Below are 230,686 nucleotides of genomic sequence, written 5' to 3'. Positions count from 1 at the left end.
GATTTCGTTGCGGTCAACGCGCTGGAATGCGAAGCCGGCTTTTTCCTTTTCGTCCCAATCCCTACGGGCGGCGTTGAGGCTCGCCTCGCTATCATAGATATCAAGCGTGCCGGTTTTTGAGATGAAGGACGAGAGCTCGGGCATGGCAGCGATGTGGGCCATTTCGATGGCGGCCAGCCGGTTGATTTCCATGAGTGATTTCAGCCCATGACGGAAACTGCGTTCGGCGCTGGCGCGCCAGAAACGCCAAAGCCACGGGGCGATCTTCGGTGCATAGGCCGGCGGCACGCTGAGAGGTCCGAGCGGATCAAAAAGCCAGCGCGGGGCTTTTTTCATGATACCGGGCGCGGGAATGGGGATGATTTCCGGAAAGGCCAATATACCGGCATTACCGGAACTCGCACCGCGGGAGATATCGCCACGCTCAAGAAGCACGACATCACGCCCGGCATTCTGCAGATAAAGCGCTGCCATGGAACCGATAATGCCGGTGCCGACCACCAGCACGTCGCATTTCAGGGTTTTGGGCATCGGCGCTCCTGCAATACAAATCTCTCAAGCCCGCCATAACAATGAATGCAGAGGGTATGAAAGGTCGCATCACGCTGCGGCGATAGAAATATCAGCACTGTGGCAAATAAGCGGTTCCGCGGTGGGGGAGGCCGCCATGCACATCAGTGCGTTTTGCCCATCGGCTAGGTCGCGGCTTAGATAGTTATGAGCCATTATTAATCGCTATTTAACAGTGTCTGGCTAGTTTCGCGTGCAGTCAGGCCCATCCATGTTCATCCCTTCTCATTCGGAGGGGCAGTGGGTCTGCGCAGCGGTTAATTTGGGGGTTTTAAAGGCATGTCTCACTTTTCCAAACTCGGTCTGGATGCATCTGCGGTACTTGACGCCCTGAACCGTTCGCAGGCCATCATCGAATTCGATCTGACCGGGAAAATTCTGAAGGCGAACGATAATTTCTGCAAAGCGGTGGGTTATCAGCAGTCCGAAATCATCGGACGGCACCACAGCATGTTTGTCGCTCCCGAAGACGCTGCCAATGCGGAATACAACGCGTTCTGGGCGAAACTCTCGCGCGGCGAATATGATCAGGGTCAATATCGGCGCCGGGCAAAAAACGGCGACGAAATCTGGATCGAAGCTTCCTATAATCCCGTCTTTCGTTTCGGTAAACCTTACAAGATCGTCAAGGTTGCAACCGATATCACCGTGATCAAGCGCAAGAGCATGGAAGATGACGGCAAGCTGGCTGCTCTCTCCCGCGCGCAGGCCATGATCGAATTTACACCAGATGGGAAGATCCTCAGCGCCAACGAGAATTTCCTCGCGGCGCTTGGTTACACGGCGCAGGAAATTGTAGGCAAGCATCATTCGATGTTCTGTGAGCCAGCTTATGCCCAGTCCCAGGAATATCGTGATTTCTGGCAGGAGCTGAGGAGCGGCCGTTTCTCTGCCGGGCAGTTCATGCGGCTCGGCAAGGACGGCAAACGCGTTTTCATCCAGGCGTCCTATAATCCGATACTGGATGAGCAGGGCCGTGTCTTGAAGGTGGCGAAGTTTGCCTTCGACGTGACGGACCGCATGCATGCGGTGGAGGAGCTTGGCGCGGCGCTTGAGCGGCTCTCCCAATGCAACATCCGCGTCACGCTGGACAAACCCTTCGTGGGTGAATTTGAGAGCCTGCGGCGCGATTTCAACAAGTCCATCGCGGAATTCCAGAAGACGCTGGAAAATGTTCTCGGCCAGACGGGCGATCTGACCCGCAGCAGCCAGGAAGTCAGCGAGGCTTCCGTCAATCTGGCCGAACGTTCGCGCGAACAGGCCGTAGCGCTGGAAGAAACCTCTGCGGCACTGGAGGAAATCACGGCGACGGTTCGTTCATCCACGGAAAACATGAAAGAGACCCGCAAGCTGGTTCACAGTGCACGCACATCCACCGCGGCCTCGACCGAGGTCGTTGAGCGTACGGTCAATGCCATGCAGCGCATCGAGACAGCATCGCGGGAAATCAGTCAGATCATTGGTGTTATCGATGAGATCGCCTTCCAGACCAACCTGCTGGCGCTGAATGCGGGCGTGGAAGCCGCCCGCGCGGGTGAAGCCGGCAAGGGCTTTGCCGTGGTGGCGCAGGAGGTGCGCGAGCTTGCGCAGCGTTCCGCTGGTGCCGCCAAGGAAATCAAGGCGCTGATCAACAATTCCGGCAGCGAGGTCCTTGAAGGGGTAAGGCTCGTGGGTGAAACGGGCGAAGCGCTGAAGCAGATCGACGCGCTGGTCAGGCATATTGACGGCAACGTTGACATGATCGCCAAGGCAGCGGACGAGCAGGCTGTCGGCATCAGTGAGATCAACAAGGCGGTCAACCGGCTGGACCGGATGACGCAGGAAAATGCCGCCATGAGCGCACGCACCACCGTAATCAGCACCACGCTCGCGCAGGGTGCGGATGCATTAGCCCAGCTTGTCAGCCTGTTCAAACTGAACCGCCGCACGGTTCAGCGTGAGGATGGTGCCTCAATACGGTCTGATTTTTCGACTGCTGCTCGGCACGATCAGGAGGTCGGGCGCGCAGCAGCATGAAGGGAGCCGGCTTTCGCCGGCCCCCGCTTATTGCTGATCATCAATTGATACGGATGCCCTTGATAGGGCATCTGCGCGCGGTTAACCCCGCAAGGCCGGGCGCGTGATGCCGAGGTGGTCGCGCAATGTGGAGCCCTCATATTCCCGGCGGAACAGGCCGCGTTCCTGCAAGAGCGGTACCACCTCGCGATTAAACTCCTCCAGCCCGCCGGGGAAGAAGGGCGGCATGACGTTGAAGCCATCGGCTGCGCCGTTCTCGAACCATTGCTGCATCCTGTCGGCAACGTCACTCGCCGTTCCCATGACGATATGGTGGCCACGGCCGGCCGCGACGCGCAGCGCCAGTTCTCGGATCGTGAGCTTTTCGCGCCGTGCCAGCTCGGTCAGCAACTCGGCGCGGCTGCGCAACTGGTCGGAGATGGGAAGTTCGGGCAACGGGCCGTCGAGATCATAGTCGGCCAGGCTGTGGCCGATGCGTTCTTCGAGCAGCGGCATCGCGCTCTTGATGTCCGTCCAGCGGTTCAGTTCCTTCAGCTTTTCACTCGCCTCCTCGAAACTCCTGCCGATGATCGGCATGAAGCCGGGCATCACGGCAACGCTGGCGGGATCGCGGCCGAATTTTTCGACGCGCGCCTTCAGGCTCGTGTAGAAAGCTTGCGCTTCGGAAATTGCCTGTTGGGCGGTGAAGACGATATCGGCGGTGCGTGCGGCGAGATCCTGACCCGGTCCGGAGGAACCGGCCTGGATGAGAACCGGATGGCCCTGCGGCGAGCGCGGAATGTTGAGCGGTCCCTTGACGGTGAAATATTTGCCTTCGTGGTTGAGAACATGGACTTTCTCGGGATCGACGTAGCGGCCCGCCTGCTTGTCCTTGATGAAGGCGTCGTCATCCCAGCTGTCCCAAAGGCCGCGAACGACGTTCACATATTCTTCCGCCACCGCATAACGCTCGTCATGCTCGGGGTGGTCCTTGGAGAAATTCGCTGCCGTCCGTGCGTAAGAGGTGGTGACAATGTTCCAGGCCGCTCGACCATGGCTTAAATGGTCTATGGAGGCGAAGGCGCGAGCGGTGTGATAGGGCTCGCCATAGGTGGTGGAGGCGGTTGCGGCCAGCCCGATCTTCTCGGTCACCATTGCCAGCGCGGCAAGCAGGGTCAACGGCTCGAAACGTGCGATCATCGAAGGATGGGCGTCGACGCCGCTGGTCAGCCCGTCGGCGAGGAATACCATGTCGAACTTTGCCGCTTCGGCCATTTTCGTCACGCGGGTGAGCAGATCGAGGTTTTCGCTGCCGGCCTCCGCATCGGGGTGACGCCAGCCGGAAACGTGGTGTCCGGCACCCTGCAGGAAAAGGCCGAGATGCATCTGTCTTTTGCGGGTCGTGGTGGTCATGGGAATCATGCCTTCATGTCAGTCGAGTTATATTGGCGATACCAGAAGCATTTCGAGCTTCCTGAGGTCGGCTGCGGTTTTCATGGACCGCACCAAGGCCGGGATGCCGGCGAATTTTTCACTGCCGCCGGTCGCGTCGGCAAATTTTTCGGCCGGGTCATCAATGCCGGGAAGCCCGTCGACGCGGCGCGATAGCACCGTACCATCCTTCTTCGTGACATCTATCACCACGAAACGGGTGGTTGGGTCTGGCGACAGGCGGCGAGCGGTCTCGTCATGCCGGCGCGAGACTTTCGCGGAAAGGCCGAGCAGGTCGGCGCGTGCCGGGCGTTCGTCGAAATGGCTGATCCCCAGTGACCCATCCGTCAGCGCCGCAGCGAAGACATATTCGGGGCTGAAGCGCGCGTCTATGCCGGTTGCGGGCGTGGCAGGGCCGACAAGCGCGGCATCGCCGCCGGGCGGGAAGGTGATGGTGACCGCCTCGATTTCTTCCGGCTGCAGCTCATGGGTGCTGCGCAGCGCCAGCGCGCCCACGGCGACGGGGTGTGCCGCGGTACAACACGGGAAGGCCTTGAGGGTTAGGCCCGGCGAGACGATCTGCCAGGGTGCGCCCCAGCCGGAGAGAACACGCTTCGGCTGCTCGGCGCCGAAGGCGAAGGCCGAATAAAAGCCGATGGAATTTTCCAGAAAATCCGGCGCGCCCTGAAAGCCGGATCGTGCCAGCCGTGCTGCGGTGAGGCCGGCACGCGTGGCAAGCCCCGCATGGAGCGGCTTGGCGTCATAACCGAATTGCAGGCGAAGCCCGGCCGATTGCGTGGCGGCGAGGCCGAGCGCCACGGCCGTTGTCTGCGGATCGAATTTCAGGAGATGAGCGATCGCGGCCGCGGCACCCATGGGGCCAAGTGTGGCGGTGGCGTGGAAACCATTTTCGTAATGTCTGGTGCCGAGCGACAGGCCAGTGCGGGCCATGGTTTCCAGCCCGACGATATAGGCGGCGATGAATGCATCCGCCGTCGAGCCTTCCTCGACCGCAACAGCCAGTAGGGCTGGAACAATGGCGACGGTGGGGTGGCCGCGCACACTGCCATGGACGTCGTCGTAATCAAGCACGTGACCGGCATGGCCGTTGATAAGGGCGGCAGTGAAGGCATCCGTACGCAGATCGTGGCCGACGATGCCGGCTGCGCCTTGCGTGCCTGACGTGAAGGTGTCGATCAGGATTTTCGTGCTCCTGTCGGCAGCGCCGCCCAGCACGCAGGCAAAGAAATCGATCAGTGCCGTGCGGGCAATGGTGACCGCCTCTTCATCGTGTAGCGGATCGGAAGCGGCAATGGCTCCGGCAAGAAGAAGTGTGAGTTTTTCCTCCGCGACCATGGCATCAGATCCCTTCGCCGTCATTCACGCGCGCGCCCTGTCCGCCGAGACCCTTGACGAAGGCGTTGATGCGCGGATTGGTCGACTTGTAGAATATGTGCTCCGGCGTGCCCTGATCGACGATCAGGCCGTTTTCGGTGAAGACGATTTTGTCGCTGATTTCTTCGGCAAAGCGCATTTCGTGGGTAACGAGAATGCTCGTCATGCCGTCGTTGACGAGGTCGCGGATGACGGCGAGCACTTCCCCAACCGTTTCGGGATCGAGTGCCGAGGTGACTTCATCGAACAGCACCAGCTCCGGCCGCATGGCGAGCGCGCGGGCGATCGCCACGCGCTGCTGCTGGCCGCCGGAAAGCTGGCCGGGATAGGCATCGACCTTCTGGGACAGGCGGACCTTTTCCAGCAATTCGCGGGCATGGCGCTCCGCTTCCGTTTTTGGCGTACCAAGTATTTTGATCGGCGCGATGGTGATGTTTTCCATCACCGTCAGATGCGGGAAGAGGTTGAACTGCTGGAACACGATGCCGATCCGCTTGCGCAGCGCGATGCGCTCGGCCTCGGTTTTAAGCTGGTCTACTCGCGTGCCGCCAACGGTGATCTTGCCCGATTGCGGAATGAGCAGGCCGTTGATGCAGCGCAGGATGGTGGACTTGCCGGAGCCGGAAGGACCGATGATGGAGACGGCGTCCCCCTTGTTGACGGTGAGATCAATGCCTTTCAGAACCTGGTTGTCACCAAAAGCAAGATGGATTGCTTCGAGTTCAACAAGCGGCTGGGCGTTTTGGGCGATGGATGCGGACATGGCTTGTTCCAATCAGCGGGAAGCGAAGCGCCGCTCGAGGCGCTGCGTGAAACGGGAGACGGGATAGCAGAACAGGAAGAACGCCATCAGAACGGTGAGATAGACCACCACGGTGAAATCGTTGCGCTGCACGGCGGTGCTGGCGTCGGTCGCGGCGTGAAGAAGCTCATGCACGCCGACCAGCGAGGCGAGCGCCGTGCCCATGGTGATCGATGCGTAGAGGTTCATCCACGGCGGCAGGGAGCGTTTTATGCATTGCGGCAGGATGATCCAGCGCAGGGTCTGGTTGCGCGAAAAGCCCAGCCCCTGAGCGGCTTCCCATTGCGCTGTCGGAATGGACTGGATGGCGCCGCGGGTGATTTCGGCGATATGGGCGCTGGCGGGAATGGCAAGGCCCACAACCGCCTTGATCCAGTCCGGAAAAGGAATGTAGTTGCCAAAGGCCACGATCTCGAAGGGGAAGATGTAAGTCGCGGCAAAGATCAGCACCAGATGCGGGGCATTGCGGAAAATCTGCACATAGGTCAGTGCCGGTGCGCGAACCAGACGGTAGGGCGCAAGCTCCATGATGCCGAGAAGAACGCCGATAAATGTGCCGATGGCGATCGCCAGAATGCTTATCAGCACATTCATGGCGAAACCCTTGGCGAGATAGGGCAGCCATTCCAGCAGCACCTGGCCGAGCGACGGATCGAGGACCAGCCACAGGATGACGGCAACCAGGACGCCCAGCAGCAGAATGGTGCCGAAAGGCGGCTTCTTCACCGCCCGTGTTGGAGAAACCACCGCACTCATTGACCGAACCCCGGAACCGCAAGACGCCGTTCAAGCCAGAGACCGGCCCTTGCGACGATGAAATTGATGACGCTGAAGAAAACGAGGATAACGATCATCAGCTCGACCACATTGTCGCGCTGCGTCCAGATCAGGATGGAGGCATAGGTGATCTCACCCACGGCGATTGCAGAGCCGACCGTGGTGAGCTTCACCAGATTGACGAGATTGTTGATGATGGAGGGCAGCGCTGTGCGGATCGCCAGCGGAAACTCCACATAACGCAGAATCTCGAAGGAACTGAAACCGATTGCACGCGCTGCCTCGATTGTGGTGCCGGGCACCGCCTCGATGCCGCCACGCAGCGCTTCGGCATGGAAGGCGGCAATGTGCAGTCCCGTGACCGCAACGACCCAGAAAAACGGTGTCAGCGGATTGTTCTGCGCGCCACCCAGCGCATTGGAAATCAGCATGTTGAGCACGAGGAAACCGCACATCAGCTGTACCAGCGTCGGCGTGTTGCGCGTCAGTTCCACATAGGCGCGCACAGGACCGGCAAGCCAGGTCCTCCCGGATGTGAGCATTGCCGCGAAAATGAAGCCGAAGACGAGGCTGAGCGGCAAGGTGACGGCAACGAGGATCAGCGTCATCTTCATGCCGTCGAGCCAGATCTGAACCTCATAGCCGCTGTTCAGAAAATCATAGTTGAGGCCAAGATGCGCGGCCAGTTCTATGAAGCGCGCTGTAAATGAATCCTGCATTGGAAATCCATGCTGTTATTGCGGGTGCCGCCACGCGGGCGGCGCCAGAATGGCCTGCCATTCAGGCTCAGCGTGCCGTTGACGTGAACGGACACATCACAATTGCCACCCTTCAGCGCCAGCAGCGATTCCGGCTGGCTCGGCAGCGCCTTTACCTGCGCGCCATATTGCTCGATCAGCGGCTGAGTGTAGTTGGAACCTTGAGACACGCAGGCGATCTTGCCTTTCAGGTCGGACCAGTCCTTGATGCCAGAGTCTTTTCGACCGATGGCGGCGCCGCCCTGACGGTCATAGGGGGTGGGCACGTAGTCGAGCGTTTTCGCACGTTCTTCGGTGTACTGCATGTTGGCGATAAGAATATCGACCTTCCCCTGCTGCAGGAACTGCACGCGGTTTGGCGGGGTCACGGTCTCAGTCACCAGTTCAACGCCGAGACCTGCGGCGAGCGCCTTGGCGACGTCGATGTTGAGGCCCTTCTGCTCCTGCGTTTTTGGATCGATAAAACCAAAAGGCGCGCCGGAAAGAATGACGCCGACGGTGAGCTTGCCGCGACCCTTGATGCGGTCAAGCGTTGCATCCGCGTGAGCGGTGGTTGCCAGCGAGGCGATGACAACGGTTCCGGCGATGAGTTTCGCGGCAAACTTGGGGAGGGAGAAGGCCATGGGTATTTCCTTTTGCTTGTGGCTGGAACCTACATGACGGACTTGCAGAGAGCGAGAATTGGCATTGCGCAAAAAATACTATGAATAGAAACGAGTTCCAATAATGTTGTCAGGCAGAAAAAATATCCTAATAATTTAAAATAGTAGAATCTTGTTCTTTAGGTTTTAGTGGTGTGCGGCTTGTTTCAACCAAGAGGCGAGAAGCAAGCCGCACTGCCTTTCAATTATCGTCCGGCATTATAGGCCGCGATTGCTGCCATGTTGACGATATCGCTGTCCTTGGCCCCCATCGAGGTTATCTGCACCGACTTGTCGAGGCCGACGAGGAGAGGGCCGATGACGGTCGCACCGCCCAATTCCTGCAGCATCTTGGTGGAGATGGAGGCGGAATGGATGGCGGGCATGACCAGCACATTGGCGGGGCCGGAAAGGCGCGCGAAGGGATACTGGCTCTGCATGCGGTGATGGTTCAGCGCCACATCCGCCGACATTTCGCCATCGACCTCGAAATTGACGTTGCGCTTGTCGAGAATTTTCACCGCCTCGCGCACCTTGTCGGAGCGTTCGCCGACCGGCTGGCCGAAGGTGGAATAAGCGAGCATGGCAACGCGCGGCTCGTAACCGAAACGGCGGGCGAGGCCGGCTGCCTCCTCGGCGATATCGGCAAGGTCCTCGGCATTCGGCATGTCGTGCACGGCCGTGTCGGCCACGAAGACGGTGCGGTTGCGCGAGACAACGAGGGATACGCCAATGACGCGATGGCCGGGCTTGGTGTTGATGCAACGGCGGATATCTTCCAGCGCCGTCGAATAATTGCGCGTCACGCCCGTTACCACCGCGTCCGCATCGCCCATCGCCACCATGCAGGCGGCGAAGTGGTTGCGGTCGTTGTGGATCAGGCGCTGCACGTCGCGCAGCAGGAAGCCGCCGCGCTGCAGCCGCGCATAGAGGTAATCGATATAGGCATCGACCCGGCTGGAGAGGCGGGCATTGGTAATTTCGATATTGGCGCGGTCGAGATCGATACCGGCACGCTCCGCATTGGCCTTGATGATATCGTCACGGCCGAGCAGGATGGCGGTACCAAGCCCTTGAGCGGTAAACGAAATCGCCGCGCGCATGACCTGTTCTTCTTCCGCTTCGGCAAAGACCACGCGCTTGGGCGAACGACGCACACGCTCGTAAAGGCGTTGCGTGGTCGAGGCCATCGGATCACGACGGGCCGAAAGCTCACGGGCATAGGCGTCGAGATCGGGAATTTCGCGCTGGGCGACGCCGGTTTCTATAGCGGCTTTTGCCACGGCGACAGGAATGGCGGAGATCAGGCGCGGATCGAACGGGACCGGAATGATATATTGCGGTCCGAAACGCGGGCGGTTGCCCTGATAGGCGGCGGCCACATCGTCAGGCACGTCTTCGCGGGCGAGATCCGCCAGCGCCTGCGCGGCGGCGATCTTCATGGCATCGTTGATCTGGCGGGCACGCACATCGAGCGCGCCGCGGAAGATATAGGGGAAGCCGAGGACGTTGTTGACCTGGTTCGGATAGTCGGAACGTCCCGTCGCCATGATGGCGTCATCGCGGATGCGGGACACTTCTTCCGGGGTGATTTCCGGGTCGGGATTGGCCATTGCAAAGATAATCGGCTTCGGCGCCATGGAGCGGATCATTTCTTCGCTGAACGCGCCCTTCTGTGAGAGGCCGAACACCACGTCAGCACCCTTCATGGCTTCCGCCAGCGTGCGATTGTCGGTTTTCACCGCATGCGCGGATTTCCATTGGTTCATGCCCTCGGTGCGGCCCTGATAGATGACGCCCTTGGTATCACAGAGCGTGATGTTTTCCGGGTTGAAACCCATGGCCTTGATGAGGTCCATGCATGCGATTGCGGCCGCACCCGCGCCGTTGCAGACGAGCTTGGTGGTCTTGAAGTCACGTCCGGTCAGTTCGATGGCGTTGATGAGGCCGGCGGCGGCAATAATGGCGGTGCCGTGCTGGTCGTCATGGAATACGGGGATATCCATCAATTCGCGCAGGCGGCTTTCGATGATGAAACATTCGGGTGCCTTGATGTCTTCCAGATTGATGCCGCCGAAAGAGGGGCCGAGGTAACGCACGCAATTGATGAACTCATCGGCGTCTTCGGTATCGACCTCGAGATCGATGGAATCGACATCGGCGAAACGCTTGAAGAGGACCGATTTGCCTTCCATGACCGGCTTCGAGGCCAGCGCGCCGAGATTGCCCAGCCCGAGGATCGCGGTGCCGTTGGAGATGACGGCCACCATGTTGCCGCGTGTCGTATAATCGTAAGCGGTCGCCGGATTTTCGGCGATGGCTTTCACCGGCACGGCCACGCCGGGCGAATAGGCGAGCGACAGATCCCGCTGTGTTGCCATCGGCTTCGTCGGGGTGATTTCCAGCTTGCCCGGCCTGCCTTCCGCGTGGAAATCCAGGGCTTCCTGATCCGTAACCGATGTTCTTGTGCTGGCGGGCTTGGTCGTGTCGGACATGGGCTGTGTGTGCTTTCGTGTCTATAACAATGTAAAATATCCGCCGTTGTTATTGTATTTTTCGCGCGCCTGCCAAGCCTTGAATGTTGTTCAGTGCAGCAAATTTAAGCGGGATGAAATTTGCGGCCGATTCAATCGATTAATTCCGCGTCCTGCTTGTCAAAGGCTCAGTCTGTAGGCTCGGCGGGCCATATTTACGAAGGCTTCGACATGCAGGGCAAGCGCGCCGCGCCTGACGAGCAGTACGCAGTCGGACCATGCCTCCGCGCTATCGAGTGACACGGCGGCAGTGCCCCTTGCGGAAAGCACCGTGCTTTCCGGCAGGATGGAAATGCCTGCACCGGCCTCCACGAGCGCGAGAATCGTATTGACGTTGGCGATGCGCATGCCGACTTGCGGCGTGCAGCCGGCATCTTCGAAAAGCGAAAGCGCGCTGCTGCTGAGGCCGAGGCCAATCTCGTCAACCGGCAGCAGCAGTTTTTCGTGCAGGATATCGCTGACGGAAACCTGCGGGCGATTGGCGAGTACATGACGTTCCGGCAAAGCGACGCAAAGCCTCGAGCGGTCGAACGGAATGGTTCGCAAGGTCTGCGGCAGCGTGGGAAGAGGCGCGCGGATGAAGGCAACGTCGGTCTCGCGGGTCGTCACCTGCTCGATCAGCTGTTCCATTGTCATGCCGGGCAACAGTTCAAGCGTCACGTCTGGGTACTCTTCACCATAGCGGGTAATGAGCGCGGGTAGTTTACGCTCGGCCATGACACTCGTGCCGTAACCGATGCGCAGCGTGCCGAGCTGGCCGCGGCGGATCTGCTGCGCCCTTTCCAGCGCACTTTTGGTTCGTGCAAGGATTTCTTCCGCCTCGATGAGCATGGACTGACCGGCCGGGGTAAGTTCCACACCGCGATTGATGCGGTGAAAGAGCTTGAAGCCCAGATTTTCCTCCAGCTGTCGAATGCGCTGGGTGACGGCGGGCTGGGCAATGCCGAGCTGCAGGGCTGCGGCACGAAAGTTCCTCGCCCTTGCCGCTTCCACGAATATCGTGAGTTGACGAATATCCATCGGGAGATTTCTTTGTTTTGTCAGGTGTAATGTGATATAAGCATAGCTTATCGAAATTGCCCAGCTTGCGCATTGTCATCTTGTCGCAGGCGACGTTATACCGCAGCCAGTGTTTTGATCGTCTTTGCCGCTTTGCAGGCCTTGATGGGAGAAACCGGGGAGGATTTGTTCAAGCATCTTGCCCGCCGTCCATGGGGCCGGCGGTTACCTGCAGTGAATGGGTCAAGCATGACAGTCACGACGGAAGTCTTCCCCACCATTGTTCCCCGTTCAGCCGCGCCGCCTTCGGCGCATCTTCGCCTGGCCATTGCGGCCGCAGGCTGTCCCGGCTTCGCCGGACGCTGAACAATCACCGGGCTTCAGCCTTTTGGGGCAGCTCTTCTAACCGGACATTCTTTCATGGGTAATCCAGCAACTTCTTTATCGCTCCCAGCCAGATTGTGGCTGTTGGTGCTCGGCGCTGTCATCGTTGCCGCAGGCCTGTTCTTCGCCATTGGCGGCGGCCAGCTTGTGGCCCTCGGCGGCAGCCTCTATTTTGTCACGGCAGGCATCGCGCTCATCGTCTCGGGCCTGCTCATCCTGCTGCGCAAGCCTGCCGGTGCGGTTCTCTTCGGCCTTGTCTTCGTCCTCACCGGCATCTGGGCGGTGTGGGAAGCCGGATTGCACTTCTGGCCGCTCATTTCACGCCTTCTGGCGATGGGCGTCGGTGCCATTGTCGTTGCGCTCTCCTATCCTCTCTTGCGTCGCGCGGCCGGCAAGGCTCCGGCATACGGCGCCTCTTTCGCCATTGCCGCCATTCTCGCCATCGCCACCGGCGCGGGTTTTGCCGGCATGTTCGTGCCGCACCCCACCGTCGCCTTCAATGGTGAACCCGCAGCCCTGACGCCCGTAACACCGGAAACGGAGCAGAAGAACTGGGAACATTACGGCAATACATCCGGCGGCAGCCGCTTTGTCGCTCTCGATGAAATCACGCGCGACAACGTCAAGAACCTCGAAGTCGCCTGGACCTACCACACCGGCGATACCCCGATCAGCCCCGGCGCGAATGGTGCGGAAGATCAGGAAACGCCGCTGCAAGTTGGCGACACCGTGTTCCTGTGCACGCCGCATAACAATGTCATCGCTCTTGATGCAGATACCGGCGCAGAAAAGTGGAAGACGGAAATCAACGCGAAATCTTCCGTCTGGATGCGTTGCCGCGGTCTTGCCTATTTCGACGCCAAGGCGCCGCTGAAGCAGCCGACCGCACCGGGCTCCACGCCGGTTACCCCGGCGGTGGTGGCCGAGGGCGCGCTTTGCCAGCGTCGCATTCTGATGAACACCATCAATGCGGAACTGATAGCGCTCGATGCCGACACCGGCGCGTTTTGCCCTGATTTCGGCACCAATGGCCGCGTCGACCTGAAGATCGGTCTCGGCGATGCGCCGGACCCGCAATATGTGTTGACCTCCGCACCTACGCTTGCCGGCACGACTGTCGTTGTCGGCGGCCGTATCGCCGACAACGTTCAGGTCGATATGCCCGGCGGTGTGATGCGCGGTTTCGATGTGGTGACGGGCGCGCTTCGCTGGGCCTTCGACCCTGGCAACCCTGATATTACCGGACTTCCGCCCGAGGGACAGACCTACACGCGTTCCACACCCAACGTCTGGGCGTCCATGTCCTATGATCCGGAGCTGAACACCGTCTTCATGCCGGTCGGCAGCCCTTCGGTGGACTTGTACGGCGCAACTCGCACACCGCTCGACCATAAATATGGTGCTTCGATGCTGGCGCTCGATGCCACCACCGGTCGCGAAAAATGGGTCTACCAAACGGTTCATAACGACCTCTGGGACTTCGACGTGCCGATGCAGCCAAGCTTCGTCGATTTCCCGAAAGCGGATGGAACCACTGTTCCGGCACTGGTTTTCGGCACCAAGGCGGCGCAGATCTATGTTCTCGACCGGGCGACAGGCCAGCCGCTGACCAAGGTTGAAGAAGTTCCGGTCAAGCCCGCCAATATTCCGAACGAGCGCTACGCGCCGACACAGCCACGCTCGGTCGGGATGCCGCAGATCGGTGCGCAGACCCTGACGGAAGCGGACATGTGGGGCGCGACCCCGTTTGACCAGCTTCTTTGCCGCATTGCCTTCAAGGGCATGCGTTATGAGGGCCTTTATACGGCGCCGGGCACGGACCTCTCCCTGTCGTTCCCGGGCTCGCTCGGCGGCATGAACTGGGGCGGTCTTTCGACGGACCCAACCACGAACACGATCTTCGTCAACGACATGCGCCTCGGTCTCTGGATCCAGATGCAGGAAGCGGCACCGACCAAGGCTGTCGCGAGTGGCGGCGAAAGCGTCAACACCGGCATGGGCGTCGTTCCCATGAAGGGCACGCCCTATGCGGTGAACAAGAACCGTTTCCTGTCCGCTCTCGGTATACCCTGCCAGGCCCCGCCCTATGGCACGATGACCGCTATCGACATGAAGACCCAGAAGATCAAGTGGCAGGTGCCCGTGGGCACTGTCGAGGATACCGGTCCGCTCGGCATCAAGATGGGCCTTCCGATCCCGATCGGCATGCCCACGCTCGGCGGCACGTTGGCCACGCAGGGCGGTCTCGTCTTCATCGCCGGCACGCAGGATTATTATCTGCGCGCTTTCGATACGGCGACCGGCAAGGAAGTCTGGAAGGCCCGCCTTCCGGTCGGCAGCCAGGGCGGCCCGATGAGCTACAAGTCTCCGAAGACCGGCAAGCAATATATCGTCATCTCCGCTGGCGGTGCACGCCAGTCTCCTGACCGTGGCGACTATGTCATCGCCTATGCATTGCCGGGCTGACGCTTGCGTCACGCCTCACTTGAAGCCGGCCCCGGGAGCAATCCCGGGGTTTTTATTTGCTCTGCATCGATCCGCGCGAAGAAATCGAGCGGAACCTCACCTGCCGCGTGGCGTTAGGAAAGCGTGCCGGGGCAGACACCCAGCTGTTCACCAAGCTTTCACAAGGGGGACTTATGAGCTTGCGCTTGTCCGCCCATGAACCGATGATGGCGGTATTGGGAAATATGTATATTGTCCGGCGCGCCGGGAAATTTTTTGACGTTGGAAAGGTTTTATTGTGAAGGAACAATCTCGAAAGATCACGCCGGTTCTTCTGGCCGGTGGTGCTGGCTCCAGGCTATGGCCGGTCTCGCGCGATCAGTTGCCCAAGCAGTTTCAGCCGCTGGTCGGCAATCTTTCGACCTATCAGCAGACCCTGCAGCGGGTGGGTGACGAAACGCTTTATTCCGAGCCACTTGTCATCACCAACGAGGATTTCCGTTTTTTTGCCCGCCGTCAGGCGGAGGAGATCGATCTGCCGGCCACCGTGGTGCTTGAGCCCGCCCGCCGTGACAGCGCCGCCGCCATGGCCGCCGCCGCCGTGCTGGCCGAGCGTCGCGAGCCCGGATGCCTGGTTCTGGCGCTTGCTGCCGACCATGTGGTGCTCGATGCCGACAAGTTTTCCGATGCCGTGAAACTCGGCGCCAAAGCCGCCGATCAGGGCAACATCGTCGTCTTCGGTTTGGTGCCGACGGAGCCGCGCACCTCCTATGGTTACATCAAGCCGGGCGAGGCGATTGATGGTGAAAAGGATCTGAGTAAGGTCGAGGCCTTCGTGGAGAAGCCTGACATGAAGACGGCGATCTCCTATCTCGAAAAAGGCTATCTCTGGAATTCCGGAAACTTCCTGTTCCGCTCCGACGTGATGATTGCCGAACTGGAGGCCTTTGCGCCGGAAATTCTGGCCGCGGTAACGCAGTCAGTCGAGCAATATGAAAGCGACCTCGGTTTCGTGCGTCTGCATCAGGAAAGCTTCGAAGCCTCGCCCAAGAATTCCATCGACTATGCCGTGATTGAGAAGACCAGGCGCATGGCTGTCGTGCACGGCCATTTTCGCTGGTCGGATATCGGCAGCTGGGACGCGATCTGGGAGATCGCCGACAAACACAGCAATGACAATGCGCTGGAAGGTAACGGCGTCTTCATCGATTCCGAAGGCTGCCTCATCCATTCGACGCAATTGCTGACGACGGTGGTGGGCGCGAAGGACATAGTGGTGGTGTCCACCAAGGATGCGGTTCTGGTGGTGCCGAAGAACCGGGTGCAGGACGTGAAGGGTCTGGTGGAGACGCTGAAGGACGGCGAACATGCGCCACAGACGCAGACCCACAAGCGCGTTTACCGGCCCTGGGGCTACATCGAACACATGTATGTGGACGAGCGTTATCGGGTTGGTCATATCACCGTCGATCCTGGCCACCGCATCTCGTTCCAGAAACACTATCACCGCTCGGAACACTGGATCATCGTCAAGGGAACGGCCACCGTGACGATTGGTGACGAGACCCGGCTGCTGACGGAAAACCAGTCGGTCTATATCCCGATCGGCCAGCCGCACCGTCTTGCCAATGAGGGGCAGATCCCGCTCGAACTGGTCGAAATCCAGACCGGAGCCTATATCGGCGAGGACGATGTCATCCGCATCGAGGACGATTACAAGAGGCAATAGTTACCTACGCCAAGAGAATAAGCGAAGCGGACGTCTGCCCGCTTCGCCTTTTGGTTCAGGCAGCCACTGCATTTATACAATGGGCAAAGCCATGAGAGAGAATTGCCGCCTCCAGTCCCCGGCGCCAAAATAGCCATCCGAAGATGAGTCCGGGAATAAAATTCCCGGTCAGCACTGCAAGGACGAGTGCCGGTCCGGGCTGCGCGGCAATGGTAAACAGAAACGGCAGATGACCAGCGGCGAACAAAGCGGCAGCGATCACAATGGCGGCGCACATTATGAACGCTCGAACCTGCCCGCCTCCTGTAGAGCGCCAGAGAACCCACGCGAAAAACGACATCATGCCCCATCGGGTCAATAGCTCTTCGGTGACGCCGCCATAGAGAAGCCGGGTGGCCAGGGGAATGTCAAATCTGGTGATATTTGCCATGGTTGCTGCATCTGTGACCAAGGGCAGGATCGCCGACGAATAGACGATCATCACAATGGCAACGGCAACACCCGCAGCAAGTGCAGGAGGCACTTGTTTTCGCAGTACCGCACGCGGATCGCCGCCCGTCAGCCAGCTATCGATCAAAGGCGCATGGAGCCCGATTTTTGCGGCGAGGGCTTGGCCGGTGGCGACCGAGGCGACGGTCAGGACTGCTGGTTGGAGGAGTATCAACAGGCGCATCGCCATTGAAACCTGCTGCCCCGGTATGAGCTGCTCAAACGCGGCGAGTAAGAGCGATGCGACACCGATCAATCCGATGATCAGGAGAATATGCCAGCGTTTCATTGTCTCTTGCACCTGTTTCTTGCTGCGCAGGGTTCTTAAACCAGTGGCATTGCGTGTGGATTACGGCGCGCAAGCCCCTCTACGGTCCGCCTGTCAGGCGAATTTTGCCATCCTTCGAGACGCCGCTGAATGCAGTAACGAGATTCGTGTTTTAGGCGGTTGCCTAATCAAAAATCTTCGCATACGTTCCAACTGCAACGTTTCAGTGAGGGAGGAGACTCATGCGAATGCGTGTTATTTCTGCGGCTTTTCTGGCCAGCGTGATGATTCCGGCGGGCTTTGCCGGGGCCACTGATCTTGAGGTGACCCATTGGTGGACATCGGGCGGCGAAGCCGCGGCGGTGGCCGAACTGGCCAAGGCTTTCGACGCGACCGGCAATAAATGGGTGGACGGCGCGATTGCCGGTTCGGGTGGCACGGCCCGGCCGATCATGATCAGCCGCATCACCGGCGGCGATCCGATGGGCGCTACCCAGTTCAACCACGGTCGGCAGGCGGAAGAACTGGTGCAGGCCGGCCTGATGCGGGACCTGTCCGACGTTGCCGAAAAGGGTAAGTGGAAAGAGGTCATCAAGCCGGCGAGTCTGCTCGACAGCTGCACCATCGACGGCAAGATCTATTGCGCGCCGGTCAATATCCATTCGTGGCAATGGCTGTGGCTTTCCAATGCGGCGTTCAAGAAAGCGGGCGTCGAAGTTCCGAAGAACTGGACGGAATTTGTTGCGGCAGCGCCGGCGCTGAAAAAGGCCGGTATCCAGCCGCTCGCGCTTGGCGGCCAGGCATGGCAGGCGAACGGCCTGTTCGACACGCTGACGCTTTCGATCGGCGGAAAGGAACTTTATCAGAAGGTCTATGGCGACAAGGATGCCGAAGCGGCGGCAGGTCCTGAAATGGCAAAGATTTTCGCGGCTGCCGTCGAGGCGCGCGACATGGCCAAGGGCACCAATGTTCAGGACTGGAACCAGGCCACCAACATGGTCATCACCGGCAAGGCCGGCGGCCAGATCATGGGCGACTGGGCCCAGGGTGAATTCCAGCTCGCCAACCAGAAAGCTGGCACTGATTATTCCTGCCTTCCTGGCCTTGGCCTGAGTGAATACCTGACCACGGGTGGCGACGCCTTTTATTTCCCCGTTTTGAAGGACGAGGCGAAAACCAAGGCGCAGGATGTTCTTGCCGCGACCATCGTTGATCCGAAAACGCAGGTCGCCTTCAACCTGAAGAAAGGCTCGCTGCCGATCCGCGGCGACGTCGACCTGAATGCAGCCAATGACTGCATGAAAAAGGGCCTGGCAATTCTGGCCAAGGGCAATGCGCTGACCAGCACCGACCAGCTGATTTCCGCCGATACGCAGAAACAGAAGGAAGATCTGATGGCGGAATTCTTCGCGGGCTCGATGTCGGCGGAAGACGGGCAGAAGCGTTTCGCGGACATTATCGGTTCGGCTGACTGATCGTAATCTCTTCGGATCGGGAGCGGTTCGCCGCTCCCCTTCCAACGTCCGGGCTATGCCAGGATAACAGGCAATGGCCGGAGTTTCTCGCGGCGAGCCCCGTGCTCGGCCGTTGACTGTAACGTTACAGGAGGAGGTAACATGGCAGGTCAAGCGCGCTCACGGCGGCCCAACCAGCTTTTCCGCAATCTCAATTCGAAGATTGCCTCCATTCCGATGATACTGACCGCCGTGGTGATCTTTCTTGGCGGCACGGTCTGGACGGTGGTTTATTCCTTCACCAATTCCAAGCTTCTGCCGCGGGCGAACTTCATCGGTTTCGATCAATATGAGCGGCTGTGGGCCGCGCCGCGCTGGATCGTCTCAATCCAGAATCTGGCGATTTACGGCATCCTGTCGCTAATTTTCAGCCTTGTCATCGGCTTCGTGCTGGCGGCGTTGATGGATCAGAAAATACGTTTTGAAAACGCGTTCCGCACCATCTTCCTGTATCCTTTCGCTTTGTCCTTCATCGTTACCGGCCTCGTCTGGCAGTGGCTGCTGAACCCGGAATTTGGCATCCAGTCCGTTGTCCGTTCGCTTGGCTGGGAAAACTTCACGTTCGACCCGCTCTACAATTCCGAGATCGTTATCTATGGCATTCTGATCGCGGCGCTCTGGCAGGGCACGGGGCTCGTCATGTGCCTGATGCTGGCCGGTCTTCGTGGCATTGATGAAGACATCTGGAAGGCGACGCGCGTTGACGGCATTCCGATGTGGAAAACCTACACCCTCATCATCATACCGATGATGCGTCCCGTCTTCATCACCACGCTCGTCATCATCGCCAGCGGCATCGTCAAGGTCTACGACCTCGTGGTGGCGCAGACAAGCGGCGGGCCGGGCATCGCGTCCGAGGTCCCGGCAAAATATGTCTATGACTACATGTTCCAGGCGCAGAATCTGGGGCAGGGCTTTGCCGCCTCTACGATGATGCTCCTGACGGTTGCGATCATCATCATTCCATGGGCCTACCTTGAATTCGGAGGCAAGAAACGTGGCTAATCTCAGCACATTGAACACGGTTGTTGCCGCCAACGATGCGGTTTCCAATGAGCTCTCCGGCCCGCGCGGCAAGAAGCCAAGGAAAACCTTTTCCCGCCGCAACATCATTCTCTACGGCACATTGTTCGTGGCTGCTGCCTATTACCTGCTGCCGCTATACGTGATGGTCGTTACCTCGCTGAAGGGCATGCCGGAAATCCGGCTAGGCAACATTTTCGCACCGCCGGTGGAGATTACCTTCGAGCCTTGGGTCAAGGCTTGGGCGAATGCCTGTACAGGGCTGAATTGCGACGGGCTTTCGCGGGGCTTCTGGAACTCCGTACGCATCCTCGTGCCGTCGGTCGTCATTTCCATCATCGTCGCCTCCGTCAGCGGCTATGCCATGGCGAACTGGAAGTTCAAGGGATCGGAGTTGTTCTTCTCCATCCTCATCATCGGCGCCTTCATTCCCTATCAGGTGATGATTTATCCGATCGTTATCGTGCTCCGCGAACTGGGCATTTACGGCACACTGAGCGGCCTCGTCATCGTTCACACCATCTTCGGCATGCCGATCCTGACGCTGCTTTTCCGCAACTATTTCGCCTCGCTGCCGGAGGAACTTTTCAAGGCGGCGCGGATCGATGGCGCTAATTTCTGGCAGATTTATTTCCGCATCATGCTGCCCATGTCACTGCCGATCTTCGTGGTGGCGATGATCCTGCAGGTGACCGGCATCTGGAACGACTTCCTGTTCGGCGTGGTGTTCACGCGGCCGGAATATTACCCGATGACGGTGCAGCTCAATAACATCGTCAACTCCGTGCAGGGCGTGAAGGAATACAACGTCAACATGGCCGCAACCCTTTTGACCGGGGCCGTGCCGCTGATCGTCTATTTCCTCTCCGGCAGGCTTTTCGTCCGCGGCATTGCTGCAGGCGCAGTAAAAGGTTGAGCTATATGAACAAAAGCGTTTCCATCCGCGATCTTTCGCTGTCCTTCGGCGCCGTTACCGTGCTGAAAGACCTCAATCTCGATATTTACGACGGCGAATTTCTCGTGCTGCTCGGCTCTTCCGGCTGCGGCAAGTCGACCCTTCTCAACTGCATCGCCGGCCTTCTGGAGCCGACCGACGGACAGATATTCATCAAGGACCGTAACGTTACTTGGGAAGAACCGAAGGATCGTGGCATCGGCATGGTGTTTCAGTCCTATGCGCTCTATCCGCAAATGACGGTGGAAAAGAACCTTTCCTTCGGCCTTCAGGTCGCCAAAGTGCCGAAAGAGGAGATTGACCGCCGCGTCAAAAGGGCAGCCGGCATCTTGCAGATCGAGCCGCTGCTGAAACGCAAGCCGGCCGAACTTTCCGGCGGTCAACGCCAGCGCGTGGCGATCGGCCGGGCACTGGTGCGGGATGTGGATGTCTTTCTGTTCGATGAACCGCTCTCCAACCTCGATGCCAAGCTGCGCTCGGAGCTTCGCGTCGAAATCAAGCGGCTGCACCAGTCGCTGAAGAACACCATGATCTATGTGACGCACGACCAGATCGAGGCGCTGACGCTGGCTGATCGCATCGCCATCATGAAAAGCGGCGTCATCCAGCAGCTGGCTGACCCTGTCACCATCTACAACAAGCCAAGGAACCTGTTCGTCGCAGGCTTCATCGGCTCGCCCTCGATGAATTTCCTGCGCGGCGAGCTGATCGAAAAAGACGGCAAGGTGGTCTTCACCACCAATGGCGTGACTTTCGCACTTGACGGTTATCATGCGGAAACGCCGCTTGTCGCCGGTCGCGCGGTGGTTCTGGGCGTTCGCCCCGAACATGTGCGCGTTGATGCCGATATCGTCGGCGGGGAGGTGCACGAGGCGATCGTCGATATCGAAGAGCCGATGGGCGCCGACAATCTGATCTGGCTTAAACATGCCGGGCATACCATGTCCGTGCGCGTTGGCGGCCACAGACGGTTTTCACCCGGCACCAAGGTGCGCCTTGGCCTCGACATGACCATGGCCTCGCTGTTCGACGCGCAAAGCGAGGAACGGCTCTAAAGGGCGCTGACCACTCCCACACATTCCCAAGAACCACATCTCTATGGAGGAGACAATGACAGAACTCGGTTTTCAGCTTTACAGCGCCCGTAATTTTCAACCCTTTTCCGATATTCTGAAGAAGCTCTCAGCGGCAGGTTACAAACACGTGGAAGGTTACGGCGCCATGTATGCTTCGCTGGATGAAGCCGGGCTGAAAGGTCTGCGTGCCGAACTGGACGCCAACGGCCTGACCATGCCCACCGGTCATTTCGGTCTCGATCTTCTTGAAGGCGATCCCAAAAAGGCGCTGAATATTGCCAGCGCTCTGGGTGTGGAAGCGATCTATTGCCCTTACCTGATGCCCGACCAGCGCCCTAACGATGCCGCCGGCTGGTTCGCCTTTGGCAAGCGCCTGCAGGAAGCCGGAAAGCCCTTCGTGGATGCTGGGCTGGTCTTCGGTTGGCATAACCACGACTTCGAGTTCAAGGCGCTTGCCGATGGCTCAACGCCGCAGGAGCAGATATTTGCCGGTGGCCCCGACCTGAAATGGGAGGCGGATATCGCCTGGATTATCAGGGGCAATGCCGATCCGCTCGCCTGGATCGAAAGCTACGGCAAGCGCATCACCGCCGTGCACGTGAAGGACATCGCGCCCGCAGGGGAGAATAAGGATGAAGACGGTTGGGCCGATGTCGGCCACGGCACGGTGGACTGGAAAGGCCTCGTCGCGGCGCTGAAGACAAAGTCCGCCACGAAACATTTCGTGGTCGAACACGACAACCCGAAGGACATCGATCGACTGATTACCCGTTCTATCGCGTCGTTCAAAACCTATTAAGTCTCAGATTTCGGAGTTTCATCATGGCCAGAGATCTTGGCGTCGGCATCATCGGATGCGGCAATATCTCGTCTGCTTATTTTTCGCTGGCACCGCTTTTCAAGGGCATAAAGGTGCTGGCCTGCGCTGACCTCAACCGCAATGCAGCGGAACTGAGAGCGGAAGAATTCGGTGTTGTCGCGCAGTCCATCGAGGAATTGCTCGCCAACCCGGAAATCGACGTGGTGGTGAACCTTACAATCCCCGCCGCGCATTTTCCGGTATCGAAAGCCATTCTCGAGGCCGGTAAGCACGTCTATTCGGAAAAGCCGCTGGTGCTATCGCTGGAAGAGGGCGAGGAACTGCGGCGCATCGCCCGCGAGAAGAACCTCTCCGTCGGCTGCGCACCGGACACCTTCCTCGGCGGCGCGCATCAGCTTGCCCGGCAATATATCGATGACGGCAAGGTCGGCCGCATTACGTCGGGCACATGCCATGTGATGAGCCCCGGCATGGAAATGTGGCATCCCAATCCTGGCTTCTTTTTCCTCAAGGGCGGCGGGCCGATCCTCGATCTCGGTCCGTATTACATCGCCAATCTTATCAACCTCATTGGCCCGGTGAAACGTGTCGGCGCGCTCACTTCGATGGCAAATCCGACCCGTACGGTGACCAGCCAGCCGCTGAACGGCGAGATCATCCCTGTCGAGACCCCGACAAATATCCATGCCCTGCTGGAATTCGTGAATGGTGCGACGATCACGCTTTCGGCGAGCTGGGATGTCTGGTCGCATCGTCATGCCAATATGGAACTCTATGGCACGAAAGGCTCGATCTACGTGCCGGATCCGAATTTCTTCGGCGGTGTTGTCGAAGCCAGCGGTCGCGACAAGAATATCCAGCCGCTGGAAGACTGGGCGCACCCCTTCGGCATCGCCAATCAGGAAAGCCCGAACGGTCCGCGTGCAAATTACCGCACGGCCGGTCTTGCCGATATGGCGATTGCCATTCTGGAGGGGCGCGACGCGCGCTGCTCGCTGGATCGTTCCCTGCACGGTATCGACGTGATGACGTCGATCCTGAAGTCCGGCGAAGAGGGCCGTTTCATCGAGATGACGACGACCTGCACGCAGCCGGCCGCGCTCGGCATTGAGGAGGCGCAGGCGTTGCTGCGCTGAGGACGGAAGATCATTCCTTGAAAAGCGGTGAAGGTAACTTTGCCGCTTTTCGTGATTTCAGCTAGGGACTTCACAAATTCCCCGCTTTGCTTTAAAGCCGCCCCTGTAATCCGGTCGCAGCCCACCCGGTCAAAACAAGGGATCCCAATTTATGAAAACCATCGTCATCTGCTCCGGCGGATTGGACTCCGTTTCGCTTGCGCATAAAATCGCCGCGGAACATGAACTTTTAGCTCTCGTCTCCTTCGATTATGGCCAGCGTCACAGGAAGGAACTGGATTTTGCCGCCGATTGCGCCAGACGGCTCGGCGTGCCGCATCATGTCATCGACATCAGAACCATCGGCGCGCATCTCACCGGTTCCGCACTGACCGACGATGTGGAGGTGCCTGATGGCCACTACGCCGAAGAGACCATGCGCTCCACCGTGGTGCCGAACCGCAATGCCATCATGCTCACCATCGCTTTCGGCCTGGCTGCCGCGCAACAGGCGGAAGCAGTGGCGATTGCCGTTCATGGCGGCGATCACTTCATCTACCCGGATTGCCGGCCGGGCTTCATTGACAGCTTCAACGCCATGCAGGCGCATGCGCTTGAAGGCTATGCTGATGTGAAACTTTTTGCGCCCTACGTCACCGTTTCCAAGGCGGCCATCGTGACCGATGGCGCGAAATATGGAACGCCCTTCGGTGAAACATGGTCCTGTTACAAGGGCGGCTTGCGTCACTGCGGCCGCTGCGGAACCTGCGTGGAGCGGCGCGAAGCCTTCCATCTTGCCGGCGTCACCGATCCGACAGACTATGAGGACCCGGATTTCTGGGTGGCCGCGACCCATGCCTTTGCGGCGCAGGAGGTGCGTTGATGTTCCGCATCACCAAGGAATTTCACTTTTCCGCCTCTCACCAGTTGAAAAGCCTGCCGTCGGATCACCAGTGCAATCGGCTGCACGGGCATAATTACATCGTCGAAGTCGAACTGTCAGGCGAAGAGCTGAACGAGCACGGTTTTGTGCGCGACTATCACGAGCTCGCACCGTTGAAGCGCTATATCGACGATCATTTCGATCATCGTCACCTGAATGATGTCCTCGGCCATGACCGGGTCACGGCGGAATGCCTGGCGAAGCATTTCTATGACTGGTGCAAGGATCGTCTGCCTGAAACCAGTGCCATCCGCGTCAGCGAAACCGCCAAGACCTGGGCAGAATACCGGCCATGACGGCGGCCCGACAAAAGAGTGCAGCGAAGGACACCACGATCCGCATCAGTGAAATCTTCGGCCCGACCATTCAGGGCGAAGGTCTGCTGATCGGTCTGCCGACGGTTTTCGTTCGCACTGGCGGCTGCGACTATCGCTGTTCCTGGTGCGATACGCTGCACGCGGTCGATAGCGATTATCGCGACACGTGGAAACCGATGCCGGTCGATGCAATCTGGCAGGAGGTGCGGCGGCTTTCCGGTGGCGTACCGCTGACGGTCTCGCTGTCTGGCGGCAATCCGGCCATCCAGCCGCTTGGGTCGCTGATCGCAAAAGGGCACGTTGAAGGCTATCGTTTCGCGCTGGAAACGCAGGGCAGTATCGCCAAAAACTGGTTTGCCGATCTCGACCATCTGGTTCTGAGCCCCAAGCCGCCATCGAGCGGCATGGGAACGGACTGGCAGGCTTTCGAAGACTGTCTTGCCGCTGCCGGCGAAGGGCCGCAGGTGGCCCTGAAGATCGTGGTCTTTGACGATGCGGATTACGCCTATGCCAAAGCGGCATCCGCGCGTTTCCCGTATTTGCCGGTTTACCTCCAGCCCGGCAACCACACCCCGCCGCCGCCGGATGATGACGATGCGCGTGTCGATATCGATGGTGTAATGGAGCGGATGTTGTGGCTGGTGGATAAGGTTAGCGACGATCGCTGGTTTTCCGCCCGCGTGCTGCCGCAGCTGCATGTGTTGTTATGGGGGAACAAGCGCGGGGTGTGAAGTTGCGCGGGAGTGAAATTCCACGCTTTAGTTTGCATCCTCAAGAAGCGCACAATGTATTGAGCGAGTGTAAGCCGCTTGTTTCTTCTCCCCCAGTGGGAGACGTCCGCGGCAGCGGGATGAGGGGTCAAGCTCTCCGAAATCCGGCAACGTTGCCCCCTCATCGACCCTTCGGGCCACCTTCTCCCCTCGGCGAGAAGAAACCTGCGGCAAAGTGATGCCGCAGCTTGTTCTCTCACATCAAGCCGAAACGGCCAACTCGCGTCTCTCCCGATCCGCAATGATCGACAGATCGAGTACCTTCTGCAGATTGGCGGCGTGGCGGAAGTCGGGATCGGCGACGCCGCCTTCCATCACGGCCTTGGCGAATTTTTCGTAGTTCGTCGGCACGGGATCGACATCGATCGTCTTCCAGATGGCCTTTTCCACATCCTCGCCGATGCAGGCACGCAGGCTGGAATAGTCGGGCGTGTGAATGACTTCGAGTGCGCCCTTGTCGCCGTGGATGCGCAAACGAAGTTCGTTGAGGTGGCCCGTCGCCCAGCGGCTGGCATGGATGACGCCCATGGCGCCGTTTTCCAGTTCGGCCGTCATGGTGAAGCTGTCATTTGCATCCAGATCGTAAGCGCCGATCTTGTTGCCCTCATATTTGTCGAAGGTCTTCAGCCGAGTGAAGATTCGTTGCACATCGCTGCCTGCGCCATAAGAGGCGAAGTCAAGTATGTGGATGCCGACATCACCCAGCACGCCGTTCGAGCCATGCTTGGTGGAAAGCCGCCACAACCACTTGCTCTCCGTCATCCAGTCGCCCCAGGCCTTGGAAACGAGCCAGCTCTGGAGATAGGAGGCTTCCAGATGGCGAACCTTGCCGATCTTGCCGGCCAGCACCATCTCGCGCGCCGCCTGCAAGGGGGCGACGTTGCGATAGGTGAGATTGACCATGGCAACGAGGCCGGCCTTTTCGGCCGCGTCGGCCATTTCGGCGGCATTCGCGTAGTTTTCCGCCAGCGGTTTTTCGCAGAAAACGTGCTTGCCCGCCGCAAGCAGCTTCAGGCTCGTGGGGTGATGGATGGCATCGGGCGTGACATTCGCCGCCGCATCGAATTCACCCCAGGCAATGGCGTCATCCAGCGAAGTGAAAGAGAGCGGGATGTTATGGCGCAGCGCAAAGGCCCGTGCCACCACGTCGTCCACATCCACCGCCGCAACCAGTTCGACGCCGGGGATCTGAGAGAAATATGTGGCATGGTTGTTGGCCATGCCACCGGTTCCGAGAATGAGAAGTCTCATGCCAGTATCTCCAAGCCCTTACCTGTAACCTGCTTCGCCTGCCTTATGCAGCTTGGGACCACGTTCCTCGATAGGCTCGAGCGCCTTATCGACGGGAACATTCGGCGCGTCGTGAATAGTCTTCAGGGCGCCGACCGGATTATAGGCCCATTTTACAGAATTGCTGATGACCTTCTGCACATTGGCGTCGTGATAGGTCGGATAAGTTTCATGGCCGGGGCGGAAATAGAAGATATTGCCGGCACCACGACGCCAGGTGAGACCCGAACGGAAAACCTCACCGCCCTGAAACCAGGAAATGAAGACGGTCTCGAGCGGCTCCGGTACGGAAAACTGCTCGCCATACATCTCCTCGTTTTCTAGCTCGAAATGCTCGGGCAGGCCGGCGGCGATCGGGTGGCGGGGATTGATGGTCCACAGGCGTTCGCGTTCGCCCGCCTCGCGCCACTTCAGTGCGCAAGGCGTACCCATCAGGCGCTTGAACGGCTTGGAGAAGTGGCCGGAATGCAGGACGATGAGGCCCATGCCTTCCCAGACGCGCTTGGCGACGCGCTCCACAATGTCATCCTGAACTGCGCCGTGGTCCTTGTGGCCCCACCAGACGAGAACGTCGGTCTTGTCGAGACGCTCCTGTGAAAGGCCGTGCTCCGGCTCCTGCAGCGTGGCGGTGGTGGCGTTGATCTCGGGATTTTGGTTCAGCGCGTCGGCGATGGTGTTGTGCATGCCGTTTGGATAGATCGAACGCACCGTCTCATTGATGTGTTCGTGAATATTTTCGCCCCATACAACGGTGTTGATGGTCATTCTCATGCTCCTTGGTGAAAGCCGGCTACTTGGGTTGTCCCGGCGGAAGTTAGGTTCAGGCGGCGCCGCGAGCGGGGTTGCGGGCAATGGCCCGGCCCTCGGCGTCAAAACGGTGGATCTGCGCCGTATCCGGCACGATGGTGATACGCTCGCCCGCCTTGCGGCCGGTCACGCCCTCTTCACGTACGACAACGGGCTCGCCGGCGCCGATCTCGACATAGATGTAGCTGTCCGATCCGAGCATTTCCGAATGCACGATTTCTCCACTCCAACCGCTGCCGTCGCTGGCGATGGTGATGTGTTCCGGCCGGACACCGATCGTTTTTGCGCCTTCTGATTCCGCATACTTGCCTGCCAGGAAGTTCATCTTCGGCGAGCCGATGAAGCCGGCGACGAAGGTGTTGACAGGACTTTCGTAAAGCTCGAGCGGCGTACCGATCTGCTCGACCCGACCGTCGCGCAGGACGCAGATGCGGTCGGCGAGTGTCATCGCCTCCACCTGATCGTGGGTGACGTAGATCATCGTCGTGTCATGCATCGAGCGATGCAGCTTGGCGATCTCGAGACGCGTGGCCACGCGCAGCGCCGCATCGAGGTTGGAGAGCGGCTCGTCAAACAGGAAGACCTTCGGATCGCGCACGATGGCGCGGCCAATGGCGACACGCTGGCGCTGGCCGCCAGAAAGCTGTTTCGGCAGGCGCTCCAGATAGGGCGTGAGCTGCAGCATCTCCGCTGCCGCTTCGACGCGCTTCTTGCGCTGTTCTTTGTCTGCGCCCGACAACTTCATGCCGAAAGCCATGTTTTCGAACACGGTCATGTGCGGATAAAGTGCATAGGATTGGAAGACCATGGCGACGCCGCGTTTGGCGGGCGGCAGGCGGTTTACTGTCTCGCCGTCGAAGGAGAGCGTGCCGCCGGTGATTTCCTCCAGCCCGCATATGAGGCGTAGCAGCGTGGACTTGCCACAGCCTGAAGGGCCGACAAAAACCATGAATTCGCCGGAGCGGATATCCATGTCGATGCCCTTGATGACATCGAAGGCGCCAAAGGATTTGCGAAGATCGCGCAATTGAATGGTGGTCATGATGTTTCTCCTAGCCTTTGACGCCGCCGGCCGTGAGGCCGGAGATGATGCGTCGCTGGAAGATCAGAACGAGGACGACGAGGGGCGCGGTAACGATGACGGACGCGGCCATGATCGTTCCCCAGGGAATTTCGAACTGTGAGCCGCCCGACAGCAGCGCGATGGCGACCGGCACCGTGCGCTGCTCGTTCGATGAGGTGAAAGTGAGCGCGAAGAGGAACTCGTTCCATGCCGCGATGAAGGCGAGGAGCCCCGTCGTGACGAGCGCCGGCCACATCAAAGGCATGAACACCTGTGTGATGATGACCCAGGGCGATGCGCCGTCAACGATGGCTGCTTCCTCGATTTCGATCGGCAGGTCGCGCATGAAGGTCGTCAGCACCCAGACCGTGAAAGGCAGGGTGAAGATCATGTAGGAAAAGATCAGCGCCAAGGGCGTGTTGAAGATGCCCGCCCAGCGGATGAGTTCAAACAGGCCGGCGAGAACGGCGATCTGCGGGAACATCGAAACCGACAGAATGGTGAGCAGCAGCAACGCGCGGCCCCGGAAGCGGACGCGAGCCAGCGCATAGGATGCGGTGACCGCCAGAAACAGCGACAAGATGACGACGGACGATGCGACCAGCAACGAATTGCCGAGATTGCGCAGGAACGTGCCGTTGCCAATGACGAAACTGTAATTGGTGAGCGAAAATTCGCGCGGCCAGTAATTAACCTGGAACAATGCCGAGCCCGATTTCAGACTGGTCAGGATCGCATAATAAAACGGAAATACCGAAATCACCATGATGACGGCGACCAGCGCATAAAAGGCGGTGGTCTTCAGGATGCTGGGCAAGGTCATCGCTGGGCTCCATCGGTGTTGACACGCCCGAGCCACATATAGATGACCGTAATCGAGGCGATGATGAGGAACAGCATGGTGGAGGCGGCGGCGCCATAGGCGAACTTGTCGAAATCGAACAGATTCTCGCGCGCCAGCACCGACATGGTGCGGGTCTGGGCATTATTCGGCGTCAGGATGTAGATGAGGTCGAAAACGCGCATCGCATCCAGCATACGGAAGATGACGGCGACCATCAGGGCAGGGCGGATCATCGGCAGGGTGACGCGGAAGAACACCTTGACGGGGTGGATGCCATCCACCTTGGCCGCTTCATACATGTCCTTCGGCACCATTTGCAGACCGGCGAGAATGAGCAGCGCCATGAAGGGCGTGGTCTTCCAGATGTCGACGATAAGCACGGCGATCATCGCGGTCTCGGGGTTGGCGGTCCAGGCGATCTTGTTGGAAATCAGGCCTAGATTAAGGAACAGGTCATTCAAGATGCCGAACTGGTCGTTCAGCATCCACGCCCACATTTGCGCGGACACGATGGTGGGAATGGCCCATGGCACAAGAATGGCAGCGCGCACGAGGCCGCGTCCCTTGAACTCGGCATTCAGTACCAGAGCGACGATGAGGCCGAGCACGGTTTCGAGGCTGACCGAAACGATGGTGAATTTCAGCGTATTGAGAACCGCCCCCCACCATGCGGGATCGGCAAGAAGGCCTCGATAGATCGTGCGGCCGCTGCTGAGCGTGATCCAGGTGAGATAATTCTTGAGGCCGACGAATTGTGCACCCTCCAGATTGGTGAGCGAGGCGTCGGTGAGGCTGAACCACACGGTGCGCACGAGCGGCCAGCCCGCCACCAGCGCCAGCACGAGAAATGTGGGGGCAAGGAACAGCCAGGCGGATTTCAAGCGTTCCGACTGTAGATCGGAACCTGTGCCGGATGCCGTGACCGGTCTTTGAAGGGCGATGTCGTTCATGGGGATATCTCGCGGTTGGGGCGCGGGAGACGATCAGGCGAGACCGTTCCCGCGCGGGCCGGATTACCAGCCGTTGCCTTTGAGATCGGTCAGTTCAACCTCGAGAAGCTCAAGATTTTCAGCGGCCGTGCCGTTGCCGGAGAGCGTGTTGTGGACCGCACCCCAGAACTTGGCCGAAACCTCGTTATATTTCACCTTGGCCGAGGCGGAAGGACGCGGGACGGCGGTCTGGAAGATCGGCTTCCATGTCGGCATGAAGGGCTGCGCGGCCGCAACATCCTTGTCGTCGTAAAGCGAAGCGATCGTCGGCATGTTGGAAAGCTGAACGGCGCGCATCTTCTGGGTTTCCTTGGATGCGATAAACTTCACGAGCTCGATGGCAGCTTCCTGGTTGGCTGAATATTTGGATACGGCGAGATTCCAGCCGCCGAGCGTTGAGGCCGGTGCCTCGCCCTCGGCGCCAGCCGGGAGCGGTGTTACGCCGAACTTGCCCTTGATGGCGCTGTCGTCGCCATTGCCGAGCGCGTAGGCGTAGGGCCAATTGCGCATGAAGACGGAGTTGCCGGTTTGCCAGACGCCGCGCGCTTCCTCTTCCTTGTACGCAAGCACGCCCTGCGGCGCGATGGTGCCGACCCATCCCTTGGCAGTTTCGATGGCGGCAGCAGCCTTTTCATTGTTGACGGAGATATCGCCATTGCTTTCGACGATATGGCCGCCGCCGGCGGAAGCAATCCATTCTAGGGCATTGCAGGTGAGGCCTTCATAGGCGCTGCCCTGGAAAACAAAACCCCAGAGGTCCTTCTGGCCCGCTTCACGCTCCTTGTCCTGGATTTCCTTCGCGGTTTCGCTCAGCTCCTTCCAGGTTTTCGGCGGTTGCTTGCCGTATTTTTCGAGCAGGTCCTTGCGATAGAACAACGCGGGCGCGTCTGTGAACATCGGCATGGCGACGAGTTTGCCGTCCACGGTTTGCGATGCGACGATGGAGGGGAAATGATCTCCGATGACATCCTTGGTCGCCGCGGTCAGGTCCACGAACTGGTCGGCCAGCTGCGGCGCCCAGATAACGTCCGTCTGGTAGACATCGACATCCTTGTTACCCGCGGCAAGCCACAGCCGGTACTGGCTGAACTGCTCGCTGGAGGATGATGGCATGGTGACGAGATTGACCTTGTGGCCGGTTTGTTTTTCGAAAGCCGCAATGCGTTCTTTGAAGAATGCGACGTTCTTGCCGGTGGAATTGGCGGCGATGGAAATCTCGGCCGCCTGCGCGGAAACGGCGGCGGAAAGTACGCTGCCGCACAGGAACAAAGTCTTCATGGAAATATTCATTGTCAAACTCCTCCGTTGACGCTCCCGATTGTCCTCAAAATTGAAAGCGCTTTTGACTAAAAGGAAGCTCGCAAAAGCCGGGCAATCTGTCAATACTCTTTCTAAACGAGCGAAAATCGGGCGTTTTTGCCTGCAAATTTTCACCATTTGCCTTTCAAGATGATGGACTGTAAGGTTTCAGGTGGGAAGAAATTGAAATCGTTTTCAATTTTGGTCGACTTGAAAAATCCGCAGCGGCGACGCATGCAGGGGCGAATTGGCAAAAAAACATGAAGCTCAAGGAATTTGCAGAAAAGGTCGGCCTGTCGCCCACCACCGTTAGCAGAGCGCTGGGCGGCTATCCCGAAGTGCGTGAGGAAACGCGTCAGCGGGTCATGGAGGCTGCGCTCAAATACGGGTACTTGCCGAATGCCAACGCGGTGCGGCTGGCAACCGGCAGGGCCGGCGCCATCGGTGTCGTTATGGGCCGGTCGGGCGGCGGACATTTCTTTTCGGAATTCATGGGCGGCATGGCCACCCGGCTGGAACGGGAAGAGACCGACATTCTCGTCAGCGTGACAGTCGACAACAATCTCGATGAGGAGCTGGCTATTTTCAGCCGGCTGGCTGCGAGCGGTCGTGTGGATGGCATTATCGTGCACTCACCGCGTCCGGAGGATGAGCGTATCGCGCTGCTCAACCGGCTCGGCGTCCCCTTCATCGTGCACGGGCGCTCAAAGACACCCTTCGAACATGCCTGGCTTGATATCGACAACCATGATGTGACCTATCGTCCGACGATCCATTTTCTCGAGCGCGGCCACCGGCGTATAGCCCTCATCAATGGGCCGGTCGGACGAACCTTCGTACGGGATCGTGAACAGGGTTTCCGCGAGGCGCTGGCTACCCATGGCATTACGCCCGATCCGCGCTTCATGATGAATGAGCACTTCAGCGAAGAGACCGCGTTCCGCTTCGCCCGTTCGCTGCTGGAGCAGACACCGCGCCCGACAGCCTTTGTTGCGGGTGCGATGATGACTGCACAGGGCGTCTACCGTGCTGCGACCCAGATGGGGCTGACAATCGGCAAGGATGTTTCCGTCATCGCCCATGACGATGTGTTTCCTTACCTCACGCCTGAAAGCATGATGCCGCCGCTTTCCACCACCCGCTCGCCCATGCGCATGGCCGGAATAAGGGTGACGGACCTTCTTCTGCAAATCATCGGCGGTCGCCCCGTCCGTGAGGTTCAGGAACTGTGGCCTGTGGAGCTGATTTTGCGAGAATCGGTCGGCCCTGTCTGAGCTTTGGGCCATAGCTCACTGATTCCACTCCATTTTGTGAACGCCGATTGAGAACGTTCGCCTTTCGTCATCTATACGACCGCATCATCTCATGTATAATCGGAAGGGTGTCGGGTTCATGGAACAGAGACCCGGACCGGCGCGTTGAGGGACGTGTCGATGGAGGACGATGGATGTTTGAATTTTTAAAACCGCAACAGCAGCCTGTAATCGATGACGTCGAGGCGACCGGCACCTATGCCGATGCGTTGCTCAACGTAACGAGCCCGGAATTGTCACGTTCCACGGCCCGCGAACACGGGCATGAAGCCCATTCACGCGATTATTGTGAAAATCGCGACATTTCCCGTAGCGCTCTCGGTTTTGCCTGAGCGATCACGAAATCTTCCTCGAAAAAAACGGAACGGACGGACTGCGCCTGCGTTTCCTTCCCACGACCCGCAGGGCGGCGCAACCTGATCCAGAGGACCTTCCCGGCTTTATGACCGGTGGGCGAACTGGGTGTTGCGCCGTCTGAGTGGCAGCATTGCAACGCAGTGTCGCCATAGATAAAGAGCAGCGACTTCCGTGAGGTCCGCCGCGCTGACATCAGGAGACCGCAATGACGACAATTCCGGTCGAGCCCTATCCGGAGCCGCCGATGCCGGTTCCACCCCAGCCCGACATCCCCCCGATCAAAGAGCCGGAGCCCGACCGATTGCCGGACGAGGTACCCACACCCAATCCCGACGAAAACGACGAGCCCCCGAAGGTGTTTTAGGCCGGATCGGGTGACTCGAATTTTTTGCTCACAAAAGGTGAGTGCGCGAGTCCGAAACGCCAGGGATAATCGATCGCTCGGCTGATGCCGATCCGCCTGCCGATGCTGACGGCGGTTGCCGTTTTCGGCAGCTGCAGGAAAAAAGGTGGCGCCTCGAGCGCGGCGCCGTCCATCTCTCCCGTGATGGCCATTGCCTGGCAAAGCCTTCCCGGGCCGGAGCATAGGAGTCTGAGTTTGTCAGTTCCCCGTCGCAGTTTCATCATGTCGATACCGGTTCGCGGTTCGATCGCGCGAAGAAGCACGGCTGAACCCGGGGAACAGACGAAGTTGGCGCACCAGTGAATGCCGTACGACCGGTAGACGTAGAGACGTCCGGCCGGCCCAAACATTGCCCGGTTGCGCGGTGTTTTCCCATTGAAACTGTGCGACGCCGGATCATCTCGATGATAAGCTTCGGTCTCGACGATGACGCCGCCGGTATTGCCGACGCGAAATTCCGCTCCGATGAGCGCGCGGGCCACATCCACTGCGTCGCGAAGGAAAAAACTCTTGTCCATTTCCGGACCAAAGACCTGATTCATCGGAACCCCTTCCACGCTATGTCGTTCTGAAGTGAGCTTTTACTCATTTCCCGCATCGGCCTTGTCGATGAATTCCAGCCGGAGGGCATGTCATGCAACTTTCGACGACTTATGTAAAACGCAATGACGGATCTATCTCCGTCGAGTTTGCCGGCAGCGACGGCGATCACGTTTCGGTTCGCCTTGCCGATGGCCTGGAAGGGATCGATGACGCGGAAGCTATTAAACGGGCGAGCGCCGTGATGGTCCAACTCACCGCATTTGGAACGCGCCAGGGCACCGACGCACCCTCGCAATTTTCCCGCCTTGGAACGGCTCAGAATGATGGAACGCGCGAGCAGGGTGAGCGCGTGCAGGCGAGCGCCCGGACCGCGAGGGACCGTGACGTTCTGGAGGAGGAGCTGGAAGAGGGGCTGGAGGACAGCTTTCCGGCCAGTGATCCCGTCTCGGCGACCGTTACCTCCATCGCCTCGCGAAAAGGGGGGCTGTGACATTGACTGTTCGTAAAGTTGCTCTCGTGACCGGGGCCGGTTCAGGTATCGGACGCGCCGCCGCCCTTCATCTCTCCACGCAGGGTTTTTCGCTCGGGCTGCTCGGGCGCACGCAATCCGAACTGGAGGACGTTGCCGACGACATTACCGCTCGTTCCGGCGCCTCGAAGATTCTCATCGCCGACGTGTCGGATGAGGAGGCCATGCGGAGCGCCGTTGCAGCGCTGGTGGAGGATTTTGGCCGCCTTGACGTCGTGGTGGCCAATGCTGGCGTCAACGGTGTCTGGGCGCCTATCGATGAACTCAAACCCTCGGAGTGGGACGACACGATACGCATCAATCTCCGCGGCACCTATCTCACGGTTCATGCCAGCGTGCCACATCTGAAGGCGGCAGGCGGCGGTTCCATCGTCATTGTCTCCTCGATCAACGGCACGCGCACCTTCACTTCGCCCGGCGCGACCGCCTATTCGGTCACAAAGGCAGGGCAGCTTGCCATGGCCCAGCAACTGGCGCTGGAGCTTGGGCGGCACCGCATCCGTGTCAACGCAGTGTGCCCGGGTGCGATCAAAACGGCAATCGACGAGAATACGAAGATACGCGCACGGGAAAAAACCGAGGTGCCGGTTCGCTTCCCCGCGGGAGATATTCCGGTGACGGGCGGTGTGGCGGGAACGAGCGAGGATGTCGCCGAGCTGATCGGTTTTCTCGCCTCCGATGCGTCCCGCCACGTGACCGGCACACCGGTCTGGATCGACGGCGGCCAGGGGCTTCTCCGCTAGATGCTTCTCCGGCGTCATGCCCGGAGACCATCACGGGCTTGTGTCCCTATGATTAACGAAAGGGTAACGTCTGTTCACGAGACTTTGTCCATGGATGAGGTTGCCGTGTTGTGGCCACCTTCGATAGTTAAGCGTCTGCCGGAAAGGCGGGCAAATCAGGCGGGCAGAAATATCCATGGGTGTGCAGGCTGTGCTGAACTTCGCGGTGGCGGGGTTGCGGCAAAAGTTCAAGACGGGGGCAAAACTGGCTGCGGTCATCGCGATCGGCGGTAGCCTTGCCGCGTGCACCTCAATGGGTCTCGACAGCGTGAAAAAAGACCCGCCGAAGCTGTCGTCCAAGATGATGGCGCAGATGTCAGCCAAAAGCATGCGTCCGGAAAGTCCGGTTCTCGTTCGCATCTTCAAGCAGGAGAGCGAGCTCGAGGTCTGGAAGATCGACAAGACCGGCAATTATGCGTTGCTGAAGACATATCCCATGTGTCGCTGGTCCGGAAAACTCGGGCCGAAGATGAAAACGGGGGACCGTCAGGCGCCGGAGGGTTTTTATCATGTGTCGGCCGGCATGTTGAACCCGAATTCGCAATATTACGTCTCATTCAATCTCGGTTACCCCAACCGGCTGGAATCCGCGCTCGGCTATACCGGCGAGGCGCTGATGGTGCACGGCGCCTGTTCGTCTTCCGGCTGCTACGCGATGACAGACGCGCAGGTGGGTGAGATCTACGCCATTGTCGCGCGTGCGCTGCAGGGTGGGCAGGACCGCTTCCAGGTCCAGGCCTATCCCTTCCGCATGACCGCAAGGAACATGGTGGCGCACCGGAACGATCCCAACATGCCCTTCTGGAAGACGCTGAAGGAAGGTTACGATTATTTCGAGGTGACGCGCCGCCAGCCGAAGGTCTCCGTCTGCGGTCGCCGTTATGTCTTCAATAGTGAATTTGCCGAAGGCGAGCCTGCCGATCCGCTGGCAGCCTGCCCGCCGGCCGTCAACCAGAATGACCCGCTGGTGGCATCGAGGCTGGCCGAGGAGCAACAAAAACTTGCCGCGGCGATGAGCGAGGGAACTTCCGCCCCCCTCAGCGCGTATGTAGACGGCGGCATGCATCCGAGCTTCCGGGCCATACTGAAATCGAGCGGCGCCAAGGCAATGGCATCGCAGGTTTCCGGCACGAAGTACCCTATAAGCCGCCCCGAGGCGGCGCTGGCAGATCCCTTTGCCAGTGTGAGATGACGTAAATGAGGTTTTTCAATTGAACGAGACGATGACGACCCGGCGGGGTTTCCTGCTTGGAGCAGGCGGTTTGGCACTTGCCGGACTTGCGGGTTGCAACACCACGGCACGTGAAACCGCGAGGCCGGCCGCTCCCGCGGAAGATCCGATGTATGCACTGATGTACGGCCCGAAACCGGACGAGCAGTTCCCGCTGCCGGAAATTCCCTATAAGCGCATTCCGCGCCAGTTCCTGCGGCAGATGGTGGCGAACCCGACCGGCGAGCGCCCCGGCGTGATCGTGGTCGATACTGCCAACCATTTCCTTTATCTGACCTATGAAAACGGGCAGGCAATGCGTTACGGCGTGGGGCTTGGCCGCGCAGGCTTCGAGTGGTCGGGCCGCGGCGTCATCCAGTACAAGCGGCAATGGCCGCGCTGGACACCGCCAGACGAAATGATCGCCCGTCAGCCGGAGCTGGAGCCTTATAGCAGCCGCAATGGCGGCATGGAGCCGGGTCTCAAGAATCCGCTTGGTGCGCGTGCACTTTATATCTTCAAGGATGGTAAGGACACGATCTATCGTCTGCACGGCTCGCCCGAATGGTGGACAATTGGCAAATCCGTGTCTTCGGGCTGCGTTCGCCTGCTGAACCAGGACATAGTCGATCTCTACAATCGCGTGCCCGATGGGACGCCGATTGTGGTGACAGCGCTCGGTCCCGCACAGCAGGGTGTGCCGATTGGTCAGGAAGGCGTGCCTGTCGCGCAATATGGCAACGGCGCGGTCGGTGACGGTTTGTCACAGCCGATGCAGACCTACTGACCCAAGAGATGTGGGCCGCCGGCAACGGCGGCCAACCGCGTCGGGCGGTCCGCTGTCGGTATCATTCATGGCGTTGCACCTCGCAGGTAAACGACGCAGCACGTTACCGGTGCCCCGCCGGAACAGCGGGACTTAGCCAGGAAATGTGTTCTGGCACAGCCCTCTAGCCGACTGCGCGGCTCATGGGCAACATTTCATCTAAATGGACCGGACCGGCCATAACCAGAGGCATGCTCGCCTCAAGGCAGGCGGAGATGAATGCTTCCCGTGCCACTTCCGCGGCTTCGAGCCTGGACAGCGCGGCGCGGCATTTTTGCACGGCCCGCTTATAGCGTTCACCACGGCGAAGCGGCCATTCGTTTTCCAGAAAATCCAGGGCGTCGTAAACGCTGAGAAATGATCTCTCAAGGCCGCATTGCATGCGCACCCGAACAGGTGCTCTAAACAAAACTTCCGGGCTGTTCATCTTTACCTCCAATCTTAAACAACCAGATCAAGAAGCCTGAAAAATATTGGGGCGGCGGCGCCCCGGATCAAGATCGGAAACACGAATTTTCGCTGCGCCGATAAGCGTCGGCACCTAGCGTTGTTCTTTATCCTCCCTGTGCGGACAGCGCTTCATCATTCTGTCGATGGCCGCCTTATCACCTGCAAACCGTTCAAACAGTTCTGCCGCCTGCACCAAGCTCAACGCATATACTTCCTGAATCTGTTCGATAGTGTAGTTTCGGGTGTTCGCATCGTTCATTTTTCAGCCGTCCTTCTTGCGATGAACGCGCGGAGGATTATGAAGTTCTGCTGCCGGGATCCGGCCTGAAGAATTTCGCCGGCGCGCCGCCTGATCAACTCGCACGTCTGGGTGCGAGCCTAGCCGTGTCGCGCCAGCTTCTCCATCACACAAAGATCACCAGCAGCCATTTATCGTTAGTTTTTGTCGAGGCCCTGGGCCATTTCCAGATGATGCTGGAGCGCCGGTAGTGTTTTTGCCGCCCACGCCTTCAGCTCCGGATTATCGCCGCCTTCGGCGTAGCGCTTGAAAAGATCAACGGCGTCTTCATGCGCATCGACCTGGTCATCGATATATTCTTCGTTGAACTCGTTGCCGTCGAGTTTTGCGAGGTCGTCTACCTCTTCCTTGTGATCATCTGTCAGAGCGGTGACCGGTGTCCCGTTCACCTTGCCGCCGGATAACAGGGTTTTCAGTTCCGAACTGGTTTTCTCATGCTCGGTGATCATTTGCTGCGCAAAGGCTTTGGTTTCCTCGTTTCCTTTGGTGAGGGCGAGTTTGCTTGATTCAATTTCGAAGATATCGCTTGCCGAGGCCTGCAAGATGAAATCCTCGGTTTTTGGCGCGACGCCGAGTGCGGAATTGACGCCAGTGGATTCCGTCGCGGATTGCGCCAAAGCAGTTCCGGCGACGAGCGCGAACGCGAGGGAAAGAATGGTCTTCATTGTTGAGCCTCCTGATGGTTGAGGCACCACCAACCGTGATGGGCAAGAAATGTTCCTCGGGGCGAAAGAAAAGCCCGCTTGAACGGCTTTGCCGGTTGCAGGAGTTGACGCATCGCCTCGGGATGATGTCCATGCGAGGCGGGCACTCTGTACGGGCCAGAATTCACGGGTCGACTTCGATCCGAATGATGCTATGGTTCATACATTGCCACCAACCGAATTCGTAGGCGGTGGTAACTGAGGGTTACTATGTGCTCCCGCCTGCTTTTTGCGGAGATGCACATATGTTGTATCCGTCAAATTTCGAATAGTGTCTGCTACGACGAATTCTGGTTCGGTGGGCCGCCCGTTTCACATTAGATGAGACGTTGCAGGCCAAACTCGTGGAAAAGACGATACGCAAAACTCTTCAGGATTCTCTGCTGAAGGATGATGGCGCAGCCATCGACCTCGAGTTGCTCGCGACGATGCGCCGGTTGGCGTTATGCGAGTTTGGTGTGAAAGGAGATCAGCAAAATCAGGCGCCGCCGGTTGACGTGGCCGAAGGACGCGGCGCATCCCCGCAATAGCGGTATTTCCGCAGTGATATCTCTCCGATTGCGCCGTAAGGCTGTGCGGAGAACGGTGGCCGGATATCGGCAGTTGATCGCAATTTTCTTTCTTTTCCGTTGGCAGGAATGTTTTTTCCTTTCCGAGATGCAATAGAGCGGTTATTTCCGCGTCAGAAAACGCGCATTTTGCTAGATGTGCGCAGCTATTGACATGACCCGGACCCTTTGATGACGACTGACGTTCCCTGCGCATTGGCGGTTGACGATATCCACAAGAGCTTTGGTTCTCACGAGGTTCTGAAAGGTATTTCGCTCAAGGCGCACAAAGGGGACGTCATTTCCGTCATTGGCTCCTCAGGCTCCGGCAAGAGCACCTTCCTCAGATGCGTCAATTTTCTCGAAGTTCCGGATCGTGGCCGCGTGATCGTGAATGGCGAGGAAGTGGTCGTGAAGTACGGTCGGGACGGCAAGGCCATGCCGCAGAGCTGGCGCCAGGTGGAGCGTTTGCGCACCGGTCTTGGCATGGTCTTTCAGAATTTCAATCTATGGGCCCACCGCACTGTACTTGAGAACATCATAGAAGCCCCGGTGCATGTGATGGGCGTGAAACGTGCGGAAGCCATCGAGAAGGCTGAAGCGCTGCTGCAAAAGGTCGGGCTTTACGCGAAGAAGGATACTTATCCGGCGTTCTTGTCCGGCGGTCAGCAGCAGAGGGCAGCCATAGCCCGCGCGCTCTGCGTGGAGCCGGCGGTGATGTTGTTCGACGAACCCACCTCGGCGCTGGACCCGGAGCTGGTCGGCGAGGTGTTGAAGGTGATCCGTGATCTCGCCGAGGAAGGCCGCACCATGCTTCTGGTGACACATGAGATGCGTTTTGCGCGCGATGTGTCGAGCCATGTCATGTTTCTGCATCAAGGCCGCGTGGAAGAAGAAGGACCGCCGGAACGGGTCTTCGGCAATCCTCTGAGTGCAAGGTGCCGGGAATTCACCGGCGCGCTCGCGAGCTGATTTTTTCGTAACAGGAGATTTAAATGAAATTCTTCGCCTCAATGCTGGCCGGTGCGGCTTTCGCACTGTCCGCTCTCTCCGCCAGCGCAGACGTCCGCTTCGGCGTCATGAACGAAAGCTATCCGCCTTTCTTCGCGCAGGACGCCAGCGGCAAGTGGCAGGGCTGGGAAATCGACCTGATGGATGCCGTCTGCGCCGAGATGAAGGAGAAATGCTCCATCGTCGCGCTATCCTGGGACGGTCTCATTCCCGCGCTTGAGAGCAAGAAATTCGATGTGATCTGGTCTTCCATGTCCAACACGCAGGAGCGCCAGAAGGTGATTGGCTTCACCGACAAATATTACAATACCCCGAGCAAGCTGATCGGGGCCAAGGACGGAAAGCCGGGGGCAACGGCTGAAGACGTGAAAGGCAAGACCATCGGTATCCAGGTCGCCACCATTCAGTCTGCCTATTATGCAAAATATTTCAAGGATGTAGCCGACGAAAAAACCTACCAGACGCTGGATGAGGCGTTTCAGGATCTGGCTGCGGGTCGTATCGATTACGTCTTTGGTGACTCACTTGTTCTCGACACTTTTCTGAAAAGCGATGCCGGCAAGGATTGCTGCGCGGATGCCGGCAATGTTGCTGACGACCCGGAAATCCTCGGACTTGGCGTTTCGGGTGGCGTGCGCAAGGACGACACCGAACTGAAGCAGAAGCTGAACGCCGCCATCGCCGCCGTCCGCGCCAGCGGTAAATATGATGAGATCACCAGGAAGTACTTCAGCTTCGATATCTACGGCGCGAAGTAATCCGGGTCGGGTTCGGCAGATGGCAAGCCTGGATACAATGTTGCAGCTTCTGTCGCCCTATCCTCCGGGATGGGGTGGTACCCTGTTGACGGGTGCTGCAGCGACGCTTGCCATCTCGGCCGGGGCCTATCTCATCGGCATCGTCATCGGCATGTTGGGCGCCTTGGGCAAGCTTTCGGGCAACCGCGTGCTCGAAACCGTCCTCAATCTCTACACCACGCTCATCCGCTCCGTGCCGGAACTGATCCTGATTGTCGGGCTTTATTATGCCGGAACCGACGGGCTCAATCGCCTGCTGCAACTGGCCGGATTGCCGGTGCTCGAGGTCAACGGCTTCATAGCAGCAGTGGCGGTTCTGGGCTTCGTGCAGGGCGCCTACATGACGGAAGTGCTGCGCGGGGCGATAATGGCGATCCCCAACGGCCAGATCGAAGCGGCAAGGGCTTTCGGCATGTCTCCCCTCCTGCGGTTTCGCCGTGTCGTTTTGCCGGCGCTTTTGCCCAATGCCCTGCCGGGGCTTTCCAACCTGTGGCTCGCCGTCACCAAGGACAGTGCGCTTGTCGCCGTTGTGGGGTATCAGGAACTGGCGCTCGCGACCCGGCTCGCCGGTGCAAGTACCAAGCAGTATTTCCTGTTCTTCATGGCTGCGGCCCTGATGTATCTGGCGATCACCCTCGTCTCCAATGTCATCTTCAGGCAGATCGAACGGCACGTGCGCCGTGGTCAGCCCAGTCTGGCGTGAGGGAGATTGGCGATGGATTTTTCCTGGGTCGGGAAATACTGGCCGCTTCTTCTCTCCGGCGCATGGCAGACGATCGCCCTGCTCGTGATCTCCGTCTGCTGCGGTTTCGTTCTCGCCATCGGACTTGCCTTCGCGCAGGTCAGCGGCGGCCGAATGACCCGGCTTCTCGCGCGTGGTTATTGCACCTTTTTTCGGGGCACGCCGCTGCTGATACAGCTCTGGCTGCTCTATTACGGCGTGGGGTCGCTCTTGCCCATGGTGCCGGGGCTGCGGCAAAGCTTTCTGTGGCCGGTGCTGCGCGAAGGTTTCTTTTTTGCGGCGGTCAGCTTCACGCTGAACTACGCAGCCTATGAAGCCGAAGTTCTTCGTGGTGCGTTGCTGGGCGTTCCAAAAGGCGAACTCGAGGCGGGTAGGGCCTTCGGCATGAGCCGCTTCACGCTGGCGCGTCGCATCTGGCTGCCGCGTGCGATCCGCGCGGCGCTCCCGACGATCGCGGGTGAAGTGGTGATGCAGCTGAAAGCCACGCCGCTTGCGTTCACGGTGACAGTCATGGATCTTTATGCCGTCGCGTACAAGGTGCGGCAGGACACGCTGCTGGTCTACGAGCCGCTTTTCGTCGTGACGATTTTTTATCTCATCCTCACCGCCATCATTGCCCGCTGCTTCGGTTTAATCGAGGCGCAGGTGCCGGTGCGCCGATAGTCTATCAAGGAGTTCTCATGAGCGATATTCGTATTCTGGACGGTGGCATGAGCCGTGAATTGCAGCGGCTGGGCGCTGAGCTGAAGCAGCCCGAGTGGTCGGCGCTCGCGCTCATCAACGCCCCGGACATCGTCCGCCAGGTGCATGCGGAATTCATCGAGGCCGGCGCGGATGTGGTGACCACCAATTCCTATGCGCTGGTCCCTTTTCATATCGGCGAATACCGATTCGACAAAGAAGGTGCTTCACTGATCGCCCTTTCCGGTCGCCTGGCGCGTGAAGCGGCGGAGGCTTCGAAACGTAACGTGACCGTGGCCGGCTCGCTTCCTCCGATCTTTGGTTCCTACGAGCCAGAAAATTTCGATCCCTCTCGCGTTCAGGACTATCTGAAGGTGCTGGTCGAAAATCTTCAGCCACATGTGGATGTCTGGCTTGGAGAGACCCTGAGCCTTATCGCTGAGGGTGAGGCGGTGCGGCAGGCGGTGGCCGAGACGGGCAAGCCTTTTTGGATTTCCTTCACGCTGAACGACGAACCTGCTCAAGTGAACGGTGCGGAGCCGAAGCTGCGTTCCGGCGAGACCGTGCGCTCCGCCGCCGAATGGGCCGCCGGATCAGGTGCCGCAGCGCTGCTCTTCAACTGCAGCAAGCCGGAAGTGATGAGGGCTGCCGTGGAAACCGCATCCGCCGTCTTCAAGGAAAAGGGTGTTGCTCTGGATATTGGCGTCTATGCCAATGCCTTCGAAGGCGAACAGGGCGACTCCGCCGCCAATGAGGGGCTGCACGGCACGAGAGCGGATCTGACGGATGATGTCTATTCCCGCTTCGCCTGCTCCTGGGCAGATGCAGGCGCCACCCTGATCGGCGGCTGTTGCGGTATTGGCGCTGCGCATATCCATACGGTTGCCGATACGCTTCGCCGGCGTGGCACTAGCAGAACGATCTGAAAAGAGAGCCCCTTGTCGAAAAGGCGCGTCCATCGCCAGCCGCCTGGCCAAGCTCAAGCGCCGGTCCCGGCCGCATGGTCATCTGACAGGGCACATATGAGCGTCCCACGGGCGAGGGCGGCCTGCGCTCGATTCAGGAACTTTCCATGTTACTGGTAGAAAAGTGAAAAAGGCTGCAATTTAGATTGCAGCCTTCTTGATAGATGCAGTTATTCTGCTCTTTTCAGCGCGTCGCCGAGAATGGAAACGATGTCGTCGAAATGGGATTTTTCGGCGATCAGCGGCGGCGAAAGAGCAATGATGTCGCCGGTGACGCGAATGAGCAGGCCACGTTCGAAGCAATCCACAAAGACATCATAGGCACGGGCGCCGATCGCGCCGTCGCGCGGCTGGAGTTCTATGCCGGCGATGAAACCGATGGTGCGGATGTCGATGACGTTGGGCGAGCCCTTGAGCGAATGAATGGCATCGTGCCAGGCGTCTTGCAATTCGGAGGCGCGGGTGAAGAGGCCCTCGTCGCGATAGATGTCCAGCGTTGCGATGCCTGCGGCGCAGGCGACAGGATGGCCGGAATAGGTATAGCCATGGAACAGTTCTATCTGGCTTTCGGGGCCATGCATCAAGGCATCATGAACCTCGCGGCTGGTGAATACCGCGCCCATGGGGATAGCTCCATTTGTGAGCCCCTTCGCCGTGGTGACGATATCGGGCGTCACGCCGAAGTAATTGCTGGCGAAGGATGAGCCCATGCGTCCGAAACCGGTGATGACCTCATCGAAGATCAGCAGAATGCCGTGCTTGTCGCAGATGGTGCGCAGGCGTTCCAGATAGCCTTTCGGTGGCACGAGGACACCGGTGGAGCCCGCCACGGGTTCCACGATGCAGGCGGCGATGGTTTCCGCACCGTGCAGGGCGACCAACCGTTCCAGATCGTCCGCGAGCTCGGCGCCGTGCTCTGGCTGGCCCTTAACGAAGCTGTTCTTCGTAAGATCGTGGGTGTGACGCAGATGGTCGGCGGGGATTTGCGGGAAGACGCGGCGGTTGTTGACGAGGCCGCCCACGGAAATGCCGCCGAAACCGACACCGTGATACCCACGTTCGCGGCCGATGAGGCGGCTGCGCGTTCCCTGGCCAATGGCGCGCTGATAGGCGATCGCGATTTTCAGCGCCGTATCGACCGATTCCGATCCCGAACCAGTGTAGAAGACGCGGTCCAGTTTGCCGCCTTCCGGGCCGGGGGCGATTTCCGCCAGCCGTTCGGCAAATTCGAATGCGACCGGGTGACCCATCTGGAATGAAGGTGCGTAATCCATAGTGGAAAGCTGGTGCTTCACTGCGGAGGCAATCTGCTGGCGTCCGTGGCCGGCATTAACGCACCAGAGGCCAGCCGTTCCGTCGAGAACCTGACGGCCATCATTGCTGGTGTAATACATGCCTTCGGCGCTCGCCAGCAGACGGGGATTGGCTTTGAACTGCCGGTTGGCGGTAAAAGGCATCCAGTAGCTGTCAAGCGATGTGGAATTAGATCGGCTCGGGTTGTCCATCACGGTTCTCCTGTTCATGGCCGACGATTGAAAGCTATTTTCTTCACCGAACAAGCCCTTTTCTCCATGTGGCGAAGTGATTGAAAATACTGTAAGCGTGAAGACGGGTTTTCGATATTTCGAACAACGGCAACGGGGGCGACGGGATGTCGGTGGATATAGGGGGACGTTTGCGCCATCTGCGGCTGCGCCACAATATTTCCCAACGGGAACTGGCAAGGCGTGCTGGTGTCACTAATTCTACGATTTCCCTGATCGAATCGAACACCTCGAACCCCTCCGTGGGCGCGCTGAAACGCATTCTGGATGGCATACCGATAGGGTTGGCCGAATTTTTCGCCTTTGAGCCCGAGACGAGCCGTAAGGCTTTTTACCGGGCGGACGAGCTGGTTGAAATTGGCAAGGGCCCGATCTCGTTTCGCCAGGTGGGCGAGAATGTCTTCGGCCGTAGCCTGCAGATACTGAAAGAGTGCTACCAGCCCGGCGCCGATACCGGCAAGGTGCCCTTGGTCCATGATGGCGAAGAAGGCGGCATTATCCTTTCAGGGCGACTGGAGGTGACGGTGGACGAGGAGAGGCGAGTGCTCGGCCCGGGTGATGCCTATTATTTCGAAAGCCGAAGGCCACATCGCTTCCGCTGCGTCGGACCGGTGGCCTGTGAGGTCATCAGCGCCTGCACACCGCCGACCTTCTGATTCCCCAAATTAGGGCCTGGAACCACCTCCAGGACAGGCTCGAAGGACTGCGTTCAAAAAAAGAGGCCGTCAGCTATGCGGTTTTTGCGTGGCTGCCATGACAATAATGCAGTTTCTCGCCACTCTTTTGCCGCCTTTGCCGCCTTTTAGCGATTTTTCTATCGCTTTTTCTTGGCGAGGTGCAGGTAGGGGGCAAAAAATCCCAGCCAATATGTCAAATTTTATATGCATTGCCACAATCTTGCTGCGCCGCAAAAAAATTTAATAGTCTGTTATATGCCGCGCTGTTCTTAACGTTCCTGTCTCATCTCGCCAAGTTATAAGAAACACATAAGAAAAGGCGATCGCGTGCACAAAAACCAATACATGCGACGGCGTCACCCATGCTCTCAAGACATGGCGTCCAGCACATTTGTTGCTTTTTTATGCAACTGTTAATATTGCCCGGACGTTGATCGGCCGCTCACGCAAGAAATCGCATAGACGGTTATGGGCAAAGTGCCTTACAAAAAATCCATTAGCATCAAATTCCGAACACAGACTTGTTATCTCCTTTAGACGGAAAGACGCGCCTCCGGGCACCGACCAATCGCAAAACATAAATGGAGTTCTCTCTATGAAGTCCGCGACCCAATCGGCTGAACAGACACTCAGCAGCTCCGAAGATTTCGATGTCAGTTTCCCTATCGGGGGCATCGCAAAACGCAGCTTCGATATGACATCGGCTGCTCTTGCGCTGCTCATCTTCAGCCCGATATTCCTGCTGATCGCCGTTCTGGTGAAGATGTCCGACCCCGGTCCGATCTTTTATGGTCACCGTCGTGTGGGACATAATGGCCGCTATTTCCATTGCCTGAAATTCAGGACGATGGCGATGAACGGCGATGAGATCCTGCGGCAATATCTTGCCGCCAATCCGGAGGCCGCCGAGGAATGGCGGGCTACCCGCAAGCTCAAGAACGATCCGCGTGTTACGGCCGTTGGCGCCGTGCTGCGCAAGCTCTCCCTTGATGAATTGCCGCAGCTCATTAACATCCTTCGTGGTGAAATGAGTGTGGTTGGTCCGCGTCCCGTCGTGGACGAGGAGCTGAGCTACTATGAAAGCGCTGCCGCCTATTATCTCAGCACCCGCCCGGGTCTGACCGGCCTGTGGCAGATCAGCGGCCGTAACGACGTGTCTTACAAGACCCGCGTTGCCTTCGACACACAATATGTCCAGAACTGGTCGATGCGGCAGGATGTATTCATCATCGTCAAGACCATTCCCGCCGTGTGCTTGTCACGCGGAAGCTACTGAAAACCGATATTGAGTTCGGCTATATCGATCTTCGCTTCGACACGCACCCTGACCGGGATCCCAAGTCCGGTCTTCGGGTGCGTCATTGGTGCTAATCATACCGGCCGCTTCTTGCGGCGCCGCCTTGCCGGTCGCGCGACGGCCTGATCGCCTGTATGGCGATCCGCTAACAGGGAGTTTCCCGATGAACGGCTTTTCCGCCGCCCACCGCCCGTTTGTGGCCCTCGTTCTTGCTGCTACCGTCGCTTTTTCCGCGCCGCTTTCCGCAATGGCTGCGGATGGCGCTCAATATAAGCTCGGTACCGCGGACAAGCTGCGTATCCGCGTTGCCGAATGGCAACCGGCCGACGGCAGCATCCGCAACTGGGATGTCATCAACGGCGACTATTCCGTCGGGCCCTCCGGTACGCTGTCCTTGCCCTTCATCGGTCAGCTCGACGTCGCAGGCAAGACGCCTTCCGAGGTGAGCGACCAGATCGGTGCTCAGCTTCAGAGCAAGTTCGCCCTCCGCAACCTGCCTTCGGCCTCCGTGGAGATCGCCCAGTTCCGGCCGATCTTTCTGAGTGGCGATGTGCAGACACCGGGTGAATATCCCTATGCCCCCAACATTACGGTGCTGAAGGCTGTCAGTCTTGCAGGCGGCTTGCGGAGGTCCGACGCCGGACAGCGTTTTGCCCGCGACTTCATCAATGCACGTGGTGACGCCGCGGTCTATGATAACCAGCGGGCAAGGCTGCTTGCCCGCCAGGCGCGGTTGATCGCCGAGGTAAAGGGCGATCAGACGATTACCAAGACGCCGGAGATGGAAAAGATCGCCGAGATCGACACGCTTCTCGCCAGCGAAAGCGCGCTGATGAAATCGCGGACCGAGCGTTATACACTTCAGCTCAAAGCGCTGACGGACTTGCACGCGCTTTTGCAGAGCGAAGTCGAATCCCTGAAGAAAAAGTCCGAAACGCAGAACCGGCAGCTTCAACTCGCCAATGAAGACCGCGACCGCGTCAACAGGCTGAACGAGCAAGGCCTTGCCTTGTCGCAGCGGCGCATTTCGGCAGAAGAACGTGCGGCCGAGGTGGAATCCACCCTCCTCGATATCGACACGCAGTCGCTGCGCGCAAAACAGGATATCAACAAGGCAACCCAGGACGAGATCAACCTGCGCAACGACTGGGTGGCGCAGCGCTCCAAGGAGTTGCAGGATACGGAAGCGGAACTCGACAAGCTCAATCTGCAGCTGACCACCAGTCGCGAACTGATGTCGGAGGCACTGGCGCAATCGGCCGAGGCGATCCGCTTCGATCCATCGGGTAAGTCCGCGACGATAAGCTATGTCGTGGTGCGTGAAGAAAACGGCAAGCCGAAGGAGTTGAAAGTCGATGAAAATGCCTTGCTTCAGCCCGGCGACGTCATCAAGGTCTCTTCCGAAATCCTGATGCAGTGAGGTTTCAATGCGGATCGCCAAGTCGGCGCTGATCGATCCCGAACGCAATGAGATTTATGGAATGACGGCCGTTGCGCTGTCATTCTTCGTCTTCGCCTATTCGTCGCGTTTCGGGCAAGTCTCGGTTCTGGCCTATTATGGCATGTGGTTGCCGTTAGTGGCGGTCGACTACCGGCGCGTGCTCGGCAATTATCCACGTTACCTGTGGATTTTCGCCTTCAGCATTCTTACCGTCCTGTCCAGCTTCTGGTCGGAGGCGGTGTCTGTAACCATGCGCGCCTCCATTCAATACCTTACCCATATCGTCTGCGCGCTGGTTGCCATGCGCGTGATTTCAATCCGCACCCTGACGCGGGGCGCTCTGATTGGCATAGGCGTCGTCCTGCTCTATTCGCTTCTGTTCGGCATCTATCTTTTTGACGCGCTTGATGGGACCTACAGTTTCGTCGGTGCCTTCTCATCCAAAAACCAGCTCGGTTTCTATGCGTCGCTGGGCGTCATTTTTGCTGCCTCGTCTGTGCTGGTACTGAAGCAAAGGGGCATCTGGCTGCCGATTGCAGGCGTGACGGGACTCTTGTCGGCCTATAGTCTCATCGCATCCCAATCTGCCACCTCCGCCATCACCACCGCGGCCGTTGTCGCCCTCATCATCGGTTTTATCCCGATCGGGATGCTTTCGCCCGCAAACCGTAAAATGATGTTTTTTGCTCTCGGCGGTCTCGGAGCACTGCTTGCGGTGGCTTCGCTGCAATTCGGTCTGTTAGATGCCATTCTCGGTGTCTTCGGCAAGGATTCGACGCTGACCGGCCGAACCTATCTCTGGCAGCAGGGCATAGAGGCTGCAAAGCAGGCTCCGATCCTGGGGGTCGGCTATCAGGGATTCTGGGTCGCAGGGTTTGCCGATGCCGAACGGTTGTGGAACGACTTCTTCATCACCGGCCGCAGCGGCTTCCATTTCCACAATACCTATATCGAGACAGTGGTGGAAAACGGCTTTGTCGGCATGATCCTGTTGGGCATGGTGCTTTACGGCACGCTGCTGGGGCATCTGAGATCGGTGCTGATGCTTCGAAGCGACCCGCAGGGCGTTATCCTTTTTGCGATTTGCGCGCTGTTCGTGGTGCGATCCTTCGTGGAGATTGACATCATCTTCCCCTATCAGATCGGTTCGTTCCTGCTTTATTTCGCGGCCGGAAAACTTTGCCTTCCGGTAAAGGCGGCGCGGAACGGTGAGACTCACCCCGCGATCGGCATGAGGCTGCAGACCAGACCCTAGAGATAATCCGCCGAGACATGTGGACTGGCGTGAATGAAGCTCCACATGTCCTTACTGACCTCGACAATGTCGGCGATTGATTTTTCGAGCTGGCCGATTTCCTTTTCGTCCATGCGCTCGACCTTGCCGTAGCGGACCTGGCTGTCATCTTCCACCAGACGCATCAGCTGGGTGCTGGCGATATCGCCCTTTTCGTCAAAAGAATAGATGCAGTGATTGTATTTGTTGCGCGTCTTCGCTTCCCTCTTCAGCCGCGCCATGATGGAGAGGACAGTCTTCCGGTCCTTCGCGTCGGTGGAGGGAAGCTTTGCCAGGCGTTCGATGAGATCCATGCGCGCCCGCGTGGTGTTGAGGGTGAGGAACACAACGATGGCAGCCTCCTTGTCCACTTTCAAAAGGTGGACGATCAGATAGATCATCAGGCTCTCGGTGTTGGTCCACACATAGTTCAGCCTGCCGACCAGCAGCAATACATCCGACATCGCCGCCATGACGCTTCTCCCGCCCCGACAAAACATCCTTCGACATCATATGCCGACTGCCGCGGAAAAGACAGGGTAGGTTACTGATATTTCTTCATCTTTCCTTGAAAGCACGGGACATGCTGTCAGCGATCGGCTTGGTCAGATATTCGAAGAAAGTACGCTCCGAAGTCTGGATCAATACGTCGGCCGGCATGCCCGGCACCGGGTGGAAATTATGGACCTTGGCGATTTCCTCATCGGGCACCTGCACGCGCACGATATAAACATCCTTGACCTGCAGACCGGCGTTCTCCTCGATGCTGTCGGCGGAAACATAAAAAACCTTGCCGTTCAGGACCGGCGTGGTGCGGCGGTTGAGCGCTGAAAGACGGATCGCTGCCGTCTGGCCCTCGTGTAGCTGGTCAATCGAGGTTCTGAGCACCTGCGCCTCGAGGATCAGCGGAACATGGGCTGGCAGGATTTCCATGATCGGCTTGCCTGTCGTGATGACGCCGCCGGGCGTGTGATAATAAGCGCGCACGACAGTTCCGTTGACGGGGGAGCGGATGACGGTGCGCTCCAGCACTTCGGCGGCCCCACGGACCTGTTCGCGCACGCTGTCAAGATCGGACTCCGCCGTCTCCAGCGCGTCAAGCGCCGCCTGCTTGTTGGCGTTGACTGCAATGATCGCTTCCTGCTTGAATTTGGCGATTTCCGCTTCGCTCTGGTTCATTTCGCCGCTCAGACGGGCAATGTCTCCCATCGCATCGGCAATGGCGCGCTCCAGCGCCAGCATGTCGGTCTTGCGGATGACACCATCCTTGGCCAGCCTATCCTTGGAATCGCGTTCCTGTGTGAGAAGCGCGAGTTGCCGGTCAAAGGACTGCTTCTGCCCGTCATAACCCGCATAACGAAACTCCAGCGACCTGATGTTCTTCTCGATCAGGTTCAACTGCTCTTCGAGCTTGATGAGTTTGCTATGGAACACGATGTTCTGGCTCTGGATGATGGCGTTGATATCCGGATCGCCGGCTTCCTTCATGACGATGTCTGGCACCTTGAAGCTCTTTGCGCCCTGCGCTTCGGCGCGCAGGCGCGTGACGATGGTCTCAAGCCGAAGCCGCCGCAGCTGCAACATGCGTTCGTTGGCGAGCGCCGTCGTCTTGTCGAGTGTGAGCAGCACGTCGCCTACCTTGACCGTGTCGCCTTCGCTGACCATCATCTCCTTGATGATGCCACCTTCCAGATGCTGCACGACCTTGTTATTGCCGGTGGCGACGAAGCTGCCCTGGGCGATGATGGCGGAGGAGAGCGGCGCGGTGCCAGCCCAGTAGCCGAACCCGCCGAAGGAGGCGAGCAGCACGGCAAGACCGATCGAGCTGTGCAGGCGGATTGAGCGCGGTACCTCGCTGTACCATTCCAGCTGACCCTGTGGTTTGACTTCGGCAATGGCGTTCTTTTTCCTGAACATGACGATCCTCAACCCTCGATCTGCGGGGACTGGCTGGCCTGGCGGCCATTGCCGGAGAGCGCTTTCAGCACGTCCATCCTTTCGCCGAACATGGCGACCGACCCGTCCTTCAGCACCATGATCTTGTCGACGCATTGCAGAAGCGCCGGCCGCTGGGTGATTGTGACAGTGGTGATGCCCTGTCTTTTGGCGTGCAGCAGAGCCTTGGCCAGGGCCTGCTCACCCTGGGTGTCGAGATTTGAGTTCGGTTCGTCCAGTACCACGAATTTGGGGTCGCCGAAGAAGGCCCGAGCAAGTGCGATACGCTGTTTCTGCCCGCCGGAAAGTGGTGCGCCATCGGCGGCGACCACGGTTTCATAACCCTGCGGGAAACCGGCAATCAACTCGTGAACGTCGGCCAGAACTGCGGCCTCATAGATTTGCCTGTCCTCTATATCGTCGCGCATGCGGCAGATATTGGCTTTGATGGTGCCCGGGAACAATTGCACGTCCTGCGGCAGATAACCGATGCTTTCCCCGAACTGCCGCTGGTCCCAGTTGCGCAGGTCCATGAGATCGAGACGGACATTGCCCGATGTAGGCAGGATGGAGCCGACCAGCATTTTGCCAAGTGTCGTCTTGCCGGAGCCGGAATTGCCGATGATGGCAAGCGATTCACCCTTTTTCAGCGAAAAAGAGATACCGTTCAGGATCACTTTCTTCTGCGGCGGCGGTACGAAGAGAATGCGCTCAACATCCAGGCGTCCTTCCGGATTGGGAAGGCGCAGGCGCGGGAAATTGAGCGGTGAGCTGATGAGGAGCTGCTTGATGCGGCCATAGGAGGCGGCCGATTTGTTGAACTGGTGCCAGCCCTCGATCGCTCCTTCAATGGGCGCGAGCGCACGGCCCGAGACGATGGAGGCCGCAATCACCATCCCGCCTGTCAGCTCGCCGGAGAGCGAAAGATGCGCGCCCCAGCCGAGAAGCGCAACCTGTGTGATCATACGCGCGGCCTTGGACACGCCAGAGAACATGATGTTTCGATCCTGTGCGGCCACATGCGATTTCAGCGAGCCCGCCGTTTCGCGGCCCCACATTTTTACCGCTTCGGGGATCATGGCGAGCGCGTTGATGATCTGCGAATTGCGCGACATGGAATCGAGATGGAAATTGGCGCGGCTCAGATAACCCGAGGCTTCGGAGAATTGCCGTGCGGTGAAGCGCTGGTTCAGCCAGGCGATGGTGAACAGCACGGCGCAGCAGACCATGATGATAATACCGAGATGCGGATGGACCAGATAAACCACCACGATGAAGAGCGGCATCAGCGGCGCATCGAGAAAAGCGATAAGGGTTCCCGAGGTGAGGAATGAGCGCAATTGCTGTAAATCCTGCAATATCTGGTAATCCTTGCCGCTGCCATGCAGGGAGGCTCGTGCGGCGGCAGACAGGATGGGAGCGCCGAGCTGGACCTCGAGCTCCACAGCGGTACGCATCAGGATGAAGCGGCGGATGGCATCCATGAAAGCCTGCAGCAGTACCGCTCCGAGAACCGCGACCGTCAGCATCACGAGCGTATCCATCGAGCGGCTCGTCAGCACGCGGTCCGAAATCTGAAACAGATAAAGGGGTATGGCGAGAAGCAGGACGTTGATGGCGACGGTGAACAGCATCACCACAATCATGTTGCGGCGTACCGCGGCGATACCCTTGGCAAGGCTTGCAGCGAAATTGATGGGTTCGCTGCGTTTATGAAAGCCGCTCTGGCTGCTGCCACCGCCGCCGCCACCGCCGCCATTGCCCGTTGGCTCCTTGCCATCGCCGCCACCGCCCGTCGCCGGGCGGCGTTCGGTTTCACGGATCGGACCGTCATTGTTGTCGATAGTCTTGACGAAGGGGAGGTCGGGCGCGCTCTTCAGTTCTGCATTGTCGATCTTGGCTTTGGGGGCAGGTCGCGACGCGGGGTGTGGCTCCTGCTGTGGTGCGGGGTTTCCCGCTGGCATATCCCGCAATGTGCCGGATTGCGGAGTCGTAGGCGAGGGCGGTGGGGCCACCTCCGGAGAGGGCGGGGTTGCCCTAGCGATCTGTTCCGCACCCGACAACTGGCGAAGGTTCTCTACGGCTTCATTGATGGCTGAGATACAGGCGTCTGTCAGCTTGCTGTCTTCCGCGTCCTGATCCAGCGGTAAATCCAGCGAGCGTCCATCCGCAATCGTTCTTCTTGAAATATGATCCATTTTTATCGGTCCCCTCGGTGATCTTGCGGCTTTTGCGGTTACGCAGGCGGAACTACCGCCGGCAAAACCTACGCGGTGACCGCTTGCATGACGTCGGATGAGTGAGCATTGGACCACGACAGGTCGTGCCCGGCATTGATGACGCCGTCGGATTCGTTTTCGATGGTGGCGGGATCGTCGTGGAGAAAAGCGATGACCTCGTTGGCAAGTTGGCCCGGTTGCGCCGGCTGCGACGTATCGTTTTCGATGATGCCGCCCTGTATCAGAATGGCGTCGGAATAAACGCCGCCGGCAACATAGGTGGTGGAACCGAAGCTGTCGTAATCAATGATCTGCGCGAGATTGATGACGGCATTGCTGCCGGTATCGATATGGACGTCGGCATTCTCGTTGTTTTCGAGCACCTTGGCCGCGGCCTGGGTAACGTCGTCGGAATCGCCGAGCACACTCACCTGCTTGATGATGCTGACATCGTAGAGATTGCCGGTGATGTAGAGCACGTTCAGTCCCTGATAGCCGGCAAAATTGCTGTCATGCGCAAGTGCATCCGGCATGTTCGGATCGCGCTCATTGATCGCGGACACCGTCTGCGCCATGTAGTCGGGCATCGTTTCGAAACGGTCGTTGGAGCCGACGTTATAGATGGAGGCATCATTCCAAAGGAGATTGTTGCCGGATTGAATAGTGGCGCCCCCCGGTGCATCGGGATTGGCTCGGGCCCAGTCATTGTCGTAAAGCACGGCGATCTGGCTGATGAGGTTCATGTCCAGCACATTGCCGCCAACGATGATGAGGTCATACTGCATTCCGATGCCGAGGAAATTCGCAATATTGAGTGCGGCATTTCCCCCTGTCAAAAGACTGACGCTCGCACCGGAGGTCGTGATCGTCATCGTGTCGTTGTCGCTGACGAACTGGTATTGTTCGATCCAATGCACGAAGGAAACGTCACCCTCTAATACGCTGACGCGCCACGCGGTGGGGAAAATCGGCATTTCGCCGGTTTCAGGGCTCTCCGCAGCCGTATTTTCCGCGCCGGGGAAAATGCTGCGTTCGAAATTGGCGATGTTATAGGCGGCCGTGTCGGCCTGATCCTCGGAACGGGTGAAAACGGAAGCGATTTCGTCCCTGTCGCTATAGATATAGGCCTGGGTGATCGCATCGATCTGGTGGTAGTCACCCATTACGGCGGTGACGGAGGTCATGACGGCGGTGTTGACCAATGTGGCGACGTTGGCGACGACATTGGCGCCTGCGGCCACATCGAGACTGTTGCCGGCGGGACTTTCTTCATGCAGCGCAACGTCACTTCGTTCCGGTTCTTCCGGAGGCTTGGCAATGCCGCGATCCGGCATGTAGTCGTCCAGCGCCGGCTTCTCAGCGGCGGCAACGCCATTGATATAAAGACCATTGATGTCGTTGCCGGCCAGGACGAAATCCTGATCTGCGCCGGTCCCGAGTGAGGTAACGCCGTTGTCTCGGGCGTGCTCGATATAATCATGCGCGGTCTTGGCGAGAGCCTGCAGCGCATCATAGCTGTCGGTGCGCTGGAAACCGGAAAAAGGGGTGAAGACGGACGCTTCGTTGTAGAATTCGACTGTACGTTCAGTGACGAAGCTGGTGTCGCGGGCCACGTTGGGGCCGTCCGTCATATTCAGATAATCATCGTCCTGAAGAATATTCACCTGCGCGATATGGGCGACAACCGAGCCTGGGCCGGTATGAATTACCAGCTCACGTTCGTCCTCGAAGGAAAGGCGACCTGGAAAGCGGAAATTCGCAGCGGAAATATCGACCGGTATCGAATTCGCAAACTGCTGCATGTCATGTTCGACCGTGCGTGCGAAATGCGGCGGCAGATAATCGAAGTCGTAATAGCCGGCATGGTACTTGACGCCAGGATCGTAGTCCTGAAGTGCAACGTCATAGTTCTTGTCGAGCAGCCTTGCTGCTTCCTCTTCCGGCAGTTGCTCAGGCCCGGAACGTGCGGGGCCTTCACTATAGTTGTTTCGCAGACGTGCTTCTTCGGCCATCGTGTCGAACAGGCCGATGAAATGCGCGATCATGTCTGAAATCTTGTCAATATGCATTGGAGGTCCCTCCCCGATCATTGCGGCACGTCACAGATGGCGGGCGGCACACGTCTTGGAAGCGGTGCTTCTCTGTCGCCAGGCCTGTCCATGAACCGCAAACTGCACCGGCGGACGCCGGTGCAGCTCTTTTCGTCAAGAGATGGTTGTCAGGAGTGATCCTCACCGACGTCCGAGACACTGGAGTTGCCCCCTGTGACCGTGACGTCAACGGCATTGGAGAGCATGTTGGCGCCCTGCACCAGCTCCAGATGGAAGCCGGAATTTGCAAGGATTGCCGATGCATCGGCCGTGCTGGTGCCCGCTGCGTCGTCGCCGGCCTTGAGATCCCATCCCTTGCCGTCGATGCCTTCTGCGCCATAGGCGTCGCCTGCATTGGCGCTCAGGTGGTTTTCGGCGCCACCGTTCTGCATCTTGATGTCGTACGCCTCATCCTGATCCGCCAGGTGGTTGGCCTGCACGAGGCTGAAGCCCGTGTCGTTGCCGTCACCGTTGAGCGAGTCGTTGAGGATGCTGTCGACATCCAGGGTAAAGGAGAAGTCGTCACCCAGATTGAAGGTGAGGTCTCCGCCGGCGATGCCGAGATTGCCGACATCCTTGACGCCCGTGATGTTGCCGAAGTCGTCATCCGACTTGTAGAAACTGTCCGAGGAGTTGAAGCTGTCGGTGGTTGTCGAGACCTTGGTGGAGGTGTCGTTGTCGGAATAGGAGAACGTCTTGTTGTCCGTATCCGTAATCGTCTTCACGTTGGTGTCGTTGTCGCTGTACGACTTGCTTTCATAGCTCCAGTCGTAATCGGTCTTGATTTCGGTGCTGGTTTCGGTGCTCGTCTTGGTCGTCGTGTCGTTATCGCTGTACGACTTGCTGTCATAGCTCCAGTCATAGTCGTTATCGCGATTGTCACCATTGCCGACTGCAACATCGATCTTGGCATCAACATCCACATTGGTGCTGTTGTCGCTATTGTCGTTGTTGCGGTTTTCACCGTTCGCGGTGCCGACGTTGCTGTCTTCCACCTTGGCGTCATTGGTAGTCGTGTTGGCAAAACCATCGGAAAGCGCGCCGATCTTGGTGATATCGTCGTCGCTGCCAGCGGATTTATGATCATAACCCATTTCGATTTCCTCCGAAAAAGCTCGGAGCAGCTTTCGAAATCCCTCTCATCTCAAATGGGATTTTTTCGCGCTTGCTCCGGATAGCATGAAGATTGATGTTTTGCAGATGGACTCGGTTACGCATCATCTGCGGTTCGGTATTGGCCCGTGGACGGGCTCTTTTTGTTCAGCCCTTGTGCGCTACTCGGTAAAAAAGGGCGCACAAATCCGTTCCTCGCTCCAGCAGGGGAGCGCGGTGGCTTCGTCTTTTCGCTTGCATGTTTTCTTGAAAAGGGTCCGGCGCTCTCAAACACACGTCAAGGCCGGGAGTGTCTTTCCATCAGCCGCCGTTCAGCGACGGTTAGACTGTGCCGCAGAAAAATTGCGCTTCCTAGATATCAATTTGGGCTAAACCTATCGGCGTTCCACCCGGATATATACGTCGCAAGCGGTTGTCCTGCGCATCGTTCGCCGGTTCATTCTCGAAAAAAACGCCGCTTCGGCAGGGCAGAGCGGCTGTTTCGTGAAACATGGTTTATTTCGGTGGAGAGAGGTCCCCATCCCGAAAAGGCACAGGCTTTGGCATGTGCAGCAGGCGAGCTATGTTGAGCGATATCAACTGGAAGTTACATTTCGTCGGAACGCAAAACCAGCACGAAAGCTTTTCCGATATATTTGTTTTTACGCAGGTTCCGGGATCACTGATTCTGATCCGGCTTAACCTATTTTGTATGTCAATTGTAAAAAATAACCCGTTTGGGCCATTTATTTACGCAGCTTTTCGTATTAGCGTTTACGAATTAACGGGTGATTAATAATAGTTGACATGACATGAAGCGGAGAATCGCCTCCAAGTTTTAAGGGGTGGGTCGCCGGGCGGATGACAGACTGCGCAACCAAAAGAAAGTAATGCGTAAGCGCTTGAGGGAGGCGTCAATGTTCATGGGAACGTCAGATTATGCGGCAAAACAAAAAAACGCCGTTACACATATAAATGGAACTTTGTTGATCGTAGCGGATCCGGACCTGTTTTCCGAGTGCCTCATGGAGGCGTTGGGCAAAAAGTTCCCTACATTCTCCGTGGTAAGCGTGACATCGTCGGCAACGATTGATGATGATTACGGCGCCGACGTCCGGCTCGTATTGCCCTATCGCCTGGCGGGTGAGCGGCTTAATAGTGTATTGTCGGCGATCCGTGAAAAACATCCTGAAGCGCCGATTGCGCTCGTCGTGGAGACGATCGACAAAATTGAAGAGCCACTGAAGCGGCTGGTGGGAATGCGCATCATCGATGGTGTGCTGCCGCTTAATCTCCGGCTCGACGTCTTCATGGCGGCGGTCGACCTGCTCATGAAGGGCGGGGAGCATTTCCCGGCGGCCCTTCTAGGCAAGCTTACGCCCTATCCCACCGCAGTCGGTGGTAAAAGCGTGCGGAACAGCCCTGTCATCGCCAACCGTGCCGATGCCCTCGCCGAGAGCAGGAGCGACATGGCGACGCTGACGACGCGTGAGGTGCAAATCCTCGACCTGTTATGCAAGGGTACGCAGAACAAAATCATTGCCGACCGGCTTCATCTGTCCGAGAACACGGTGAAGGTCCACGTTCGCAACATCTACAAGAAGATGAACGTTCGCAACCGCACGGAGGCGGCGTCGCGTTTCTTCAGCAAGGATGAAGGCGCGACGTTCTCCGGCTGGAAGAACTGAGCGTCGGGCTGCCAGAGGCAGCCCGGACGTTATGCAGGAGGCTCAGGGCCTTAGGAAGCAGCGGGACTTTTGCCCAAATCCGCTCGGCGAGCAGATATAGGGAGAAGAGCCCGAATAGGAAGGTCGCGAAACTGCCGGTGTGTCCGAAGCATCTGCAACAAGCGTAACGGCTGCGTTGCCGGTTTTTTGATAGCCATAGGCCGCCTTCGCCGGCGTGACGCGGCTCTTGATCGTAGTCGGGCTGGCCGATGCGGTTGTGAGAACGGCGTCTTCGACGACGGAGCATGAAGCGGTCGCGAAAGTGAAAGTCATAAGTGCGCCGGCAACGAGCGCAAGACGACATTGACGGACTGTTTTGCCGCCACGGAAATAAGGCATTTCATTCATCATGTGTGTCCCCTGAAATCGACTGTCTGTCGCATCTCGCCGGGCGGTTTTGTTCCCGGTGGACCGAGCCTTACAAAACCAGGATAGCCCCGACTGGTTGAGCGAAGCTTGCGCTAATGCTCAATAAGAAAGGCATAATGGAGGCGTAGTTAAAAAGTATTAAATCAAAGGGCTATTTTGAGTAATTTTGGGTAATCAATTGTAATATTTCGATAAATTGAAGTTGACCTGTTTTTGCCTGCGCTTATCATGAAAGTGGAAATTTATCGGATGTGAATATTAAAACCTCAGGAAGAAGAAAAAATAGAGGGATGATATTCAGATAGCGTCAAATGGAGAGTTTAATTCACTTAGTTGAATCGGCTGTGCTGATTCACCGTGGGGAGGTGTGTGTTATGCGTAATTTCGTTCCCAACGAACATGATAACGGCGTTACCATTTACTCAGATTGGAAACCCGGGCAACGGGTACTCGTTAATGGTGGCGCCGGTTTCCTGGGCTCCCATCTCTGCGAGCGGTTGCTGAGCAGCGGTCACGAGGTGATCTGTCTCGATGATCTTTCGACCGGCCGTACCGCGAATGTGGAGCATTTGCGGAACAATAAGCGGTTTCTGATGGTCGAGCACGATGTGCGCAAACCCTATGACATCGATGTTTCGCTGATCTTCAACTTTGCCTCTCCGGCTTCGCCGCCTGATTATCAGCGCGATCCCGTCGGTACCCTTCTCACCAATGTACTCGGCGCAGTCAATGTGCTGGAAGTTGCGCGCAGATGCGGTGCTACCGTGGTGCAGTCCTCGACCTCGGAAGTCTATGGCGATCCCCACGTCAATCCGCAACCGGAAACCTATTTCGGCAATGTAAATACAATCGGGCCGCGCGCCTGCTACGATGAAGGGAAACGCAGCGCGGAAACGCTGTTTTTCGATTATCACCGCACTTTCGGTGTCGATATCAAGGTCGGACGCATTTTCAACACTTACGGGCCGCGTATGCGCCCTGACGACGGCCGTGTGGTTTCGAACTTCATCGTTCAGGCGCTGAAGGGGGACGACATCACCATTTACGGTGATGGCAGCCAGACCCGTTCTTTCTGCTATGTCGATGACCTGATCGATGGCTTCCTGCGCTTCTCGGCCAAACCGAAAGACTGCACCGGGCCGATCAATCTCGGTAATCCCACAGAAATTCCCGTGCGGCAGCTGGCCGACATTGTTATCCGGATGACAGGTTCTCGCTCGCGCATCGTCCATCTGCCTGCCGCGATCGATGATCCGCAGCAGCGTCGTCCGGATATTTCGCGGGCAAACGAGCTGCTGAAATGGCAGCCGCGTGTACCGCTCGAAATCGGCCTTGAAAGAACGATCGTCTATTTCGATGCGTTGCTGGCGGGCCGGAAAGTGGCGGAGGCCGTATGAGATGCCCCGCACAATCCTCGTCACGGGCGGGGCCGGATTCATAGGCAGCCACATCTGCAAGGCGCTGGCGCAATCCGGCTTCAAGCCCATAGCTTATGACAATCTATCGACCGGTCACGCGGATTCGGTCCGCTGGGGTCCCTTTATCGAAGGCGACATTCTGGATCGTGGTCTCCTGAAAGCCACGCTCCAGGAATTCTCGCCAGCCTTCGTTATTCATTGTGCCGCCAACGCTTATGTCGGCGAGTCCGTCGAGGATCCACGCAAATACTACCGCAACAATGTCGGCGGCAGTCTTTCGCTGCTGGACGCCTGTCTTGACCAGAATATCGGCGGACTGGTGTTTTCGTCCAGTTGCGCCACCTATGGCGTGCCGCCGCAACTGCCCATCAGTGAGGAGACGGCGCAGACGCCGGTCAATCCTTACGGCCGCACCAAGCTGATCTTCGAGATGGCGCTAGACGATTATGCCGCGGCCTATGGTCTGCGTTTCGTTGCACTGCGTTATTTCAATGCCGCCGGTGCGGACCCGGATGGCGAGCTTTGCGAACGTCATGAACCGGAGACGCATCTGATTCCCCGTGCGCTGATGGCCGCTGCCGCAAGGCTGCCGCAACTCGATGTGTTCGGTGCCGATTACGATACCAGTGACGGTACCTGCATTCGCGATTATATCCATGTCAGTGACCTGGCCGATGCCCATGTCGCCGCCGTCAACTATCTTGCCGATGGCGGCGAGACGTTGCGTGTCAATCTCGGCTCTGGTCACGGCACATCGGTCGGTGACATCATTCGGGCAATCCATCGCGTGACGGGGCAGGAAGTCCCTGTTCATTTTGGCGCACGGCGCGCAGGAGACCCTCCGGCGCTCTTTGCCGATATAGAACGCGCAAGGCAGACGCTCGGCTTTGCGCCCAGGCGCTCCGATATAGACACTATCATCCGCACGGCCGGTCCCGGTTTTGGACTGGAGGTGCTGTCATGACGATGCGCTCCACGCCCTCCGTCGCATCCCCCCGCGCCGCTGCAGGCGTGTTGCGGATGCTGCCGATCTTTACAGGCTGGAACCGCCTTGCCTACCTGCTTGGCATCGGTGGCTGGCTGGTGACGCTCGCCTATTTCTGGATCTGGTGGCTCGATCGAGATCGCGTCATCGACTGGCCCTACTACTCCGTGGTCACGTTGGCGCTGGCGTGGATCACGCTTCTGCCATCCTATTTCATCTTCATATTTCTCAACGCGAGGGTTGTTGACCGGCGCTCGCCTCTGCCGGGGGGCAGGGTGGCGATGGTGGTCACCAAAGCGCCGTCGGAACCTTTCGCGGTGGTGGAAAAGACGTTGCTGGCCATGCTGGAGCAGAAGGGTCTGGAGTTCGACGTCTGGCTTGCCGATGAAGCCCCGGATGCGGAAACGTTGAAATGGTGTGGCGCGCACGGCGTTTTCGTTTCCACCCGACAGGGCATTGCCGAGTATCACCGCAAGACCTGGCCGCGGCGCACGCGCTGCAAAGAGGGCAATCTCGCCTATTTTTACGACCGTTACGGTTACGAGCGTTATGATTTTGTCGCCCAGTTCGATGCGGATCACGTGCCGGAACCCGACTATCTGAGCGAGGTAATCCGTCCCTTTGCCGATCCGAGGATTGGATATGTGTCCGCCCCAAGCATTTGCGACGCCAATGCCAATGAAAGCTGGGCCGCACGCGGAAGGCTTTATGCCGAGGCAAGCCTGCATGGTGCGCTCCAGCTGGGATACAATAATGGCTGGGCGCCGCTTTGCATCGGCTCGCATTACGCCGTGCGCACGAAGGCTCTTCGGGAGGTGGGCGGCCTCGGGCCGGAGCTTGCCGAAGATCATTCCACCACGCTTGTGATGAATGCCGGCGGCTGGCGCGGCGTCCACGCCGTCAATGCTATCGCCCATGGCGACGGGCCGGTGACCTTTGCCGATCTCATCGTTCAGGAGTTCCAGTGGTCGCGCAGCCTTATGACCATTCTGCTGCAGTATTCACGGCATTACGTGCCGAAGCTGCCCGCGCGACTGAAGTTCCAGTTCCTGTTTTCGCAACTCTGGTATCCGCTGTTCTCCGGCTTCATGGCTCTGATGTTCGTGCTTCCGGCCGTGGCGCTGGTGAGAGGCCATGTGCTGGTCAACGCATCCTATCCGGCGTTTCTGGCGCATTTCCTTCCGGTTTCGCTGATCATGATCGTGTTTGCTTTCTTCTGGCGGGCCACGGGCGCGTTCCGTCCGCATGATGCGAAGCTTTTCAGCTGGGAGGCCATGGTGTTCCTGTTCCTGCGCTGGCCATGGTCGCTTATGGGTGTGCTGGCCGCCGTACGTGACACGATCCGTGGCGATTTCGTCGATTTCCGCATCACACCCAAGGGCACGCAGGCAAAACCGCCGCTGCCGCTGCGGGTAGTCGCACCATACATGGTCCTCGCGGCGCTCAGCCTTCTTGCCATGGTTCTGGCGCCGCGCCAAAACGGCGCGGAGGGGTTCTTTATCTTCGCTGCCATCAATGTGGCGATCTATGCGGGCCTGTCGGTGTTTCTGCTCATCCGCCATGCAGTGGAAAACGGTTTGCCGAAGCTGCCGGCCCTGCGCGGTGGAGCGAGTGCTGCCGCCTGTTCCTTGCTGCTGGTGGCGGGAAGTGCTGCGGAACTCAGCTCCCATGCGATTGGTGGGCTGGAAGCTCTCTCGCATGGACAACCCTATATCAGTTTTACCGAAACACGGTTCACGGTCGCAGGCGCGGGCGCGGAAGGTGCAAGGTCGGTGCGTCTGAAACTGCGCATTGCACTGCCTGGACTGCGCGGGCCGCAGGAAATGCAGGCAGAACCAATCGTTGCGCCGCCGCCAGCGGTGGCAACCGGAGAGATCATGCTGGCCGACAATAGGGTCGGACAATGAAGGAGGAGGCTGTGATGAAAACAACAATAAGCACATGCGGATTCTCCGCTTTCGTACTCTGTCTTGCGGTGGTCGCGCCAAGCGTCGTCCATGCTGCAGGCGGCACGAAGACGCCGAAGCCGCTCAGAACCAGCGAGGTCGTGGAGATGTATTTCGACAAGACCTGGAAATGGGATACGGGCGGCGGGCGCTTCATCGCCGACGGCCGTAAATTCATCGCTGCAACGGAAGAAAAGGGCAAGAAGTCCATCGGTGAAGGCCGCTGGACTGTCGATGCCAATGGCACATTGTGCATGCGCGCCACCTGGAAAGCCGAGGCGGGAAGCGGCAAGGCCGATACCTGCTTCGACCATGGCCGCATCGGCAACGTGCTCTACCAGCGCAAACAGGGCGGGCAATGGTACGTGTTCCGGCACAATCCGCCCCGCCCTGGCGATGAATTCCTCAAGCTCGTCCGCAAGGACGATGTCACGCCGCAGATCGCCGCCTACGACAAGGCGATGACGGCAACAAGGTAAGGAGTAAGGTGTCATGCAGATAACAAGACGAACACTTCTGTTCGCGAGTGGTGCCGCCGCAGCCTTTACCGCCGGAATGTATCCGGTGCTCAAGCTCGACGCGCAAGGGGTCGCCCCCATGACCTCGACGGGCATGAAGACGCTTGCCGACAAAAGACCGACATTGCATGCGGACGGAATACGTTTCGGCGCATATGATCCGCACGGCGATTTCACCGGCCAGTCCGGGGTGGCGACGGAACACCTGTTCTTGCCCTGGGAAGACGTGGATCTCGATAGTCTCGCACTTGCGGATGCCTACGCCCTGGAGCGCAAGCGCAATGTGATGATCACGGTCGAACCCTGGTCGTGGGACGTCAACTGGCGCCTCTCTTCAGACGAGTTGCGCCGCAAGGTTCTGAGTGGCGATTACGATAAGAACATGCAGGCGATCGCCGCACGCATGTCGGCCATGAAGAGCCCGCTGATCCTGCGCTGGGGGCAGGAAATGGAAGACACGACCGGCCGCTTCTCGTGGTCGGGCTGGAACCCGCGTGATTACATCACCGCCTATAAGCGCGTGGTGGATATGACGCGCAAGGCTGTTCCCGGTGTGAAAGTGATGTGGTCGCCGAAAGGTCTGGATGGTTTGCGGGCCTATTATCCCGGTGACAATTACGCCGATCTGGTCGGTCTGTCGGTGTTCGGTCTCGAAGATTACGACAAGATCGAATATGGCGCGCCGAAGACCTTCACGGATCTGCTGCGCAAGGGCTACGGACTCGTCGAGACCTTCGACAAGCCGGTCTGGGTCGCCGAACTGGGTTATGAAGGCAGCGATTCCTACGTTCGTCCGTGGATGAACGACGTGACGCTGAAACAGGCGGATTTTCCAAAGCTGGAAGAAGTCGTCTACTTCAATGACAAGGATGTTCATCCCTGGCCGCACAATCTCGGCAGACCTGACTGGCGCGTCGTGCGCCCGGCCAAGGTTTGACCGGAATCAAAACCGGCGAGCGGCGATGCCGCTCGCCGGTTACGCGACGTTCCTTACCCAGCTGCCAGCACGGCCTCCGCCTCATAGATGGCGCAGACGATGTGATAAAACGTGCTTGCCGGCGCCGGTTCGTCGAGCATGGGCCGGTCCGCCGGCCATTTGTCGAACCACAGGCCCTTGACCGGCGTGTCAAGGAAAGGCTGCAGCGCGCCGATGGCGCTCAGACCAGAGGCAAGGTAACGCTGCCGCTCTTCACCATCAGTCACACTGGCAAGCCGCACCGCCGCCTTCAGCCATTCCGTCTGCGGCCATAGTCGCGCAAGCCCGTCACGCATCGAAAAATCGTCGTAAAGGCTCATCACCGCCACCTTGCGGCGCGGGCAGATACCGTGCTGTTCCCCGATCTCGAACAGGCGTTTTGCCTTCCTGATCGCTTCTTCGTTTCCACGCAGGCTGCCCCAGCGCACCAGAAGCCAGGCCCATTCGAACTGGTGGCCCGGCTCCATGATCCGGCCCTTCTCCCCCTCGTAAGGCGTCCAGTCATGGTCGAAGAATTCGCGCAGGCCGCCATTGCCGCCATCGATGAAGCGGGAAAGTGCGAGGCCGGCAATCTCGTCCGCCAACGCCGACCACGGGCCGTCACGATCCTGTTCTTCCCAAGCCAGCATCGCTTCGAAAAGATGCATATGCGGATTGGAGCAAAGCGGTGTGCGCGGCGGGTTCGCCTCCTCGAAGCCAGCGATGGGGTGTCTGTAGTCGCGCTCGAGAATGGCAAGGATTTCGAGCGCGCGGCTGCGCATCTCATCTTTGCGATCGGGAAGGACCGCAGCTGTCTGCGCTGCGGCGAAAAGCGCAAAAGCCTGGTTGTAGAGATCGAAGGAGGGGTCGATCAGTTTTCCAGTCTGGTCGGCCAGGTTGCCGTAAAGGCCGTTTTTAAGGCGATAGACCTTCTCGAACCAGGAAAGCCCGTGCAACACTGCGTCTTTCCAGGGTCCATGCCAGCCATGCTGGCCGGCGGCGGCATAACAATAAGCCTGGCGCGGCTGGACGCGGGCGCGGCGGTCATCGGAAAAAACCGGTTTCGCATCCTGACCGAGCCGCTCGTAAAAGCCGCCATCCGGCCGGGCTGACCCCGCCTCCCACCACAATGGCAGGGCGTCCTCATCCAGCCATTTGCGTAATGTTCCGATCTCCTCGGCAAGTGTCTGCGCGATACTCGGAAATTGCACGGTCATGCGGTAACTCTCTGTTTTTACAGTTGAATAAATTGAGATCAATAAAAATACGTAACTATGGAGGCAAATAGACCATGTGGCATATTGCGCTGCAACCGCAAAAATTATCGATCTGACGCAAAGCCAACCCGCAGCGGCGTGATTGGTTCCACCTTTTTTCCCCTCGCCAACGGCAGCGAAAAAGCGATTCGCAGGCCATAAACTATCAGAAATTACAACGGAAATTTGCGATTGCTTATTCGCAGTCCTCACGTATTTCGTAACAATGGTCTGGTCATTGGTGATTCGGTTTCCTTTTAATCTGGGCGGCGTCGGGGAAAAAAAGGGGCGAAGGGCAGTGAAATTTTCTGCCTATACTTCATTGCTGTTTTCCATTGCGGTTCTTTCTGGCTGCAATACTCCCGCGGGCGTTCGGTCGTTCGGCGGGACGCAGCTTCTGTCGCCCTCCGAAGCGCTGATTTTTCCGCCGCCTGGCGGTCCAGAAATCGTTACCGTCGTCAGCCGTACTTATTCCAACGCCGTGGCGCAGCAGGTCATATTGCGTTCGGAGGCTGCTACGCCGGGACAGAATTATCTCAAGGCGGAGTTCTTCGGTCCGCAGCAGGCGGGCGATACAGATCTCGATTCCCTGGCGTTCACCGGTTTCAGGGCTTCCTCCCTCGCACGGGAAATCCGTGCGGAATTTCCCGGTGAAACCATCGCCATGTCGGCAAATTACCTGCAGAACAGTTACGGCGCGTTTTCCTATGCCGCTGGCAAGGGACGTGGTGAGGATACCTGCCTTTATGGTTGGCAGGATATACGTTCCCCCGAAAGCATGCGGCAGGATTTCCGCAATCTGGGGCGCATCAAGGTGCGGCTACGCCTCTGTCAATCCGGCGCAAGCGTCGAGCGGCTTCTGGCGGTGATGTATAATTATACCATCACCGGGACTTATGCCTCGCCAAGCTGGAACCCCTACGGCACGCCGCAGGCGGTGGACAAAAATCTCGGCCGTCCCGGCAATCCGGTCTACCCGATGAAGTCGGAAGAGGTGCCGATGCGACCCGGCGGCGAGGTCACCGCCAGCGTGCCGGTCCGGCCGGTTCGTCGTGCGGCGGCCACTGCCCCGGTCCAGCCGGAACAACAGCCGCTGCCGCCCGTTGCAGCAGTTAACATTCCTTCGCCGGTATCGGCGGGTGCGTCGGGTCAGCCTGCGGTGACGGCCCCGCGCGCCGCCGGCGGTCGGGCAGTCACAGGCGAACAGCAATCATCGCGGGTACCGCAGGTGTCCATTCCCTCGCCATCGTGCATTTCGGGTTCGGGGGCGGGCCAGGGATGCAGATGATGGCGGGGACGAGAGCGGAGATGCCGGGCCGAAATTCCGGATGGGGACAAGAACGGAAAGTTTCTGGATGAACAAGGCCATCACAATCATTGTCTGGTTGCTTGTGTCGCTTTGCGTTCTGGCCATCATCACGATGCCGGTCAGCTTGCAGACCCACCTGGTCGCAACAGCAATCTCGCTTATTCTCCTCGCAACGATCAAGGGCTTCAACGGGCAGGGGGTCTGGCGGCTGGTGGCCCTCGGTTTCGGTACGGCCATCGTGCTTCGTTACGTCTACTGGCGCACGACAAGCACGTTGCCGCCGGTCAATCAGCTTGAGAACTTCATTCCCGGTTTTCTGCTCTATCTGGCGGAAATGTATAGCGTGGTGATGCTGGCGCTCAGCCTTGTCATCGTGTCCATGCCGCTGCCGTCGCGCAAGACCAGGCCCGGCTCGCCCACATACCGTCCGACAGTGGATGTCTTCGTGCCCAGTTACAACGAGGATGCGGAGCTTCTGGCCAATACGCTGGCGGCGGCCAAAAACATGGATTATCCGGCGGACCGCTTCACGGTCTGGCTGCTGGACGATGGCGGCTCGGTTCAGAAGCGCAATGCCGCCAATATTGTCGAAGCGCAGGCCGCGCAGCGCCGCCATGAAGAGCTCAAGAAGCTCTGCGAAGACCTCGACGTGCGTTATCTGACGCGCGAGCGCAATGTCCACGCCAAGGCCGGAAATCTCAATAACGGCCTTGCCCATTCGACCGGCGAACTCGTCACGGTCTTCGACGCCGACCACGCGCCCGCGCGCGACTTCCTGCTGGAAACCGTTGGTTATTTCGAAGAAGACCCGCGGCTGTTCCTGGTGCAGACGCCGCATTTCTTCGTCAATCCCGATCCGATCGAGCGCAATCTGCGAACCTTCGAGACGATGCCGAGCGAAAATGAGATGTTTTACGGCATCATCCAGCGCGGTCTCGACAAGTGGAACGGCGCCTTCTTCTGCGGTTCCGCCGCCGTGCTGCGGCGCGAGGCCCTGCAGGATACCGAAGGTTTCAGCGGTGTCAGCATCACGGAAGATTGTGAAACGGCCCTCGCACTGCATTCCCGCGGCTGGAACAGCATCTATGTGGACAAGCCCCTGATTGCCGGGTTGCAGCCGGCCACTTTCGCAAGCTTCATCGGTCAGCGCAGCCGCTGGGCACAGGGCATGATGCAGATCCTGATTTTCCGTCAGCCCCTGTTCAAGCGTGGCCTCACATTCACACAGCGCCTCTGCTACATGTCCTCGACGCTGTTCTGGCTATTTCCGTTTCCGCGCACGATCTTCCTATTTGCGCCGCTGTTCTATCTTTTCTTCGACCTGCAGATATTTGTGGCCTCGGGCGGCGAGTTTCTAGCCTATACGGCGGCCTACATGCTCGTGAACCTCATGATGCAGAACTATCTCTACGGCAGTTTCCGCTGGCCGTGGATATCGGAACTCTACGAATATGTGCAGACGGTTCACCTCCTGCCCGCCGTCGTTTCGGTGATCTTCAATCCGGGCAAGCCAACCTTCAAGGTCACGGCGAAGGATGAATCCATCGCTGAGGCGCGACTCTCGGAAATCAGCCGGCCGTTCTTCGTGATTTTCGGATTGCTGGTGGTGGCGATGATCTTTGCCGTCTGGCGTATCTACAGCGAGCCCTACAAGGCGGATGTCACGCTCGTGGTCGGCGGCTGGAACCTGCTGAACCTCATCTTCGCCGGTTGCGCGCTGGGGGTGGTTTCTGAACGCGGCGACAAGTCCGCCTCGCGGCGCATCACCGTGAAGCGGCGCTGCGAGGTCAAGCTTGAGGGCAGCGACACCTGGGTGCCGGCCTCCATCGACAATGTTTCCGTCCACGGTCTGCTCATCAATCTATTCGATAACGCAACCACGGTCCAAAAAGGCGAGACTGCGATCGTCAGAGTCAAACCCCACAGCGAGGGCGTGCCGGAAACGATGCCTCTCAATATTGTGCGGACGGTGCGAGGCGAGGGGTTCATTTCGATCGGCTGCACCTTCTCCCCGCAGCGGGCCGTCGATCACCGCCTTATCGCCGACCTGATTTTTGCCAATTCTGAGCAATGGAGCGAGTTTCAGCGTGTGCGACGCAGGAACCCCGGTCTCATTCGCGGTACGGCGACCTTCCTGGCAATATCGCTCTTCCAGACGCAGCGTGGTCTCTTTTATCTGGCGCGCGCGCTGCGGCCGGGTTCCAAGGCCGTCAAACCTGCTGGAGCCGTAAAATGACCGGCCGCGGACCTATCAGGCAGTCGCTGACAGTGATGATCTGGGGTGCAGTCGCGACGAGCGCCATTGCGCAGTCATCCCCCTTCGACATGTCGCCGGAAAGGCCGGCTCAGACCGCGCCAAAGCCCGCGGAGCCGCCCGCCATTTCTCCGGTGGAACCGCGTCGTGAGCCGGAGGTCCGGACGCCAGCGCAGCCACCTGTTCCGCCACCCCTCACGTCTCAGCCTGCGTCTTCCCCCGACGTGACGGCCCAACCGCCGCCGGTTCCCCCGGTGACCGTGCCCGCGCGCCGGGAAAGCATCTCACCCGGTTCCATGCGCGCCTCGTCTTCTTCAGCCGATGGCCGCCGCCGCTATATCCTTCCCTATGAAAAGCTCAGCCTTTCGGGCGAGATGGACCGGCGGCAATGGAGTATCTATCTGACGCCAGAGCAGGTGAATGCAGCCGTATCGCTGAATGTCGGTTATCAGAACGCGATCGTTGTTGCCCCGGAAAGCTCGAACTTTCAGGTCAGCGTGAACAATGTCGGGCTTGGGGCAGCGCGTATCGAGGCGCCGGACAGCCAGGGGAATATTTCCCTCAAAATTCCGCCCGGTGTCCTTCAGGTCGGCGCGAATGTCGTGTCGCTCGGGGTGCAGCAGCGCCACAGAACAGATTGCACGATCCAGTCCACTTATGATCTATGGACCGATGTCGATCCTGCAAATACCTTCATAGGCTTTAACGCCGATGTTGCAGGCAGTTTCGCCAACATCGACGACATCCAGGCGACCGGACCTGATGGCAAGGCGACGACGTCGATCGAAATCGTGGCACCGGCGCTCGGCAATCCGGCATTTGCGGATTCTCTCCTGCGTCTTTCGCAGGCGCTGGCGCTCAGAACCCAGATGCCGAACCAGACGGTCCGTTTTGTGACGGCCCCTCCCGTCGAAAGGAAAGCGGGAACGCTTTCGGTCCTCGTCGGCACGGCTCGGGAAATCGCCGGCATGGCCGGAACTTTGCCACCTGAAGCATCAGCGGGCGCTTTCGCAGGCTTCGGCAGCGCCGTCGCGGGCGGAGCGTCGCCGCTTCTCGTCACCGGTCCGACCCCCCAGGCGGTGCAAGCGGCGATAGAGACACTGTTTTCCTCGATCTCGCGAACACCGGGCGCTCAGCGAGCCACTTTTTCGACGCGCAGCTGGCACGCACCCGATGTGCCACTGATCATGTCGGACCGTCGGATCGCGCTTTCGGAACTCGGTATTGAAAGCAGCGAGTTCAGCGGCCGGCGTTTCCGCAATGAATTTTACATCGGCATGCCCGCCGATTTTTATGCGTCGGCCTATGGCGAAGCGTCGCTTCTCCTGGACGCAGCCTACTCTTCGCAGGTGTTGCCCGGCAGCCATGTCGACATCTATGTCAATGACCAGATCGCCTCCACCGTGCCGATCTCCAATAATGGCGGGGGTATTTTCAGACATCTGCCGATCAACGTGACAATGCGGCACTTCAAGCCCGGTCCGAACAAGGTGACTATCGAAGCGGTGTTGATGACGGCGCAGGATCAGGCCTGCGCACCGGGTGCGCCAGCGAGCGCAACGCCCCGTTTTGCATTGTTCGACACATCGGAAATTCATATTCCGGACTATGCGCAGATTGGTCGCAAACCCGATCTCGCTGCTATGGCTGGCGCCGGGCAGCCCTACCGCACTGGAACTACTCCCGTCGCCCTGTCTCTTGATCGTTTTGACACGGACACGATGTCGGCGGCGGCCACGCTCATCAGCCGGCTGGCGAGCGTGGCGGGGCATCCGATCGACATTGAGACCGTCGCGTCGCCATTGGTAATCGGCGACCGGGACGCGTTGTTCGTTGGTACGATCTCACAATTTCCGCAGGCTTTGATCAGCCAGTTCAACCTCGTTCCCTCCAGCCAGATCTCCTGGAAAGTGGGAGCCGGTGTTCAGCAGCCTGCGCAAAACAGTGAAAACCTCTTTAATGACTGGCGTGAACGGGTCGACGGCGGCATCTGGGAAGGACAGGTTTCGTCCTTTGAGGAATGGATGAAGCGCAACTTCGACCTGAGTTCGGATACATTGCGCTTCCTGCCTGCAGCCGAGCAGCCCTATGCGCCGCCTGCCAATGTCTCTTTCATGCTGGCCCAGGGACTGAGCCCTTCAGGTGAAGGGGTTTGGACGCTTGCAACCGCGCCAAGTTCGGGAGAGCTTTTGGAGGGCATGGCGGCGATGACGCGTGAAAACCGGTGGGGTGGCGTCACGGGGCGTGTCGCCGCTTACGACGCAGGTGCTGAAAAAATCGAGACCGTCGAAGTGGAACGGCCATATCTTTATAGCACGCGGCCATTTTCCTTCTCGAACTTCAGGCTGATTGCGGCAAACTGGCTGTCTTCTAACGTTCTCTCCTATTCATTGGCCTTCATTGGTTTCGTGTCGCTCCTCGGTCTCGCAACGTTTGCCATGCTGCGCATGATGGGGCGACATCGATGAAGAGCGGAATTTCGAAACTGGCCGGTGTTGTCGTCCTTTCCATCATGACGTTGCTGACAGCCGTTTCAGCGGGCCGCACCGCGTCGATCCCGCCGGAGGCATGGTCGGCCTATAAGAGTGCGTTTCTCGATCCCGGTGGCCGCATTATCGATACTGGCAACGGCAATATCAGCCACAGCGAGGGTCAGGGTTATGGCATGTGGCTTGCGGTATTGTCCGACAGCCTCGCCGACTTCGAGCTGATCTGGAGTTTCACACGCACCGAACTGCTGGTGCGGGATGACGGACTGTCCGCCTGGAAATGGGATCCGCGCACACGTCCGCATGTGACCGATATCAACAACGCTACGGATGGCGATATCCTGATCGCCTATGCGCTGGCGCTGGCTGCCGGGCAATGGAATCGGCAGGATTACGCCGAGGCATCCACGGCCATGGCATCCGCCATCCTCAAAAAAACCGTGGTTCAGCGCGCAGGGCGTACGTTGCTCCTGCCGGCTGCAACCGGTTTTGGCGAGGGGGACCGGGATGACGGTCCGGTGGTCAATCCGTCGTATCTGATATTCGAGGCCTTCCCGGTTCTCAATCTCGTCGCGCCGTCGCCGCTCTGGAAAGCGGTAGCCGATGACGGGGTGACGCAGATTGGTGCCTTTGCCTTTGGCGAGAGGAAACTACCGGCCGACTGGGTATCGGTGCGGACGCGAGCCCAGCCGGCATCGGGTTTCCCGCTGGAGTTCGGTTACAATGCGGTGCGCATTCCGCTTTATCTCTCTCGGGCGAATATGGGCTCGCCCGAGCTGCTCAACCGGCTGAAGAACGGCATGACGCTGGAAAGCGGTGCGGCTGGCACTTTCGATCTGAAGAGCGGAGCGGTCAAGGATGTGCTGTCGGATCCAGGCTATCGCATCATTCCGGCACTTGCGGCCTGTGTCGCAGGCGGGGCCGCCGTTCCGGAAGAACTGAAGAGCTTTCAGCCAACACTTTATTATCCTTCCACATTGCATCTTCTGGCATTGTCGTTTCTGGCAAGGAATAACGGGGAATGCCGATGAACAAGCCTCTATCGACTTCGGCCCTCATCCTGCTTCTAGTCGCGCTTGCCGCCTTCCACTGGCGTGACAGCATTCTCGGTCGCGTGTCGGACGTCCACACCTCCGCGGTGGGGGACAATCGCGCCGCGCAGCGGATATCTCCTGCGGCAAATCCGGCTCAAATCAACGCTTTTGTCAAGAATCGCGAGATGGCGCAGTTAGCGCAGTCCTCGACCCCGCCGGTAACGGTGCCGGCAACGGAGCCGCGACCGTTGCCACAGACCGGCGCCCAGACAATGCAAACACAGACGGCGCAGGCGCCTGCCGCGCGCGTGGCGGAGCCGGCGTCGGGTGATATGCCGGAAGTCGATCTCAGCGCATTGCGCTATTTCGCCGCGAGAGGCGATACGCAACGCCTTCAGGCCGAAATCGCGCGACTTCGCACGCTTTATCCAAACTGGACGCCACCGGCTGATCCGCTTGCTGTCCCGGAAAATGGCGATGCAAAGCTCGATGCCATGTGGCAGCTTTATACCGATGGCCGTTATGCCGAGGTCAGGAAGGCGATTGCCGACCGCCAGCAGACAGAGCCTGGCTGGCAGCCGCCGGACAACCTGACCGGCATGCTGTCTCTGGCCGAGGCGCGTCAGCGCCTCGTCAACGCATCTGACCTCAAGCAATATGCGACGGTGGTGGATACGGCCGCCAATAATTCCGGTCTGCTGACCTGCAGCGAGGTCGACGTTCTGTGGCGGGTTGCCGATGCCTTTGCCAATACGGACAGGATGGCACGGGCGCGCGACGCCTATCTCTACATTCTCAACAATTGCACTGTCGCAAGTGATAGGCTCGCCACCGTGCAAAAGGCATCCGCGCTGCTGCCGGCGGAAATGATGGGTGAGCTTCTGGCCAAGGAAAAGCCCGGCGCCGATGGACAGCTGGAATTCGAGCCGGTCAAGAACGATCTCGCGCGCCAGTTCGTGGCGAAGGCAGGAGAGAAAGAGGGGATCACCGTCCCTTCTGCCTATCTGATGCGGCTTGAACGGCTTGCCGAAACGGAAAAGCTCGCAAGCGACGCGCTGCTGCTCGGCTGGTATAATATTCGCCAGAAAAATATGGCGGAGGCCGAAAAGTGGTTCCGCAAGGCGCGCGAGGAAGAGGACAGCGCATCGGCCTCGCAAGGGCTGGCGCTGGCGCTGATCGACCGCAACGAGCCGCGTGAAGCCGAGGACGTCATGTACAAATGGCGCGCGACATCCGACGAGGCGCTCGCAACCTATCTTGCCGCAACCGCCAATCTTCTCGCGCTGGAGCCGCCCGTGGTGCTGCCGCCGGATGTATTGCAGCGCATTGCAGCGGAAACCGTTGCGCGCAAGGACGCGGCGACGGCACAACAGTTCGGCTGGTATTCGCTTGCGTTCCGTCAGAGCCAGCTCGCCTTGCAATGGTTCAGCACTGCGCTTGGCTGGAATGCGGATGATGAGCCGTCTGCCTATGGCGTGGCACTGAGCTATCACGACCTGCGCAACCTCGCTGGCCTGCGGGGCATTCAGCAGCAATGGGCGGGTCGCTCGCAGCGTATTGCCGATGTGGGTACTGCACGCATGGTGGATCAGTCCGGCCAGCCGGCCGTGGCGGTAACCGCGCCGCCTCTCGCCACCGCCCCGCAGCAGACAGCGCCCGTGCCTCAGACGGCGCAGGGAGGGACGGTGACCTATGTTCAACCCGTCGTCCAGGCGCCTGAACCGTCACGCAAGCAGGCGAGACTGTCTTCGCCAGCGCAGAGAGCAAACAACACGGCTTCGCGTCCACGCACTTGTGCCGCCTATCCTGATCCGCAGCGATTGCCGCCGCAGCAGGCACTCGATCTCGGCTGGTGCCTGATGGAGACGAATAGACCGGCCGAGGCGCTGAAAGCTTTTGAAGCCGCCATTGCCGGCGGCCAGTCGAGTGTCAAAAGCGATGCGGCCTATGGTCAGAGCCTCGCCTATCTGCGCATGGGGCTGACGGATCATGCTGCGGTCTCGGCGACGAAATCGCGCATGGATCGTCCGCGAGCCACGGAGCTGCAGGTTTCGATCCTCGCCGATCGCGCGGTTTCCGCCTTCCAGTCGAAACGTTATGCCGAAACGCTTCTGCTCCTCGACCAGCGGGCTCGGCTGGCTGACGAGCGTGCTGATCTAATGGTGCTGCGCGGTTACTCCTATCTCGCCATGCGCCGTTATGGGGAAGCCGCCCAGATATTCGAAAGCCTCGCCTCCATCGGTAATCGCGATGGCATCAGGGGGCTCGCGGCAGTGCGCGCCGCCCGGCCGAGCAACGGTCCGCAAGGCGGTTGACAGCGGCCGGCGTGCAGCCGGCCACGGCTTATTTCCCGCCAGTGAGATTACGAATGAGGCGCATGAAGATGCGCGCACCGATACCGATCAGTGCGTCCGGAAAGTCGTAATCGGGGTTGTGCAGATTGGGATAGTCCCGGCCCGCGCCGAGAAAGAACATCGCCGACGACGAGACGCCACGGAAACGGCCGAAATCCTCGGAAGCGCGCATGGGCAGACCTTGGGAACCGTGGGAGATTTTCTCGTCGTCCAGCGCCTGCCGGATATGATCGACGGCGTCCGGGGCGTTTTCGCAATGCAGGAAAATATCGTCATAGGTGATATCGAGCGCCAGCCTCTCTTCGTCTGCCACCCTTTTTGCGAGCGTCTCCGCGGCGTTGCACAGGTTTTCCATCCGGTCGTCGGTCAGCGTTCTGAGTGTCGCCCAGATTTCCGCGTCAGCCGGGGAAATGCCGAAGGCCGCTTCCCCCATGATCGCGTGGGTGATCGTCACCATCGAAAAATCCGGTGCCGGCGGAAAACCGGAACCGAGATCGCTCAGGGACGGCATCAGCCTGGCAATCGCCCGCATGGGGGAAATGCCGTGTTCCGGTGAGGAGGCATGTGCCGTCTTGCCCGCTAATGTGATTTTGATGCCGCGCGATGCGCAATTGACCGGCCCTTCCACCACGCTGACATGGCCGAAGGGCAGGCCGGGGAGGTTGTGAAGTGAAAATGAATAGTCCGGTTTTATCTCCGTAAAGCGGGGATCGGCAATAACGGCGGCTGCGCCCGCACCGGTTTCCTCCGCCGGCTGAAAAAGAAGAATGACCCGTCCTGTCTCCGGCCGCTGGCGGGCAAGGCCAAGCGCCAGTGCCGTCAGAATGGTGGAGTGGCCGTCGTGACCGCACAGATGGCCTTTTCCATCGACGCTCGAACGATATTCAACTTCACCCTTTTCGTGGATAGGCAGCGCGTCGATTTCCGAGCGGATCAGAACCGAGGGGCCGCTTCTGCCGCTGTCATAGACAGCCGCCACGCCATGGCCGCCGAGGCCGGCAAGAAGCCGGTCAGGTGGTGCCTGCTCAAGAAAGGCATGGACGCGGCGGGCGGTTTCTTTCTCCTCTCCGGAAATTTCCGGATGGCGATGCAAATCGTGGCGAAGCTCAATGAGATCGAGCATGTCCTTATTTGTCAGAAACATCAAAATTCCCTGCAGGTCGGTCGGCGTTTTGCTGCCGCAACTTACAGATCATTGTCTTCAATGCAAAACCTTTGGCGGGTGCCAGCGCTTGCCCGCCGTTTTCGGTTTGACGGTGAGCGGGATGACATCGGCAGGGAGTGGGATCTTTGTTTTCGTCAGTTCCAGCCGCGCAAGCGCGGCCCGCGCCTTCTCCGCATATTCGAGATGTTGGGCCTCGTCCGAATGATAATGCTGCAATCTTTCAAGGATTTCGGCACCTTCCATCTTTCTTTCGGCGGCGATGAGAGCAACGGCGCATTTGTAGAGCGCTTCGCGGTGGAACGGCGCGCGATTGGTGACCTGGCGGAAGGCCTCGGATGCCTCGTGATAATGCTGTTGCGCCAGCCGTGCCTCACCGATGCGGAGCCAAAGCAGAACCGGGTCCTGGCCGCTGGCGAGAAGCGCCAGGAAGGCGATTTCCGCCTCCCGGAACTCGCCCCGATCAAGAGACAGGTTGGCCAGCCCGAATTGGGCGCCGGAATGACCGGGCGCTGCGGCAAGCACCTGGCTGAAGGCGATGCTTGCGGCAGCCTTCCTGCCCGCCTTGTAAAATTTGAGTCCCTGTTCGTAGACAAATCGGATGCTGCGCGGGTGAAGCGTGCCGCCGAGATTATCACCCGAGCGGGTGCGAAACAGCGTGCAGCTCAGCTTCTGCTCCTCCGGCCCGAAGAAATATTTATAGGGCTCGTTGCCACGCAGGAAGTCGTAGGTCTTGAAACCCTGCTCGATTGCCCTTCGGATGCAATGCCCATGCAGCACGAGGCCGGGGGAAGGCGTTTTCCAGTTCTCGTCGCGGCCGGTGATGTAGAACATTACAGATTTTTTCCGGCGATCGATGATGTTGGCGAGTGCGCCAAGCGGCTGGTCGCCGAACCACAGCACAGGTACCTCTAGATCACCGCGAATAAAGACATCCATCAGCATCTGGCGGGTCGCGCCGATCAGGAGCTCGGTGCGTTCCTTGCCCTTATGCGGCGCCCAGCGGATGCGCCAGAAATCGAAGAGAATGTCCATGTCCCGCTTGATGGTATCTTTCGTTGCGAAGCTGATGCGATATTCGTCCCCGCCCTCGACCTTTCTCATGAAACGCCTGAGCTTTTGGCGGGTCTGGCTGCTCATGTGGCTTTCAAGATACCCGTCAAACGTGTCCGGCAGGGTCACGACCGGGCAGATGCAATTGTTGATGTTGTAGGGGTTGGTCGGCATATTGTCTCGGAACATGACGAGCGGGCCCTGAAGCGCCCTGATCATGGCATCGCGCCGTTCCGGCGGGCCTGAAAGATAATCGAGTTTCAGCTCGGTCCAGTTCTGTTGTCTTATATAGGCGCAGAAACCGGCGACGGCGTGATCTTCATAGTCCGGCAGGGTGATGAAACCAGTATAATCCGCGGCAGCATTGCCGGCCATGACGATGCTGTCGTGAAAGCGGCCGGTTTTCTTGTCCGGTTCGGTGACGATGCGCAACGGAAAAAACGCCACATAGGGCGAGCCTTCCGAACGTTCCCTCAGAGCCAGAACGAACCAGCGCCCGCGGCGCGGCATGTAATCGCGCAGCCAGCCCCAGGAGAGAAAATGCCGGGCATGGGGATCGGCCATGAACACCGATTCCCAGTTTTCCCGAACCGCCTCGAAGCCGGCGTCGGTGTCAATGATGTCGATGCGCATGTGTCCCCCTCCCAATACAGATCACACATTCGGGAGGTTTCATTTTATGGGCAAATGATCCGCTTCAAATATTCCCTTCGGGTGAAACCCCCGCATCAAATGGGATTAGCCCGCGAGCGGCCTTGCTTCGGCCACCGCGACAAAAAAGCCCTTGTCACCCGGCCGAAGCGCTCTAACATGCGTGTTGAATGCGAGGCCGGCTCAACGATCCGCATGGCACAGGAGTTCTCTATGGCTGTTCCTTACATGCTTCTGACCGGTGCCAGCCGGGGAATTGGGCATGCCACCGTCAAGCTGTTTCAGGAAAAGGGCTGGAGGATCCTGACCGTTTCGCGGCAGCCCTTTTCCGAGGAATGCCGTTGGCCCTCCGCACGCGAGAGCCATATCCAGGCCGATCTGGAAGACCTGTCGCGGGTAGAAGATCTGGCAGAAGAGGTGCGTTCACGCCTGCCGGAAGGAAAGCTTGCGGCGCTTGTCAACAATGCCGGAATTTCGCCGAAGGGCGAAGGCGGAAGCCGCCTTGGTGTGATGGATACGACGGCGGATATCTGGACGCGGGTGCTCAATGTCAATCTCGTCTCAACAGCGCTGCTCGCCCGCGCGCTCCTGCCGGAGCTGGAGGCGGCGAAAGGCTCGATCGTCAATGTCACCTCCATCGTCGGTTCGCGGGTTCACCCCTTCGCCGGTGTTGCTTATGCCACGTCGAAGGCGGCACTCGCCGCACTGACGCGCGAACTGGCGCATGAATTTGGTCCGCGGGGCGTTCGAGCCAACGCGATTGCGCCGGGGGAAATCAATACTGCCATTCTGTCTCCGGGTACGGCCGAGCTGGTGGATGCCCAGGTTCCGCTCGGGCGGCTCGGCACCACGGCGGAGGTGGCGCAGACAATCCTTTTTCTCTGCTCGGAACAGTCCAGCTACATCAACGGCGCGGAAATCCACATCAATGGCGGACAGCACGTCTGACGCCTCAGCCAATCAACCGAAACGGAGCCATTATCGATGACCATCCTGCCAAATTCCGTCGAGGCACGCGATATCGCCTATCAGATGCATCCCAATGTAAATCTGCGCAAATTCGAAAAGACCGGTGGTCTGGTGATTGAAAGCGGCGAGGGCATCTATGTCACCGACAGCAGTGGCAAGCGATATATCGAGGCGATGGCGGGACTGTGGTCGGTGGCGCTCGGTTTTGGTGAGCAGCGGCTGGTGGAAGCCGCGACAAAGCAGATGCAGAAGCTGCCCTATTACCACACCTTCTCCTACAAGACGCATAGCCCGTCCGTCGATCTCGCCGAACTGCTGATCGAGCTTTCGCCGGTGCCGATGTCGAAAGTTCATTTCACCTCCTCCGGCTCGGAAGCCAACGATCTGGTCGCCAAGATGGTTTGGTATCGTTCGAATGCGCTGGGCAAGAAGGACAAGAAGAAGATCATCGGCCGCATCAAGGGTTATCATGGCGTGACCATTGCGTCGGCCTCGATCACCGGCTTGCCGCGCAACCATGAGAGTTTCGATCTGCCGCTGGACCGCATGCTGCATACGGCCTGCCCCTCCTATGTGCATTTCGGGAAGGAGGGCGAAAGTGAGGCGGATTTCACCGCGCGTATCCTCGAGGAGTTGGAGGATCTGATCCTTCGCGAAGGTCCCGAAACCATCGCCGCCTTCTGGGGCGAGCCGGTAATGGGCGCCGGTGGCGTTCTTTTGCCGCCGGAGGGCTATTGGGAAGGCGTACAGGCGATCCTGAAGAAATATGACATCCTGCTTGTGGTCGACGAGGTCATCTGCGGTTTTGGCCGCACGGGCAAGATGTTCGCCTGCGAGACCTACGGTATCAAGCCGGACGTGCTTGTGGTCTCAAAGCAGATTTCGTCGTCCTACATGCCGCTTTCGGCGATCATCATGAATGACAATTTCTACCAGCCTATCGCCGATGAGTCCGACCGGATCGGATCGTTCGGCCATGGCTACACCGCCTCCGGCCACCCGGTCGCAACGGCTGTGGGGCTGGAAAACCTGAAGATCATTCAGGAACGCGATCTGGTCGGCAATGTCGCGCGGCTCGAAGGCCGGTTCCTCGATCATCTGAAGGCACTTACGGATCACCCGCTCATTCATTCCTCGCGCGGTATCGGCCTCATCGGCGCGCTGGAGGTGAAGCCATGGGAAGGCATGAAGCCGGGCGACACGACGTTTGCCCTCGCCGCCGCCATTGAGGAGGAGGGTGTCATAACCCGGCCAATCGGTGAATCCATCTGTTTCTGTCCGCCGCTGATTATTACCGCGGAGCAACTGGATGAGCTGTTTGCTGGTGTGAAGCGCGGTCTCGACAAGGTTGCGGCCGCCCGAGGCTGAAAATTTTGGCAATTGTGCCGGCCGGTTGATCCGGCCGACCTATCCCCGGTAGGCCACGAGTACCGCACCGCAGGCGATCAGCACGACGCCGAGCCAGTTGGGCAACGAAAGCCTTTCGCCCAAAAACAGCACTGCAAAGACGGCGACAAAGACGACACTGAGCTTGTCGATGGGTGCGACACGGGCGGCGTCGCCAATTTTCAGCGCCCGGAAATAGCATATCCAGGATGCGCCGGTTGCCAGACCGGAGAGCACGAGAAAGGCCCAGGTTTTCCCCGAGATGGTGGAAGGCTGCTGCCAGTTGCCGGTGATATAAACCATCAGGCCTGCGGCAGCGAGAATAACGATGGTTCGGATGAAAGTGGCGAAATCGGAATTGACGTTTTCGATGCCGATCTTGGCGAAAATGGCAGTCAGAGCCGCGAATGCCGCCGATAACAGGGCCCAGAATTGCCACGCCAGGAAAATGTTTCTCATATGGGCCACTCCATTCATCGCAACGGTTCTTGTTTGATCTGGCCTACAGCATCGCCCGTCCGATAAAAACTGTTTTCCGACACCTGCTTGAACGACAAAGGCCGACACATCGAGATGACGCGCCGGCCTTCATGCGAGGCCTGTCCGGACGAGGCCGGGCAGGCAGGACCTTGGGAGGTCGTATTACTCTGCCGGCTGCACCGAGGCCGGAAGCTGATCCACATCGGCGATGCCGGTGAATTCTTCCTTGCCGCTGAGCACGCGGGCAAGCTGGTCCTGGTCCAGTTCGCCTTCCCAGCGGGCGACGACGATGGTGGCGACCGCATTGCCGACGAAGTTGGTGAGCGCGCGGCATTCCGACATGAAGCGGTCGATGCCGAGGATCAGCGCCATGCCGGCGACCGGAACCGAAGGCACGACGGAGAGCGTGGCCGCGAGCGTGATGAAGCCTGCACCGGTAATGCCGGCGGCACCCTTGGAGGAGAGCATGGCGACGAGCAGCAGCAGAATCTGTTCGCCGAAGGAGAGGTGAATGCCGGTCGCCTGCGCGATGAAGAGGGCTGCCAGCGTCATGTAGATGTTGGTGCCGTCAAGATTGAAGGAGTAACCGGTGGGAATGACGAGACCGACGACGGAGCGCTTGCAGCCGGCCTTTTCCATCTTGCTCATCAGGCCCGGCAGGGCGGCCTCGGAAGACGAGGTACCGAGAACCAGCAGCAGTTCTTCCTTGATGTAGCGGATCAGCGCGACGATGGAGAAGCCGTTATAGCGGCAGACGGCGCCGAGGACCACGAACACGAACAGGAAGGACGTGACGTAGAAGGTGCCGATCAGCATCGCAAGATTGGTGACGGACGAGATGCCGTATTTGCCGATGGTGAAGGCCATGGCGCCGAAAGCACCGATCGGGGCAGCCTTCATCAGGATCGCGACCAGCTTGAAAATCGGATACATCAGGGCGTGCATGAAATCGGTGACCGGCTTGCCCTTTTCGCCGACGACGCCGAGCGCGATACCGAAGAGCACCGAGAAGAACAGCACCTGCAGGATATCGCCGCTGGCGAATGCGCCGACGATGGTCGTCGGGATGATGTTCATCAGGAAGCCGGTAATGGTCTGCTCATGGGCCTTGTCGGCGTAGGTCGCGACGGCCTTGGCATCGAGCGTTGCCGGATCGATGTTCATGCCCGCGCCGGGCTGCACGGTGTTGGCGACGATGAGGCCTACGATAAGCGCAAGGGTGGAGAATACGAGGAAGTAGATCATGGCCTTGCCGGCCACGCGGCCAACCTTCTTCATGTCGTTCATGCCGGCAATGCCGGTTGCGACAGTGAGGAAGATGACGGGCGCGATGATCATCTTGACGAGGCGGATGAAGCCATCGCCGAGCGGCTTCAGTTCTTCACCGAAGGCCGGATAGAAATGGCCGAGTGCGATACCGGCTATGATGGCCACCAGAACCTGAAAATACAGATGCTTGTAGAATGGCAATTTGGCGTGGCCCGCGGCCACGGCTGTCGTATCGATCATGTTTTTTCCTCCTCGGCCTCACCCTGCCTTGATTGGCCTCCCGGGATCGCCGTGTCGTTGACGGCTTCGCGCCGATTGAGGAGACATGTGCAATACGCATGCCAGACTTGATTATTTGCCGTAACCAACTGATTCAAAAAGTTCTTTTTTGGAGGGATAAAAGGCGCGACAGTTAACTGTGCGGAATTTCGGACAAAAACTCTTGCGGTCTGTGTGTAAATCCGCACAATTGGCCCATGAACCAGATAGAGAATTCACTCCATTCCCAGGCGAAGCGACGGGCGCAATGGCTGGCGCTCGCGGGGCTTTGGCTGCTTATCGGTTTTGGCATGCTGCTTGTCGCCGATGAATTTGCCCGCCATCAGGCCCTGCGTGCGGCGGGTTCCGAGGCCTCGACCGATGCGGAACTGAAGATCGCCCTTTTGAATGTTGCACTGGAGCGGCCGCGGGCCATTCCGCTGGTTCTTTCCGGCGATCCCGATCTTGCCGTCGCTCTCGATGGCGGCGGCGCTTCGGCTCTAGATCGGCTCAATCGAAAGCTTGAAGGGCTTATCGAAGGAACCCAGTCCTCTGTCATTTACGTGACCGGGCCGACCGGCCTGACCATCGCGTCGAGCAACTGGCGGCAGGCGGACAGCTTTGTCGGTTCCAACTATGCCTTCCGTGAGTATTTTCAGGCGGCGATGAAGACTGGCATGTCCGAACATTATGCGCTCGGCAATGTCAGTCGCCGGCCAGGTCTCTATATCTCCCGCCGGATCGATGCGGCTGATGGCCGGCCGCTTGGCGTCGTGATTGCCAAGGTCGAGTTCAACCGGCTGGAAGCGGACTGGAATATCGGAGGCAAGCCGGTCTATGTCGTCGACAGAAACGGTGTCGTGCTGATGACGAGCGTGCCGGAGTGGCGCTTCAAGACAGTCGCGGCCATCGACGAGGCGCGACGAAACACCATTTCCGAAAGCCTGCAATTCGGCAATGAGGCGCTGGCGACGCTGCCTTTCCGAACGGCTCGATCACTGGGCGACGGTGTTCCGCTCATCCACGTTGATGAGCCGGGGCGCGAACGCGGCGATTATCTTCGGCTGGAAATGCCGGTGCCGACGACATCCTGGACCCTGCATTATCTTCAGCCCGTCGCACCCGCTCTGAATGCCGCCATCCGCGAGGGCAGGGCGGTGGCGCTGGCGACGCTCATGCCGCTGATTGCGCTTTCGGCGCTGTGGCTGTGGCGCAGGCACAAGGCTCTGAAAGAAAAGGAAGAAGAACAAAGGGCCCGCGCCGAGCTTGAACTTAAGGTACAGGAGAGAACCCGAGATCTGACGAAGACGCGCGATCATCTTCAGGCGGAAATCGCCCTGCACGAAAAGACCACCGGGGAGTTGCGCAATGTCCAGCATGAGCTGGTGCAGGCCAACCGCCTTTCCATTCTTGGGCAGGTGGCGGCTGGCGTGGCCCATGAGATAAACCAGCCTGTGGCGACAATCCGCGCCTTTGCCGATAATGCGCGCATTCTGCTGAAGCGTGAACGTCTGGCTGAAGCCAGTGAAAATCTTGAGGACATTGCCGCCCTTACCGAGCGTATCGGCACGATTACCAGCGATCTGAAGATACTCGCGCGCAAGGGCCGAACCGGCGCTGAACCTGTCAGTGTTCGAACCGTCATCGAAGGCGCGGTGATGCTGCTGCGCAGCCGTTTTTCCGGTCAGATGGACGCGCTCGATATTGTCTTGCCCGATCAGGATCTGAAAGTGCTCGGCAGCCGCATCCGGCTGGAGCAAATCCTCATCAATCTTCTGCAAAACGCGCTGGAAGCGACTGAAGCGATTGATACGGCCCGGGTGGAGGTGCGTGTTCGCGAAGAAGGCGACGCGGTTGTAATCTCGGTTGGCGACAATGGCGGGGGCATTCCGGAAGCCATCCGTGCCCAGCTTTTTTCACCCTTCAATACCTCCAAGGAGGGCGGTCTCGGCCTTGGCCTTGTCATCTCAAACGATATCGCTTCGGACTATGGCGGGCGCATTGAGGTGAAGAGTGGCGAGGCAGGCACGTGTTTTTCCGTATATCTGAAGCGAGCATGACATGACGGCGGATGGTACTATATTTCTGGTCGATGACGACTCGCAGCTGCGCAAGGCGATGGTGCAGACGCTGGAGCTAGACGGGCTGCCGGTCACTTCCTTTTCCCGAGCCGAGCAGGCGCTTGCAGCTTTGAGTGAAGATTTCGACGGCGTCGTTATCACTGATGTGCGCATGCCCGGCATGACCGGGCTGGAATTTTTCGACCATGTCCGCAAGATCGATGCGGATCTGCCTGTCATCCTCATTACCGGCCATGGTGATGTACCCATGGCCGTCGATGCGCTCCACAACGGCGCCTATGACTTCATAGCCAAGCCGTTTCCCGCCGAACGGATGGTGGAGAGCGCCCGCAGAGCCCTCGAAAAACGCCGCCTCGTGCTGGAAAATCGCGCGCTTCGCCGGGCAGCCGGGCAGGCGGAGGACGACCTGCCGCTGATCGGGCAAACACCCGCCATGGAGCGCTTGCGCACGACGCTCAGGCATATTGCCGATACGGATGTCGATGTGCTGGTGGCCGGCGAAACGGGCAGCGGCAAGGAAGTGGTGGCAACGGCCCTTCATCGTTGGAGCAAGAAGCGCGCCAAGGGCAATTTCGTTGCGCTGAATTGTGGTGCGCTACCTGAAACGGTGATCGAGAGCGAGCTTTTCGGCCATGAGCCGGGAGCATTTACCGGGGCACAGAAAAAACGTGTCGGCCGCATCGAACATTCAAGTGGTGGCACGTTGTTCCTGGACGAGATCGAAAGCATGCCGCTTGCCGTGCAGGTGAAAATGCTGCGTGTGCTGGAAATGCGCGAGGTCTCGCCGCTTGGTTCAAACGAGGAGCGACCTGTCGATATCCGCGTGGTTGCGGCGGCCAAGGTTGACCTTGGCGATCCGGCCGAACGTGGCGCGTTTCGTGAGGACCTTTATTACCGGCTGAATGTCGTCACATTGTCGATACCGCCGCTTCGCGAACGCAGGGCGGATATTCCACTCTTGTTTTCCCACTTCGTCACCAAGGCAGCCAACCGCTTCAACATGCCGGTGCCGCAGATCGGCGCCGGGGTTTCCCGTCGTCTCAACGATCATGATTGGCCCGGCAATGTCCGGGAACTCGGCCATTTTGCCGAGAGGGTAGTTCTGGGGCTTGAGACGGAATTGGCGGCCACATCTGTTCTGCAGTCGGAAATCCCGGCTTCCGGCACCTTGCCGGAGCGTATGGACGAGATCGAGGCGCGCATCATCCGCGAGACACTGGAGCAATCCAATGGCGACGTCGCGGAAACCATCGCCACGCTCGGTATCGCCCGCAAGACCTTTTACGACAAACTGCAACGCCACGGTATCAACCGGGCGGACTATGTGAAGAACGGCGCGGCCTGAAACTGTGCAGAGGACGACTTATGGCGACGGCGCGACGTTGTCCTGCTCCGACCCCCATTGAAAAGCCGCAGACTTTTCCGTCTGCGGCCTGGCAATAATCGCAGCAATTGCGGCAAGGGCCGTCGTTTCAGCCTGCTACGCAGAAATGACGCTGACCGTCATAATCCGTGTAGGTGCCGGTGCGGGAATTGAAGCTGCGGTAACGCTGCGAGCAATAATCGTACCAGGCGTTGGTCCACGGCTCGATGGTGCGATAGGTCTGGGGCTGACTATAGACGGGACGGCTGTCGTAAACCGGCTGCGCGCGATAGACCGGCGCCGGGCGATAAACCGGCTGCGGTGCTGGCCGGTAGTAACGATAGTCCGGCTCTTCATAGACATAGCTCGGCTCATAGGCCTGATAACGGCGCGGTGCCGGATCGATATAGACCCGTTCCTCCTCCACCGGTGCCGGGCGGGAAAGGGCGGAACCAACGGCAACACCGGCGGCAAGGCCAAGCACACCTCCCAGAAGCGCCGCGTCGCGGCGGTCGTGGCGGTCCCAGTCGCCGGCGGATGCGCTGTTGAAGGGAGCGATGGTTGCGGCGGCGACGGCGATAGCCATAGCGGTTTTGGCTGCAAAGGACGACATGGTGTTTTTCCATCCAGGTGGCAGGGTGCTGCCAGTTGCAAATTCGATGGTTAAGGAAATACAGCCCGCCTGCTGAACGGTCGCTGAATGAATTGTGGCAGACCGGCTGTCGCCCACAATTCCCGTTTGCCTGCGTCCCACGCTTCGCGCTAAAACTCGGGAGCAAACAGGACGCGCCCATGAGCCTTGCCCATATAACCGTATCTCCCGATTCATCGCATGAGGATCGTGCCCAGGCCATTCGAGACACTTTGCGCGACGCCATTGTCGATCGCCGGCTGGCGCCGGGAACGAAATTGTCGGAAGCGGAAGTGGGAAAGTTGTTCGATGTCAGCCGCACGGTGGTGCGCGCGGCGCTGCAGATGCTTGCCTATGAGGGCCTCGTGAAGGCCGAGCGCAATCGGGGCGCTTTCGTTTCCAATCCGACGCCCGACGAGGCGCGGCAGGTATTTGCGTCCCGCCGGCTGATCGAGCCCGGCGTCGTTGACGCGGCAATCGAAAAAATCACGCCTGCGGCGGTAAAGAAGCTGCGGGAGCATCTGTTGGAGGAGAGCAGGCATCAGCAGGAACGCGGGCCGAGCGCACGGCGGGCCGAAATCAAGGCCTCGGGTGATTTTCACCTGATGCTGGCGTCAATTGCCGGCAATGCCATCCTAGAAAAATTCATGGATGAACTGGTTGCGCGCTCATCGCTGGTCATCGCGCTCTATGGGCGCTCCGGCGTATCGAGCTGCGGTCATAACGAACATGCCGATCTTCTGGATGCGCTGGAGGCGAAGGATGCGGCAAGGGCCCGGGCGCTGATGCTGCAACATCTTAATCATATAGAGGCCGATCTCGACCTCCGTACCAAGGAAGGTCTAGCCCTCAGGGACGCTCTGGCGCTTTAGGATATCGGTGTATCGGCCCTCACACGCCGTGCGAGGGCGATATCAGCGGAAACCGGAGCGTGCCGGTCATGCCGCGTAGCGGCTGATTGCCAGATCGTGGGTGTCGATCTCGGGCGTCGCACCGCTGATCATGTCCGCAAGGACGCGGGCGGAGCCACAGGACATGGTCCAGCCGAGCGTGCCGTGGCCGGTGTTAAGGTAAAGGTTGCTGTAGCGGGTAGCGCCGATAACAGGCGTACCATCCGGCGTCATCGGGCGCAGGCCACACCAGAATTTCGCCTGCGACTGATCGCCCGCGCCACCGAACAGGTCTTCCACCGAATGGGCGAGTGTTGCCTGCCGCGCTGCGGGCAAGTCCTTGCTGAAGCCGGCGATTTCCGCCATTCCGCCAGCACGGATGCGCGAACCGAGCCGGGTGATCGCGACCTTGAACGTTTCATCCATCACCGTGGAGACGGGCGCCCGTTCCTCTTTCACAATCGGCACCGTGATGGAATAACCCTTGACCGGGTAGACCGGCAGGGTCAGACCGAGCTGACGCAGGAACTGTGGAGAGTAGCTGCCAAGCGCGGCGACAAAAATATCCGCTTCCACAAGCCCGCGGGTGGTCTCCACCGCCTTGACGCGTCCTGCCTCAACGATGGGGCGCATGATCCCCGTGTCGTACAAGAAGGTAACGCCCGCTTCTTCCGCCATGCGGGCAAGCTCGGTGGTGAACATGTAGCAGTCACCGGTCTCGTCGCCAGGCAGCCGCAGCCCGCCGACGATCTTTTCCTTCGATGGCGAGAGGCCGGGTTCCACGGCGGCGCAGCCGTCTCGGTCGAGAATTTCGAAAGGCACGCCGCCCGCCGTCAGCACGTCCACGTCCTTGCCGATCGCGTCAAACTGCTTTTGTGTGCGGAATACCTCCAGCGTGCCCTGCATGCGCTGGTCATACTGGATGCCTGTCTCTTCCCGCAGTGCCATTAGGCAGTCGCGGCTATATTCCGCGACGCGCACCATGCGGCTCTTGTTGATGGCATAACGCGCCGAGGTACAGTTGCGCAGCATCTGGCTCATCCAGCGCCAGGCGGCCGGATCGACCGTCGGGCGAATGATCAGCGGTGCATGTTTCATGAACAGCCATTTCATGGCCTTGACCGGAATGCCCGGCGCGGCCCAGGGCGAAGAATAGCCGGGGGAAACCTCACCCGCATTGGCAAAGCTGGTCTCGAGCGCTGCAGCCGGCTGCCGGTCGATCACCGTCACCTTGTGCCCGGCTTTGGCCAGATACCAGGCGGATGTCACGCCGACGACGCCGGCTCCGAGGATAGTGACGTTCATGATCGTCTCACTTGTGATTGACTGATGTTGAAGCAAAGGTCGGGGTTTCGTCCGGCTGAATATAGGTACGGCGATAACGACGGCCGAGGCCGGTCAGGATTTCGTAGGCGATCGTGCCCGCATCGTCCGCGATGTCTTCAAGCGTTTGCTCGGGGCCGATCATCTGCACGAAACTGCCTTGGGTCAATGTTCCCTCGGGCAGGGCGGATATGTCCAGAATGATGCTGTCCATCGAAACGCGCCCCGCGATCGGCAGGCGCACGCCATCATGCCATGCCGCGCCGCGATTGCTGAGCGAGCGCGGCAGGCCGTCTGCATAACCGGCGGCGATCGTCGCAAGACGCGTAGAGCCGGACGCTTCGAAGGAACCGCCGTAACCAACCAGCGAACCGGCGGAAACGGTGCGGGTCTGGATCACGGCGAGATCGAGGCGAACGACCGGCTTCATCGGGTTCGGGCGGTCGACAGAGGGTGCGCCGCCGTAAAGCGCGATGCCGGGGCGCAGCAGGTGGTTGTGGTACTCACGACCCAGAAAAATACCTCCGGAGTTGGAAAAACAGACCGGGACATCAGGAAACGCAATCGTGGCCTGCCGCATCGCCGACAGCTGCGCCGCATTGCATGCATGGCCCGGTTCGTCGGCGCAGGCGAGGTGGCTCATGACGAAGGCGATGTCGATACCATCGAACAGTTGCGGCTGGGAGGTGAGGGTTTCCAGCTCTTCGGGGGAAAGGCCGAGGCGGCACATGCCGGTATCGATCTGCACGGCGGCTGCAAGTTTCCTGCCGAGCGTCTTGGCATGGACCGCCCATTGGGCGATCTGCTCCAGCGAATTGAGAACCGGTGTGATCGCCATGGCGGCGCAGGAGGTCTCATTGCCGGGTTGAAGGCCGTTGAGGACGAAGATCCGCGCCTGGGCGGGAAGACGCAGCCGAAGCGCCAGCGCCTCGTCAATATGAGCGACGAAGAAATGACGACACCCCGCATCGAACAGGGTTTGCGAGACCATATCCGCACCGAGGCCATATGCATCGGCCTTGACGACCGCCGCCGTCTGGGATGCGGGCGCCATCGCCGCAAGTGCCAGATAATTGTCGCGCAATGCGCCGAGATCGATGGTCAGATGGCCGCTTGCACCACCCGCTGCCTGCTGGCGGCTGATCTGCATGTCCATAGTCGCTCACCCTCATTTTTATCTTATGAGAGTATTGCAACGATTATCGAATTTCTTGGCGATTATTCGAAGGAAATGCGATAGAATTGGCAATCGCGCAATTTTCTTTTGCTGATTGGAATTTTCTATGTCGTCACTCGATGCGACCGACCGCCATATCATCCGGCTGCTTCGGCTCAACGCCCGCATCAGCAACGCAAAGCTTGCTGCAGAGGTCGGGCTTTCGCCATCCGCGTGCTTGCGTCGCGTCGATATTCTCGAACGGGAAGGGATCATCCGCGGTTACACGGCGCTTACCAGCGGCCTCGCCGGCGGTGAGGTGATTTCGGTCATCGTGCAGATCACGCTCGACCGGCAGACGGAGGATTTTCTCAACCGTTTCGAAAATGCGGTGCGGCGATATCCGGAAATCCGCGAATGTTATCTCATGACCGGCGGTTCGGATTATTTCCTGCGTTGCGAGGCAGAAAGTGCGGGGGATTTCGAGCGCATCCACAAGGAGATACTCTCGAAGCTGCCGGGGGTCTCGCGTATTCATTCGAGCTTCGCGATCCGGAATGTGCTGGCGACGCCGAAGGCGAGGTAGCATCGAGTGTGGGGCTTCACCCCCACCACCGATAAAAATGATGCACCGGCCCGCGCCCATGTCCAACGGCAAGGCTCCGCCCAGCATCAAGCGCCCCATTCAAATAATCTTTCGCCAGCTCCACGGCCTCCAGCAACTCGCTTCCCCTCGCAAGATGCGCCGTGATCGCCGCCGCCAGCGTGCAGCCGGTGCCGTGATCGTTCTTCGTCTCTACGCGTGCAGCGGAAAGCGCCTGCATGGTGCCATCTGCAAACAGATAATCCGTGCTCTCAGGCCCCGCACCATGTCCGCCCTTGATGAGCACCGCTTTCGCGCCCGCTTTCAGGATCGCCTCGGCCTGATGATTGATGTCCGTTTTCGTCTCCGCTATCGGCGTGCCGGTTAAAAGCGCCGCTTCCGGCAGGTTCGGCGTAACGATGGTCGCGATTGGCAGAAGCTCGCGCCGCAATGTCTCGATGGCGTCCTCTTGCAGCAAACGGTCGCCTGACGTCGCTACCATGACTGGATCCAGCACCACGGGCTGCGATTGCCGCCGGAGCCGTTCCGCTATGGCTGCAATGGTTTCGATACGGAAAACCATGCCGATCTTCACCGCATTGACGGTGAGATCGGAAAACACCGCATCCATCTGCGCGATGATGGTGGCCACCGAAATATCCTCGACCGCAGTTACGCCTCTGGTGTTCTGTGCGGTGATGGCGGTGATGACGCTGGCGCCATAGGCGCCAAGCGCGGAGAATGTCTTGAGGTCGGCCTGTATGCCCGCACCGCCGCCGCTGTCGGATCCGGCAATGGTCAACGCAATTGATGTCATGGCTGTCTCGCTTTCAGAGTGGCATCGATTGCGGAACGGAACTCCTTGGTCGCGCCGGCAATATCTGCCGCGCGGAAGATGGCGGAGATCACCGCGACTCCATCCGCACCGGCGGCAATGACAGAGGGGACGCGGGAGAGATCGATGCCGGCGATGGCGCCCACCGGCATGTCCGGCCGCCATTCCCTCAGCAGGCCGCGGAGTGTCGAAAATCCATCGATACCCACAGGCTTGTCCGGGTTGACCTTTGAAACTGTGTCGAACACGCCGCCGATGCAGGCGTAATCGGCGGGCATGGAGGCTGCCCGCTCGGCGTCGGCGCGGTTCTTGACCGTGAGGCCGATGATCGCCTTATCGCCAAGAATGCGCCGAGCGGTTTTGGCGTCCATATCGTCGGCGCCAAGATGCACTCCATCTGCGCCCGAGGCGAGCGCAACATCCACCCGGTCATTGATGACGAGCGGCACGCCGGTGCCGGCGATGGCCTCGTGGATGGCGCGGGCGTTTTCGATCATCTCCCGTGTCGAGCCGTGCTTGTCGCGATATTGCAGGATGGTCGCGCCATTAAGTGCAGCCGCCAGAGCAAGCTCAAAGAGAGGCGCGACATCGCCGAGGCTCCCATCCACAAGCGCGTTGAGGCGGTAATCAACCTTGTTCATTCTCGATCCTCGCATGATTGATGATATCCTCGCCGGTAATCGCCGAAAGCGCGTCCAGGAATGCCGGTTCGAACGTGCCGGGACCTCTGGCACAGGACGCGGCCAGTTCGGCGGAGACGCCGGTGACGGCAAGGGCGGACGCCGCCGCTGCCAAAGCATCCCGTTCCACGGCCATGAAAGCAGCGATGACGCCCCCCGAGAGGCAGCCCGTACCCGTTACCTTAGCCATCCAGGGATGGCCGTTTACGATCCTGACGCGTCGCGTCGCGTCGCTCAGGTGATCGACCGGCCCGGTTTCGATCCTGATTGCATCTGGCACCTCGCCGATCAGTCTCATTTCTGCACGGTTGCCACGCACGATCGCGGGAGAGAGAGTGATGAGCTCACGCGCGAAGGCCAGCCGGGATGGAGAATAGTCACAATGCACGGGGTCGACGATCCAGGGCTTGCCTGAGGCGTTGGCGATCTTCACTGCCAGCAGGATAACCTTGCGCCGTTCCGCATCCAGCGTGCCGAGATTGATGGTCAGCGCATCCGCCTTGGTAACGAAGCTTTCGATTTCCTCCAGCGACGTGGTCATGGAGGGAATGCCGCCGACAACGGTAATCCCGTCGGCGGTGAATTTTTGCACCACGGTATTCATAAGGCAATGTACGCGCGGACGCGCTTGCCTGACTTTTTCAAGGATTTCGGCGGCCTGCGTGGTCGTGGGGAAAGGGATTGTCATGGCTGCTGTAGCTCCACGGCGATTTCGTCCGCCGCCGGCGCCTGCTTGATGAGCTGCATTTCCTGCATGAAGGCGCCAAAACGCGCATAGCGGGCGCGGTCGAGTGCGGCAGGGCGCTTGGCAAAACGCGGCACTGTGTCGAAGAAAGCCTGCTTATTCAGTGCGTCATCGAGATTGGGATAGGCCTTGATGAAAAGCTGCCAGGATTCCTGCGGGTGATTGGTGATGAAAATAGCGGCCTGTTCCACGGCGGAGAGGAAACGCGGCAGGCGGCTGTCTGTTGCGAGATCGCGATGGGTGACGAAGATCAGCTCGTCATAGGCCGGAACACCATGTTCCTCGGGAAAGAAGGATCGGCCTTCGTGGCCCTCGAGCTTCATCTGCGTCAGTTCGAAATTGCGGAAACCGCCGAGCGTGGCGTCCACCTTGCCGGCGATGAGCGATGGCGACAGGGAGAAATTGACGTTGATGAGTTCCACATCGTCTTTCGTCAGACCGTCCTTTTCCAGCATGCGCTTCAACATGGCATCCTCGAAGCCGGATACGGAAAAACCGACTTTCCTGCCCTTCAGGTCCTTCAGGCTTTTGATCGGTCCGTCAGCCAGCACGGTGACGGTGTTTAGCGGCGTTTCGACCAGTGTGCCGAAACGGACGAGCGGCAGGCCGGCATCGTGGTCGAGATAGAGGTTGGGCTGGTAGTGCACGCCGATATCGGCCTGTTTTGCCGAAACGAGGCGCGGAACGGCGGAAGGATCTGCCGGAGGAACAAGTTCAACTTCGAGCCCCGCATCCGCAAAAAGGCCCCGCTCTTTCGCGATGACCATCGGCGCATGGTCGGGGTTCACGAACCATTCCAGCAATACCGTAAGCCTGTCGGCCGCCTGTGACTGAACGGGGGCAAATATGCTTGTCGCCGCGACGACGAAAGAAAGAAGAGTTCGCTTCATGATGCTGAAAGTCTCCGTAAATTCCCGAAAGGAATGGTGTGTTCTGTTTCCCTGGCCCAGGGCGCCAGATGGGCGGTGGCGCGATCCACCGCCAGTCGCAGCAGCACCGCCATGATGGCGAGTATCGCCATGGCGGCGAACATCGTGTCGGTCTGCATGCGGGCGTTTGACTGGATCATCACGAATCCAAGCCCTGCCGATGCGCCAACCCATTCGCCAATGACAGCGCCCAGCGGTGCGAGGGGTGCGGCCACCCGCAGCCCGGAGATAAGCGAAGGCAGTGCCAGTGGCACGCGCAACCGGGTGAGAACCTGCCAGTGGCTTGCCTGCGTCAGCGAGGCGGCATCGAGAATGGCGCGATCCGTCCTGTTGAGGCCATCGGTGAAGGAGGAGGCGACGGGAAAGAAGATGATGATCGCTGTCATCACCGCTTTCGAGGCCATGCCGAAGCCGAACCAGAGGACGAGGATGGGCGCCAGCACGAAGACCGGAAAGGCCTGCAAAACCAGAACCATCGGCCAGACGAGGCGACCGAGACGGGGGATTGCCGCGATGGAGAAAGCCACGAGAATACCGACCAGGACGCCGGCCGTCAGTCCAACGGCCATTTCGAGAAATGTAACCATGGCCTGCCCCAACAGGAAACCGGGGTGGCGCAGGAAGGCCGCGGCGACATCGGCCGGCGCCGGCAGGATATAACGGGGTGGGGAGAACAGCCATGTGCCTGCCTGCCAGAGAACAAGCAGGAGACCGACACCGTTCAACGCATGGGCGGCACGCATGAGCCGAACCTCAGACGCAGACGCACCGGGTGCGACGGACAAAAACTTTCAGCATCATCATTCGGTCTCCACACGTGACAATCGCGGAGATCAGGACAAAGCGGAGAAGAGAAAGGGCAGCGCCTCAAAGGCGCGACAGTTTCCGTTCCTACGCCGGCATGATCCGGATCAGGTTCAAGGGTCCGGCTCAACGCCATCTCAGCACCGTCTGGTGCTCCCCTCGGAATGGGTCGGAAACTGTCGTTTTTTTAGCTGGCTGTCAACGGCTCAGATGGTGCGGAGCTGTTCAAACAGGGTGACGTTGCCACTATCGGCGCGGTAGAAAACCGCGGGCCGGCCGAGTGGTGCTTCCACGGTAACCTCGTTTCCACCGCGATGATGCACGCCGCTCCACAGATGTACCCACTGGCCATCGCCCGGAAGATAGAGAGTGCGTTGCGCTTCTCCCGCTTTCCAGACAGGGGCCACCAGCATGTCGGGGCCATAGAGATAGCTGTCCTGAATGGCGTAAGTCTGCCGGTCATTCTCGTAATGCAGGAAAAGCGGGCGTTGCACCGGAAGCCCCGTCCTGGCCGCTTCGGCGGAGAGCGATTTCAGATAGGGGGCAAGCGCGACATAGACTGTCGTCATGCGGGCGAAATGGGCGAGAACCGCTTCATCCTGATCGATCTGCAGATTGTCACGCGGGCGGTTGCCCTCATGGGTGCGCATGACAGGCGTGAAGGCGGCCATCTCCGTCCAGCGCATGATGAGTTCCGCGGTGCGGACATTGCCGAACAGGCTGGTGTAACCGCCGATGTCGGAATGGTGATAGGCATTGCCCATGAGGCCGGATGAAAGCGCGCCGCAAATGACGGTGACAAGCCCATCATGACGGGAGAAGTCGACCGACTGGTCACCGCCCCAGATGAGGGGGCAATGGGCCTGCACTCCGGTGAAGCCTGCGCGCATGAAGAACAGCGTTTCGCCGGTCTTGTCGCGGCTTTCGACGGCTTTTGCATTGACCTCGGCCCACAGGGTGGGCCATGCATTGTGCATCAGCTTAGCGTCGACACCGTTGAAGAGCGTTATATCGATCGGAAGATATTCGCCGAAATCAGCCATCCACCCGGAAAGGCCGAAATCCAGCATGTTCTTGCCGATGATTTCTTCGGCAAACCAGTCGGCGGCAGCCGGATTGGTGAAATCGACCACGCCGCAATCGAACTCGCCGAAATCCACCAGCGCCGTTTTCCCTTCCGCATCCGTTGCGAAATAACCGGCCTGTTCGGCCACCGGGAAAAGCGGGCCGTCAACGCAGAGATAGGGGTTCACGTACCCCAGAAAACGGATACCCTGATCGGCAAGCTCGGCGATCTTCTGGCGCAGATGCGGATAACGGGTTTCGTTCGCCTGCCAGTCCCAGAACAGGCGTGCGCCGAAGGATGTCTGGCGAAGCCCCACCCAGTCCTCACACCACAGGCCCGACACCTGCGTTCCTGCTGCGCGGATTTTCTCCAGCCGCGCAAACGAATTGACGCCATCCTTTAATCCAATGATCGCGCCATTATATATCCATTCCGGCATTTGCGGCTGCCGTCCAAACCGTAGGGACAGCGCGGAGACGATATCGGTGAAACTGTCGCCGGCCAAAAATTCGATCTTCTCCGGGATGGCCCAGATTTCGATCTCGTGGAAATCGCCATTGCGGAAATCGAAGACCGAATAGGCGCTCGTTTCCACATGCAGCGCGTATCTACGCGACGAGAGATAGGTCGGCTGCGGATAGTTGGTGTTGTAATAATCACCGCCTGCCTTGCCGTTGACGTCAGACTTGAAGGTGATTTCGGTGGTCTTGTCGCGGCCAACGCCGGGCTCGGAGGTCCAGAGCGGAAAGCGCCGGCCGCGCATGTCGAAATAGGACATCTGCTCGCCGCCGCCCCAGACATGCTCGTCCGTTTCCGCAAAGACGCGCAGCCAGAGACGGTTGATGGTCTTGTCCAGCGCTGTCAGCAGGATGGCATTGCTTTCGAGTGTCAGGCGAAGGCGAGGGGTCTGTCCCGGTGCGGAGGAAAGCGTGACGCTGTCGCCGCTCACCTCGGCGTGGCGCAGGGCGGTTCGTTCGATGACGTAGTCTTCGATATCGAAATTGCCGCGATACATATCCATCCGCTCTTTGCCGAAACCGGCGAATAGGGCCGGCTCGTCGGGCGAATGGGAAAGGATGGTGCGGTTACCGATCGCAAGCGTAAATCCATCGTGGGTCTTTTCGAAATGCATGACTTAACCTTTTAGCCCTTGAGACCACCGGCGGTGAGGCCAGAGACAACCCGTTCCTGGAAGATGACGATGAGGATCGCGACCGGCACGATACCGACCACCAACGCTGCCGAAATGACCGGCCAGGGGAAAGCGAACTCCCCCTGATAAAGCTGGATGCCAACGGGCAGTGTGCGTAGCGCAGGGTTGGAATTGAAGGAAAGCGCCAGCAGGAACTCGTCCCAGGCATTCACGAAGGCAAGGATGCCTGCGGTGAAAACACCAGGCGCGCAAAGCGGCACGACGACCTTGAACAGCGCGCCGATGCGGGTGCAGCCATCGATCATGGCAGCGTTTTCGAGATCGCGCGGAATACTTTCGAAGAAGGAGACCAGCATCAAGGTGCAGACCGGCAGCGACAGCACCGTGTAGGGCAGGATCAGCGCCGTCCAGCTGTTGAGCAGATTGAGCGCCCGCATGATTTCGAACAGCGGCACAAGCAGCGTCACCAGCGGAAAGGTGGAAACGGCGATGATGAGCGACAGGATAAGCGCCCGGTATTTAAGGTTCAGCCGCGCCAGCGCGTAAGCCGCGAGCACCGAAATCAGGATGGTCAGTGCCGTTGAAAGCAGCGCCACCATGAAGCTGTTGAACAGGAAGAGGTGCAGCGGCTGATCCGAAAAGGCCTGCACGTAGTTCGCAAGTGTCGGCGCGTGCGGAAACCAGGTGATCGGCTTGACAGTCAGCTCCGCCTCGGTTTTCAGCGAGGTGAAGAGGATCCAGATAGCCGGGAAAAGGCCGTTTATCAGAAGAATGGAGGCCGCGATGAAGCGCAGCGGCTTGCCCGAGAAGAAAGAGGACAGACCGGAAGAGGTGGCAACGTTGCTCATGGGATCAGTCCTTCGTCCTGATGATACGGAGGTAAACGGCGGTGACGCACATGGAAAGCGCAAACATCATGACCGCTAAGGCCGAACCGTAACCGAGATCGAGGAAGGAGACGGTGTTCTGGTGGATATACATGGCAAGCGTCGTGGTGGATGTGCCGGGGCCGCCGCCGGTCATCATGTATGGAATATCAAAGGTCTGTAGCGCCGTGATCGTGCGGAAGATGAGGGCGACGATAATCGATGGCTTCAGAAGCGGCAGGGTGATTTCGAAGAACTGCCTGATCCTGCCAGCGCCATCCACATCCGCTGCCTCGTAAAGCGAGCGCGGGATGGTCTGCAACCCGGCGAGGATCATGAGCGCCATGAAGGAGGAGGTCTTCCAGATGATCGTCAGGCAGATGGCGGCAAAGGCCCAGTTCGGCGAGTTGAACCAGATGATGCCTTCAAAGCCCAGCCGGTTCAGCACGTCGTTGACCACACCATATTCATAATGAAAGAACCACGCGAAGATGAGACCTGCAAAGGAGAGCGGCAGCGCCCAGGGGATGAGAAGGGAAAGCCGCATTGGCCACTGCATGGAGAAAGGCAGGTTGGCGAGCAATGCGAGGCCAAGGCCCATGAACAGTGCGCCGGGCACGGTGATCAGCGTTATCAGCACCGTATTCCAGGTCGTTTCCCAGAAAATCGGATCGTCGAACATTGCCGTGTAATTTTCAAAGCCGATGAATTCCGCCGGCAGGCCCGAGGTCAGCGACAGGCTGAAGAAGCTCGTATAGACGAGCCGCGCCACCGGATAAACGATGATGAGCGAAAGCAGGATCGCCGCCGGTGCGAGTAGCAGCACGGCCAGCGACCGGTCGCCGAGATCGAGCCACCGCGTCCAGCGCGGCTGCGGTTTCTCGTCCACCCGAACCATGGTTCTTTCCGGCATTGTCACGTCTGCCACTCCCGCAACTGGATTCACGTCATCGTCTCCCGGTCGGACCGGTTTATGTCCGGCCCGTTTCGCGCCCTTGAGGCGCCTTTCATCCTGTCAGTCGAAACGGCCGGAAGGGGGGCGGTGCACACGCCGCCTTCCGGCCCGAAGCTTATCGCAGAACGCGCCGCAGACGACTTTCCATCTGCTTTGCGCCATCCTCCGGCGTCATGACGCCGGCGAGCACACCGTTGACCGTGGTGCGAATGGTCTCGCTGACCTCGTTGTAGCGCGGCGTCACCGGACGGGCCTTTGCTGTTTCGACGACCGGCAGGGCATCCGCGAACCACGGGATTGCCTTGGTCACGTCGGCATCCTTGTAGAGAGCGGCGTAGGTGGGCAGGAGCGCTGCATTGATGGCCATGAACTTCGAGACATCCTGACTGGAGAGATATTCGACAAGCTTCTTGGCTTCATCCTGCTGCTTGGAATAGGCGGACACGCCGAATTCCCAGCCGCCGAGGCAGGTCGTCTGCTCACCACCTTTGACGGCGGGAAGGCGGGCGACGCCGACCTTGTCGTTCACCTGCGATTCCTTGCCCTGGAAATGGGTCCAGGCATAGGACCAGTTGACGGCAAAGAGGACCTTGCCGGCCTGGAATTCCTTGCGGGTGTCGTCGGTCGCCACCTCCGAAATGTTCTTCTTGGAAATGCCTTCGTCGACAAAACTCTTCCAGAGCTTCAGCGAATCCACCGCCGCCTTATTGTCGAAGTTCAGCTTGCCGTTTTCAACCAGCGACTTGCCTTCGCTCCAGTAGGGCAGGAGGAAGGTGCAGACCGCGCCTTCGATCGCCTTGCCCTGGAAGGACAGGCCCTGAAGCTCCGGGTTCTTTTCGCCTTCCATGACCTTCTTGGACGCTTCCTTCAGCTCGTCCCAGGTGGTCGGCGGCTTGATGCCGTATTTATCCAGCAGGTCCTTGCGGTAATAGAGGAACATGGAGTCGGCGAAGGCTGGCAACGCCACGATCTTGCCATCCACCGTATTGGCTTCGGCATAGGTCGGCAGATAGGCGGACATGTCCTTGCCGGCAAAATCGCTGGTCCAGCCGGCTGTTGCAAATTGCGCGGGACGGATGACGTCGAGCATCAATACGTCGAGGCTCGAATCCTTGGCCGACATCACGGTGTTGAGATATTGCGCCTGCATTTCCGAGGTGTTGCCGCCGGTCTCGATGACCACCTTCACGCCCGGCGTCTTCGCCTCATATTGATCGAGCGCCTTGCGCCAGACATCCGGTTGATGCTGGCTGGAAACGAAGATCTTCAATTCGGCATCGGCAAAGGCCTGACCTGAAAAAGCGAGCACGGTTGCGCAGAGCGCAGCGCCCATGAAGGCTTTGCCCCTGGTAGATTTAAGTGTCATATGTTCCTCCCGTTATTAACCCTTGGCCGTGGCATTTTGCACGGCAATCAGTGGATCGAGCGCTCCGTTGTTGCGTCGAAAAGATGGACCTTGGACGGATCGACTCCGATCCGCAGTTCCTCGTTCGGCGTTGGCCGAAGCTGCGGCGGCATTCGTGCGGTCAGCGCCGCGTCGCCGAGGCTGAAATGGACGAGCGTGTCCGAGCCCAGCGGTTCCACAACCTGCACCTTCACGGCAAGCTGGCTGCCGAAGCCTTCGGCGGGGCCGAAATGTTCCGGGCGGATGCCAACGATGACGTCGCGTCCTTCCAGCCCCGTTTCGCGTGATGGCCGGATAGCCGCCATCGGCAGGGAATTGCCGTCGGAAAATGTCAGCCGGTCACCATTGACCCTGGCGCGGGCAAAATTCATCGCGGGCGCACCGACGAAACCGCCGACGAACACGCTTTCCGGGCGGTTATAAACCTCATCTGGCGTGCCGACCTGTTCGATATCGCCGCCGCGCAGGATGACGATGCGGTCCGCCAGCGTCATCGCCTCCACCTGGTCATGGGTGACATAGATGATGGTGGTGCCGAGCTGCTGGTGCAGGCGCTTGATTTCCGTGCGTACCTGTCCGCGGAGTTTAGCGTCGAGGTTGGAAAGCGGCTCATCGAACAGAAATACCTGCGGGCGGCGCACGATGGCGCGCCCCATGGCAACACGCTGGCGCTGGCCGCCGGAAAGCTGTCCAGGCCGCCGATCGAGAAGATGCTCGATGCCTAGCATCTTTGCCGCCTCATCGATGCTGGCATTGGCCTGCGAGGCGCTGACGCCACGCACCTTCAGGCTGAAGCCCATGTTTTCGCGCACCGTCTTGTGCGGATAGAGCGCATAGTCCTGAAACACCATGGCGATGTCGCGCTCGCGCGGCGGCAGCCGGTTGACGACACGGTCGCCGATCTTCACCTCGCCGCCAGTAATGCTCTCCAGCCCTGCGACCATGCGCAACGTCGTTGATTTGCCGCAGCCGGAAGGGCCGACAAATACGACGAATTCGCCATCGTTGATTTCAAGGTCGATGCCCTTGACGATGCGAAGCGCACCGTAACTCTTGTCCAGCTTGCGCAGGCTGACTGAAGCCATATTTTCCTCCTCACGACCGGCACGCCCGAAATTTCAATGGACGCAATAGCCGGGATCAACCTTCAAGTTCCCCGTACTGCATCTTCGAAAATCGAGCCCGATTGTCTGGCAGTAACGTGGGGTGGCGAAACGCCTGTCTCCCTGAGGTCGTGATATTACCTTTCACAAAAAGGAAATCAATAGTGTATCAATTTTATTTCTGACAGAAATCAAAAACTACTAAGTCATTGATTAAAAGAAATATATCCGCAAAATCGCCCGCTGGCGGGTAGTGGTTGGCTTGCCTGCCGTCAAATTCCGTCACTCCTGTAGATCACGCGAATTTTGCGCAGACTCAACGTATGCGAGAAACGTAGCGCGCCACGGTGTGGTCAAACCAGGTCCAGGAAACTTCTGCCACTGCACCATCCTGCGCCTGGCTGAGACGCAGGACGCGGGGCACGGATGCGCCTGCTTTCTGGCCGAACGCTTCGGGCGTCCATTCGGGCACTTCGCCGAGATCGACGCGATCCTCCGCCTTCGATATCCAGAGGTTGAGGCGAGTGCGGTAATAGAGGTAGAGAGATTCCGACATATTTTCGATGGTGATCGTGTCAACATAGGAACCATCAAGCCAGATTTCCTCGATGGCGGCCGGTTTGCCGGCAATGCGCCGCAGACGACGAATCCTGTGTCCTTCGGAGGAGGTGCCAAAAGCGGGCAGATCGACGGGCTTCGCTAGCCGGGTCACATCCAGAACCTCCGCTGTCGGCAGGCCGCCGCCCTCGATCAGTTCAAGCCGGAAGAAAGCGTAGACGCTTTGCGGATCGCTGACCGCGCGGATGTAGTTGCCGGAACCCTGTACGCGCTCCAGAAGGCCGCGCTCCTGCAATTCGGCGAGCGCCTTGCGTAGCGTACCGACGGCGATGCCGAGATCGGCAGCCATATCGCGCTCCGGCGCAAGCTTCTCGCCGTCGATCAGCCGCCCTGCTGACACCTCGCGCACCAGCATTTCGGCGATCTGCAGATACATGGGCAAACTGCCACCAGTGTGTCTCATATGCCGTTTCCTCCACCCGAAACAAAAATTGATACATCATTGATTTACATATTTCTTGATGTTATGCAAGAACAACGAGAGCGGCCCTGAGGAGGAATTGCATGACCGTCGTACCCGTTACATCCGCTGATCTCGATGCTGCCGAGGTCTCCTGGTTTTCCGCTTTGTGTTCCGATGATTACGCCTATCTCGGCGTGCCGGATGGAAGCCTGCGTTCCAGCTTCGAACATTGCTCGGATATCGTCAAAAAAGCTGAGGAACTTGGCTTCCGCAACATTCTCTGCCCGTCGTCCTATCAGGTGGGGCAGGATACGCTGAGCTTTGTCGCCGGCTGTGCGCCGATCAGCGACCGTATCAATTTCCTTGCCGCTATCCGCTGTGGCGAAATGCAGCCGATCATGCTGGCGCGTACGGTTGCCACGCTCGACCACATGCTGAAAGGCCGCCTGACCCTCAATGTCATCAGCTCGGACTTCCCGGGCGAAGTCGCCGACAGCGCCTTTCGTTACAAGCGCAGCCACGAGGTCGTCGAGATTTTGCGGCAGGCCTGGACCCGCGACACCATCGACCACGACGGCGAAATCTACCAGTTCAAGGGCGTATCGACCGAGCCGGCGAGACCCTACCAGCAGAATGGAGGCCCGCTTCTTTATTTCGGCGGTTATTCTCCGGATGCCCTTGAGCTCTGTGGCGCACAATGCGACGTCTATCTGATGTGGCCGGAGACGAAGGACCAGCTGGCGGACCGCATGCGCGCCGCCAACGAGCGCGCTTCCGCCCATGGCCGCACGCTGGATTATGGTCTGCGCGTCCATATGGTGGTGCGCGATACTGAAAAGGAAGCCCGCGAATATGCCGAACATCTGGTCTCCAAGCTCGATGATGAATATGGCCAGCTGATCCGCAACCGCGCCCACGATAGCGGTTCACTTGGCGTGTCGCATCAGGCACGGGCCCGTGAACTCGCTGACAAGTTCGGTTATGTCGAACCCAATCTGTGGACCGGCATCGGCCGGGCGCGCTCCGGCTGCGGTGCAGCACTTGTCGGCTCGACGGATCAGGTTCTTTCGGCGCTGGAGGATTACCAGAAGATGGGTATCCGCGCCTTCATCCTGTCCGGTTATCCGCATCTCGACGAGGCGGAACATTTCGGCACCAAGGTGTTGCCGCAGATGAAAACCTGCTCCCTGCCGCATGCCTATGGCCGGGTGCCTTCTGAAACGCCAGCGACGCCGCTCGGCAATGGGGAACGCCACTGATGGAACGTATCGCTCTTTCTGACACACTCGAACTCAGCCGCATCGTTTACGGCATGTGGCGCATTGGTGACGATGTAGACACCTCGCCGGCGCATGTACAGGCGAAGATCGAGGCCTGCCTCGCACAGGGCATCACAACGATGGATCAGGCCGATATCTATGGCGGATACACGGCAGAAGCCATTCTTGGCGCCGGATTGAAAGCCGCGCCAGGACTGCGCGACAAAATCGAAATCGTCACCAAATGCGGCATCGTCGCCCCGGCCGGCCGTCATGCTGCCGCCCGCGTCAAGCATTACGACACGACCGCGGTCCACATCAACGCGTCGGTGGAAGCGTCGCTGCGCGACATGGGAACGGATCACGTCGATCTGCTGCTCATTCACCGCCCCGACCCGCTGATCGACGCGGAAGAAACCGGCAAGGCACTTGATGCCTTGGTGGCGTCGGGCAAGGTCAAGGCGGTTGGTGTCTCCAATTTCCGCCCGTGGGATTTTTCGCTGCTGCAATCGGCCATGAGCAACCGGCTGGTGACGAACCAGATCGAAATGAGCCTGCTTGCCACCGATTCCTTCACGAATGGCGATCTCGCCTACCTGCAGGAAAAGCGCATTTCGCCCATGGCCTGGTCGCCGCTCGGTGGCGGTTCGCTGTTCTCAGGCGCGCATGGCGGTACCATGGCTGCCCTGCAGCGCGTCGGCAAGGAACAGGGCGTCGACGCGACGGCCGTCGCGATCGCCTGGCTGCTGCGCCATCCGGCAAAGATCGTTCCGGTGCTTGGCACCAACAATCTCGAACGCATCAAAACCGCTGCCGATGCGCTTCGCGTGACGATGGACCGCCAGACATGGTTTGAACTCTACACCCTTGCGATTGGAAAAGAGGTGGCGTGATGACAGTTGCAGAGGCAATCAAGATGCCCAATGAACATGTATTCGTTCCCGGCGGCGAAAACAGCCGCAGCTTTCGCAATGCGCTCGGCGCTTTCACGACAGGTGTTACGGTGGTAACAGCCACGACCCCGGAAGGCCCGATCGGCATGACGGTCAACAGCTTCGCATCCGTCTCGCTCGATCCGCCGTTGGTGCTGTGGTCACCTGCGAAAAGCTCGTCGCGTTATCAGGCCTTCAGCGGCGCGACCCATTTCGCCATTCATGTGCTGAGCGCCGATCAGGACGTGCTGAGCGCCCGCTTCACCCGCAACGGCCGTGCTTTCGATGATCTTGAATGGGAATTGAACGATGAAGGTGTACCGGTCATCCCCGGAACGCTGGCCCGTTTTGAGTGCAGGCAGGCGGCGGCGCATGATGCGGGCGATCACACTATCATCGTCGGCGAGGTGTTGCGCGCTGCCCATCGTGATGGTGATCCGCTGTGCTTTTCGGGTGGAGCCTTCGGACGGTTCGCCCGGCAGTAATCCTGCGATGTCATAAGCGCTTAATGCAAGATATCAGCTGCAGCCGCCCGCTTTTCACGGCACTCATCCAGCGTTCAAAGTAAACCCCTGTCCTAGTGACGTTATAGCTGGCGCTGACTTTCTAAAATGGCTTAATGCACTTGGTTCGGTGAAGAAATGATTCGCCGAATCATGGATATAGTGCGGCGCTCATTAGGGAAGTTTGAATGTCCGGTTGTTTCTGCCTCTTTTTGGATGGGGAAACCTCTCCGGAAAGTATTGCATGCAGGAAAGCTGCCGGGCGCCTTTCGGTGTTCGGCACAGGCTGGTTTTTGTCGATTCTTCTTTCCGTTAGCCTTGGTCAGAGTGCTTGTGCGGAAACCTTGAACTGGACCGGCGCTGGGGGCGGCAGTTGGTCTGCCTCGACGAACTGGGCGCCGTCAGCCCACGTGCCCGATGCCGGCGATGACGTGTTGATCAACAGCGATGGCCCGGTTGTCGTGGCCAGCACATCTGCCACGGCCAATTCCGTCACGGTCGGGCAGGTTTCGTCCGGTACTTTGGTTATCAATGGGAGCCTGTTATCAAATTCGCTCAGCCTTGGCGTCGCCGCGGGAATCGGTGGTACCGTCACGTTCTCGGGCGCGACCCTGCAAAACCAGGGTCTCTTATCGGTCGGCGGTAACGGCATCGGTACCCTCTCCCTGTTACATGGCAGCGCGGTCTCGACCGGGACCGTCTACATCGGCGAAGGGGCAACAGGGAACGGTTTCCTGACACTCGACAATTCGTCCAGTCTCGTTACGGCAGGCACGATCTTTGTGGGATACGGCGGCGGGTCCGCGCCCTCCGGCGGCGGAAACGGCGAGCTTAAAATTCTTGCCGGAAGCACGGTAGACAGCCAAAGGGCCATTCTGGGCGAGGGGGCTGGAACCGAAGGTGCCACGCTTATATCGGGCGCCGGCAGCCGCTGGACGGTTGGAGCCGACACCGTCATCGGCAATGCCGGTGTCAGCACACTCACGGTGACGGGCGGCGGAAAACTCCTCAGCGGAACGACAACCGTCATTGCCAATCTTTATTCCGCATCGGGAAGCGAAGTCACTCTTACCCGGCTCGGCTCTTCACTGGAAACCGGTCAATTGATCGTTGGAAATGAGGGCAGTGCTCGCCTGACTGTCGAGGCGGCGGCATCAGCGACCAGCGACAGCGCCATCATCGGACGCCATTCCACCTCCGTTGCGACGGTGACCGGCGACGGGTCCACCTGGGTCGCGGGCGATCTTCAGATCGGTGGCGATGTCGCCGACCCCGGCGGGGCTTCCGGTAACGGAACCTTGAATGTGACCGCCGGTGGCAAGGTTAATAGCACCGCCGCCCGGCTCGGCACTGTTGCCGGCGCGACCGGGGCAGCCATTATCGATGGCGAGGGATCGGCCTGGACTGTCGGCAGTGGCGGCCTTGCGATCGGCGATGCCGGCACCGGATCGTTGGCCGTAACGGGTGGCGGCATCGTCGGCAGTCAAGCCGTCGTACTCGGCAACAGTGCCGCCAGTACCGGCTTCGCCCGGATTTCCGGCGTTGGCAGCACGTTGCGCAGCGAGGGTGACATCATCGTCGGTCGCGGTGGCAATGCCATGATGTCGGTTGAAGCAGGGGGGGCTGTCGAGAGTAGAAACGGTGTCGTCGCTGCGCTCGGCGGTTCGTCGTCATCGGTCACTGTTACCGGCGGTGGCTCCAGCTGGACGATGACCGGTACCTTGATCGCCGGTTATCAGGACACGGCTTCTGCCGAGGTTACAGCCAGCGCCGGCGGAAATATCCGGGCAGGGGAGGTGGTCCTGGGAGATCTTTCGGGCTCATCGGGAACGATGACCATCATGGGTGCCAGCTCGAATGTAACGGCTTACGTCGATAGCGGGCTTGGGGCTTCCGGCCGCATGACGGTCGGACAATCCGGTTCCGGCGGTTTGACTGTGACGAATGGTGCGTCGCTCAATGCCTATCTGTTTTCCGTGGGTTCTTCGGCGGGGTCTGATGGGGCCGTCCTCGTCAACGGCATCGGCTCGCGCGTCTCCGTTGGCGACACCTTGGTCATCGGCGCTGCGGGGAACGGCAGCGTTGAAGTAACCGGCGGCGCAGCGCTCGCGGCGCCTACCATCCTCATTGCGTCGTCTGCTGGTTCGGCTGGCGTCCTGAATGTCGGCGCAGCTTCCGGACAAACGGCCCGTTCGGCCGGCACCATTGACGCTCAGGCGATCAGCTTTGGAGCCGGCGCTGGCCGGATCGTTTTCAATCACTCGCAGACGGCGTACCTCGTAAAAGCCGATATTTCGGGAGCGGGCAGCGTTGTTGCTGAAAATGGCGTGACGACGCTTGCTGGAAACAACAGCTATTCCGGCGGCACCACGATATCTGGCGGTACCTTGAAGGGAATCGCTGGAAGTTTTGGCTCCGGCGAGATCGCCAATGACGCGGCGCTGGTCGTGGATGGCGCCGGCAGGCTTTCGAATGCGATTCACGGCACGGGCAGTTTCGAAAAGACTGGCGCAGGCAACCTCGAACTCTCGGCCGTCAGCACTTATCTGGGTCCGACGACAGTCTCAGGCGGAAAGCTGAGCGTCAATGGCTCGTTGGCGAGCGCGGTTTCAGTGGTCGACGGCGCGGCGCTCGGCGGTACGGGTACCGTTGCCGGCCTTTCCATCGGTCCGGGCGGGACGCTGGCTCCGGGTAATCCGCTTGGAACGTTGACATCGACAGGCGACGCTACATTCGCTGCGGGCGGCAAATATGCGGTTGATATAGATACCGCCGGGAATTCCGACAGGCTTGCTGTGAACGGTACCGTAACAATCGCCAATGATGTAACCCTCGTCGTCACGCCGCTGACGAACCGATCTGCTTTCAGTCTGAATACGCGCTACCAGATACTCACTGCGACGGGTGGCATAACCGGCGCTTTTTCCCGCATCGATGAGAGCTTTGCCTATCTGACCGCTACCATCGCAAAGAGCGACGACACTGGCACCGCTTATCTGTCGTTCAGCCCGGCATCGTCGGCCCCCGGATTTCTTGCCGCGCAAGCGACCACGGCCAATGCGCGAGCCGCGGCCAACGCCGTTGAGGCCCTCGGAGAAAATGCAGCCCTGTATCGGTCCGCCATTTTCCTTCAGGGCGGTGAAACGCAACTGGCATTTTCGCAGCTTGCCGGAGAAATCCACCCGTCTGTTGCCATGACCTTGATCAATCGCAGCAGCCAAACCCGGGACGTCATTCTAGAACGGCTGCGCCGCGCTTTCGACAGCATCGATGCGCGGCCAATCATGCCCGTCGCTTTTGTGAAGGACGACGGGGGCCTCTTGTTCGAGGAAGAAGGATCGCCGAGCTTCTGGACTAGCGGTTTGGGATCGCGTGGACGTGTTGATGGCGATGGCAATGGCTCATCGGTTGATAGCAAGGGCGGCGGCATTCTGTTCGGACTTGATGGTGAGCTCGGGAAAAGTTGGCGCGCTGGTGTGGCGGGCGGTTACAGTCACGAGAGGATCGAGCAGAAGACATTTGCTGCTTCAGCAGAGGTCGACAGTTATTTTGTGGCTGCTTATGCGGGCACGATGATCGGGCCTGCGTCTCTGCGGTTTGGGGCGATCCATGCTTTTCAGGATATGGATACGCGCCGCTCGGTCTCTTTCTCGACACTGAGCGAAAACCTCTCCGCCAGCTATGGCGGCTCGACGTCGCAGGTCTTTGCCGAAGCAGCCTGGCGTTTCGATTTTGATCTGACCCATGTCGAGCCCTATGCCAACATCGCCTACGTAAACAGCCGCACCGGAGATTTTGGCGAAAAAGGCGGGATCGCCGCAGTATCCTCAGCATCGGCACGCTACGATCAGCTTTACACGACGCTCGGCGCGCGCATCACGAGGGATGTCGCGCTGGAAGGCATGCTTGGCCGCGCAATGTTCGATCTCGCCTGGCGTCACAATTATGGCGACACTGACATGAACAGCAGCCTTTTCTACGAAGGCGGCGAGGCGTTTTCGGTCGTGAGCACGAGAGGTTCGCGAGACGCAGCAACACTTAATCTGGGGCTAAGCTACGATCTCACGCCATCGGCTACGTTGACATTCCGTTATGGTGCAGTTTTCGGCGCTGGGCTGCTAGATCAGTCCGCTGCCGCCGAACTTGGGGTTCGCTTTTGATGCAGTGTAAAAAGACGCGTTGCGCAAGTGCCATGGCTGCCACTCTGCTGTTCGTCGCAAGTTCTCTCGACAGCGCAGCTGCGCAGGAGACGTCGCAAGGCGCGGTATCCTTCCACGAGGCCCACGGAAGCTGGCAGCTTGCCTGCGCTGGACCCGAAAATAACGATGAGCCAGATAGAGCGTCTGGCGCGACGCAGGAAATCAAGCGGACATGCGCGATAGCTCAGGTCCAATTGGAGGAAAAGACCCGCAAACTCGCCGTTTCCGTGGAGTTCCGGCTCGCCGGTGAAAAAGCACCGGGGAAACTTGCGGGCACGATGGTTCTGCCCTTCGGTCTAGCCGTGACCAAGCTCTTTTCCGTCAAATCGGGAAATATGCGCTTGCAGGAGGTGCAGGTCAGCACTTGCTTACCGGTTGGCTGCGTTGTTTCCTTCTCGCCCTTTGTCGAGCTGGTCTCGGCGCTGAAGGCGGAACAGACACTGACGATAGAGGCACCCGATCTGCAGGGTCGCATTGTCTCGTTCCAGCTGCAGGGCAAAGGGTTTCCGGAGGCGTTGAAACGCCTTGAGGAAGTGCGTTAGGCCGCTACGGAATCCGGCTCAGGTTTCGCGCCCTGTTCCTGCTTTTGCGCATGGAGTTCGACATTTTTCTTGCGGGAAAATAGCCCTGACAGAAACCGGCCGAAGCGGTCCATTTCCACGAAGATGACAGGCGTGATGAACAATGTCAGCAATTGCGAGACGATGAGACCGCCGACCACCGCGATGCCGAGCGGTTGGCGCAGTTCTGAACTGGCGCCCGAGCCGAGCGCGATGGGAAGAGCGCCAAGCAATGCGCAGAATGTCGTCATCATGATCGGGCGGAACCGGCGCACGCAGGCTTCGTGAATGGCGGTTGTGGGTGGTTCCGCTTTTTCGCGCATCAGTTCCACCGCCACGTCGATCATCATGATCGCGTTTTTCTTGACGATGCCGATAAGCATCAATAGCCCGATCAGGGCGATGATGGAGAAATCCATGCCCATAACCTTCAGCGCCACAAGGGCGCCGAAGGCCGCTGCCGGCAGGCCGGAAAGAATGGTCAGCGGGTGGATGAAGCTCTCATAGAGAACGCCGAGAACGACATAGATGGTGAGCACCGCCGCCAGAATGAGGATTCCGGTGTTCCCCTGGCTCTGCTGGAAGATTGCCGCCGTGCCGCCATAGCTGGTGAAGACATCCTGCGGCAGGCCTATCGTGGTCTTGAGCTGGTCGATCCGACTTGTGGCGTCGGAGAGTGCCACACCATCCGGAAGGTTGAAGGAGATGGTGGTGGAGACGAGCTGGCCCGTCTGATTGATGGTAACAGGCGCTTGCGTCCGGGTGAGAGCAGCGAAGTTGGAAAGCGGCACCAGTACGCCCGTTTTGGCCGAAAGAATATTGATGTCGCTCAGGAAATCGTCATTCCACGGCTTCGAGCTGTCGAACTCGACAATGACATCGTAGCTGTCGCCGGTCGACTGGATCTGTGCGGCGGTGTAACCGCCGAAGGACATTTCCAGTGTCTTGCGCAGCTGATCATTGGTAATCCCGAAGGCAGCGGCTTTTTCCGAATCGACCGAAATCGTGGCGGCGATGGCGCCGTTTTGGGCATCCGAGGTGACTGACGTGAAGGTATGGTCGCGGCGCATCGCCTCCATCAGCTTGTTCGACCATTCATTGGTGATATCAGCGTTCAAGCCCTGCACCACGAGCTGATATTGGCTGGCGGAGCTGCGCCCGCCGAAACGCAGGCTCTGCTGCGGGTTGATATAGGTGCGGATGCCCGCGACTTTCGAGCTGGCCTGGCCCAGTTCCGTCAGAACCTGGCTCAGAGGTGCACGCTCCTCCTTGGGCTTGAGTTCGACAAACATCGAGCCGTTGTTCAGCGGATTGCGCGAATTGCCGCCAACGATGGATGTAACGTGTACCACGGCCGGATTCTTGCGGATCTGATCGGCAACCTGCGCCTGGAGATCGCGCATCGCCGTGTAGGAAATATCCTCTCGCGCCTGCGTGGAAACCGAAAGACGGCCGATGTCTTCCTGGGGGAAGAAGCTGGAGGGCAGCACTTCGAATAGATAAAGAGATGCCGCGACCGAGGCGAGAAATGACGCCAAAACAATCCGGCGATGGGAAAGGCACCAGCTCACGGCGTTTCCATAGGCGCGAAGCGTCCGCTCGAAGCCGGCATCGAACCAGCGGATGATCGCCGGTCGCCGGGAGGAGTGGCCGGAAAGGCGCGAGGCGAGCATTGGCGTGACCGTCAGCGATACCAGAGCCGAGGCCATGATGGCGAGCGTGACGACCATGCCGAATTCATTAAAGAGCCTGCCGATCACCCCGCCCATCAACAGAATGGGGATGAAGACGGCGACAAGCGAAATCGACATGGAGAGGATGGTGCTGCTGACTTCCGCTGCACCCTGCAGCGCGGCTTCCCGCATCGGCAGCCCCTCTTCGTGCAGGCGCAATATGTTTTCCAGCATGACGATGGCATCGTCCACCACAAGACCTACTGACAGGGTGAGCCCAAGCAGGGAGATATTGTCGATGCTGTAACCCAGCACATACATCGCGCCGAACGCCGTGATCAGCGACAACGGCACGGCAAGACCCGGAATGACGGTTGCCGTCAGATGCCCGGTGAAGAGGTAGATCACTGCCACCACCAGCCCGATGGTCAGGAACAGGGTAAACTGAACGTCGGAAATCGCGTCCTTGATCGCGGTCGAGGCGTCGTTCATCACGTTGATGTTGACGGAAGGCGGCAATTGCTGGTGAAGCGCCGGCAGCTTGGCTTTGATGGCGTCCACGACATCGACGGTGTTGGCATCCGGTTGCCGCTGAACGGCGAGAACGATGGCCTGTTCGCCGTCGAACCAGCTGCCCGCATTGGTGTTGTCAATGCTGTCGGTGACGTTGGCGATATCACCGAGGTGAATGGGTGCGCCGTTGTTCGTCGATACGACCAGCGAACGGAAGGCGGCTGCGTTCGTGCGCTGGGTATCGGCTTCGATCGTCAAGCGCTGATTATCGTTCTGCAGTGCGCCGACGGCAACCTGATTGTTCGCCTGGGCAATGGCGGTGGTGACCGTATCGACGCCGAGGCCTCTTGCCTGAAGCTGCGCCGGATCCAGCCCAATGCGCACGGCATAGGTCTGCGCACCGTAGATACTTACCTGCGCCACGCCGGAAATGGTGGAAAGGAGCGGGGAGATAATGTTCTCGGCGATTTCATCGACCTTACTGGTGGGCATTTCCTTGCTGTTGACCGCAAGCAAGAGTACAGGGGCGTCGGCCGGGTTCGTTTTGCGATAGCTGGGGGTCGTCGTCATATTGCTCGGCAACTGCCGTTGCGCGCGGGAAATTGCGGCCTGCACGTCGGCAGCGGCCGCGTCGATATCGCGGTTGAGATCGAACTGAAGCACGATCGAGCTGTTGCCAAGCGTATTGGTGGCGCTGATCTCGCTAACGCCGGGAATTGTCTCGAACTGCTTGACCAGTGGCGTGGTGACCGAGGTGGCCATGGTTTGCGGGGAGGCGCCGGAGAGTGATGACGACACGTTGATCGTCGGAAAATCCACCTTCGGCAAGGCCGCGACCGGGAGCAAACGGAAACCGGCAAGGCCTGCCAGAACGAGGCCGATGGCGAGAAGCGTGGTGGCGACGGGCCTGTTGATGCAAAAATTCGGGATCATTGGCGGTCAGCCTTTTCCTGCGGAATATTGGCGGCCAGATTGCCTGCCGCCCCGCCCTTGTCGGAAAATTGCTCGATCACGAGCTGGCCGTCGGCGAGTTCCGACTGGCCCTCGACGATGATATGCTCTCCGCCATTAAGGCCGCGCGCAATGGCGGTGAGGTCGCCGTTCGAACGCGCGACCTCAACTGGCGTCATATGAGCATGATGATCGCCGTCGACCGTGTAGACAAAATTGCCTCTCGGTCCGGGCCGCACAGCGACCGTCGGTACGACGACCATTTCGTCTTCGGAAACAAAATGCGCGGTGACGTTGACGGACTGACCGGGCCACAAAAGGCCGCGGTCGTTCTTGAACTCCGCCTTTGCCAGCACTGTGCCGGAGGTCTGGTCCACAGTGTTGTCGTAAAAACGCAGTACGCCGCGCATCGCCTCGCCGCCGGTCGCCGCAGGGTCGACATCAACTGCCGTGTCTTTCGCTACGCCTTCGCGCAATTGCGGCAGATAGCGTTGAGAGAGCCGAAAACTGACCGAGATGGGGTCGTATTTCGTGATCGTCACGATATTCACGCCGGCACTAAGGTAAGCCCCCGGGCTGACGCTGATATCACCCAGTCTCCCATCGAAGGGAGCACGGATTTCCATATGTTCCAACGCCACCTGATCGGACGCAAGCGTTGCGCGGTCGGCATCGATCTTGGCGCTGGCGCTGTCCCGCGCCGCTCTGGCCTGATCCAGCACCTGCTGTGACTCGGCGCTTTGCTTGACGAGGTTGGCGGCACGCTGAAAAGCGGCTTCAGTCTGTTCAAGTGTCGCCTGGTCGGCGGCGATATTCGCCTTGTCCTTGTCGACCGCCGCACGGGCGATTCGATCGTCCATCTTGAGGATCAGATCCCCCGCCTTGATGTGCTGGCCGTCCTTTGCCTCGATTTCGGTGACGAGGCCGGCCTGGAGCGGTGCGATATTGGTGATGTCGGCTGCTACCGCCCACCCTGTTGCCGCCGCGTCCATTGGCAGCGTCGCCTTACTGACCGAAATGGTGCTGACGGTCGGTGGTCCGCCATTGCGCCGCCCGCCCCCCTGCCGTTGCCCCTGTTGTGCGCCTGGCTGGCCATTGCGGGAGGATTGCGGTTTTGCACTTGCAGTCGTTTCTGCGGTTGCGGTCTCCGCCTGCGGTGGAGTGCTGGCAAATTGTTTCAGATAGGGAATTTGATCAAGCGGCAGGCGGTCCTTGAAATACCACGCGCCGGCGGCTGCGATGGCAAGAACGCTGAGGGCGGTCCAGAAACGTTTCATCTGACGGTTCCGCGTAATGAAGGCGATACATGTTTCCCGACATGTGCGGCAAGCCTTGGGAGCAGCTTTCCTCCACAAGACACCCAATACGCTGCGAAATCACCTTAAACTTTTGTAATGGCAGTAACCGTGTGCGAGGGCCGTTTGCCCTGCCGTACAGGGGCTGAAGCGGATCGCGCTCGCATGCAACCCCGCCATTGCGCGTGTTCTTCGCGCCGGTTTGCACAGGAAAAGGCCGCCTCGTTTCCGGGGCGGCCTTTTGCGCGATGCGATACGCCGGAGGTCAGAAAGCCCGGATGGCGTTGCGGGTCGCCAGCACATCTTCAGCAACATTGCCTGTGGTGGCGGGCACGGAGCCGACGAGATCCAGGAACTTGTAGAGTTCGGTAGCCTGCGAGTTCGTGACATAGATAATGTCGCGATCCTGCATCGGGAATTTCGTGCTGGCAAAGAAGGTCGAGGGATCGCGCAGATTGGCACGGAAAATGACCGGAACGTCCTGGCCAGCGAATTTCGACGTGTTGATGCCGAGCTTCACGAGGAGATCGCGCTTGACGATGCGGTAGACATAGACTTGGGCGGGATCTGCACGGGAGTCGAGCAATCCGCCCGCCTTGCCAAGGGCGTCCGAGAGCTTGAGATCGGCGTCCTCGAACTCGAAACGGCCGTTGAGGCCGGAAGCGCCGAAGGCTAGATAAGTACGGCGCTCCCGCTCCACCATGATGGTGTCGCCCGGCACCACATAGATGTTTTCCGAAGGCGTGCTGACAAGGTGATTATAGTTGACGCGGGCCGTCTTCCCGCGCCGAATGAGCGTGACATAGGACTCTATGTTGGGAGCACTCAGGCCTTTCGCGTAAGAGATGACGTCAAGAACGCGATCACCCGCTTCCGACAGCTGCACCTTTGTCGGCTCTTTGACGTCGCCCAGAACCGAGGCCTGTGCGGAGCGGCTGGAAATCTTGGTGATCAGAACCTGCGGCTCGATGGCGCGATTTGCCAGGCGCTCCTCGATTTCACTCTGCACATCCTCGACATTGCGGCCGGTTGCGCGGATCTTGCCTGCATAGGGAACGCTGATATTGCCTTCCCGGTCGACCGTCTGGTTGGGCAGGCTGATGAAGTTACCCGGGCGGCTGCCTGCATCGTTTGGAATGAACAGGCCGCCGGCCTGGCTTTCGAAAATGGCAACCTGGACTACGTCGCCGACACCCATCGGCAATGCCGGGACGCCGCCCTTGCCACCACCGAAGCTGCCGAGCAAGGTGGTCGTGGTGGTATCACCGACATAGTTAAGGACGGAGCTGTTGATGTCGATAAGCGCATAATCCACGCCTGCGGTTTTTTTCTTGTCCTTTGATCCGAATTTTACGGAGGCGTTGGATTCGATTGTGGCTGCGTCGGGGCCAGATGCCGCTGTGACAGTGCAGCCTGCCAGAGCCGCAGAGGCGAGCAGAATCGAAACATTCAATAAACGCATTTGGTCCTCAAAATGAATATCGTGCGAAAAGCATAAACGGACACGTATAGGTTTTTAAAAAATGATCACTTCGTAAATAACCCGGTAAAGAAAGTCTCAGCCGGTTTGCATTTGTTCAGAAAGGATAGGATTGAAAAACGTGTTGAACTGCGAAAGTAATATGCAATTTTGGAGCGTAATTCAATTTTATTAAGGTATCTCGGGCTAAATCTTGTGTATTGCTTATGTTATGCAAGACGCACTGTTTTATTTTCGCTGCAATTCAACATTCGTCCGCCCACTATCATCTCTGTGATTGCTGCATTGTGCTAGTGCAGTTTTGTCACGCTTATGCAGTTTTTTCCTTTGTCGACACCATGTAATCAGTTTTGATAGTCGAGTTTCACTTTGCAGGCGATCACGCCCGTTCAGCGAGCGCGAAATTGACGGTGTCGGCAAATTCCCTCAGGAAGCGTTCGCGGGAGAAACGGGCGGCATTGTCGATGCAGACGGTCTTGTCGAAGCGGTCGGAATTGTCGACGAACTCCTGCACCGCGCGGCAGATCGCTTCAGGCGTCTGTTCGCGGAAATAAAGGCCCGTGGGCTGGTTGGAGCCGCCGAGCGGTATGACGGTTTCCAGCACGCCGCCCTTGCCATAAGCGATCACTGGTGTGCCCAGAGCCTGGGATTCGACGGGCACGATGCCGAAGTCGTCTTCCGCCGCAAAGATGAATGCCTTGGCTTCCGCCATGTATCTGTGAAGCTCCTCATTGCCGACAAACCCCAGGATTTCGATATTGGGAGTCGCGATATCGCGAATGCGCTTCATGTCCGGGCCGTCTCCGATGACAACGAGGCGCCGGTCGGGCATTTTGGCGAAGGCTTCGACGATCAGATGCACTTTTTTGTAGGGCACCAGCCGTGATGCCGTGACGAAATAATCGCCCTTGCGATCAGAGGGAGAGAGGTGGGAGGTATCCACTGGGGGATAGATCACCGTGGAATCCCGCCCATAACACTTGCGCACCCGGTTGCGGATGAATTTGGAGTTGACGGTCATCAGGTCGACACCGTTGGCGGTGCGGATGTCCCACATGCGGATATAATGTAGGATGGCGCGGGCGATCCACGAGGCGAAGCCGTGCGTCAGCCGCGTTTCCTTGAGGTACTGATGCTGAAGATCCCACGCATAACGGATGGGGCTGTGGATATAGGAAACGTGAAACTGGCCCGGCCCGGTGATGACGCCTTTGGCTACTGCATAGCTTGAGGAAATGACGAGATCATAACCGCTCAGATCGAATTGCTCGATGGCGAGCGGCATCAACGGCAGGTAAGAGCGATATTTCTTCCGGGCGAAGGGCAGGTTCTGGATGAAGGAGGTATTGACCGGGCGGCCGCCGAGAAAGCCGCGATCACGCTCGCTCATGAAATCGACGAGGCAGAAAAGATCTGCCTGAGGATAGATTTCGAGAAGGTTGTGAAGGACCTTTTCAGCCCCACCCCTATCGGTGAGCCAGTCATGGACGATCGCCGTCTTCATAGTTTCCTCAATAATATCAACGTAATAAAAATTTGTAATCCGACCTGGAAATAAGCCGGCAGTATCGAATATCAATCTTGTCTTCACCCGCAAAAGCGCGGCTGCGAAGACGAAACAATGCGAAAATAATATGGACGCAGGGTTATGTCTGTCGGAATCCTGTCCTGCTCCGTCTCTTGAATAGCATCTTGTTCGCAGATGCGAAATATCCCGCTTCCAAATTTCCTGACATCTGCGCCGACCCGGCGTCTGGCTGTGGCTGCCGTAAGCGCGCCGGGCGGGCGGTGCGTACCAAAATGCTTCCCCGTCGGTCTGGTAATCATTCCTCCTCGCTTCAAGGTTATTGACAAGGCGTCGCAGCAAGATATTCTGTTATAAAGATGCATATAACATAATAATGGAACACAGAAGAGCTGGGAGCTTGACCATGAGACGTAAAATTGCATTTCTCGCCACCGCCGCGTTGTTGCTTGCACCGGGTGTGATGATGGCCCAGGAAAAGGGCGGCGTGATCAATGTCGCCACCATCGGCGAGCCGCCGACATTGGACCCCATGGCGTCTACCGCCGATCTCGTCGGCATCGTCACACAGCATATTTTCGAAACGCTCTATACTTTCGACAAGGGCTGGAAGGTGACGCCGCTGCTGGCGGAAAGCCTGCCCGAGATCAGCGCAGATGGCAAAACCTACACGATCAAGCTCAGGCAGGGCATCAAGTTCCACGACGGCAGCGACATGACGTCTGAAGATGTCGTCGCCTCGCTCGGACGCTGGATGAAGATCGCCTCGCGCGGCAAGCAGGCCGCCGGCTTTATCGAGAATATCTCCGCACCCGACGCCGGTACGGTGGCGATCACCCTCAAGCAGCCCTATGCCCCGCTCACCTCGCTGCTCGCGTTCAACAATTCCGCGGCGATCATCCTGCCGGCCGAAAAGCAGGCGGAGCCGATGGCCGAATTCATCGGCACCGGTCCCTATATGCTGAAGGAACGCAAGGCCGACCAGTATATCCAGCTCGTGCGCTTCGATGGCTACAAGTCCCGCGGCGGCGAAAGCGACGGTTACGGCGGTGCGCGCCATCAATATCTCGATGAAATCCGCTTCGTTCCGGTGCCTGATCCGAACACCCGCGTCGAAGCCGCCGTTTCGGGCCAATACGACTATGTCGATTCCATTCCTGTGGAATCCTTCGAGAAGGTGAAGTCGTCCTCCGCCTCGCAGCCGTTGATGCTGAAGCCCTTCGGCTATCCGGTCTTCGTCTTCAACACCAAGGAGGGACTGTCCTCAAAGCTTGAGGTTCGCAAGGCGGTGACGGAAGCGCTAAACATGGAAGACATGCTCGCGGCGGCTTTCGGCAGCACGGATTTCTACGCGCTCGACGGCGCTTATTATCCCGACAACTTCTCTTGGCATTCAGAAGTAGGTGTCGAGGGCAACTATAATGTCGGCAATCCGGAAGCCGCCGCCGAAAAGCTGAAGGCGGCCGGTTACAATGGTGAGCCGCTGCGCATCCTTACCAGCCGCCAGTATGAGTTCCATTACAAGATGGCGCAGGTTGCTGCAGAATATCTGAAACTGGCCGGTTTCAAGGTGGATATGCAGGTGGTGGACTGGGCGACGCTGACACAGCGCCGCGCTGACCCGAAGCTCTGGGATATTTATATCAGCCACAGCCCGTTCCTGCCGGAACCGGCGCTGATGGGCGCGCTTTCCACGAGCTCGCCGGGCTGGTGGGATACGCCGGCACGCAAGGCTGCAGTTGATGCCTTCACTGCCGAAGTCGATCCGGATAAACGCATCGCTCTCTGGGCCGATGTGCAGAAGACGATCTATGCCGAGCTGCCGCTTCTCAAGATCGGTGACTTCAATGCCGTGGCGGCGAAGTCCAACAAGCTGGAAGGCGTCGATCCCGCTCCGTGGCCGTATTTCTGGAATGCCTCGGTCACAAAATAAAGCCAGGACGGCAATCGGGTGCCGGCTGCCGGCACCCTTCAGCAGCTTCGCTTCAACTATCGCGCATAAGTGGTCCGCCACTTTTGCGATCGGGAGCCCTTATTCGTGATACGGTATATCTTCCAGAGACTTGCGGGAATGATCGTGGTGATGTTCCTCGTCGTTACCATCGTTTTCGTCATCCTGCGCGTCACGCCCGGAGACCCGGCCGCCGTGATGCTGGGGCCGGATGCCTCGGCACAGGACATTGCGGAACTGCGCACCCGCCTCGGCCTCGATCAGTCGCTTGGGGTGCAATATGTCTACTATATCGGCCAATTGCTGAAGGGCGATCTCGGCCAGTCGATCTTTCTCAATATGCCTGTCGGATCAGCCCTGCTGGATCGGGCCGAACCGACCTTTTTCCTGACAATCTTTTCACTGCTGATCGCCAGCGTCATCGCTCTCCCGATCGGCATCTATGCCGCTTACCGGCGCGGCTCGTTCGTGGACCAGGCCGCAACGACGGTCGCGATGCTGGCGGCGAGCATTCCGAGCTTCTGGCTCGGCCTCATCCTCATGCAGGTCTTCGCCGTCAGGCTCGATATGTTCCCGGTATCGGGTTATGGCGGGCCGGGGTCGAGTTTCGTCGAGCGCATGTATCATCTGACGTTGCCGGCTATCGCGCTTGGCCTCGTGTCCTCCGCCCTCATTCTGCGCTTCACCCGCGCCTCTATGCTGGATGTCCTCGGTGACGACTATGTCCGCACTGCACGCGCCAAGGGCGTCAAGGAGCGTCGGGTGGTGATGAAACATGCGCTGAAGAATGCGCTTATACCCATTCTCACCGTGCTTGGCCTCACCGCCGCCGTGCTGATTTCGGGTGCGGTGGTAACGGAGACCGTCTTTGGTTTGCCGGGGGTCGGAAATCTCGTCGTCTCGGCGGTGCTCCGGCGTGATTATCCGGTCATTCAGGGCGCGCTTCTCGTTATCGCCGGGCTCTACGTGCTCATCAATTTTGCAATCGACATGCTCTACCTGCTGGTCGATCCAAGGGTTCGCTACTGATGGCCGATATCGTTTCCACCGTTCCCCCGGCACGCAACCCGACCGTCCTGTTCATTCGGCGTCTCCTGAAGCGCAAGACAGTCGCCGCCGGCCTGCTCGTGCTCCTTGTCTTCGTGCTGCTTGCGGTTTTCGCGCCGATGATAGCGCCGTACTCGCCCTCAAAACTGTCGATCGTGAACCGCCTGAAGCCGCCGAGCGAACTCTATTGGTTCGGCACCGATGAGTTTGGTCGCGACGTCTTTTCCCGTACCATATACGCCGGAAGACTGTCGCTTCTGGTCGGGGCCGCCGTGGTGGCGCTTTCGGCGCTGATCGGCATCACGCTCGGCCTGCTTGCCGGTTTCTTCCAGAAACTGGATACGCCGATCGCGCGGCTGATCGATGCGATGATGGCGTTTCCTGATATTCTGCTGGCGATTGCGCTGGTGGCGGCTCTCGGCCCGTCGCTGACGACTGTCATCATCGCGCTCGCCGTCGTTTATTCGCCGCGCCTTGCCCGCATCGTGCGCGCCTCGACGCTGGTAATTCGTGAGTTGCCCTATGTGGAGGCGGCAAAGGCGCTCGGCATTTCCACTTTCCACATCATGACGCGGCATGTCCTGCGCAATCTGGTCTCGCCGATCCTCGTGCAATGCACCTTTCTTTTTGCCAGCGCCATGCTGGCGGAGGCCGGCCTGTCGTTTCTGGGACTTGGTGTCAGCCCCGAAATTCCAACGTGGGGGACCATGATTTCCGCCGGCCGCCAATATATCGGACAGGCCGACTGGATGACCTATTTTCCCGGCTTTGCCATCATTCTTTCCGTGCTGTCGCTGCAAATGGTTGGCGATGGACTGCGGGACATGCTCGACCCAAGACTGCGAAGGGATTTGTAATATGACATCAGGTGAACAGGCAAAAACGCCTCTTCAAGCTCCCATTCTTCTCACCAATGTCAAACCTGTCGGTTTCGGAAAAGGTGCGTCTGAGGCTTCAACCGATATTCTGATCGGCGGCGACGGCAAGATTGCCGCGGTAGGCTCTGCCCTGCAGGTGCCTGCGGATGCGCAGCGTATCGACGCCAAGGGTGCCTTCATTTCGCCCGGCTGGGTCGATCTGCACGTGCATATCTGGCACGGCGGCACCGACATCTCCATCCGCCCCTCCGAATGCGGGGCCGAGCGCGGCGTAACCACACTGGTGGATGCCGGTTCGGCGGGCGAGGCGAATTTCCACGGTTTCAGGGAATATATCATCGAACCCTCAAGGGAGCGCATCAAGGCCTTCCTCAACCTCGGCTCCATCGGCCTCGTTGCCTGCAACCGGGTGCCTGAACTGCGCGACATCAAGGATATCGATCTCGACCGTATCCTCGAATGTTACGCGGAAAACAGCGAGCATATAGTCGGCCTGAAGGTGCGGGCGAGCCATGTCATCACCGGCTCCTGGGGTGTGACGCCGGTCAAGCTCGGCAAGAAGATCGCCAAGATCCTGAAAGTGCCGATGATGGTGCATGTGGGCGAACCGCCCGCACTTTATGACGAGGTGCTGGAAATTCTTGGCCCCGGCGATGTCGTGACCCATTGCTTCAACGGCAAGTCGGGCTCCAGCATCATGGAAGACGAGGACCTGTTCAACCTTGCCGAACGCTGCGCCGGTGAAGGCATCCGACTGGATATCGGCCATGGCGGCGCATCCTTTTCCTTCAAGGTTGCGGAAGCCGCGATTGAACGCGGGTTGCTTCCGTTCTCCATCTCTACGGATTTGCATGGCCATTCGATGAATTTCCCGGTCTGGGATCTGGCAACCACCATGTCGAAGCTGCTCTCCGTCAACATGCCCTTCGAAAACGTGGTTGAAGCCGTGACCCGTAACCCCGCCTCCATCATCCGCCTCGATATGGAAAACCGTCTCGAGGTCGGTCAGCGCGCAGATTTCACTGTTTTTGATCTTGTCGATGCCGATCTGGAAGCGACCGATTCCAACGGCGACGTGTCGCGCCTGAAGCGCCTGTTCGAGCCGCGTTACGCGGTTATCGGCGCGGAAGCCATCGCGGCCAGCCGTTACATTCCAAGGGCGCGCAAGCTGGTGCGCCACAGCCATGGTTATTCCTGGCGCTGACCCCGACTGATAGGGCGGAGGTCCTTCCTCCGCCGTTCGCAGCCATTACGGGAAACCGCTCCCGGCATTATGAGGAATTCGCGTGAAACAGTCTTCGCTCGACGCAGAAGGGCACGTCTCGCCCTATGACCGGCTCGCCGCGCTCGGCATCTCCCTGCCGCCGCCGCCGCCGCCGATTGCCAATTTCGTCACGCATGTGGTGGAAGGCAACATGCTTTATCTTTCGGGCCAGGGGCCGCGGGAAGAAAATGGCCACCTCTATGCCGGCAAGGTGGGCGCGGAAATCGGGCTGGAAGAGGCCTATAACCATGCGCGTCTCACCGGCATCAACCTGCTTGCCGTCATGCACGAGGCGCTGGGCGACCTGTCGCGGGTGAAGAAGGTGGTGAAGCTGCTGGGCATGGTCAATGCCGTCAGCGATTTCCGCGATCACCCGAGCGTCATCAACGGCTGTTCCGATCTCTTCATCGATGTGTTCGGCGATGCGGGACAACATGCCCGCTCCGCCGTGGGCTTCGGCTCACTGCCGGGCAATATAACCGTCGAAATCGAAGCCATCGTCGCGCTCAAGGGGTGAGGCCGTTCAATGGTTGCGCCAGCCCATCAGCTTTTCGATCCGTTCCGCCGAGACCCTGACCTGCTCGGTGTAGTGGTTCTCGTCCGCCAGCACCTTCTGCTCGGGCAGCACGATGGAAATCGTCGCAACGCATTCGCCCCTGTTGTCGCAAATCGGCGAAGCGATGCATGCCACGGCGTAATCGGACTCGGCGACCTGGATAGACAGCCTGTCACGGAACGCCGCCGCCGCAGACTGGGACAGCGTTTCCGGGTTGATTTCGGCGCGTCCGGTCGGCGAGGAACGGGCGCAGCGACGGAAAAGTTCGAGACGTTCGGCTTCCGGCAGATGCCCGACGAGCAGACGTCCGGACGCCGTCCAGTTCAAGGGAACGCGGGTGCCGACACGGGACGCGACCTGAAAATGGCTCGGTCCGTCCGCCATGGCCAATACCAACATATGGTCGCCATCGCGGCCGCAAAGCTGCACCGTCTCGCCCGCATGGCGGCAGAGATCGTGCATTTCGTGGGTGGCGACACCCATGAAATCGAGCGAGCGGGCATAGGCAAGACCGTAGTGGTAAAGCCGCGCGCCGAGCCAGATGTTGCCGTCGGCATTGCGCGCCAGCATGTTCTTTTCGATGAGATCGTCGATGATCACATAGACGGTGGACAGCGGGGCCTTGATCGCCTTGGCAATGGCGTAAGCGCCGGCGGGGGATCCGGTTTCGTAGAGGTAATCAATAACCTGAAGGGCGCGGTCGATGCCGCTGACGCGAGAGCGCTTGGCCGCCTTCGCGTCCGGGTTTTCCGCCGTATCGGGAAGGGCGGATAAAGGCGTTTCGTCCAGCTTATGGGCGTCCAATTTTGGCTCCTCATCGATTTTGAGAAGCTATTACATTATTATGGCATATATGTCGATGCCCATCGCATCGCAAAGACAGGAGAAAGACATGACCGAGGATATTAGAAGCAGGATCGGCCTTCGCCCGGTCATCAACGTCTCGGGCACCATGACCTCGCTCGGCGCTTCCATCGTCGTTCCGGAAGCGGTTGAAGCTATGGCGGCCATCCTGCCGCAATTTGTCGAGATCAACGATCTGCAGCGCAAGGCAAGCGCGATCATTGCAAGGCTGACGGGCGGCGAGGCCGGTTTCGTGACGGCGTCCTGCTCCTCCGGCATCAGCCTTGCGGTGGCGGGCGCCATTACCGGCAATAATCTGCTGGCCATCGAAAAGCTGCCCGATGTTGCGCCTCAGAAGAACGAAGTGCTGGTGCAGATGGGGCATGTGGTGAGTTATGGCGCGCCGGTGGATCAGGCCATCCGGCTCGGCGGCGGCAAGGTGGTGCTGATCGGGCAGGCAACATCGACCCACCGTTTCCATATGGAAAACGCCATCACCGAAAAGACGGCTGCCGCTGTCTATGTCGTCTCGCATCATGTGGTGGATTACGGTCTGCTGCGTCTTTCCGAATTCGTCGAGATCGCCCACGCCAAGGGTGTCCCTGTCATTGTCGATGCCGCTTCCGAATACGACCTGAAGCTGTTTTTGGCCACGGGTGCGGATGTCGTGCTCTATTCCGGCCACAAGTTCCTCGGCGGACCCACCTCGGGCATCGTCGCGGGTAAGAAGGAACTGGTGCGTCATGCTTTCCTTCAGAATATGGGCATCGGCCGCGGCATGAAAGTCGGCAAGGAAAGTATCTATGGTGTCATGGCGGCGCTTGAGGCCTGGGAAAAGCGCGACCATGCCGGCATCCGCGAACGGGAAACCGGTTATCTCAACCTGTGGAAAAGGACGCTGGATGGACGGCCGGGCGTGACGGCGTTGATCGAGCCCGACCCGACCAACAACCCGCTCGACCGGCTGCGCGTTATCATCAATGCCGAAGATGCGCATATCACGGCATGGGACCTGACGACGGCGCTGGCCAAGGGTAACCCGCCGATCATCACCCGCGATCACGAGGTGGAACATCGCTATTTCTATCTCGACCCTTGCAATCTGCATCCCGGCCAGGAGACTATCGTTGCGTCCCGTCTGGCGGAGGAACTGGACAAGGCACGCGCCTCCAACGAGGTAATTGCGACACCGTTCGAAGACCGCAGCCGCCACCGTTTCGACGGCATGCTGCACTGGCCGGACTAATAACGACTGCATATCGAACGAGCGGGTGCCGCGAGTTTCTTCTCCCCGCCGGGGAGAAGGTCGCGGCAGCGGGATGAGGGGCAGGGGTGCGATCTATCGTGAACGTCGCCCCCTCATCCGACCCTTCGGGCCACCTTCTCTCCGACGGGGAGAAGAAACAGGCCGTGACGCCGTGCCTGAATTCAAACGAGAAGAAAAGAAGGGAACGATCATGACCATGCCGCAGGCAGTACCGCTTGGTGCAAAAGATGCCGTGCTTTCCGTCCGCAACCTCACCACGTCCTTTCACGTGGATGGCGGTTGGAAACCGGTGGTGCGTGATATTTCCTTTGATGTCGGGCCAGGCGAGACGGTGGCGATCGTCGGTGAAAGCGGTTCGGGCAAAAGCGTGACATCGCTCTCCATCATGCGGCTCCTGGATCGGGAAAGCAGCAGGGTCGAGGGCAAAATTCTGCTCGGCGGTCGCAACCTACTGTCACTTTCCGAAGACGCCATGCGGCAGGTCCGGGGCAATGAAGTCGCCATGATATTTCAGGAGCCGATGACCAGTCTCAATCCGCTCTTCACCATCGGCGACCAGATTTCAGAAGCACTGTTGTGTCATCAGCCCATGTCGAAAGCGGAAGCGCGGGCGGAGACGATCCGCCTGCTCGAAAAAGTCCGCATACCCTCCGCCGCCTCGCGTTTCGATGAATATCCACATCGGTTTTCCGGCGGCATGCGCCAGCGCGTGATGATCGCGATGGCGCTTGCCTCCAAACCGAAGCTGCTGATCGCGGATGAGCCGACGACGGCGCTTGACGTCACCATTCAGGGCCAGATTCTCGATCTCATCAAGACACTTCAGGAAGAGGAAGGTACCTCCGTCCTGTTCATCACCCATGACATGGGCGTGGTGGCTGAGATCGCCGATCGCACGGTCGTCATGTATCGCGGCGAGCAGGTGGAAGTCGGCGCGACCGCGGATATTTTCCATCGCGGTAAACATCCCTACACGCGTGCACTGTTGTCCGCGGTTCCGGTTCTCGGTTCCATGACGGGCGAGGAAAGGCCGCTGCGGTTTCCCATTGTCAACACCACCACGGGAGAAACGCAGGAACCGGCGCGTCCGGCCGATACCGTCAATGCCGCAGCCCAGCCGGTGCTCAAAGTTGAGGGGCTGACCAAGCGCTTCGATATCCACTCCGGTCTCTTGGGACGGCTCAGCGGCCGCGTGCATGCGGTGGAAAACGTGTCCTTCGATCTGAGGGCCGGGGAGACGTTGTCACTGGTGGGCGAAAGCGGCTGCGGCAAGTCGACCACCGGTCGCGCCATCATGCGGCTCATTGAGCCGGATGCAGGCTCCGTGGTGGTGAACGGCGAGGATATTCTCGCCCTCGACAAGTCAGGCATGCGAGAGATGCGCAAGACGGTGCAGATGATCTTTCAGGATCCCTTTGCCTCACTCAATCCGCGCATGACGGTGGGCGCGGCGATCGCCGAACCTTTTCTGGAACACCGTATGGGCAGCGCCCGCGAGGCGAAGGATGTGGTGGCCGACATGCTGGAAAAGGTCGGGCTCTCGCCCGATATGGCAGCGCGTTACCCGCACGAGTTTTCCGGCGGTCAGCGACAGCGCATCTGCATCGCCCGCGCGCTGGCACTCCAGCCCAAGGTGATCGTCGCTGATGAGAGCGTTTCGGCGCTGGATGTCTCGATCAAGGCACAGGTCATCAACCTGATGCTGGACTTGCAGCAGAGCCTCGATCTCGCCTTTCTTTTCATCAGCCATGACATGGCGGTGGTGGAGCGCGTCAGCCACCGGGTGGCGGTGATGTATCTCGGCGAGATCGTCGAAATCGGCCCGCGTGCGGCTGTCTTCGACAATCCGCAACATGACTATACCCGCAAGCTGATGGCGGCCGTGCCGGTGCCGGACCCGGACCGCAGAAACACGCGTCGCGGTGCCGCCAATGACGAGTTGAAAAGTCCGATCCGCTCAGTCGATTATTCCGTGAAGCCGCGGGAATATCGCGAAGTCTCACCCGGCCATCTTGTCGCCAGCTAAGCGATCAAAGCCCCGGAACGTCAGATGTCACAAACGGCACGCGATAACCGCGCTGGAAGGTTTCGCGCTGTCCAAGCTGGCGATACCAGCGGTTTACTGCGGGAAAGTCAGCGAGATCGATTTTATGACGGGCGAAACGCGAAACCCATGGCCAGATGGCGATATCGGCTATTGAAAAATCGCCGGCGACGAACCCGCGCTCTGCCAAGCGGTCATTCAGCGTCCGGTAGAGGCGTTCGGTATCCGAGGCGAAACGTGTCTCGGCGAAGGGTGCCTTTCCTGTATTGTACGTCAGGAAATAATGGGCGTAACCGAGTGTCGGGCCGAAGTTGGCGGCCTGCCACATCAGCCACTCGGTGACTGTCAGCCGTGCCGCGGCAGAGACGGGCATGAGCCGTCCGGCTTTCTCCGCGAGATAGATCAGGATTGCGTTGGACTCTGTTAAAACGGTGCCATTGTCTTGATCGACGATTGCAGGGATTTTGGAGCCAGGGTTGATGCGAATGTACTCGGCCGAGAACTGTTCGCCTTTTTCGATATCTATGGCATGGCTGACATAGGGCAGGCCAAGTTCTTCCAGCGCAATCGAGATTTTGAGGCCGTTCGGCGTGATCCAGGTGTAAAGGTCGATCATGTTAGTCGAACATTGCCTCATCCAGCGGCAAAGCGCGCCTGCCTTTCTTGCCGGTCACATCGGAAAGATCAGCATAGAGGCCGCGTAATGTCAGAACCAACTGGACAATACGCGGATCGGTAACACGATAGATCACCGCCTTGCCCTCCCGCGTGCCTTCGATGACCCCCGCATCGCGCAGTTCGGCCAGCTGCTGTGAAAGCGTCGGCTGCTGGATGCCGAGTTCATATTCAAGCGCGGAAACGGAGGCTTCCGTTTCCATGAGGTAACAGACGATGGCCAGACGGTTGGCATTGGCCACAAGCTTCAGGAGCTCGCTTGCTTCAACCACGCTGCGGCAGATGAGATTGGAAACCGGTTTGGTCACGACTGAAGAGGCCCATTTTTCAAACTATAAAAAAGTAAATTGTGCGGCGATAAATTTCAATGGTTTGATAAGCCTCATCCAAGATCAATCAGGCATTTTTTAAAATCTACAGGATTAGTAGATTTCTCTTTCGCTTTCCGCCCGGGGATCGCCAAAACGTTTCTCGAAAACACTCTATAAAAAAGTAGATTGATTGTGAAATGAGGTGTCGACATGAAAATCGGGGTCCATCCCAACAATCTGCATTTGCGGCTCGCCCGGCTCTGGCCCGGTTCTTTTAAGGCATTCGAGCCTGAATTCGTGCCCTATAGAGAAGGGCGCGATACCGCGGCGCTTCTGGAAAAGGGTGAAATACATTTCGGCGGCACTGGGTCGACACCGCCCATCGAGGCGGATGCGCGAGGGCTCTCGGCGGTCTATATTGCCGCCTCCGCACCGAGGCCGGCCAATGGCGCGATCCTCGTGCGGCGCGACAGCCCGATCCGTTCCGCCGCCGATCTCTCGGGAAAACGCATATCCCTGATCGACGGATCGTTTCATACCTATCTTCTGGCGCGCAGCCTGGAAGGAGCGGGGCTTGGCCTCTCGGATGTCAGCCGGATAGAAAGCGGCGACAGTGACAGCCTGGGGGACCTCGTGGAAGGTCGCGTCGATGCCTGGGTGACGATGTCGCCGCGGCTGGAAAAGGCTCTGACCCATGAAGAAATCAGTCTTTTGGTTCGCTGCGGCTCCACCATTCCCAACCGTTCGCTGTTCTGGACGCTGGATCGTCACGCTCTTGCGCCTGAAACGAGGCAAGCGATTGCGGCTGAACTGGACCGCGTCGGCCGCGCCGTTATGGCTAATGTAGAGCAGGCGGCTGCGCTGCTCGCCTCCGAACCTGGCAGCGAAGGCGACGCTTCGTCCTGGGCAAAGGTATTGCGCTCTCGCGATCTTTCAGTCGTGCCCGCCACTCAAAATATTCTTGCCGAACAGCAGGAGGAGGCCGATACGCTTTACAGGCACGGCCATTTCTCTTTACCGGTTCAGACCGGGCAAAGCCCGGCCCCGCAATCAGCCAGCGTCGGAGGTGACAGATGAATGTTTTCTGGTACATGTGCGCCCCCGACGGCGCCTATCCCTGGCAGCCGGAAGGCTCCCGCAGGGTCGATCTCGGTTATTACAAGCAACTGGCGCTCGCTTACGACCAGCTCGGTTATACCGGGGCGCTGTTTGCCACCGGCGCGCATGACGTCTGGGTTCTGGCGGGTGCGCTTCTTTCCTATACCGAGCGGCTGAAGCTGCTGGTCGCCATTCATCCGGGCCTGATCGCGCCAACGCTGCTTGGCAAGATGGCGGCAACGCTCCAGGAGTTTTCGCGCGGGCGCCTGCTTATCAATGTCGTCTCGGGCGATGCGAAGATGCTCGGCGCCTACGGCATGACCATGCCGCATGACGAGCGTTACGAGATGGCGGATGAATATCTGCAAATCTGGCACCGGCTTTTCGCCGGCGAGACGGTGGATTTCAACGGGCATTATTTCCAGACGCAGGGCGCAAAGCTCGCTCTGCCGGTGGGGCAGGGCATCGAGCCGCCGCCGCTGTGGTTTGGCGGGTCTTCGGACAAGGCAATCGACGTTGCGGCCAAACATGTCGAGACCTATCTCTCATGGGGCGAAACGCCTGATCAGATTGGCGCGAAGGTCGATCTCGTCAAGGCGCGGGCGGAAAAGCTCGGCCGAGAACTGGAATACGGTATTCGCCTTTATGTTATCGTGCGCGATACGGATGAAGAGGCCTGGGCTGCCGCCGCCGATCTCTACCGGCGCATGGATGATGCAGCGATTGCCGCCAACCAGCGCTTCGTCGGCAAGACCGATTCCGTCGGCCAGCAGCGCATGACGGCGATGCATGGCGGCCAGAAGCCGGAGAACCTGCGCGATCTTGAAATAGCGCCAAATCTCTGGGCCGGCATCGGTCTCGTTCGTCCAGGTCCGGGAACAGCTATCGTCGGCTCGCCCGATACTGTCATCCGCACGCTGGAGGCCTATAAGAAGGCGGGCGTGAACACCTTTATCCTGTCCGGCATGCCATTGCTGGAAGAAGCCTTCCGTTTCGGGGAAAAGGTGCTTCCGCGTCTTGACGTATCGCGTGAGGTTTCGGCGGCAAAACAATTCACGTGGTCGACATTGTTCGACCGTGACCTCTCGGCTAAGGCCTCATGAGCATGGCTTCGGGAGTGGAGAAGAAAGACATGATGGCGAGTCCCGCAACGACATCGGCACAAGGGCGCATCGGCCCTCAGCGTGTGGCAGGGCGGCTGCTGGCCATTCTGGACAAGGTACTCGGTGCGGTCGCGGGAGCAATCCTTGCCACGCTGCTCGTGGTGGTTCTGGTCAATGTCACCCTGCGTTATCTGTTTCACACCGGCTTCATCGGCGCGGAAGATCTGGGCATCTGGCTTAATGTCGCGATGATCGCTGTCGGCGCGCCTCTCAGTCTCAAAAGCGCGCTTGCGATGCGGCTCGATGTTTTTGTGCGCTTCCTGCCGGAACGTTTCCATGTTGCCACGGAAGTCCTGGCCGATGCTTTCTCGTTCGTTGCCGCGCTCATACTCGCCTTCGGCGGGGTAGAAATTGCGGCAATGCTGGGCGGGACGTCCCCGACGCTTGGTCTGCCGGAATGGGTGCGTTTCGGTTTTCTCGGTGCGGGTGGTGCACTGATTTTTGTTTATCTCGCGCTTCAGCGCGTCAGTGAAGGCAAGGCGTTCGCTGTTCTGCTCTCCGTCGTCATTGCTGTTGTTTCCTATGTGGGCCTGCCGGAAATTTTCGTCGATACGACGCTGCCGCCGAGCCTGTTTCTGGCGCTGACGGCAGCCGTGGGGCTGGTTATGGCCGCGCCGCTTGCCCATGCCTTCCTCGCCGCCGCCTATGTGGCGATTGCCTTCGGCAGTACTTTGCCGGAGCCGGCCATCGTTTCCTCCACGGTCACAGGCATGTCGAAATTCCTGCTGCTCGCCATCCCCTTCTTCCTGCTGGCGGGAAGTCTGCTGACAGAATCGGGCGTCGCAAACCAGCTCGTCCGTTTTGCCGCCTCCATGGTCGGCCACCGACGGGCGGGGCTGGCCCAGACGACGCTTCTGACCAGCGTGCTGTTTTCGGGCGCCTCCGGTTCTTCAGTCGCCAATGCTGCCTTCGGCGCCTCCACCTTCCAGCCGGAACTCGTCAAGCATGGTTATCCACCCGCGCAGGCGGGTGCGATCATCGCCGCCACTTCCGTGCTGGACAACGTCATTCCGCCCTCCATCGCATTTCTCATCCTCGCAACGGCCACCAACCTTTCGGTCGGGTCGCTGCTGGTCGGCGGATTCTTTGCGGGCGGGTTGATGGCGGTCTGCCTGGCGGTGGCTATCCATTTCAGCGTGCGCAGCGTTGATACCTTGCCTCGCGCGACGGGCTCTCAGCGGTGGCGCTCGGCCGTGGCTGCGATACCTGCCTTCGGTCTTGGCGTCATCGTGGTGGTCGGCATCCGCATTGGCGTCGTCACGACCACGGAAGCCGCAGCGCTTGCAGCGCTTTACACGCTGTTTCTCGGCTTCGGATACCGGCTGGGCGCGGGCCGCATTTTTACAACCTTCCGCCAATCGGCGGGTGAAGCAGCTGCGATCGGCCTTCTGATCGGCACGGCTGGCCCCTTCGCCTTTCTCCTGGCGGTCGATAATGTCTCCGGTCTTGTCACCGACTTCGTGACATTGCTCGGTGGCAGCAAGATCGCGGTGCTTCTGCTGTCCAACCTCATTCTGCTCGTGGTCGGTCTTGTGCTTGATATCGGTGCTGCCATCCTGCTGTTCGGGCCGATCCTTCTGCCCGCTGCCGTGGCAGCCGGTATCGATCCCATCCATTTCGGTGTCATCCTCGTGGTCAATCTCATGATCCACGGCCTGACACCGCCACTCGGCATGCTGATCTTTGTGGTGAGCGGCGTCACCCGCATTCCGGCGACAGCCCTTTTCCGGGCCGTCGTTCCCTATCTCCTCTCCCTTCTCGTTTCCCTCGCCATTCTGTGCGTCTGGGCCATTTTCTTCTAATCCGGGGCTTTATTCATGACTATTATCGACCGTCGTCATCTCCTCAAACTCTCCGCTCTCGGCGCGGCAACGCTCGCCGCACCGGCCTTCGTGCGCACGGCTAGTGCCAGAACCCGCAGCCTCACCGTTGCGTCGCTTTTCGCTGACGACAAGCCGGAGACGAAAATCTGGGTGAAGATCAGTGAGCTGGTGGAAGCGAAGCTGCCCGGTCGCTTCCGGTTCAATATAGTAAAGAGCGGTGCGCTGGGCGGCGAAAAGGAAGTGGCGGAGAATATTCGGCTGGGATCGGTTCAGGCCAGTCTTTCAACCGTTTCCTCGCTTTCAGGCTGGGTGCCGGAATTGCAGATCCTCGATCTGCCCTTCCTGTTCCGTGATGGGGAGCACGTGCGCAAGGTGGTAACTGGCGAGACTGGCAACGAGTTGAAGACGAAGCTCGCCGCCCAGCAATTCATCGCTGCCGATTTCATCAATTACGGCGCGCGCCATCTGCTGACCAAGGAACCGGTAACACGCCCCGAGCAGCTGGAAGGCAAGAAGATCCGCGTCATCCAGAGCCCGCTGCACACCAAGCTGTGGAGCGCCTTCGGCACCACGCCGGTCGGTATTCCGATCACTGAGACCTATAATGCGCTGGCCACAGGCGTGGCCGATGCCATGGATCTTACCAAGTCCGCCTATGCCGGCTTCAAGTTATACGAGGTCGTGCCTTATCTGACGGAAACCGGCCACATCTGGGCTTCAGGGGTCGTTTATTATGGCGCGACCTTCTGGAACCAGCTGGATGACGAAGAAAAGAAAGTGCTGTCGGAGGCTTCCAGTGAAGGCGCGAAGTACTTCAACCAGCTGATCGTTGAAGATGAAACGAAGTCCGTTGAGCTTGCGTTGTCCAAGGGTGGCAAGGTGCTGCAGCCGGAAGCGCTGGATGAATGGCGCAAGGGCGCTCAGGGCATCTGGCAGGATTTCGCCGGCATCGTTGGGGGTATCGAGAAGATACAGGCCGTGCAGTCTGCCTGAGACTACGGGTCAGACGAAGAACAGGGGAGGCGTGTGAGCGCCTCCCCTTTTTTATTAGCGAATATCTTCCGGCAGAACGTCCGAGGGAATGTTCTGATAGGAAACCGGGCGCATGAAGCGGCGGATCGACATGGTGCCGACAGAGGTTGCGCCGAAGTTCGTGGAGGCCGGGTAGGGGCCACCGTGAACCATGGCTTCGGAAACTTCCACGCCGGTCGGGAAACCGTTGGCGAGAACGCGGCCCGCCTTGCGTTCCAGGATCGGCAGCAGCTTGCGACCAAGTTCGGCGTCGCCTGCATCGAGATGCATGGTCGCCGTCAGCTGGCCTTCGAAGCTCTTGGCAACCTCAAGCATTTCTTCGGTGCTATCAACAGTCACGATCAGGCCAAGGGGTCCGAAGACTTCTTCAGCAAGCGCATGGTTGGCAACCCAGTCCTTGCCTGCGACCCGATAGAGATACGGCGTTGCATTGCGCAGGTTGCAGGTGGTGGTCAGCACGTCGCGCACGCCGTTGCCGGCAGCGATACGATCACGGCCATCACGATAGGCGGCGGCGATGCCGTCGGTCAGCATGACCTGCGGGCCAACTTCGGAAAGAGCGACGCGTGCGGTTTCAGCAACCGCATCCGCCTGCTCGGAGAGGATGACGGCAATGCCCGGGTTGGTGCAGAACTGGCCCGCACCCATGGTGAGCGAACCGGCCCAGCCCTTGGCAATGGCTTCGCCGCGGTTGGCAACGGCTTCTGGTAGCAGGAACATCGGGTTGACCGAACCCAGTTCGCCGAAGAAGGGGATCGGCTCGGGGCGCTGGGCGCAGAGATCGAATAGTGCGCGGCCGCCGGCGAGCGAACCGGTGAAACCGACCGCCTTGATGCGCGGATGCTGCACGAGCGCGGAACCGACATCGCGACGGCCGCCCTGGATCAGCGAGAAGACGCCGGGATGCAGATTGTGCTTCTTGACGGCGGCAAGAACCGCTTCGGCAACGATTTCACCGGTGCCGGGATGGGCGGAGTGACCCTTGACGACAACAGGGCAACCGGCAGCCAGAGCCGCAGCGGTGTCACCACCGGCCGTGGAGAAGGCGAGCGGGAAGTTCGACGCGCCGAAAACGGCGACAGGGCCGATCGGACGCTGCATCAGGCGGATATCCGGGCGCGGCAGCGGCTGGCGATCCGGCAGTGCTTCGTCGTGGCGACGATCGAGATAGTCGCCCTTGCGGATATGCGAGGCAAACAGGCGGAGCTGACCGACGGTGCGGCCACGTTCGCCCTGCAGACGGGCAGCGGGCAGGCCAGTTTCGGAGGAACCGATTTCGGTGATGGCGTCGGCGCGGGCTTCGATCTCATCGGCGATGGTGTCGAGGAATGCGGCGCGCTCTTCGCGGGTGGTGTAACCGTAGCTCCAGAAGGCTTCTTCAGCTGCCTCACAGGCGGCATTCACCAGATCGACGGTGCCGACCGAAAAATCGAAAGCTTCGCCATGTGCAGGCTCGCTGCGGAATTTTGCTTCCGTTGCGACCCATTCTCCTGCAACCAGATGTTTGCCGTGCGGCTTGAAACTCATTGTGCTCTTCCCTGAAAACTGATCCTGTGTGGAAAACCCACCCGACACCGTGACGTTGCACCGAAAGGCGACAGCGCAAGCGCCATCAGCCGCGATCCTCGCCCGGTTGCCTTCTGCCTTAGCCCTTGTAGGGCCTGAGCGAAAGCCGGTTTTTCAACTATCTGACCAAAAAGTGTGATTAATTGGGCGAAGCGTGAAAAAGACCTGCTTCCGTTTACGCACACGACGCTCTAATGTGACGCCATGATGACAAACAGATTTCCGAAATATGTTGCCTGGTCGCTTCTTCTGCTGATTGTAATCGTGACTGTCAGCCCCATTGGGCTGAGGCCCCACACATTGACGACGGTTGGCATCGACCGCGCAGGTGCCTTCGCCCTCTGTTCGGCCGCCTTCGTGCTCGCCTATCCGCGTTACTGGCTTGCCATCATCATCGCGGGCATTGTTGCGGCTTTTGGCATCGAGGCGCTGCAATTCCTGTCGCCGACACGCCATCCGCATCTGACCGACGCAGCCGTGAAGGCCGCCGGGGCTGTTGCCGGCGGATTGGCCGCCTATTCCTACCTCATGTTTCGGGCGAAGATGGCCGCAGGCTGACACATCCCCTGCGGTCAGATTTCCGATTAGCCATTCCCATTCGCGAGACCGAAGTGGCTGTGTGACAGCGTGCGCTCGATGCCGCGCAGCTCAGCCAACCCCTTCAATCGCCCAATGGCGGGGTAACCGGGCTGGGCGCCGCGCGTGAGGTCGTCGAGAATTTCCTGCCCGTGATCCGGCCGCATCGGAATGGTGTGGTCTTCACGGCCCTCCGCTCGCCGGCGGGCTTCTTCGGTGAGGAGGGCGGCAATGACGGCGACCATGTCGGTTCCGCCTTCCAGATGTTCGTCCTCGAAGAAGGAGCAGGGCACGGTGTCCGTGTCGCGCGTCACGTTGCGCAGATGCACGAAATGGATTCGATCTGCAAAACGGCTGGCGATAAAGGGCAGGTCGTTATCCGCGCGCGCACCGAGAGAGCCGGTGCAGAGCGTGACGCCGTTGGCGCGGCTGTCGACCTGCGACAGCATATGGGCGTAATCCGTCTCCGTTGAGAGAATACGCGGCAGGCCGAGAAGCGGCCAGGGCGGATCATCGCCATGGGCGCAGATGTTGATGCCGACGTCTTCGGCAACCGGCGTCACCTCGGAGAGAAAGTCGATCAGGTTCTGCTGCAGCCTTTCGCGATTAACGCCATGGTAGGAACGCAGCTTTTCGATGAGTTCCGGCAGGGTATAACCATCCGCCGAGCCGGGCAGGCCAGCGCCGATATTGCGCGATAGCGCGACGATTTTTGTGTCGGGCATCTCGGTGAACCGCTTTGCCGCATCCTCCAGCAACCAGCCAGGATAATCCCGTGTCGCGTCCGGGCGCTTGAGAATGTGAATATCAAAGGCAGCGAAATCCGTAAGGTCGAAGCGCATCGCTTTCGCGCCGTGTTTCGTTTCCCAGCGCAGGTCGGTGCGGGTCCAGTCCAGCACGGGCATGAAGTTGTAACAGACGGTGCGGATGCCTGATACCGAGAGGCGGCGCAGCGTTTCCTGCCAGTTGGCGATATGGGTTTTCCAGTCGCCCGTCTGGGTCTTGATGTCCTCGGAGACTGGCACGCTTTCCACCACGTCCCAATAAAGCCCGCCGGCCTTGATGGCCTCATGCCGCCTGGTTATTTCGTCCACCGGCCAGACATCGCCGGTGGCGATGTGGTGCAACGCGCTGACAATGCCTTCCGCACCCGCCTGAGCCGCATCCTGAACCGTGACCTTGTCGACCGGGCCGAACCAGCGCCATGTATGTCTCATCTTTCGTCCTCAAAAATTCCGTCTGCGGAAAAAGTCAGTTGCACCTTGCAGGCGGCCGAGCGGTCTCCGGCCTGCTCGAATGCGGCCTTCGCCTCATCAAGCGGGAAGCTGTGGGAAATGATCGGCCGCACATCGATCTTGCGCGTTGAGATCAGCCCGGCGGCGATGGCGAATTCATCATGAAAGCGCTGCGAACCGCGCCAGAGGATTTCTTTGCCAACCAGCGCATTGAGCGGAATGGTAATGTCACCGGTTACGCCCACCTGTACGATGGTGCCGCGCGGGCGCACGCAGGCAAAGGCGGTGCGGAGCGCGGGGCCTGCCGCAGAGCAATCGAAAATGACGTCGAAATATCCCTTGTCATCCTGGTAGGGCAAAAGCGCCTCGGCGTCCTTTGCGACATTGATCGTGCGGTCCGCACCCATGGCTGGTGCGCGTTCCAGCGCCGCATCGGTCAGATCGGTTGCGACGATGATACCTGCGCCCGCATGGCGGGCGGCGGCGATGGTCAAGAGGCCGATTGGGCCGGCTCCCGTCACCAGCACCTTAGCGCCGGTGAGATCGCCCGCCTGGGCGACGGCATGCAGACAGACTGCAAGCGGCTCGGTGCAGGCCGCTTCAGCAGCTGAGGTATCGGCTGGAAATGGCGCGCATTGTTTGGCTGTAACCACCAGCCGGTCGCGAAACATGCCCTGTTCGTGCGGCAGGCGCATGGCGCTGCCCATGAAGCGCATGTCGAGGCAATGGATCGGCTGGCCCTTCAGGCAGAACTGGCAATGGCTGCAGGGTTGCGAGGGATCAACGGCGACGAGCTGGCCGATGGCGAGCCCGCTGACGCCTTTCCCCAGCGCCCGCACATGGCCGGATGCCTCATGCCCGGAGATGATCGGTTCGCGCACCCTGACCGGGCCAAAACCACCATCCTGATAATAATGGAGATCGGAGCCGCAGATGCCACCCGCTGCCATGGCGAGCAGCACCTCGCCGGGTCCCGGCTCAGCGAGATTCTCTGTTTCGACGCGAATGTCCTTCTCGCCGTATAGACGTGCCACGCGGGTCTGCATGACCATGCCCTCATGTCTTGATATGGAATGATGACCCCGCGCGGCGAACCGCGCGGGCAGGGTGCCGCGTCAGCGGATCAGGCCCATTTCGGTCGGCAGCCACAGGGTGATTGCCGGAACGAACGTGATCAACAGCAGCGCCACGAATAGCGGCACCAGCCAGGGCAGGATGGCCATGGTCGTGCGTTCGACGGAGAGTTTCGCCACGCGCGAGAGCACGAACAGCACCATGCCGAGCGGCGGATGCAGCAGACCGATCATCAGGTTGAGCGTGATGATGAGGCCGAAATGCACCGGATCGATATGAAACTGCAGCACCAGCGGCAGAAGGATCGGCACGAGGATGGTGATGGCCGCAATCGTATCGAGGAAGCAGCCCACGAACAGCATCAGGAGATTGACCAGCACCAGGAAAATCCACTTGCTGTCCGTGATCGTGAGAATCGCCGCCGACAGAAGCTGCGCTGCCTGGCTGACGGTCAACAGCCATGCGAAGACCGAGGCCGCCGCGACGATGAAGAGCACCGATGCGGTGGTTTCGATCGTATCGAAGGTCGATTTCGCCAGCGTCTTGAAGGTCATCGTGCGATAGCGGACGAGGCCGAGGAACAGTGACCAGAGAACGGCCGCGACGGCTGCCTCCGTCGGTGTGAACCAGCCCATGGTCATGCCGCCGATCAGGATCACGGGCGTCATCAGCGCCATCACGGCTGAGAAGTCGAAATACCAGTCGCAGGCGAGCAGGATGACCAGCACGATCAGGATCGACAGGTTGAGGGAAAGACCAAGCGCCGTGAGGATATAGATGCCGAGCGGCACCATCATCACCACGAAGACTTCAATCGATGCGCCGAAGATCGTTCTGAGGCTGAATGGTGTATCGGAGCCCCAGCCTTTGACATAGGCAAAGACGGCGACCGTGATCATCATCAGAAGCGTCATGACGACGCCGGGAATGATGCCAGCCATGAACAGTGCTCCGATCGAGACATTGGCCATCATGCCGTAAATGACGAAGGGCAGCGATGGCGGGAAGATCGGGCCGAGCGTTGCGGAGGCGGCGGTGACGCCGACGGCCGCTTCGACCGGATACCCGTGATCCTTCATGGCCTTGATCTCGATGGTTCCGATACCGGCCGCATCTGCAAGCGCGGTTCCCGACATGCCGGAAAAGATCACCGAACCGATGATGTTGACCTGGGCGAGACCACCCTTCATCCAGCCGACGAGCGCGACGGCGAAGGAATAGATACGTCCCGTCACGCCGGCCGTGTTCATGAGATTACCGGCAAGGATGAAAAATGGCACGGCCAACAGCGGGAAGCTTTCCACACCCGCGATCAGGCGCTGCGCCGCTATGATATCGGGCGCGACATTATAAAACACGATGTAGAGCAGAGAAGCCGAGGCCATGGAAATGGCGACCGGCAGGCCGATCACCATCAGGAGAAGAAAGGAGCCGATGAGAAGCAGCATGTGATCAATCCCCCGCGCTCTGGAATTCTTCGGGCCGCTCCAGAACGGAATAACCGCGCTGCATATTGGCGATGAAGACCTGTACCGACCGGAAGAACATCAGAACGAAAGCGGCCAGAACCGTATAAAAGACGATGCTGCGCGGCAGGGCGACGGTGACCATCTCCTCATCCGCGACGATTTCCATGTAGCGCCACATCAGCCAAGAGGTGTAGGCGAAGAACAGGATCCGAAGCACATCGACGAGGATCGACATGGCGCGGGCCACCTGCGGCGGCACATAGTGATAAAGCACATCCACCTGGATGTGGCGCGACATGCGCACGCACATGACCGAACCTAAAAAGACGACGCCGATCAGGCAGTTGACGGCGATTTCTTCCGTCCAGGCGTAGCTGTCATTGAGCACGTAGCGGGTGAAGAACTGGAGGAACACGCAACCTGTCATCAGCCAGAAGAGGCCAAGCGTGACCCAGTCTTCGAATGAATAAACCTTGAGATCGACCTCCGGCGGCGCCTCGTCGAACGTATGGGCGAGTTCCTCAGGCGTGACCTGAGTATGAATTTCCTGCGACATTGAGATATCCCGTCTGGAGAGAAAGGGCGGTGCGGCAAGAGGGCCGCACCGGATCTTGCTTCACTTGACGGCGCGAATGGCTTCCCAGTCGGCCTTGTCGTAACCGAAGTCCTCAAACTTCACTTTTTCGAGGACATTCTTCTCGAAGTCGGCCTTGTCGACTTCGGCGACGGTCAGGCCGCGCTTCTTGAAGTCTTCGACGAGGCTTTTCTCGCGGCCTTCGATGGTCTTGGTGGTGCGCTCGGCAGCCTGCTGCATGACTTCGGTAAAGATTTTCTTGTCTTCATCTGACAGCTTGGACCACAGGTTCTTCGAGATTACCGTGTTGAGGTGGTCGACGATGTGGCCTGTCAGAACGATGTTCTTCTGCACTTCGAAGAACTTCTTTGCCTCAATGGTGGTCAGCGGGTTTTCCTGTGCGTCGACGGTGCCGTTCTGCAGCGCCAGATAGACTTCCGCAAATGCAATCGGGGTCGTGTTAGCGCCGCAGGCGCGTGGCATGGCGAGATAGGCGGGAACATCAGGCACGCGCATTTTCAGCCCGCCCATGTCGGCACAGGTGGCAATCGGCTTGTTCGATGTTGTGTGGCGTGTGCCGTAATAGCTGACGGCAGCGATATGGTTACCGGTCTTGTCTTCGTAACCCTTCGCGAGCCGCTTGAAGATATCGCTTTTGGTATAGGCGATCAGATGGCTCGGATCGCGGAAGATGTAAGGGAAATAGGTGACGCCGATCGGCTTGGAGTCACGCGCGGCAAAGCTCGACCCGGAAATGATGATATCAACCGTGCCGATCTTCAGGCCCTGATTGATATCGGCTTCCTTGCCGAGCTGCGAGGCCGGAAAGACATCGATCTTGTAGCGGCCATCTGTGCGCTTGGCGATCTCTTCCGCGGCCCAGACCGAATCCGTATGGAACGGCTCCGAGGTCTCGTAGACATGTGCCCATTTCAGTGCGGTCTGCGCCTGCGCCGCAAGCGCCGAGAGCAGGATGGCCGCTGTTGCGCCCATCAAAGTCGACAATCTGATTTTCATTCTTAACTCCTCCCGAATTAAAGCCAGATTTCCGTTTTTCCCGTCGCCGGTTGCGGCGGCGGTTATTCTTCTCCGAGCGTTTCCTCCCCGAAACTTTCGGAAAATCTCTTCTGCGACAGCGTCAGATGCTGCCGCATCGCCTCCCGGGCACCTTCCGGATCGTTCGCGGCAATGGCGTCGCGGATGACCCGGTGTTCCTGCACGGCGAGGTTCCAGGTGTGCGGACCTTCGAAATAGCTGGCGAGCTTTTCGAAAAAGGGTGACAGGCTGCGCTCGTCATAGATCAGGCCGGTAAAGCGGTTGAGCGCCGAGTTGCCGATGATGTCGGCGATGGCGGTGTGAAAGGCCCGGTCGAGATTGAGCGCCTGCGGTGAATTGTCGAGTGCGCCGGCCATGCGCTCGATGATGTCATCCAGTTTGACGATGCATTCCGGCGTGGCGAGCCGTGCGGCTTCCTCCGCGATAGCGCTTTCGATGATGCAACGCGCCTGCAGGATTTCGAAAGGCCCATGCGCATCCGGCACTGTTGGCTTTTCTTTCCCCTGTTTGCCGGTTGCGTTTACATAAACGCCCGAACCCATGCGAATATGGATATGGCCTTCCACTTCAAGAACGATAAGCGCTTCCCGCACCGTGGGGCGTGATACGCCGAAGCGTTCCGCAAGGTCGCGTTCCGCCGGCAGGCGCTGACCGTCCGTCAGTTCCCCGCTTTCGATGAGCAAGCGAATTTGTTCCGCAACCAGCCGGTAAAGGCGGCGCGGCTCAAGAGCCACAAACATGATATCCTCCCAGCGCGAAAGTCTCCCCCAATCGCGCAAGCGGTAAGATTGTCTTACCAATTTCATTAGGGCGCATTTGGGCGACGCTGTCAATTAGACGTTAATGAAAAATATACGGAGGTCGTCAGGAGGCTCAGCGGGGCGGTATTGTCACGCTCCCCGGGGCTCTGGCTCCCGGGGGTTCCGCCATTTCCTCATTCTGGCCGCGAGCTGGCCGGGCAGCCGGATTCCCTCGGTGGAGAACGACGGCAAAGTCGCAAACTTTGCCTCTCTCAATGTTTTGGATGATGTCGGGGCGCGATGGCTTGCCAGCAGTTCGCGACATCGGCTGGCAAGCGATCGCTTCTTTCCCTTTGCGGGCAGGCTTTTCAGCCCCTGCCCATCGCCAGCTTCAGGCCGTCTTTGCCGTCGATAATTACATTCACCTCACCATAGCCGCCAATGGAAAGGTGTGGCGTTTCGATAGGATGCGAATGGGTGGCGTTGATGACCACCACTGACGCCCCCATGTTTTCCCCCGCCTGGATGCCGGCGGGGGCGTCCTCGAAGACGATGCAGTCTTGCGGTGATACGCCGAGCTTTTCGGCCGCTTTTCGATAGCCTTCAGGATCGGGTTTGCCGTTCACCACGTCTTCCGCACAGATCATGACAGGCGGCGGTGCAATGCCCGCCGCAGCGAGCCGGCGTTCAGCCAGTTCGCGTACGGCCGACGTCACGATAGCCCACTTGCCCGCCGGCAGCGACTTGAGGAAAGCGCCGGCGCCCGGTATCTGAACAATGCCATCCACATCATCCATCTCTGCACGAAGGATCATTTCAGCCTGCTCATCCACGTCGAGACCCGGAATGGCCTCACGGCGGATAACTTCCGAGGCTCGCATGCCGTGAATGCGCTGCAGGAAGGCATTCGGCTCGATGCCATTCGCCACTGCCCACTCCCGCCATACGCGCTCGACGACGGCGATCGAATTGACGAGTGTGCCATCCATGTCGAACAGGAAGGCCGCAAACTGTTGCGAAAAAATCTGGTTTTGCGGCGGGACTTTGCTGTGCATCTCATTCTTCCGTTGAACTGTCGGCCTCGCCTGTCTCTACAGTATTGTCAGGCATAACGGAATCGTTTTTCAGCCGCCAAGGGCCGATGGTCATCTGCCGCGGGTGGGAGATGTTGTCCCGGAATCGGACGCGGTCAGACTCACGCGAGTCGAGGTCGTCGGCAGGCAAGGCGGCGGTGAACAGAGCCACACCCGGAGTCAGCCTGCAGCAAGGATGCGCTGTTATCCTTTGTCTTCATATGTCAGGGAATGGCCCAGATTCAAAGGGATAACAGATGTTTTTGAAGGTTCTGCATAAGAGTTTCGAAAGCGGAATTTTCTTAACGATTTCCCTCTCTTGAGGGTGGCGTTAACCATTTGTTAACCATATTCGAGGTACCTAATTGTCAACGATTTGTTTACCAAGATGACCAAAGTGCTAACAGACCAGCGTTCCATCCGCATCAAAGGCCGCTCCTTCCTCGCAGTCGTCCTGTCCCCCGAAGCTCCGGTCGATCAATGGCTGGAAAGGCTCGATGATCTCGCGGCGCGTTCGGCGGGCTTCTTCCTGTCGCGGCCGGTGGTCCTCGATGTTTCGGAACTGTCGCTCGACAAGGCGGGTCTGAAGGAACTGCTGGCGGCGCTCAGGGAGCGCAATGTCGGCATCATGGGCATCGAGGGCGTTCGTCCCTCGATGATCGAGCCGGGCATGCCCCCATCGCTGAAGGGCGGAAAGCCGGCTTCCGATGTCGAGGTCGAGCCGGTCGCCGTGGTTGCCGAATTGCCGGAGGAGAAGCCCCGTACATCGGGTGAAATCCGCGCCGTCGTGCAGTCGCTCGTCATCAACGAGCCCGTGCGCTCCGGCCAGTCGATCATGTTTCCCGAAGGTGACGTGACCGTCATCGGCTCGGTCGCCTCGGGAGCGGAGATCATCGCTGGCGGTTCGGTCCATGTTTATGGCGCGCTGCGCGGGCGGGCCATGGCCGGTTCGCTCGGCAATGTCTCTGCGCGCATCTTCTGCCGCAAGCTGGAGGCCGAGCTTCTGGCAATCGACGGCGTCTACAAGGTGGCTGAGGACATTGACGACAAGCTGCGCGGGCAACCCGTTCAGCTCTGGCTGGAAGACGATACGATCAAGGCCGCAAAACTCGGCTGATAACAGATAAACACGCACGAACAGGAGAGAGCCATATGGGGAAGGTAGTCGTTGTAACTTCCGGCAAGGGCGGGGTCGGCAAGACCACCTCGACCGCAGCGCTTGGCGCCGCATTGGCGCAGAATAAAGAGAAGGTCGTAGTCGTCGATTTCGATGTCGGTCTGCGCAACCTCGATCTCGTCATGGGTGCTGAACGCCGCGTGGTCTACGATCTCGTCAACGTTATTCAGGGCGATGCCAAGCTGACGCAGGCCCTGATCCGCGACAAGCGCCTGGAGACGCTGTTCCTGCTGCCCGCCTCGCAGACGCGGGACAAGGACAATCTGACGCCGGAAGGTGTCGAATGGGTTATCAACGAGTTGAAGAAGCACTTCGACTGGGTGATCTGCGACAGCCCCGCCGGCATCGAGCGCGGCGCGACGCTGGCCATGCGCCATGCAGATGTGGCTGTGGTCGTTACCAATCCTGAGGTCTCCTCGGTGCGCGACAGCGACCGCATCATCGGCCTGCTCGATTCAAAGACGCTGAAGGCCGAGCGCGGCGAGCGCATGGAAAAACACCTTCTCATTACCCGCTATGATTCTGCGCGTGCGGAGCGGGGTGATATGCTGAAGGTCGACGACGTTCTCGAAATCCTGTCGATCCCGTTGATTGGCATCATTCCCGAGAGTTCGGATGTGCTGCGCGCCTCCAACGTCGGTGCGCCGGTCACGCTCGCAGATGCCCGTTGCGCGCCGGCCATGGCCTATTTCGACGCTGCCCGCCGCCTATCGGGGGAAGATATTCCGGTGGTTATTCCGGGCGAAAAGCGTGGCATCTTCTCCAAGATCTTCGCAAGGAGGGCTGCATGAGTCTCTTCAATCTTTTTCGCAAACAGAAGTCGGCACCGCTTGCGCGTGAGCGCCTGCAAGTGCTGCTCGCCCATGAGCGGGCCTCATCGGGCTCTGATCTTGTCGCCATCCTGCGGGAAGAAATTCTCGGCGTCATTGCCAAGCATGTACAGATCGACGGCGACCGTGTGCACGTGAAGATGGATCGCGACGAACATTTCTCGATTCTCGAGATCGACGTCGAAATTCCGCTCGGCGCAGATCTCCGCGCCGCGTGACATAGGCATGAAAGACGCCGCCCCAACCGGGGCGGCGTTTTATTGCGCGGTCGTATCCACGGGATTTCGAAACGCGTCAGCGAGATCGTCCGGAAGCGGGCGCTGAAGGTTCATCCCGTTCGGCGGGATCGGAGCGTTGAACCATTTCTCGTAGATTTTCTCGATTTCACCGCTCGCATAGATTTCACCCAGGGCCTCGTTGACGGCATCTCTGAAACCGGTATCGCCGTGGCGAAGCATCAGGCCGTAGGGTTGAGGTGGCGCAAGATATTCATTTGAAATTGCGTAATCCTCAGGCCTGCCTGTTTCGGCGACGAAGGATCGCAGAAGAATATCGTCCATGACGAAAGCCGAAGCACGGTTTTCCGTCACCATCTCGAAACCGCCTTCGGTGCTGTCATTTTGCAGCACGGTGATGTTCAGCCCCAGTTTGCGATTGAGCACGTTCAACTGGCTGATATTAATGGTTCCCGTCGTTACCACCACGGTACGCCCGGCAAGATCCGCGACGGTATTCAGGCCGCTCGATTTCAGCGCCACGTATCGCGTACCGGTGATGAAGTGGCTGTAGGAGAACCATACGGCCTTGCGCCGTTCTTCCGTGTTCGTGCTCGCCACACATTCCATGTCGATCGTGCCGTCATTGAGAAGCGTGATCCGATTGCTGGGCGTGCGTTTGACGAAGTCGACCTTCAGTCCCGGCAAATCCAGTTTTTCCCTGATGGAATCCACCACCTTGAGGCAAAGCTCGATGCTGTAGCCGATCGGCTCCGGGCCGGTGCCGAGATACGAAAAGGGGATATTGCGATCGGCATAACCCAGCCGGATGATACCGGTTCTAGCAATGGTCTCGAGTGTCGGCGGCTGCACTTCCTGCCCGGCCGCATAAGTGGATAAAAGGCTAAAAATTCCTAATGCAAGCCATAATGTCGATCTCTGCATCGCGCATCTCCAGCTAAAGTATCTGTCGAAACGTGTTTTCATGAAAATGGAGGCGGGGGTGCGAGCACCTTAATCCCGATATTCTTTCGGTTGTTCGTAGGCCTGTCTCAGAGCTGCTGCCATCGGCAGGTTCAGATTCATGCCGTTTGGCGGAATGGGTCTGGTGAACCATTTTTCATAGAGATCATGAATGGCGGGGCCAGTGAAAATCCGTTTCAGACTGTCGTTGACGACCGCCTTGAAGGCCGGGTCGTCGCGACGGAAGACCAGCCCATAGGGTTCGGGTGCGCTCAGCGTCTCCTCGGAAAGCGCATAAAGATCCGGATTTTCAGATGTCGCCGCCAGCGCCGCCAGCAGGATACCATCCATCACGAAAGCCGAAGCCTTGCCGGAAACGACGAGGGCGAAGGCTTCCTCATTGGTTTTCGTCGGCATGACGGAGATATTGAGGTTCTTCTCACGGTTCACGGCATTGAGCTGCTCAATATTGACGGTTCCGGAGGCGGATGTGACTGACCTGCCTGCCAGATCGGCGAGGCTTTTCAGATTGTCCTGCTTGCGCGAGAGAAACTGTGTTGCCGTCATGAAATTCGGATAGGAAAAATCCACGATCCTGCGACGGTCGCTATTATTGGTGGTGGCTGCGCATTCGATATCGATCTGACCGCCGCGGACAAGGATGAAGCGGGTGGCGGGCGTGGCCTTGACATATTCGACGTCGAGCTTGTCGAGTTTCAGGGACTTGCGAATGTCCTCGCTGATCGTCCTGCAGAGATCGGTTGAGAAACCGGTCACCTCTCCGTTCGGCAGCTGATAGGAAAAGGGGGGTTCAGCCTCACGATAGCCGATGCGGATTTTTGCGGTCCTGGCGATCTGCTGAAGCGTGTCGCCTTCACCGGCAGCCTGCAGCGGGGTGAGGGGGGCAAAGCATGTGAGGAAAAGGCAATAGACTGCAATACGCATTTATGTCCTCTTGGCCGGCGGCCGGTTTCTCAAATCGCTTTTTGTGAAGGGCAATAGGTGTCCTGTGTCGGTCGTCCGGCATCGTGGCCCGTCTGCGCGGCTCGATCGGCGATTTCGGTTTTTCCCACTTGGACGATGACCGCACGGTTTTTTAGAACCTGCGCAAGCGGTGCAGGCTCGGCGAAATAATAGCCCTGGGCCTCGTCGCATCCGGAAAGTTTGAGCACCTCGACCTGCTCCACGTTTTCCACCCCCTCGGCGGTCACCTTCAGGCCGATCTGCTCGGCCATGTCGATAACGGTGTTGACGATAGCCGAACACATGGGATTGGTCGGAAGGCCGGAAACGAATTCGCGGTCGATCTTGATCTTGTCGAAGGCGACGTGGGTGAGCGTGCTGAGCCCCGCATAACCGGTGCCGAAATCATCAAGCGCGAGGCGGACGCCTCTCTCCTTCAGCATTTTTAGGACGCGGGTGCTGCTGTCGCGCTCAAGCATGGCCGTTTCCGTCACTTCCAGCTCAAGCCGTTCCGCCGGGAACCCGGATGCTTCAAGCGCCCGGTCCACAATGGGGACGATATCGTCATTGCAAAGCTGAACGGCGGATAGGTTGACGGCAAGTTTGATATCCTTCGGCCAGGTCATTGCATCCATGCAGGCCTGCGCCAAAACCCACTCGCCCAACGGCCTGATGAAGTTGTTTTCTTCCGCAAGCGCGATGAAGCGGTCCGGAGAGATCAGGCCAAGCTTGCTGTGGCGCCAGCGGGCAAGCGCTTCATAGGCGACGATGCGGCCGCTCTGCAGATTGACCACGGGTTGGTAATGCAGCTCGAACTCATGGTTTTCGAGGGCGGATTTCATGTCTATTTCCAGCGCGTGCTTGTGCTGCGCAGCCATGTCCATGCCTGGCTCATAGAAGACGAAATAGCCGCAACCCATGGATTTCGCCCGGTAAAGGCCGAGATCGGCATGTTGCAGCAGCTGTGTGGCCGATGTGCCGTGACCTGGCGCACAGGCGATGCCGATGCTGGTATCGATGCTGATGTCGCTGCCTTCGAGCGCGAAACTGCGCGACACGGCATGCACCACCCGCGCTGCCAGCATCGCCGCATCGCTCTCAAAGTCGCCGCTTGTCGACTGTATGATCGCGAATTCATCGCCGCCCAGGCGGCTCACCATGTCGTTTTCTCCGAGGACGGAGGAGATCCGCGAAGCGACAGCCACCAGCAGGGCGTCGCCGGCCGCGTGCCCGAGCGTGTCATTAACGGCCTTGAAACGGTCGAGGTCCAGCAGCATGACATTGAACAGCTGGCCGGACGCGGAGAGATGCTCAAGGCGATTTTCCAGCGTCTTCATCAGCAGCACCCGGTTTGGAAGCCCGGTCAGCGCATCGTGATGGGCCATGTGCTCCATTTGCTGCGCCATGTCGCGTATCTGCCGCAGGCGTCCGCGCTCCAGAACGGCTTCGCGCAGCGTCTCGATGGCGGTTGCCATGTCGCCGATTTCATCCCGTCGATCCTGAAAGGGGGTTGCGACATCGGTTTCCTCGCGGGCGATCCGCAGGGTCGCCTGCACCAGCGCCGGTACGGGTTTCAGGAAATGCCGCGCGATGACCGTTACCAGAACACCTGTCACGGTCAGCACCACGATCAGCGCGATGAGCGAATTGTAGATCAGTTTGCGCTGCGCACCATAAAGTTCATCCGAACCACCGATGCTGACGGCGACCGCGCCGATCGGCTTTTTCGTCTCCGTACTGATGATCGGCAGCAGGCCGATATAGTGGCTGGAGTCGCCTATGGTTGCAAACCCCGTCGCGAAGCGCGCCGCCACGGCATCTCTGGCGAAGATCGGGTCGGTAGCAAGCGGTTTTTCATCATCGTCTGTGGCGTTGTCGAAAGCGGCTGCGATCTGCCTGAAACCGGAATCGTCGTCATCATAGCGGAATAGCCAGACGGCATTTTTCGTCTGGGCGCCTATGAGCGCGAGAACATCGCTTGGATTGAAGCCCGTAACGAGAATGGATTCATCGTCGCCGATAGGCTTGTCGGTCAAAATGCCGTTGACCTGGCCATCGGCATCCGCTGTGACGCTGACATAGGTGTAGATGCTTCGAAGGGTGGCGCTGGCAATCTGGGAGTTGACGCGGGCCTGATTGAGCCACTGTTCGCTGGCGGCGGCAACGAACATGTACCAGCCCACAAGCGCGCCGATGCTGTAGGCGAAGATCACCCCGCCCAGGAAAATCAGGGTTATCTTGCTGGCGAGCGAGCGCCGCCGCGACGACCGGCCCTTTTCCGGCGGCGTCGTTGAGCGAAGCATGTGGCCGGGCTCTACCTGTCTATCCATCCCCCGATAGGCAGTCTCTTCCATTCGCGATAGTCCCCCGCGATGTCGCGTTTTGATTGTTTTATGGAATTTTTATAGGGCATGCACTTCAATGGTGTCTGCTAAATAATTCAACAAAGTTTAGATGCGATTAAGAATTAATCCGTCTTTTTACAGTCGCTGCTTATATAAACGGTCCGTCTTTGCACTTCAGGTTGAGAAATAGACTCTGGCAGCCGAGTTCCAGCGGCGGCAACGGCCGTCCGGGAAAACCCGCGACCGGCCTTGCCAAGCTTTGCATAAACGGCATGTTGGGCATGACACGCCGATTTTAGGGAATTTCGTCATGGCTCACAGGGGCAAGAACATCGCGCAGCTTTCCGCTCTCATCCAGGATGGCCACCTTGATCCGCGCGCCCTGGTGGAAGAGACAGTGGATGCGATCCGTCAGGAGGCCGATCAGGCCATTTTCATAGGGCTGACGGCGGAGCGGGCCGCCGCCGAAGCGGAGGCCGCATCGACACGCATCCGCGAAGGCCGTTCCCGCGGGCTTCTCGACGGCATTCCCGTGGCCTGGAAGGATCTTTTTGATCTGGAGGGCACGGTGACCACGGCCGGATCGACCGTGCTTGCGGATGATGAGCCTGCGTCGTGGGACGCTGATGTAGTGACCGCGCTGAAACAGGCCGGCATGATCTGCATCGGCCGAACGAATATGAGCGAGTTTGCATTTTCCGGTCTTGGCATCAACCCGCATTACGGCACGCCGCGCAATCCCCTTTCCACGGATGGACACCGTCTGCCCGGCGGTTCCTCCTCCGGTGCGGGCGCGGCCGTGGCGGCCGGTCTGGTGCCGGTGGCGATCGGCACGGATACGGGCGGATCGGTCCGCATCCCCGCCGCTTTCAATGGCGTGGTAGGCTATAAGGCCAGTCGCGGCCGTTATTCGATGCGCGGCGTATATCCATTGGCGAAGAGTCTCGATTCGCTCGGGCCCCTCACCCGCACGGTTCAGGATGCGGTCTGGGTGGATGCCGCCATGCGGGGCAGGACTGCCGCCGATGTGCAGCGCGTGCCACTTTCCAGCCTCTCGCTTGTTGTGCCCGAGACCGTATTTTTCGACGGAATCGAGGACGAAGTCGCGGCCGCTTTCGAGCAGGCGGTGGACCGTCTTGTCCGCGCCGGTGCCTCGGTGCGACGACAGGCATTCCCGATTTTTTCGGAACTGTTCGAGCTTATCAAGGAAAAGGGCGCGCTGGTGACCGCGGAGGCCTTTGCCCTGCACAAAACCCGGCTGGAAGGTGCTGATGCCGCGCGCATGGACCCGCGCGTTGTCGCACGAACGAAGCTGGGGGCCAATATTTCAATGCCGGATTACATAGCCATCATCGATGCGCGGCAACGCATGACTGCGGCGTTTTCGGGAATGATCGGAAAAGGCGAACTGCTGCTGTCGCCGACATTGCCGCATGTTGCGGCCAGGGTCGCGCCGCTTCTCCAAAGTGACGATGCCTTTTTCGCGATGAATGCAAAAACCCTGCGCAACACGCAGATCGGTAACTTCCTCGATCTCTGCGGTGTTTCGATCCCGTGTGGAGCGGGCGACGCAGGCATGCCGGTTGGCTTGCTGCTTTCAGGGCTGGACGGCACGGATGACCATGTGCTGGGCGCGGCGATGGCGGCGGAAGAAGTCGTTCGGGTTTGAGGGGTTCATTTCCGGCTTGTCGATAACGTAGAACCTGTCCTTCGTCATCCTCGGGCAGGTTTTGACCGTGACAGATATTTGCTGACTATAGAGACTTAATCCCCTGACGTGCCCTAAGTTCTATCCAGTTTGAGTTCGCTCCAGCGGCTTTGGGTTGCTATAATCGAGGCGGTAGCGGCTGGTTGCGGTGCGGAGCCTCTCCGGCTGCGCAACACCGCATCACATCACGTCGCGGCCCAGTCTTTACGTTCTCGCGCTGTTGAAAGCATCAAGGTGCGCCGAGCAGATTGCAGCGACAGTTTTCCTCAGAACCTCCACACGCTCAGACAGCCAGGCCAGCTCTTCATCGCTGATTTCATAGCCGCGCGAATAGCGGGCCTCCACATAGGCCCGTTCAAGGCGGGTAAAGCATTGCTTTGCAAAACGGCTATCGCTGGGCCAGACCGTAGTCAGCAGGGGTGCGACCCGTTCGGCGTGAGCACGCAGAAATGTCAGCCGGTGGGTTTTGGGGCTATAAAGTGCCAGAACCTGCAGGATACAATGATAAAGCCGTTCAACGGTTTGATGCAGATCGAACGCAGCGTCCCTGCTATAGCCGCGCCCGATCGCCTCCTTCGCTAATTCGAAGCGATGCGAGGCGCTTGGAAACCAATGGTCGAAAACGCCACCCATCTCGGTTTTGGCGACTTTGGGGTCCAGCGCCCTGGGCGTGACGAGCGGAAAGCCCGGCATCTCGTAGAGCATGATGCCGTCGCGGACAATGTCCACGAAGTAGGGGCGGTCGTGCGCGAGATGGTCATTGAGGTCCATAATAGAATGAACGATGAAGTTCACCGGCGTAGCCAGGCGTCCGGTGACCGTCAGTTCTCGTAGGAGGCCTTCTGCAGCATTGTTCCAGAAGCGGGGCGCGGCAAAGTTTTTGGTGTTGACGACCACTAGGAGGTAATATTCATAGCGACAATCGCCCCTGCAGTCTCCCGTGGGCGTTTCCTGTGCGAAGGGGCCAAAGAGAACAAGTTTAAGAATACGGCCACCCTTGTTTTTTGCCGATAGTTTTCCCTTCTGCGCATTAACGAATTCGTCGAAGAGGATTCGCGCGATCCGTTGCAGTTCCCAGCGCCTGTTATCGGGAAGGTGACCGACCCTGTCGCGCAACGTCTCATATTGAAACCCGCATACACCGGGGACGTTCACAGTGCGCCATCTTTGGCGAAGGATTCTTCTAAACGCCTGATGTCGTTGAGCGCAGAGCGTATATGAGGCCATGGAAACTCGGAGCCGTCTTCCCAGATATTGCCTTCGTGCAGCACGGCGTCGAGCTTGGCTGCCACACCCGAAAGTGTTGTGGCAGATGTGGTGGCCATGGCATGGAGCAGGTTTTCTGCCCGGGCGCCAGCCTCCCGCTCAGCCTGCACTGCGGCTGAATATCCGATTTCCCGGTCGGCCCTGTCCCACCGCAACTGATGAGCCGCGAACTCGGCTTCAGCTTTGGCGCAGGCTGCAGTCTGCTGAGGCGCGAGACGGAACACATCATGGATTGCCTCGCGGGAATAGGCCGCCAACGGTTCTCCATCGGACAGGTGGATCGTAGCGAAAGGAAAGCCAACGGTCTCTGCAAGCTGCCGTTCGAGGCTCTGCTGCTGGGAACGAAGGCGCTCCGTGAGCTTGTGGGCACCCCGCCACTGGTGCCACAGGGGCACGACAGGATCGAAGGGCGCATCTCCCTTGATTTCGTTGCGGGCGAAGGCGTCGGAATTCAATGCGCCGACTGCAATGGCGCTACCCGCCAGCAACTTCCTGCGGGTGACGCAAGGCAAAGTCGTGCTATTGTCAGAATCAGCCATGATCTGAGCTCCATACAGCTTGGGTCTGGTCAGGCCGAGTGAGATGGAGCAAGCATCTCGCTCGGCTGCGGGCGTTGCTGCACGCAATGTCTGTTAATTTAACAATGATTTGTCAAAATGTCAAAACTGGATCAACATTTGCCTTCGAGTAAAATTTCTGCCGCGCAATGTAGGGGAGCGAGAGCCATGTTGGGCCTGAGCCAAAGTCAGCTAGCCGACGCAGCGAAGGTATCCCGGCCCACCGTCGTTGATTTTGAACGGGGTGTCCGTCTACCCCACGCCAATAACCTTCAAGCGATCCGCACAGCACTAGAAGCTGCTGGAATAGAGTTCATCCCGGAGAACGGTAGTGGGCCGGGCGTACGACTGGCGAAGAAGACCACGCTTTGATGAGTCTGGATTGCAGTCCGTCACAGTATAGATCTTGGCCCGACCAAGGTCCCGGACTCCAGGTTTTCCTTTTTCCGCCATATCTACACCCCTTGCGACGCGGCTAAATATCTTTTGCAAAACGGTAATTTGCTGCCCTGACTGGCTGTGAATGACAGCCCTACGCCGATGCACAGAAAAACTGCGGCAAGACCAATTCTTGAAAGACTTTTTTGCCTGAAAGAAACCGCCCCTTAAGGCCGCTCCGCTTTCCGCTGTGGCACATCCCGCGCCAGCCTTGACCGGACGGCTCCGTACCGGCACGCCACGTTGCCAAACGATGGAGAAGTCAAACATGACGCGTGTCGCCCTTTATGCCCGCAATTCCTCCGACACCAGCGTGACGCTTCGATCGAAGACCAGTTGCGCCGGTGTCGCGAACCTGCCGCCCGCGAAGGCTGGACTGTCGTGAAGACCTAGTCCGACCGCGCCATCTCCCGCGCATCTCTCATCCGCTTAGGCATCTAGTGGTTGGCATCGCGCCTGTCCGACCTGCTCACGGAACTGGAGGTCAGACAGGAGAGTCTTGCCACGCGTCTTTCCGATATCCCTGAGGCGTTCCCGATCTTCATCCGGGCATCGCGGGAACCTACCGACGCAGGATCGAGCGTTTGACCGAGACGCTGTCCCATCCCGATCAGGCACTCGAGGCTGCCGAACGCATCCGCGAGCTCATCGACCGCATCGCCGTGGCCTAAGCCGACAAGGGGGCGACGATTCCATCATCCTGCAAGGTGAGCGTGGCACTGTCTCGACTGGATCGACCCTACCGGCAAACCCGGCTACAAGCCAAAACCCGACAACGTATGATCCCGTTTGTCGGTCTCGGTAGGTGCTCGGGCCTGTCCCGAGGATCCGCTGCCGATCCTCGGCGCGAGGCCGAGGATGACGTTGCGAGGGAGAGGCTGCCGATAACCTCAACGCGCCGCCCAATTGGCGCCGCGGCGAAACATGGTCTTCATCTGCGGCACGGAAAATTCCTTGGCCTGGTGGCCGAGCGCCGAATAAAAAACGCGGCCCTTGCCGTATTTGCGTTTCCACACCACCGGCATCACCACGCCGTCGATCCACCAAGCGTGATCGCCGGTGAAAGTCGTTGTCGCCAGAACCTCGTTGGAGGGGTCAACATGCATGTAATATTGCTCTGACGTATAGGGAAAATCGGAAATCCCCTCCATCAGCGGATCGTCAGGGCGGGTGATGTTGACCGTGTAGTCAATGATATTTCCGGGATGGGCGACCCATTGCCCGCCGATCATGAACTGGTATTCCACGCATTCGCGAAAACTGTCGCCCGCGCCACCATGAAAGCCGGCGATGCCGACGCCGTTTTCAACAGCCGCCGTCAGGTTCTTGATTTCTTCCTTCTCGATCTTTGACATGGTGACAATAGGCACAACAAGGCTGAGATCATGCACCGACGGATCGGCGAAAGCCTCGGTGCTGTGCTCGACATAGACCTTGAAACCGTCCTCCTCCAGAATGTCCTTGACGATGGTGGCGCATTCCTGCGGCTCGTGGCCGCTCCAGCCGCCCCAGACGATGAGTGCTTCGCGCATTTATTTCCTCCTCGGGATTATTTGCCGAGCTGGCCGTCGACCAGCGATGTTTCAAGCGGAGCAGGACGTTCCGCCTTGGTGGTGATGGAAACGGTCGTGCCGCTATCTGACGCCGTCTGGAAGGCTTCCATGATTTCCAGCACGTGGAGGGCAAGATTGCCATTGGCGCGGTGCGGACGGTTCTCGCGGATGGCGTAGGCCATGTCGGCGACGCCAATCGAACGGTAATTTCCGTCTGCATAGGGCGAAGACAGGGTCTGCGGCACGAACTGTCCGCCCTTCTTCAACAATTGCACTTCGCCGCCAAAATGGTTGGGGTCTGGGACGATCAGCGTACCTTCCGTGCCGTAGAGTTCCAGCGGCACATGTTTGTGGCCGGCGACATCAAAGCTCATGCCCACCTGCACAACAGCGCCATTCTCGAAGGCCAGCACGCCGGACACATGGGTGGCGACATGAACGGGGATTTTTTCGCCGTTCTTTGGCTCACTTGTGATGAGGCGTTCGTTGCGGGGCGCAATGGCAAAGCCCGCCACCCTGGAGACCGGGCCAAACAGGTTGACGAGATCGGTAATGTAATAGGGTCCCATATCCAGCATCGGCCCGCCACCAACCTCATAATAGAAAGCTGGGTTGGGGTGCCAGCGTTCATGGCCGGGGCACATGAAGGTGGCGGTGCCGCCCACGGGCTGGCCAAGCACACCCTCGTCGATCAACCGGCGCGCTGTCTGGTGCCCGCCGCCGAGGAAGGTGTCCGGAGCCGAACCGATGCGCAGGCTCTTTGCCTCTGCCGCGTCCGCAAGGCGTTTGCCTTCGGCGAAATTGATGCCCAACGGTTTTTCCGAATACGCGTGCTTGCCGGCGTCCAGCGCGCGCAGACCCACTTCCACATGCGCCTTGGGGATCGTCAGGTTGACGATGATCTCCACCGAGGGATCGGCGAGAAGTGCGTCGATGCTTCTCGCCTGGAGGCCGAATTCGTCGGCGCGGGCCTTTGCCGCCTGCTCGTTCATATCCGCAAGACCGCGAATGTCGAGAATGGGAAACGAAGCCATGGCCTTGAGATAGGCGCTGGAAATGTTGCCGCAGCCGATGATGCCGATGCCGACTTTGTTCATAAAATCCTCCCGTAAATCAGAAATGCCTTGGCCTGTGCTCACCCCTGCGGGTTAGAGCGCTGGCCCGGTCGTGTTCCATGGCGATTCGTAAAGTTCGTAAAGCGCAACGGCCGCGGCCCCCTGCGCCCACAATTCGTCGCTCGCAACATCGAAAACCAGTTCCGCCACACCGGCCAGAGATGGCGGCACTGCGGCATTGTAGCTGTTGCGAATGCTGGCGATGAAAGGTTCGCCAAGTTCGAGGCTGGAGCCGGTAATGATGACCCGTGGTGGCGCAAACAGCGTGACGATATTGGCTAGTGTCAGGCCAAGGGCGGCACCGGCTCGCAAGGCGGCCGTGATAAGGTCGTGATCTTCGGCCGCAATCAGCGCATGAGCATGTTGCATGCCACGGCCGAGCCGGATCGCTTCGGCAAAACGCCCATCCGCCGGGCGGGAGCCCAAAATCGCGTTTTCACCGGCCTGGCTCGCCAGCCGCACCGTGCCTTCATTGGCAAGGCCGATGACGAGGTCACCCAGATTGTGGCTGAGACCGCCCGCGCCACGGAAGAGCTGGTTTTGGTGCAGCACGCCAAGGCCGAGCGTCTGTTCCAGCGAAATCAGCACCATGTCTTCGAGATCGCGCGCATGGCCGAACCAGTGATGGGCAAGCGTAATCGCGTGGGCGTCGCTTTCGATAATGGTCGGCGAATTCAGCCGCGCCGTCATTTCCTCAGCGAAATTAACATTCACTTCCCGCAAAATCGGGCTGCTTCGGATCTTGCCGGTGCGATGTTCGATGACGCCGGGCAGGCCGAGACAGACCATGTCCACATCCTCAAGCGATAGACCGGCATCGACGACGCAACGTCTTACGCCGTCCTCCACCAGATCGGCGATGACGCCGATTGGCTGGCGGTCTACCCGGATCGGCAAGGCAAGCGTGGAGAGTACATTGCCGCAAAAATCGGTGACGACAAAGACCATGCGGTTTGCGGCAATCTTGGCGCCCACAACGCGGGCGGCATCCGGGTTCAGCTCCAGCATCACACGCGGCCTGCCGCGCCCACCTTCGGTGCGGATATCGCCCAGGTGCCGGGTCAGGATGAGCCCGTCATCCAAAAGTGAGGCGGTAATGGCGGAAACGGTCGTGGTGGAAAGCTGCGTGCGTTCGCTGATCTCAACGCGGGAAATGGGCCCATGTCGGCGGATGCTGTCCAGCACGCTCAGCCTGTTGATCGCGCGCATTAGTTCGGGGTCTGCGGTCTTCATGGGGTCCTGCTGCGATCAATGCCGGTTCGAGAACCGATTTACGTCGGGTTGCGGATTAAATAACGGTGTAGGGGAGGGGTGTGTCAAGCTGTTCGCGCAAAAAATCGGCATAGCGCCTTGACATTGAGCGAGGGCTAATGTGAATTAATCCGCGTTGGGGAATAAATGAGGAAATCCCCGAGGGAGGATCACCATCATGACGATTTGGCACGCAGGCGCAAGCCTGAGCGGCAGGCTGACAGGCTTTGCCGCAACGACAAGCATTGCTCTCATGCTCGGCGCAGCAAGCGCCTCGGCCGCGACGGTCGTTAAATGGATGCATGTTGAGCTGGACCCGAAATCCGTGGCTGTCTGGGAAGAAATTGCCAAGGAATACGAGGCCAAGCACCCCGATGTGGATGTTCAGCTGCAGTTCCTCGAAAACGAAGCCTTCAAGGCAAAATTGCCTACCTTGCTGCAATCGAACGATGTTCCGGACTTCTTCTATAGCTGGGGCGGCGGCGTTCTTGAGGAACAGTCCAAAACCGGTGCGCTGAAGGATCTGACCGAGGTTTTCGACGCCGATGGCGGCAAGCTGCGCCAGGCCTATAACGCATCCGCAATTGACGGCCTGTCTTTCGACGGCAAGGTCTGGGCCGTACCTTATCGTGTCAGCCTCGTCAGCTTCTTCTATAACAAGGAGCTTTTCGCCAAGGCCGGTGTGAAGGCCGAAGACATCAAGACCTGGGCGGACTTCAGCGCGACGGTGAAGAAGATCAAAGACGCCGGCATCGTGCCGATTGCAGGTGGCGGCGGTGAGAAATGGCCGATACACTTCTACTGGAGCTATCTCGTGATGCGCAATGGCGGCCAGGCCGTGTTTGACGCAGCCCGCAAGGGTGAAGGCGAAGGCTTTATGGATCCGGCGATTATCAAGGCGGGTGAGCAACTGGCCGAGTTCGGCAAGCTCGAACCCTTCCAGCCGGGGTATCTTGGTGCAACCTGGCCACAGGCACTGGGCGTCTTTGGCGATGGCAAGGCCGCAATCATTCTCGGCTTTGACAATACCGAAGCGAACCAGCGCAAGAATGCCGGCGACGGCAAGGGGTTGGCCCCTGAAAATATCGGTCGCTTCGCTTTCCCAGTTGTCGAAGGCGGCGCAGGCAAGGCTACCGACACTCTGGGCGGTCTGAACGGCTGGGCGCTCACCAAGAACGCCTCCAAGGAGGCTGTCGATTTCGCCACCTTCCTGACCAGCAAGGAAAGCGAAGAGAAAATGGCGACCGCCGGTATGATCCTGCCGGTTGCCACAGGGGCTGCCGGTGCGGTGAAGAACCCGCTGCTGGCGGATTCCGCCAAGCAGCTGGCTGCTTCCACCTGGCACCAGAACTTCTTCGACCAGACGCTCGGCGCTGCCGTCGGTCGTGTCGTCAACGATATCTCGGTTGAGATCGTTTCCGGCCAGATGACTGCCGAAGAGGGTGCCCAGCAGATTCAGGACGCATTCGAACTGCGCTGATCTGGTTTCCATGGCGGCGCCGCGAATGTGCGGCGCTGCTTATCTGCCTCCATGAAAGCGGATAGAGATGACGGATATTTCCATGACTTCTGCGTCCATACCGGCGCGCGGCGCGGCAAAGGCCAGGCGCAAGCAAAGTTCGGTCGCGCATGACCGGGCATTGACCCTTCTGGTCTTCCTGCCGCCCGCACTTCTGCTCTTTACCCTGTTTGTCATCCTGCCCATGGGCGAGGCGGCGTGGTACAGCCTTTACCGCTGGAACGGCTACGGCACGCCGACCGATTTTGTCGGCCTGAAGAATTTCCAGGTGCTTTTCGGCAATGCCGCATTCTCGCAGGCCCTTATCAATAACGGCCTCATCATCCTCATTTCGATCCTGATCCAGATTCCGCTGGCCATCTGGCTCGCCATGATGCTGGCGCACCGCATTCCCGGTGTCGTCGCCTTCCGGCTGGTATTCTTCCTGCCTTACGTTTTGGCTGACGTCGCGGCGGGTCTGATCTGGCGTTTCGTTTATGATGGCGATTATGGCCTGTTTGCCGCCATTTCCAATTTCTTCGGTTTCGCCAATCCCTATGTGCTGGCTGACAAGGATGTGGCGATCTATGCCGTGCTCGGCGTCATCGTCTGGAAATATTTCGGTTTCCACATGATGTTGTTCATCGCCGGCCTTCAATCCGTCGACAAGAACGTGTTGGAAGCGGCCGAAATCGACGGCGCGTCCGGCTGGCAGAAATTCCGTTACGTTACGCTGCCGATGCTGGGCTCCACGGTGCGCCTTTCCGTCTTCTTCGCGGTCATCGGCTCGCTGCAGCTGTTCGACATGATCATGCCGCTGACCGGCGGTGGCCCGTCCAACTCCACGCAGACAATGGTCACCTTCCTCTACACCTACGGCGTCATGCGCATGCAGGTCGGGCTTGGCAGTGCGGTTGGCGTCGTTCTCTTCGTCATCTGCGTGACGCTCGCCTTCGGTTACAAAAGGATATTCATGCGCCATGACTGACACATCCACTTCCGTCCGCATGCCGCTGCAAACCAAGCTTTATCTCTATATTTCATTGAGCCTGATTGCAGCCATCGTGCTCATCCCGCTTCTGACGACGGCGCTCGGTGGTTTCAAGACGCTGGGAGACCTGCGCGTCAACCCGTTCGGAATTCCGGCCGAATGGCAATGGGCCAATTACGGCGATATCCTCTTCGGCAAACGTTACTGGCTGCAGATTTTCAATTCGCTGGTTATCGCGCTGCTGACGGTGTTCCTGACGCTGACAGTTTCGGCCATGGCGGCCTTCACTTTCGCGCATGTGAAGTTCTTTGGCTCGTCTTTCCTGCTCAATTATTTCCTGCTGGGGCTGATGTTCCCGGCGGCCACAGCCATTCTGCCGCTCTTCATCCGCATTCGCGATCTTGGCCTGCTCGATACCTATTGGGGCGTGGTGCTGCCGCAGGTGGCCTTTGGCCTCGGCATGAGCATTCTCCTGTTCCGCAACTATTTCCGCAATTTGCCGGATGAGCTGTTTCAGGCGGCCTTTGTGGATGGCTGCGGCTATCTGCGCTTCTTCTGGCATATTTCCGTGCCGCTCTCACGGCCGATCGTGGCGACCGTTGGCATCGTTTCCTTTGTCGGCAGCTGGAACAGCTACATCCTGCCGCTCATCATGCTGAATTCGGAATCGAAATATCCCTGGCCGCTCGGCATCATGGTTTATCGCGGCGAATTCGGCACGGAGTGGCAGCTCGTTCTCGCCTTCATCACGCTGACGATCCTGCCGACCGTCATCGTCTTCTTCCTCGCACAGAAACACATCATCGCGGGCCTGACGGCCGGTGCCGTCAAATCGTGACGTGAAAGGAGCAAAATATGGCTTCCGTCGAACTTAGAGAGATCCGCAAGTCCTATGCCGCGCTCGATGTCATTCACGGCATATCGCTCGATATTGCTGATGGAGAATTCATCGCGCTGGTCGGCCCTTCCGGTTGCGGCAAATCCACCCTGCTGCGCATGATCGCCGGGCTGGAAGAAATCACCGATGGCGATATTCTCATCGGCGACAAGGTGGTCAATGGCATGACCCCGCGTGAGCGCAACATCGCGATGGTGTTCCAGTCCTACGCGCTTTACCCGCATATGACGGTGGCTGAAAACATGGGCTTCAATCTGAAGCTTGCCGGCCAGCCGAAAAACGTCATTGAAGAGCGTGTTGCCGAAGCTGCCCGTATGCTTGATCTCGGCAAGCTTCTGGACCGCAAGCCTTCGCAGCTTTCCGGCGGTCAGCGCCAGCGTGTCGCCATGGGTCGCGCTGTCGTTCGCAACCCCGCCGTCTTCCTGTTCGACGAGCCGCTTTCCAACCTGGATGCCAAGCTGCGCGTGCAGATGCGCAGCGAAATCAAGGCGCTGCACCAGAAGGTCGGCACGACCTCCATCTATGTGACCCATGACCAGATCGAGGCCATGACGCTGGCGGACCGGGTGGTGGTGCTTAATCACGGCCGCATCGAGCAGCAGGGTACTCCGCTTGAGCTTTATAAGACACCCGCCAATCTCTTCGTCGCCGCCTTCATCGGATCGCCGGCCATGAACCTCATCGAAGGTGTGGTCGATGGGGAAGGCGACCAGCCCGCCGCCCGGCTGAAGGACGGAACCGCGATCCGCATTGCCGCCTCCCGCAAGGTCAAGCGCGGCCAGCCCGTGACGATCGGGCTTCGCCCCGAACATATCGGTTCTGCGATTGTGGGAGATATCTCGCTTACCGGCAGAACGGTGCTGGTGGAGCCAACCGGCGCGCAGACCCATGTGGTCTTCGAATTGGCGGGCGATCAAGTTACGGCAGTGGTGGATGGTGAGCAGCCGGTGAAGGTCAACACGCCCTTTGCCGCCACCGTGCACCATGAGCGCGTGCACGTCTTCGACAGGGCGAGCGGACTGGCGCTTTAAGTGCCCAGATGTTCTTGATGAAATGCTGAAATTTTCTTGCCCCTTCGCTTTTGGGGCTTGTCTGAAAATCACGAGCGGTTAGCTTGGCGATTGGGAACAAAGCGGGGTTACCGCGCAACTGTATCGATGCAGGAGGAGATTTTTATGAGAACGATCAAGGGACCGGGTCTTTTTCTCGGTCAGTTCGCCGGTGATGCGGCCCCCTTCAACAGCTGGGACAGCATTACCAAATGGGCGGCGGAAAAAGGCTATGCCGGCGTGCAGGTGCCGACCTGGGCCGGGCAGCTGATCGATCTCAAGAAAGCGGCGGAATCGAAGGACTATTGCGACGAGTTCGCCGGTGTCGCGCGCCAGAACGGTGTGGAAGTGACCGAGCTTTCCACCCACTTGCAGGGCCAGCTTGTTGCGGTTCATCCAGCCTATGACGAGGCTTTTGACGGTTTTGCCGCACCGGAAGTGCGTGGCAACCCGAAAGCGCGTCAGCAATGGGCGGTGGAGCAGGTGAAATTTGCGCTGAAAGCCTCCAGAAATCTCGGCATCAAGGCGCATGCGACCTTTTCCGGCGCGCTCGCCTGGCCTTTCGTCTACCCGTGGCCGCAACGCCCGGCCGGTCTTGTAGAAACAGCCTTTGACGAACTTGCCAAACGCTGGACGCCGATCCTCGATTATGCCGATGAGCAGGGTGTGGATGTCTGCTATGAAATCCACCCCGGTGAAGATCTGCATGATGGCGTCACATTCGAGATGTTCCTGGAACGGGTGAAGAACCACCCCCGTGCCAACATGCTCTACGACCCCTCGCATTACGTGCTGCAATGCCTCGATTATCTCGATAATATCGATATCTACAAAGACCGCATCAAGATGTTCCATGTCAAGGATGCGGAGTTCAACCCGACCGGACGGCAGGGCGTTTACGGCGGTTATCAGGGCTGGGTGGAACGGGCCGGCCGCTTCCGTTCGCTGGGCGACGGGCAGGTCGATTTCGGTGCGATTTTCTCGAAAATGGCCGCCAATGATTTCGATGGCTGGGCTGTGGTCGAGTGGGAATGTGCGTTGAAACATCCTGAAGATGGTGCCCGCGAAGGGGCTGAATTCGTCAAGGCGCATATCATCCGCGTCACGGAAAAGGCCTTTGACGATTTTGCATCTGGTGGCACCGACGATGCGGCCAACCGCCGTATGCTTGGGCTTTGAGAGCATTGCAGAGGAAACATTATGGCTATTGAAGGAAAGACAACCGACAAGGCGAACAAGCGGATTCGCCTCGGCATGGTGGGCGGTGGTTCTGGTGCCTTTATCGGTGGTGTTCACCGCATGGCGGCGCGGCTCGACAATCGTTTCGATCTCGTGGCAGGGGCGCTGTCTTCGACCCCGGAAAAATCCCTCGCCTCCGGCCGTGAACTGGGGCTCGATCCCGAGCGTTGCTACGGCTCGTTCGAGGAGATGGCCGAAAAGGAGGCGCTACGCGAGGATGGCATAGAGGCGGTGGCGATCGTCACGCCCAACCACGTGCATTATCCGGCGGCGAAGGCGTTTCTGGAGCGTGGCATCCATGTCATCTGCGACAAGCCGCTGACCTCCAATCTGGAAGACGCGAAGAAGCTGAAGGACGTCGCCGACAAGGCCGATGCGCTGTTCATCCTGACGCATAATTACACCGGCTATCCGATGGTGCGGCATGCACGGGAACTGGTGGAATCGGGCGCTCTCGGCACGATCCGTCTGGTGCAGATGGAGTATCCGCAGGACTGGCTGGCGGAACCCATCGAGCAGACGGGTGCCAAACAGGCTGTCTGGCGCACCGACCCGGCCCAATCCGGTGCGGGTGGTTCCACAGGCGATATCGGCACGCACGCCTATAATCTCGGCTGCTTCATTTCCGGTCTGGAAGTCGACGAACTGGCGGCAGATGTGCATACCTTTGTCGAAGGCCGCCGGCTGGACGACAATGCGCATGTGATGCTGCGTTTCAAGCCGAAGGGTGGCAAGCAGCCGGCAAAGGGGCTGCTCTGGTGCAGCCAGGTTGCGGTCGGCCACGAAAACGGGCTGAAAGTTCGTGTGTATGGTGACAAGGCCGGCATCGAATGGACGCAGGCCGACCCGAACTATCTCTGGTTCACGAAGCTTGGCGAGCCGAAGCAGTTGATCACCCGCGGCGGTGCCGGGGCAGGGGCTGCCGCAGCACGCGTCACCCGCATCCCTTCCGGCCACCCGGAAGGTTATCTCGAAGCCTTCGCAACGATCTATACCGAGGCGGCGCATGCCATCGAAGCCCGCCGCACCGGCTCGGTGCTCGACAAGGCCGTGATTTACCCGACCGTCGATGATGGCGTAAAGGGTGTCGCCTTTGTTACGGCCTGCATCGAGTCCGGCAAGAAGAACGGTGTCTGGGTGAAGCTCTGAGGCGAGGTTTCAGCGTATTTCTTCTCCCCGCCCCGGGGAGAAGAAAAAAGCTGATGCGCCAGCCCCTTCGTGGGCGGGGGCACAAGACTTAGTGATAAGCGCTGGACGATGCCGACTCCACGCGTTGCGTCACGGGGCAGCCGTCCTGGATTTTGGTCCAGGAGGAAACGTTGAGTTTCATCTCGCAGCGGGCCAGATAGGACCCGCCATCGACTCTTAGGCAGGACGTCTGGCCGAGCTGAAACATGACACCGCGATTTCGGCATTTGCAATTATGGGCATCCGCCAAAGCTGGGATAAGGGCGATGGCCAAGCCAAGTATGAGCACTCCAGGACGCATGGCTGAGGCTCCAAAGGATATCTCGCCAGATTACTCCTGTCCGAGAGCATAGTCAAAACGTGCTCCTCTACGAGCACGTGCCGGAAGCTCAGTAGTCTCTGCCAATGCCCCGCTATCAGCCGATCAAAATCGCCCTGATGTCATTGACATTCGTGAGCGTTGGGCCGGTCACGACAAGATCTCCTGCCGCCCTGAAAGCCGTATAGCTGTCGTGGCTCACGAGTGACTGGCGCGGATCGACGCCGGCTGCGCGCATACGGGCAAGTGTGTCCGGCGTCACCACGGCGCCCGCGGCATCCTCCACTCCGTCTATGCCGTCGCTATCGCCGGCAATGGCCCATATGCCATCAGCACCTTTGAGCGTCAGCGCAAGGCTCAGCAGGAATTCCGTGTTGCGGCCGCCCTTGCCGGCCGGCCCCTTGCCGATCGTAACCGTGGTTTCGCCGCCGGAAAGCAAAACGGCCGGGCCTTTGAGTGGCAGGCCCTTGCGGCGGGCGGAAATCGCGATACCGGCCATGACCGCGCCGACATCCCTGGATTCACCCTCCAGCGAATCCCCGAGGATGAGCGGCGTTAAGCCAAGCTTCACCGTCTCATCCGCTGCCGCCTGCAAGGCGAGCGAGGGGGCGGCGATGAGCCGGATATCTTCCGCGATATCGCCGGCCTTCGGGGTTTCCTCGCCTTTTTCCAGCACTTTGCGCACATTTTCGGGAAGATCGAGCGCATAACGGGAAACGATTTCCCGCACGGTTTCAATATCGCTCGGATCGGCGACCGTCGGGCCCGAGGCGATTTCCGAGGGATCGTCGCCCGGCACGTCGGAGATCAGCAGGGAAACGACCCTGGCCGGTTTGGCGGCCAGCGCCAGTCGCCCGCCCTTGATGCGGGAGAGGTGCTTGCGCACGGCGTTCATTTCGGAAATCGTGGCGCCGCTGGCAAGCAAAGCGCGGTTGACCGCCATCTTGTCCGCAAGCGTCATTCCCTCGGCGGGTGAGACCATCAGCGCCGAACCACCGCCGGAAATCAGCGCGATGACCATGTCGTCTGCAGTCAACCCTTCAACGGCGGCGAGAATGCGTTTTGCGGCTTCGGCGCTCCTGTCGTCCGGCACCGGATGCGAGGCTTCGATGATTTCAATGCGCCCGGTCGGGACGGCATGGCCGTAACGCGTCACCACCACGCCGGAAAGATCGACATTTGGCCATGCCGCTTCAAGCGCTGCGGCCATTGCGGCGGAAGCCTTGCCTGCGCCAACCACCACACACCGCCCTCTAGGCGGGGAGGGCAGGTGTTGTTGCAACACTTTAGAGGGATCGGCGCTGGCGACTGCGGTCATGAAGATGCGGTTGAGAGCGTCTCTTGCGGACGTATCGTTCCATGCGGTCATTTGTTCATACTCCGATCCAGAGGAAGCCGAGCGCAAACAATGCCGGCAATGCCTGAATGAACAGGATTTTGATATTGGCTGTCACGGCGCCAAAAATACCGGCCACCAGCACACAGCTCAGGAAGAAGACTTTGAAGTTCAGCCCGTCGTCACCCTGCGTGAGCCCATAGGTCAGCCCCGCTGCGAGAAAGCCATTATAAAGACCCTGATTGGCGGCCAGCACTTTCGTCTGCCGGGCAAAATCCGCGGAAAGACCGAAGGCCTTGCGACCGGCAGGCTTCTCCCAAAGCAGCATTTCCAGGATGACGATGTAAATATGAATTGCCGCGATCACGGCGATCAGAAAGCTGGCGATCATCATCGGTTCCTCCAAACCCTGATGCCCGTCGCCCGGTCTGTCAGGGTAACAGGTGGCAAACGGATCATTCCGTTTTAACGGTGCAACAGATAGCCGCAAGGCCAGAATCCTCTCTTCCCGTACGAACTGGTGAAGAGCGCCAACTGCTGTTTGACTCTTTGCGGCCAATAGGAACAAATCAAGAAAAAAAGATGAGTAACCGGATCACCGCACAATCGAGGAAAGACCGCCGCCGGCCGCCCATGAGGAAGATGCGGTGGAGCGGATAAAGATCCTTCCCATAATTTCCGCCAAGTCTGTGATATCCGCCGAGAGGGCGCGTCTTAAGCCGCATCCTCCAGCCCTGCCGCATCTTTCCTGCGGAACTGGCTGGGTGGTGCGCCGATTACCCGTTTGAAGGCGCGGCTGAAAGAGGCCTCGGAATCGTAACCGAGCTTTTCGGCTGCCTGCGTCACCCGCATTCCCTCTCGCAGCCACAGCCGCGCCTGATGCATGCGGACCCGAACCACATAACGCGCGGGGCTTTCTCCTACCACGCGGGTGAAACGTTCCGCGAAACTTGAGCGGGATGCGCCCATCAGGGAGGCGAGTTCTTCCACGCTCCAGTCCTTTTCGGGGTTGAGGTGAATGGCGGCGAGCACGCGGCCGAGTTCGGGATTGCGCACGGCGGCAAGCCAGCCGCTGGAATCGCCGCAGCCATATTCCACCCAAGTACGGATCAGCGTTGCAGTCAGCACATCGGCCAGCCGCGCCAGAATGCCACCCGCGCCGACGCGGTTCAGCTCGACCTCCCGCGTCATGGCTTCCAGAAGATGGGGTATGGCCGGATCGCTTTTGGCCAGATCGCTGGTCAGCATCACGTCAGGCATCAGCTGCAGCAGCGGATGCAGGTTATCCATGTTGAAACGCATCGAAGCGGTGAAAGCCACGGTATCGCCACCCGCACTTGCGCACTCCATGTCGAAAATGCCCTGACACACTTCCTTCTTGCCGAACCGGTCGAAGGGGGAAGGGGCCACCTTTTCACCGCTCGCCAGCACATGTGCATGCCCGCGCGGCAGAAGCACGGCGTCGCCACATGTCAGGGTCAGCCATTCACCCGAGGGTTTTTGCAATTTCGCCTGCCCCACGCCGATGAAATGAAACCGCGCCGCCTCCTGTTCGGGAAAAGCCGTCGCCCAGGGGGTGGCCATGCGGCAGCGGCCATATTCCACACCGTCAAGCCTAAGGCCACGCAACATTTCCGTCAGGGCATCGTTCATGGTATCTCGCATATTCGGACGATTGGTTAAGGAATACGGATTTTCTAGCATGGAAACGCCGGGCTGTCACGCATAGCCTGCTTGCATCGATTTGCAGTCGTCGAAGCGGGGCTCCCAACCGGCTTCCTCGCCTTGCCCTTTCCGTTTCACGACGCGTTCCGGGAATGCGCATCAGGAGATTTTCATGAATAGCCGGACCATAAACGAACTGGAATATACGCCGCGCAGACACGAGCCGGATGCGAAATGGGCCGCTGTGGTTTCACTTTCGCTCGGCGTTTTCGGATTGGTAACGGCGGAATTCCTGCCCGTCAGCCTCCTGACGCCGTTATCGGCCGATCTCTCCATTAGCTCCGGCATTGCCGGACAATCCATAACCGTCACGGCGCTGGTCGCTGCGGTTGCGGGCCCGGGTGTCGTCATCGGCACACGCGGCATTGACCGGCGCTGGACCCTGCTGGGGCTGACCACGCTGCTGATAATCTCCAGCACACTGGCCGCCTTTGCCAATGGGCTTTTCATGCTCTTTGCCTCGCGCGTCCTGCTGGGCATCGGTCTTGGCGGCTTCTGGGCCATGTCGGCGGCGCTGGCGTTGCGGCTCGTGCCGATTGAAAAAATGCCACGCGCCATGGCCATCATCCTTACCGGGGTCTCCGTCGCAACCGTGTGTGCGGCACCGGTGGGCGCGTGGATTGGCGCGACGCTCGGCTGGCGATCGGCCTTCGTCGTTGCCGGCGTGCTCGGCGTCATTGCGCTCGCCGTGCAATTGCTCACCGTGCCTTCGCTGCCGCCGGCCGGTGCCCCCGGCCTTTCCACCATGTTCCGGCTGCTTCAGCGAACGCAGGTCCGGATCGGTCTTTTGACGACGCTATTTATCGTTGCGGGCCACTTTGCCGGCTTCACCTATGTCCGACCGTTCCTGGAAGACGTGCCGCAGCTTGGCGTGGAGGCGATTTCGCTTGTTCTGCTGATTTACGGTATCGGCGGTTTCTTCGGCAATCTTTTCGGTGGTTTCCTTGGAGAAAAGAACACGGCCTGGGCGGTGACCTTCGCCGCAACGCTGATCGCCGCATCGGCTTCCATCCTGGTGATTGCCGGCGCATCTCCCGTTGTTGCGGGCCTTGCCATCGCCTCCTGGGGTTTTGCCTTCGGCGCATTGCCCGTCAGCGTGCAGAGTTTCATCACGCGTGTTGCCTCGGATGAGGCCGAGAGCGCGGGTGCGCTGCTGCTTACGACATTCCAGATCGCTATTTCCAGCGGTGCGGTTCTTGGCGGCCTGCTGATCGATCTCCAGGGCGCAACCATGGTGTTCGTCTTCGTGGCCATCGCAGCTCTTCTCGGCGCCTCGCTGATGGCGTCGCGGCGCGGCGTGGTGCCGCAGGTAGAGGCATCGCAGGGCTGAGGACCTGGCGAGAGGAATGGGCCTGCATTCTTGTGGGCCCGCCTTCGCTACGACTGGTTTCGGGTTTAAACCGTCTTGATCGCCTTCTGCGTCCGGTCCTTGCCCACTTCGATCACATGCCGCATGGCCTTCACCGCCGCATCCGCGTCCCGCGCCGCGATGGCGTGGACAATGCGCAGGTGGTTGGATGCGATCTCCGCGATGGTGCCGGGCGAGGCGGCCGGTGACGAAAGCTGGAATGAGATGGCAAGCGCCGCCTCGATCAGCCCGCTTGCCGAACGCATGAAGGGATTGCCGGACATATGCGCGACGGCAAGATGGAACTCGAGATCCACCTTGGCGATGCTCTCCGGCGTATGCTGCGGATTGTCGAATTTTGCGGCGATGACGTAAAGCGAGACAATGTCTTCATTGGAGGCCTGGAGAGCTGCTGCCGCCGCCGCCGCCGGCTCCAGCGCCAGCCGAATTTCGGCCAGGTGCTTCACAAATTCCTGGTCGATGCCGGCTTCGCAGCGCCAGCCCAGCACATCCGGATCAAAGAAATTCCAGCTCGAACGGTCGAGCACCCGGGTACCCACCTTCGCCTTGGGTTCCACCAGCCGCTTGGCCGCCAGCGTCTTCATGGTTTCGCGCAGCACCGTGCGCGAGACGCCGAAACGCATGGAGAGCTCCGCATCGTTGGGCAGCAGAGAGCCTTCGGCGATCCTGCCCGAGACGATGGCGCTGCCGAGTTCGGAAACCACATGCGCGTGGCTGTTCCGGCGTTTTCGCCCGCTAATCGTCGTTTCGAGCAGCCCCAAGCAAGCCTCCGTTTGCGTTATGCCGGATGCGGTCCGGCCAGTCTCCTGTTTGAATACCAGATGATTGCGCGCTGCAACACGATGAACACGAAAAGCAGCACGCCGATGACGATTTTCGTCCACCAGGAGGACAGGGTTCCATCAAAAACGATGTAGGTCTGGATCAGGCCCTGGATCAAAAGCCCCACAAAGGTTCCCGCGACCAATCCCGTGCCGCCGGTCAGAAGTGTACCGCCGATGACGACGGCAGCGATCGCGTCCAGCTCCACGCCCACCGTCGCCAGCGAGTAACCTGACGAGGTGTAAAGCGTATAAACGATACCAGCGAGGCCGGAGAGAAAGCCGGAAAGTGCATAGATGCCAATGGTGGTGGTCCCGATCGGCACGCCCATCAGCTCGGCAGATTGCGGATTGCCGCCCAGCGCATAGACATTGGCGCCGAAGCGCGTGCGGCTTGCGATCAGCATGCCGGCGGCGAAGACGAGAAGCATGAGCATGGCGAGCGCCGTCAGCCTGCCGCCGCCTGGAAAGCGGAAATAAAAGCCCTGTATCGCATCGATGAAAGGATGTGAGATCGGCACCGACTGGGTGGAGATCAGATAGGCAGCCCCGCGCGCCAGGAACATGCCCGCGAGTGTCACCACAAAAGGCGGGATGGAGAGAAAGCGGATCATCGCGCCCATGAGGCAGCCAAACAGCGTGGAAATCAAAAGCACGATGGCGAAGGCAAGCAGCGGATGGATGTTATAGGTGCCGACCAGGACGGCCACAAAGACGCTGGTGAAGGCAATGACCGAACCAATCGAGAGATCGATGCCGCCTGACAGGATGACGAAAGTCATGCCGACGGCGGCTATGCCGAGAAAGGCGTTGTCGGTAAGAAGATTTCCGATCACCCGCGTCGAAAAGATCGCCGGATATTGCATCACGCAAAGAAGATAGGCGACGACGAAAATCGTCAGCGTGGTGAGGAAGGGCAGGTTGCGGCTGTGGATCATCGCGCGGTTCCTTCCTTGGTCATACCGTTGGTGGCGGTTTTGGCGTGCTGCTTTGGCGCTTTCACGAAACCGAGGACGGCCATGATCGCCGGAGATTGCAGCGTCAGCACCACCATGATGATGCCGGCCTTTATGATGAGGTTGAATTCCGGCGGAAAGCCCGAGACGAGGATGCCGGTATTGATGGTCTGGATGATGAGCGCGCCGATCAGCGATGCGGTGATGGAGAAGCGGCCGCCATTTAGTGAAGTGCCCCCGATGACCACCGCCAATATGGCGTCCAATTCCAGCCAGAGGCCGGCATTGTTGGCATCCGCACCACGAATATCCGCCGTCACGATCATGCCGGCGATCGCCGCGCAAAGACCGGAAACGGCATAGACGAAGAACAGCAGAAAGCGCGCCCTTACACCGGCAAGAGCCGCTGCGCGGCGATTGATGCCGGTCGCTTCGATCAGGAAACCGAGTGCGCTCTTGCGAACGAGAAAGCCTATCAGGAGCGCGGCCGTTATCCAGATGATGACGGGCAGGGGCACACCGGCAAATGCGCCGGAGCCGATCGCGGAAAAGCTGTCATTGTTGAACGTGAGGATGACGCCCTCGGTGATGAGCTGCGCGATGCCGCGCCCTGCCACCATGAGGATCAGCGTGGCGATGATAGGCTGTATGTCGAGAAGGGCAACCAGCACGCCGTTCCAGAGGCCACAGACAATTCCCACGCCAAGCGAAATGGCGATGACGGCGGGAATGGAATGTCCATTGCTGATGAGCGTGGCGGCGACGGCGCCGCAGATGGCGATGACAGCACCAATGGAAAGATCGATGCCCTTGGTCGCGATGACCAGCGTCATGCCGATGGTGAGCAGCGCCACGGGGGCGGCGCGCACAAGAATGTCCACCAGACTGCCATAGAGCCTGCCATTTTGAAACGACACATTGAGGAAGCCGGGCGAAATGATTGTAATCGCTGCGAGAATGATAAAAAGCGCAGCAAGCTGCGGTGCGAGTCTTCTAAGACGCCGATTGACTGCCGTCATCATGCCGCCTCCGTTCTGGCCGCATCTGCGATCGCACGCATGATATTGTCGGCCGTCACTTCGCCGCCTTTCAGCTCGCTGACATGCCGGCGGTCGGAAAGCACGACGACACGATGCGCCACGGCGGTGAGTTCTTCCAGTTCGGAGGATATGACGACAAGCGACATGCCCTCGCTGCAGAGTTTTTCGATCATTTTGAGAATTTCCGCGTGGGCGCCGATATCGATGCCGCGTGTCGGCTCGTCGAGGATCAGAAGCCGGGGATGGGTGGCCAGCCAGCGGGCCAGGATGGCCTTCTGCTGGTTGCCGCCGGACAGGAACTTGATCGGCCGGTCGGGGTCGGCCGGGCGGATATCAAGGGATTTGATGAAACCTTCCGCCAGCTCTGCCTTTTGCCGGCGCGACAGCGGCCGCGCCCATCCCTGCCGGGCCTGAAGGGCCAGCGCGATGTTGTCGGTCACGGAGAAATCACCAATGATGCCGTCCGTCTTGCGTTCTTCGGGACAGAAACCGAAACCGGCCGCAATCGCCGCCTCGGGAGAAGAGATCGTCACCGCCTGCCCGTCGATCGTTGCTTTGCCCGTGTCGGGGCGGTCTATGCCGAAGAGCAGGAATGCCGTTTCGGTCCGGCCGGAGCCGAGAAGCCCTGCCACGCCGACGATTTCCCCGGGGCGTATCCCGAGATCGAAGGGAGAGACGCTGCCGCGTTTGCCATAACCTTCGAAGCGAATGCTTGGCTCGCCTTCGGCGATTGTTTCTTCGGTCGCCTGATGGTCATGGGTGATCTGTTGAAGTTCCCGGCCGAGCATCATCGATATCAACTCGGAACGCGGCAGGCTGCCGATTTCGCGTGTGCCGACAAGCCGGCCGTTGCGCAGCACCGTCACCCGGTCGGCGATATCGTAGACCTGATTGAGGAAATGAGTGATGATTACGATACCGATACCGCGCGCCCGCAGCTTTTTCAGTACGCCGAACAGCATTTCAACCTCATGAGCGTCGAGGCTGGCGGTCGGCTCGTCCAGCACCAGCACCTTGCCGGAAAGATCGACGGCGCGGGCGATGGCGATGATCTGACGGATGGCGACGGAATAGCTGGAGAGAAGGGCGTTGACGTCAATGGAAAGGCCGTACTGGGCAAGCAGCGCCTGCGAATTCTTTTGCATCGTGCTGCGGTCGATCAGCCCGAAGCGCCGCGGCTGGCGGCCAAGGTAGAGGTTCTCCGCAACGGTGAGGTTTTCGAGAAGGTTGACCTCCTGGTAGACGGTGCCGATGCCAAGGGCCTGCGCCTCACCCACATTGGCGGGCGAGATTTCGCTGCCTTCCAGAAAGACTGATCCGCTGCCGCGGCTGTAGACGCCCGTCAGGATTTTGATCAGCGTCGATTTTCCGGCGCCGTTTTCGCCGAGCAGCGCATGGATTTCGCCGTGCCCAAGCGCAAAGTCGACGCCATCCAGCGCCGTGATCCCTAGAAAGGATTTGCCGATGGCGCGTGCTTCCAGAAGTGGTGCCGTTTCGGACATTGAGCAGTTTCCGTATTGCAATGGGTTTTGGTAGAGCAATCGGCAGGGAGCGGCGTATTTCTTCTCTCCGCCGGGGAGAAGGTGGGCCGAAGGGTCGGATGAAGGGGCAAGCTCTTCTGACATCTCCAGGCTTGCCCCCTCATCTCACTGCCGCGGACTTCTCCCCGGATGGGGAGAAGAAACAAGTGGCATGCGCTCGCTCCATACGAGACCATTCTGCAGACTGGATCGGAGAGGTTTCGCTCTCCTCAACAGAAAGAGACGGCGCAATCCACGCGCCGTTTCTGCAAAGAATGGCTTAGTAACCCAGGCCCTTCTTCGCCTCGTAGACCTTCATCGGGTCGTCAGATGCCGTGTAGAGCTTGGATTCGGTCTGAATCCACTTCGCCGGAGCCTTCTTGTCTTTCAGATAGGCTTCGAGCGCGTCGAATGCCGGGCCGGCCATGTCGGGCGTCAGTTCCACGGTGGCGTTGGCTTCACCGGCTGCCATGGCCTTAAAGATGTCAGGCACGGCGTCGATCGACACGACCTTGATGTCGGTTCCGGGCTTGAGACCGGCTTCCTTGATCGCCTGGATCGCGCCAACGGCCATGTCGTCATTGTGGGCGTAGACGGCACAGATGTCCTTGCCGCCGCCTTCGGCCTTGATGAAGCTTTCCATCACTTCCTTACCCTTGGTGCGGGTAAAGTCACCCGTCTGCGAGCGGACGATCTTGATATTGGCGTGCGAAGCGATGGCTTGCTCGAAGCCCTTCTTGCGATTGATGGCGGGCGAGGAGCCGGTCGTGCCCTGCAATTCCACCACCTTGCAATCCTTGGAACCGACGTCCTTCACCAGCCAGTCACCGGCAACCTTGCCTTCGTGGACCTGGTCCGAGGTAACTGCGGTCAGGTAAAGATCATCGGGAGCCTCGATCTGGCGGTCGAGCAGGATGACAGGGATTTTCTCTTCCTTGGCTTCCTTCAGGACAGCATCCCAGCCCGTTGCGACGACCGGTGCAATCAGGATTGCGTCGACGCCCTGCGCGATAAAGCCGCGAACGGCCTTGATCTGGTTTTCCTGCTTCTGTTGCGCGTCGGCGAACTTAAGTGTGACGCCGCGCTTCTCGGCCTGCTGTTTGGTAACGGTGGTTTCAGCCGCGCGCCAGCCGGATTCCGAACCGATCTGCGAGAAGCCGACGGTAAGTGATTTGGCGGAAACACTTGATGCAAGGCACAGCGAAACGGCGACAGTAACGGTCGCGAGAGCTTTTCTCATCTTAATCCTCCCAGAGATGATGTCAGCGTGACGCGATCACTATGAGCATATAGTAATACTCTTGAAAAGCGATTTTTTAGCCTTTCCGCAATTTGGCTTCGGTGAACTGCGGTGAATTTTCCCTATAAAATATTTTGAATCAATGGGTTGAACGAAAGAAAGCCTCATTTTTCCGCTTGCGGAACTGGCTTGACGTGGCCTCAGAGTCGACTTGACAGAAGGCGATTGTCTCTAATAGTAATACAAATAATGAGACTTTATAAAAGGCGGAGCGGGGAGCCGAAGAGCTAGCCGCATTCCCGCAAGGCATGGGAGGGAGAGGCCGTTGCGCGACACCGGTATCGCCATAAATACCGAAAAATATTCGGCTAAATCCGAAGAACGGCTTCAGGTCACTCGTCTGGCGCTGCTCTGTCGGTTATGCGTGTTCTCCGAAAGCTGATTCCATTTTCCTTGCGCACAACATAAGCTTGTCGCATTTCGTAATATTTTACCGTTGGCCACTTCCGGCTGGAGACCTGCATCATGACTACATCCGACAAACTGCCTGCAACACAAGGCAAGCTTCGCTCACGCGCCTGGTTCGACAACCCCGCAAATGCGGATATGACCGCGCTTTATCTCGAGCGTTACATGAACTTCGGTCTGAGCCAGGCCGAGCTTCAGTCCGACCGCCCGATCATCGGCATCGCGCAGACGGGTTCGGACCTTTCTCCTTGCAACCGTCACCATCTGGAACTGGCAAACCGCCTGCGCGAAGGTATCCGTGAAGCTGGCGGCATCGCCATCGAATTTCCGGTTCACCCGATCCAGGAAACCGGCAAGCGGCCGACCGCAGGTCTCGACCGTAACCTCGCCTATCTCGGCCTCGTGGAAGTGCTTTATGGCTATCCGCTCGACGGCGTCGTTCTGACCATCGGCTGTGACAAGACCACGCCTGCCTGTCTCATGGCGGCGGCCACCGTCAACATTCCGGCCATCGCCCTTTCCGTCGGCCCGATGCTGAACGGCTGGTTCCGCGGTGAACGCACCGGCTCCGGCACCATCGTCTGGAAGGCGCGTGAACTGCTGGCGAAGGGTGAGATCGATTATCAGGGCTTCGTCAAGCTTGTCGCTTCCTCGGCTCCGTCGACCGGCTATTGCAACACCATGGGCACGGCGACGACCATGAATTCGCTTGCCGAGGCGCTGGGCATGCAGCTTCCCGGCTCCGCCGCCATCCCGGCGCCTTACCGTGATCGTCAGGAAGTCTCCTACCTCACCGGTCTGCGTATCGTCGAAATGGTCAAGGAAGACCTGAAGCCATCGGACATCATGACAAAGGATGCGTTCATCAACGCCATCCGCGTCAACTCGGCGATTGGCGGCTCCACCAACGCGCCGATCCACCTGAACGGCCTTGCACGTCACGTCGGCGTCGAGCTGACAGTGGATGACTGGCAGACCTATGGTGAAGACGTACCGCTGCTCGTTAACCTGCAGCCGGCCGGTGAGTATCTCGGCGAGGATTATTACCATGCCGGCGGCGTTCCTGCTGTCGTCAACCAGCTGATGACCCAGGGGCTGATCATGGAAGATGCCATGACGGTCAACGGCAAGACCATCGGCGAAAACTGCCGTGGCGCGATCATCGAGGACGAAAAGGTCATTCGCCCCTATGAACAGCCGCTCAAGGAGCGCGCCGGCTTCCGCGTTCTGCGCGGTAACCTGTTCTCCTCCGCCATCATGAAGACGAGTGTGATTTCGGAAGAGTTCCGCAACCGTTACCTTTCCAACCCGAACGATCCCGAAGCTTTTGAAGGACGTGCCGTGGTGTTCGACGGTCCGGAAGACTATCATCACCGCATCGATGATCCGTCGCTGAAGATCGACGCCAACACCATCCTGTTCATGCGCGGTGCCGGCCCGATCGGTTATCCCGGCGCGGCAGAAGTCGTGAACATGCGCGCTCCGGATTATCTGCTGAAGGAAGGCGTCAACTCGCTGCCCTGCATCGGCGATGGCCGTCAGTCAGGCACTTCGGGCAGCCCGTCCATCCTCAATGCTTCCCCTGAAGCAGCAGCAGGTGGCGGCCTTGCCGTTCTGCAGACAGGCGACCGCGTCCGCATCGATGTGGGCCGCGGCAAGGCGGATATCCTGATTTCAGGAGAAGAGCTTGCCAAGCGTTATGAAGCGCTGACGGCTCAGGGCGGTTACAAGTTCCCTGACCACCAGACGCCATGGCAGGAAATCCAGCGCGGCATCGTCAGCCAGATGGAAACCGGCGCGGTCCTGGAACCTGCCGTGAAGTATCAGCGCATCGCCCAGACTAAGGGCCTGCCGCGCGACAACCACTAACAGCCATCACAAGACTATGCGGCCCCGAGGACAACCTCGGGGCCGCTTTCGTTTCTTTTAACGGTAAACTAGAAATATTGAGGTCTATGGACCGACCAACGCTATCATGCGCCCCGCGCCCCCCATCATGAGGCCACGGAGGGTCAATATGTCGATGGCTTGGAGCGTGCGGCAGACGCTCAAATCACCGGGTAAAGCGACCAGAAAAACAGTTCATATTCCTGATCGCGATCGTCATCATGCGATTCGTCGTCGGGTCTGCGCGGTGTTTTGTCCTGAAACTCGGTCTCCACCCGCTCATTGACGACGGGCATCCTTCGGCCGATGCCAAAGAGGTCAAAGGAGAGCATGTTGAACCCTGCTACCATGGCCGTTTCCCTTCTTCACGCGAGTTAACGTAGCGTTAAGTTTCGCGCGTTGCCATGATTTCGTCAAGATTGACGGAGGAATTTGTCTACCATTTTTAACAACAATGTCGTGAGCGGCGTTCCATCGCGAGCGGATTTTGCGCAATGAATGTTCTTCGACACCGTTAAACGCCATCCGCAGGTGCGTCTAAATAGGTTTTTTCTGCGGCTTCCAGCGCGAAATCGGTATTTGCAGCGTGGCCGAGGCTTTTCAGGGCGCCGGAGAAGGCCAGGATATTGGCTTTCACGGCATCCCGATGCGCTCTCCGACCGGTGTGATTAAGCCTGATCAACCGTTCCGCGCCGGGGCCGACGCCACCGGAAATGTCCGCGCCTTGCTTCTGGGACACAGCCGCGAGGAATGCCTTGGCTTCGAGGGTATCAGGCAGGATCGCCGTGGAAACGAGGGCGGAAGCGTGCGCCTCTTCCACCCAGGTTGGAATGCCAAGCGCCCTGAGGCCGTTTCGGGTGGCCGTCGCTGCCGTTTTGTGGCGTCGATTGGCGGATGCCAGCCCTTCTGACTCGATCCTGTCGAGGGCGGCCTCCAGCGCGTAAAACTCCAGCGGGGCGGGCGTTCCGGGCAGTGCGCCGCGACCGGCATCGAGCCAGAGTTTTTTCTGGTCCATAAGCGAGAGCATGGAGTTGTCAGGAGCGCCGTCATGCGAAAGAAGCGCCCAGGCCCTTTCGCTGACGGAAATGGCGGAAATGCCGGCCGGGCCGGCCAGCGCCTTTTGCGGGCCGATGACGGCGATATCGATACCTAAACGGTCGACGTCGAAAGCATGTCCGCCAATGGACGCGACGGCGTCCACAAGGGTCGCGATGCCCCGTTCCCGGGCGAGCGCGGCAATGGCGGGCAGGGGGTTGAGGATGCCGCTTGCCGATTCCGCGTGGACGATGGCGAGAAGGTCGAAATCCGGCCCTTCGTCAAGCGCCCGTTCGACTTCCTCCAGGGTGACCGGCCTTGCCGGGCTGGCGGTCAGATTGCGCACGGTCGCGCCGCCCTTTTCCAGCCAGCCGCCAAACCACGTACCATAAGGGCTGGTGACAACGTTGAGCGCTTTCAGGCCCGGTCGCGCAAGGCTGGTGGCTGCGGCTTCGAGCGCCAGCACGGCTTCCGCCTGTATCAGCAGCACGTCGTTGCTTGTGCTCATCAGCGCGGCCAGCCGGTCGGCAAGGGCAGCATAACGCTCGGCAGGAAAAGCGGGTGGGTCGAGCAGCAATGCATAATCCGGAGCGGGCATGTCTTCTCCTTACGTGGTGATGGTCAGGCGCGGTGCGGCGTCGATCAGGGTTCTGGCGGTCGAGGATTGCGGCGCCGAGACGATATTTCCTGTCCGGCCGATTTCAACGATCCTTCCTGCTTCCATGATGGCGACGCGGTGGCAGACGGCGCGAATGACCGCGAGATCATGGGAGACGAAAATACAGGAAACCGCCGTCTCTCGCTGTATTTCCACCAGCAGTTCAAGGATTTGCCGGCGAACCGAAACATCGAGCGCGGAGACGGCTTCGTCCAGGATGAGAAGCGACGGCTTGAGCGCAATCGCCCGTGCGATCGAGACGCGCTGCCTTTGGCCGCCGGAAAGCTCGAAGACCGAGCGGCCGGCATAGCTGGCGGGCAGGCCAACGCGGTCGAGAAGGCGGCGGACTTCCGCCGCACGCTCGCGTCTTGCGACCGTGCGATGAATGCGCAACGGTTCGCCGATGGCATCTTCGACGCTGGCGCGTGGATTGAAAGCGCCATGAGTGTCTTGAAACACCATCTGCATGTGCTGGCGGGCGGCGCGAAGCTTGCCGCCGTCCAGTGTCAGCCAATTGTGGCCCCTGAAAAGGATCGTGCCTTCGTCGGCCGGGATCAATCGCATGAGAATGCGGGCAAGCGTGGATTTTCCGCAGCCGGAGGGACCGGCAAGTCCCAGCGTCTCACCGGGCCGAAGCGAAAAAGAGATGTCGGAGAGCGCCGCCACCCTTCTTGCGCCGGTGCGGTAGGTCTTGGACAAGCCGTCGACGGTGAGCAGGGCATCGTTCATGACGCGGCCTCGCTGACCAGCGGCGGCGTGGACAGATCGAGGTAATCGGTAAGCAGCGCACGCGTATAGTCATGGACGGGTGCGGACAGCACCCGCCTCGTCGGGCCATGTTCCACCAGCAATCCCGAGCGCAGAACCGCAATCTCGTCGGCAAGGCTGGACGCAAGGCCGATATCATGGGTGATGAAGACCAGCGTCTTGTTTTCCTGCCGCACCAGATCGTCCAGCAGCGTGGCGATGGCGGCTTGGCTAGCCGTATCGAGCGCGCTCGTGGCTTCATCGGCAATCAGGATTGAAGGGCTGGCTGCAATGGCGGCGGCAATCGTCACGCGTTGCCTCTGGCCGCCGGAGAGCTGGTGTGGATAGGCCCGGATGAGGTGGGAAGGGTGCGGCAGCCGAACCCGCTCCAGAAGATCGCGGGCAAGATCGCGCGCTTGCCGCCATGAGAGACCTAGATGCCGGACAGCCCCTTCCGCCACCTGTTCGCCGATGGTGAGGACCGGATTCAGCGTTGCGCCTGTATCCTGAAAGATCGTGCCGATATCCCGCCCTGGCAGCGGCCTGCCGTGGAACAGGCTATCGCGGCTCCACGAAATATCACCGGAAACCTTTGCATGTCCGGGAAGAAGCCCCGCAATCGCCTTGCCGAGCGTCGATTTCCCCGAGCCGCTTTCGCCGATGATCGCCAGCCTCTGGCCTTGCCGGATCGTCAGCGAGACATTCTGCAATGCCGGCGCATCACTTGCCGCATACCAAACGCTGAGGTCGTCGATCCGGCACAGCGCATTTCCGCTCATGGCGCTCGCCTCCCTGTCGCCATCGCCTTGTTGATGCCTTCACCGAGAAGATGAACGCCGAGAACCATGACCAGAAGGCCGATGCCGGGAATGACCGACAAAAACGCGGCCGAGCGAAGGACATTGCGTCCTTCTGCGATCATCGAACCCCAGGTAACGATATTGGGATCGCCGAGCCCGAGGAAGGATAGGGCGGCTTCGGTCAAAATGGCCGCGGCGACGATGATGGCGGCAAGCGCCATGACCGGCGGCAGGGCATTTGGCAGGATCTGCCTGAATGCGATCTCAAGCGGGTGCATGCCGATGGCGCGGGCGGACTGAACATAGTCGCGCTCGCGGATGCTCAAGACCTGCGCCCGCATCAACCGCGCCGGATCCGCCCATGCGCCAAGCGCAATGGCGAGTATGACAATCGGCATGGAGGGGCCGATTGTACTGACGAAGGCGAGCGCTAGCAGGAAGTTCGGGACGATCTGGAAGGCGTCGGTGACGCGCATCAATGCTTCGTCCACAACGCCGCCGGCAAATCCGGCAATGGTGCCGATGACGGTGCCGATAATCAGCGCGGCTGCGGCGGCGCCTATGCCGACGAGCAGGGAGGCCTGCGCACCATGGGCGAGCTCGGCCAGCACGTTGCGGCCCAGCCGATCGGTGCCGAGCGGTAGGGCCGCATCCGTAAAAGGCGTAATCAGCGGTTCGCCAACGATGGCCAGCGGGTCACCTGGAAAGACGGCGGGTGCGGCAAGCGCCGTCAGGGAAAGCAGCACCAGTATGACGGTTCCCGTCATGCCTTCGAAACTGCGCAGGAGCCGGAAAGCGAAACTCATGCGCCTTGTTCCCCGCTGCCAATGCGCGGATCGAGCACGGAATGGACAATGTCGACGGAGAGGTTGACGAGGATGACAAAAACCGCGCTCGTCAGGATAATGCCCATCAACAACGGGGCGTCTCGGCCAGTGACGGCCTCCTGCGCCAGCCGACCAAACCCGGGAATGGCAAAAACGCTTTCGATGACCACGCTGCCGCCCAGCATGGTGGCCGCCTGCAGGCCAAGCACGGTGACAAGCGGCAGGGCGGCGTTGCGGGCGACGTGGCGCAGCACGATCCGTCGTTTTGAAAGCCCCTTGGACTGGGCAAAGAGCACGAAATCCAGCGGCCAGATCGCCGCCATGGCGGTGCGCATCACGCGCAGGAAAAGCGCCAGATAGATCAGCCCGAGACTGGCGACCGGCAGTACGAGATGGCGGCCGATATCCATCGCCCTCGCCATGCCGTGCTTGCCCGAAGCGATGGTTTCGATGCCGGAGGTAGGCAGCCATCTGAATTTCACCGCGAAGACGATGGCGAGCACGAGCCCAAGCCAGAAGCCGGGCGTGGCGTAAAGCGCGAGTGAGAGTGTGGAAAGCGCGCGGTCTGTTGCCCCGTCCGGACGCGCGCCCGCCACGATGCCGAGTGCTGTGCCGAGGATGAAGGCAAGCGTTGTCGCACTGCCCATCAGAAGAAGCGTGTTCGGCAGCCTTTCCAGGATCAGCCCCAGCACAGGCCGGTCGAAGGCAAGCGACCAGCCGAGATCAAGCCGCAGCACCGAACTCGCATAGAGCCAGAAACGGGCCAGCACGGAGCCGTTCAGACCATATTGTTCACGCAGCGCATCGCGCAGCCCGGCATCGCCGCCGCCGATGGAAACGAGATAGGCGTCGACCGCGTCACCCGATGCGTTTTCAAGCAGCAGGAAGGTGAAGACGAGCACGATCAGCAGCACCGGAATGGCGGTGAATGCCCTTCGCCGCAGCAATTTCGCCGCACGTCTCACGGCGTTGCCTCAGGTATCCACCGCCGTATCCGCCCAGTTGGACACCGCCCACCGAGGATTACTGGCGACATGTTTGACCGTATCGCGCGCCACAGTGATGAAACCCCACTCGGCGACGTTGATCAGCGGCAGATCGGCCGCGACCTGTTTCTGGAAGTCCTTGTAAAGCGCCGTGCGCGCGGCGGCATCCACTGTTATCGCCGCCTTGTCGATCAATTCGTCCAGCGTCTTGTTCTCGTAGCCGCCCTGATTAGAGAAGCCGACGCCGGCCGGAATGCCGGAACGGACGAGAATCGTGGTCGATATTGCGGGATCACCGCGGAACACCGGCGGCGCGATGGCGAGATCGAAGGCGTGGTCGGTGTAAACGGCCTTCTGGTGCGCCGCGGCGTCATTGTTCACCAGTTCTGCATCAATCCCGATTTCCTGAAGCGCCTGCCGCAGATAAGAACCGAACTGGCGGGTCTCATTGAAGTAGGGCGCGGGCAGAAGCTTCAGCGAAAAACGTGTTCCATTCGCACCACGCGGATAACCCGCCTCATCCAGGAGAGCGTTGGCCTTGGCGACGTCGAAATCATAGGTCTCAACGTCATTCGTGTAAAATTCCGGCGCATTCTTCGGTACGGGGCCGGTCGATGCAGTGGCGTAACCGAGAAAGACCTTGTCGATGACGAATTTCCTGTCGATGGCGTGCGCGATCGCCTTTCTGACCTTGAGATCCGCCAGTTCCTTGCGGCGATGGTTGATTTCCACCACCAGCTGATAGGTCAGTGCCTCATAGCCATCCGCAATAACCTTTATGCCGGGCTCCTTGGCGATGCGGGCAAGATCGGCGAGCGGCACGGCTGAAAAGGCGGCCAGCTGGATTTCTTCAGCTTCCAGCGCAGAGGCCGCGCCGGCCCGGTCGGGAAGGACGCGATAGATAATTTCCTCGAGCTGCGGCTGACCCTTGCCCCAATAGTTCGGGTTCCTCGTCAGGCGGTAATATTCGCCGGGTTTATATTCGGAAAAGACAAAAGGCCCGGTGCCCACCGGTTTGGTATTGGCCGGATTTGTGGCGATGTCGGTACCCTCATAGAGGTGTTTCGGCACGACGCTGGTAACCACCGGCAGCGCATTGCGGATGAGCTGGAACGGCGTGGGTTTGGAAAAGCGGAAAATTGCCGTGTGGTCATCAGGCGTTTCCACCGTCTGGAGATTGGCAAAGACCAGCCGCCCGAGATTTTGCAGCGGTTTCCAGACGGAAAGCGCCGAAAACGCAACGTCCGCCGAGGTGAATGGCTTGCCGTCATGCCATGTCACACCCTCGCGCAGCTTGAAGGTGGCGCTGAGCCCGTCATCGGCTCCCTGCCATTCCGTCGCAAGTCGCGGCTCCAGCCCGTCGGTGCCGTTAAAGGAGGCCTCGGCCAGGGGCTCGACGATCTTGCTGGCGATGTAAAACACGCCGTTGGAGGCAACGATGGCCGGATTGAGGTTTTTCGGTTCCGAATCGGCCGCGACGATCAGTCGCCCGCCGGATTTCTCCTGTGCGACGGTAATTCCCGCCAATCCTGTGGTTGCGGCCAGCGCGAGCGAGGTCTTGAGAAGCGAGCGGCGGGAAAGCTGGACAGGCGACATGAATTTCACTCCGGAATGAGGGCGAGGCGGGCTTTTCCGCTTGGCCCGCGGCGTGCCGATCTTAAGGCTGCAACCTCGGCAGTGTCCACGTTAATTCGCGCCCTTTACAGCAATGATTTTACGTTGCGGAGAGCTTTGCGGAAACAATATGCCCCGTCTCGGAAAATTCGGTTCTCCAGTCCGCCATCAGCGGCGAATTCACGGCGGAAAACTCGACATAACCGAATGAAACCAATCGTTTGATATGTGTTTTGCGAGGCAGCGGATGGCGCTGCGAACTTGTGGAGCGGTTGAAAATCCGTCGGTACGACCCCGTTTGGAAAGGGGTAATTAACCTTTATTTTTTATTTCAAGGAGACCGAAATATGTACGTTTATGATGAGTGTGCACGCTGCCATGAGCTTCTCCCGATCCAGATTTCAGAATTCGTCCAATAGCGTAGGGGAGGGGAGCGAAAATGCCCGTCATGCCGGTGTCCAGACGCCTGCGGGGCAGCGGACGATCGTGACGGCTGCAGGTGCAGCGCCGCGGCAGAATGCTGACGTGATCGCAGCCGATGCCATCGAAGGCCGCGCCGAGATGCCCGGCTGGCAGAATGCCTTCGTGCTTGGCCCGAATGTCCGCTTTACCCGCACGCCGGAGAGCGTCTTTAACCGGCGTATGCCGGTGGAGACGCCGAATATCCCGGACGAGGAGGCGCCCGCTGCCTCCGTACCGGCTGCCGCAGAGCCCGAGACGGCTGCTCGCCAGGATGCGCCGGCACCCCAGCCCGCCGAGAAGCCGGCCGAGCAACGCATGGCGCCGCCGCGCATGCCGTTTCTGCCGCAGCCGCCCGACGCCCGCGGTGCTCGCGCCTTGACTTACAAATTGCGGCTGGAGCTTGCCCGTAAACAGGCGGAAGAGGCAGCCGCAGCCGTGCGGGATCCATCTTCATCGACGTCTGCCGCGCCCGATGCGGAACCCGCAGCGCCGCAGACGTTTGAGCCGCAACCTGCCGCGCAGCCGGAAGCTGAGACGCAGGCTTCCATTCCCGCCTTTGCCGCCCATCTGCCGGATGAGCTGTTCTGGGAAGTGATGACGCTTGATCTGCCCGGCGATGCGGCTGAAGCTCTTACCGCCCAGGTGCGGAGCGCATTTTCCGTTTCGGCGCCCGCAGCTCCGGCGCCTGTAAACACCGTTCTGACAGCGCCTTCATCCGCAGTGGCTGTCGCTCCCGTCTCGCCCGCAGCCGCCCCGGTTGTCCTTTCGGCCGAGCCACCTGTCGTCACCGTACCCGGCGGCTCCGCCATCCGGCTCTATCGGGAAATTGGCGTACGGCAGACATTCATTCCAGCCGCCGGCGTGGCTCCCGAACAGGAGTTCGCGTCGCAGCTGATAGCGGAAGCTGCCATGGTTGTCGCGCCGCAGCAGCTTGCAGAGCAGGTTCAGCCGGCGGAAAGGATCGTTGCCGAGCCGCGTTTTACGCCGCGAGCGCCTATCCAGTCTTCTCAGCCCATGTTCCGTGAAGCACCTGTCTTCGCCGATGGGGAATATGAGTATCCTTCGATTGACCTCCTGCAGGAAGCCCGCGTCCAGCAGACCACGACCATGACACCGGAAGCCCTGGAACAGAGCGCCGGTCTACTCGAAAGCGTGCTGGAGGATTTCGGCATCAAGGGTGAGATCATCGATGTCCGTCCTGGTCCTGTCGTCACGCTCTATGAATTCGAGCCCGCCCCTGGCGTCAAGTCCTCGCGTGTCATCGGTCTCTCTGACGATATCGCGCGCTCCATGTCGGCGCTCTCGGCTCGCGTTGCGGTCGTGCCCGGCCGCAATGTCATCGGCATCGAGCTGCCGAACCCGGTGCGCGAGACGGTTTACCTGCGCGAACTGATCGAGGCGCAGGATTACGCCGAGACACGCCAGAAGCTTGCCCTTTGCCTCGGCAAGACCATCGGCGGCGAACCGGTTATCGCCGAACTTGCGAAGATGCCGCACCTTCTGGTCGCCGGTACCACCGGTTCGGGCAAGTCCGTCGCCATCAACACCATGATTCTGTCGCTGCTCTACCGCCTGAAGCCGGAAGAATGCCGCCTGATCATGGTCGACCCGAAGATGCTCGAGCTCTCGGTCTATGACGGTATTCCGCATCTCCTGACGCCTGTCGTCACCGATCCGAAAAAGGCGGTGATGGCGTTGAAGTGGGCGGTGCGTGAAATGGAAGACCGCTACCGCAAGATGTCGCGTCTCGGCGTGCGCAATATTGATGGCTACAATGCAAGGGCCGCTGCTGCCCGTGCCAAGGGCGAGACGGTGTTCTGCAATGTGCAGACAGGCTTCGATCGCGCCACTGGCGAAGCGGTCTATGAGCAGGAGGAAATGGACCTGACGGCGATGCCCTATATCGTTGTCATCGTCGATGAAATGGCCGACCTGATGATGGTCGCCGGCAAGGAGATCGAAGGTGCGATCCAGCGTCTGGCGCAGATGGCGCGCGCCGCCGGCATCCATCTCATCATGGCAACCCAGCGTCCCTCGGTCGATGTCATCACGGGCACTATCAAGGCCAATTTCCCCACCCGCATCTCATTCCAGGTCACCTCGAAGATCGACAGCCGCACGATCCTTGGTGAGCAGGGGGCGGAGCATCTGCTCGGCCAGGGCGACATGCTGCACATGATGGGCGGTGGCCGCATCGCCCGTGTTCACGGCCCCTTCGTGTCCGACGAGGAAGTTGAAAAGGTCGTGGCGCATCTGAAGACGCAGGGTCGTCCGGAATATCTGGGCACGGTCACGGAAGATGCCGAGGAAGCGGAAGAAGAGGCGGAAGAGGATACGGCTGTCTTCGACAAGACCTCGATGGGCGACGACGACAGCGATGACCTCTATGAAAAGGCCGTCAAAATCGTGATGCGCGACAAGAAGTGCTCGACCTCCTATATCCAGCGCCGCCTTTCGGTGGGCTATAACCGCGCCGCCTCGCTGGTGGAGCGAATGGAGCAGGAAGGCATCGTCGGACCTGCCAACCATGTCGGCAAGCGCGCCATCATCGCCGGCGAGCGCGACCCTTACGATGCGATGGGCTCCGACGACTGATCATCGCGTCACCAAATGAACGAAGGGAGATGTTGCAAACAACATCTCCCTTTTTCTTTCTGTGGCGTTCGGCGCTAATGTCTGCGAAGCCTATTTCATTCCCGTTCCGGCGATGCCTGTTGTGATGTAGCGCTGCAGGAACAGGAACACGACCGTGACGGGTGCCAGGCTGAGGAAGGTCATGGCGAGGATATAGTGCCATTGCACCGAGAACTCGCCCTGAAAGGCGTTCAGCCCCACCTGCAGCGTGAAATTCTCACGGCTGCTGAGAACGATTAGCGGCCAGAGGAAGTCGTTCCAGCGCCACAAAACCGAGAATATGGCGAGAACCGCGAGCGCCGGGGCCGTCAGCGGCAGGATGATGCGCCAGAAGATGCGGAATTCGCTGGCGGCATCGACGCGCGCCGCCTCGATCAGCTCATCGGGGATGGTCAGCATATATTGCCGGAGCAGAAAGACGCCTGTCGGCGTTGCGACGGTGGGAATGATGACACCCCAGAGATTATCGACGAGACCGACACCGACGATGACGAGATAGGCCGGCACCATGACGACGGTGAGCGGGATCATCAGGGTGGAGATGATCAGCACGAAGATCGCCTTTTCGCCACGGAAACGGTATTTGGAGAGCGCAAAGGCTGCCATGGCGTTGACGATCAGCGTCAGGACCGTTGCGACGACGGTGACGAAGACCGAGTTCTTGAGGAAGGTCAGGAAGCTGAACTGTGTCAGGGGATCGGTGAAGTTCTCCGTCGCGATGGTCAGCTTCTGAACTGGCGTTATTTCCCGTGTGTCGACACTGATTGGCGGGCCCGGATTGGCTGGGTCCACCATCTGAGCTTTGAGGCCGATGCGGCGGACCATGGCCATCTCACGCTCTGCGCCGTCGATGGTGGCCTTCCACAGGCTGAGCGGCCTGTCGTAGCCCTGAACCTCCACTTGCACGGCAGCGCGCGGCAGGAGGCTTGGCGGAAACCGCGTGATTTCAGCCTCCGGTTTCAGCGACGACATGGCGGCCCAGACAACCGGGATGAGGACAGCGAGTGTGCCGCCGATGAGCCAGACCCAGGAGAGGATATCGGTGAGGCCGATCCGGCCGGGACGGCGGGTGCGCGTGAGGAAAGAGACGGCATTGGACATGGTCAGGACTCCATCTTTTTGCCAAGGCGCAGCTGCACGAGCGTCAGTGCGAGAAGCACAAGGCCCATCAGCACCGACGCGGCGGAAGCAAGGCCAAACAGCCTGAGATCGCTGCCGAAGGCCATTTGATAGATATATTGCACCACGAATGTATTGGCCGTGCCTGGCCCGCCGCCATTCGTCAAAACCCAGGCTTCATCAAATATCTGCACCGAGCGGATCATCAACAGTATGAGCACGACGAGCAGGTTGGGGCCGAGAAGTGGCAGGGTGATGCGCAAAAGCGTGCGCCGGGGCGAGGCGGCATCGATGGCGGCGGCTTCGTAGAGATCCTTCGGGATGGCCTGAAGGCCGGCGAGCAGGATCAGCGTATAAAAGCCCATGTGGAACCAGACCGAAACGACCACCACGAAAAAGCGCGACCAGCCGACATCAAGCAGGAAGATTTCCGGCGGCACGCCCAGCATCTGGAAGAAGGCGTTGAGCAGGCCGTTGCGGTCCAGAAACCATTTCCAGATGAGGCCGATGACGACGGGCGACAGCAGGACGGGATAAAAGAACATGGCGCGGAAGAAACCGCGCGCGGCTATCGCCCTGTTGAGGATGAGGGCGGTTATGAGCGCGACCAGCAACGTGGCGATGACATTGAAACCGACAAACCACAGCGTGTTCCAGATTGCCGTCCAGAACAGCGATTCCCGGCAGCTTCCCGGGTCCATATAGCTCTGGCAATCCAGCAGCTTGCCGAAATTCTCCAAACCGACAAAGGGGCGGTCGGTGATCAAAAGTTCGGTGCCGCCGGTGAAGGCATAACCGACGGCAATCGCAATCGGCAGGAAGGTGAAGATGCCAAAAAGAACGAGGTTCGGCATCAGGAAGATATAGGGCATGCGCCTTTTGCCGATCAGCCGCTCGATGAAGTTGAGCGGCACCTCGGCAATCGCCATAACGGCGTCAAGCGCGCGGTCGGACAGTCTCGCAAGGGTCGGATTGGCCATGCTACCCTCTCCCTTCGCCCGTTAGGCGCGGCAGCGCCAGTTCGGTGGCGGGATCAAAGACATGAACCTTCTCCCGTGCTGGCATGACCTTCAGCACCGCGCCGGAGGCTGGCGCGAAATGGCCGGCCTGATGCACGATGATCTGGTCCTTCTCACCCTTGATATTGCCGTAGAGATAGGTCTCGGTGCCGAGGCTTTCGTGGTATTGCACCTCGAAGGGCAGGCCGGCATCCGCGATGGTGAAATGCGAGGGTCGGATGCCCGCCAGAACCGCCTGTCCGGGGCTGACGGTTGCCGGATCGACGAGGCAGGGGAGCGACACGCCATAGCCGGCATCGATGGAAATGGTGCCGTCGTCGCGCTTGATGATGGTGCCCTTCAGCATGTTCATGCGCGGCGAACCGAGGAAACCGGCAACGAAGAGGTTGCGCGGATTATCGAAAAGCTCAAGCGGGCTGCCCACCTGTTCGATGCGCCCGGCGCGCAGCACCACGATCTTGTCGGCCATGGTCATGGCTTCCACCTGATCGTGGGTGACATAGATCATCGTTGTCTTGATATCGCGGTGCAGCCGGGTGATTTCTGCGCGCGTCTGCACGCGCAGTGCCGCATCGAGGTTCGACAGCGGCTCGTCGAACAGGAAGATGTCAGGTTCGCGCACGATGGCGCGGCCGATGGCGACGCGCTGGCGCTGGCCGCCGGAAAGCTGTTTCGGCTTGCGGTCGAGATAGGGCTCGATGGCAAGCATCCGCGCCGCCTCGTTGATGCGGTTTTCGATTTCCGACCGCTTGAAGCGCAGGTTTTCCAGGCCGAAGGCGAGGTTCTTGCGCACGCTCATATGCGGATAAAGCGCGTAGGACTGGAAGACCATGGCGATCTTGCGTTCTGCCGGCGACAGTGCGCTGACATCGCGATTTCCGATGGCGATGCTGCCTGATGTGACGTCCTCAAGACCGGCGATGATGCGCAGCAGCGTCGATTTTCCGCAGCCCGACGGGCCGACGAAAACGACGAATTCGCCGTTTTCGATCTGGAGATCGATATCATGCAGGACGTGAACGGCGCCGAACGCCTTGTTGAGGTTTTCGAGTTTCAGACTTCCCATCACCTGCTCCCTTCAACCGAGCTCGCCGTCGCGACGATCTCCTGGCTGTTCCAACCCTCGGGCAAGGGCATTGCTCTTTTGATGGCGACATCATCAGCCGAAAAACCGTGAGCGCCCTTAAGGTAGATCGCGGGCATGCCGCCTGGATAATCCTCCATACCGACGATCCGGCCCTCAGCATCCTGCGTCCAGGCATTGGCGCGGCCGGCCGCATCGGCGCTTGGCGCTATATCGGCATTGGTGGGACGCAGGTCATATTGCAGGCCGGTGCCGAGCTTGCCGGGCTCCTGCGCCAGCGTGATGCGCGCAAGCCTGACATTGTGAATGCCGGCTGCCGAGGTGGAGACGAGGTTGATCGCTCCCTCCATCGAACCGCTCAAATCTTCGATAACAAGATTGTCCACCCTGCCTGCCTGCCGTTCGGGGCGGCGGTCAACGACAGTGACTGTCACTGCTTCGCCAGAACCCCAGAAACCACCCGGCGTTTCATGGCACTCGGCCTCGATGCGTGAAAAGCGGATGTTGCGCATGGCGCCGCCATCACGGGAGAAAAGACCCATGCCGCGATTTGACTGCACCACCTTGCAGTCTTCGAACACCACATTAGTGAAATCGCCGAAGGATTCGGTGCCGAGCTTCAGCGCGCAGCTCATGCTGGAAACGGTGCAGCGGCGAACCGCGATATTGGCGCACACGCCCACTGCCTTGCCATCCGGCCCGGCACTGGTCTTGAGACAGATGCCGTCATCCGCAGTCGAGATGAAGCAATCCTCGATCAACGCGCGGCGGCAGGCATCCAGCACGATGCCATCCGTATTGGGCAGGCGGCGGTCGTTTTCGATGCGCAGATTGCGGAAATGAAGGTCCTCGCAATTGACCATATGCAGCGTCCACATGGGGGAGCCACTGACGTGCAGGTTTTCGAGGCGCACATTACGGCAGGCTTCCAGCACCATCACGCGCGGGCGCTTTTTCGCCGGGATATAGGTTCCCATGGCCGTGTCATCGCCAATGATGAAGTTTTCACCGCCGGCCTCGATACGGCCCGGGCCCGTGACGGCGATGTCGTGCGCGCCCTTGGCGATAATCATGCCGCGATCGGAGTCTTCGGCAATCACCGAAACCCGGGTCAGTGCATAAGCGTCGTAATCGGAAACGGGGGCGAGTACCGCGTCTGCTGCAAGGTGCAGTTCCACGCCGCTTTTGAGCTGGAGACCGGCGCTGACATGTCGTCCGGCCGAAAGAGATACGCGCCCGCCACCTGCTGATGATACGGCGTCGATAGCCTGCTGGACGGTCGCCGTGGCATCGAGGCCACTGGCCGCAACTGTGATGTCCTGACTGATGTTCATGATGCTCACGATGTCTTTGGCCTTTTCAGAAAAACGTCGATCAGAAGCAGCATCGTCAGTGCCTGCCCGTAGGGCGTGGGCAGGTTGGGGATGCGGCGGTAAAAATCGAGATCGTGGCCCATTGGCGTGCCGTCGGAGACGCCGTGAACGACGCCTTCCTCATCGATATTGCCGAGCACCGCCTTCAGCGCGCGTTCCGCATGCGGACGGTTCTCTTCATCGAGAATGCCGGCCTCGATGCCGCGCAGAATGCCATAGGCGATGCCGGCCGTCGCCGATGTCTCGACTGGTGAGGTCGGGTCATCGAGCAGCGTATGAAACATGCCGTCTTCACGCTGATATTTTCTCAGCGACCGCACCTGGCTTGAAAGCACATTGGCGAGGAAACGTTTGTCCTTCTGAGCAAGTGTCGGTACCAGTTCAAAGAGTTCGGGAATGGCGACGGTGATCCATGAATTGCCGCGTGCCCAAAACGCGTCCGCGAAATTGTGGCGACCGTTGAAGGTCCAGCCGTGATACCAGAGCCCGGTGACGGGGTCGGAGAGATAGCGCGCATGGATCATGAACTGGTAGACGGCCTCGTCGATCCAGTCCTGCCGTTTGCAGACAACGCCCGCGCGGGCGAGAAACAGACAGGCCATGAACAGCGTGTCGTCCCAGAGCTCCCCCTCATTCAGCCGTTCCTTGACGACATGCTGGAAGCCGCCATCTTCGGTTTTGGGCAATTCATGCACAAGCCAGTCGGCCCAGTCTTCCACCAGCGCGCGGAAATCCGGCCGGTCGACATGTTCTGTCAGGATGACGAGCGGCAGCATCGGCGCGGAACTGTTGATCTGGCGCGGCGGCAGGCCACGGTCGATCTGCCAGCCGTACCATGTCACGAGGTCATCCAGTGCCTTCTGGTCGTTGGCCGCGAGTGCCCGGCGCAGGAAACCATAAAGGCCAACACCCACTTCCCAATCCCATTCATCGAACTGGATCTTGCCATCGGAACTGCCGCTGACCAGACCTTCCTGAATGCCTTTGAGGCGGCTGAAGGCGGCGGCGACATTATCGATCGTTGTCCTGAGAGTGTCTTTTTCCATGCTTGGCTGGTTCATCTGTCAATTCCGCTTAGGAGTAGATGGGTTTTGCAGCGCTGCCCGATGCGGGGTCGGCGCTGTCGAAGGTGATTTTCGGTTGCGGCTGGTCATGGTCGAAGGCCATGGCCTGTCCGCCGATAGTGAAGGCGCCGTCCCAGCTGAGAGTGAATTCCGGCCCGCCGGGTGGCGTGACTGCGAGCAGCCGGCTATCGGCATCGAAGGTGACCCGTGTGGCGAGAATTTTCGCGCGGAAGCCGGCGAAGGCTTGCGCGTCGCCGCAGCCGATAACGCCGATCCAGCCGGCGCGGCGGCCGGGCGATCTAATCTCGCGGTTGGCGGTGGCACCAGAGGTGACGGGTTCAAGTCCGTTCGTCGCGTAAAGGGCCGCGAAGCCGCGGCCGGAACGGGTGATGAGCCAGTTGTCTTCCATCATGACCTCCTCCAGCCCGTCGCGGCCGAGATAGGCGTGGGTCCAGTCGTTGCGGTGATCTTCGGTATCGAAGATCAGCATCGCCAAATCGCGGTGCTGCGCTACGCGCGGCAGGATGCCGCTTCCCGCCCAATAGGAGGGACGCTGGCTGCCCCAGGGATCGTCCTCACCGGGATGATTGACCCACAGTCGCGCCATCGGGTGGCCGGCAAGCTTGATGTCCATGACGTGCTGCTGGTGACCCCTGCGGCCGGTCTTGTGATCGACAACGGTGGAAAGCTGGCCGGCCTCGTTCTTGAACAGCACGAGTTTGCCGGGCTCCAGCCCCTGCGCGTAGCGCGCCTCGACCATGCGGCCGTTTTCCAGCTGGGAGAGGGCGGCAAGATGCGCCGGCGGCAGGTAATCTCCGCAGCAGAACATTGGTAGCGAGGCGACGCCGTTGTTGAGCCAGCCTTTGCCAAAGGCGACCTCAGCAAAGGGCGCCAGTTCCGTCAGCGGCCCGGCGCGCAGTTCCTTGTCATAAGCCCGCCCTTGCGAACCGGAGGGGACACCGCCCAGTGTATGCAGCGCGATCATCTCGAAAATGAGATCGATCTGGTGGCGCGCGCGGGCGGCAAGCTCCGGCTCCGCCCAATGTTCGATGGCGAGAAGACCGATGAAATCGACGGGGTAATAGGCGGCCGAATTCCACTCGGCCAACCCATGCGCCTCGACGCTGTCGAACCAGCGCGCCAGCCGCTCAGCTGCCAGCGCGGCCTGCTGGCGCCCGCTACGGCCGGACGCGGTGAAGGTGGCGTCCGGCAGATAATCGCCGGCCAGCAACTGGCTGGTGTGGAAGCAAAGTACGTGGTTTTCACTCCAGAACCACATGACGTCATTGCCCGGCTCGTCCACCCAGTAACGATAACCAAGGATCGAAGCATCGATCCGTGCCCGCATATCTGCAGGCAACCGGGCCCCATGAGCACGCACCAGCCACAGCAGCGGGATCATGATGAAATCCGAGCAGTCTTCGCGCCTGTCGATGGAGTGCAGCGTTACATCGATGATGCCGCCGATCGTCTCGATGTCATCGCTGCCGGTGGCGACCATGGCAAGCGCGCGGCCGATGCGCCAGGCGCCGAAACGGGCGCTGAAGGAAAGCGCCGCCTTCTTCCGTTCATTGATGTCGTTAGAGGATGCTTCCGGCGCGATATCACGCATGAAGGCGGCGTCGATGACGCGGGTGACAGTGCCGGAACCCGATCCGAGGGTGATCCTGACGCCGTGATACCCGTCGGCAATGCCTATTGTTTCGGGGATCGTCAGTGAGGATTGCCCGGCTTTCAGCACCGTATCCACTTCCGCAAGCGCGGCGCGCTCATGGCCATGGCTTTTGACGGCGATGTGCACCGGCAGATCGCTTGCCGGCGCTGCGCCAAAGACGAGTTCGAGGGCGCTGCCAGAAAACACGTCGCGGGCAGGGTGCACGTCACGTACCAGCGCGGCCAGGCGCTTCGTCTCTTCCCGGTCGAGCGGCACCGGCAACACGACGGTGAGCGGCGCGGGATCAATAACCTCAAGTTCGAAGAACCAGATGATGTCTCGCTCCGCCAGATCCTCGCAGAGAAGCAGGACCTCGTTGTCACCGGCCGCCAGATCGAGCGCGATGTCACGGCTGCTTTCGACATTGCGGATAAAGGGTTCGAAACGGACCTGCTCGACGCCGCCTACCCAGATGCGCACGCCGCCACAGGTTCGCAGCCGGAACTGCGCTTTCCGTGCAGTCTCGCTGCGAAACGTGCCCTTCAGCCAGCGCTGCACGTGGGTCGGAACATGCCAGAAGCCGGTGAATTCGACGCGGCGATTGGAGCCGGGCAGGTTGAGGTGGGAGACTGGCCAGCTGGTATCGGGGGCTATGTGGCGGCCAACCATGGTCTGCTGGAAGGCCTTGCGGCAGGGAAGGTCGCCGACATCGACAAAACCGTTGATGAAACGGTAGTTGACCCGATCTTCCGCCGGTGCCGGCGTGCCCGGAAACGATGTTTCCACGAGATCGGAGACGATCCAGGCGGTTACCGTCTCCCCGTCCGTGACGGTGTATGTGGGCTCCGACGTGTTCGCCGTAAATGGTCCATCCGGCATAATGGATCGCCTCCCGTCGATCGGTAATGAAATTATTTTCACAAAACTGTTTTTGCCTCTCGGCGTCGATTTGTGCAATTTCGCCAGAACAAACAGCTTGACGTTTATTCTGTCAAGCCGCAAAACATCACAAATCGAAGTAAGCAGAGGAGCTTTTATTCGATTTATGAAAATGTTTTCATTGGGAGGATGAGCATGATGAAATTGTTTTCGGGTGTCAGCGCCCTAGTATTTGCCTCTGTGGCCGGTCTTTCGGCCGCGCAGGCCGAGACCCGCACGATCACATTTCTTTTTACCGATGACGATCAGGGTTATGTGCAGCGCATGGCAGCGCTCAGCAAGGAGTTCGAGACGGCCAATCCCGGCGTGAAGATCAATTTCGTATCGTCGGGTTATGATGCCGTTTCTAAGCAGCTGCCAGTGCAGCTGGCGGTGGGCGAGGGCCCCGATATTGCCAAGATCACCGACTGGCAGCTCGCGCCCTATTATCTCGACATGCGGCCTTACATGAGGGATGCGGACGCCTTCGCGAAACTGCATGGTGCAAGCCTCGACCAGCTTCGCCTGCCCAATGTCAACGATCCGAAGTCGATCAATGGCTACATGGCGTCGCAGACGCTGAACCTGCCCTTCGTCAACAAGACGCTGTTCGAGCAGGCCGGCGAACCCTTGCCCAGCCCGACCGCCAAATTCAGCGAGATCGTCGAGGCATCCGCCCGTGTCGCCAAGGCGACGGGCGTGCAGATCCCCTTCACCATGGACCGGTCAGGCCACCGTTTCTCTGGCGGCGCCTTCTCTTACGGCTCGACTTATGTGAAGGACGGCAAGTTTAGCTTCCCCGACGATGCGGCGAAAAAATACATCGCCGATCTCTTCTCATGGACGCAAAACGGCAGCTTCCCCAGGGAAATGTGGGGTGCGGCCGGGGGTTCGCAGTACAAAAATATGGGTGACGAGTTCGTCAACGGCAATGTCGTGACGTATCTCGCCGGAAACTGGATGGTCAATCCGTTCCAGAACAAGATCGGCGACACCTTCGAATGGACCGCGATCAATGCTCCCTGCGGCGATGCGGGATGCTACGCGATGCCTGGTGGCACCGCGATCGTTGGCTTCAAGCGCACCAAATACCCTGAAGATGTGGCCCATTTCATCGAGTTCCTCGGCTCCGAAAAGGTTCAGCGGGAAATCGCTGAAAACTACGTCATCCTGACGGGTGCAGAGATCGCCAATCCGCAATACAAGCTGAAGAGCGAAAACGCCAAGGCAGCGATGCAGGTCTTCCTCGACAACAAAAAGAACGTGCCGCAGGCCGCGCGTGATTTCGAACGCGCCAAGGGTGGCAGCGCTATGTATCAGCAGATCGTGCAGCGCATGAGCCAGCTCATCGTCGGCGAATTGACGCTCGATCAGACCTACAAGGTTCTGGAAGATGACATCGCCAAGATCAACGAGGCTGTCGCGGTCAAGAAATAAGAGCGCCGCCTCGAAATAAAAAGTCGATCTGCCCGGGGCGACGCGTCGGGCAAATCGCGCCTTCATCTGCCGGCCGCTCTTTCACATGCGATCTATCTTAATCAGCATGCCGAAAAAAAACTGCCATATGCCCGGCTTAAAGCTGACGGCGCGCCGAGGCTTTGCGCGCTCCCCTTTCGTCACGCGTCAAATCACAGGATTCATCATGCCCAAATTGAAGATGTCGTCCATTCCCTCCGTACGCTCGGCCCTGCTTGCCTCCGTTGCATTGCTGGTGCTCGTTTCGAGCGCCGAAGCATTTGATAGCAAGGTACCGGCAGGTCAGGGCTATGCCATCACCGTGCCGGAGCCGACTGCCGCTTATCCGTTGCCGCTTGCCGATAATTATCGCAATCAGACGGGCAAGAATGAGAAGGGCGAGGATGTTCGCGCCTATGACGACCGCGACAATCCCGTCATCAAAATCCTCTCCGGCTTCAACCGCGTCTGGACGCTTGGCGATAAAAAATGGGCCGCTGGTGGCGCCAACGGCGATGGTCCGACGGATTTTAGCCGTGCGAAGGCCGTTAATCCCGCGATCTGGCAGGAAAACATGCGCTATGTGCTGTCTGTGACCGGGGAAAACCGCACGACCGCCGCCGCTTTCAATGCCTACATGAATGATCGGCGCTCGCAGAGCTACAGCGCGATCAACGGCATGGGACCGCTTGCCGATTGGTATCGTGAGGGGTCGGGTGCGACCACCACGATCAACCATACACTTGCAGACTTCGATCCGAACGAGGTGATCACCCGCAAGGAGGAGGACAAGGGTACGGAAGCCGGAACGGCCGAATCCGAGTTAAAGAGCGTCGTGGCCTTGATGAAGGCGATCCGCGGACCGGAAGCCACGACATCGCCCGCGAAATACTTTTATTCCTCGCCGCGCCCGTGGCGGATGAACGATAAGGGTGAGGTCGTCGACAAGGGGACCGAGACCATCGGCGATCGTACCTTCGAAGGCTACGAATCCAGTGCCGGCATTGTTGTCCCGGCGCTGAAATATGCGCGCGAAAATCGCGGCCGTGGCAAGGATGGCGGCTTTCCAAGCGGCCACACCAATGCCGCCTATCTTGCCGCGATTGCCTATGCTTATGCCGTGCCGGAGCGTTTTTCCGAGTTGCTGACGGCGGCTTCGCAACTGGGCGAAAGCCGCATCGTCGCCGGCATGCATTCCCCCGTCGATGTGATCGGTGGCCGCATAACGGCAACTGCGATCGCCGCTGCCGTCTTGCAGGATCCAAAGAACGCAGAGGTCAAAAAGGCGGCGCATTACGACCTGCAGGCCTATTTCGTAAAACGCCTGCCGCAGGGCCAGTCTCTGATCCAGTTCGCCCATAGCGCGGGTCTGGAAAGCGACCCCTATGCCGATGCGGCGAAAAACCAGGCCGATTATCGCCGGCGCATGACCTATTCCTTCAGCCGCAACACGGCTGGGGGCCATGCACCCATGGTGGTGCCGAAGGGCGCCGAGGTTCTGCTCGAAACACGCCTGCCTTATCTTAATGCCGCACAACGTCGCGCCGTGCTGTTTTCCACCGGCATCGAGGCGGGTTATCCGCTGCTCGATGACAGCAACGGCTGGGGACGCATCAATCTGGTGGCCGCTGCCGGTGGTTATGGCGCATTTGACGGCGACGTCGAGGTGACGATGGACGCTGCGGTCGGTGGCTTCAATGCGCAAGACCGCTGGACGAATGATATTGCCGGGGCAGGGCGTCTCGTCAAATCCGGCAGTGGGGCGCTGACGCTCAGCGGCAACAACAGCTATGGCGGCGGCACCATTGTCAGGAACGGAACCTTGGTTGCGTCTTCCGCCGATGCGCTTGGAACCGGTGGCGTGCTGGTCACGGGCGGCACGCTCTCGCTTGCCGCAGGCAAGGATGTCGCCATCGGCGGTGATTATACGCAGTCCGGCGGCACGCTGGCGCTTGATCCGCAAAAGATTGCTCTGCGCGTCAAAGGCAATGTGGTGCTAGACGGCGCGACGCTGAAGCTCGCTTTCGAAGGCGGCGCGTCGGCCGCCGGCACGCGGCTCGACGTCATCTCCGCCAACGGCCTGACCGGGACATTCGCCACGATAGATGCGGGCAACGTGAAGGTGCGGCCGGTCTATACCGGTTCGGACCTGTCGGTGGTGGTCGAATAGGCCGATGCAAGAGGCCTGCCGGGCGCGGCTTAAGCCGCCGCGGCCGGGGCTTCGGCTCAAGAGTTCTGCCGTCGCATCAGCAGGAAGATGACCGGTGCGGCGAGCACCGAAACGATGGCGGCAATGATGAAGGAGGCTTGATAGCCGAATTTTTCGGCAATCGCGCCTGCGCCCAGCCCGCCAATCATGCCGACAACGCCATCCATGCACTGGAACAGGGTGAAATCGACCCCGGCCTGCCGGGGGTCGGACCAGCCCATGAAGCAGGCGTAAAGCGCGACGAAGCCGATGGACATGATGCCCGACGAGCTAGCCACCGCAACCGCCATGACGACCCATTGCGAAATATCGCGATGAACGCTGAAATAGGCGAAAAGGCACAACAGCGCAGTCTGCACGAAGATGGCGATGAGCAGGATTCGTGACGCCCCGTAGAGGCGTACCAGCGTTCCGCCGAGCAGCGCGCCGGCGAAACCGACGATCATGCTGCCCACGCCATTCAGTGCGCCGATGGTGGCGAGATCGAAACCGTAATCGACCAGGAACGGGCCGAGCATTGCCAGACCCCATTTCTGCGCCGCGACATAAACGGCCGCCACGAGAAGGCCGGTGCGGACTTCCCGTCGCTTGAGCGCGTTTTTGATCGATGGCAGGTGGTCCCGTGTTTGCGGGACCGTTCTTGCCGCCGGTCCGAGCAGGAAGGGGAGCGCGAGCAGGATGACCAGCCCGGCCATGACCAGCGTGGCGCTCGTCCAGCCGGCGCGGTCCACCAGCACCAGAAACAGGCCGGCGCCGATGGCGGAGCCGAGATAGGAGCCGCCTACCTGTGCGGCGTTGCCCCATCCATGATGCTCTTCCGCCAGCGTTTCGACCGCATAGCCGTCGCAGGCGATGTCGACTGTCGCCGTCACCAGCCCGATTACCGATAGGATGGCGATTGCGACGGAAACCGGCGACGGGCCGGTGAAAGCAAGAACAGCGAGGCCGCAGGCGCAGGCGGCGATGCCCGTGCCGACGATCACTCGCGACCGGTTCCTGCCAACGGGCGGCAGCCGGTAACGCTCCACATGCGGTGACCAGAGGAATTTCAGCGCCCAGGGCAGAACGACGAGATAAAGAAGGCCGATCTGGTCCAGCGGCAGTCCGGTGGTTCTGAGCACCGCCGGCAGGCCGAGAAAGGTCAGCCCGCCAATCACGCTCTGGCCGACATAAAGCCCGCCGACCGCCACGAAGACGGCGGCCGGCGACGGCTTGGTTGTGGCAGGGTTCTGCTGCAGCATCAGAAGCGATACCGGATGCTGCCCACGACCTTGCGGCCTTCGTCATAATAGCAGAAGCCTGTGGTGCAGACCTGTTTCACCTCGTCGAGAAGGTTGGTGGCGTTGATCTGCAATTTCACGCCTTCCAGCGAGGGCAGGGCCTTGCCGAGATCGTAGCGCAGCGAGGCGTCGACGAAGGTGCGGGCCTCATTGTCAAGAATGGGGGTGTGCTGGTTGTCGCCGAAGCTCGATCCGACGTAACGAACGCCCGCGCCGATGCCGAGGCCTTCGAGCGCACCGCTCTGGAACTCGTAATCGGCCCACAGCGAGAAGGTGTGATAGGGCGAGGAATTGAGCTGCTTGCCCACCGTTTCCGACGTCAGTTTGGTAATTTCAACGTCGTTATAGGAATAGGAGCCGATGAGGCTCCAGCCATTGTCGAGCGAGGCCGTGGCTTCGAGTTCCACGCCGCGCGAGCGCAGGTCGAGCTGGCGCAGCAGGTTGATGCCGGACGAGGTCTCATAGACCGTCGCATTGTCCTGATCGAGATTGAAGAAGGCGGCGCTCAGCAGGGCGTTATATTGCGGCAGGGCATATTTCACGCCGAGCTCATATTGCTTGCCGAGCGTCGGCTGCGCCTGTCCCGTTACCGTTCCCGTGGTGATGATGACGCCCGGATTGGCGACGAAGGAGGTGCCGTAGCTGATATAGGGCATCACGCCGCTGTCAAAGACATAACCGAGGCTGGCGCGGCCGGTCGTCTTGGTTTCATCGCCATCATAGATGGGAGCCGCTGCGTCTCCGACGGTCTGGGCCTGATATTCGGTGTCCAGCCAGTCGTGACGAATGCCGGCCGTCAGGCGCCAGCGGTCGATTTCGACCTGATCCTGCGCATAGATGCCGAGCGTGTTCATCCTCTGCTTCAGTATCAGCGACACATCAGGCACATAGGTGAAGGTGTCGGTGAAGGGGCTGGCGCCGCTGCCCTGTTTTGAGGTGTAGGACATGTGGCTGAAGTCGATACCGGTCAGCAGCGTATGTTTCGCCGGGCCTGTGTCGAATTCTGTCTTCAAGTAATTGTCGGCGGAGACGCCTTCATTGTCCTCGATGGTGATGCCGGGATAGTTGGCGAAGACCCATTGCTGGTCGGCCGAAAGGGCCGAATAACGCGCCTTGCTGTAGAAGGTGACGTTGTCGTTGATTTCATGCTCGAACTCATAGCCGATACGCCATTGTTTCTGCTCGAAATCATTAAAACGGGAATCGCCGCCATAAACCCGCGTCGCGCCGATCGACTTGCCGTCGCTGCCGTAATTGTTGATGTATCCCCAGGTGCCGCCGGTGGTGCTGTCCATATATTCGCCGAGCAACGTCAGCTTGGTGCCGGCATCCGGCTGGAAGGTGAAGGCCGGCGCGATGAACAGCCGGTCGTCCTTGATGGCGCTGATCTCGTTGCGGCCGTCGCGGGCCACCCCGGTCAGGCGGTAAAGCATGGTCTTGTCGTCATCGACGGCGCCGGAAAGATCGAAAGCGCCCTGCACGCGGCCGAAGGAGCCATATTGCAGCTCCACCTCGCGCAGCGTCTCTTCGGTTGGGCGTTTCGAGATGATATCGACAATGCCGCCGGAGCTGCTTGCACCATAGATGGAGGCGGCGGGACCGCGCAGGATGGAAACAGCTTCCACGCCATAGGGCTCGAGCCGGGCACTGCCGTTCTGGCTGCTGACCTGCCGCAGGCCGTCGCGGAAGATGCCGGTGGTGCTGAGATCGGTGCCGCGCACCTTGAAGGCGTCGAAACGCGGCTCCGCGCCATATTGGCCGATGCGCGCGCCGGGCGTGTAGTTCAGCGCTTCCGAGAGGTTCTGCGGCTTCAGGTCGTCAAGCTGCTTGCGGCTGACGGTGGTGATCGACTGGGCGGTTTCGGCAACCGGCGTATCGGTCTTGGTGGCGGTGCGGCCGGATTTGCCGACATAGCCATCGCTCTCGATGATGCCCCTGGCGCCTTCAAGGCCGGTGCCCTGCACGGTGATCGGCGCAAGCAGGGTGCTGCCGGCGGCAGCCGAACCGCCGCTTTCGGCGGTCTGGCTGGCGGGATCGAAAATGCGGACGGTATTGCCGCCGGCCAATGCATAGTTCAGTCCCGATCCGGCCAGAAGCCCGCTGACTGCCGCCGATACGCTGAGCGTGCCCTTGACGCCGACCGTGCTGCGACCCCTGGTGATCGCGGAGGGGTAGACCATGCGCAGATTGGCCTGGCGGCCGAAGCTGAGAATGGCGTTTTCCAGCGGCCCTGCGGGAATGGAGACGGTGACGGTGGCGGGTGCGCCGCTTGCGGCGGGCGGTGTCTGCGCGCTGGCGGTCGTGGCGCCCGGACCTGCCGAGACGATGCCCCCGATAATCGCCGTCGTCGTCAGCCAGAACCAGCCGCGTGCCTGCTTACCCAATTTCATGTCATTCCCTCTCACTCGTGATCTCATGCCCCCCGCTGAAACGGGTCCTGATTGCCTAGAGTGAAAAGGCGGACCGACTCCTGACGTCGGATCTGCGAAAAAAGTTACTTTATCGCGAGCGGACGAAAACCAGCATTCCGGAAAGCCGCGATACCGAAACGGGAAGGCTCTCTTCGAGAATGGTGAGGGCCTGATCTGTGTCCTTGAGATCGAAGATGCCGGAGACGTGCTGCCTCGCCGCCGCCTCATCGAGGATGACGATGCGGCCCCGGCGATATTGCGAGAGAATATCGAGAACCTCGCGTAGCGGCTGGCCGGAGAAGACGAGCTTGCCTTCGCGCCAGGCCATGCTTTTGGCGACATCCTTGCGGGCGCGCATCAGCCGGCCGTCGCCGCCAAGGGTCACGGCCTCTCCGGGCGTGAGTACGGCGATCTCGGCGCCTGTGGTCACCTCCACCCGGCCTTCCTCCACCTGCACCTCCTGCGGCAGCGCGCCATTGCCGGTGCGCACCGAATAATGGGTGCCGAGCGCTTTTGCCGTCAGCGCTCCATCCTCGACGATGAAGGGCCGCTCCGGGTTTTTGGCGACATCGAAATAGGCTTCGCCGCGAAGAAGGGTGATGCGCCGTTCCTTTTGCGAATAATGAACCGAAATCGCGGTATCGGTGTTCAGGCTGATGCGGCTGCCGTCTTCGAGCGAAAGCAGGCGTGTTTCGCCGATTTCGGTGTAAAAATCCGCCTGCCAGCGGTCCTTCAATCCGCTTTTCTCCGCAACCAGCGCTGCAAGCCCGATGAGGCAGAGACCGGCAACACCCGCCAGCATTGCCCGGCGAGGTCCGCGCCGTTTTCGCTGTGCAACCGGCGCAAGCTCTATATCGTCAAGCTCGCCCCAGAGGCTCTGCATGTCCTCATAGGCACTGGCATGGGCGGCATCGGCCCGCAGCCAGACATGAAACGCCTCGCGCTCCGCCTCCGTCGCATCTGCCGATTGCATGCGCGCCACCCAAAGCGCGGCCTCTTCGGCCAGACCGTCATCGGTCAAGCCTTTATCCTTCAGACCGTCCGGGCGCTTGTTCATGTCCTGATCTGCCGTTCGTTGCGTGCTGAGATGTTTCCCCTTTCCCTTATAGAGTGAAAAAGGATGCGAACACCTGATGACGGTCTACATTTTTATTTGCGCGCGGACCTGACGGCAGTGCAGCAGCGCCTTGATGATGTGTTTTTCCACCATATTGCGGGAAATGCCGAGACGGGCGGCGATTTCGCCGTTGGAGTGGCCATGCAGGCGGCTGAGCACGAAGACCTGCTGGCAACGCTTGGGCAGGGCCTCGATGGCCCGTGCCATTAAAATAAGATGCTGCCGCCCGGCGACGATCCGCTCCTGCCCCGGCTCTTCGCAGGCAACGGCAAAACCCGCTTCGTAGGGTGCGAATAATGGCCGCTCTCGCGACTGGCGAATGGCTGTCAGGCGGGCGACGGACCGGGCGATCTGGAAGAGATAGGCCTGTGGATTGTCGATCAGCGTGGCATGAGAAACCTCCAGCGCCCGCAGCACGGTTTCCTGCATGGCGTCGGCAGCGTCTTCCCGGTTCTGCAGGCGCCGGCGGAAAAACCGCATCAGGCGGCTTTCCTCGTCGGCATCGAGAACCTGTAACAGAGCTTTGCTCATCAATCGACCCGGTGGCGTACTGGCTTGACGCATGAAGCAACAGGATATGCTGCGTCATGTCATAAACATGATAGTTGCAATCATATTTATCGCCCTCGGATGCAAGCTGCCAACCAGTAAAAAACCGGGGGCGAAATCAGGCTCACGTTTCCGTTATGATTGTTGCGGGATTACATCAGGCCGCTTGGGCTGAGTTACAGGAAATAGCGCACCCTGAGCGGCAGCAGCGCCGCACCTATGGCGGATGGATCGCCCTTTGTTTCGCTGAGAACCAGCTTGGCCTCCTTCGGTCCGACGCCATAACGGTGTTCGCGCTGGGAAGGCATGTGCGTGCGCTCGATCATCATCTGGCCAAGTGCGCGCGGCAATTGTCCGCCGAAGACGATGGCCTGCGGATCGAGAACCGCGATCAGGCTCGCTACTAGCCTGTCCACCTGCGGCATGGTCTCGTTCAGCCATTCCTCAACGCCCGGCCATGTGGGGTCGAACTGCTGATACAGCGGTTCGATCGAATGAATGTCGACACCATTTTTCTGCAGGGTGGCGATCAGATATTGCAGGGCCGGCCGTTTGGGCGCTTCATCCGGGCTGTATATGCCGCTGAATTCGCCGGCATTGCCATGGAAGCCCTGGAACGGTTGCCCGCCGAGGATCAAGCCGCCGCCGAAGCCGTAATTGAAGGACAGATAGGCGAAGGTCTGACACCAGGAGCCGACACCCCGAAGGCTTTCGCCGATCGCGCCCGTGGTCGCGTTGTTCTCCAGCCAGACAGGCAGTTGGAACTGTTTCTCAAGGATAGGCTTCAGGTCCATCAGCGACCAGTCGCGAAGAGGTTCAGGCGCGTTGAAGGCGCGGTCCTCCGACACGAAAAAGCCGGACATGGAAAAACCGAGACCAAGTAGTCGCTCGCGCGGAATGCCATGTTCCGCCAGCAGCCGTTCGAGCGCCAACGACAAGGCCGCGAGCGTCTCTTCCCGGTCCTCCGGAAGCATCTTCAGCTTTTCCTCGACAATGACATCGCAACGGAAATCGGCGATGCAGATCACCAGGGAGTCGGTGTTGATGGAAATGCCAAGAGAGTAAGCCGCCTCCGGCACGAGTTCGATGGTCGGGCTCGGCTGGCCGCGTGTGCCCTTGATCGGTGCGCCGGTACGCAGAAGCCCACGCTCCAACAGGCCCTCGATCAGGCGGTGCACGGATTGCTGGGTCAGGTTCGTGTGGCCGGTGATCGACGCGCGGGCAATCGGCCCCTGGCGGCGCACGATATCCAGAATGAGACGCTCGTTTTCGCTGGCAAGCGGCTGGCGGTCGAAACTCTGGGGCTGGGTCTGATCCATGGTCATCGCTCTGGATAATGGCTGTGCGGGGCGGCTGCAATGCTGACCACCGTGGCTGACATAACTTTTCATGGATCCTGTTATAAATAATACACTATGAGTGTATTAAATCCAGACGGTCAGCAACCGGTTCGCAGGAGCCGCCTCGGCCGCGGCACGGGGAAAGTCTGACACGGGCAAACCAGTGCCGGTAAACACAACGTCTGAAAGTGAAAATCATGCATCAAACCCTTGCCGCCTCTCGAAATACCTCCAGCCCCTGTAATGTCCTCGCGCTCTGCTCGCGCGACAATCCGGCCATTCTGACCATTGCCCATCGCGGTTTCTGGACCGCCACGGCCGAAAATTCGCTGGCTTCCGTCCGTGCCGCGGTTGCAGCGGGGGTAGAGATGATCGAGATCGACACGCAGGCGACGGCCGATGGCCGGCTGGTCGTCATTCATGACGGCACACTCGACCGCACGACGACTGGGAAGGGCACCGTGAGCGCGCTGCCGTTCGAGGTCGTCCACGCCGCGAAGCTGAGAGTCGGTGCAGGCGGCGATGCAGCCGGCGTGACGGATGAATGCGTGCCGACGCTGGAAGAACTGCTGGAAGAGGCGCGTGGCAGGATCACCGTCAATATCGATACAAAATTCGCCCGCGATCTGCCGCAGGTGATGGAAACCGTGCTGCGGCTCGGTATTCAAGATCAGGTGTTGGTGAAGACCGATATCGACCCGGAAGCTGCCCGCTTCGAGGTGCTGGATGCGCACTGGTTCGGCAAGATCCCACATATGCCGATGTTCCCGGTGCGCAAGGGCAAGTTTGCGGAGGATTTGCGCCGTATCGAGGCGTTGTGTGCGCCCATGATCGAGGTGAAATTCACCGATATAGCCGATCTCGCTGAAGGTCGTGCCGAGATGGAGCGCCAGAACATCCGTCTCTGGATCAACACGCTCGACGTCGCCCATTGCCTTGATTTCAACGACACGCGCGCGCTGGCGGACCCTGAAGCCGTGTGGGGCGCTCTCGCCAGGGCCGGCGTCGGAGCGATCCAGACGGATGAGGTCGAAGCTTTTACCGGCTGGCTAAAGACGGCCCCTGGCGCAACCGGCAGCGCATGGCCAACATGAGCATGCGTCTCGAGCGCCGTCGCCATCATTTTGGTAAAGACGATGACAGATGTTCTGAAACATCTGCCATCTCGATTTTATCCGTTGGAAGGCCGGAACCGAGCAATGTCCTGTAAAGCCGCAATCGGTCGTCAGTTCATTCGGGACAGCGCAACTGCATCACGACCAGCGGGAAAACGAAGCTGGCCGGATACGTCATGGATGGCGCCCCATATCGCTTCGGCAACATCGTCTTCGCTGGTTGTCAGGAGAGGTTTGGCGAAGCCTTCAAGGATCGGCGTTGCAAAGTCCATGTAATCCTCCGGCAACAGCCGTTCCAGCGGCACGATGGCGTTTGTCGCGAAGCGAGTGGTCGGGGCATAGCCAGGTTCCACCAGCTTTACCCTGATATTGAAATGACCCAGTTCATGCGCGAGCGAGCCGGAGAAGCCCTGGATTGCCTGCTTGCTGGCAGTGTAGGCGGCGGCGAGCGGGAAAGAGGCGAGCGTGGCGCTGGATGTTACGTTGATGATGGTGCCGGATCTGCGCTTTCGCATCTGCGGGATTATGGCCTGCGTCATCGCCATCACACCAAAACTGTTGGTCTCGAAGATCGTGCGGATTGCCGATATGGGTGTCGCTTCGAAAGCGCCGACCATACCGATGCCGGCATTGTTCACCAGCACATCGACCGGACCTGCCGCATCGATCAGGGCTGCGATGCTTTGTTCGTCCGTCACATCCAGCGGGAGGACGCGCAACCGGTCGGTGTTGCCAACGAGGCGATCGGGATCCGGACGCCGCATGGTCGCAATGACATTCCAGCCACGTGATAGGAAGAACTCGGCGGTTGCCTTGCCGTAGCCCGACGAAGTGCCGGTGACGAGGATCGTTTTGGTCATCATAATCTCCTTTGTTCGATATGGCCGGAGATAGACGATGTGCTCTGGATGATATATGCTCGTAACACCACAATTTATTATTGATCGTCCAGATAATGGATCCTCTCAGCGATATTATCGATCTTTTGCGGCCGGGCGCCGCCGTTTCGAAGCCAATTTCCGGACGAGGCCGATGGGGCGTGCGTTATCGCGCCTATGACGCCCCGGGCTTTGCCGTCGTGCTGGTCGGTGCGGCATGGCTTATGATCGATGGCCGGGAACCTCTGCGGCTGGCGCGTGGCGATTTCCTGCTTTTGCCGTCCACGCCCGCCTTCTCGCTTTGCAGCGATGCCGACGTCGACTGCATTCCGGTCGAGCCGCAAGATCAGGCGGTGCGGCATGGGGAACAGCATGGGGAACCCGATTTTGTTGCGCTGGGAGGAAGTTTCACGTTCGAGCCGATCAACGCGGCGCTGCTGCTTTCGTTGATGCCCGAGTTGATCCATGTGCCTGCGGGAGAGGGTGGAGCATCCCGGCTGGCGCGTCTGATCGAGTTGCTGGCGGAGGAGTGCGCGCGCGAGGATGTGGGCAAGGATTTGATCATACGGCGCATGCTGGAGGTTTTGCTGGTTGAAGTGCTACGTCGGCCGAACGCCGGTAACGAGGCCATTCCTGCAGGACTGGTGAAGGGAATGCGCTTGCCGGGGCTTGCCCGCGCATTGTCCGCCATGCACGCCGATATACGTGTGAATTGGACCGTGGCCGAACTGGCTCGCATCGCCGGCATGTCGCGTTCGGCCTTCGCAGCACGATTTAATGAAATGCTAGGCTGCGCGCCGATTGAGTATCTGGCTCGCTGGCGGATGGCGCTGGCCAGGGACGCGCTGATACGCGGGGTGAAGTCCCTCGATGATATCGCGGAGGAGATCGGCTATGAATCCGTCAGTGCATTCAGCACCGCTTTCCGCAGAAGAAGCGGTGTCGCTCCTGGCGTCTTTGCCCGCGCAAATGGCGACAGACGCCGACAGCAGGCAGGATTTTTCCAGCCGTTGCCGGTCATGCGATAAGGGCCGTCCCGGCTTACCGCGAGGGAGGGGCGGAATAGGCGGGTTCGCTCCACATGGGCGCCGCGGATCTTCGCCGGCTCTTATTGGGCAGACGGCTACCGGCTAACGGCGGCTAAGCCCATCCCTTCAGCGCCCTACCTGAATAATAGCTGGGCGTCGTGGCACGGTAGATCGGTATGCTGGCTGCACCGAGATGCGGCAAGTCACTCATCATCGATTTGCGTATTTCGGGGGGCTCCACGAAGAAATCCTCGCCAAGCATTTCCAGCGACCCGATGCGCTCCACGATATGGTCGAGAATCCAGTTGGGCAGTGATCCGCCAAAAATGATGGCGCCGGGATCCATCGTGCGGGCGACGGTCAGAGCCAACACCCGCAGCTGGTCCGTTGCCCTTTCAAGCCAAGTAACCACCGCCGGATGGTCGCGATAGCTTTCATCAATATCCCTTAAGCGCCGGACACCCACCCCGTGGGCGGCAAGCGTGTCGCAAAGATCCTGTCCGGAGGGACGAGGATGTGATTTGGGAAACAGGCCACCAAACTCGCCAGCATTTCCGTTCGTGCCGCGATAAAGATGACGCTGCACCACGACGGCGCCGCCGATACCATATGTCAACCAGATCATCGCAAAGTTACGGATACTGCGGCCCGCACCGTAATAAAGCTCTGAGAGAATGACGGTGTTGCCGTCGTTTTCATGAAAGACCGGGAAATCGAAATAGGGTTGGAAGTCCTTTTCGACGTCTATATCGCGCCAGTTCTCGAACTGCCTGATGCGAAACACATGGCCTCGATCGCGCTTGAAGTGGCCCGGAAAGCTGATGCCGCAACCCAGGACATCCTTCTTTCTTATTTTAGCCTTTTCCAGCACTTGGCGGGAAGCCCTTTCAGCCATTTCCATGATGTGTTCGAAACTGTGCCCTTCGAGTTCGGACCGAATTTCCTGCCTGATCGTGCCGTTCAGATCGGCGATACAAACACGCAGATCGTCTGGATTGAAATAGACCCCCAGAGTGAATAGTCCATTCGGGTTTATTTCAATTGCCGTGGAGGGTTTGCCGCGCTTGCCGCCACTGCGAGCTTCCTCCGCCTCGAGGATCAGGCCGGATTCGAGAAGATTTGCGGTCAGGCGTGTTAGGGTCGGTGCAGAGACATCCATCTCGCGTGCCAGCTCGATACGCGACATGCCTCCCTTTCCGCGCAAGATTTCAAGCAGTCGCCGCTCATTGTAGCCGAGGTCGATCAAACCATTCTCCTGCGAGACGTTACGCCGGATGAATAGCGCAAACCAAGCGGTTGTACAGCAAATTTCGATGAGTCAGAGGCATATCGAGCCAGTATGAGGCGAATTGAGTTCCCTTAATTCCCCGTTTTATCAATGAACTAGGGCCTTTAGGAATTTTAGAACCAATCGCCGCTTGACTTATTAATTTACGTAAAGAAAATAAATATCAGACAACGAGCAACGACACCAAAAATAGCAAGAACCTGTCGCAAGTCCTCGTCTGTCAGGGAACAAAAAACGGAGATCCTCATGCGTCAATCATGCACTGTTTTCGCGCGCCTTTTTACTGGCGCAGCATTCCTAGCAAGCGCCGCACTCGCCCACGCACAAGGCACTGTCGTGGTGTATTCGGCAGCGCCGCAGCAGCTCATGGACGAGTTGTTGCCAATGTTTGAAAAGAAGACCGGCACCAAGGTGGAGCTTGTTAAAGCTGGATCCGGCGAACTGATGAACCGCATTAAGGCAGAAAGCGGCAAGGCGGCGGGCGACGTGATCTGGAGCGTTGACGGCACCGTCATCGACTTCTCCGCTGATCTTTTCGAGCCTTACAAGCCTGTCGAAGCGGCCGCGATCAACACAGCTTTTTCGCCGAGTGCGAACTGGGTGCCTTTCACAGCTGTCGTGACAGCCTTCATTGTCAACAAAGAGGCTTTGAAAGGCGCGCCGGTTCCGACGTCCTGGGCCGATCTCGCCAAGCCTGAATATAAGGGCCTGATCTCCTCGGCCCGCGCTGATCAATCTGGTTCAGCATACATCCAGATGGCAACTGTCTTGCAGGACTTCGACAGTGAGGAGAAGGGCTGGGAGATCTATACCGGCATCCTTGGTAACTCTGTCCTATCCACCTCTTCCGGGGCCGTTCCACGTTTTGTCAATGATGGCGAGCAGGCCGTAGGCATTACGCTCGAAGATGCCGCTCTGCGTTACAAGCTAGGCAGCGCTCCGGTCGAGATTGTCTACCCACAAGAAGGCACGGCAATAGCGCCCGATGGTATGGCGCTCGTCAAGGGTGCGCCGAACGCCGAGAACGGCAAGGCTTTCATCGATTTCATCGTGTCCAAGGAAGCGCAGGAAGTCGTGGTGAAAGCCGGCCGTCGGTCGGTACGAACCGATGTTCCGGCAAACGCGGCACTTGTTCCGCTCTCGGATGTTCCTGATGCGAAATACGATTTCAAGTGGGCTGCCGACAACCGATCGCGCCTGATGGAAAAATGGAACGAGATACTTCTCGACGTCCAGTAAGAGCATAGGGCGGCGCATCACGCGCCGTCCCCCCTCTACTCGTTCACATCCACATTTTCATTCCGTCCACCGTGGTCGCGCGCCGCGCAGGATATATCTTGGAGCAGCACATGGCCGCCGTTGAGATTAACAGCATCAAGAAAAGCTATCGTAATGTCGTTGCACTTTCCGACATCAGCATCTCAATTCCTTCGGGATCATTTTTCACGCTGCTTGGCCCGAGCGGTTGTGGAAAGACCACCCTTTTGCGCACGATCGCCGGGTTTCACCAACAGGACAGTGGCAGCATCAGCATCGAAAGACAGGCGATTGAGCATGTGCCCGCCCATAAGCGTGATGTCGGGATGGTGTTTCAGGATTACGCAGTTTTTCCGCATATTTCCGTGTTCGATAATATTGCCTTCGGTCTGAAGCAACGTAAGGCATCGTCCGCCGAGATCCGCGAACGAGTCGCCAAGATCCTCGATATCGTGCAGCTTGCTCCGTATGCCAAGCGCATGCCGCACGAGCTTTCCGGCGGCCAGCAGCAGCGTGTGGGCCTCGCGCGCGCACTGGTCATTAATCCCAAAGTGCTTTTGATGGACGAGCCGCTATCCAACCTCGACGCCAAACTGCGCGTGGACCTGCGGCGGGAACTGCGTGAAATCCAGCAGGCCATGAACATCACGACGGTCTATGTTACCCATGATCAGGAAGAGGCGCTCGCCATGTCCGATCTGGTTTGCGTCATGTATGGGGGAGTAATTCAGCAGGCTGCGCCACCCTGGGAAGTCTACAATAATCCCTCTAACCGTTTCGTCGCGTCTTTCGTTGGAGCCAATAACTTCCTGACGCTTGATCGCACGGGCGGGCAGATATTCCTGTCAGGCCACAAGGTTGCACTGCCGCAAGCGGATGCGATTTCACCGGAACGGAAGGTCGTCGCAGCGATCCGCCCCGAGGCGATTTCAGTGGGTCTTTCCGCGATCTCTGCCCAAGACCGCATCGACCTGCCCGTGACCATCCGTCAGGTCAGTTTCGCCGGACGTGAAATGAACGTGGCGGCCGTACTCTCCTCGGGTGAAGAGATCGAGGCAATCACCAAGCCGTCACCAGAGATCATCGCCCTTGAGCCGAACCAGAAGACAACCTTTTCCTGGCGGGCGGCCGATACTCAGCTTTTCGGTGAAGGTGTGACGGGGGAGCGCTTGTCATGACGGATATGACCGCCACTTCAACGCCTGGAGGTTTCCGCCTGCGGCTGCCGGGTTTCTGGACAAGTGTCACGGCGCTTGCCGTGATCTTGCTGGCAATTTTCCTGATCCTTCCGATATTCAGTGTGTTTTTCATCAGCTTTTTTGATGCAAAGACCGGTGCGTTCGGGCTCAGCAATTACGCGGAGGTATTCACGCGCCGGTTTTACACCGTGGCCCTTTGGAACACATTGCTGATCGGCGTCCTGGGCATGCTCGGTGCCTGTCTACTTGGGATCCCGCTTGCATTTTGCACGTCGCGTTATCGCATCAAGGGACGCACATTCATCGCGACCTTTGCAGTTCTTGTTCTCTGCGCACCGCCTTTCATCGGTGCTTATGCCTGGATCATGCTGTTCGGCGCCAACGGTGCGGTTACCAACCTTTTGTCTTTTGCCGACATCTCGTTGCCAACGATTTATGGAATACCCGGCATCGTCATGGTCTTCAGCCTGAAGTTCTTCCCGTATATCTTCCTGATGACGGAAAATGCTCTGAACACCATCAACAAGTCTTATGAGGATGCGGCGGAAAACCTCGGCTGCACGGCGTTTGAGCGTTTCCGCAAAATCACCTTGCCCCTTGTTTTTCCAGCAGTCAGCACAGGTGCGATCATCTGCTTCGTGCTTTCCATCGCCGACTTCGGAACACCGGCCATTCTTGGCAAGGGCATCAGAACGCTATCGACCATTGCCTATGCGCAATATACCTCCGAAATGGCGGGCACGCCGACCATGGCCGTCACGATTTCAATGGTGATGATCGGGATTTCCATGGCAGCGCTTCTTCTCCAACGGCACATTCTCGCCAAGCGCCGCTACGCCAGCTCCCTGACCAACCGACCCGTTAAACAGTCGATGCGCCCGCTGAAGTCATTCATCGTTCACGGTTTCTGCTATCTGGTAGTGTTCATTGCCATGCTGCCTTCTCTAACGGTCATCTATACATCTTTCCTGGCGACGAACGGCCCCGTCTTTACCGGCGGCTTCGGGTTAGACAGCTATGCTCGCATTTTGAGGGATTCCCCTCAGGCCATAGCCAACAGCTTTACCTTCGCACTGGCCGCAGTGGTGCTTATCGCGGTCGTCTCCGGGCTCCTGTCCTTTATCGTCGTGAGGCGCGATAATGCCGTTTCCGGCTCGCTCGATCTGTTATTGATGGTGCCGTATCTCATTCCGGGCGTCGTTATGGCGATCGGTTACGTCACGACGTTCCGATATCCTCCTTTCGATATCACCGGGACGGCGCTCATCATCATCCTTCTGGTGTTCATACGCCGGCTGCCCTATGGCGTCCGATCCACGACATCGATCCTGAGGCAGATCAAGCCGTCGATCGAGGAGGCGGCGGTTAATCTTGGAGCTTCACCCGCAAAGACATTCCTGTCGGTGACGGTGCCATTGATGTTGCCAGGCCTCATCATCGGTTCGCTGATGAGCTTCATCACCGCCATCAACGAGCTTTCCTCGACGCTGATCCTTTATACGGCGCGCACGATTACCATGCCGGTCCTGATCTACATCCAGGTAATCGACGGTGAATTCGGGACTGCGGCCGCGCTTTCGACCGTACTATTGGTCAGCACCGGGATCTGTGTCTTCGTCGTCTTTCGCCTTTCGGAAGACAAGGAAGCTTCCTTCGTCTGACCTCTTACACCCCAGTAAAGACAATAGCTGCGGCGACCGACGTGTCGCCGTCCGCTACCCTCTGCAAGGAAATCAACAAAATGAATATCGCGAGCTTTTCGCAATCGAAATACAAGAACGCCGCAACGCCGGGGGACGACGTGGCAGTTCTTCTTCCCGGCCGGGTTCTGGCTGTTTTCGACGGTGCGACCGATCCGACCGGAGCAAGTTACGACGGGCTGAGTTCCGGCCGTATCGCCGCACTTGCCGCAGCAAACGCGGTCGCCGAGATGAGCATAAAGGGCGCCTTGCAAAGCTGTGAGGCGGCAGCTCTGTTTCAAAGTATCAGCGACCTCCTGAAATGCGAGGCGAAGCGCATCAATGCAAGCCATCCGCCATCCACAACGCTCGCGATTGTTGCAGATCTGGGTGACAGTTTTCGCCTGCTTCTGGCCGGGGATTCTGGTGTGCGTATCAACGGTACCCGCCTGCTGCAGCACGCCAAGCTGATAGACAAGGTCAGCACGTCGGCGCGAATTCATGTTTTCAAAGGGCTCCTGGCGACACATGGGGACGGCGATGCTGCTGAGGCAAAAACCCGCGCCACCATATTTTCCGGCCTTCACGCTGCTGTTAAAGCTGGCATCATGACGATGCCGGAAGCCGAAAAAGTCGTCGCCGCCGCGGCTGTCGCAAGCGGCCTTCAAAACGATATGGAAGCGGTCGAAGAGTTTCTGATGGGCGGCATTCGTGTCCAGCCACATTATGCAAACAGGCAGGGCCATGTTCTCGGTTACGCGTCGATCAACGGTGGGCAGGTGATAGGGGAGGGCTTGGTCGATCTATCCCTTGCCAAGGACACGGTCACAAGCCTCGAAATTTTCTCTGATGGTTATCTGTCATTGCCAAGCGGCATCGACGTCGCAGACTGGGAAGCGGAATTTGCCCGCGTCGAGGCAGCAGATTTTCACAAGCTCAGCGACTACCCGTCGGTGAAGGGGTCCACAACGGGCGAATTCAGTGACGACAGGACGGTGATATGCCTAAAGGCTCGGTAATAAACCTGCTGCGGCAGATATGGGGTCGCTGGCTGTGTTCTACCAGGCTGCAAAATCCCATAATTGACTGCCAGGCTCTCGCCACTTTGTGGGAGTGTTAAAGCCGACTGAAGACGCTGTGTATCTGAGGTCGTCGGGGGGAACCCTGGATCGCTAGCCCCTCGTCTCTCTGCCGGTATAGGAGCGATCGCTCCAAAGCAGGGCTTTGCGTGAGGGATCCGGGATCGATTCGGTGATGGCGCCAACGAACAGGATGTGGTCGGCGGCATCAACGGAGCCGACGAGCTCGCAATCAAGGGAGAGCAGCGCCCCGGCAAGCCGAGGGCTTCCTGAAGGCCAGGAATCCCACTGGCCAATCGAAAACCGATCCGGCAGGTTTCCCTTCCCCGCGAAAACGTCGCCGATCTCTTCCTGGCCCCTGGACAGCGCGGCAACGGAAAACCGCCGGCATGCGGCTACGAGGTCGACCATACGGCTGCTGGCGTCGATGGAGATCATCAGAAGCGGTGGCTCCGCGTTGAGCGGCATGAAGGAGGTGATCGTGCGTCCGATCCGCTCACCCCCATGGGCGGATGAGGCCACCGCGACGGTGAAGGCGAGGGCGCTCATCGCGTCTTTGAACTCACGTGGTGAGACTGCCGGCGTAGCGGAGGTTTTAAGCGGAAGATGCGCGTGATTGACCGCACCGCCATCGATGAGCTTGAGATTATGAGACATGCGACGCCGGGCTAACCGCCCGCTCCCGGATTTTTCGAAAAAATGGAAAACTTGGCCGCCGCGCCATTCATGATATCGGCATTGTCTGGCGGCGCTCTCTTTTGATGCACGCGCGGCCAGATGCCGGAATAGTGGCGGTTAAGGTCGAGCCAGACGTGCAGTCCGGGCTCCGTATCTGGCCTGATCGCTGCGGCGGGGCACTCGCTCTCGCAAATGCCACAGTCGATACATTGATCGGGATGGATGACGAGCATGTTCTCGCCTTCATAAAAACATTCGACCGGGCAGACGTCCACACAGTCCATATATTTGCAGGCGATGCAGTTTTCGGTGACGACATAGGGCATCTGGGTGCTCGAACGGAATGGCAGCCGGACGGCGGCTGTCCGGCTGCGCCTGAGCCGACGGGCCGCACGAGGTAGCGGCGCCGGCCAGATTGGTTCAATCAGATCAGAGACGACCGGCGACCGCCTGCCAGTTCACCAGATTATCGAGGAAGTTCTCGATATAGGCCGGGCGCTTGTTGCGGAAATCGATGTAATAGCTGTGTTCCCACACATCGCAGCCAAGAAGCGCCTTCTGTCCGGAGCACAGTGGATTGACCCCGTTTTCAGTGCGGGTAATTTTCAGAGAACCATCGGTATCCACTACCAGCCACGCCCAGCCGGAGCCGAACTGGGAAGCGCCGGCGAGGGCGAAATTCTGCTTGAACAATGCTACCGAGCCGAAGGACTGTGTCAGCGCCTCTTCCAGCACCTTGGGCATCGCATGATGCTCAGGCCCCATGATTTCCCAGAAGAGAGTGTGATTCCAGTGCTGGGAGGCGTTGTTGAATATGCCGGATTGCGTCACCGCACCCTTCTGATAGGTGCCTCGGACGATCTCTTCGAGGTTCCTGTTTTCCCACTCGGTCCCTGATATCGCCTTGTTGAGATTGTCGACATAGGCTTTGTGATGAAGATCATGATGGAACTTCAGCGTCTCCTCGGACATCCCCGAGGGGGCGAGCGCATCATGGGCATAGGGCAGGTCGGGAAGCTGGAAAGCCATGGGGTATTCCTTTGTCAACTGTTCGCTCAAGAGCATGAAAGAGCCTTGCGAAAACAAGGTGACAGTACTTCTAGGACCTCAATCGCGGTTGAGGTCAAGCGGTTTTTTATGTCATGCCAACGGCGTGCCGCCGTACTGGTGAGGCAGGGCAGCCAACGGGACGGCGCTTCGGTTTGCTTTGCCTTTGCGCCTAGAATTTCTTGCTGACGCCGAGTTTCGCGCCTGCTGATGTTTCCCCATCGCCCTCTATGTTAAAAAGGAGTGCTGCATCAAGCGACCAGTTTTCTGCCGTCTCCATGGAAACACCCGTCGTGAGGGATCCAAATGCGCCAGATCCGTTAATACTTGAGACACCGACAGTACCCTCCGAATTTCACCGCCCAGCCCGTTCCACCATGTCCACCCAGTCCTGAAGCGCTCTTCGAATTGCCGAATCCGCATCTTCACCGCGGGTGAACGCCCACCACGTGTGCGCGCCCTGCCAGACGGCAGCCATCTGCCAGCCGAGCCTTGCTGCGGTTTCTTCATCCTTCGAGACCCGGCGCCCCAGCGATTGTGCGAGAATCTTGCCCCAGAGGGCACCTTTCGCCCTGAGTTTCGGATTGCGGATATCCTCCCTGAGCAGCAGGAGCCCGTCACAGGCGTTCTGTTCTGCAGCGTCGCCCGGCATAAGCCGCATCAGCAGCGATATCGCGCCCTGTGGCGTTAACGGCTCCTCCTCGTCCGCTGTCCGCGTCTGCGCCAGCAGGTTGTCCCACGCGCGCATCAGCACAGACTCCACAAGGTCTTCGCGGTTGCCGTAGCGCTGTACCAGCGTAGCGGCAGAGAGGCCACTGGCTTTGGCCGCGGCGGCAAAGGTCAGGCCGTCAGGCCCGGTCTGCAACATCAGCGGCAGCAGGGCGTCAAGTACCTCTTCATCGGAAACAAGCTTGTGTCTTGGCATGAGGATATTTATAAACGTATATTCATTTATAAATCAAGGAGGGTGGAATGGCAATCATTCGTGGATATATAGCTGCCAGTCTGGACGGCTTGATCGTGTCGGGAGACGGGTCTCTCGACTGGCTCTACAAGTATGACGACATGGACCTCGGCGAACATGATTATCGCCTGTTCCTGAAGGGGATAAGGACCGTGGTCATGGGGCGGGCGACGTATGATTTCATTGCCGGGGAGCAGAGCCCCTGGGCCTATGACGGCCACCGTGTCATCGTCGTCACGTCGCGGCCGATCAAGCAGCCGAAAGGCGCGCTGGAAGTGCGCGCCGACCTGGACTCGCTGATCGAGGAATTGCGTGCGGTCGATGACGGCGATGTCTGGATGCTCGGCGGGGGCCGGCTGCAGATGGCCTTCATGGAGCGCGGCGCGCTGGATGAGATCGAAATATATGTGATCCCGGAAATACTCGGCTGCGGCCAGCCTCTCTTTCCTCTGACCGGGTACCGGGCAAGCCCGACGCTGATAAATGCAACAGCAATCGACAAGGGCTGTGTGAGATTGCATTACCGCTTTTCATGACGCTCCGGCGACCATGGAACCGCAGCGGCCAGGATGAAACTCAAAGCCCCAGAAATTTGAAAGGTTGAGCCTCCTTCAGGCTGTCATTCGCCATGCCGGAATAGATATGGATCTGATTGGCGCCGAGGTCGAGTTTCTTCACGCCACCCGTCTCTTTGGAAAGATCGAGCTTCGTGAGGTCGATCCAGAAAATGTTCGGTGTCAGCGCGGATTCGAAGAAATACAGCTTGCGCTTGTGATCGATCACCGTGCGCCAGCGGGTGGAGGATATGTTTGGCTGGTCCGGGGTCGTGATGCCGTAAGGAACGGAGACGTTACGGATTACGCTGAACACGCTTGCGATGGCTTCGACCGGGTTTTCGCTTTTGGGTATTGCGTTTGCGTAAAAGGATGCGCGGGCGAAACGGTCGGACGCGCGGTTCGTGCCCGGCAGCATGACGGTGCCGCCAATCTGCTTCCAGTATTCGTTCAATGCCAACTGATGGTCGAAAGTCGGCGAATTGGTCATCACCTGATACTGGCGGCCGTGATGGATGACCTGCTTGCCATCGATATATTCAACGATCGCACTGTCGCCACTCCCATCGGAGAGCGATAGATGCAGTGTCGCCAGACGCTCTTCGCCGGGGACATTATCAGTCACGATCGTGAACGGGTTTTTCTCGAGCGCACGCACCGCTTCCTCCACGGTCGCGAAATTGTCGAGCACGTATTGCGCCCATGCTGCGATGGACAAGCCCGGAGATTTCCCGTCATAGACGGGATACCTCGACTCAACGAGCCAGAGAACGTTGGCCGCCAGGCCTGCCTCGTTCACGCCGTCCGTCGTGGAAATGTCGTAACCCGATGCAATGACGCTGCCATATTTCGAGGTCCATTTTATGGAGTTCGGACCGGCCTCACCGGAGCGTTCCATGCCGCGGGGGAAAACCCAGATATTTGTCCCCACATCCGTTTTCCAGTCCATCGAACGGGCCGTCATTACCTGATTATTTTCGCCCAAATAAACGAAACGCGTGCAGGCTTCCGCAACTGACGTGGTGAGCGTGGCGACGGAAAACATAGCGGCGGTGAAGGCAGTGAAAAGCGGCAGCGTCTTCGGGCGCATTTAACGTCTCCGGTGCTTTCGGTACAAGGTACAGCGTATGATAGAAGATCGGACTTGTTGGCGGGAGTCAAATAGGTTTAGCTACGGGCGATTAGTTGGGGAGAAGGCATTGCTAAAATTATCGGTTTTTGCGGTCTTTATGGCCTTTTCCGCAACTGCGGCCTTAGGCGCGGATGAGGTTCGTGCCGCGCCCGCAACGGTTGATGGAGCCGATTGGGCGTTTCAGGCCACGGGTTATCTATGGGCCACTGGTTTGAACGGCAACATCTCGCCGTTCCGGCGGGCGCCGACGCTTCATGTCGAAAAATCCTTCTCCGACGTTATGGAGGATCTCAACTTCGGCGGGTTTCTCAACATATGGGGCCGCTACGACCGCTTCGTCCTCTCCGGCGACTTGATGTATGTCGATACTACGGACAGCAAGGCGGCCGGGCCGCTGCCAGCGCTGCAGATTCCCGGTTTACCAACCTTGCCGGCCGGCGCTGCAATCGATGCAGATGTCGACACGCAGGAATTCATGGCGACGCTGCAGGCCGGGTACCGCATCGTTGACGCAGATGGATTTTCGCTGGACGCGCTGGCCGGGGCTCGCTTCTGGCATATTTCCAATGAGGTGGCGGTGACCGCCAGTCATCCCTTGATCGGCAGCGTGTCCGCCACCCACAAGGAAAGTTTTGGCTGGATTGATCCCGTCATCGGCGCGCGCGCTTTTTTTGGCTTGACGGATAAGCTGTCCGTTCAGGCGCAGGTTGATATCGGCGGCTTTGGCGCGGGATCGGATCTCACCTGGTCAGCGCTCGCGACGGTGAACTACATCTTTACCGACACATTGTCGGTCTCGGCGGGCTATAAGGTGCTTGATGTCGATTATTCGCACGATGGTTACGTTTTTGATTCCCGATTGAGCGGGCCTATACTCGGTGTCACCTACAGGTTCTGATCACCTTTTCGGATTCCATCGATCATCTGCGCGGCGGGGCACAGGTTTCTCGCACCGCGCTAATCCGAATTTTCGCCAGACAGCTGTGGGGCAGCCGTGAGTTTGAGGAGGAGTACGACGCCGGCTGGTTTGGCCTTGACACGAACTCCTTGGAGGATAGACGGGCTGTGCTGTTCTTTATGGGAGTTTAGACATGAAAACGCTGGCAGCCGTTTCGGCTTTTGTGGGCAAGACTTTTGCCATCTGGGTAATCCTGTTTGCCGTCCTCGGCTTCTTTTTTCCGGATACCTTCAAGCAGATCGCGCCGTGGATCGTCACGCTACTGTCAATCATCATGTTCGGCATGGGTCTCACACTTTCGGTCGATGACTTCAGGGAGGTCGTGAAAAGGCCGTTCGATGTGACGATCGGCGTGCTCGGTCAGTTTCTCATCATGCCGCTTCTGGCGGTGCTGCTCACCCGCATCATTCCCATGCCGCCGGAAGTCGCGGCTGGCGTCATTCTGGTCGGTTGCTGCCCTGGCGGCACATCGTCCAATGTCATGACCTATCTCTCCAAGGGCGATGTCGCGCTGTCGGTCGCCTGCACCTCGGTCACCACGCTCGCGGCGCCGCTGGTGACGCCATTCCTCGTCTGGCTGTTCGCGAGCCAGTTCCTGCCGGTTGATGGCTGGGCCATGTTTCTCAGCATCGTCAAAGTCGTTCTGGTTCCGCTGGCTCTGGGTGCCGCCCTGCAAAAGCTGCTGCCCGGCCTTGTCAAAACCGCCGTACCGGCGTTGCCGCTCGTTAGCGTCATTGGCATTGTCCTCATCGTCTCGGCGGTGGTCGGAGGATCCAAGGCGTCCATCGCCCAGTCTGGATTGATGATTTTTGCCGTCGTGGTTCTGCACAATGGCCTTGGCTATCTGCTCGGTTACCTCGCGGCAAAGGCAACGGGCCTGTCGCTTGCTAAACGCAAGGCCATTGCGATTGAGGTCGGAATGCAGAATTCCGGGCTTGGTGCGGCACTTGCCACGGCCTATTTCTCGCCTCTCGCTGCCGTTCCGAGTGCCATTTTCAGCGTATGGCACAATATATCCGGCGCAATCCTGGCGAACTGGTTTTCGGGCCGGGTGGATGCAGGCTCCGCCAACAAAACCGCCTGAAGCTCCGCGTCTGTCAGGCCGCCTGTCGTTCAGGCGGCCTGACGCTGCCTTAGAACGGCATTGTCTGACGTGCCACGGCCGGTGGATTAAGCAGGGCAAAGCCCTCCTGGCGCTGATACGGGAAATGCGGGTAGGGCGCTGTCGTCTCGCTGGCTTTATCCAGTGTCGCTAGCTGTGCGGATGTCAGTTCCCATCCCACGGCATCGAGATTGTGGCGAAGCTGTTCCTCGTTGCGCGCGCCGATGATGACCGTGGAAACAGTCGGGCGTCTGAGCAACCAGTTCAGGGCGACCTGCGGTACGGTCCGGCCTGTCTCCGTCGCAACGGCGTCGAGCGCATCGATCACGCGGTAGAGATGTTCATCATCCACCGGCGGGCCGAAACCGGCGGTTTCATGCAGGCGGCTACCCTCAGGTAGCGGCGTGCCGCGGCGGATTTTTCCGGTCAGCCGTCCCCAGCCAAGCGGGCTCCAGACCATGGCGCCAAGACCCTGATCCGCGCCGAGCGGCATCAGATCCCACTCGTAATCTCGGCCAACAAGCGAGTAATAGACCTGGTTGACCACATAACGTGGCCAGCCATAACGGTCCGCGACGGCAAGCGATTTCATGATCTGCCAGCCTGAAAAATTCGAGACGCCGGTATATCGCACCTTGCCGGAGCGGACGAGTGTATCCAGCGTCGACAGCACTTCCTCAACCGGTGTAAAGGCATCGAAGGCATGAAGCTGAAGGATGTCGATATAGTCGGTCTTTAGGCGGCGCAGGGCGTCATCCACCGCGCGCAGAAGTCGGAAGCGGGACGACCCGGCCTCGTTTGGTCCGTCACCCATCGGCAGGCTGGTTTTGGTCGAGATCAGAACGCTGTCGCGCCTTCCCTTGATGGCTTCGCCGAGCACTTCCTCCGATGCGCCATTGGAATAGACATCGGCGGTATCGAAGAGGTTGACGCCTGCTTCCAGACAGATATCGATCAGGCGTCGGGCTTCTGCCGCATCTGAATTGCCCCAGTTGCTGAAGAGCGGGCCGGAGCCGCCGAAGGTTCCGGTGCCGAAACTCACGACCGGCACCCTCAGACCGGATTTGCCAAGCTGGCGATATTCCATGAGACTTTCCTTTGTTGCTCCGAATGGTCGTTGGTGGCGCTTGGCGCATTGTGCGCCCATTCTTGATCTGACAGATGAAAACTGCGGTGTGTTACAATCGCTTGTCGTAAGATAGACGCCTGCTCTTCAATGAAATAGAATGCCGAAACTATTATCACTTGTGAGATGAAGTCATCATGGCGCGACTGGAGATCAACCGGGCAGGGGAGATGGAGATCTTCGTACGGGTCGTTGAGCTTGGTGGTTTTTCCCGCGCGGCGGCTGCGGCTAGCATGACGCCTTCCGCCGTGAGCAAGCTGATCGCACGGCTGGAAAGCCGCCTTGGCGCACGCCTGCTCAACCGTTCCACCCGTCAGCTTCAGATCACCCCCGAGGGCTGCGCCTTCTATGAACGGGCCACCCGTATCCTCGCCGATATTGAAGAGGCCGAACGCGCCGCCGGGGAAGGTGAACGGCCTCTCGGCCGCGTGCGGATCAACACCAGCGCATCCTATGCAGCGCATATTCTTGCACCCATCCTGCCAAGGTTTCTGGCGCTCCATCCAGGCATCACGCTTGATATCGTCCAGACGGATCTGGTGGTTGACCTGCTTGCGGAACGCACGGATGTGGCCGTGCGCGCGGGACCACTGAAAAGCTCAACGCTTGTCGCCCGCAAACTCGGTGAGACAAGAATGATCATCGCGGCCTCCCGGGATTATCTAGAGCGTCATGGCATTCCACAGACAATAGCCGATCTCGAAGATCACAACCGCCTTGGATTCGGCTACGCCCGATCAATCGACGGCTGGCCGTTGCGAGACGCCGGAAAGACCGTCGTCATTCCGGCGACGGGACGCGTGCAGGTGAGCGATGGCGAGGGTCTTCGCCGTCTTGCCCTTGCCGGTGTCGGTCTGGTTCGCCTTGCGGCTTTTACCGTGCGGGAGGATATCGCCGCCGGCCGTCTGATCCCGGTCCTCGATCATCTCGATACGGGTGAGACGGAGATGGTTCATGCCGTTTATGTCGGCCAACGGGGACCGCTTCCGGCACGTATTCGGGCCCTGCTCGATTTTCTCGGCGAGTATGGGCGGGTGAAGTGACGTTCCACGTGCCACAAAAGGCGTGAATTGGATTAAGGCCTCAGGCTGCCGGAAAACGGTAGCAGCCTGAGGAGCGAAGGCTATCGTTTCGGACCTGAGAGTGTGAAAGCACCAGCCGATTCCAGCCTTACGCGCGTGTCGCCAGCAAGTGCGCTTGGTATCGCACCGCAAAGGCTACCCGTCGTCACGACATTGCCAGCCTTCAGCATGTCGCCGGTGTTGAATGCCGAATTGGCGAAGGCGACAAGCGGCGCAAGCGGATCACCATTCGGATGCTTGACCTTGGCATCGAACAGCGACACCGTTCCCTCTCTAACGGTGAGCTGCAGGAGGTTCTCGCCGTTCCCGGTAAAGACCTCCACGATGCCTTCGTCCAGTTCCGGGCCGATGACGAAGCCGTGGTTGGCCAGCCGATCCGCCAGAAAGAGCGGAAACGGCACCTGGTTTTTCTCCACCAGCCTGTAGCGGAGAAGTTCAGCGCCAAGATGGACCCTGTCAATAAATCCCGTCAGATCGGCCCTTGTCATCCGCCCAGCGGTTGAAGCAGGGATGTCGGCGGAAAGCGTGAAGCAAATCTCGACTTCGACACCTTCGGTGCCATCTTGAGGAAAAGAAGCGAGATTGGCGTCATCGACCCTAACGCAATCGAAAATAGGTGCCCCAACAGCCCCGCCATCCGGCCGGATCGCCAGTTTCCAGCCGGCGAGCGGCTTTGCCCAGTTTCCAGCAAAAGCCCGCTGAACCGCCATGGCCGCTAGAAGGGTCCCGGGAACGAGACCCTCCGCTTCAAGGTCTGCAAGAGCAATTTTCGTGCCCTGACGGCTTGTCTCTGCAAACGTCTCCGCCAGTTTTCCGATCTCCGTCATTACCTCATGTCTTCCTGATGATGTCATGCGCGAGACGCTGTCACGATTGGCGCAGCCTGCCAAGTCGAACAATGTCCAGTTGAGTTCGTTTGTCGAGGGCGATCCTTAGCATCGCTGCGGAATAGCCACGAATTTTTTCAACCACAAAGGCGGCCAACCGCCTTCTCGTACGGCTTCTTAGGACGGAAGAAAAATGGTGGATCGCGCCGTTTTCAACAAACTAACCGCGAGACAAAATCGCGTAGTGCAAATGTCTTCAAATCTTTAACAGAGGCGAAGTCGAGCGGTATTGCCGCTCGATTCCTTCGTTGATTACGCGACATCCGCTTCGAACTGAATGCTGTGCAGGCGCTTGTATAGACCATCATTTGCCAGCAATTCACGTCGGCTGCCCTGTTCGACCACTTCACCGTTGTCCATCACGACGATCTTGTCGGCGCGATTGATGGTAGAAAGACGGTGAGCGATGACGATAGAGGTTTTGTTAAACGTCAAACGCTCTAAGGCGTCGCGGACAAGTGCCTCTGACTCTGAATCCAGTGCGCTCGTCGCTTCATCAAGAATCAGAATATCCGCGTCTCGCAGCATTGCACGAGCAATAGCCACACGCTGTCGCTGGCCACCGGACAGGCCGGAGCCGTTCTCTCCGAGCTTGGTGTCGTACCCATCCTGCATCTTCATGATGAAATCATGCGCATTTGCGGCCTTGGCGGCAGCGATGATCTCTTCCTCCGTTGCGTTGTCACGACCCACCGAGATGTTGTGGCGGATGGTGCCGGAGAACAAGAAGGTTTCCTGGCCCACGTAAGAAACATGTTCGCGCAGGCTGGCAAAGGAGACGTCGCGCAAATCCATACCATTGATTTCAACGGAGCCGTTCTGCGGGTCGTAAAGGCGCATTATGAGGTTGATGATGGTCGATTTACCACTGCCAGATGGGCCTACGAGCGCGGTCATCTTGCCGCCCTCGAACAGGACGCTAACGTCTTTGAGAACAGGCTGGCCCGATACGTATTCAAAGCTGACGTTCTTCAGTACTACATCGCCGCTTGCTTTCGGGAGCGGGACTGCGTTTTTGTTCTCGGTCAACGTAAGCGGAGCATCTAGCACCTCGAACATCATACGCACACCTATCATGCCGCTTTCAATTTGCACCCGCATGCGTGCTAGTCGCTTGGCAGGCTCGTAGGCCAAGAGAAGTGCAGTTATAAAGGCCATGAGATCGCCTGGGGAGCCACCCTTTTCCAGTACAGTGTAGCCCGATACAGCAATGACAACGGCTATGGCAAGGCCAGAAAGAGTCTCCATAATTGGGCTCGTAGCCGCCTCCAACTTGGCTATGCCATTGGCACGATGTTCAACATCAGAAACCGCCTTGTTCATCCGCTGGCGCATTAGTTTTTCCAACGAAAAAGCTTTGATGACCCTAACACCGATGCTGGTTTCTTGAACAACGTTGACGATTTCACCAAGCGACGCGAGCTCGGCCTCCATTATCTTCCGTACACGACGCAGCACGAGACGGACACTGAGTATTGCTAAAGGCCCAATAACCATGGAAATCGCGCTCAGAAGGAAATTCTGGGCGAACATCACGATGATCAGGCCTAGCAGTGAAAATAGGTCGCGGACGAACGAAGTGACAATCGTGTCGATGACGCTACGCGCAGCCTGGGCGTTGTAGGTGACGCGGATGAGGAGTTCTGACGATGGTAGGTTCTGGAAGAATGACACGCCCTGCTTCAGGAGCCGATCGTAAATCTTACGTTGTTGTTCAGCAACAATGCTATTGCCCGCTTTGCTCAGATAGAAGCTTTGAACAAAAGTAGCCAAGCCCTTCACGATGAAGATTGCGGCGACAGCAAAAGCAATCTCTAGAACAACGTTGAACCCTTGCTTCATGTAAACACTGTTGACAATGTCGCGCATAATCCAGGCACTTAACGACGTCATTGCGGCGACAATAATCATCGCAACAATAGCCGCAGAATACCAGCCGACGTGTTTTTTGAAGTTTTCTCTAAACAGCCGAGTTAACAGCTTTTTGTCGTCTGACGACAAAAATGATCCGATCACTGCAATATCCTTGCGATTTCAAGATGAATAACGTTCCAAAGCAAGACCTGCTCACCGCCCTGTGGCAAAGGTAGTTGTTGTGTCACCTAGTCAGCATGTCACTCGTATTCACGTTGTTACAGCGTCAAACCGCGCTGCACGGAGATGTGCGGAACTTCGATCAAGATTGCCCGGCAACGACTTACGTTTGCGACGGATAACGCTCCGTTCCAAGCCATGTTTGGCCCGTATTAGTCGCTACGAAATAGTCGTCCTCATTCTGTCTGTCAATATCGACGCGTGACCTCGCTCGCGGAAGGTGCGTGATCATCCTTCTCACGTGCGGCTAGGCGAAACAATAGTAATCAATGAATGCGCGAGACTAACCAAGGCAAAGTTGAGCGATTTCAGCCGTTTGCAGCTACGTTTCTGCTGAGGAGGTCGACTCATAATGTTGGCGCCATATTCTTTGTCCAGCAAGCTTTACGGCGGCTCGGTAACTTGCGGAGCATCGAAAGCGGACATGGCAAGCGCCAGGGAAACTACCGCGCCGCCGTAAAGCTTGCTGGACAAAGAATATGGCGCCAACATTATGAGTCACCACTCAATGAAACTTGTTAAGAGTAGGTAATCCAAACGAGCGGTCGATTGAAACTTGCGCATTTTTCGTACTAGACGGGGCGAAATAATTCTTAGCGAATGGGAGATGTGCGGTGAAAATTGCAGTAGCAGGACTCGGGTACGTTGGTTTGTCCAATGCAATCTTGCTTTCACAAAAACACAGCGTCATAGGATATGATCCGATAGTTGAAAAGATCGAGATGCTGAAGAGGCACAGGTCTCCGGTTGCGGATGAGGTAATCGAAGACTATCTTCTAAATCGGCGTCTTCAATTCGAGCCAACGACGGATCCGGACTATGCGTACCGTAACGCTGAAATAGTGATTGTAGCCACCCCAACCAATTATGATCCTGTGACCAATCACTTCGATACGCGATCGGTAGAGACAGTTATCGAGAAGATCGGTAGTATAAATCAAAAGGCACTCATTGTAATCAAGTCAACTGTCCCCGTGGGATTTACGAAAGCAATCTGTGAGCGTTTTGAAACTACCAATATTATATTTTGCCCTGAGTTTCTCAGAGAAGGAAAAGCGCTGCATGATAATCTCTTTCCTTCACGTATCGTAGTCGGAGAAAAGAGTGAGCGTGCTCGAGCTTTTGGCCAACTGTTGCTCGACGGGGCGATTATTAAAGAAGTGCCGATTATTTTGACAAATTCCAGTGAGGCTGAGGCTATCAAATTGTTCTCCAATACATATCTCGCGATGCGAGTAGCATACTTTAACGAACTCGACACTTACGCTGAGGTTCATAATTTGGGAACCAAGGAAATCATAGACGGCGTGTGCTTGGATCCGAGGATCGGATCATTCTATAATAACCCCTCATTTGGCTACGGCGGTTATTGCTTGCCCAAAGATACGAAGCAGTTGCTTGCCAATTACGCGATGGTACCTCAGTCACTTATTGGGGCGATCGTTGATGCGAATACCACCAGGAAAGATTTTATTGCTGAATCGATAATAAAGAGAAATCCAAAAACCGTGGGTATTTACAGGCTTACGATGAAGTCTGATTCTGACAACTATAGATATTCCTCGATACAAGGTGTTATGAAAAGAATAAAAGCAAAAGGTATTGACGTAATTATCTACGAGCCGACCTTTTCTGGAGAGAGGTTTTTCAATTCTATGGTTGTTGATAATCTTAGTCTATTCAAAAGAAACTCAGATATTATTCTGGCCAATCGCTTTTCGGATGAGCTAATTGATGTCAGGGAAAAGGTATATACGAGGGATATATTTCACTTAGACTGATTGCAAGTGTGAACGTGATGTAATCGGCGGCGATCGGTAGCCGCCCCGCTGTGCCGTGCGCGAGTTTTCCGAAAAAGTTCTTGGCCTTGATCTCGTCGCGCTAATGGTGCTGAACCTCCGTCCCGGCTTCTTAGTTCAAAGTAACTAGAATGAAGTCTTCATGGAGAATTTCCCGCTCCCCATCCATGGGGATCTGAACTCTTCAGGGCGACCTACCGACCGGCTAGGGAAGAAATGACAAGCGAGCGAGCGGCGTTCATCGGCTTAGACACATCAAAGTTGAAGATTTCGCTGGCGATTGCCGAGCGCGAGCGCATTGGCGAAGACCGATTTCTGGGCCAGCAATGGTCAAGAAGCTGGCTGTGCTGCCCCCATTTCGACCGGACAGTCTGAACCGCGCCGGCTTTACCAGAGACCGTTTGGTTTAAGTTATGCGGCCATGGCTGGCGCGCCCAGCATGGCGTAATATCGTTCTTCGGCCTCGGCTGGCGGTATGTTGCCGATGGGCTCCAGAAAGCGGCGGTTGTTGAACCAATCGACCCATTCGAGCGTGGCGAACTCCACGGCTTCGAAGTTGCGCCACGGTCCTCGTCTATGGATTACCTCGGCCTTGTAAAGGCCGTTGATCGTTTCGGCGAGAGCGTTGTCGTAACTGTCGCCGACACTCCCGACAGACGGCTCGATGCCCGCCTCCGCCAGCCGTTCGGAATAGCGAATTGACACGTATTGCGAGCCGCGGTCGGAATGATGAACCAGCCCGCCCCGTTTGACGGGTCGCCGGTCATGAAGTGCTTGGTCGAGGGCATCGAGCACAAAGCCCGCATGGGCAGTCCGGCTCGCCCGCCAACCGACGATACGGCGTGCGAAGGCATCAATGACGAAGGCCACGTAAACGAAGCCCTGCCAGGTCGCGACATAGGTGAAATCGGATAACGACAGCATGTTCGGCGCTGGAGCGAAGAACTGTCGGTTCACCCGGTCTAGTGTAACCGCTTGTCCCACTCCCACATTGTCCTCCGCCGTCTGATCTGTGATCGCCTGTCCATGGATGAAGAACGGGAGTTTCTCCATGGAGACTACATTAGAGTTTCTCACAACCGGGAAGCCTGGACGTGAGGTTCACCGACATTGGCCTGATGAGGTCAAGGCGAAGATCGTTTCGGAAAGCTTAAGGCCTGGCACGACAGTCAATGAAGTTGCGCAACGCTATGGATTGCGAGCCAACAGCCTTTCCACCTGGCGAACGATGGCGCGGCAGGGCAAGCTGATCCTGCCAGCACCGGAGGATGCGGTAGAGTTCGCGGCGGTGATCGTCGATCCGCCTGTTTCGGAACAGCCGCCTAAAATGCTCAGTCGCCCCGAGATCGTCCTCGGCCCCGTCACCATTCGTCTTGAGGAAGGTGCGTCTGCCACCCGGATCGCTGCCATCGCCCGCGCCTTGGCGGCAGCGACATGATCTTCCCGTCGAACCGCGTCAGGATCATGGTGGCGACCAAACCTGTCGACTTCCGCAAGGGTCATGACGGGTTGGCGACTTTGGTGAAGAACGAGCTGCACAAGGACCCTTTCACCGGAACGGTCTTCGTGTTCCGGTCACGCAAGGCGGATCGGTTGAAGCTGATCTACTGGGATGGCTCTGGAATCGTCATGGCCTACAAAAGGCTGGAAGAGCACACGTTCACTTGGCCTGGCATCAAGAATGGCCTGATGACCTTGACCCACGCCCAGTTCGAAGCGTTGTTCGCAGGCCTCGATTGGCGGCGGGTTCATGCCGTCCAGACGAGAACGCCGGAAGCGATCGAATAGCTGTGGCACGATGACTCAGTACCGCGAATTCCGAAGTCAAATCGGGTCGGATTTGATAGTTTCCGGCCATGCTTGATGCCGCCGACCTTCCCGATAATGTTGCCGCCCTGAAGGCGATGCTGATCGCGGCGCAGGCACGCGAGGCGGCCAAGGACGTCGCGATAGCCAGCAAGGACGAACATATCGCCCGCAAGGACGAGCGGATCGAACGGCTTGAGAAGCTGGTTGCAGCATTCAAGCAGGCAGCCTTTGGGCGCAAATCCGAGA

At 59.2% G+C, this 230,686-nt stretch carries 198 protein-coding genes, 3 pseudogenes and 1 riboswitch (1 of these 202 cut by a window edge); of the genes and pseudogenes, 94 read left to right on the top strand and 107 right to left on the bottom strand.

Features of this window, described 5'->3' with window-relative positions; genetic code table 11:
* Positions 1-531 carry the 5' portion of an NAD(P)/FAD-dependent oxidoreductase gene (locus tag BLU28_RS12910; protein ID WP_077986417.1) on the bottom strand. Its footprint begins 723 nt before the window's first position, so the window shows 531 of its 1,254 coding nt (coding positions 1-531); its start codon is at positions 529-531; its stop codon lies beyond the left edge, outside the window.
* Positions 532-849: 318 nt separating this feature from the next.
* Between BLU28_RS12910 and BLU28_RS12905 the strand changes: the two genes are divergently transcribed.
* Positions 850-2,586, top strand: coding sequence for a methyl-accepting chemotaxis protein (locus tag BLU28_RS12905; protein WP_077986416.1), 1,737 nt, complete (start codon positions 850-852; stop codon positions 2,584-2,586).
* An 81-nt stretch (positions 2,587-2,667) separates the two neighbouring features.
* Here the strand turns inward: BLU28_RS12905 and BLU28_RS12900 are convergent, their stop codons facing one another.
* The 8 genes and pseudogenes from BLU28_RS12900 to BLU28_RS12865 form a co-directional block, all read right to left on the bottom strand.
* Entirely contained in the window at positions 2,668-3,987 is a 1,320-nt protein-coding gene (locus BLU28_RS12900; protein WP_022563613.1) for an LLM class flavin-dependent oxidoreductase, read from the bottom strand.
* An 18-nt stretch (positions 3,988-4,005) separates the two neighbouring features.
* Positions 4,006-5,352, bottom strand: coding sequence for an MmgE/PrpD family protein (locus BLU28_RS12895; RefSeq protein ID WP_077986487.1), 1,347 nt, complete (start codon positions 5,350-5,352; stop codon positions 4,006-4,008).
* A gap of 4 nt (positions 5,353-5,356) precedes the next feature.
* Entirely contained in the window at positions 5,357-6,154 is a 798-nt protein-coding gene (locus BLU28_RS12890) for an amino acid ABC transporter ATP-binding protein (RefSeq protein ID WP_004438459.1), read from the bottom strand.
* Positions 6,155-6,166: 12 nt separating this feature from the next.
* Entirely contained in the window at positions 6,167-6,949 is a 783-nt protein-coding gene (locus BLU28_RS12885; RefSeq protein ID WP_006698607.1) for an amino acid ABC transporter permease, read from the bottom strand.
* A complete protein-coding gene (locus tag BLU28_RS12880; RefSeq protein WP_006698606.1) occupies positions 6,946-7,689 on the bottom strand; it encodes an amino acid ABC transporter permease in 744 nt (247 codons plus the stop codon). Before BLU28_RS12880 ends, BLU28_RS12885 begins: the two co-directional genes overlap by 4 nt.
* 62 nt (positions 7,690-7,751) lie before the next feature.
* Positions 7,752-8,351, bottom strand: a pseudogene (locus BLU28_RS12875) (transporter substrate-binding domain-containing protein); the annotation flags it as partial.
* Positions 8,352-8,575: 224 nt separating this feature from the next.
* Entirely contained in the window at positions 8,576-10,864 is a 2,289-nt protein-coding gene (locus BLU28_RS12870; RefSeq protein ID WP_034498268.1) for an NADP-dependent malic enzyme, read from the bottom strand.
* 159 nt (positions 10,865-11,023) lie between these two features.
* On the bottom strand, positions 11,024-11,923 hold the full coding sequence (locus tag BLU28_RS12865) for a LysR family transcriptional regulator (protein ID WP_022563617.1): 900 nt from the start codon (positions 11,921-11,923) through the stop codon (positions 11,024-11,026).
* A gap of 399 nt (positions 11,924-12,322) precedes the next feature.
* On the opposite strand from BLU28_RS12865, the gene BLU28_RS12860 reads away from it, so the two are divergent.
* Genes BLU28_RS12860 through BLU28_RS12850 form a run of 3 tightly spaced genes read left to right on the top strand, consistent with a single transcriptional unit; the run spans position 12,323 to position 16,460 of the window.
* Positions 12,323-14,752 (top strand): glucose/quinate/shikimate family membrane-bound PQQ-dependent dehydrogenase, encoded by a 2,430-nt coding sequence (locus BLU28_RS12860; protein WP_006698604.1) that lies wholly within the window; start codon positions 12,323-12,325, stop codon positions 14,750-14,752.
* A gap of 56 nt (positions 14,753-14,808) precedes the next feature.
* Entirely contained in the window at positions 14,809-15,033 is a 225-nt protein-coding gene (locus tag BLU28_RS12855) for a hypothetical protein (RefSeq protein WP_077986415.1), read from the top strand.
* Complete coding sequence (locus BLU28_RS12850) at positions 15,030-16,460, top strand: mannose-1-phosphate guanylyltransferase/mannose-6-phosphate isomerase (protein WP_077986414.1); 1,431 nt, start codon at positions 15,030-15,032, stop codon at positions 16,458-16,460. The genes BLU28_RS12855 and BLU28_RS12850 overlap by 4 nt, the downstream gene beginning before the upstream one ends.
* A 55-nt stretch (positions 16,461-16,515) precedes the next feature.
* On the opposite strand, the gene BLU28_RS12845 is transcribed toward BLU28_RS12850, so the two are convergent.
* The gene (locus BLU28_RS12845) at positions 16,516-17,238 is read right to left on the bottom strand and encodes a CPBP family intramembrane glutamic endopeptidase (RefSeq protein WP_077986413.1); all 723 of its coding nucleotides are present in this window, start codon (positions 17,236-17,238) and stop codon (positions 16,516-16,518) included.
* Between the two features lie 221 nt (positions 17,239-17,459).
* Between BLU28_RS12845 and BLU28_RS12840 the strand changes: the two genes are divergently transcribed.
* From BLU28_RS12840 to queE, 9 genes are all read left to right on the top strand, one after another.
* The gene (locus tag BLU28_RS12840; protein WP_077986412.1) at positions 17,460-18,692 is read left to right on the top strand and encodes an ABC transporter substrate-binding protein; all 1,233 of its coding nucleotides are present in this window, start codon (positions 17,460-17,462) and stop codon (positions 18,690-18,692) included.
* A gap of 141 nt (positions 18,693-18,833) precedes the next feature.
* A complete protein-coding gene (locus BLU28_RS12835; protein ID WP_022563623.1) occupies positions 18,834-19,736 on the top strand; it encodes a carbohydrate ABC transporter permease in 903 nt (300 codons plus the stop codon).
* Positions 19,729-20,670, top strand: a complete 942-nt coding sequence (locus BLU28_RS12830) for a carbohydrate ABC transporter permease (protein WP_004438490.1) — start codon at positions 19,729-19,731, stop codon at positions 20,668-20,670. Before BLU28_RS12835 ends, BLU28_RS12830 begins: the two co-directional genes overlap by 8 nt.
* Positions 20,671-20,675: 5 nt before the next feature.
* A complete protein-coding gene (locus BLU28_RS12825; RefSeq protein WP_044459817.1) occupies positions 20,676-21,764 on the top strand; it encodes an ABC transporter ATP-binding protein in 1,089 nt (362 codons plus the stop codon).
* Positions 21,765-21,819: 55 nt separating this feature from the next.
* Positions 21,820-22,584, top strand: coding sequence for a sugar phosphate isomerase/epimerase family protein (locus BLU28_RS12820; protein ID WP_006698598.1), 765 nt, complete (start codon positions 21,820-21,822; stop codon positions 22,582-22,584).
* 23 nt (positions 22,585-22,607) lie between these two features.
* The gene (locus BLU28_RS12815) at positions 22,608-23,741 is read left to right on the top strand and encodes a Gfo/Idh/MocA family protein (protein ID WP_077986411.1); all 1,134 of its coding nucleotides are present in this window, start codon (positions 22,608-22,610) and stop codon (positions 23,739-23,741) included.
* Between the two features lie 151 nt (positions 23,742-23,892).
* The gene (gene queC / locus BLU28_RS12810; protein WP_004438501.1) at positions 23,893-24,603 is read left to right on the top strand and encodes a 7-cyano-7-deazaguanine synthase QueC; all 711 of its coding nucleotides are present in this window, start codon (positions 23,893-23,895) and stop codon (positions 24,601-24,603) included.
* The gene (gene queD, locus BLU28_RS12805) at positions 24,603-24,959 is read left to right on the top strand and encodes a 6-carboxytetrahydropterin synthase QueD (protein WP_004438504.1); all 357 of its coding nucleotides are present in this window, start codon (positions 24,603-24,605) and stop codon (positions 24,957-24,959) included. The genes queC and queD overlap by 1 nt, the downstream gene beginning before the upstream one ends.
* The gene (gene queE / locus BLU28_RS12800) at positions 24,956-25,711 is read left to right on the top strand and encodes a 7-carboxy-7-deazaguanine synthase QueE (RefSeq protein ID WP_077986410.1); all 756 of its coding nucleotides are present in this window, start codon (positions 24,956-24,958) and stop codon (positions 25,709-25,711) included. Before queD ends, queE begins: the two co-directional genes overlap by 4 nt.
* 240 nt (positions 25,712-25,951) lie before the next feature.
* On the opposite strand, the gene BLU28_RS12795 is transcribed toward queE, so the two are convergent.
* The 6 genes from BLU28_RS12795 to BLU28_RS12770 all read right to left on the bottom strand — a co-directional run bounded on the left by BLU28_RS12795 (position 25,952) and on the right by BLU28_RS12770 (position 32,033).
* Entirely contained in the window at positions 25,952-27,001 is a 1,050-nt protein-coding gene (locus BLU28_RS12795) for a Gfo/Idh/MocA family protein (RefSeq protein ID WP_004438510.1), read from the bottom strand.
* A gap of 18 nt (positions 27,002-27,019) precedes the next feature.
* Positions 27,020-27,805 carry a ThuA domain-containing protein gene (locus BLU28_RS12790; protein WP_077986409.1) on the bottom strand — a complete coding sequence of 262 codons (786 nt, stop codon included), beginning with the start codon at positions 27,803-27,805 and terminating at the stop codon, positions 27,020-27,022.
* Positions 27,806-27,860: 55 nt separating this feature from the next.
* Positions 27,861-28,889 (bottom strand): ABC transporter ATP-binding protein, encoded by a 1,029-nt coding sequence (locus BLU28_RS12785; protein ID WP_060942155.1) that lies wholly within the window; start codon positions 28,887-28,889, stop codon positions 27,861-27,863.
* 10 nt (positions 28,890-28,899) lie between these two features.
* Positions 28,900-29,733: a carbohydrate ABC transporter permease gene (locus tag BLU28_RS12780; RefSeq protein WP_004438518.1), complete on the bottom strand. Its 834-nt coding sequence runs from the start codon at positions 29,731-29,733 to the stop codon at positions 28,900-28,902.
* On the bottom strand, positions 29,730-30,704 hold the full coding sequence (locus tag BLU28_RS12775) for a carbohydrate ABC transporter permease (protein WP_004438520.1): 975 nt from the start codon (positions 30,702-30,704) through the stop codon (positions 29,730-29,732). Before BLU28_RS12775 ends, BLU28_RS12780 begins: the two co-directional genes overlap by 4 nt.
* Positions 30,705-30,767: 63 nt before the next feature.
* Entirely contained in the window at positions 30,768-32,033 is a 1,266-nt protein-coding gene (locus BLU28_RS12770; protein WP_004438522.1) for an ABC transporter substrate-binding protein, read from the bottom strand.
* A 269-nt stretch (positions 32,034-32,302) separates the two neighbouring features.
* Between BLU28_RS12770 and BLU28_RS12765 the strand changes: the two genes are divergently transcribed.
* The 3 genes from BLU28_RS12765 to BLU28_RS12755 all read left to right on the top strand — a co-directional run bounded on the left by BLU28_RS12765 (position 32,303) and on the right by BLU28_RS12755 (position 34,076).
* Positions 32,303-33,316: a substrate-binding domain-containing protein gene (locus BLU28_RS12765; RefSeq protein ID WP_022563634.1), complete on the top strand. Its 1,014-nt coding sequence runs from the start codon at positions 32,303-32,305 to the stop codon at positions 33,314-33,316.
* A 173-nt stretch (positions 33,317-33,489) separates the two neighbouring features.
* Positions 33,490-33,687 (top strand): hypothetical protein, encoded by a 198-nt coding sequence (locus BLU28_RS12760; RefSeq protein WP_022563635.1) that lies wholly within the window; start codon positions 33,490-33,492, stop codon positions 33,685-33,687.
* Between the two features lie 230 nt (positions 33,688-33,917).
* Positions 33,918-34,076 carry a hypothetical protein gene (locus BLU28_RS12755; protein ID WP_004438532.1) on the top strand — a complete coding sequence of 53 codons (159 nt, stop codon included), beginning with the start codon at positions 33,918-33,920 and terminating at the stop codon, positions 34,074-34,076.
* Here BLU28_RS12755 and BLU28_RS12750 read toward each other — a convergent pair.
* Complete coding sequence (locus tag BLU28_RS12750; protein WP_022563636.1) at positions 34,073-34,657, bottom strand: DNA-3-methyladenine glycosylase; 585 nt, start codon at positions 34,655-34,657, stop codon at positions 34,073-34,075. The genes BLU28_RS12755 and BLU28_RS12750 overlap by 4 nt on opposite strands.
* A 92-nt stretch (positions 34,658-34,749) precedes the next feature.
* Here BLU28_RS12750 and BLU28_RS26325 point away from each other — a divergent pair, with 92 nt between their 5' ends.
* The 4 genes from BLU28_RS26325 to BLU28_RS12730 all read left to right on the top strand — a co-directional run bounded on the left by BLU28_RS26325 (position 34,750) and on the right by BLU28_RS12730 (position 37,966).
* Positions 34,750-35,148, top strand: a complete 399-nt coding sequence (locus BLU28_RS26325; RefSeq protein WP_022563637.1) for a hypothetical protein — start codon at positions 34,750-34,752, stop codon at positions 35,146-35,148.
* Complete coding sequence (locus tag BLU28_RS12740; protein ID WP_004438541.1) at positions 35,145-35,930, top strand: SDR family oxidoreductase; 786 nt, start codon at positions 35,145-35,147, stop codon at positions 35,928-35,930. Before BLU28_RS26325 ends, BLU28_RS12740 begins: the two co-directional genes overlap by 4 nt.
* Before the next feature lie 175 nt (positions 35,931-36,105).
* Positions 36,106-37,161, top strand: a complete 1,056-nt coding sequence (locus tag BLU28_RS12735) for a L,D-transpeptidase family protein (protein ID WP_022563638.1) — start codon at positions 36,106-36,108, stop codon at positions 37,159-37,161.
* Between the two features lie 19 nt (positions 37,162-37,180).
* Positions 37,181-37,966, top strand: a complete 786-nt coding sequence (locus BLU28_RS12730; protein WP_022563639.1) for a L,D-transpeptidase — start codon at positions 37,181-37,183, stop codon at positions 37,964-37,966.
* Between the two features lie 163 nt (positions 37,967-38,129).
* Here BLU28_RS12730 and BLU28_RS12725 read toward each other — a convergent pair whose 3' ends face one another.
* The 3 genes from BLU28_RS12725 to BLU28_RS12720 form a co-directional block, all read right to left on the bottom strand.
* Positions 38,130-38,432, bottom strand: coding sequence for a DUF982 domain-containing protein (locus BLU28_RS12725; RefSeq protein ID WP_022563640.1), 303 nt, complete (start codon positions 38,430-38,432; stop codon positions 38,130-38,132).
* Between the two features lie 114 nt (positions 38,433-38,546).
* Positions 38,547-38,714 carry a hypothetical protein gene (locus BLU28_RS26320; RefSeq protein ID WP_022563641.1) on the bottom strand — a complete coding sequence of 56 codons (168 nt, stop codon included), beginning with the start codon at positions 38,712-38,714 and terminating at the stop codon, positions 38,547-38,549.
* Between the two features lie 176 nt (positions 38,715-38,890).
* Positions 38,891-39,418 carry a DUF4142 domain-containing protein gene (locus BLU28_RS12720; protein WP_004438555.1) on the bottom strand — a complete coding sequence of 176 codons (528 nt, stop codon included), beginning with the start codon at positions 39,416-39,418 and terminating at the stop codon, positions 38,891-38,893.
* 368 nt (positions 39,419-39,786) lie between these two features.
* Between BLU28_RS12720 and BLU28_RS12715 the strand changes: the two genes are divergently transcribed.
* The 6 genes from BLU28_RS12715 (at position 39,787) to BLU28_RS12690 (ending at position 44,162) form a co-directional block, all read left to right on the top strand.
* A complete protein-coding gene (locus BLU28_RS12715) occupies positions 39,787-39,987 on the top strand; it encodes a hypothetical protein (protein ID WP_022563642.1) in 201 nt (66 codons plus the stop codon).
* A 210-nt stretch (positions 39,988-40,197) separates the two neighbouring features.
* Positions 40,198-40,977: an ABC transporter ATP-binding protein gene (locus tag BLU28_RS12710; protein ID WP_022563643.1), complete on the top strand. Its 780-nt coding sequence runs from the start codon at positions 40,198-40,200 to the stop codon at positions 40,975-40,977.
* Positions 40,978-41,000: 23 nt separating this feature from the next.
* Positions 41,001-41,774, top strand: a complete 774-nt coding sequence (locus BLU28_RS12705) for a transporter substrate-binding domain-containing protein (protein ID WP_022563644.1) — start codon at positions 41,001-41,003, stop codon at positions 41,772-41,774.
* 19 nt (positions 41,775-41,793) lie between these two features.
* Positions 41,794-42,516, top strand: coding sequence for an ABC transporter permease (locus BLU28_RS12700; protein ID WP_022563645.1), 723 nt, complete (start codon positions 41,794-41,796; stop codon positions 42,514-42,516).
* Between the two features lie 12 nt (positions 42,517-42,528).
* Complete coding sequence (locus tag BLU28_RS12695) at positions 42,529-43,218, top strand: ABC transporter permease (RefSeq protein ID WP_022563646.1); 690 nt, start codon at positions 42,529-42,531, stop codon at positions 43,216-43,218.
* A 17-nt stretch (positions 43,219-43,235) separates the two neighbouring features.
* Complete coding sequence (locus tag BLU28_RS12690) at positions 43,236-44,162, top strand: homocysteine S-methyltransferase family protein (protein ID WP_022563647.1); 927 nt, start codon at positions 43,236-43,238, stop codon at positions 44,160-44,162.
* 209 nt (positions 44,163-44,371) lie between these two features.
* Here BLU28_RS12690 and aptA read toward each other — a convergent pair whose 3' ends face one another.
* Positions 44,372-45,706 (bottom strand): omega-aminotransferase AptA, encoded by a 1,335-nt coding sequence (aptA, locus tag BLU28_RS12685; RefSeq protein WP_022563648.1) that lies wholly within the window; start codon positions 45,704-45,706, stop codon positions 44,372-44,374.
* A 146-nt stretch (positions 45,707-45,852) separates the two neighbouring features.
* Between aptA and BLU28_RS12680 the strand changes: the two genes are divergently transcribed.
* The 4 genes from BLU28_RS12680 (at position 45,853) to BLU28_RS12665 (ending at position 50,415) form a co-directional block, all read left to right on the top strand.
* Entirely contained in the window at positions 45,853-46,401 is a 549-nt protein-coding gene (locus BLU28_RS12680; RefSeq protein WP_004438580.1) for a cupin domain-containing protein, read from the top strand.
* A gap of 616 nt (positions 46,402-47,017) precedes the next feature.
* A complete protein-coding gene (locus tag BLU28_RS12675) occupies positions 47,018-47,698 on the top strand; it encodes a sugar transferase (protein ID WP_004438583.1) in 681 nt (226 codons plus the stop codon).
* Between the two features lie 184 nt (positions 47,699-47,882).
* On the top strand, positions 47,883-49,139 hold the full coding sequence (locus tag BLU28_RS12670) for a polysaccharide biosynthesis/export family protein (RefSeq protein WP_022563649.1): 1,257 nt from the start codon (positions 47,883-47,885) through the stop codon (positions 49,137-49,139).
* A 7-nt stretch (positions 49,140-49,146) separates the two neighbouring features.
* Complete coding sequence (locus tag BLU28_RS12665) at positions 49,147-50,415, top strand: O-antigen ligase family protein (protein WP_022563650.1); 1,269 nt, start codon at positions 49,147-49,149, stop codon at positions 50,413-50,415.
* Here the strand turns inward: BLU28_RS12665 and BLU28_RS12660 are convergent.
* The 5 genes from BLU28_RS12660 to BLU28_RS12640 form a co-directional block, all read right to left on the bottom strand.
* Positions 50,412-50,906, bottom strand: coding sequence for a hypothetical protein (locus BLU28_RS12660; protein WP_004438593.1), 495 nt, complete (start codon positions 50,904-50,906; stop codon positions 50,412-50,414). The genes BLU28_RS12665 and BLU28_RS12660 overlap by 4 nt on opposite strands.
* An 85-nt stretch (positions 50,907-50,991) precedes the next feature.
* Positions 50,992-52,350, bottom strand: a complete 1,359-nt coding sequence (locus BLU28_RS12655) for an HlyD family type I secretion periplasmic adaptor subunit (protein ID WP_022563651.1) — start codon at positions 52,348-52,350, stop codon at positions 50,992-50,994.
* Between the two features lie 8 nt (positions 52,351-52,358).
* Positions 52,359-54,566, bottom strand: coding sequence for a type I secretion system permease/ATPase (locus tag BLU28_RS12650; protein WP_022563652.1), 2,208 nt, complete (start codon positions 54,564-54,566; stop codon positions 52,359-52,361).
* A 68-nt stretch (positions 54,567-54,634) separates the two neighbouring features.
* Complete coding sequence (locus BLU28_RS12645) at positions 54,635-56,656, bottom strand: hypothetical protein (protein WP_077986408.1); 2,022 nt, start codon at positions 56,654-56,656, stop codon at positions 54,635-54,637.
* A gap of 149 nt (positions 56,657-56,805) precedes the next feature.
* A complete protein-coding gene (locus tag BLU28_RS12640; protein ID WP_022563654.1) occupies positions 56,806-57,771 on the bottom strand; it encodes a hypothetical protein in 966 nt (321 codons plus the stop codon).
* Positions 57,772-58,686: 915 nt separating this feature from the next.
* Between BLU28_RS12640 and BLU28_RS12635 the strand changes: the two genes are divergently transcribed.
* On the top strand, positions 58,687-59,457 hold the full coding sequence (locus BLU28_RS12635) for a helix-turn-helix domain-containing protein (protein WP_022563657.1): 771 nt from the start codon (positions 58,687-58,689) through the stop codon (positions 59,455-59,457).
* A gap of 42 nt (positions 59,458-59,499) precedes the next feature.
* Here the strand turns inward: BLU28_RS12635 and BLU28_RS26600 are convergent, their stop codons facing one another.
* Complete coding sequence (locus tag BLU28_RS26600; protein WP_077986407.1) at positions 59,500-59,847, bottom strand: hypothetical protein; 348 nt, start codon at positions 59,845-59,847, stop codon at positions 59,500-59,502.
* Positions 59,848-60,239: 392 nt separating this feature from the next.
* Here BLU28_RS26600 and BLU28_RS12625 point away from each other — a divergent pair, with 392 nt between their 5' ends.
* Genes BLU28_RS12625 through BLU28_RS12605 form a run of 5 tightly spaced genes read left to right on the top strand, consistent with a single transcriptional unit; the run spans position 60,240 to position 65,669 of the window.
* Positions 60,240-61,262, top strand: a complete 1,023-nt coding sequence (locus BLU28_RS12625; protein ID WP_006698573.1) for a UDP-glucuronic acid decarboxylase family protein — start codon at positions 60,240-60,242, stop codon at positions 61,260-61,262.
* Between the two features lies 1 nt (position 61,263).
* Positions 61,264-62,247 carry a UDP-glucose 4-epimerase GalE gene (gene galE / locus BLU28_RS12620; protein WP_022563658.1) on the top strand — a complete coding sequence of 328 codons (984 nt, stop codon included), beginning with the start codon at positions 61,264-61,266 and terminating at the stop codon, positions 62,245-62,247.
* Entirely contained in the window at positions 62,244-64,175 is a 1,932-nt protein-coding gene (locus tag BLU28_RS12615; RefSeq protein WP_022563659.1) for a glycosyltransferase family 2 protein, read from the top strand. The genes galE and BLU28_RS12615 overlap by 4 nt, the downstream gene beginning before the upstream one ends.
* Before the next feature lie 14 nt (positions 64,176-64,189).
* Entirely contained in the window at positions 64,190-64,693 is a 504-nt protein-coding gene (locus BLU28_RS12610) for a DUF995 domain-containing protein (protein WP_004438628.1), read from the top strand.
* Positions 64,694-64,706: 13 nt separating this feature from the next.
* On the top strand, positions 64,707-65,669 hold the full coding sequence (locus BLU28_RS12605; RefSeq protein WP_022563661.1) for a glycoside hydrolase family 26 protein: 963 nt from the start codon (positions 64,707-64,709) through the stop codon (positions 65,667-65,669).
* A gap of 53 nt (positions 65,670-65,722) precedes the next feature.
* Here BLU28_RS12605 and BLU28_RS12600 read toward each other — a convergent pair whose 3' ends face one another.
* On the bottom strand, positions 65,723-66,904 hold the full coding sequence (locus BLU28_RS12600) for an AGE family epimerase/isomerase (RefSeq protein WP_077986406.1): 1,182 nt from the start codon (positions 66,902-66,904) through the stop codon (positions 65,723-65,725).
* A 337-nt stretch (positions 66,905-67,241) separates the two neighbouring features.
* Between BLU28_RS12600 and bcsN the strand changes: the two genes are divergently transcribed.
* The 5 genes from bcsN (at position 67,242) to BLU28_RS12575 (ending at position 76,344) form a co-directional block, all read left to right on the top strand.
* Positions 67,242-68,231: a cellulose biosynthesis protein BcsN gene (gene bcsN, locus BLU28_RS12595; RefSeq protein WP_175477694.1), complete on the top strand. Its 990-nt coding sequence runs from the start codon at positions 67,242-67,244 to the stop codon at positions 68,229-68,231.
* Between the two features lie 67 nt (positions 68,232-68,298).
* Positions 68,299-70,488, top strand: coding sequence for a UDP-forming cellulose synthase catalytic subunit (gene bcsA / locus BLU28_RS12590; RefSeq protein WP_022563664.1), 2,190 nt, complete (start codon positions 68,299-68,301; stop codon positions 70,486-70,488).
* Complete coding sequence (locus BLU28_RS12585; RefSeq protein WP_048902925.1) at positions 70,485-72,974, top strand: cellulose biosynthesis cyclic di-GMP-binding regulatory protein BcsB; 2,490 nt, start codon at positions 70,485-70,487, stop codon at positions 72,972-72,974. The genes bcsA and BLU28_RS12585 overlap by 4 nt, the downstream gene beginning before the upstream one ends.
* Positions 72,971-74,026, top strand: a complete 1,056-nt coding sequence (locus BLU28_RS12580; protein ID WP_022563666.1) for a family 8 glycosyl hydrolase — start codon at positions 72,971-72,973, stop codon at positions 74,024-74,026. Before BLU28_RS12585 ends, BLU28_RS12580 begins: the two co-directional genes overlap by 4 nt.
* Positions 74,017-76,344, top strand: coding sequence for a protein involved in cellulose synthesis (locus BLU28_RS12575; RefSeq protein ID WP_022563667.1), 2,328 nt, complete (start codon positions 74,017-74,019; stop codon positions 76,342-76,344). Before BLU28_RS12580 ends, BLU28_RS12575 begins: the two co-directional genes overlap by 10 nt.
* 28 nt (positions 76,345-76,372) lie before the next feature.
* Here BLU28_RS12575 and BLU28_RS12570 read toward each other — a convergent pair whose 3' ends face one another.
* Together BLU28_RS12570 and BLU28_RS12565 are read right to left on the bottom strand one after the other, a co-directional pair.
* Entirely contained in the window at positions 76,373-77,527 is a 1,155-nt protein-coding gene (locus BLU28_RS12570) for an amidohydrolase (RefSeq protein WP_022563668.1), read from the bottom strand.
* A gap of 57 nt (positions 77,528-77,584) precedes the next feature.
* Positions 77,585-79,231, bottom strand: coding sequence for a GNAT family N-acetyltransferase (locus BLU28_RS12565; protein ID WP_022563669.1), 1,647 nt, complete (start codon positions 79,229-79,231; stop codon positions 77,585-77,587).
* 231 nt (positions 79,232-79,462) lie between these two features.
* Here BLU28_RS12565 and BLU28_RS12560 point away from each other — a divergent pair, with 231 nt between their 5' ends.
* On the top strand, positions 79,463-80,197 hold the full coding sequence (locus tag BLU28_RS12560; RefSeq protein WP_022563670.1) for an SDR family NAD(P)-dependent oxidoreductase: 735 nt from the start codon (positions 79,463-79,465) through the stop codon (positions 80,195-80,197).
* A 36-nt stretch (positions 80,198-80,233) separates the two neighbouring features.
* A complete protein-coding gene (locus BLU28_RS12555; protein ID WP_077986405.1) occupies positions 80,234-81,586 on the top strand; it encodes an aspartate aminotransferase family protein in 1,353 nt (450 codons plus the stop codon).
* 39 nt (positions 81,587-81,625) lie between these two features.
* Here the strand turns inward: BLU28_RS12555 and BLU28_RS12550 are convergent, their stop codons facing one another.
* Positions 81,626-82,063, bottom strand: coding sequence for an EamA family transporter (locus BLU28_RS12550; protein WP_004438669.1), 438 nt, complete (start codon positions 82,061-82,063; stop codon positions 81,626-81,628).
* Between the two features lie 183 nt (positions 82,064-82,246).
* On the bottom strand, positions 82,247-83,593 hold the full coding sequence (locus BLU28_RS12545) for a dicarboxylate/amino acid:cation symporter (protein ID WP_004438672.1): 1,347 nt from the start codon (positions 83,591-83,593) through the stop codon (positions 82,247-82,249).
* Between the two features lie 236 nt (positions 83,594-83,829).
* Between BLU28_RS12545 and BLU28_RS12540 the strand changes: the two genes are divergently transcribed.
* Together BLU28_RS12540 and BLU28_RS12535 are read left to right on the top strand one after the other, a co-directional pair.
* Complete coding sequence (locus BLU28_RS12540) at positions 83,830-85,671, top strand: sensor histidine kinase (protein ID WP_092651314.1); 1,842 nt, start codon at positions 83,830-83,832, stop codon at positions 85,669-85,671.
* Position 85,672: 1 nt separating this feature from the next.
* Entirely contained in the window at positions 85,673-87,037 is a 1,365-nt protein-coding gene (locus tag BLU28_RS12535; RefSeq protein ID WP_022563673.1) for a sigma-54-dependent transcriptional regulator, read from the top strand.
* Positions 87,038-87,164: 127 nt separating this feature from the next.
* Here BLU28_RS12535 and BLU28_RS12530 read toward each other — a convergent pair whose 3' ends face one another.
* Positions 87,165-87,668, bottom strand: a complete 504-nt coding sequence (locus BLU28_RS12530) for a BA14K family protein (RefSeq protein ID WP_022563674.1) — start codon at positions 87,666-87,668, stop codon at positions 87,165-87,167.
* Positions 87,669-87,847: 179 nt separating this feature from the next.
* Here BLU28_RS12530 and BLU28_RS12525 point away from each other — a divergent pair, with 179 nt between their 5' ends.
* Positions 87,848-88,558: a GntR family transcriptional regulator gene (locus BLU28_RS12525; protein ID WP_077986404.1), complete on the top strand. Its 711-nt coding sequence runs from the start codon at positions 87,848-87,850 to the stop codon at positions 88,556-88,558.
* A 66-nt stretch (positions 88,559-88,624) separates the two neighbouring features.
* On the opposite strand, the gene BLU28_RS12520 is transcribed toward BLU28_RS12525, so the two are convergent.
* Together BLU28_RS12520 and alr are read right to left on the bottom strand one after the other, a co-directional pair.
* The gene (locus BLU28_RS12520; RefSeq protein ID WP_006698552.1) at positions 88,625-89,881 is read right to left on the bottom strand and encodes a D-amino acid dehydrogenase; all 1,257 of its coding nucleotides are present in this window, start codon (positions 89,879-89,881) and stop codon (positions 88,625-88,627) included.
* Between the two features lie 7 nt (positions 89,882-89,888).
* Positions 89,889-91,055, bottom strand: a complete 1,167-nt coding sequence (gene alr / locus BLU28_RS12515; RefSeq protein WP_022563676.1) for an alanine racemase — start codon at positions 91,053-91,055, stop codon at positions 89,889-89,891.
* A 127-nt stretch (positions 91,056-91,182) separates the two neighbouring features.
* On the opposite strand from alr, the gene BLU28_RS12510 reads away from it, so the two are divergent.
* Positions 91,183-91,641 carry an Lrp/AsnC family transcriptional regulator gene (locus BLU28_RS12510; RefSeq protein ID WP_004438693.1) on the top strand — a complete coding sequence of 153 codons (459 nt, stop codon included), beginning with the start codon at positions 91,183-91,185 and terminating at the stop codon, positions 91,639-91,641.
* A gap of 16 nt (positions 91,642-91,657) precedes the next feature.
* Here the strand turns inward: BLU28_RS12510 and thiD are convergent, their stop codons facing one another.
* The 11 genes from thiD to BLU28_RS12455 form a co-directional block, all read right to left on the bottom strand.
* Entirely contained in the window at positions 91,658-92,455 is a 798-nt protein-coding gene (gene thiD / locus BLU28_RS12505; protein ID WP_077986403.1) for a bifunctional hydroxymethylpyrimidine kinase/phosphomethylpyrimidine kinase, read from the bottom strand.
* Entirely contained in the window at positions 92,452-93,114 is a 663-nt protein-coding gene (gene thiE / locus BLU28_RS12500; RefSeq protein ID WP_022563678.1) for a thiamine phosphate synthase, read from the bottom strand. The genes thiD and thiE overlap by 4 nt, the downstream gene beginning before the upstream one ends.
* Positions 93,101-93,841 (bottom strand): hydroxyethylthiazole kinase, encoded by a 741-nt coding sequence (locus tag BLU28_RS12495; RefSeq protein ID WP_006698548.1) that lies wholly within the window; start codon positions 93,839-93,841, stop codon positions 93,101-93,103. Before BLU28_RS12495 ends, thiE begins: the two co-directional genes overlap by 14 nt.
* Positions 93,838-94,788, bottom strand: coding sequence for an ABC transporter substrate-binding protein (locus tag BLU28_RS12490; RefSeq protein WP_006698547.1), 951 nt, complete (start codon positions 94,786-94,788; stop codon positions 93,838-93,840). Before BLU28_RS12490 ends, BLU28_RS12495 begins: the two co-directional genes overlap by 4 nt.
* The gene (locus tag BLU28_RS12485) at positions 94,785-95,570 is read right to left on the bottom strand and encodes an ABC transporter permease (RefSeq protein ID WP_022563679.1); all 786 of its coding nucleotides are present in this window, start codon (positions 95,568-95,570) and stop codon (positions 94,785-94,787) included. The genes BLU28_RS12490 and BLU28_RS12485 overlap by 4 nt, the downstream gene beginning before the upstream one ends.
* Before the next feature lie 128 nt (positions 95,571-95,698).
* A riboswitch (TPP riboswitch) is annotated at positions 95,699-95,801 on the bottom strand.
* Between the two features lie 36 nt (positions 95,802-95,837).
* Entirely contained in the window at positions 95,838-97,829 is a 1,992-nt protein-coding gene (locus BLU28_RS12480) for an alpha-glucosidase (protein WP_022563680.1), read from the bottom strand.
* Between the two features lie 11 nt (positions 97,830-97,840).
* Positions 97,841-98,698, bottom strand: coding sequence for a carbohydrate ABC transporter permease (locus BLU28_RS12475; protein ID WP_006698545.1), 858 nt, complete (start codon positions 98,696-98,698; stop codon positions 97,841-97,843).
* Positions 98,699-98,702: 4 nt separating this feature from the next.
* Positions 98,703-99,614 (bottom strand): carbohydrate ABC transporter permease, encoded by a 912-nt coding sequence (locus BLU28_RS12470; RefSeq protein ID WP_034498202.1) that lies wholly within the window; start codon positions 99,612-99,614, stop codon positions 98,703-98,705.
* Between the two features lie 172 nt (positions 99,615-99,786).
* A complete protein-coding gene (locus BLU28_RS12465; protein WP_022563682.1) occupies positions 99,787-101,037 on the bottom strand; it encodes an ABC transporter substrate-binding protein in 1,251 nt (416 codons plus the stop codon).
* Between the two features lie 47 nt (positions 101,038-101,084).
* Positions 101,085-102,161, bottom strand: a complete 1,077-nt coding sequence (locus BLU28_RS12460; RefSeq protein ID WP_006698542.1) for an ABC transporter ATP-binding protein — start codon at positions 102,159-102,161, stop codon at positions 101,085-101,087.
* Positions 102,162-102,495: 334 nt separating this feature from the next.
* Positions 102,496-103,200, bottom strand: a complete 705-nt coding sequence (locus BLU28_RS12455; RefSeq protein WP_022563683.1) for a GntR family transcriptional regulator — start codon at positions 103,198-103,200, stop codon at positions 102,496-102,498.
* A 101-nt stretch (positions 103,201-103,301) separates the two neighbouring features.
* Between BLU28_RS12455 and BLU28_RS12450 the strand changes: the two genes are divergently transcribed.
* From BLU28_RS12450 to BLU28_RS12430, 5 genes are all read left to right on the top strand, one after another.
* Positions 103,302-104,459: an LLM class flavin-dependent oxidoreductase gene (locus tag BLU28_RS12450; RefSeq protein ID WP_004438724.1), complete on the top strand. Its 1,158-nt coding sequence runs from the start codon at positions 103,302-103,304 to the stop codon at positions 104,457-104,459.
* The gene (locus BLU28_RS12445; protein ID WP_006698539.1) at positions 104,459-105,352 is read left to right on the top strand and encodes an aldo/keto reductase; all 894 of its coding nucleotides are present in this window, start codon (positions 104,459-104,461) and stop codon (positions 105,350-105,352) included. The genes BLU28_RS12450 and BLU28_RS12445 overlap by 1 nt, the downstream gene beginning before the upstream one ends.
* Positions 105,352-105,876, top strand: a complete 525-nt coding sequence (gene smoA, locus BLU28_RS12440; RefSeq protein WP_006698538.1) for an NADH-dependent FMN reductase SmoA — start codon at positions 105,352-105,354, stop codon at positions 105,874-105,876. The genes BLU28_RS12445 and smoA overlap by 1 nt, the downstream gene beginning before the upstream one ends.
* Positions 105,877-106,082: 206 nt before the next feature.
* Complete coding sequence (locus tag BLU28_RS12435; protein WP_077986402.1) at positions 106,083-110,054, top strand: autotransporter domain-containing protein; 3,972 nt, start codon at positions 106,083-106,085, stop codon at positions 110,052-110,054.
* Positions 110,055-110,086: 32 nt separating this feature from the next.
* Positions 110,087-110,635, top strand: coding sequence for an invasion associated locus B family protein (locus tag BLU28_RS12430; protein WP_006698536.1), 549 nt, complete (start codon positions 110,087-110,089; stop codon positions 110,633-110,635).
* Here BLU28_RS12430 and BLU28_RS12425 read toward each other — a convergent pair.
* From BLU28_RS12425 to BLU28_RS12410, 4 genes are all read right to left on the bottom strand, one after another.
* Positions 110,632-113,772: an efflux RND transporter permease subunit gene (locus BLU28_RS12425; RefSeq protein WP_077986401.1), complete on the bottom strand. Its 3,141-nt coding sequence runs from the start codon at positions 113,770-113,772 to the stop codon at positions 110,632-110,634. The genes BLU28_RS12430 and BLU28_RS12425 overlap by 4 nt on opposite strands.
* Positions 113,769-115,067: an efflux RND transporter periplasmic adaptor subunit gene (locus BLU28_RS12420; protein ID WP_077986400.1), complete on the bottom strand. Its 1,299-nt coding sequence runs from the start codon at positions 115,065-115,067 to the stop codon at positions 113,769-113,771. The genes BLU28_RS12425 and BLU28_RS12420 overlap by 4 nt, the downstream gene beginning before the upstream one ends.
* Positions 115,068-115,350: 283 nt before the next feature.
* On the bottom strand, positions 115,351-116,547 hold the full coding sequence (locus BLU28_RS12415; protein ID WP_006698533.1) for a polysaccharide biosynthesis/export family protein: 1,197 nt from the start codon (positions 116,545-116,547) through the stop codon (positions 115,351-115,353).
* A gap of 397 nt (positions 116,548-116,944) precedes the next feature.
* A complete protein-coding gene (locus BLU28_RS12410; RefSeq protein ID WP_022563687.1) occupies positions 116,945-118,069 on the bottom strand; it encodes a glycosyltransferase family 4 protein in 1,125 nt (374 codons plus the stop codon).
* 427 nt (positions 118,070-118,496) lie between these two features.
* On the opposite strand from BLU28_RS12410, the gene BLU28_RS12405 reads away from it, so the two are divergent.
* The 5 genes from BLU28_RS12405 (at position 118,497) to BLU28_RS12385 (ending at position 123,747) form a co-directional block, all read left to right on the top strand.
* The gene (locus tag BLU28_RS12405; protein WP_022563688.1) at positions 118,497-120,023 is read left to right on the top strand and encodes an ABC transporter substrate-binding protein; all 1,527 of its coding nucleotides are present in this window, start codon (positions 118,497-118,499) and stop codon (positions 120,021-120,023) included.
* Between the two features lie 105 nt (positions 120,024-120,128).
* The gene (locus BLU28_RS12400) at positions 120,129-121,070 is read left to right on the top strand and encodes an ABC transporter permease (protein ID WP_006698531.1); all 942 of its coding nucleotides are present in this window, start codon (positions 120,129-120,131) and stop codon (positions 121,068-121,070) included.
* Positions 121,070-121,945 carry an ABC transporter permease gene (locus tag BLU28_RS12395; protein ID WP_004438752.1) on the top strand — a complete coding sequence of 292 codons (876 nt, stop codon included), beginning with the start codon at positions 121,070-121,072 and terminating at the stop codon, positions 121,943-121,945. Before BLU28_RS12400 ends, BLU28_RS12395 begins: the two co-directional genes overlap by 1 nt.
* 1 nt (position 121,946) lies before the next feature.
* Entirely contained in the window at positions 121,947-123,170 is a 1,224-nt protein-coding gene (locus BLU28_RS12390; protein ID WP_004438755.1) for an amidohydrolase/deacetylase family metallohydrolase, read from the top strand.
* 82 nt (positions 123,171-123,252) lie between these two features.
* Positions 123,253-123,747 (top strand): RidA family protein, encoded by a 495-nt coding sequence (locus BLU28_RS12385; RefSeq protein ID WP_004438756.1) that lies wholly within the window; start codon positions 123,253-123,255, stop codon positions 123,745-123,747.
* A gap of 6 nt (positions 123,748-123,753) precedes the next feature.
* Here BLU28_RS12385 and BLU28_RS12380 read toward each other — a convergent pair whose 3' ends face one another.
* Positions 123,754-124,590 carry an IclR family transcriptional regulator gene (locus BLU28_RS12380; RefSeq protein WP_004438758.1) on the bottom strand — a complete coding sequence of 279 codons (837 nt, stop codon included), beginning with the start codon at positions 124,588-124,590 and terminating at the stop codon, positions 123,754-123,756.
* Between the two features lie 88 nt (positions 124,591-124,678).
* Between BLU28_RS12380 and BLU28_RS12375 the strand changes: the two genes are divergently transcribed.
* A complete protein-coding gene (locus BLU28_RS12375) occupies positions 124,679-125,875 on the top strand; it encodes an aminotransferase class V-fold PLP-dependent enzyme (protein WP_022563691.1) in 1,197 nt (398 codons plus the stop codon).
* A 211-nt stretch (positions 125,876-126,086) separates the two neighbouring features.
* A complete protein-coding gene (locus tag BLU28_RS12370) occupies positions 126,087-127,922 on the top strand; it encodes an ABC transporter ATP-binding protein (protein WP_077986479.1) in 1,836 nt (611 codons plus the stop codon).
* A 4-nt stretch (positions 127,923-127,926) separates the two neighbouring features.
* Here the strand turns inward: BLU28_RS12370 and BLU28_RS12365 are convergent, their stop codons facing one another.
* Both BLU28_RS12365 and BLU28_RS12360 read right to left on the bottom strand, forming a co-directional pair.
* Complete coding sequence (locus BLU28_RS12365) at positions 127,927-128,556, bottom strand: glutathione S-transferase family protein (protein ID WP_077986398.1); 630 nt, start codon at positions 128,554-128,556, stop codon at positions 127,927-127,929.
* 1 nt (position 128,557) lies between these two features.
* Positions 128,558-128,923: an ArsR/SmtB family transcription factor gene (locus tag BLU28_RS12360; protein WP_004438767.1), complete on the bottom strand. Its 366-nt coding sequence runs from the start codon at positions 128,921-128,923 to the stop codon at positions 128,558-128,560.
* Positions 128,924-129,136: 213 nt separating this feature from the next.
* Between BLU28_RS12360 and BLU28_RS12355 the strand changes: the two genes are divergently transcribed.
* From BLU28_RS12355 to BLU28_RS12340, 4 genes are read left to right on the top strand one after another with little or no spacing between them, the layout of a single operon-like run.
* Positions 129,137-130,003 carry an ABC transporter substrate-binding protein gene (locus tag BLU28_RS12355; protein WP_077986397.1) on the top strand — a complete coding sequence of 289 codons (867 nt, stop codon included), beginning with the start codon at positions 129,137-129,139 and terminating at the stop codon, positions 130,001-130,003.
* On the top strand, positions 130,000-131,127 hold the full coding sequence (locus BLU28_RS12350) for an LLM class flavin-dependent oxidoreductase (protein ID WP_077986396.1): 1,128 nt from the start codon (positions 130,000-130,002) through the stop codon (positions 131,125-131,127). Before BLU28_RS12355 ends, BLU28_RS12350 begins: the two co-directional genes overlap by 4 nt.
* A gap of 29 nt (positions 131,128-131,156) precedes the next feature.
* Positions 131,157-132,989: a TRAP transporter large permease gene (locus tag BLU28_RS12345; protein WP_077986395.1), complete on the top strand. Its 1,833-nt coding sequence runs from the start codon at positions 131,157-131,159 to the stop codon at positions 132,987-132,989.
* 15 nt (positions 132,990-133,004) lie between these two features.
* On the top strand, positions 133,005-134,003 hold the full coding sequence (locus BLU28_RS12340) for a TRAP transporter substrate-binding protein (protein WP_077986394.1): 999 nt from the start codon (positions 133,005-133,007) through the stop codon (positions 134,001-134,003).
* A gap of 54 nt (positions 134,004-134,057) precedes the next feature.
* Here the strand turns inward: BLU28_RS12340 and BLU28_RS12335 are convergent, their stop codons facing one another.
* Positions 134,058-135,569: an aldehyde dehydrogenase (NADP(+)) gene (locus tag BLU28_RS12335; protein WP_077986393.1), complete on the bottom strand. Its 1,512-nt coding sequence runs from the start codon at positions 135,567-135,569 to the stop codon at positions 134,058-134,060.
* 243 nt (positions 135,570-135,812) lie between these two features.
* Here BLU28_RS12335 and BLU28_RS12330 point away from each other — a divergent pair, with 243 nt between their 5' ends.
* A complete protein-coding gene (locus BLU28_RS12330; RefSeq protein ID WP_077986392.1) occupies positions 135,813-136,166 on the top strand; it encodes an antibiotic resistance protein VanZ in 354 nt (117 codons plus the stop codon).
* A 26-nt stretch (positions 136,167-136,192) separates the two neighbouring features.
* On the opposite strand, the gene uxuA is transcribed toward BLU28_RS12330, so the two are convergent.
* The 7 genes from uxuA to BLU28_RS12295 all read right to left on the bottom strand — a co-directional run bounded on the left by uxuA (position 136,193) and on the right by BLU28_RS12295 (position 143,387).
* Entirely contained in the window at positions 136,193-137,401 is a 1,209-nt protein-coding gene (uxuA, locus tag BLU28_RS12325; RefSeq protein ID WP_045534489.1) for a mannonate dehydratase, read from the bottom strand.
* Positions 137,398-138,465, bottom strand: a complete 1,068-nt coding sequence (locus BLU28_RS12320) for an L-idonate 5-dehydrogenase (RefSeq protein ID WP_077986478.1) — start codon at positions 138,463-138,465, stop codon at positions 137,398-137,400. Before BLU28_RS12320 ends, uxuA begins: the two co-directional genes overlap by 4 nt.
* Positions 138,466-138,534: 69 nt before the next feature.
* Complete coding sequence (locus tag BLU28_RS12315) at positions 138,535-139,941, bottom strand: TRAP transporter large permease (protein WP_022563702.1); 1,407 nt, start codon at positions 139,939-139,941, stop codon at positions 138,535-138,537.
* A gap of 4 nt (positions 139,942-139,945) precedes the next feature.
* A complete protein-coding gene (locus tag BLU28_RS12310) occupies positions 139,946-140,518 on the bottom strand; it encodes a TRAP transporter small permease (RefSeq protein WP_035208172.1) in 573 nt (190 codons plus the stop codon).
* 60 nt (positions 140,519-140,578) lie between these two features.
* Positions 140,579-141,553, bottom strand: coding sequence for a sialic acid TRAP transporter substrate-binding protein SiaP (locus tag BLU28_RS12305; RefSeq protein ID WP_077986391.1), 975 nt, complete (start codon positions 141,551-141,553; stop codon positions 140,579-140,581).
* A gap of 62 nt (positions 141,554-141,615) precedes the next feature.
* Positions 141,616-142,332 (bottom strand): FadR/GntR family transcriptional regulator, encoded by a 717-nt coding sequence (locus BLU28_RS12300; protein WP_004438798.1) that lies wholly within the window; start codon positions 142,330-142,332, stop codon positions 141,616-141,618.
* A 368-nt stretch (positions 142,333-142,700) separates the two neighbouring features.
* Complete coding sequence (locus BLU28_RS12295; RefSeq protein WP_077986390.1) at positions 142,701-143,387, bottom strand: HAD family hydrolase; 687 nt, start codon at positions 143,385-143,387, stop codon at positions 142,701-142,703.
* A gap of 406 nt (positions 143,388-143,793) precedes the next feature.
* Between BLU28_RS12295 and minC the strand changes: the two genes are divergently transcribed.
* From minC to minE, 3 genes are read left to right on the top strand one after another with little or no spacing between them, the layout of a single operon-like run.
* Positions 143,794-144,522, top strand: a complete 729-nt coding sequence (gene minC, locus BLU28_RS12285) for a septum site-determining protein MinC (RefSeq protein ID WP_175477693.1) — start codon at positions 143,794-143,796, stop codon at positions 144,520-144,522.
* A gap of 35 nt (positions 144,523-144,557) precedes the next feature.
* Entirely contained in the window at positions 144,558-145,373 is an 816-nt protein-coding gene (gene minD / locus BLU28_RS12280) for a septum site-determining protein MinD (protein ID WP_004438810.1), read from the top strand.
* Complete coding sequence (gene minE / locus BLU28_RS12275; protein ID WP_004438814.1) at positions 145,370-145,630, top strand: cell division topological specificity factor MinE; 261 nt, start codon at positions 145,370-145,372, stop codon at positions 145,628-145,630. Before minD ends, minE begins: the two co-directional genes overlap by 4 nt.
* A gap of 39 nt (positions 145,631-145,669) precedes the next feature.
* Here minE and BLU28_RS12270 read toward each other — a convergent pair whose 3' ends face one another.
* The 3 genes from BLU28_RS12270 to BLU28_RS12260 form a co-directional block, all read right to left on the bottom strand.
* On the bottom strand, positions 145,670-146,572 hold the full coding sequence (locus BLU28_RS12270; RefSeq protein ID WP_077986389.1) for an amino acid ABC transporter substrate-binding protein: 903 nt from the start codon (positions 146,570-146,572) through the stop codon (positions 145,670-145,672).
* Positions 146,573-146,641: 69 nt separating this feature from the next.
* Entirely contained in the window at positions 146,642-147,535 is an 894-nt protein-coding gene (locus BLU28_RS12265) for an amino acid ABC transporter substrate-binding protein (protein ID WP_006697233.1), read from the bottom strand.
* Between the two features lie 29 nt (positions 147,536-147,564).
* A complete protein-coding gene (locus BLU28_RS12260; RefSeq protein WP_077986388.1) occupies positions 147,565-149,907 on the bottom strand; it encodes a sensor domain-containing phosphodiesterase in 2,343 nt (780 codons plus the stop codon).
* Positions 149,908-150,208: 301 nt separating this feature from the next.
* Here BLU28_RS12260 and BLU28_RS12255 point away from each other — a divergent pair, with 301 nt between their 5' ends.
* Positions 150,209-151,567 carry an amidase gene (locus tag BLU28_RS12255; RefSeq protein WP_077986387.1) on the top strand — a complete coding sequence of 453 codons (1,359 nt, stop codon included), beginning with the start codon at positions 150,209-150,211 and terminating at the stop codon, positions 151,565-151,567.
* Positions 151,568-151,810: 243 nt separating this feature from the next.
* Here BLU28_RS12255 and BLU28_RS12250 read toward each other — a convergent pair whose 3' ends face one another.
* The gene (locus BLU28_RS12250; protein WP_034498163.1) at positions 151,811-152,722 is read right to left on the bottom strand and encodes a HEPN domain-containing protein; all 912 of its coding nucleotides are present in this window, start codon (positions 152,720-152,722) and stop codon (positions 151,811-151,813) included.
* A 35-nt stretch (positions 152,723-152,757) separates the two neighbouring features.
* The gene (locus tag BLU28_RS12245; RefSeq protein ID WP_175477692.1) at positions 152,758-153,411 is read right to left on the bottom strand and encodes a hypothetical protein; all 654 of its coding nucleotides are present in this window, start codon (positions 153,409-153,411) and stop codon (positions 152,758-152,760) included.
* Positions 153,412-153,528: 117 nt separating this feature from the next.
* On the opposite strand from BLU28_RS12245, the gene BLU28_RS12240 reads away from it, so the two are divergent.
* Entirely contained in the window at positions 153,529-153,801 is a 273-nt protein-coding gene (locus BLU28_RS12240) for a helix-turn-helix domain-containing protein (protein WP_197539763.1), read from the top strand.
* Between the two features lie 956 nt (positions 153,802-154,757).
* Here the strand turns inward: BLU28_RS12240 and BLU28_RS12235 are convergent.
* Genes BLU28_RS12235 through BLU28_RS12225 form a run of 3 tightly spaced genes read right to left on the bottom strand, consistent with a single transcriptional unit; the run spans position 154,758 to position 157,768 of the window.
* Complete coding sequence (locus BLU28_RS12235) at positions 154,758-155,399, bottom strand: ThuA domain-containing protein (RefSeq protein ID WP_004438834.1); 642 nt, start codon at positions 155,397-155,399, stop codon at positions 154,758-154,760.
* 17 nt (positions 155,400-155,416) lie between these two features.
* Positions 155,417-156,517, bottom strand: coding sequence for a Gfo/Idh/MocA family protein (locus BLU28_RS12230; protein WP_077986385.1), 1,101 nt, complete (start codon positions 156,515-156,517; stop codon positions 155,417-155,419).
* Between the two features lie 51 nt (positions 156,518-156,568).
* Positions 156,569-157,768, bottom strand: a complete 1,200-nt coding sequence (locus BLU28_RS12225) for an ROK family transcriptional regulator (RefSeq protein ID WP_004438840.1) — start codon at positions 157,766-157,768, stop codon at positions 156,569-156,571.
* A 196-nt stretch (positions 157,769-157,964) separates the two neighbouring features.
* On the opposite strand from BLU28_RS12225, the gene BLU28_RS12220 reads away from it, so the two are divergent.
* From BLU28_RS12220 to BLU28_RS12195, 6 genes are all read left to right on the top strand, one after another.
* Positions 157,965-159,266 carry an extracellular solute-binding protein gene (locus BLU28_RS12220; RefSeq protein WP_034498157.1) on the top strand — a complete coding sequence of 434 codons (1,302 nt, stop codon included), beginning with the start codon at positions 157,965-157,967 and terminating at the stop codon, positions 159,264-159,266.
* Between the two features lie 67 nt (positions 159,267-159,333).
* Complete coding sequence (locus BLU28_RS12215) at positions 159,334-160,272, top strand: carbohydrate ABC transporter permease (protein ID WP_004438845.1); 939 nt, start codon at positions 159,334-159,336, stop codon at positions 160,270-160,272.
* Positions 160,265-161,113, top strand: a complete 849-nt coding sequence (locus BLU28_RS12210) for a carbohydrate ABC transporter permease (protein WP_004438848.1) — start codon at positions 160,265-160,267, stop codon at positions 161,111-161,113. Before BLU28_RS12215 ends, BLU28_RS12210 begins: the two co-directional genes overlap by 8 nt.
* 17 nt (positions 161,114-161,130) lie before the next feature.
* Entirely contained in the window at positions 161,131-162,204 is a 1,074-nt protein-coding gene (locus BLU28_RS12205) for an ABC transporter ATP-binding protein (protein WP_077986384.1), read from the top strand.
* A 144-nt stretch (positions 162,205-162,348) separates the two neighbouring features.
* The gene (locus BLU28_RS12200; protein WP_004438853.1) at positions 162,349-163,401 is read left to right on the top strand and encodes a sugar phosphate isomerase/epimerase family protein; all 1,053 of its coding nucleotides are present in this window, start codon (positions 162,349-162,351) and stop codon (positions 163,399-163,401) included.
* Positions 163,402-163,422: 21 nt separating this feature from the next.
* Complete coding sequence (locus BLU28_RS12195) at positions 163,423-164,610, top strand: Gfo/Idh/MocA family protein (RefSeq protein WP_022563717.1); 1,188 nt, start codon at positions 163,423-163,425, stop codon at positions 164,608-164,610.
* Between the two features lie 88 nt (positions 164,611-164,698).
* Here the strand turns inward: BLU28_RS12195 and BLU28_RS26595 are convergent, their stop codons facing one another.
* The 4 genes from BLU28_RS26595 to BLU28_RS12175 form a co-directional block, all read right to left on the bottom strand.
* The gene (locus BLU28_RS26595) at positions 164,699-164,950 is read right to left on the bottom strand and encodes a hypothetical protein (RefSeq protein ID WP_077986383.1); all 252 of its coding nucleotides are present in this window, start codon (positions 164,948-164,950) and stop codon (positions 164,699-164,701) included.
* Positions 164,951-165,065: 115 nt separating this feature from the next.
* The gene (locus tag BLU28_RS12185; RefSeq protein WP_077986382.1) at positions 165,066-166,337 is read right to left on the bottom strand and encodes a glycerate kinase type-2 family protein; all 1,272 of its coding nucleotides are present in this window, start codon (positions 166,335-166,337) and stop codon (positions 165,066-165,068) included.
* 4 nt (positions 166,338-166,341) lie between these two features.
* Positions 166,342-166,695 carry a DUF1304 domain-containing protein gene (locus BLU28_RS12180; protein ID WP_035208332.1) on the bottom strand — a complete coding sequence of 118 codons (354 nt, stop codon included), beginning with the start codon at positions 166,693-166,695 and terminating at the stop codon, positions 166,342-166,344.
* Positions 166,696-167,018: 323 nt separating this feature from the next.
* Positions 167,019-167,957 carry an AraC family transcriptional regulator gene (locus tag BLU28_RS12175; RefSeq protein WP_006697249.1) on the bottom strand — a complete coding sequence of 313 codons (939 nt, stop codon included), beginning with the start codon at positions 167,955-167,957 and terminating at the stop codon, positions 167,019-167,021.
* 184 nt (positions 167,958-168,141) lie between these two features.
* Between BLU28_RS12175 and BLU28_RS12170 the strand changes: the two genes are divergently transcribed.
* On the top strand, positions 168,142-169,359 hold the full coding sequence (locus tag BLU28_RS12170; protein WP_077986381.1) for an MFS transporter: 1,218 nt from the start codon (positions 168,142-168,144) through the stop codon (positions 169,357-169,359).
* A gap of 65 nt (positions 169,360-169,424) precedes the next feature.
* On the opposite strand, the gene BLU28_RS12165 is transcribed toward BLU28_RS12170, so the two are convergent.
* The 5 genes from BLU28_RS12165 to ytfQ all read right to left on the bottom strand — a co-directional run bounded on the left by BLU28_RS12165 (position 169,425) and on the right by ytfQ (position 174,975).
* On the bottom strand, positions 169,425-170,159 hold the full coding sequence (locus BLU28_RS12165) for a FadR/GntR family transcriptional regulator (RefSeq protein ID WP_006697251.1): 735 nt from the start codon (positions 170,157-170,159) through the stop codon (positions 169,425-169,427).
* A 17-nt stretch (positions 170,160-170,176) separates the two neighbouring features.
* Positions 170,177-171,157, bottom strand: a complete 981-nt coding sequence (yjfF, locus tag BLU28_RS12160; RefSeq protein ID WP_006697252.1) for a galactofuranose ABC transporter, permease protein YjfF — start codon at positions 171,155-171,157, stop codon at positions 170,177-170,179.
* Positions 171,154-172,194, bottom strand: a complete 1,041-nt coding sequence (locus BLU28_RS12155) for an ABC transporter permease (RefSeq protein WP_161794454.1) — start codon at positions 172,192-172,194, stop codon at positions 171,154-171,156. The genes yjfF and BLU28_RS12155 overlap by 4 nt, the downstream gene beginning before the upstream one ends.
* Positions 172,194-173,717, bottom strand: coding sequence for a sugar ABC transporter ATP-binding protein (locus BLU28_RS12150; protein ID WP_037093510.1), 1,524 nt, complete (start codon positions 173,715-173,717; stop codon positions 172,194-172,196). The genes BLU28_RS12155 and BLU28_RS12150 overlap by 1 nt, the downstream gene beginning before the upstream one ends.
* A 298-nt stretch (positions 173,718-174,015) precedes the next feature.
* Positions 174,016-174,975: a galactofuranose ABC transporter, galactofuranose-binding protein YtfQ gene (gene ytfQ / locus BLU28_RS12145; RefSeq protein WP_004438884.1), complete on the bottom strand. Its 960-nt coding sequence runs from the start codon at positions 174,973-174,975 to the stop codon at positions 174,016-174,018.
* 525 nt (positions 174,976-175,500) lie between these two features.
* On the opposite strand from ytfQ, the gene BLU28_RS12140 reads away from it, so the two are divergent.
* Entirely contained in the window at positions 175,501-177,312 is a 1,812-nt protein-coding gene (locus BLU28_RS12140; protein ID WP_004438887.1) for an IlvD/Edd family dehydratase, read from the top strand.
* A 179-nt stretch (positions 177,313-177,491) separates the two neighbouring features.
* Here BLU28_RS12140 and BLU28_RS26315 read toward each other — a convergent pair whose 3' ends face one another.
* From BLU28_RS26315 to BLU28_RS12105, 7 genes are all read right to left on the bottom strand, one after another.
* Entirely contained in the window at positions 177,492-177,680 is a 189-nt protein-coding gene (locus BLU28_RS26315; protein WP_003506556.1) for a hypothetical protein, read from the bottom strand.
* A gap of 164 nt (positions 177,681-177,844) precedes the next feature.
* On the bottom strand, positions 177,845-178,963 hold the full coding sequence (locus tag BLU28_RS12130; protein ID WP_077986379.1) for a pyridoxal-phosphate-dependent aminotransferase family protein: 1,119 nt from the start codon (positions 178,961-178,963) through the stop codon (positions 177,845-177,847).
* A 9-nt stretch (positions 178,964-178,972) separates the two neighbouring features.
* On the bottom strand, positions 178,973-179,752 hold the full coding sequence (locus BLU28_RS12125) for an ABC transporter ATP-binding protein (protein WP_077986378.1): 780 nt from the start codon (positions 179,750-179,752) through the stop codon (positions 178,973-178,975).
* On the bottom strand, positions 179,749-180,549 hold the full coding sequence (locus tag BLU28_RS12120) for an ABC transporter ATP-binding protein (RefSeq protein ID WP_077986377.1): 801 nt from the start codon (positions 180,547-180,549) through the stop codon (positions 179,749-179,751). The genes BLU28_RS12125 and BLU28_RS12120 overlap by 4 nt, the downstream gene beginning before the upstream one ends.
* Positions 180,546-181,376 carry an ABC transporter permease gene (locus BLU28_RS12115; RefSeq protein WP_077986376.1) on the bottom strand — a complete coding sequence of 277 codons (831 nt, stop codon included), beginning with the start codon at positions 181,374-181,376 and terminating at the stop codon, positions 180,546-180,548. The genes BLU28_RS12120 and BLU28_RS12115 overlap by 4 nt, the downstream gene beginning before the upstream one ends.
* Positions 181,373-182,362, bottom strand: a complete 990-nt coding sequence (locus BLU28_RS12110; RefSeq protein ID WP_077986375.1) for an ABC transporter permease — start codon at positions 182,360-182,362, stop codon at positions 181,373-181,375. The genes BLU28_RS12115 and BLU28_RS12110 overlap by 4 nt, the downstream gene beginning before the upstream one ends.
* Before the next feature lie 9 nt (positions 182,363-182,371).
* A complete protein-coding gene (locus tag BLU28_RS12105; protein WP_034498136.1) occupies positions 182,372-183,979 on the bottom strand; it encodes an ABC transporter substrate-binding protein in 1,608 nt (535 codons plus the stop codon).
* A 375-nt stretch (positions 183,980-184,354) separates the two neighbouring features.
* Here BLU28_RS12105 and BLU28_RS12100 point away from each other — a divergent pair, with 375 nt between their 5' ends.
* Positions 184,355-187,054, top strand: coding sequence for a DNA translocase FtsK (locus BLU28_RS12100; RefSeq protein WP_034498134.1), 2,700 nt, complete (start codon positions 184,355-184,357; stop codon positions 187,052-187,054).
* A gap of 90 nt (positions 187,055-187,144) precedes the next feature.
* On the opposite strand, the gene BLU28_RS12095 is transcribed toward BLU28_RS12100, so the two are convergent.
* From BLU28_RS12095 to BLU28_RS12070, 6 genes are read right to left on the bottom strand one after another with little or no spacing between them, the layout of a single operon-like run.
* On the bottom strand, positions 187,145-188,194 hold the full coding sequence (locus BLU28_RS12095) for a carbohydrate ABC transporter permease (RefSeq protein WP_022563731.1): 1,050 nt from the start codon (positions 188,192-188,194) through the stop codon (positions 187,145-187,147).
* Positions 188,195-188,196: 2 nt separating this feature from the next.
* Positions 188,197-189,192, bottom strand: a complete 996-nt coding sequence (locus BLU28_RS12090) for a carbohydrate ABC transporter permease (protein ID WP_034498130.1) — start codon at positions 189,190-189,192, stop codon at positions 188,197-188,199.
* Between the two features lies 1 nt (position 189,193).
* On the bottom strand, positions 189,194-190,297 hold the full coding sequence (locus tag BLU28_RS12085) for an ABC transporter ATP-binding protein (protein WP_022563733.1): 1,104 nt from the start codon (positions 190,295-190,297) through the stop codon (positions 189,194-189,196).
* The gene (pglB, locus tag BLU28_RS12080) at positions 190,297-191,649 is read right to left on the bottom strand and encodes a polygalacturonase PglB (RefSeq protein ID WP_048902986.1); all 1,353 of its coding nucleotides are present in this window, start codon (positions 191,647-191,649) and stop codon (positions 190,297-190,299) included. The genes BLU28_RS12085 and pglB overlap by 1 nt, the downstream gene beginning before the upstream one ends.
* Before the next feature lie 5 nt (positions 191,650-191,654).
* Entirely contained in the window at positions 191,655-192,749 is a 1,095-nt protein-coding gene (bglB, locus tag BLU28_RS12075; RefSeq protein ID WP_034498127.1) for a beta-galactosidase BglB, read from the bottom strand.
* A gap of 13 nt (positions 192,750-192,762) precedes the next feature.
* On the bottom strand, positions 192,763-195,285 hold the full coding sequence (locus BLU28_RS12070; RefSeq protein ID WP_077986374.1) for a hypothetical protein: 2,523 nt from the start codon (positions 195,283-195,285) through the stop codon (positions 192,763-192,765).
* A gap of 195 nt (positions 195,286-195,480) precedes the next feature.
* Here BLU28_RS12070 and BLU28_RS12065 point away from each other — a divergent pair, with 195 nt between their 5' ends.
* A complete protein-coding gene (locus BLU28_RS12065) occupies positions 195,481-196,761 on the top strand; it encodes an ABC transporter substrate-binding protein (RefSeq protein ID WP_077986474.1) in 1,281 nt (426 codons plus the stop codon).
* A gap of 205 nt (positions 196,762-196,966) precedes the next feature.
* The gene (locus BLU28_RS12060) at positions 196,967-198,949 is read left to right on the top strand and encodes a phosphatase PAP2 family protein (RefSeq protein ID WP_077986473.1); all 1,983 of its coding nucleotides are present in this window, start codon (positions 196,967-196,969) and stop codon (positions 198,947-198,949) included.
* A gap of 56 nt (positions 198,950-199,005) precedes the next feature.
* On the opposite strand, the gene BLU28_RS12055 is transcribed toward BLU28_RS12060, so the two are convergent.
* From BLU28_RS12055 to BLU28_RS12035, 5 genes are all read right to left on the bottom strand, one after another.
* A complete protein-coding gene (locus BLU28_RS12055) occupies positions 199,006-200,229 on the bottom strand; it encodes an MFS transporter (RefSeq protein ID WP_077986373.1) in 1,224 nt (407 codons plus the stop codon).
* Entirely contained in the window at positions 200,229-202,658 is a 2,430-nt protein-coding gene (locus BLU28_RS12050; RefSeq protein ID WP_077986372.1) for a TonB-dependent siderophore receptor, read from the bottom strand. Before BLU28_RS12050 ends, BLU28_RS12055 begins: the two co-directional genes overlap by 1 nt.
* Before the next feature lie 109 nt (positions 202,659-202,767).
* The gene (locus BLU28_RS12045) at positions 202,768-203,736 is read right to left on the bottom strand and encodes a FecR family protein (protein ID WP_077986371.1); all 969 of its coding nucleotides are present in this window, start codon (positions 203,734-203,736) and stop codon (positions 202,768-202,770) included.
* A gap of 84 nt (positions 203,737-203,820) precedes the next feature.
* A complete protein-coding gene (locus BLU28_RS12040; RefSeq protein WP_006697272.1) occupies positions 203,821-204,327 on the bottom strand; it encodes a sigma-70 family RNA polymerase sigma factor in 507 nt (168 codons plus the stop codon).
* 194 nt (positions 204,328-204,521) lie between these two features.
* Positions 204,522-205,670: an ROK family transcriptional regulator gene (locus BLU28_RS12035; protein WP_077986370.1), complete on the bottom strand. Its 1,149-nt coding sequence runs from the start codon at positions 205,668-205,670 to the stop codon at positions 204,522-204,524.
* 212 nt (positions 205,671-205,882) lie between these two features.
* Between BLU28_RS12035 and BLU28_RS12030 the strand changes: the two genes are divergently transcribed.
* The gene (locus BLU28_RS12030; RefSeq protein ID WP_077986369.1) at positions 205,883-206,779 is read left to right on the top strand and encodes a glycerophosphodiester phosphodiesterase family protein; all 897 of its coding nucleotides are present in this window, start codon (positions 205,883-205,885) and stop codon (positions 206,777-206,779) included.
* Between the two features lie 131 nt (positions 206,780-206,910).
* Here BLU28_RS12030 and BLU28_RS12025 read toward each other — a convergent pair whose 3' ends face one another.
* Positions 206,911-207,660, bottom strand: a complete 750-nt coding sequence (locus BLU28_RS12025; protein WP_077986368.1) for an SDR family oxidoreductase — start codon at positions 207,658-207,660, stop codon at positions 206,911-206,913.
* A gap of 95 nt (positions 207,661-207,755) precedes the next feature.
* On the opposite strand from BLU28_RS12025, the gene BLU28_RS12020 reads away from it, so the two are divergent.
* Entirely contained in the window at positions 207,756-208,706 is a 951-nt protein-coding gene (locus tag BLU28_RS12020) for an AraC family transcriptional regulator (protein ID WP_077986367.1), read from the top strand.
* Positions 208,707-208,818: 112 nt separating this feature from the next.
* Here BLU28_RS12020 and BLU28_RS12015 read toward each other — a convergent pair whose 3' ends face one another.
* Positions 208,819-209,952, bottom strand: a complete 1,134-nt coding sequence (locus tag BLU28_RS12015; RefSeq protein ID WP_044459921.1) for an ROK family transcriptional regulator — start codon at positions 209,950-209,952, stop codon at positions 208,819-208,821.
* A gap of 288 nt (positions 209,953-210,240) precedes the next feature.
* Here BLU28_RS12015 and BLU28_RS12010 point away from each other — a divergent pair, with 288 nt between their 5' ends.
* The 4 genes from BLU28_RS12010 (at position 210,241) to BLU28_RS11995 (ending at position 215,148) form a co-directional block, all read left to right on the top strand.
* On the top strand, positions 210,241-211,233 hold the full coding sequence (locus tag BLU28_RS12010; RefSeq protein ID WP_045534431.1) for an ABC transporter substrate-binding protein: 993 nt from the start codon (positions 210,241-210,243) through the stop codon (positions 211,231-211,233).
* 110 nt (positions 211,234-211,343) lie between these two features.
* Positions 211,344-212,429 carry an ABC transporter ATP-binding protein gene (locus BLU28_RS12005; protein WP_077986366.1) on the top strand — a complete coding sequence of 362 codons (1,086 nt, stop codon included), beginning with the start codon at positions 211,344-211,346 and terminating at the stop codon, positions 212,427-212,429.
* The gene (locus BLU28_RS12000) at positions 212,426-214,111 is read left to right on the top strand and encodes an ABC transporter permease (protein ID WP_077986365.1); all 1,686 of its coding nucleotides are present in this window, start codon (positions 212,426-212,428) and stop codon (positions 214,109-214,111) included. Before BLU28_RS12005 ends, BLU28_RS12000 begins: the two co-directional genes overlap by 4 nt.
* An 80-nt stretch (positions 214,112-214,191) precedes the next feature.
* Complete coding sequence (locus tag BLU28_RS11995; RefSeq protein ID WP_077986364.1) at positions 214,192-215,148, top strand: hypothetical protein; 957 nt, start codon at positions 214,192-214,194, stop codon at positions 215,146-215,148.
* Positions 215,149-215,301: 153 nt separating this feature from the next.
* Here the strand turns inward: BLU28_RS11995 and BLU28_RS11990 are convergent, their stop codons facing one another.
* The 4 genes from BLU28_RS11990 to BLU28_RS11975 form a co-directional block, all read right to left on the bottom strand.
* Positions 215,302-215,865: a flavin reductase family protein gene (locus tag BLU28_RS11990; RefSeq protein ID WP_077986363.1), complete on the bottom strand. Its 564-nt coding sequence runs from the start codon at positions 215,863-215,865 to the stop codon at positions 215,302-215,304.
* Between the two features lie 11 nt (positions 215,866-215,876).
* A complete protein-coding gene (fdxA, locus tag BLU28_RS11985) occupies positions 215,877-216,212 on the bottom strand; it encodes a ferredoxin FdxA (RefSeq protein WP_035208224.1) in 336 nt (111 codons plus the stop codon).
* A 103-nt stretch (positions 216,213-216,315) separates the two neighbouring features.
* The gene (locus tag BLU28_RS11980) at positions 216,316-216,915 is read right to left on the bottom strand and encodes a superoxide dismutase (protein WP_077986472.1); all 600 of its coding nucleotides are present in this window, start codon (positions 216,913-216,915) and stop codon (positions 216,316-216,318) included.
* 373 nt (positions 216,916-217,288) lie between these two features.
* The gene (locus tag BLU28_RS11975; RefSeq protein WP_077986362.1) at positions 217,289-217,858 is read right to left on the bottom strand and encodes a TetR/AcrR family transcriptional regulator; all 570 of its coding nucleotides are present in this window, start codon (positions 217,856-217,858) and stop codon (positions 217,289-217,291) included.
* 47 nt (positions 217,859-217,905) lie between these two features.
* On the opposite strand from BLU28_RS11975, the gene BLU28_RS11970 reads away from it, so the two are divergent.
* Positions 217,906-218,433 (top strand): dihydrofolate reductase family protein, encoded by a 528-nt coding sequence (locus tag BLU28_RS11970; RefSeq protein WP_077986361.1) that lies wholly within the window; start codon positions 217,906-217,908, stop codon positions 218,431-218,433.
* Between the two features lie 40 nt (positions 218,434-218,473).
* Here the strand turns inward: BLU28_RS11970 and BLU28_RS11965 are convergent, their stop codons facing one another.
* Positions 218,474-219,541 (bottom strand): linear amide C-N hydrolase, encoded by a 1,068-nt coding sequence (locus BLU28_RS11965; protein ID WP_077986360.1) that lies wholly within the window; start codon positions 219,539-219,541, stop codon positions 218,474-218,476.
* A gap of 139 nt (positions 219,542-219,680) precedes the next feature.
* On the opposite strand from BLU28_RS11965, the gene BLU28_RS11960 reads away from it, so the two are divergent.
* Together BLU28_RS11960 and BLU28_RS11955 are read left to right on the top strand one after the other, a co-directional pair.
* Complete coding sequence (locus BLU28_RS11960) at positions 219,681-220,481, top strand: hypothetical protein (protein WP_077986359.1); 801 nt, start codon at positions 219,681-219,683, stop codon at positions 220,479-220,481.
* A 193-nt stretch (positions 220,482-220,674) separates the two neighbouring features.
* Positions 220,675-221,625 (top strand): bile acid:sodium symporter family protein, encoded by a 951-nt coding sequence (locus BLU28_RS11955; RefSeq protein WP_077986358.1) that lies wholly within the window; start codon positions 220,675-220,677, stop codon positions 221,623-221,625.
* Between the two features lie 49 nt (positions 221,626-221,674).
* Here the strand turns inward: BLU28_RS11955 and BLU28_RS11950 are convergent, their stop codons facing one another.
* Positions 221,675-222,730: an aldo/keto reductase gene (locus BLU28_RS11950; protein WP_077986357.1), complete on the bottom strand. Its 1,056-nt coding sequence runs from the start codon at positions 222,728-222,730 to the stop codon at positions 221,675-221,677.
* A 176-nt stretch (positions 222,731-222,906) separates the two neighbouring features.
* Between BLU28_RS11950 and BLU28_RS11945 the strand changes: the two genes are divergently transcribed.
* Positions 222,907-223,812 carry a LysR family transcriptional regulator gene (locus BLU28_RS11945; protein WP_077986356.1) on the top strand — a complete coding sequence of 302 codons (906 nt, stop codon included), beginning with the start codon at positions 222,907-222,909 and terminating at the stop codon, positions 223,810-223,812.
* A gap of 80 nt (positions 223,813-223,892) precedes the next feature.
* Here BLU28_RS11945 and BLU28_RS11940 read toward each other — a convergent pair whose 3' ends face one another.
* Both BLU28_RS11940 and BLU28_RS11935 read right to left on the bottom strand, forming a co-directional pair.
* Complete coding sequence (locus tag BLU28_RS11940; RefSeq protein WP_077986355.1) at positions 223,893-224,678, bottom strand: 2-keto-4-pentenoate hydratase; 786 nt, start codon at positions 224,676-224,678, stop codon at positions 223,893-223,895.
* A gap of 312 nt (positions 224,679-224,990) precedes the next feature.
* Positions 224,991-226,754 carry an ABC transporter ATP-binding protein gene (locus BLU28_RS11935; RefSeq protein WP_077986354.1) on the bottom strand — a complete coding sequence of 588 codons (1,764 nt, stop codon included), beginning with the start codon at positions 226,752-226,754 and terminating at the stop codon, positions 224,991-224,993.
* 692 nt (positions 226,755-227,446) lie between these two features.
* Here BLU28_RS11935 and BLU28_RS11930 point away from each other — a divergent pair.
* A complete protein-coding gene (locus tag BLU28_RS11930) occupies positions 227,447-228,613 on the top strand; it encodes a nucleotide sugar dehydrogenase (protein ID WP_077986353.1) in 1,167 nt (388 codons plus the stop codon).
* 429 nt (positions 228,614-229,042) lie between these two features.
* On the opposite strand, the pseudogene BLU28_RS11925 reads toward BLU28_RS11930, so the two are convergent.
* Positions 229,043-229,597 (bottom strand): annotated as a pseudogene (locus tag BLU28_RS11925) (IS3 family transposase); the annotation flags it as partial.
* Between the two features lie 85 nt (positions 229,598-229,682).
* On the opposite strand from BLU28_RS11925, the gene tnpA reads away from it, so the two are divergent.
* The 3 genes and pseudogenes from tnpA to BLU28_RS11910 form a co-directional block, all read left to right on the top strand.
* A complete protein-coding gene (tnpA, locus tag BLU28_RS11920) occupies positions 229,683-230,069 on the top strand; it encodes an IS66-like element accessory protein TnpA (protein WP_234794410.1) in 387 nt (128 codons plus the stop codon).
* Positions 230,066-230,419, top strand: coding sequence for an IS66 family insertion sequence element accessory protein TnpB (gene tnpB / locus BLU28_RS11915; RefSeq protein ID WP_077986351.1), 354 nt, complete (start codon positions 230,066-230,068; stop codon positions 230,417-230,419). The genes tnpA and tnpB overlap by 4 nt, the downstream gene beginning before the upstream one ends.
* A 68-nt stretch (positions 230,420-230,487) precedes the next feature.
* Positions 230,488-230,686: pseudogene (locus tag BLU28_RS11910) on the top strand (IS66 family transposase); the annotation flags it as partial.

The organism is Agrobacterium pusense, from assembly GCF_900102105.1.
In the GTDB taxonomy this organism is placed as follows: Bacteria; Pseudomonadota; Alphaproteobacteria; order Rhizobiales; family Rhizobiaceae; genus Agrobacterium; species Agrobacterium pusense.
The sequence above is the reverse complement of the archived record's forward strand: the minus strand, read 5'-3'. Positions and strand labels throughout refer to the sequence as shown.

Excerpts from the sequence above, each read along its gene's own strand:
- BLU28_RS12295 (WP_077986390.1), bottom strand. The coding sequence starts at position 143,387 with ATGCACAGCAAAGTCCCGCCGCAAAACCAGATTTTTTCGCAACAGTTT.
- BLU28_RS12020 (WP_077986367.1), top strand. The coding sequence starts at position 207,756 with ATGGATCCTCTCAGCGATATTATCGATCTTTTGCGGCCGGGCGCCGCC.
- BLU28_RS12480 (WP_022563680.1), bottom strand. The coding sequence starts at position 97,829 with ATGCATTTCGAAAAGACCCACGATGGATTTACGCTTGCGATCGGTAAC.
- BLU28_RS12215 (WP_004438845.1), top strand. The coding sequence starts at position 159,334 with ATGACGGATATTTCCATGACTTCTGCGTCCATACCGGCGCGCGGCGCG.
- BLU28_RS12445 (WP_006698539.1), top strand. The coding sequence starts at position 104,459 with ATGGAACGTATCGCTCTTTCTGACACACTCGAACTCAGCCGCATCGTT.
- BLU28_RS12345 (WP_077986395.1), top strand. The coding sequence starts at position 131,157 with ATGATGGCGAGTCCCGCAACGACATCGGCACAAGGGCGCATCGGCCCT.
- BLU28_RS11955 (WP_077986358.1), top strand. The coding sequence starts at position 220,675 with ATGAAAACGCTGGCAGCCGTTTCGGCTTTTGTGGGCAAGACTTTTGCC.
- yjfF (WP_006697252.1), bottom strand. The coding sequence starts at position 171,157 with ATGATCCACAGCCGCAACCTGCCCTTCCTCACCACGCTGACGATTTTC.
- BLU28_RS12495 (WP_006698548.1), bottom strand. The coding sequence starts at position 93,841 with ATGACAATCCCTTTCCCCACGACCACGCAGGCCGCCGAAATCCTTGAA.
- BLU28_RS12005 (WP_077986366.1), top strand. The coding sequence starts at position 211,344 with ATGGCCGCCGTTGAGATTAACAGCATCAAGAAAAGCTATCGTAATGTC.
- BLU28_RS12510 (WP_004438693.1), top strand. The coding sequence starts at position 91,183 with ATGTCGTCACTCGATGCGACCGACCGCCATATCATCCGGCTGCTTCGG.
- BLU28_RS12660 (WP_004438593.1), bottom strand. The coding sequence starts at position 50,906 with ATGGCGGCGATGTCGGATGTATTGCTGCTGGTCGGCAGGCTGAACTAT.
- BLU28_RS12355 (WP_077986397.1), top strand. The coding sequence starts at position 129,137 with ATGAAAATCGGGGTCCATCCCAACAATCTGCATTTGCGGCTCGCCCGG.
- BLU28_RS12700 (WP_022563645.1), top strand. The coding sequence starts at position 41,794 with ATGGCAAGCCTGGATACAATGTTGCAGCTTCTGTCGCCCTATCCTCCG.
- BLU28_RS12885 (WP_006698607.1), bottom strand. The coding sequence starts at position 6,949 with ATGAGTGCGGTGGTTTCTCCAACACGGGCGGTGAAGAAGCCGCCTTTC.
- BLU28_RS11965 (WP_077986360.1), bottom strand. The coding sequence starts at position 219,541 with ATGCGCCCGAAGACGCTGCCGCTTTTCACTGCCTTCACCGCCGCTATG.
- BLU28_RS12350 (WP_077986396.1), top strand. The coding sequence starts at position 130,000 with ATGAATGTTTTCTGGTACATGTGCGCCCCCGACGGCGCCTATCCCTGG.
- BLU28_RS12370 (WP_077986479.1), top strand. The coding sequence starts at position 126,087 with ATGACCATGCCGCAGGCAGTACCGCTTGGTGCAAAAGATGCCGTGCTT.
- galE (WP_022563658.1), top strand. The coding sequence starts at position 61,264 with ATGCCCCGCACAATCCTCGTCACGGGCGGGGCCGGATTCATAGGCAGC.
- BLU28_RS12635 (WP_022563657.1), top strand. The coding sequence starts at position 58,687 with ATGTTCATGGGAACGTCAGATTATGCGGCAAAACAAAAAAACGCCGTT.
- BLU28_RS12125 (WP_077986378.1), bottom strand. The coding sequence starts at position 179,752 with ATGAACGATGCCCTGCTCACCGTCGACGGCTTGTCCAAGACCTACCGC.
- BLU28_RS12315 (WP_022563702.1), bottom strand. The coding sequence starts at position 139,941 with ATGCTGCTTCTCATCGGCTCCTTTCTTCTCCTGATGGTGATCGGCCTG.
- BLU28_RS12555 (WP_077986405.1), top strand. The coding sequence starts at position 80,234 with ATGACCATCCTGCCAAATTCCGTCGAGGCACGCGATATCGCCTATCAG.
- BLU28_RS12535 (WP_022563673.1), top strand. The coding sequence starts at position 85,673 with ATGACGGCGGATGGTACTATATTTCTGGTCGATGACGACTCGCAGCTG.
- BLU28_RS12560 (WP_022563670.1), top strand. The coding sequence starts at position 79,463 with ATGGCTGTTCCTTACATGCTTCTGACCGGTGCCAGCCGGGGAATTGGG.
- BLU28_RS12725 (WP_022563640.1), bottom strand. The coding sequence starts at position 38,432 with ATGAACAGCCCGGAAGTTTTGTTTAGAGCACCTGTTCGGGTGCGCATG.
- BLU28_RS11980 (WP_077986472.1), bottom strand. The coding sequence starts at position 216,915 with ATGGCTTTCCAGCTTCCCGACCTGCCCTATGCCCATGATGCGCTCGCC.
- BLU28_RS12150 (WP_037093510.1), bottom strand. The coding sequence starts at position 173,717 with ATGTCCGAAACGGCACCACTTCTGGAAGCACGCGCCATCGGCAAATCC.
- BLU28_RS11975 (WP_077986362.1), bottom strand. The coding sequence starts at position 217,858 with ATGCCAAGACACAAGCTTGTTTCCGATGAAGAGGTACTTGACGCCCTG.
- BLU28_RS12405 (WP_022563688.1), top strand. The coding sequence starts at position 118,497 with ATGAGACGTAAAATTGCATTTCTCGCCACCGCCGCGTTGTTGCTTGCA.
- BLU28_RS12255 (WP_077986387.1), top strand. The coding sequence starts at position 150,209 with ATGGCTCACAGGGGCAAGAACATCGCGCAGCTTTCCGCTCTCATCCAG.
- BLU28_RS12615 (WP_022563659.1), top strand. The coding sequence starts at position 62,244 with ATGACGATGCGCTCCACGCCCTCCGTCGCATCCCCCCGCGCCGCTGCA.
- BLU28_RS12230 (WP_077986385.1), bottom strand. The coding sequence starts at position 156,517 with ATGAACAAAGTCGGCATCGGCATCATCGGCTGCGGCAACATTTCCAGC.
- BLU28_RS12645 (WP_077986408.1), bottom strand. The coding sequence starts at position 56,656 with ATGCATATTGACAAGATTTCAGACATGATCGCGCATTTCATCGGCCTG.
- BLU28_RS26595 (WP_077986383.1), bottom strand. The coding sequence starts at position 164,950 with ATGCGTCCTGGAGTGCTCATACTTGGCTTGGCCATCGCCCTTATCCCA.
- BLU28_RS12470 (WP_034498202.1), bottom strand. The coding sequence starts at position 99,614 with ATGGTTCGGGTGGACGAGAAACCGCAGCCGCGCTGGACGCGGTGGCTC.
- BLU28_RS12010 (WP_045534431.1), top strand. The coding sequence starts at position 210,241 with ATGCGTCAATCATGCACTGTTTTCGCGCGCCTTTTTACTGGCGCAGCA.
- BLU28_RS12195 (WP_022563717.1), top strand. The coding sequence starts at position 163,423 with ATGGCTATTGAAGGAAAGACAACCGACAAGGCGAACAAGCGGATTCGC.
- BLU28_RS12475 (WP_006698545.1), bottom strand. The coding sequence starts at position 98,698 with ATGAGCAACGTTGCCACCTCTTCCGGTCTGTCCTCTTTCTTCTCGGGC.
- BLU28_RS12425 (WP_077986401.1), bottom strand. The coding sequence starts at position 113,772 with ATGATCCCGAATTTTTGCATCAACAGGCCCGTCGCCACCACGCTTCTC.
- BLU28_RS12300 (WP_004438798.1), bottom strand. The coding sequence starts at position 142,332 with ATGTTTGTGGCTCTTGAGCCGCGCCGCCTTTACCGGCTGGTTGCGGAA.
- pglB (WP_048902986.1), bottom strand. The coding sequence starts at position 191,649 with ATGAACATCAGTCAGGACATCACAGTTGCGGCCAGTGGCCTCGATGCC.
- BLU28_RS12055 (WP_077986373.1), bottom strand. The coding sequence starts at position 200,229 with ATGCTGCAGCAGAACCCTGCCACAACCAAGCCGTCGCCGGCCGCCGTC.
- BLU28_RS12180 (WP_035208332.1), bottom strand. The coding sequence starts at position 166,695 with ATGATCGCCAGCTTTCTGATCGCCGTGATCGCGGCAATTCATATTTAC.
- BLU28_RS12335 (WP_077986393.1), bottom strand. The coding sequence starts at position 135,569 with ATGAGTTTCAAGCCGCACGGCAAACATCTGGTTGCAGGAGAATGGGTC.
- BLU28_RS12220 (WP_034498157.1), top strand. The coding sequence starts at position 157,965 with ATGACGATTTGGCACGCAGGCGCAAGCCTGAGCGGCAGGCTGACAGGC.
- BLU28_RS12870 (WP_034498268.1), bottom strand. The coding sequence starts at position 10,864 with ATGTCCGACACGACCAAGCCCGCCAGCACAAGAACATCGGTTACGGAT.
- queD (WP_004438504.1), top strand. The coding sequence starts at position 24,603 with ATGTTCCGCATCACCAAGGAATTTCACTTTTCCGCCTCTCACCAGTTG.
- BLU28_RS12575 (WP_022563667.1), top strand. The coding sequence starts at position 74,017 with ATGCCGATGAACAAGCCTCTATCGACTTCGGCCCTCATCCTGCTTCTA.
- thiE (WP_022563678.1), bottom strand. The coding sequence starts at position 93,114 with ATGAACAAGGTTGATTACCGCCTCAACGCGCTTGTGGATGGGAGCCTC.
- uxuA (WP_045534489.1), bottom strand. The coding sequence starts at position 137,401 with ATGAGACATACATGGCGCTGGTTCGGCCCGGTCGACAAGGTCACGGTT.
- tnpB (WP_077986351.1), top strand. The coding sequence starts at position 230,066 with ATGATCTTCCCGTCGAACCGCGTCAGGATCATGGTGGCGACCAAACCT.
- BLU28_RS12070 (WP_077986374.1), bottom strand. The coding sequence starts at position 195,285 with ATGCCGGATGGACCATTTACGGCGAACACGTCGGAGCCCACATACACC.
- BLU28_RS12860 (WP_006698604.1), top strand. The coding sequence starts at position 12,323 with ATGGGTAATCCAGCAACTTCTTTATCGCTCCCAGCCAGATTGTGGCTG.
- BLU28_RS26315 (WP_003506556.1), bottom strand. The coding sequence starts at position 177,680 with ATGGTAGCAGGGTTCAACATGCTCTCCTTTGACCTCTTTGGCATCGGC.
- BLU28_RS12310 (WP_035208172.1), bottom strand. The coding sequence starts at position 140,518 with ATGTCGCAGGAAATTCATACTCAGGTCACGCCTGAGGAACTCGCCCAT.
- BLU28_RS12845 (WP_077986413.1), bottom strand. The coding sequence starts at position 17,238 with ATGAAACGCTGGCATATTCTCCTGATCATCGGATTGATCGGTGTCGCA.
- alr (WP_022563676.1), bottom strand. The coding sequence starts at position 91,055 with ATGGACATGCAGATCAGCCGCCAGCAGGCAGCGGGTGGTGCAAGCGGC.
- BLU28_RS12680 (WP_004438580.1), top strand. The coding sequence starts at position 45,853 with ATGTCGGTGGATATAGGGGGACGTTTGCGCCATCTGCGGCTGCGCCAC.
- tnpA (WP_234794410.1), top strand. The coding sequence starts at position 229,683 with ATGGAGACTACATTAGAGTTTCTCACAACCGGGAAGCCTGGACGTGAG.
- BLU28_RS12420 (WP_077986400.1), bottom strand. The coding sequence starts at position 115,067 with ATGAAACGTTTCTGGACCGCCCTCAGCGTTCTTGCCATCGCAGCCGCC.
- BLU28_RS12795 (WP_004438510.1), bottom strand. The coding sequence starts at position 27,001 with ATGAGACTTCTCATTCTCGGAACCGGTGGCATGGCCAACAACCATGCC.
- BLU28_RS12430 (WP_006698536.1), top strand. The coding sequence starts at position 110,087 with ATGGCTGCCACTCTGCTGTTCGTCGCAAGTTCTCTCGACAGCGCAGCT.
- BLU28_RS12460 (WP_006698542.1), bottom strand. The coding sequence starts at position 102,161 with ATGGCTTCAGTCAGCCTGCGCAAGCTGGACAAGAGTTACGGTGCGCTT.
- BLU28_RS12720 (WP_004438555.1), bottom strand. The coding sequence starts at position 39,418 with ATGAAGACCATTCTTTCCCTCGCGTTCGCGCTCGTCGCCGGAACTGCT.
- BLU28_RS12320 (WP_077986478.1), bottom strand. The coding sequence starts at position 138,465 with ATGCAGACCCGCGTGGCACGTCTATACGGCGAGAAGGACATTCGCGTC.
- BLU28_RS12905 (WP_077986416.1), top strand. The coding sequence starts at position 850 with ATGTCTCACTTTTCCAAACTCGGTCTGGATGCATCTGCGGTACTTGAC.
- BLU28_RS12365 (WP_077986398.1), bottom strand. The coding sequence starts at position 128,556 with ATGATCGACCTTTACACCTGGATCACGCCGAACGGCCTCAAAATCTCG.
- BLU28_RS12540 (WP_092651314.1), top strand. The coding sequence starts at position 83,830 with ATGAACCAGATAGAGAATTCACTCCATTCCCAGGCGAAGCGACGGGCG.
- BLU28_RS26320 (WP_022563641.1), bottom strand. The coding sequence starts at position 38,714 with ATGAACGATGCGAACACCCGAAACTACACTATCGAACAGATTCAGGAA.
- BLU28_RS12030 (WP_077986369.1), top strand. The coding sequence starts at position 205,883 with ATGCATCAAACCCTTGCCGCCTCTCGAAATACCTCCAGCCCCTGTAAT.
- queC (WP_004438501.1), top strand. The coding sequence starts at position 23,893 with ATGAAAACCATCGTCATCTGCTCCGGCGGATTGGACTCCGTTTCGCTT.
- bcsA (WP_022563664.1), top strand. The coding sequence starts at position 68,299 with ATGAACAAGGCCATCACAATCATTGTCTGGTTGCTTGTGTCGCTTTGC.
- BLU28_RS12655 (WP_022563651.1), bottom strand. The coding sequence starts at position 52,350 with ATGTTCAGGAAAAAGAACGCCATTGCCGAAGTCAAACCACAGGGTCAG.
- BLU28_RS12750 (WP_022563636.1), bottom strand. The coding sequence starts at position 34,657 with ATGAATCAGGTCTTTGGTCCGGAAATGGACAAGAGTTTTTTCCTTCGC.
- BLU28_RS12735 (WP_022563638.1), top strand. The coding sequence starts at position 36,106 with ATGGGTGTGCAGGCTGTGCTGAACTTCGCGGTGGCGGGGTTGCGGCAA.
- BLU28_RS12330 (WP_077986392.1), top strand. The coding sequence starts at position 135,813 with ATGATGACAAACAGATTTCCGAAATATGTTGCCTGGTCGCTTCTTCTG.
- BLU28_RS12485 (WP_022563679.1), bottom strand. The coding sequence starts at position 95,570 with ATGCGTGCCGCCCATGCGTTGAACGGTGTCGGTCTCCTGCTTGTTCTC.
- aptA (WP_022563648.1), bottom strand. The coding sequence starts at position 45,706 with ATGGACAACCCGAGCCGATCTAATTCCACATCGCTTGACAGCTACTGG.
- BLU28_RS12525 (WP_077986404.1), top strand. The coding sequence starts at position 87,848 with ATGAGCCTTGCCCATATAACCGTATCTCCCGATTCATCGCATGAGGAT.
- minC (WP_175477693.1), top strand. The coding sequence starts at position 143,794 with ATGACCAAAGTGCTAACAGACCAGCGTTCCATCCGCATCAAAGGCCGC.
- BLU28_RS12780 (WP_004438518.1), bottom strand. The coding sequence starts at position 29,733 with ATGACCTTGCCCAGCATCCTGAAGACCACCGCCTTTTATGCGCTGGTC.
- ytfQ (WP_004438884.1), bottom strand. The coding sequence starts at position 174,975 with ATGAGAAAAGCTCTCGCGACCGTTACTGTCGCCGTTTCGCTGTGCCTT.
- BLU28_RS11995 (WP_077986364.1), top strand. The coding sequence starts at position 214,192 with ATGAATATCGCGAGCTTTTCGCAATCGAAATACAAGAACGCCGCAACG.
- BLU28_RS12565 (WP_022563669.1), bottom strand. The coding sequence starts at position 79,231 with ATGCGCATCGACATCATTGACACCGACGCCGGCTTCGAGGCGGTTCGG.
- BLU28_RS12120 (WP_077986377.1), bottom strand. The coding sequence starts at position 180,549 with ATGAGCGGAAATGCGCTGTGCCGGATCGACGACCTCAGCGTTTGGTAT.
- BLU28_RS12155 (WP_161794454.1), bottom strand. The coding sequence starts at position 172,194 with ATGACGGCAGTCAATCGGCGTCTTAGAAGACTCGCACCGCAGCTTGCT.
- BLU28_RS12880 (WP_006698606.1), bottom strand. The coding sequence starts at position 7,689 with ATGCAGGATTCATTTACAGCGCGCTTCATAGAACTGGCCGCGCATCTT.
- BLU28_RS12640 (WP_022563654.1), bottom strand. The coding sequence starts at position 57,771 with ATGGGTTATGATCATAAATCCGCTGGCAGCGACGACGATATCACCAAG.
- BLU28_RS12835 (WP_022563623.1), top strand. The coding sequence starts at position 18,834 with ATGGCAGGTCAAGCGCGCTCACGGCGGCCCAACCAGCTTTTCCGCAAT.
- fdxA (WP_035208224.1), bottom strand. The coding sequence starts at position 216,212 with ATGCCCTATGTCGTCACCGAAAACTGCATCGCCTGCAAATATATGGAC.
- BLU28_RS12265 (WP_006697233.1), bottom strand. The coding sequence starts at position 147,535 with ATGCGTATTGCAGTCTATTGCCTTTTCCTCACATGCTTTGCCCCCCTC.
- BLU28_RS26325 (WP_022563637.1), top strand. The coding sequence starts at position 34,750 with ATGCAACTTTCGACGACTTATGTAAAACGCAATGACGGATCTATCTCC.
- BLU28_RS12085 (WP_022563733.1), bottom strand. The coding sequence starts at position 190,297 with ATGGGAAGTCTGAAACTCGAAAACCTCAACAAGGCGTTCGGCGCCGTT.
- BLU28_RS11945 (WP_077986356.1), top strand. The coding sequence starts at position 222,907 with ATGGCGCGACTGGAGATCAACCGGGCAGGGGAGATGGAGATCTTCGTA.
- BLU28_RS12390 (WP_004438755.1), top strand. The coding sequence starts at position 121,947 with ATGACATCAGGTGAACAGGCAAAAACGCCTCTTCAAGCTCCCATTCTT.
- BLU28_RS12600 (WP_077986406.1), bottom strand. The coding sequence starts at position 66,904 with ATGACCGTGCAATTTCCGAGTATCGCGCAGACACTTGCCGAGGAGATC.
- BLU28_RS12245 (WP_175477692.1), bottom strand. The coding sequence starts at position 153,411 with ATGGCTGATTCTGACAATAGCACGACTTTGCCTTGCGTCACCCGCAGG.
- BLU28_RS12755 (WP_004438532.1), top strand. The coding sequence starts at position 33,918 with ATGACGACAATTCCGGTCGAGCCCTATCCGGAGCCGCCGATGCCGGTT.
- BLU28_RS12270 (WP_077986389.1), bottom strand. The coding sequence starts at position 146,572 with ATGCAGAGATCGACATTATGGCTTGCATTAGGAATTTTTAGCCTTTTA.
- BLU28_RS12455 (WP_022563683.1), bottom strand. The coding sequence starts at position 103,200 with ATGAGACACACTGGTGGCAGTTTGCCCATGTATCTGCAGATCGCCGAA.
- BLU28_RS12105 (WP_034498136.1), bottom strand. The coding sequence starts at position 183,979 with ATGTCGCCTGTCCAGCTTTCCCGCCGCTCGCTTCTCAAGACCTCGCTC.
- BLU28_RS12900 (WP_022563613.1), bottom strand. The coding sequence starts at position 3,987 with ATGATTCCCATGACCACCACGACCCGCAAAAGACAGATGCATCTCGGC.
- BLU28_RS12410 (WP_022563687.1), bottom strand. The coding sequence starts at position 118,069 with ATGAAGACGGCGATCGTCCATGACTGGCTCACCGATAGGGGTGGGGCT.
- BLU28_RS12585 (WP_048902925.1), top strand. The coding sequence starts at position 70,485 with ATGACCGGCCGCGGACCTATCAGGCAGTCGCTGACAGTGATGATCTGG.
- BLU28_RS12785 (WP_060942155.1), bottom strand. The coding sequence starts at position 28,889 with ATGACCACCATTCAATTGCGCGATCTTCGCAAATCCTTTGGCGCCTTC.
- BLU28_RS11970 (WP_077986361.1), top strand. The coding sequence starts at position 217,906 with ATGGCAATCATTCGTGGATATATAGCTGCCAGTCTGGACGGCTTGATC.
- BLU28_RS11940 (WP_077986355.1), bottom strand. The coding sequence starts at position 224,678 with ATGACGGAGATCGGAAAACTGGCGGAGACGTTTGCAGAGACAAGCCGT.
- BLU28_RS12545 (WP_004438672.1), bottom strand. The coding sequence starts at position 83,593 with ATGATCGATACGACAGCCGTGGCCGCGGGCCACGCCAAATTGCCATTC.
- BLU28_RS12790 (WP_077986409.1), bottom strand. The coding sequence starts at position 27,805 with ATGACCATCAACACCGTTGTATGGGGCGAAAATATTCACGAACACATC.
- thiD (WP_077986403.1), bottom strand. The coding sequence starts at position 92,455 with ATGACATCAATTGCGTTGACCATTGCCGGATCCGACAGCGGCGGCGGT.
- BLU28_RS12865 (WP_022563617.1), bottom strand. The coding sequence starts at position 11,923 with ATGGATATTCGTCAACTCACGATATTCGTGGAAGCGGCAAGGGCGAGG.
- BLU28_RS11960 (WP_077986359.1), top strand. The coding sequence starts at position 219,681 with ATGGCCTTTTCCGCAACTGCGGCCTTAGGCGCGGATGAGGTTCGTGCC.
- BLU28_RS12235 (WP_004438834.1), bottom strand. The coding sequence starts at position 155,399 with ATGCGCGAAGCACTCATCGTCTGGGGCGGCTGGAGCGGCCACGAGCCG.
- BLU28_RS12185 (WP_077986382.1), bottom strand. The coding sequence starts at position 166,337 with ATGACCGCATGGAACGATACGTCCGCAAGAGACGCTCTCAACCGCATC.
- BLU28_RS12170 (WP_077986381.1), top strand. The coding sequence starts at position 168,142 with ATGAATAGCCGGACCATAAACGAACTGGAATATACGCCGCGCAGACAC.
- BLU28_RS12550 (WP_004438669.1), bottom strand. The coding sequence starts at position 82,063 with ATGAGAAACATTTTCCTGGCGTGGCAATTCTGGGCCCTGTTATCGGCG.
- BLU28_RS12520 (WP_006698552.1), bottom strand. The coding sequence starts at position 89,881 with ATGAACGTCACTATCCTCGGAGCCGGCGTCGTCGGCGTGACATCCGCC.
- BLU28_RS12820 (WP_006698598.1), top strand. The coding sequence starts at position 21,820 with ATGACAGAACTCGGTTTTCAGCTTTACAGCGCCCGTAATTTTCAACCC.
- BLU28_RS12670 (WP_022563649.1), top strand. The coding sequence starts at position 47,883 with ATGAACGGCTTTTCCGCCGCCCACCGCCCGTTTGTGGCCCTCGTTCTT.
- BLU28_RS12710 (WP_022563643.1), top strand. The coding sequence starts at position 40,198 with ATGACGACTGACGTTCCCTGCGCATTGGCGGTTGACGATATCCACAAG.
- BLU28_RS12095 (WP_022563731.1), bottom strand. The coding sequence starts at position 188,194 with ATGTCCAATGCCGTCTCTTTCCTCACGCGCACCCGCCGTCCCGGCCGG.
- BLU28_RS12570 (WP_022563668.1), bottom strand. The coding sequence starts at position 77,527 with ATGTTTCTGACAAATAAGGACATGCTCGATCTCATTGAGCTTCGCCAC.
- BLU28_RS12035 (WP_077986370.1), bottom strand. The coding sequence starts at position 205,670 with ATGACCATGGATCAGACCCAGCCCCAGAGTTTCGACCGCCAGCCGCTT.
- BLU28_RS12000 (WP_077986365.1), top strand. The coding sequence starts at position 212,426 with ATGACGGATATGACCGCCACTTCAACGCCTGGAGGTTTCCGCCTGCGG.
- BLU28_RS12050 (WP_077986372.1), bottom strand. The coding sequence starts at position 202,658 with ATGAAATTGGGTAAGCAGGCACGCGGCTGGTTCTGGCTGACGACGACG.
- BLU28_RS12705 (WP_022563644.1), top strand. The coding sequence starts at position 41,001 with ATGAAATTCTTCGCCTCAATGCTGGCCGGTGCGGCTTTCGCACTGTCC.
- BLU28_RS12695 (WP_022563646.1), top strand. The coding sequence starts at position 42,529 with ATGGATTTTTCCTGGGTCGGGAAATACTGGCCGCTTCTTCTCTCCGGC.
- BLU28_RS12765 (WP_022563634.1), top strand. The coding sequence starts at position 32,303 with ATGAAGCTCAAGGAATTTGCAGAAAAGGTCGGCCTGTCGCCCACCACC.
- BLU28_RS12060 (WP_077986473.1), top strand. The coding sequence starts at position 196,967 with ATGCCCAAATTGAAGATGTCGTCCATTCCCTCCGTACGCTCGGCCCTG.
- BLU28_RS12225 (WP_004438840.1), bottom strand. The coding sequence starts at position 157,768 with ATGAAGACCGCAGACCCCGAACTAATGCGCGCGATCAACAGGCTGAGC.
- BLU28_RS12605 (WP_022563661.1), top strand. The coding sequence starts at position 64,707 with ATGCAGATAACAAGACGAACACTTCTGTTCGCGAGTGGTGCCGCCGCA.
- BLU28_RS12450 (WP_004438724.1), top strand. The coding sequence starts at position 103,302 with ATGACCGTCGTACCCGTTACATCCGCTGATCTCGATGCTGCCGAGGTC.
- BLU28_RS12240 (WP_197539763.1), top strand. The coding sequence starts at position 153,529 with ATGTCAAAACTGGATCAACATTTGCCTTCGAGTAAAATTTCTGCCGCG.
- BLU28_RS12100 (WP_034498134.1), top strand. The coding sequence starts at position 184,355 with ATGATGAGTGTGCACGCTGCCATGAGCTTCTCCCGATCCAGATTTCAG.
- BLU28_RS26600 (WP_077986407.1), bottom strand. The coding sequence starts at position 59,847 with ATGATGAATGAAATGCCTTATTTCCGTGGCGGCAAAACAGTCCGTCAA.
- BLU28_RS12045 (WP_077986371.1), bottom strand. The coding sequence starts at position 203,736 with ATGAACAAGCGCCCGGACGGTCTGAAGGATAAAGGCTTGACCGATGAC.
- BLU28_RS12435 (WP_077986402.1), top strand. The coding sequence starts at position 106,083 with ATGTCCGGTTGTTTCTGCCTCTTTTTGGATGGGGAAACCTCTCCGGAA.
- BLU28_RS12890 (WP_004438459.1), bottom strand. The coding sequence starts at position 6,154 with ATGTCCGCATCCATCGCCCAAAACGCCCAGCCGCTTGTTGAACTCGAA.
- BLU28_RS12115 (WP_077986376.1), bottom strand. The coding sequence starts at position 181,376 with ATGAGTTTCGCTTTCCGGCTCCTGCGCAGTTTCGAAGGCATGACGGGA.
- BLU28_RS12825 (WP_044459817.1), top strand. The coding sequence starts at position 20,676 with ATGAACAAAAGCGTTTCCATCCGCGATCTTTCGCTGTCCTTCGGCGCC.
- BLU28_RS11950 (WP_077986357.1), bottom strand. The coding sequence starts at position 222,730 with ATGGAATATCGCCAGCTTGGCAAATCCGGTCTGAGGGTGCCGGTCGTG.
- BLU28_RS12025 (WP_077986368.1), bottom strand. The coding sequence starts at position 207,660 with ATGACCAAAACGATCCTCGTCACCGGCACTTCGTCGGGCTACGGCAAG.
- BLU28_RS12690 (WP_022563647.1), top strand. The coding sequence starts at position 43,236 with ATGAGCGATATTCGTATTCTGGACGGTGGCATGAGCCGTGAATTGCAG.
- BLU28_RS12065 (WP_077986474.1), top strand. The coding sequence starts at position 195,481 with ATGATGAAATTGTTTTCGGGTGTCAGCGCCCTAGTATTTGCCTCTGTG.
- minD (WP_004438810.1), top strand. The coding sequence starts at position 144,558 with ATGGGGAAGGTAGTCGTTGTAACTTCCGGCAAGGGCGGGGTCGGCAAG.
- BLU28_RS12375 (WP_022563691.1), top strand. The coding sequence starts at position 124,679 with ATGACCGAGGATATTAGAAGCAGGATCGGCCTTCGCCCGGTCATCAAC.
- BLU28_RS12580 (WP_022563666.1), top strand. The coding sequence starts at position 72,971 with ATGAAGAGCGGAATTTCGAAACTGGCCGGTGTTGTCGTCCTTTCCATC.
- BLU28_RS12175 (WP_006697249.1), bottom strand. The coding sequence starts at position 167,957 with ATGAACGATGCCCTGACGGAAATGTTGCGTGGCCTTAGGCTTGACGGT.
- smoA (WP_006698538.1), top strand. The coding sequence starts at position 105,352 with ATGACAGTTGCAGAGGCAATCAAGATGCCCAATGAACATGTATTCGTT.
- BLU28_RS11990 (WP_077986363.1), bottom strand. The coding sequence starts at position 215,865 with ATGTCTCATAATCTCAAGCTCATCGATGGCGGTGCGGTCAATCACGCG.
- BLU28_RS12200 (WP_004438853.1), top strand. The coding sequence starts at position 162,349 with ATGAGAACGATCAAGGGACCGGGTCTTTTTCTCGGTCAGTTCGCCGGT.
- BLU28_RS12340 (WP_077986394.1), top strand. The coding sequence starts at position 133,005 with ATGACTATTATCGACCGTCGTCATCTCCTCAAACTCTCCGCTCTCGGC.
- queE (WP_077986410.1), top strand. The coding sequence starts at position 24,956 with ATGACGGCGGCCCGACAAAAGAGTGCAGCGAAGGACACCACGATCCGC.
- BLU28_RS12815 (WP_077986411.1), top strand. The coding sequence starts at position 22,608 with ATGGCCAGAGATCTTGGCGTCGGCATCATCGGATGCGGCAATATCTCG.
- BLU28_RS12665 (WP_022563650.1), top strand. The coding sequence starts at position 49,147 with ATGCGGATCGCCAAGTCGGCGCTGATCGATCCCGAACGCAATGAGATT.
- BLU28_RS12775 (WP_004438520.1), bottom strand. The coding sequence starts at position 30,704 with ATGAACGACATCGCCCTTCAAAGACCGGTCACGGCATCCGGCACAGGT.
- BLU28_RS12210 (WP_004438848.1), top strand. The coding sequence starts at position 160,265 with ATGACTGACACATCCACTTCCGTCCGCATGCCGCTGCAAACCAAGCTT.
- BLU28_RS12610 (WP_004438628.1), top strand. The coding sequence starts at position 64,190 with ATGAAAACAACAATAAGCACATGCGGATTCTCCGCTTTCGTACTCTGT.
- BLU28_RS12040 (WP_006697272.1), bottom strand. The coding sequence starts at position 204,327 with ATGAGCAAAGCTCTGTTACAGGTTCTCGATGCCGACGAGGAAAGCCGC.
- BLU28_RS12490 (WP_006698547.1), bottom strand. The coding sequence starts at position 94,788 with ATGAAGCGAACTCTTCTTTCTTTCGTCGTCGCGGCGACAAGCATATTT.
- bglB (WP_034498127.1), bottom strand. The coding sequence starts at position 192,749 with ATGAACCAGCCAAGCATGGAAAAAGACACTCTCAGGACAACGATCGAT.
- BLU28_RS12140 (WP_004438887.1), top strand. The coding sequence starts at position 175,501 with ATGACTACATCCGACAAACTGCCTGCAACACAAGGCAAGCTTCGCTCA.
- BLU28_RS12625 (WP_006698573.1), top strand. The coding sequence starts at position 60,240 with ATGCGTAATTTCGTTCCCAACGAACATGATAACGGCGTTACCATTTAC.
- BLU28_RS12530 (WP_022563674.1), bottom strand. The coding sequence starts at position 87,668 with ATGTCGTCCTTTGCAGCCAAAACCGCTATGGCTATCGCCGTCGCCGCC.
- BLU28_RS12130 (WP_077986379.1), bottom strand. The coding sequence starts at position 178,963 with ATGCCCGCTCCGGATTATGCATTGCTGCTCGACCCACCCGCTTTTCCT.
- BLU28_RS12415 (WP_006698533.1), bottom strand. The coding sequence starts at position 116,547 with ATGCGTTTATTGAATGTTTCGATTCTGCTCGCCTCTGCGGCTCTGGCA.
- BLU28_RS12090 (WP_034498130.1), bottom strand. The coding sequence starts at position 189,192 with ATGGCCAATCCGACCCTTGCGAGACTGTCCGACCGCGCGCTTGACGCC.
- BLU28_RS12465 (WP_022563682.1), bottom strand. The coding sequence starts at position 101,037 with ATGACACTTAAATCTACCAGGGGCAAAGCCTTCATGGGCGCTGCGCTC.
- BLU28_RS12760 (WP_022563635.1), top strand. The coding sequence starts at position 33,490 with ATGTTTGAATTTTTAAAACCGCAACAGCAGCCTGTAATCGATGACGTC.
- BLU28_RS12650 (WP_022563652.1), bottom strand. The coding sequence starts at position 54,566 with ATGGATCATATTTCAAGAAGAACGATTGCGGATGGACGCTCGCTGGAT.
- BLU28_RS12305 (WP_077986391.1), bottom strand. The coding sequence starts at position 141,553 with ATGAAAATCAGATTGTCGACTTTGATGGGCGCAACAGCGGCCATCCTG.
- BLU28_RS12895 (WP_077986487.1), bottom strand. The coding sequence starts at position 5,352 with ATGGTCGCGGAGGAAAAACTCACACTTCTTCTTGCCGGAGCCATTGCC.
- BLU28_RS12840 (WP_077986412.1), top strand. The coding sequence starts at position 17,460 with ATGCGAATGCGTGTTATTTCTGCGGCTTTTCTGGCCAGCGTGATGATT.
- minE (WP_004438814.1), top strand. The coding sequence starts at position 145,370 with ATGAGTCTCTTCAATCTTTTTCGCAAACAGAAGTCGGCACCGCTTGCG.
- BLU28_RS12260 (WP_077986388.1), bottom strand. The coding sequence starts at position 149,907 with ATGGAAGAGACTGCCTATCGGGGGATGGATAGACAGGTAGAGCCCGGC.
- BLU28_RS12395 (WP_004438752.1), top strand. The coding sequence starts at position 121,070 with ATGGCCGATATCGTTTCCACCGTTCCCCCGGCACGCAACCCGACCGTC.
- BLU28_RS12205 (WP_077986384.1), top strand. The coding sequence starts at position 161,131 with ATGGCTTCCGTCGAACTTAGAGAGATCCGCAAGTCCTATGCCGCGCTC.
- BLU28_RS12675 (WP_004438583.1), top strand. The coding sequence starts at position 47,018 with ATGAAGTCCGCGACCCAATCGGCTGAACAGACACTCAGCAGCTCCGAA.
- BLU28_RS12770 (WP_004438522.1), bottom strand. The coding sequence starts at position 32,033 with ATGAATATTTCCATGAAGACTTTGTTCCTGTGCGGCAGCGTACTTTCC.